This is a genomic window from uncultured Shewanella sp., assembly GCF_947491715.1.
GTDB lineage: Bacteria > Pseudomonadota > Gammaproteobacteria > Enterobacterales > Shewanellaceae > Shewanella.
Genome location: NZ_CANLKR010000002.1, coordinates 115,343 through 346,028, shown reverse-complemented (window position 1 = coordinate 346,028; position 230,686 = coordinate 115,343). Strand labels below are relative to the sequence as shown.

The following is a 230,686-nucleotide window of genomic DNA, read 5'->3' as shown; positions in this document are numbered from 1 at the left end:
TTAATAAACGAGCATATCCCCATGTTTTATGAAATAGGTTATAAAATAAAATCAATAAAAATAAAAACACACCCGCATTCAAACCATCCAAGGTATCTAAATATTGCCAACCCGTTAGCGTAAGCAGTAAAATACCGCTAAATAATAAACAGTAACTGACAATATAAACCGTCTCTTGAGAGATCCATTCTTGTGTAATAGGTCTGACGACTTGATGTGCTTTATCCCATTTGGCATCGAATGCATCGTTTAAAAACATCCCTCCTAAATACATCAAAGATATGCCAATCAAAATCAATCCCCAACGACTCAATAAAGCCAAATTGAGCACTGGTGCTTGCTGCTCTAACATCACTACAGTAAACAAACTGGCCGCCAATACATTAGTCCATATTGTTGGTAAATTAGAGACTCTGCCTAAAGTAAAAAAAATAATCCATGACCTAGGAGCTGCAGTCAACATTTCATACACTCCAAAGACACGTTTTTTAATTGCTTTAATGCCCCTTTCATTTTACTTATATCAACCACTTCTATATTGCGAAAGGCCCCGATATCCGTCAGTATAGGGATAGATAATCTCCCCCCTAAATGTTGACGAAACTCTTCGACTCCCTGTATCACAAGCGGCTCACCCTTATCATCTTGCATGTCTAAGGAATAATGCCACAACTCAAAACCTAGCCTTTGGATCACATTAATGATCCTATGAACTTTCTCTGTACTCAGCCAAGCCATCTCTTGAGCATAAAGTGTATCCAACACAATACCAATAGCCACCGCTTCACCATGCCTAATTTGATAATCAGATAAATTCTCCATTTTATGCGCACTCCAATGCCCATAATCCAGTGGCCTACCATTACCTCGCTCAAATGGATCGCCCTGCTGAGTAATATGCTCAATATGACACTGTGCACAACGCTGAATCGCATAACGAGTGGCAACTAATTCAAATTGATTTAACTGCTCAACATTTTCTTCAAGCCAAATAAAAAAAGTAGGATCCTTAATTAAGGCCACTTTAACAGCCTCTGCAAGACCGGCACGTTTATCTCTGTCGGATAAGCTTACCAATAGTTCAACATCGTTAATGACTGCGAAAGGCGGAGTAAATGAACCGAGAAAATTTTTTTGTTGGAAAGCATTTATGCCATTTTTAACGCCGATCCCGGCATCATTTTGTGCCAATACCGTCGATGGCATACGAATAAGACGGATCCCTCGATGAAAAATAGCACTAGCAAAACCAACACAATCTAACAAGGCCCCCCCACCAATGGCAATCACCCAACTATGACGATCTAAGGGTTTCATATACTCAATAATCCGATCAAGTTGCGTTTGGGTTTTACATTTTTCTCCTCCCTGTATCACTTTTGTTTGACAATGAAATATCGAACGAGAATGTCGATTAAAGTATTGTTCAATCTTCTGAGTAAAATCAGGTCGATGCTCTAGCACACCTTGATCGATAATACATAATACTTTCTGCTGATATTCAACAACTGTAGGCCTCATTAACTCAATTAACATCGCGTTATTAACTGAAAAAGTATTATCCGTGGTCAACACATTATAATGATAATCAATTTTAAATGTCGCAGATAATGTATCGAGCCGATTATTTTGTTCGTGTTCAGAATACATCAATTTTACTTTATTGCCTTGATTGATGTTGTCTGTGTTATTTAAAAAATATGAGTGGGATTCTGTTATTTTCTCACTTTTTTCTTTTCTAATAAAAACATCAAAAAAGTATTTGATACCCAATGCTAAACTGGGCAATATAATACTGGCAACGAGGACCATTAACAGTGAGTATTCTCCGCTCACTTGAGAACCCACATATGCATAAACCAATGCAATACCTGCATTTGCTAAGCCGGTTACAATAACAAAATGAGTAAAAGAGAACTTAACGACTCCTGCTGCAATGACTGATGTTTCGGCCATAACAGGAATACCACGCATTAACACTAAAGCCGCTTCGTCTAAAGATTTAGACATAATTGTCGCTTTATTTAATTGATGTTTCTTTCTATCAAAATTAGGTAATACGTTGTAAATTCCCCGTCCCAAACCATAACCGAATATTGCCCCTAAGCTTAATCCGCCCCAAATTAATCCCGCTGCAGATAATAAGTCAAATACCGTGCCAATGTATACCGCCACTAAACTAGAAGGAATGGGTAATATAATATCAAGGGCCAACGCGACCACTCCAAAAAATGCAATCCACCATTTCTGTTGTTCAGCTGTATGAATATATACAATAATCTCATTAATCACATCTGTTATTATTGGTTCCAATGAAAGAAAAGAAATAATAACAAAAGTTATAATTAACATAATAATGACCAAAATAGGACGAAAAAGGGTCATATATTCTCCAATACTTGAGTTATACAGCCTTAAAGTCATTTTTTATTTTTCACTCTATACTATTTCATAGTACTCCACGATAAAACATCATGAACACATGAGTGACTAAGCAATATGAACTAAAAATAACATAACAATTTCACCATCATAAAAATAGCAATATAAATAGATTTAATACCAATTTAGTGAATAAGTATTAAAGGTATAATTATAACTAATTACTTCTTATCAATTAGCACTAAACATCCTTCTATTAATAATAGAATTCTAATAACTTAGACAACATCACCAAGAAAATAATAATGAGTAAACTAAAGTAAATCGAAGTAGTCATTTTTTCTGATAAACGCCGACCAAGCCAAGTGCCGAAAGGCACTCCCATAATTGAGCCTAATACCAGCCAAATAATCACTGGCCAAAATATAAACCCCGTTGTGTAATAAGGTAACGCCTCAGTTTTAGCCTGAAGCAGGCCATAGATAAACACAGCAATAAGGGCAATCAATACATTGAAGCAACAAGATATCCCAGCACAATGACGGATATAAAAACCATAACGTTTTAAAAAAGGCACCATGACGATACTTGAACCGACTCCCATCCCTGCACCAATAAAGCCACTTAATACTCCACTCAATACGTTATTGAGCATAGGCGGACGCGAATGTTCAAGCACTTTATATTTCTTTCGATACATCAAGTGAACCATAAAGCGAATAAGGATCACGAATAAAAAAGTCAGAAATAATAAAATAAGAATATGAGTGGGTAATTGAATCGAGATAACACAGCCTACTATGGTTCCTACCACGGCAAAAGGAAAAATCTGCCAAAACAAAAGCCAATCGATATTTTTAGCTTGGTGATGATATACGATAGCAGCCAAACTATTGAGTAACATGATGAGCAATGAAGATCCAACAGACAGATGCATAACAACACTAGGATCAACATGATAAAAAGGCAAACAAATGACTAATGCAGGAACTAGCACCAAGCCGCCGCCTAATCCAAATAAACTGGCTAAAATACCGCCTACAAAGCCAGCAATAATCAAAATAATAATTTCCATAGTGCGCCTTTATTCCTGAATTCCATCGTACCGATACTTTTTCAAGTGTAATCGTTTAATAACGGTTAGAAAGATGAGCAGTACAGTTCACAACGCCAATATTAAGTGAAACATCAAAAGACGATTTTATCCAATGTGGATTTTATTGCCATGCCACTTAAGATGTTGAATAATAATCAGCAATAATACGTCCCTTATTATTAAAAAACCAATAGAAACAATGCTTAAGTACTACTACACACCACAAAAGTCATTTCATACATTAATTATTGAAACATAAAAGGAATAAAATACCTCTGCTTTTATTCACACCATTAACTTTATGACTCACTGGTATGAACATTCACCCAAAGTAAACAGATCACTAAACCGATAAGTGCAAGAATAGCGTTGAATAAAAATGCATTTTGCATTCCCGCTAATGGGGAAGAAGATAAGAAAATAATACAGGTACTGATCCCAACACCGACTGCTCCTCCTGCAGTTCTAAACATATAAATAATGCCCCCCGCTACACTCATTCGAGATACAGGTACCACCATCATTGCAGCCGTTGTCACAGTCGGATAAGCGAGCCCTATTCCGCATCCTAATATGAACATCATCACAGCAACTTGCCAATAAGGAGTAGAAACCACTAAATAGGCCAATAATAACATGCCTAGCGCGAGTAAGCTGACCCCGATAGACACTAAACATTTTGCCCCTAATCGATGATAAATAGCCCCTGAAAAAAATGAAATAAAAGCGTAAGTTAAAATCATTGGCAATAGTGCCACACCGGACTCAACTGCAGTATAACCCCATTCGCGCATGAAAAATTGTGGCAGATACAGTAACGCAACAAAAAAAATGGTCGACATCATTAATGTGGTCAAGCCAATAGCCAAAAACACACCATTTTTCATCAACTCTTGCGGAATTAAGGCCTGCTCATTTTGATTACGTTCGATAATAACAAAGGCCAACATACTCAATACAAATAAAAGGAATAACCCAATAATCAACCAGTTATCTAATTGTGGCTCCGCTAATAAATCAAGTCCAAATAATAATGAAAACAACGACACTGATAAGGTTAATACTCCAACATAATCCACTTTTTTATGTTTCCAAGGCAAGTTTTCTGGTGCAATGGTTTTCCAAGTTAAGGCTAGGGCCATTAATGCAATAGGAATATTAATAAGTAAAATCCAACGCCAACTCAGAAAGTCCGTTAATAAACCTCCAACCGTAGGACCTGTCGCATTACTTATTCCAGCCACACCTATAATAAAACCACCAGCAACCCCTGCTTTTTCTTTGGAAAATAGAGCATAAACCATGCCCAGAACCGCGGGCCAAATCATCGCGCCCCCCAACCCCATCACAATTCGGCAAACAATTAACATATTAATGCTCGTCGCATAGGCTCCCAGCACCGAGCACACGCAAAAAAAAGTGATCCCAATAAAAAACAGCCGACGTCGACCATACAAATCCGCCAAATGGCCACCAGTAATAATAAAAACCCCTAAGGTTAATGCATAGCCATTGAACACCCATTGACTGTGATTGAGCGTACTATTAAATTCTTGACTTATTTTAGGAATCGCGACTGAAAAAGCCGTAAAATCATAAGCAATCACGATAATCGCCAAGGACATGGCAACAAAGCCCCAACGGCTATTTTCTCCCACCTGCGGTTTATGTCGTAATAAAGCAAACAGTTCACTATATTTTAACATTGCGAATATCACTCTCTATGTGAATAAAAAACATCCAGCGCCAGCGTAAAATATCGGTTACCCCCCTCCAAACACTGAACCAGAAGCATTACCTATGCCAGCCATCTCCCCCGGCCAGTTCCACTTTATTCGTTACTATTAAGATTGCAGGTAATACTTACGCCGCTGCTAACCCCACCAATCTCCCTAATAAAACCAACACATTAATATTAAAAAAACTCTTAATAAAGAAACGGAGTAAATAGAGATGTTCAGCGACAAGTTTCATTCAAACCTATATGGACACCTTCAAAATTGACACAGATTATTACCCCGTTTTTTTATTCCCAATCCACAGCAAACAAATGATAAGTCCAAAGATGGAAAAAACACCATTGACCTTAAAGGCCATATTGATCCCCTCACTCAACTGCTGATATTGAGACACAATCGCAGTATTGAGCCCCAAACCAATTGACCCACCTGCAATTTGAAACATAAAGATAATCCCACCTGCTAAGCCCGCCCGCTTCTGGGGCACAACCGTTAATGCCGCGGTCGTAATCGTCGAATAAAAGAGTCCTACTCCCATGCCTAAAATGAACATTCCCAGTAACATTGACGCATAACTCGTATGCATGGTGAGACTCGATAATAAAAACATTCCTAACGCTAGACAGGCGCTCCCGACTGACAGAATGAGTTTAGCCCCTAATTTTTCATATAAGGCCCCTGCAAAAAAAGAGGCAAGGGCAAAGGTCAACATAACAGGTAACAGTCCGACGCCGGATTTCATGGCTGAATATTGCATGGTTTGACTAAAAAAGAGAGGAAGATAGACCAATACAGCAAAAAAAATGGCTGACATCATTAAAGTCGCAAGCCCTGCCGACATAAAAGGATAGTTTCTCACCATATCCGTTGGAATAAGTGCATACTGACCCACTTTGTATTCAATATAGAAAAATGCCACTATGACCACAAAAAAAATAACAAAAAGACTCACAATAAAAGGATCTTCCCAGCCTAATCCAATACCAAAATCCAAGGCTAGCAATAAGGCCATTAAAGCAATAGATAAAGTCAAAACACCTGCATAATCAATGGGCTCATTTTGATCAATCGGTTTATCATCTTCAATCAATGTATAAACCAGTAAAAAAACAATGACAGCTATGGGTAAATTAATCAAAAAAATCCAACGCCAGCTTAATAAATCGGTTAACACCCCTCCTAACATCGGCCCCATGGCATTACCAAAACCCGCCGTACCAATAACCAAAGCACCAGCAAGCCCCGCTCGATGACTCGGCATTAATCCAAATACAATACCTAAAATGGCAGGCCACATGAGTGCCCCCCCAATCCCCATGAGTATTCGACACACTATCACACCAAAAATACCACTCACTAAAGTAGCAAGCACAGAGAACACGGTAAAAATACTGATCCCAATCATCAGCGCTTTGCGGCGACCAATCCGATCGGCTAAACGGCCTCCAGTGACAATTAACACACCAAACATTAAGGTATAACCATTAATAATCCACTGCGTTTTATTGATCCCAGCTTGAAACTCTTGTCCCATTATCGGTAGAGCAACAGCAAATGCTGTGAAATCATTCGCTATCATCAACACCGATAGCACCATAGCAAGCAATGCCAATGCACTCACTTTATTATTTTTCTTCTCACTTCCCTGCATATCGCGCTCCAGAAAATTATCCGTCAATCAAACAGTCTATTGAAAAGCGTTAGTAAAATAATGGCACAAAATAAGTGATTTATTGAAATGTATTTTTATGTTCAAATATTCTGTTTATGATTATCCTTATATCAATAATATGTACTTTCTTAATACGCAAATTGCTGAGCAGATAATAAAACGTACCACCCATATTATTAAACATAAAATTAATGTTATGAATAATAAAGGGATTATTCTTGCGTCCGGGGATCCTCACCGCATAGGCCTGGCACATGAAGGTGCACAGCTGGCCATTAATCAAAATAGAGTTGTGGAAATCCCCATCAATCATAAAAATACATTCCAAGGTGTCCAAGCAGGTATCAATCTGCCATTACATTTTAAAGGTCATATTATTGGTGTCATCGGTATTACTGGCTCACCTGAGCCACTCCGGCAATTCGGTGAGCTGCTTAAAATGACCGCAGAAATGATTGTTGAGCAAGCTGAGTCATTGCGTCAAGCACAATGGGATCATCGTCAAAAAGAAGAATTGACTTTACAGCTCATTAAGCAAAACCAAGGCGATCCTCGCATACAACAGCAATGGGCAGAGCAATTAGGCATTGATTTACATCTCCCTAGGGTCGCGTGTGTTATACAATTAATCACACCATTAGAACCTGATACAAAACAAGATGAGTTAAACACGCTTGTACAGCTCTTGGACTCACCAAAAAGAGGCAATTTAGTTGCTATTACTTCTTTAACTGAACTCGTGATCCTAAAACCCACTGCTGTCGGCACTAAAGGATGGAGTACAGAACGCGAAAGCCAACGTATCGACTCTCTGCTCAAGCGGTTACCTATTCATCTTAAAAGCAGAGTGAAAATTGCATTAGGACAATATTTTCCAAATCCACAAGATCTTCACCTTTCTTATAAAACAGCTAAAGAAACACTCTTAATCGGCATTAAAACAAATCCAACAAGTCACAAATACGTATTTGAACATTACACATTGCAAGTCTTATTATCTGATTTAAAACATCATTGGCAAGGAAAAGAATTACTTCGCCCTTATGAAAAGCTTGTTCAATATGATAAAAATCAAAAATTGATAAAGACATTGTATGTCTATCTCTCCCATTTTGGCGATCAACAAGCTTGTGCAAATGCCCTTTTCATTCACCGCAATACGCTCAGATACCGCCTCGAAAAAATAGAGGAAATTACAGGAATATCTGTTAAGTCATTAGAAGGAGTATGCTTACTCTACATCAGCCAGCTACTTTCAAAATGATTTTTGTGCATTCGACCAAAAAACAGCCTCCTCTCAGACTGAAAACTGTCCATGATGCTAAAGTCAATCCTGTTATAAGGGGCCATACTGAACATCTTCATCATGCCAAAAAGGATCAACTATGAGCTTGGTATTCATATTAGTCTTTATCATTATCTTTATTATTGTGGCCAGTTCTACCTTTAAACTGCATCCATTTTTGACCTTAATATTGGCATCATTCATTACGGCCCTTGCCTGTCAGTTACCCATGAGTCAAATCGCCCACATTATTAATCAGGGCTTTGGAAACATACTGAGCTATATCGGCTTAGTTATCGTTTTAGGCACCATAATAGGGACCATTTTAGAAAAAAGTGGTGCCGCGATTACCATGGCTGATGTTGTCATAAAATTGTTAGGTAAAAGATACCCAACGTTAACCATGTCTATTATTGGATATTTAGTGTCGATCCCTGTATTTTGTGATTCTGGGTTTGTCATTTTAAACGCATTAAAACAATCTATGGCTGAGCGAATGCAAATATCCAGTGTCGCGATGAGTATTGCACTGGCGACAGGCCTCTTTGCAACCCATACGTTTGTACCTCCAACACCTGGCCCTATTGCCGCCGCAGGCAACCTTGGGTTAAGCGCACACTTAGGGTTAGTGATTGGATTAGGCCTTATTATTAGTGCCATTGCAGCCATTGCCGGAATACTTTGGGCGAATCAATTCACTCAAATAGCACCTGATGGCGATATAGACAATCAACATCATGAACCATTGAAAGAGCCCACCTCTCAATACCCTCAACTCCCCAGCCCATTAGGTGCTTTTTCTCCCATTTTTATCCCCATTTTTTTAATTTGCGTCGGCTCTATTGCCCAACTTCCCATTAACCCTTTTGGTCAAGGCGGATTGTTTGAGATACTCATTACACTCGGTCAACCAGTTAATGCCTTAATCATAGGGCTTTTTATTTCACTCACGTTGTTAAAAGGCAAGGGAAAAATACAACAACTCAGCCAACATGTCAGTCACGGTCTCACCTTAGCGGCACCGATTTTGCTCATTACTGGTGCTGGGGGAGCATTTGGTGCCGTACTCAATGCGACTCCTATTGGTGACTTTTTAGGAAGTCACTTATCTCAATTAGGACTCGGACTCTTTATGCCCTTTATTGTCGCTGCGGCATTAAAATCAGCTCAAGGTTCATCCACCGTCGCATTAGTCACTACATCAGCCATGGTCGCCCCTATGCTTGATAGCATAGGGCTCTCTAGTGATATGGGACGCGCACTTACCGTCATGGCAATTGGCAGTGGAGCGATGACGGTTTCACATGCTAATGATAGTTTTTTCTGGGTCGTCACTCAGTTCAGTCATATGAGTGTCAAGCAAGCTTACAAAGCACAAACCTTGGCAACTCTTATTCAAGGGCTCGTGAGTATCACCTTCATTTATTTGTTAAGTTTACTCCTCCTTTAATGCCATATTATTTAGGGATATATTATGAAAATCGTTATTGCTCCCGATTCATTTAAAGAAAGCTTAACCGCGGTGGAAGTCGCGAACGAAATAGAAAAAGGCTTTCGGGAAGTGCTTCCTCATGCGCAATATATTCATCAGCCCATTGCAGATGGAGGAGAAGGCACCGTTGATACACTCATTGCAGCGACGAATGGGCAAAAAGTGCCCTTGACAGTAAAAGGGCCATTGGGCACTAACGTGCAAACCTATTATGGTATTCTTGGTAATACACCACAGAGTGAATCGCAAACCGCCATTATTGAAGTCGCCAAAGCCTCTGGATTAGATTTAATACCAAAAACGCTACGTGATCCTCGTATTACATCAAGCATAGGCACGGGAGAACTTATCCTTGATGCGCTTAATCGTGGCATAAAACACATCATTTTAGGCTTAGGTGGAAGTGCAACAGTCGATGGCGGCACCGGAATACTCAGTGCATTAGGCGTAAAATTTCTCGATAAAAATAAACAGGTATTAACACCTGGTGGCATTTACTTAAAAGAACTCGATATGATTGACACCACCCAACTCCATCCACTGATTAAGCAATGTCAATTTGAATTGGCCTGTGATGTCACCAACCCTTTATGCGGTGAAACAGGTGCCAGTCAAATATTTGGTCCCCAAAAAGGCGCCGACAATCACTCGGTCCATCAGCTTGATAACGCATTGAGCCACTTTGCAGATATTTGGGTGAAATCGGGAAAAGAAGATCATCGAGAAAAAGCGGGCGCAGGTGCTGCCGGCGGTATTGGATTTGGCCTTATGTCAATACTCCAAGCAACAATGAAGCCAGGTATTGATCTTATCCTTGCAATCACAGAGCTTGATAAAAAGATAGCAAACGCCGATTTAGTTATTACTGGTGAAGGCTGCTTAGACAGTCAAACCCTTAACGGCAAAGCCCCATTAGGGGTGACACGCCTAGCGAACCACTATGCTGTTCCCGTGATCGCCATTGGCGGAAGTATCGGTGAAGATGCCAATAAACTGCTCGATAATGGTATAACTGCACTCTTTTCTATCACGCCAAAAGATCTGCCATTACCCACATTACTCAAGCAAGCCAAAAGCCATTTATATGCGTGTTCGCGGAACATTGCAGCACTTTATCACATCAGGCCAAAAAGTGATGGTTAAAACAGCAAATAATAAAAAAATGCCAATCAATCACTGATTGGCATTTTATGGATTATCTGTAGAAATAGCTAAAATAATCACCTTGGAACAGGAGATCAATCTAAAAACGCATCTTCATCCATTTCAGTCGGCAGCGAAGCTAACATTTCATCTTGTACTTGGTAGTAAGCTTCTTCGTAGTCTTGCGCTTCCATAATCACTCCGCATCAAAGATAGTGTAGGGAACAAAGGCATGCCATCAAATCGTGTCATTTTGCCTTGTATGAGAAGAAATAATGCAAAAAAGGCCATATAATCAACTCTACGTTAATTATACCACTCAAAAAGGCCGGCTTACAAAAAACTTTCAGTTCTGTTTTAAGAAAACAGCGTTTTAGCGTTGTAAATAATAAAAAAGGCATTAAAAACTGAAAGCCTTTCAGTTTTTAATGCCTTTTTTATATTAAAATCTATTTTTATATAACTAATTTAATGACAAATAATGACTAACACTTAGCCATTATTAGCATTAAATTGCTAATAATTTCATTGGTACCTGAGTACTTTCAATGCCTTATTTGGATCAACATCTTCAAACACTTCTGGGTTTGTAATTTGCTCTTGAAAGACTAAATTTGCACTATATTCATTAACTTGTTCCTTTAAAAAATCAATACTCAACTCAGGAGCATTAAGGCATAACAACAGATCTCCTCCAGGCTTAAGCAAATCAGGGAGTCGCTTTAATAAACGTGCGTAATCTTTACTGGCAACAAAGCTGCCTTTTTGATTACTCGGTGGATCGGCAATAATAAGATCATAAGGCCCTAACTTTGTCAGCTTCCCCCACGATTTAAAAATATCATGCCCTAAAAATTTAGCGCCAGTCGAGTAGCCATTCAACAAATGATTCTGTTTACCAAGGGCAAGCGCACCTTTGCTCATGTCCATGTTTACCACCTCAGTAGCCCCACCTTGTAAAGCAGCCACTGAGAAACCACAAGTATAAGCAAATAAGTTTAATACTTTTTTATCACGTCCATGTTCACGTACCCATTGACGTCCTCGGCTCATATCAAGAAACAATCCGTGGTTTTGCCCCTTTAATAAATGCACCTGAAAACGCGCACCATTTTCGGCCACAATATGAGGCTCAGGCACACTGCCTGCTATACTCTCAGTCATTGTTTTCCCACCACTGCGATATTGATAAACCAAATTGAGCGGTTCGTTAGGCACCAACGTCTGCCAACGCTGAGTTATTCCATCAATAATCAACGCAAGTTCATCATTAGTGAGTGGTTTAAAGCTGGTTAACAACAACACAGGGTTAAACCAATCCAAACACAAATGTTCACAACCAATGTAACGTCCACCTCGTCCATGAAACAAACGAGCCACGTCTTGATCCCACTTAATTTTTTGTAGCGCTTCTAAAAATAACTGCATTAACTTACTGTTCCAACCATCTAAAAAAATATCCCCTAAACTCACTCAAAGCATGCCTTTATGAGTAAGAGGAAGCTATGTTTCACCCAGATTATTCTTTCGGCTTTTGATGAACAATTTGTTCATTCTTTTGCGAAGTATCAACAGATGCTTTGACAGGAACACAAGGTTCTGCCCCTAAATTGTCCGACAATAAAATAGATAACCATTTTCCACTTTCACTATATTCTAACGCGATTTTTACCACCATAGTTAAAGGCACGGACAATAACATGCCGACGGTACCGAGCAGCCACCCCCAAAAAATGAGTGACAAAAAAACCACTAAAGTCGATAACCCCACCCCCCGTCCAGTGTATTTAGGTTCAATAATATTGCCAATCACCGTATTTGTTACAATGTAGAGTAACGTAGCCGCACCTGCCTCACCTGTCCCTAATTGGATAAAAGCTAACAACACTGCTGGCACTGCGGCAATAATGGAACCAATATTAGGAATATAGTTAAACAGAAAAGCAATCACCCCCCATAACAAGGCGTAATCGACCCCAATGATATAAAGTCCAACACCAATAATGGCCCCTGTGGCTAAGCTCAGTAGACTCTTTATTACCATGTAACGATTAACCGAATGCAAGAACTTATCCATTTGCTGCAGGCCGACACCGGGATTATCAAATGCAAAATGTAATTTCTTAGCAAAAGTCGGAGCCTCTATCAACATAAAAACGATAGTCAGTACAATCAAAAATAAATTGGCCATGACATTACCAATACCTGATAACATATTGGTTGTCATTGAAAAAGCAACACCGGGATCAAAGTACGACATGATTTGATCCCGCGTAATATTGATCTTGAGTGACTGTAACTTATCAATCCCCCATGAGAAATGTTCAATCAGTTGACTACGATAATGAGGTAACTGCTGAGAGAATTCGGTGATAGAACTCCCCACAACCGAGGTTAGCCAAAAGCCTGCTAGTAAAATCAATACCATCAAAATTAATACCGCGAGCAAACGAGGCACACGATAAGTGGACATCCAATTAATAATAGGATTACAGATCACCGCAATAAAAGCCGACAACACTAAAGGCACCACAATGGGGCTAGCAATTTTAATCCCAGCCAAAATAACGACAATAAACCCCATCGTCGCTATCCCTTTGTAGGCGACCCCTTTATCTTCAAATCGATTCATTTATACAATCCTCAATGCTTATTCACGGCAAGATACTATTGGTAAGACAAAAAAGCTTCTAGATTTATTATAAAATTGATAGGCTTATTCTTAATGATATAAAGGAGATTATAACAAGAATGAAGCCAGAAATAGCAATTATCCGCATTAAAAATTTACGTCTTCGCACTTTTATCGGTATTAAAGAGGATGAAATTAAGAATAAACAAGACATTATTATTAATGCCTCTATTCATTATTGTGCAACGAAAGCACGAGGCAGTGATAATATGGAAGATGCGTTAAACTATCGGACCATTACGAAAAAAATGATTGCATTAGTTGAGAATAATCGTTTTTCATTACTTGAGAACTTAACCAATCAAGTCTTAGCCATTGCCAGTGAGCACCCTTGGGTCGATTTAGCCGAAGTCGAAATAGACAAACCTCATGCGCTTAGATTTGCAGACTCCGTTTCTTTAACGCTATGCTATAAAAAAGAAAAATAATTCCTCTGCCTCACTTAAACAGTGAGGCAAGAATAAAATTTCGCCTCATTTTTAAGTTTAAACGCAAAAAATTGATCCTTTTTATGTTGGAGTTATTATGCTTGTATGCAAACCCGATAAAAAATATCACTATGAATATACTTATCACAGGCGCGACAGGTTTTATTGGAACACAACTTGTTCATGCCCTTGAGCAAGAACATTCACTGACACTTCTTTCTCGCCATCCAGGAAAAGCTGCACAAAAGTTAGGAACAGCCCACACCTACCTCAAAGCATTAAGCTCACTTGATCACCTTAATGACATAGACATAGTTATCAACCTTGCAGGAGAGCCTATAGCAAGCAAACGCTGGAGCCATACTCAAAAAGATCGTATCTGTCACAGCCGCTGGCAAATCACTCAAGAAATCGCGAGCTTAATTAAAAAAAGTTCCACGCCACCTCAAAAGTTAATCAACGCTTCAGCCATCGGCTTTTATGGCAGCCATTCGAATAAAGCATTCGATGAAGATGATATACCTCAAAAAGAGACCATTCAGGAATTCCCCCACATTGTCTGTAAAGAGTGGGAAAAATCTGCAAATTCTTGTCGCTCCTTACAGACCCAAGTCATTATTTTACGTTTAGGTTTAGTCTTAGGTTTTCACGGTGGTGCACTCAGTAAAATGCTTCCCGCCTTTAAACTGGGTCTAGGTGGCCCCATTGGAGACGGGAAACAAGGTGTCAGTTGGATCCATCAAACCGATTTAGTGGCGCTTATTCTCTTCATGATAAAACAAACGCATTGCCAAGGTATTTTTAATGCCACGACCCCTCACCCCATCAGCCAAAGTGAGTTTGCCAAAGTGTTAGCTCATACCCTCAAAAGACCGGCAATCGTGCCTTTACCTGCTTTTATATTAAAACTGGCTTTAGGTGAAATGTCCCAGCTGCTTACGCAAGGACAGTTCATTCTACCAACACGCACATTAGCGACAGGTTTTCAATTTCAATACCCCAACATCAATGAAGCACTTCACCAATTACTGCAATCGACATAAAAATATTAAAAGTGAGCATAGCAATTAATGTCCCTTTAATAGCTCAGTACAAGGTTGGTTTAATAATTGACGGCAACGCCAGAGCCCTAATACTCCCACTACCACGCCGCCACAAAGTGGGGCGATAGCCCACCATGGCCAATGCATATAGACATTAAGTTCAAACACTTGTGTTTTTAATAAATATAAAGAAAACTCTGCAACCCAAACGGCTAACACACCCGCGATAATCCCTAACAGTGCAAATTCCAGTCCGGTTGCCCATTTGAGTAAACTGCCTTTAGCCCCAAAGGTACGTAACACCGCCAGTTCCCGCTGCCGCGACGCCATTCCAGCTTCCGTTTGAGCCATCATAACTAACGCACTTGCCATCACCACTAATGCTAACACCAAAGATAAAGACACTGACACTTGACTGATAATTTGCCGTAACTGCTCAATCATCGCCCCCACATCAATCACAGATATCGTTGGAAACAAACGCAGCAAACCAACAATAACCTGATGATTATCTTCCTTTAAACGAAAACTCACAATGGAGGTTGAGGCAAAAGAAGACAAGGCTTCTTCAGTAAAAATCATAAAAAAGTTAGGTTGCAAACTCTCCCAATGCACATCTCGAATACTCGTAACGGTTACATCCACCTTCTGATTGTCTATGGTAAACGTTAACCTGTCACCCAATGTGAGTCCTAACCGCTCGGCCACCCCTGACTCAACTGAGACATCATTTGATGCTTGATTGAATTTCCCCTCTAACAATTGATTATTTTCAGGTACCGTATTTCGCCAAGTTAAATTCAGCTCTCGGCCAACCCCTAAGCGCCCAGTTGCTCCTTCATCTTGCTGTTTTTGGGTAATGGTATTTTCGCCATTAATCTGAGTCAACCGACCTCGAATAACAGGGTATAAATGAGGAACATCCCCAATATATTGAGATAAATATTGGATCACTCCTGCCTTTTGCTCAGGTGCAATATTCACTAAAAAATAATTAGGCGCAGTATCAGGTAATTGCTGCCGCCATTCTTCCAATAAATCCTGCCTAAGGGCTAAAATGGTTAATAAAAGGACTAACGCACAACTAAACCCAACCAATTGCATCGCATTTTGTTTTGCTCGACGCCTTAAACCCGCCAGTGCTAATTGCAACGGGTTAGTGGTTTTCATTCCCATACCATGGCCAAGCTTAATCATTAAAAAGCCTAACAAACTGAGTAATGCCCCGAGCAATAACACCGTCGCCATCACGGTTAAGGTCATCGCCAATTGCCCTGAATACAAGTAACCCAATAAGCCCATTGCCAATAAACTCAGCAGTAAATGGACCCACATACCAAAACTTGCACTTTCAAGCTGACGTTGAAGCACTCTTAATGGTGGAATAGACAGCAAACGCAACAAAGGATAAGCTGAAAACATAACGGCACTAATGAGTCCCGTTGCGATGCCTAATAAAACTGGCCTGAATAAAGAAGGCGAATAACGTGCTATCTCTTCAGGTAAAAACAAGCTGATGGCTTTATCAAGTCCTACCCCGAGAAAAACGCCTAATATTACGCCAAAACACGTGACCAAAAGTAGATGTAAACTAAACAACGTACGAATTTGACGAGCTGAAGCTCCAAACGTTTTCAACATCGCCACCACATCATAATGACGCTGACAATAACGCTGCGCAGCGATACCAATTGCAGCACATGCTAAAGCAATGCCTAATAAACAAGCCAACAATAAAAACTGCTCGGCACGATTAACCGCATTAGCAATCGGAGAGTCGCCAGATGTGACATCAACCCAACGTTGGCTGGTGTTCAAAAAAGGCTTCACTTGCTTTTCAAATGCATTTAATTGGCTGTCTCCCCCAGTAAATTGATATAAATACGTCACTCGACTTCCCGGTTGCAACACACCGGTTTTTTCCACATCCGCCATACGCATGAGTACCACTGGCGATGAAGCAAATGGGTTAAAACCTGCATCAGGTAACCGCTTTATTTCCTTTGACAACATAAACTGGGTAAGACCAATTTCAACCTGAGTCGGTTGAGATAATAAACCAGAAAGACGAGTTTCATACCATAAATGGCCAAGAGCAGGTAATCCGCTGGCTTGACCCGTGGATAATTCAATCTGCCCTTTCAAAGGATATTCATCCTCGACGGCCCTCACTTTCACGAGTTGAAACTTATCTCCCGCATAAGCCATGGAGTTAAACTCAAGTACTAAGGTTTGTGAAAGCCCCAGTTTATTTGCCATCGCCAACAAAGCTGGATCGATTAGCTTAGGTGAACGAATAATGCGATCTGCGGCAATAAATTGAGATGCTTGCCCCTTGATCGCCACTTGAAGCCTATCACTGACACTCGCCAGCCCCGTCACTGACAATACCGCTAAGGTGATCGCTAAAATAATTAACACTAGCTGCCCTTGAGATAATTCCCGCTTAAACAATCGCCACGCCAGTTCTAAAGCCATTAACTCACCTCATCCGTTGTATGCACTTTGTGAGGCGTCGACTCTGACAAAATGCCATTTTCCATTAACAATTGCCGTTCACATAAATTAGCTAAAGTGAGATCATGAGTCACCAACACTAAAGTTGTGTGACTTTCATTGTTCATTGAAAAGAGCATTTGGGTAATTTTATCACTGTTCGCAGCATCTAAATTCCCGGTTGGTTCATCGGCAAATAACACTTTGGGCTCGCTAATAAAAGCGCGAGCAATCGCCACTCTCTGCTGTTCTCCTCCCGATAATTGATTCGGTAGATGGTTCAAGCGATGAGAAAGTCCTACTCTATCTAACATCTTTTTGGCTTTTTCTTTTGCCTCTTTTATTCCTGCAAGTTCAGCAGGTAACATTACATTTTCAAGGGCCGTTAATGTATCCACCAACATGAAAGACTGAAAAATAAAACTCACTTTTTCTTTACGAAGTGCAGCTTTACCTTCTTCATCAAGCCCCTTCAATGACACACCATCTAGCGCTATGTCCCCTGATGTTGGCGTATCTAAGGCTGCAAGTAACCCCAATAGCGTTGACTTTCCTGATCCCGAAGGCCCTAAAATCGCAATACTTTCCCCCTGCTTGACTTCTAAGTCAATGCCGTTGAGGATAGAAAGCTGCCCTTCTTGGGTCGCCACTGACTTAACGAGAGAATTAACCACTATGGCACTTTTATTAAACATAACACCCTTCTTAAAGAAAAAATCCATGGCACCATTAATTGCCATGGTATTAATTTTGATAAGCCTTCCCCTTCAAGCAGCCCCCATTTTAATTTTAGGCGACAGCTTAAGTGCTGGATACGGCATGCCTGAAAATGAAGGCTGGGTTAACTTACTACGTAAAAAATTACCACAACATACGTTAATCAACGGATCAGTCAGTGGCGAAACTTCGGCAGGAGCACTGAGACGACTACCTGCATTACTTGACTCCGTCGAGCCTCAACTCATTTTTATTGAGCTAGGTGCAAATGATGGGCTGCGTGGTTTCCCAACAACACAACTAAAACAAAATCTAACACAAATCATTAAATTATCTCAAGAAAGAGGCGCACTTATTTTACTGTCAAACATTATGGTTCCGCCTAATTACGGCCCACGATACGCCAAACAGTTTACTCAAGTGTATCAAGATATCGCCAAGGAGCAGCAAATCACTTTGGTGCCCTTCTTCTTAAAAGATATCATCACCCACCCTGAATTAATGCAAAATGATGGTATTCATCCGAATGCGAAAGCGCAGCCACAAATCGCAGCCTTTATTCAACCTTGGTTACTGGGTGAGTTGTAATAAAAAGCTTTCTTAGCCGCTCTTTTACTAAAAACAGCATTGCTTCATAAATAACATTTTTGTAGTATATTCTCCCTATCTTACCATCGTAATTTTAACAATTTTAGGGAGAATAAAGGTGCAGGAAGACATGCTAAGTTGTCAGCCATCAATAGAGAGGAAAAACACACTTAGTCTACTCCTTTTATCTTGTAGCCTATTAACAACTAGCTTTGAAAGTATCGCGACTCCCACTTCCAAAGCATTGCCTGAAACAAATCAACCTAAGACGCTAACGCCTGCTGAACTCACTTTGCCTGAAGACAACAAGTATGATTGGATCCAACTCTCAAGTCTTGAAATGCTAAAAGGCACCCTCAAGCATTTATATGAGGACAAAGTAGAATTCAAAAGTAAAGAATTTGGCACACTCAGCATAGATTGGGATGATATTTTACAGCTTCACACCAGTCATGTTGTCAGTGTAGGTTTTATCGATTTTACGACTCAAACAGGGCAGTTAACCTTACGAAATAACCAAATAGACATCAATAATCGTCAATATCCTCGCAGCGATGTGATGACCATTATCACGGGCAATGATAGCGAAAGTAATTACTGGTCCACAAAAATCACCTTAGGGGCTGACTTTTATTCTGGCAATACAGATCAAATTGACTATAGCGCCATTGCTTATACACGTAGAAGAACAACAGAGTCTCGTTTTAATACAACATATTTAGGGAATTATTCTCGTACTGATGGTGAAGCTACCATAAATAATCACAGATTAAACAGCAATTTTGATTGGTTTATTTCCAAAAAGTTTTATTTGCGACCTATTTTTGGAGAAGTCTATAAAGATCCATTTTTAAACTATGATTATAAAATCACCTTAGGTTCGGGTATTGGTTATAATATAATTGACACTTCGACAACAGAATGGAAAGTCAGTGGTGGTCCGGCCTACGTCTATACTCGCTTTGATGAGGTAGAAGCGGGTGAAGAGAAATATAATAGCAGTCCCGCCATTGTTGTTGAAACAGACTATGACACAAAATTAACTGAGATTATCGATTTCAATGCCCTTTATCGTATTCAGTACGGCAGCAGTGATGCGGGGGGATACACTCATCATGTGTTAACAGGATTTTCTATTAATTTAACCCAATACTTTGATTTAGATCTTTCCTTTGTTTGGGATAGAGTCAGCCAACCTCAAGCGAATGGTGAAGGTGAAATCCCGAAAAAAGATGACTTTCAATTCATCGTAGGATTAGGTATTTCCATTTAATGAAATAATGAATGAGGCTGATAACATTTAGCCTCATTGCTCAAACTCATCAGGCAAAAGAAAAATAATTAAAATCATCAAGAACACAACCACTAATCGATAAGCCGCTTGCTGTCCATTCCATACTGCGGACTGCCACATCAAGAACCATTCACCACCAATGGTTAAAAATCCAGTAAACCAAAGCACTATACCTAACACCAACCCAGCCACAGCAACACTCTTCGCAGTGTTAAATTCTCTATGGCTATAACGATGCCTGATTAACTGCACTCCAGCAGTGGCGGATAAGAAAGCAATAAGACTTTCAACCGCAATAATAACCCCATAAACAAAATGATATGCCATAGGCGACTCTATCGCTCGCCACATACCTACATTGTTTGGAAATGTGGTATCCATTTTAAGTACATGAAACACAAAGTTATAATTTGACTCATAATCAACCATATTATTCCAAGCAACAAGACCTGAGAATAACGCAACACTCCAAATAAGTACTATTTTTGCATAACGAATAGTCATAGTTCTTCCTTGAATCAAACAAACGGTCCATTGACTTCATCTACTTTTAATGCGGCTATACCACCACACCAAATAGCTTTCCGACGGCAGCTGAGAGTAGCATGGCTAATGCTCCCCAAAACAAGACTCGAACAGCGCCTTTTTTCATCGATGCCCCACCAACACGTGCCGCTAACATCCCCAATACAGCCAAAAACAATAACGAAGCACTGCTAATCGACACTATCATAGTGTCCAACGGTGCCCACCAAGCCACCAATAAGGGAAGTGATGCTCCCAAAGTAAACATACTGGCTGACGACATAGCTGCCTGTAAAGGTCTGGCTCTTCCCGTATCTGTTATCCCTAATTCATCCCGAGCGTGTGCCGCGAGTGCATCATGTTCCATTAATTGTTTAGCGACTTCGTGAGCTAATTCAGGCTCAAGTCCCCTATGGCGATAAATATCCGCTAGCTCTTTTTCTTCAAATTCAATATCATCGTTCAATGACGCTTTTTCTAATGCTAAATCTGCTTTCTCAATATCGGCTTGTGAGCTAACAGAGACATATTCTCCTGCGGCCATCGACATACCGCCAGCCACGAGTCCGGCCATACCAGCGAGTAAAATATCAAACCGAGTCGAGTGTGCAGCAGCCACCCCAATAATTAAGCTTGCAGTAGAAACAATGCCATCGTTTGCTCCCAGTACTGCCGCACGAAGCCAACCAATACGATGCATTCGATGTAATTCATGTCGACTCATTTGTATCTCCAATAATGTGTATTTGTACTGTTTACGCTATCAGATCAGAATGGTCATTTCTCAACATAAAGCAAAATTAATCACCGTTCCACAATGTAATAACAAAATGTTATTCGATAGGAAAATTGAAATACGTATTAGGAAAAGGCTCCTGCTTTAAAGTGAAATGCCACCATTCTTGCGACAAACCAGTAAAACCAACATGACTCATTACTTGCTGTAATAGCATACGATTTGCACGTTGATCATGCGTAAGCTTGTTATAATGTGTCCAAGAAGCTGGATGGAAATAGTCCCAAATCGTGCCCATATCTAATTCTTGAAAAAAAGGCGATGATAAAGACACTAATGTCACATCTACAGTACTTGCTCTTGAGTGAGATGACTTACTGGCAACAAATCCTTGATTGAATAGATCCTTTTTATCCAATTCAGGATAATAAACGGCTTTCATTTTTATATCACGCTCATCTTGAGACCAACGAATGAAATGATCAACGCTCATTTGAGGACGATAAGCATCATAGACTTTTAAACCCAAATCAAATCGAGCAAGCATACTTTGCGCTTTTTCTAATGCTCGACAAGCAGGAATAGACAAAAAAATTTTAGGGGCTAAGTAGCCATCGATTGGTGCCCCGATAAAATTGTCTGCTGAGTAATAGCGTATCTCAGCAACAATCGATGGGATCATAGATTGAATATCAATAATCGTTTCAGGACGTTTATCCATATTTACCTACTGTTAAGCCAACATCATAAAATCAAAAAAACACTAAACCACAGGATTAGCAATATGTTCTTCCTCTGGCTCTTTAGGTGGACCACCAAATACCCCCTTTATTACAACTGATGGCGCCCTCCTTCCCAGCAAAAAAGCCAATAAATTCACATTCGTTTCAGCCAGTAATAACGTATTGTCAATAGATAAAGTGACTTTCGTGCTTCCATCCACTTTCCAAGTGGTTTGCGCAATTTTAAAACCGTCGACCCAATAGCGTTTACCCGCTTTAACAGAGCCTTTAGCTGATTGATCAAACTCATCAATCAACCATAGCTTTAACCTCCCTTTACAACTGGATTCTAGAATAATTTCACCTAAATTAAACTTAAAAGCACAAAATCCTAATTTATAGGGAAACCCACTTTCTAAATACTGCCTATCAAATAAAGAGGATATCTCCAATTGAGTCGTTTCAGACATGGGTTGTACTTGTAACTCGTTTTCTTGTAACACTAACTGAGCGAGAGGAATACGATAACGTAAACTCATCAACGTAAAAAAACCGATGACACATAAAGAGACTATCCACCAAATATGCTCTAAAAACCACATAATTTTCCCTTTTACCCTTCAAGCCGTACTGCATTAAAATTACGTCTTGTAGCGACTAATAATGAGCAATAGAAATATCAAATCATTTCTCTAATCATAGCTCGCAATTCATATTTTTGTGTTATCTTCCCCCCCCCCTTCCTAACAAGCCCAGCCACATGCATTAACGCCTCTTGAGCCGATTGACTAATGCCGGATAATTGAATAAAACCATGAATAACACCAAAATAGCGACCGCAATAAGCATCGACTCCCGCTAAGCGTAAGTGTCGGTATAACATTTCTCCTTCATCAACAAGGGGATCAAACTCCGCAGTTAAAATATGTGTTTCAGGCAATCCTTTCCAATCTGTTCGAAATAATGGACTGATCTCCTCATGCATCGCATTCACGTTCCCCCTATAAAGTGCCAACCCTGACATTAACATGGCTTTAGTGATAATATAATTCTCACCATATTTATCCATACTCTCACATGAAGCGGTTGCATCAAGCATTGGATAAATCAAAATTTGTTTTATCGGTTGCCAAATCGCCCTATCCCGTAATCGTAAACTCGTGATTAAAGCTATATGCCCTCCCGCACTGTCACCAGCTAATATAATGGCCTCTTTATTGCCCCCCCATCGATAACAATCCTGATAAATACCGTCACAAGCGTCAAAGGCATCATCATGAGCACATGGATAAGTGTATTCAGGTGCTAGCCGATACTTAACGGCAATAACAATTGCCCCCGATAAATGTGCAATTTGCCTTAGTTGTTGTTCATGAGTCTCAAATCCACCACTGACAAAGCAACCACCATGGAAATAAACCACAATAGGCATGTCTTCACCTTCATAAGGCTTAAAAACTTTCACAGGGACTCCATTGCACTTAGTCTCAAACACATGATGTAGCAATGGAAAAACGCCCGCTAACTCAGTACTGTCAATGTACCCTTGACGGCGATGTGCGATACTAGGTAAAACAGTAGGCTCTGTTGTTTCACGCCTAGCACATTGTACTAACTGATCAATGCCTAATTCTAAAACACTATCCATATCACTTCATTCTTATTAATTGCCCCTCTCATCCAAAAGAATAACAGCATCACCCAAAACGATATAGATATACAGATCACAATTTCTATTATACAAGTGAATGGTCAAATTCATTTTTCACATCTATATTAACATTATCATAAAGCAATCGACTCAACGACTGATCAACAAACTTCTTACCACTCAAAAAGAGTCTATACATGGATATCCTTAATTTGGTTTTGCCCGTTTTTGCCATCATCATCACAGGTTACCTTTTTTCAAAAACGAGTATTCTCCCTGAAACGACGCCTGCATTACTCATACAATTTACTTATTTTGTATTGATGCCGGCTTTACTGTTTCTTGTTATCGCCCAAGAAGAAATCAACAATTTATTCAATTTGCCCTTTATCCTGGCATTTGGAGGCGGCGTTATCGGTATATACCTCATTATTTTAACTTTTTTATTAATCATCCATAAAAATTTGGCGACTTCCACAATGCTTGCTGCCAGTTGTGTATTAGCCAATACTGGCATTATCGCGTTACCGCTACTACACAGCATTTTTGGCCATAAGGCGTTACTACCTGCAGCAATCGCCAATGTCATCATGGTCATAATGATTATCATCACTATGATTTTTCTTGAGCAAGCCGCGCACACTAAAGATGAACATAAACTGCCACTTTTAGAAAAAATTCTGCATGTTGTCAAAAACCCCATCATACTCTCAACATTTGCGGGGATCCTTTTTGCCTCATCAGGATTAACATTACCCACTTTAATCACCAATTATCTGACGATTTTAGGCTCAGCGATTACAGCTTGTGCACTCTTTGCTATTGGAATGAGTCTCAAATGGAGTTCCTTTCATCATAATGAACTGAATATCTTACTCATTAATCTCTGCAAACTCATTTTCATGCCTGGCCTGATCCTTTATTTATCCCATTTAGCGGGACTCTCGCCCATCCTCGTTGTTGCCGCGACCATTTCAGCAGCAGTACCAACAGCTAAAAATGCGTATATTATTTCAGAGCAATACCAACAGACACCAGAATTAGTTTCTAATGTCATTTCAACCACAACCTTATTCTCCACACTGACGTTACTCGGTTGGCTGCTCATATTGCATCATATGTACCCCAGTGTATTTCACCATTAAAAAAGCCTCATAAGTGAATGTCCTATGAGGCTTTATTCTTTCAATGACGTTTACCTTTTCTGTATGCAAACGACCATTTGGTTATCTCCTCAATTTATGGCCTCATTTGACAACCATCTTGCTCAGAGAATCCCATATTCATTGCCTGACAACCTTGTATTCTGCCCGCCGCTTGGCGAGTCCCTTCAGGATAACGGCAAAGGGCTTTATGGTAGCTTGGGCTACTCGAGTCTATTTCAGCCTTCACAGTACCAAACGGCACATCTGCATTAGCAATATTATCACTATTGGCTAAATAATAAGGCCAAGTGTTACCACCATCAAATTTAGGATTATTTTCACTGTCTAATAAACTATTTCCCTGAGAAATACCCTTTGGACAATGAAATGCACTGCCTAATATCGGTTCCGGTGTCGGTGTAGGTTGAACCGAAGGTAAATTAGCCTCAATTTTTTGTACTAACTGGTGCTCATCACTGAACGCTTCAACTACCACTTTGACTTTCTCGTTTAATTGTTCGAGGCTAAATTGACCATGACCAATAACGTTACAAGATTGATCATGAGCATTGCCTTGAACATCCAAAGTAAAACAACGATATTGAACTTGTGTCGCTAAAGGAACAGTACCATCAAAAAGTTGAGCCGTTTGTGAAAAAACACCGCTCCCCACTTGACCGTCTATCGATAGCGAACCAATACTGGCCTTATCCCAGTAAATAAAAATATTTTTCTCTGGCACATCTGGAGTACCATGACACCCTCCAGAAAGCGGCTTATAAGCCGTGACACTGTAACCCGTTTTATCCGTCACATCTAGCCCTGAAAACTGTTTACCATCTGGGGCGATAAATTTTACATTCTGAACGAGTTGCCCGTCTTTATAGACACAATACCCTTCAGCGCCCGCGACTCCAGACCAAATAAGTTTAGTCCCTGCTGAGGTTTCCACTAAATCAATTCGTTGCACCTTAGCTAAAGAATCGTCGCGCTTCATGCCCGAAAATTGTACCGCCGCTTCTGAAAAGCGTTGCATGATCTCTCTTTGGGTCGTACTTTCTTTTGGGTTATTATTAACATCAGAACCAGGATAGTGATAGGCAGAATATCCATTTTCTTCAAAATGGGTATACAGCCCTGTTCGCCCTGTATCTTTAAACGCAGTATCAGCATTACGTCCCTGATCCGCATGGCCTCTTAAACTCCAAAAAGCAGCAAATGCCGTTACCCCTTCATCTGACTCTTGTTGGAATCTATCCATAAAGTCATAAGTACAAGCACCATCACAAAGAAACTCACCTGCAAAGTAGGGTTTCTTATAAGCTTCTCTTCCTTTATTAATTTCTTCATTAACGACTGCCGAGATTTTATTTAAGTCATACTCATATAACCTATCCATTCCCCAAAATTGATAATAGTGATTGGACAAGATATCAATATTATCATCCAATATACTTTGTTTACTGACGCCGAAACGACCATCCATCAAGAGGTGGTTGGGATCATGTTTTTTGATAAAAGCGGCAATGTTCTTAGTCCAACTATCGAGGTTTATCGACAGCGCTTTCTGCTCTGCAGTAAAGTCGGCTTCTTCTGCTTTGCGCCAAACAACATTAGTATTATACCGCGCCTCAGCACCGAGCTCATTACCTGTTTCCCAAATAATATTTTTGAACTGTCCCAACTCCGAAATTAACGCTAAAACGTAACTTTTGTAAGCACTGATGTACTTTTCATTGGTTAAAAACTGTTTCACCTTAGCCTTATCTAAATTAGGCTTATGATTGATATAACAGCGATTACTTTCAGTTTTAGGTGTATGGTCAACCAAATCAACAAAATTTTGGATCCCGCCCCAATAACACCAATAATCGATCATAGGGATCACCACTTGGATCCCCGATTGTTCTAATAAGTGTAACGTTCTCTTAAGTGAAGACAGGTTGGCTCTATCAAAGGTGATCGCCTCGGCCCCTTGTTTATTCTCATCAAATCCAGTGAGATGGCCGTAATCGTTACTATGCATATAATCTGAAAAGCCACCCTGCGCAATTGAAGGTGGATAGGTCCTCACCAAATTAACCCCCATACGTTGCAAGGTTTCAATAATATCCTTAACTTCAAACTCTGTAGGAGAACGAAACTGAGCACCATCTGGTTTCATCGGTGAAGGATCTTCAATCATCATTAATGAAGGGACATTAGCGCCAAATAGCTTAGGCACCTTCTGATATAGCCCTTCGGTTGAAGTAGCAAATAGATACCCTCCATCACTTCCTTCACCACGGACTAATTTTCCAATGGGATCAGCTGAAGACTGTTTAGACACAAACACCAATAAAACAAAAAGTATTATTGAACTCATTAGCATTAAGACATTTGAATGAATGGAATTTTTTCGATTATTTCCAACAGTTGAAATAATGGGAATATCGCGTTCTGTAATAAACATAGCACCCTCAATGAAAATATTGACTTAAAAAAACACATAAGGAGGCTACACAGAATGAACTGTAGAAAAATATAACATCGTTATTAAAGCAGACCAACGCAATAAACTCTAAGAGTTTAATTTGAATAAATCGAGGATATCAACAACTTAAAGTTATTATTAAAAAACAATCTTATAATGAAAGAGTTCTATGGATAGAAAGTTATTATTATAATTTATTTTTATTATATACCTAGAAAAAACAATGCATTACCTTAAAAAGGTCTTGCTAACCAATAATGTTAAATTTACCCCTTTATATGTTAACTATGTTACCAAGAGTAAAGAACAATCAAATTAGAGTAAATACTTATTAATTATTATTAATGTAAAAAAACAAAAAGTAAAGGTTAGTAAGCTATTTTTTAAAATACATTAAAATAAATAAAAAAGCTTATTCATTAGAATGATAGCGTAAGTTCAATAAAAAAGTATGCGATATATTGCATACTTTTTTATAAAATCTATTCTTCTATTAAAAGGAGATCACCACGGTAAAATATCGCCATTTGAATGCTTAAAGACGCCAGACTCTTCTAAAGTCAGCGTCTTTATCAGATTAACAATCCTTGATGCTGCAATGTCACTACTGATATCCCCATTAAAGTTCACCATATCAGTTTGCACGTAACCTGGATGATAAATTCCCACCGCAATGTTATCAGTCGCTAAATCTTTTGCCAGAGATACACCCGCCGCATTCAATGCCGCCTTGGACATGCGATAACCATATCGACCACCCGAGCCATTATCAGCAATTGAGCCCATTCTTGATGTGATTAAGGCAATTTTACTGCCTGATGTCAGGTAATTAAGCAGAGCATGAGTCACACGTAAAGGAGCAACTGCATTGATTTGAAATTGATCCTTGATGGTTTGCAAATTCAAGTTTTGAAGGCTTTCATCACGCAAAATACCCGCATTATTAATTAAAATATCAACAGTGCGGCCATTCATGGCCGACAACATTGTTTCTATGCCCGCTTCAGTGGACACATCAACACCCTCCACAATCTCAACATTATGATGTGCTAGCGAGGCTAATTTAGGGGAGGATTGCCGACAAAGGGCGATAACTTGATAATCTTGAAGCGCATAAATCGCCACCATGGCTAAACCAATCCCTCGATTGGCGCCAGTGATCACCACTGTTTTAGACACACTATTCGTTGTTTTTTCCATGGAATACTCTCAAATCTTGGCTAAATAAACGATCTTCTATAATAACAAAAGCACGAACAAGCTGTATCAAAAACAATAAATTTAGTTTTTTATCTCAGTCTCTATGATAATCACTTCTGTCTCCCCAATGTTAATAACATTATGTGCCACTTTAGGCATAAAAAATGCTTTACCGTCAGGAATATTGATTACATGTCGCTGACTCTCATTATTATCAGAGAGTAATCGTAATTTCCCCCCTTTCACAAAATAAACAGCTCGATGGGGGAAATCATGGGTATGCATACCTGACTCCGTTCCTGGGGGATAAGTCAGCCTAATGATCTGTACTTTATCATTATCCAATAATACTTCACGAGCACCCAATTTCGCCTCAGCATGCACAAAAGAAGAACAAAAAATCAATAGCCCTAATATTGCTGTCCTTTTCATTTAAGCCTCAATGTTTATTCACTTATCCCTACCATAACAAAATAGCTTTATTGATATAAGTTCTTTATTTTGATGTTAGTATTTTGATAATAAAAAACAATCATATTAGATTTAAAATATACTACACATAAAAAAAGCGCCAAAAGGCGCTTTTTTATTCATGCAGATAATACCTTTAATGATGGCTGACCATCAATCAAATATTACCAGCCTGTTTTAGTCCGCAATGCACTGCCGATATCAGCCAGTGAACGCACTGTGGTTACACCTGCAGCTTCAAGCGCAGCAAACTTATCTTCTGCCGTCCCTTTACCGCCAGCAATAATGGCACCAGCATGACCCATACGCTTACCTTCAGGTGCGGTTACACCCGCAATGTAAGACACAACAGGCTTAGTCACGTTAGCTTTGATGTATTCTGCTGCTTCTTCTTCAGCAGTACCACCAATTTCACCAATCATAACAATGGCTTCAGTTTGTGGATCGTTTTGGAACATTTCCAATACGTCGATGAAGTTAGTGCCAGGAATAGGATCGCCACCGATACCCACACACGTTGATTGACCGAAACCTTCATCAGTGGTTTGCTTAACCGCTTCGTACGTTAATGTACCCGAGCGAGAAACAATACCCACTTTACCAGGCTTGTGGATGTGACCTGGCATGATCCCAATTTTACATTCACCAGGCGTGATAACACCTGGGCAGTTAGGACCAATCATGCGAACGCCAGTTTCTTCAAGTTTTACTTTAACTTGAAGCATATCTAACGTTGGGATCCCTTCAGTAATACAAACGATAAGCTCGATGCCACCGTCAATTGCTTCTAGAATCGCATCTTTACAGAAAGGTGCAGGCACGTAGATAACAGAGGCAGTCGCACCCGTTTGCGCAACAGCATCTTTGACAGTATTAAAAACGGGAAGCCCTAAATGCACTTGACCGCCTTTTCCTGGAGACACACCACCGACCATTTGAGTACCGTAATCGATAGCTTGCTCAGAATGGAAAGTACCTTGACCGCCAGTAAAACCTTGACAGATAACTTTAGTATCTTTGTTAATTAAGACAGACATTATTTGCCCTCCGCAGCTTTAACAACTTGCTCAGCCGCGTCAGTTAGACTTGTAGCAGCGATGATATCAAGATCGGAATTAGCCAATACTTCACGGCCAAGATCGGCATTCGTCCCTTCAAGACGAACAACAACAGGCACTTCAACACCCACTTCTTTTACTGCACCAATGATACCTTCAGCAATCATGTCACAACGAACGATACCACCAAAGATATTCACAAGAACGGCTTTAACATTATCATCAGAAAGAATAATTTTAAATGCTTCAGCAACACGCTCTTTCGTCGCCCCGCCGCCCACATCTAAGAAGTTTGCTGGCTTGCCACCGTGAAGGTTAACGATATCCATCGTCCCCATAGCAAGACCGGCACCGTTAACCATGCAGCCAACATTACCGTCTAATGCAACATAATTAAGTTCAAATTTAGCCGCATGGGCTTCACGTGCATCATCTTGTGAAGGATCATGCATTTCACGGATTTTAGGTTGACGGAATAATGCATTGCCATCGATACCAATTTTGCCGTCTAAACAATGAATATTACCTTCATCAGTAATAACCAGAGGGTTGATTTCAAGCAGTGCAAAATCATGATCTTCAAACATTTTAGCAAGACCCATGAACACCTTAGTGAACTGCTTCATTTGCGTTGGGTTCAAACCCAATTTGAAGCCAAGATCACGCGCTTGATAAGGCTGAGGACCTGCTAAAGGATCGATGATGGCTTTATGGATCAGCTCTGGCGTTTCTTCAGCCACAGTTTCAATTTCAACACCACCTTCTGTTGATGCCATGAACACAACACGACGAGTCGCACGGTCTACAACGGCACCTAGGTATAATTCATTTGCAATGTCAGTACAGCTTTCAACTAAAATCTTAGCGACAGGCTGGCCTTTCTCATCAGTTTGATAAGTAACAAGATTCTTACCTAACCAATGTTCAGCAAATGCTCTAATTTCGTCTTTATCGCCAGTGACTTTGACGCCACCTGCTTTACCACGGCCGCCTGCGTGTACTTGACACTTAACAACCCACATATCACCGCCAATATGGCCTGCCGCTTCAACAGCTTCTTGAGCTGTATCACATGCAAAACCTTCTGACACTGGTAAACCATATTCGGCAAATAAAGATTTTGCCTGATACTCATGCAAATTCATGATGATCTATCCGTATACTACTTTTCAATGTTTAGCAGGCCCAGTCGAGCCTGCCACGAGGGTACTGTCTGAACTTAAACTTACAAGTCAAGCAACAGACGTGTTGGATCTTCAAGGAAGTCTTTAATCGCAACCAAGAAGCCAACAGACTCACGACCATCAACAATACGGTGGTCATAAGATAATGCGAGGTACATCATGGGCAAGATTTCAACTTGACCATTCACCGCCATAGGGCGATCTTTAATGGCATGCATGCCAAGAATAGCACTTTGCGGTAGGTTCAGGATAGGTGTTGACATCAATGAGCCGAACACACCACCATTAGTCACGGTAAAGTTACCGCCTGTCATATCGGCAACCGACAGCTTGCCATCACGACCTTTAATGGCCAGTTCACGTACGGCTTTTTCAATTTCAGCCAAGTTCATGGTATCAGTGTCACGCAATACAGGCGTCACAAGACCACGAGGGGTTGAAACCGCGATGCTCACGTCAAAATAGTTATGATAAACGATATCATCACCATCGATAGAGGCATTCACATCTGGGAAACGTTTCAGCGCTTCAGTAACAGCCTTTATGTAGAAAGACATAAAGCCCAAACGAATACCATGACGCTTTTCAAACACTTCTTGATATTGCTTACGAATATCCATGATGGGCTTCATATTAACTTCATTGAATGTCGTTAACATGGCCGTTGAATTCTTCGCTTCTAATAACCGCGTTGCAATCGTTTTACGCAAACGTGTCATCGGCACACGTTTTTCGCTACGCTCAGCTAATGGCGCAACCGCAACAGGGGCTGCTGCAGGTTTAGCTTGTGCTTTAACAAAAGACTCAACATCGTCTTTTGTTATTCGTCCACCCACCCCAGTGCCTTTAAGCTTGCTGGCATCGACATTATGCTCAGCAATTAAACGACGTACAGAGGGGCTTAATGCATCACTGCTTTCATCTGTCGCTTCTGGTGCAGGTACAGCCGCTTCCGCTTCCGCTTTCGTGACTTCTTGGCCTGCTGTCGCACCGGCGACAAATTTAGCAATTAACGCTTCACCAAGAACGGTGTCACCTTCTTCAGCTAAAAACTCTACAATGTGCCCATCTTCAGGGGCAACCACTTCTAACACTACTTTATCGGTTTCAATATCAACCAAATTTTGATCGCGAGACACTTGCTCACCGGCTTGAACATGCCAAGTGGCAATTGTTGCATCAGCAACAGATTCTGGTAGTACGGGTACCTTAATGTCGATACTCATGGATCACTATCCTTTTAAAATATGTCTATTACTAGAGTTTTAATGCGCTATTAATCAAAGATTCTTGTTGCTCTGCATGCAAAGCCGGATAACCACAAGCAGGTGCGGCAGATGCATCACGACCCGCATAACTCAGCTCGGCTCCAGTAGGGATAACCCCACGGAAGTGATGCTGACTGCAATACCAAGCACCTTGGTTTTGTGGCTCTTCTTGACACCAAACAAAATCGGTCACATGGCTATAATCGCTTAACGCGGCTAACGCTTCTTCACGTGGGAACGGGTATAACTGTTCAACGCGAATAAGGGCAACATTATCAATATTGTTTTTACGACGTTTTTCCAGTAGTTCAAAATACACTTTACCACTACAAAACACGACGCGATCGACGTTACTGGCATCCAAGCTATCGATTTCACCAATCACATTCTTAAACGTGCCTTCGGCAAGCTCTTCCATACTTGACACCGCTAATGGATGACGAAGCAGTGATTTCGGTGACATCACCACCAAAGGACGGCGCATAGGACGCACCACTTGACGGCGAAGCATGTGGTAAACCTGAGCAGGTGTCGATGGAATACACACTTGCATATTATGGTTAGCACATAACTGTAAAAAACGCTCTAAACGGGCACTCGAATGCTCAGGACCTTGACCTTCATAGCCATGAGGCAGCAACATAGTGAGACCACATAAGCGTCCCCACTTTTGCTCACCCGATGACAAGAATTGATCAATCACCACTTGAGCACAGTTAGCAAAATCACCAAATTGGGCTTCCCAAAGGGTTAAGCCACTCGGCTCAGCGGTAGCATAACCATATTCAAAGGCAAGTACTGACGCTTCAGATAACACAGAGTCGGTAATATCAATGGGGCCTTGCTCTTCACTGATGTTACGCAGAGGTAAATAAGCCGTCGCATCATTTTGATTATGTAACACCGCATGACGATGGAAGAAAGTACCACGACCGGAATCTTGTCCAGTGATCCGAATCCGTTTGTTATCTTCTAAAATAGACGCATAAGCTAAGGTTTCAGCAAACCCCCAATCAAGGGGTTTTTCACCTTGTGCCATCAATAAGCGATCTTTATAGATCTTGGCCACACGAGATTGTAACTTGTGTGATTCAGGCACATAGCTAATTTTATCCGCTAAGTGCTTCAGGCGCGCCATTGGCATTTCGCCTGTGTAATTATCATGCCACTCAGCGCCAATATATGGTCCCCAGTCACCTGAGTGTTGCGTCGTTGCACGTCGTTCTTTAACGACACAATTACCTTGATCGAGTGCATCACGGTAATGATTCACCATGGCAGTGACATCATCACTGGCCAAAGTTTGCTCTGCAATCAAACGTTCAGCATAAATTTTACGAGGTGTAGGGTGTTTCTTGATTTTGGCGTACATCAATGGTTGAGTCGCACTCGGCTCATCCGCTTCGTTATGACCATGACGGCGATAACACACTAAATCAATGACCACATCACGTTTAAATTCGTTACGATAATCAACAGCCAGTTGAGACACAAAAGCCACCGCTTCTGGATCGTCTGCATTCACGTGGAAAATCGGCGCTTGAACCATTTTCGCGATATCGGTGCAGTACTCAGTTGAGCGCACATCTTCACGATTAGAGGTTGTGAAGCCCACTTGGTTATTCACCACAATGCGAATGCTACCGCCCACCTTAAAACCACGAGTTTGAGACATGTTAAATGTCTCTTGCACTATCCCTTGGCCTGTAATGGCTGAATCACCATGAATGGTAATTGGCAAGACTTGCAAACCCGTATCACAACCACGTCTGTCAAGACGTGCTCTCACAGAGCCGATGACCACAGGATTAACAATTTCAAGATGTGATGGGTTAAAGGCGAGTGCTAAATGCACATTACCGCCGGGGGTTTCAAAGTCTGATGAGAAGCCTTGATGGTATTTCACATCACCAGAGCCATTGTTACTCTCGTGTTTACCCGCAAATTCATCGAAAAGCTCAGAGGGCTTTTTACCCAGCACGTTCACCAATACATTTAGGCGTCCGCGGTGAGCCATACCAATAACCACTTCTTTCGTGCCAGCATCACCCGCGCGGTAAATGATTTCTCTCATCATAGGGACAAGTGCATCACCCCCTTCGAGTGAAAAACGCTTTGCGCCTGGGAATTTGGCGCCAAGGTATTTCTCTAACCCTTCAGCAGCGTTCAAGCCTTCTAGCACACGTTTCTTATCATCAGTGGTATATTGGCCTCGACCCAATGAAGGCTCAAGACGCTGCTGGATCCAACGTTTTTCGTCAGTATCCGTAATATGCATATACTCAGCACCAATAGACCCACCATAAGTGGACTTGAGTGCGTTGACGAGATCAATCAGCTTTAACGTATCGCCACCGTGCGCAAAAGAACCAGTATGAAATTCACGTTGCATGTCATCGCTGTCTAAGCCATGAAAACTCGGATCCAATTCAGATACTTTATCGCGATCCCATAAGCCGAGGGGATCTAAGTTTGCACTTTGATGACCACGAAATCGATAAGCATTAATAAGTTGCAGGACTTTGACTTGTTTAGCATCAACATCAGGATCGCTCACTCGAGCAGAGCTCTTGTGATGTCCTTCTAATGCGAGGCTGCGAAAATAGTCTCGAACTTTAGAGTGAACCGCTTCAGGTACTTCAGCAGAATTACCATTCACATAAGGGAGATTATCAAACACCGTCTGCCAATCTTCTGGAATTGACTGAGGGTCTTCTTGATAGGCTTCATACATCTGTTCTACATAGGTCGAGTTAGCCCCATTCAGGTGAGATGACTCGAGCCAGGCTTTCATGATGCCTTGGTGCATTTCTATTCCTTACAAACTTGATACACGTGTTTAGCCAAAATTGTCAATATGCACGAACAACAATAATACATCGTACAGTGCACTCTTTGCCGCTCCAAACAATGGATATTTACGGCACCTTGTCATACTCTAGTCAAGCAAAAAGAGCCACAAGCACTCTGTGACTCCTCATCGGGCTAATGGTTCCCATTAACCCGACTTCAGGCACTTAAACTGCTCGATTAAGCAACATGGACTTAATATGTCCAATGGCTTTCGTTGGATTCAAGCCTTTAGGGCACACATCCACACAGTTCATAATGCCATGACACCTAAAGACACTATAGGCATCATCTAGCTCAGAAAGACGCTCTTCAGTAGCAGTATCACGACTATCAATCAAGAAACGATAAGCGTGCAACAGCCCACTTGGGCCGATAAACTTATCAGGGTTCCACCAGAAAGAAGGACACGCTGTCGAGCAACAAGCACACATAATGCACTCATATAATCCATCTAAATGCTCGCGCTCTGCAGGTGACTGTAAATGCTCACGAGCAGGGGCTTTCTCATCATTGATCAAATACGGCTTAATTTTTTCATACTGAGTATAAAATTGCGTTAAATCAACAACAAGATCGCGAATAACCGGCATACCAGGTAAAGGTCTGATTTCTATTTTCTTCCCTTTAAAGGTCGAAATTGGCGTAATACACGCTAAACCATTCTTACCATTCATGTTCACACCATCAGAGCCACACACACCCTCACGGCAAGAACGACGCAACACCAAACTTGGGTCTTGCTCTTTGAGTTGAAGTAACATATCCAGTACCATCATATCAGTACCTTCAGCCACTTCTAACGTATAATCCTTCATATAAGGCTTAGTATCTACATCTGGATTATAGCGATAAACGGCAATATCCAATTTCATCTCAACAACTCCTACTAGTAGGTACGTTTAATTGGTGGGAATGCATCACGAAGCTTAGGCTCCATGTTCACGGCGCGGCGATCCATCTCTTCCGTTTCAGGATTAAAGAGACTGTGGCATAACCAGTTCTCATCATCACGTTCAAGGTAATCTTCACGTGAATGAGCACCACGACTCTCGGTGCGGAAATTAGCCGCATAAGCCGTAGCAATCGCCGTCGCCATTAAATTATCCAATTCTAAACATTCAATACGTTGAGTATTAAATTCTGTAGAGTTATCGGACAATTTAGCATTCTGCAGGCGCGCACGAATGGCTTTAAGTTCTTTTAAGCCTTCCGCCATCGCATCACCACTTCTAAATACTGAGAAGTTTAATTGCATACAAAGTTGAAGATCCTTACGAATTTGAGCAGGATCTTCACCTTCTTTGTTATTTTCCCAACGGTTCATACGCTCAAGGGATTTAGCAATATCAGCATCAGTTGCATCTTTCGGCTCAGCAGTTTCATCAAGAGCTTTACCTAAATGTTGACCTGCAGCGCGGCCAAAGACCACTAAATCAAGCAATGAGTTTCCACCGAGGCGGTTCGCACCATGCACTGATACACAAGCAATTTCACCGACAGCAAATAAACCGACAACATCACTTTCGCTGCCATCACCATTTTTACGGATCACTTGACCACTGACTTTAGCGGGCAGGCCACCCATCATGTAGTGACATGTCGGCAGAACAGGAATTGGACCATCAGCAGGATCGATATGGGCAAAGGTGCGGGATAATTCACACACACCAGGCAGACGCGCCTCAAGGGTTTCTTTACCTAAATGATCTAACTTAAGCAATAAATGTGGACCTAAAGGACCATCTAAACCACGACCTTCACGAATTTCTGTCATCATAGAACGGGCAACCACATCACGAGAAGCTAAATCTTTTGCATTGGGTGCATAACGCTCCATGAAACGTTCGCCGTCTTTATTGAGCAGGTATCCACCTTCACCACGACAACCTTCCGTCACTAACACTCCTGCGCCCGCAATACCGGTTGGGTGGAACTGCCACATTTCCATGTCTTGCATTTGCACGCCAGCGCGCATCGCCATCCCAACACCGTCACCGGTATTAATATGGGCATTGGTAGTTGAAGCAAAAATACGACCGGCACCGCCAGTGGCAAGCACTGTGGCTTTGGCTTTGAAATAAACGATTTCGCCGCTTTCAATATCAATCGCGGTACAACCTACGATGGCGCCATCTTCATTTTTAACCAAATCTAACGCATACCACTCAGAAAAGACCTGAGTATGATGCTTCACATTTTGCTGGTATAAACAATGTAATAATGCATGACCCGTTCGGTCAGCAGCAGCCGCAGTCCGTGCCGCTTGTTCTCCACCAAAGTTTTTTGATTGGCCACCAAAAGGACGCTGATAAATTGTGCCATTATCGAAACGTGAAAAAGGCAGACCCATCTGCTCTAATTCAATGACCGCTTCAGGACCTGTTTTACACATGAATTCGATAGCTTCTTGGTCGCCAATAAAATCAGACCCTTTCACTGTATCGTACATGTGTTGTTCCCAGTGATCTTCATGGGCATTACCCAGAGCGACCGTAATCCCTCCTTGAGCCGATACCGTATGAGAACGCGTTGGAAACACTTTCGATAAAAGCGCACAGCTCTTACCTTCTTTAGAAATCTGTAATGCTGCGCGCATGCCTGCGCCGCCAGCACCAATTACGACTGCATCAAATTCGCGTACTGGAATACTCACTTATACACCCCACACAATTAATATGCCTGCGACAAGATACGAAAACGCAGCAATAACAAAAACAAACTGAAGTACGCCACGAACGGCCACGTTTTTCACGTAATCTGTGAGCACTTGCCAAATACCAATCCAGGCATGGACCAATACGGCAATCAGCGTCAAAATGGTAAACACTTTCATTGGTATAACACTGAATAACCCGTGCCATACGTCATAAGTGAGGGGTGAATTGCAGGCAACAAAACCCACCATAAAAATGGTGTAACAGGCTAAAATAATTGCACTTGCACGAATAAGAATAAAGTCATGGACACCGCTGCGTCCAAGGCTTGCTGCGTTGGTTACCATACCCAAACCCCCACGATGATAGAAAAGACGACCGCCAAGGCAATCGCAATTTTAGCCGATAATTGACCTGAAGCTAATTCTTCCCAACACCCAGCGTCCATCACTAGATGGCGTACGCCAACAATGAGATGGTAACCAAGTGCGGTTAAAATACCCCAGATAACAAACTTGACTAAAACGTTATCAAAAAGAGACTGGACATTGGCGAAACTCTCAGGTGATGCTAATGATTCATTTAGCAACCAAATAAGAATGCCAACGGCAAACAACATTATTACACCGGATACACGGTGAAGGATTGACGCAATCGCAGTTGCAGGGAAGCGAATGGTCTGCAGATCTAAATGGACAGGTCTTTGCTTTTTCACGTTCTGCTCACTCTGCTCAATTGAGCTGGTTTTTGTTATACGAACTACTTTTGTTCGAAAATTAACCTAATATTCAGCTTAGTTAAAAATTTCACAAAAGAAAAGTTTAAACAAACATTTTACGCTTTAGAAGCTACTCATTAACAAGGAAAAAGTGATTTCTCAACGAATATGTTTGTGGCTCTAAATGAGCCGAGCCAAGTATACTCGCGGCTAATGTCAAATACAAACGTCACATTATGCAAATTTAGTTTTTTTCTTTAAAAAATGCACGAAACCCTTTATATACAGGGGCTTCAAGCCAATTTAATTATGTTAAAAAAAATTTAAACGCTTATTTGAATTGAAATGTGATCACGATCCGCTGTAGAGTATTGAGCGCTTAATAAGCCGCACTCAAATAAGATATGAAGTAAGGAGAATGGGGTATGGCTGAAAATATAGCCAAATTGGAACTACCAGGAAACGAATCAATCGAGCTGCCTATCAAAAAAGGGACAGCCGGATTTGACGTTATTGATATCAGTAAACTAGGTAGTAAAGGTCACTTTACCTTCGATCCAGGGTTTCTAGCAACAGCCTCATGTGAATCAGCAATCACTTACATAGATGGCAATCAAGGTATACTGCTACATCGCGGATACCCAATTGATCAGTTAGCCATGGATTCTGATTATTTAGATTTGTGTTACCTGTTGCTTTATGGAGAGTTACCCACTAAAGAACAGTATGCAACGTTCGTACAAACGATTAAACAACACACGCTTGTGGATGAGCAATTAGTCGCCTTTTTTAAAGGCTTCCGTCGTTCTGCTCACCCTATGGCAATGCTATGTGGTGTTACCGGTGCATTATCAGCGTTTTTCCAAGACTCACTTGATGTTAACGATGAACAAGATCGTGAAACAGCCGTATTGCGTTTAGTCTCTAAGATGCCGACGATTGCAGCAATGTGTTATAAATATTCTGTTGGTCAGCCATTCATCTACCCACGTAGCGATTTAAGCTATGCTGGTAACTTCCTAAGCATGATGTTTGCTGTCCCCACTGAAGATTATAAAGTGAATCCCATTGTAGAACGTGCAATGGATCGTATCTTTATCCTGCATGCCGATCACGAACAAAACGCATCCACATCAACGGTCCGTTTAGCTGGATCATCAGGTGCCAATCCATTTGCATGTATTGCCGCAGGTATTGCCTCACTTTGGGGACCTGCACATGGTGGCGCGAACGAAGCTTGTCTTAACATGCTAGAAGAAATCGGCAGTGTTGATCGCATTCCTGAGTTCATCGCCCGTGCGAAAGACAAAGACGATTCATTCCGTTTGATGGGCTTTGGTCATCGTGTTTATAAAAACTTTGATCCACGTGCAAAAGTCATGCGTGAAACCTGTCATGAAGTACTGGCTGAACTGAATGTAGACGATCCTTTGTTAGATGTCGCCATGGAACTTGAGCGTATCGCCCTTGAAGATGAGTATTTCGTGTCTAAGAAATTATACCCGAATGTTGACTTCTACTCAGGGATCATCATGAAAGCCATCGGTATTCCAACCAGCATGTTCACTGTGATGTTCGCCCTTGCGCGTACTGTCGGTTGGATCACACACTGGAAAGAAATGCTTGATCAACCGGGTCATAAAATTAGCCGTCCTCGCCAGCTTTATACCGGCGAAGATGTACGCGATTTTATTCCAGCAGATAAACGTTAATCCTCCCTTTATAGACGATTGACTCATAAAAGGCGCAATTAGCGCCTTTTTTATTGACCTCAAAGCCTTTTTCAGCTTTTTACCCTCATTTTTATCACTCAGCAAGTGAACTAATTTGACTGACTTTCGTCAAACTCACCACAAGTTAAACAATTTAACTACATAAAGTCATTGAAAAATAACAATCATGACAATAAAAATCGTAAACATCTGAATTAAAACAATAATAAAAGTTGGCACGATACATGCTTTAGGGAATAAAGCAATGAAGAAGAATAACATCGTTAAGGATATCAGCATGAACCACCCTGTTCGCCGCCATACACTATTGGCTTGTTTATTTGTCACATTTTTAAGCGCCTGTAGTAAGACAGAAACGTCTCAAGCAGAACCCGAATATGCCGTTCCCGTCAAAACCCATGTCGCTAAACAAGGCGATGTATCCTCCTTTTATAACACCACGGCGATTTTAGAAGCACCTGAAGAAGCCAAAGTGGTTACCCGTCTTGCCGGAATGATCACTGCGCTTAAGGTAGAAGAAGGTGACAGTGTGGCTCAAGGACAAGTCATGGCGGTAATTGATGCCAAAAGACAAGAATTCTCCCTCGCCCATTTACAAGCTGAAGCCCAAATCATTGAACAAGAACTACAACGCTTAAAGCAAATCGAGAATAAGCAATTTGTGAGCGCCGATTCCATGGCAAAATTAGAATACAAATTACTCTCCGCCCGTGCCAAGCGCGATGAGGCTCAGCTTCAAGTGACCGAAAGCAAAATTCGCTCGCCTATTAAAGGCATTGTGGCTAAACGCACCGTTAAAGCGGGCAATATGGCACAAGAGTTTGATGAACTTTTTTATGTGGTTAACCAAGAAAAGCTTCACGCTATTTTACACCTACCCGAAGCACAGCTTCCCTTTTTACGTTTAGGGCAGACGGCAAAAATCTATACCAGTCATCAAAAGGATGTCGCCCTGAATGCCAACGTCTTTCTCATCAGCCCCATCATAGATCCCCAAAGTGGCACTTTTAAAGTGACATTAACGATCCCGAACCATAATGCACAGCTCAAAGCGGGGATGTTTACCCGCGTGGAAATTCGTTACGACACCCACAAAAATGTCATTACTGTCCCTGCACAAGCCATCATAGATCAAGATAACCAGTATTCCATTTACGTGGTCAATGACAATAAAGTGCAAAAAAAATCGGTATCTATCGGATACAAAGAAGATAACACCATTGAAATCATCTCAGGTATTGAACTGGGAGACAATGTCGTCACCCATGGACTGCACAATTTAAAAGATCAATCTCTTGTTGAAATCATTAATCCGTTAACCTTAGCGTCAAGCCATCAATAAGGATTATTGACATGTCTATTATTCAAACTGCGGTAAAGCGGCCTGTCAGTGTCTGGATGTTCATGCTGGCGATTATGTTATTTGGTATGGTGGGATTTTCCAGACTTGCCGTTAAATTATTGCCGGATTTAAGCTATCCCAGTGTCACTATTCGTACACTGTATGACGGCGCAGCGCCCGTTGAAGTTGAGCAACTGATCTCCAAACCCATAGAAGAAGCCGTTGGTATCGTCAAAGGCCTTAGACAGATAAGTTCTATCTCTCGCTCTGGTTTATCCGATGTGGTACTGGAATTTGAATGGGGGACAGACATGAACATGGCCAGTTTAGCCATTAGAGAAAAATTAGAAGCCATTAATTTACCCCTTGATATCAATAAACCTTTGTTGCTCAGATTTAACCCCAATCTCGATCCCATTATGCGACTGGCGCTGTCGACGCCTAATGCCAGTGAAGCGCAACTTAAACAAATACGCACTTATGCTAGCGACGAATTAAAACGAGAACTGGAGTCCATCAAGGGGATAGCGTCAGTAAAGCTCTCCGGTGGCTTAGAGCAAGAAGTGCATATTCAATTAGATCAACATAAACTCAGTCAGCTGCAGCTCAATGCCAATGATATTAAAAACCGTATCGAACAAGAAAACATTAACCTCTCTGCTGGTAAAGTCCTGCAAGGGGATAAAGAATATTTAGTTCGCACGCTCAATCAATTTAATTCTTTAGATGAACTCGGGCAGATCATCATTTACCGTAAGGGTCCTCAGCTTATTCGGCTGTTTGAAGTGGCAAACATTATGGATGCCCACAAAGAGCGTAGCGATATGACCCGCATCAGCGGTCAAGAATCCATTGAACTGGCCATTTATAAAGAAGGTGATGCGAACACTGTGGCCGCCGCCCAGCGGATAAAAGCACAATTAAGCCGCCTACAAACTATTTATCCCGATGCATCGCTTGAGATCATCTTCGATCAATCCGACTTTATTTCACAAGCCATCGATGAAGTCATTAACACTGCATTAATCGGCAGCGTATTAGCCATGTTAGTGATCTATTTTTTCTTAAAAGACATTATTCCAACCTTAATCATTTCTATTGCCATTCCTTTTTCTGTCATTGCCACCTTTAATATGATGTATTTTAGTGACATCAGCTTAAACATGATGTCACTGGGGGGCATTGCACTTGCCGTCGGTTTATTAGTGGATAATGCCATTGTGGTGCTGGAAAATATTAACCGCTGCCAGGCTGAAGGCATGAGTAAAACCCAAGCGGCCATCACAGGCACAAAACAAGTCTCAGGGGCTATTTTTGCATCAACCTTAACCACGCTGGCTGTATTCATTCCACTGATCTTTGTCGATGGTGTGGCGGGCGCCCTCTTTTCCGATCAAGCCCTCACGGTCACCTTTGCCTTAATCGCCTCTTTAGTCGTTGCCTTAACCACCATCCCCATGCTCGCCTCAAGAAAAGGCTGGCAAGCAAACACAGAGACGATACAAAACAAACAGGCTAATGCTCCCCAAACAACATCTTCTCAACATGGACAATCAAGCTGGTACAAATGGCTCACTTTTCCCTTGAACCTTATCTGCCGCAAGCTGCCTTTTGCATTGATGACGGCAGGCTTAATCTTCGTTCGAGCCATCACTTGGTTAGCAAAATGCCTATTTAAGCCCTTTTTAAGCCTATTTGACGCACTCTATAACAAGGTTAATCATTATTATGGGATCACACTCAAGGCGGCACTGCATCGAAAATTGACCTCACTCGTCATTGCCTTAAGCCTGTCTATCGCAGCGGCATCATTACTGCCAAAACTCGGCATGGAGCTCATTCCCACTATGGATCAAGGCAACTTTTATGCCGATATTCTCTTGCCACCAGGCAGCCGTGTACATCAAACCGATAACGTATTACAACAATTGGCAGCATCCATCGACTCACTTCCTGAGGTCAAACAGGTTTTCAGTCAAGCAGGCAGTAGCGGACTGATGACCTCCAATGTCGAACAAGGGGGTGAAAACTGGGGTCGATTACACGTAAAATTAACCCATAAGCAAGGCCTCACTGTGGTGTCACAACACCTACGTCAAGCCGCCATGCATATTCCATCGGTTGAACTCAAGATTGAACAACCCAGCTTATTCAGTTTTAACACGCCCCTTGAAATCGAACTCAGTGGTTATGACATAAAACAGTTAACCCAAGTATCCCAACGCATGGTCGATGTGCTAAGCCAGAATAAACGCTTTGTCGATGTCCGCACCAGCCTGCGTTCAGGCCAACCCGAGCTCAGCATTCGTTTTGATCATGCAAGACTTGCCGCGCTCAATATGGATGCCCCCACAGTCGCTACGCGAATTGCCCAGCGAATAGGCGGTACGTTTGCCAGCCAATACACTATTCAAGACAGAAAAGTCGACATTCTCGTGCGCAGTCACCTCAAGGAACGTAATAGTATCAGCGATATTGACAGTATGATCATTAACCCAGACAGCGAGCGCCCCATTACCTTAAGCGCCGTGGCGGATGTGTCTTTAACATTAGGTCCGTCTGCCATCAATCGCCTTCACCAGCAACGTATTGCGTTAGTCAGTGCCAATATTGCCTACGGCAACTTAAATCAAGCCGTCGAACAGGCACAAAAGCTCATTTCAACCCAGCCTTTACCTAACGCCATTCAGCTAAGATTTGGCGGTCAAAACGAAGAAATGCAAACTTCATTCACCTCATTAAAAATGGCGTTGTTACTGGCGATTATTTTGGTTTATCTCGTCATGGCCAGTCAATTTGAATCATTAGTGCATCCACTGTTTATTTTAGTCACGATCCCAATGGCATTGGCGGGCAGTATTCTTGGCTTGTACCTCACCAGCACGCCACTTAGCGTGGTGGTCTTTATTGGTCTCATCATGTTAGCCGGTATTGTGGTTAACAATGCCATTGTACTCATTGATAGAATTAATCAGCTGCGAGGTGACGGCTTAGCGAAATCCCAAGCCGTCCTTCAAGCGGCGCAGTCCCGTCTTCGTCCCATATTAATGACCACACTAACCACCACCTTAGGCCTGTTACCCATGGCAATAGGGATAGGTGACGGTAGCGAAGTGCGTGCCCCTATGGCCATCAGTGTCATTTTTGGTTTGGCTTTATCAACACTGCTGACCCTCATTGTACTTCCGGTGCTGTACAGCGTCTTTGACCGCAAGCAATTCTCGACCGAGGACACCATTAACACTCAGGCTAATGCCCCTCTAGCATCGCAAAAGGGGGAAGCATGATGAGCCTGACAAAAATTGCCTTAAAACGGCCAGTGACCACCAGCTTATTCTTCATTGCCACCTTATTATTTGGATTAGCCGCCACTAAATTGCTGCCATTGGAGTTATTGCCCGGCATTGATATTCCCCAAGTGATTATCGAAGTGCCCTATAAAGGCTCCACTCCCAGCGAAGTAGAGCGAGAGATCACGCGTGTATTAGAAGGCTCCCTTGCAACCTTAACAGGCATCGAAGAGCTTAACTCAACGTCAAATCAAGATGGCGCTGAAATCGAGCTCATCATGAAATGGGGAGAAGATATCGCCACAAAAAGTTTAGAGGCTCGCGAGAAAATCGATGCCGTAAGGCACTTGTTGCCAAAGGATGTGGAACGCATTTTTATTCGGCAATTCTCAACCTCCGATCTGCCGTTAATCAATATTCGACTCTCGAGTCAGCATGCCTTATCAGGTGCCTATGATTTACTTGAGAACCAATTAAAAAAACCCTTAGAGCGCATTGAAGGCGTCTCAAAGGTCACCCTTTACGGTGTCGATAAAAAACAGATCCGCATTCAAGTCGATGCCAAAAAACTCAGCGCCAGTGGCGTCAGTATCACGGCACTCACTCAGCGACTACAGCAAGAAAACTTTGTCCTAAATGCGGGGGCAATACGCACGCAAGAAAAAGTCTATCAACTCTCTCCTCAAGGTGAATATCATAGCCTCAATGATATTGCCAGATTGCCCATTACGCCTTACATCACCTTAGGGGATATTGCTAACGTGAGTTATCAGCTGCCCGAACCCACTGAGGGGCGATTATTAGGCAGGCAATTTGCCATTGGACTGGATGTCTTTAAAGCCTCAGGTGCCAACCTTGTTGCCGTCTCAGAAAGCGTTTTTAAGGTAATTGAACAAACCCAGCAAAACAATGAATTTGATGGTATTAAAGTCTATATTATGGAAGATCAAGCCGATGGCGTAAAATCTTCCTTATCCGATCTGCTTACCGCTGGTCTCATCGGTGCCCTGCTGTCTTTTATGGTGCTGTACGTTTTCTTGCGGGATCTCAAAATCACCCTCATTGTCGTCAGCTCAGTGCCTATTGCCATTGCAATCACACTCGCCATTATGTATTTGCTCGGCTATAGCCTTAACATTCTCTCTATGATGGGATTGTTACTCGCTGTGGGCATGCTCATCGATAATGCCGTGGTGATCACCGAAAGTATTTTACAAGAAAAACAACAGGTGACATCCAGCCAGCTTCAAACACAGGCCTTAATTAAGGGCGTCGATAACGTCTCCCTCGCCGTACTGGCAGGCACTTTGACCACCGCCATTGTTTTTTTACCCAATATTGTCGGCGAAAAAGTCGAAATCACCTTGTTTTTAGAACACGTCGCCATCGCCATCTGTATTGCATTGGGCAGCTCCTTGCTGATCGCCAAAACACTCATTCCATTAATGTTAAATACTGTCCACTTTACGCCGAAAAAAGTAAGCGGTCCCTCCCGCCTCGCCCACACATACCAAACTTGGCTAAGTCGCTTATTGGCTTATCCTAAAACAGGTGGCCTTATCGCACTGCTATTATTAGCCTCAACCGCGATTCCGATGCAGTTTGTTAAACAAGATCAAGATGACAATCAAGGCACTGAGCGCTTATTTCTTAATTATAATGTGGAAGGACGCCATCATCTTGATGTCACACGAGCTATGGTGGATCGCATGGAAGCCTATCTATATGAGCACAAAGACACCTTTCATATCGATACAATCTACAGCTACTATGCTCCCGACACCGCCCAATCAACCTTATTATTAACACCTGATTTACCGATCAGCATTAATGAATTGAAAAATCGCATTCGCAAAGATTTCCCTGCCTTCACTCAGGCCGACCCTCAATTTGGATGGGGCAACCAAAATCAAGGATTACGAGTGTCATTAACCGGACGGTCCACCGAAAAGTTAATGCAACTCAGTGAGCAAGTCGTCCCCTTATTATCGCGTATTGAAGGCTTAAGTGATGTACGCTCAGAGGTCAATAATGCCCAACAAGAAGTCCTCATTACTATTGATCGGCAGCTTATCGCGCGACTCGGTTTAAGCCTTGAGCGTGTCGCCCACGATATTGCCACCGCGCTTCGTGGGCAAATGCTGCGCTCGTTCCGTCACGCGCCAAATGGTGAACTTCGCATAAACCTGCGCCTCTCCTCCAATCAATTGTCGTTATCACAATTAAAAGCCTTACCCATACTCAGAATAAACCAACAAGTCTATGATTTAGATAGTCTAAGCCAAATTAAAATCCAGCCTAGATTTGACAGTATTCGCCACTATGATAGGCAAACAGCCTTAACCATAGGCGCCAATCTCGATGATTTATCGCTGCAAGACGCACAAAGCCAGATCATCGAGATCATGGACACCATTGGCTTTCCGCCCGGTTATCGTTATTCATTAACCGGCGGATTTGAGCGGCAAGATGAAGAGAAAAACATCATGCTCACCAATATGTTATTGGCTATCGCCATGATTTATATTGTTATGGCAGCACTCTTTGAGTCACTGCTGTTACCCACAGCCATTATTAACGCCATTATTTTTTCCATCACTGGGGTGTTTTGGGCCTTAATGCTCACCGATACGCCACTGTCTATGATGCCCATGATTGGCATTCTCATTTTAATGGGCATAGTGGTGAATAATGGCATCGTACTAGTGGATCAAATCAATCAACACCGCCCCTCACTCGACTCCCTCTCAAGTGCTATTGCCAAAGTGTGTGTCACGCGTTTGCGGCCTGTACTCATGACCGTTTCCACCACCGTATTAGGATTATTACCTTTGGCCTTAGGCGACACACAAGTGGGCGGCGGTGGCCCAGCCTATGCCCCCATGGCCATCGCGATTATTGGCGGCTTACTTTTTTCCACTCTCACCAGTTTATTCTTGGTACCCCTGTGCTACCAAGCCCTATACCGTTTGCGCCACCACGCAGGCGTACAATTTGCTAACGCCAATCAAGCCTCCAAAAATCGGTTGCCAAGGTTTATGAGAAAATAATAAGTGCGACTACCAGTGATAACCTTTGTTTATCACTGGTAGGCATAATGGAAAGCTGACTTATGTATTCATATATTCACTAAAAGGAGCATTTTCATATCAATTTTATCATGCTATCAATCAATGTTTTTTTAAATCGTTATAGTAGTTAAGATAATTAAGACAGTTAAGAGTTGATATGAATTTAAAATTAGAAAAATTAAAAACCTTAGGTGCGGGAGAATTTAAACATCTAAATGGGTCGTTAATTGAGCATTTAGAAAGGACTCATCAATTATTAGTCGAATGGGGAGCCTCACAAGCCCTTTGTGATGCAGGGTTATATCATGCGGCATATGGCACTATCGGTTTTGATACTCAGGTTATTACTTTATTCCAGCGACAGGATATCGCCAAAATCATAGGGCAAGCTGCTGAGGATATCGTCTATTTGTATTGTTCCTGTGATAGGCCTTTTGTCTTCAAAGCCTTTGATGCGAGTAAAACTATCAAGTTCAAAGATCGGTTTACTAAAAAAGAGTTTAACCTAACACACAAACAAGCACAGCAGTTTTGTGAGCTAACAGTGGCCAATGAACTTGAGTTAGCAATAGAAAGTCATGAATTTTTAATAGAACATGGGAAAGATTTATATCACTTATTTATTAAAATGAAGCCGTTACTGAGCCAACCTGCAAATGATAAAGTGGCTAACGTACTAGGTGCATTTTTTAATAACTCATTGAAAAATTAACCTGAGCTTGTCTAACTATCTATTGTAAGCTAAATACCCAGTGATAATGAGCCTTATCACTGGTATAACTTTTATCATGCAAAAACCACCATAAACCTATCTATTTTTTCTTTTACTGCCTCATGCTTATCAAGCGCTTACTTTAGCAATTAACGATTTTACAACAAGTACTTATCAGTGATATTCTGCAATGTTAATTGGGCAGTTAAGAGTGTGCCGCTTATTACTGAGATCTAGGCTGCTACTCAATGAAACGTTAAATTGTAAGGAAACTCGATGGAAGTATCGCTTCGTCCAGTAACAAAAGAAAATTATGAGCAAGTTTGTGAACTTGATGTCACAAAAGAACAGATAAGTTACGTAGCTTGTAATATGTGGTCATTAGTTGAAGCTAGGTACAATGATGGCTATGAAACCAGAGCTATTTATGTGAAAGAAGAGCCTGTTGGTTTTTTTATGTGGGTACAAGAATCTAACGTTAGAATTTCGATTTGGCGGTTTATGGTTGATAAAAAGCATCAACAAAAGTCTATAGGTCGAGTTGCCCTTAACCTAGCCTTGGCTGAAATAAAAAAAGTGTCGGACTTGCAAGAAATCGAGATTTGTTATAATCCTAAAAATCCTGTTGCTAAAGACTTTTATGCTAGCTTTGGTTTTTTTGAAGTGGGTATGGACGAAGACGATGAGGACATGCTTGCAGTTATTAAGCTTTAAAATATTTTTCTTATACTGCCTCATGCTTATCAGGCGCTTACTTTAGCAATTAACGATTTTACAACAATCAGTTGGAAGTGTATCTTAACAACTTAATATTAAGCAGTTTGGAAGATGATTCTGCTGCTGTTGGATAAGCTGTTAGGTCTTTGAATATTTCAGCAAAGGTCTTGGACGGAGGAATTCAGATAAATAATTATTTTACGTATCTGCATAGGATAAAGCCGTCAGTTGGAGCGAATTAAGCTGTTTTAGAAAATCACCTGTTTCGATACAAGACAATAATAACTTTTTTTAAAGTAAGGCAGTTTATATGTACCTCACTCAACTTAATGTAAATAATTTTAGGCGACTCAAAGACTTTTCTTTGAATTTAAATAATGGACTTAACCTGTTGGTTGGTGAAAATAATGCAGGTAAAACCTCTATCGTAGATGCTATTAGAGTCGTACTAGACACAACTTCTGCCGAATGGGTTAGTCTAAATGCAACAGATTTCTTTGTAGGTGAAAGCGAGTTGCTAATTAATCTGAAATTCGACGATTTATCAGAGAATGAAACTGGAATATTTTTAGAGCATTTAACAAACGAAGACGTACCTGCTGGTAATAATAGGCCAGTGCTATACGTTTCTCTATCTGCAAAACTGTCTGAACACCCATTTAGAAAAACACAATTTATTAAAACCGAAATTCGTTCTGGTGCTAATTGTGATGGCCCAATAATAGAAAGAGATATTCGTGAATATCTTGCAACAACATATTTAAAACCTCTACGCGATGCTGAGGCAGAGCTATCTGCTGGCCGTTCTTCTAGGCTATCCCAAATATTAGGTAGTAATTCCGCCCTTGCCGGAGATGTTGATGCAATAAAACGTATTATTGAGTTGCTAACTCAGGCTAGCCAAAATATTCAATCTGATATGGCAATACAAACAGCGCAGACAAATATAGCTTCACTCCTAAATTCTCTAACATTCAAGTCAAATACTTTTAATCCGGTGATGAGCTTACTTGGCAGTAATGATTATGCTGAGATGAGCGAACCTGAAAAATCGCAAGCAATAAAATCCATTTTAGAAAAACTGACTCTTGAGCTTGACGCTTCAGGAGTGAAACATGGTTTGGGCTATAGTAGTCTACTGTTTATGGCTGCTGAACTAATGTTAATCAAGCAAGAAAAAGATCAATTTCCCCTTTTATTAATTGAGGAGCCTGAAGCTCATCTGCATCCTCAATTACAGTTGAAATTTATTAAATATCTTCGAGCTGAAAAGAACCAACTACAATGTATATTATCTACGCATAGCCCAGTTCTTGCCTCAAAAGCTCCCTTGGAAAGCTTAATTTTGATGCAAGACGGAAAAGCATTCCCATTAAGAAAAGGATCCTCCAAACTTGCACCAGATGACTATATTTTCTTAGAGAAATTTCTGGACTCAACAAAAGCTAACATGTTTTTTGCTAGAGGTGTGCTTTTAGTTGAAGGGGTTGCTGAAGTAGTACTACTTCCTGTAATCGCTGAGCTTTTAGATAGATCCTTGGAAGATTATGGTGTGTCGTTAGTAAACGTAAACGGTCTATCTAGAAAAAGGTATGCCAAGATTTATCGTTCAAACCCTGCATCGAAAAATCCGCAGCATCTACCAATTAAAGTTGCATGTGTTACTGATGTAGACTTATGGCCAAGTGAAGCTGAAGATACAAGCGATAATGACTATGGTTTTAAGAAAAAAAAGCGGCCTAAAGATACTGGGCAAGGTGGAAACCTTAGTTATTGGCTCAACGAACTAACTGACCAACAAATTCAACAAAAGAAAGATAAAAAACAAGAATTCGATGGCGAGTTAGTTAAAACATTTATCTCTGATGATTGGACCTTTGAATTCTGTCTCGCAAAATATGGGCTCGGAAAGGAAGTTTATGAAGCAATAAATGGTAATACCGATAGCTACGACAATCTCAATGAAGACGACCATATTAGAGCAATCCAATTATATGGATCCATCGAAGGCAAGGGAGACAGAAAAAGTGAAGTAAGTTACTCTCTTTCTAATATTCTTTCTAAATTTAAAGGGCGCCCAGAGGAACTAAAGAAAAAATTGCCTCCTTATATTATTAAAGCCATAGAGTATGTCACAGAACCACTTCTTACTGAGGTGGGGTCTGAGTAATGGTTGAAATTAAAAACGGTGATATTACTCAGGTTGAATCACTATTAAATGTTGAGTTTGATTTAAAGCGTCAGCAAGCAATAAAAAATTTTGATGATGTCCAAGCTTGTCCAGGAAGTGGCAAGACAACAATGGTTGCAGCAAAACTAATCATACTTGCTAGGAAGTGGAAGGATCCTTATCGAGGTGTATGTGTATTGACTCACACCAACGTTGCGAAAAATGAGATAATAGCTCGATTAACACAAAGTTCTTATGGTGAAAAATTACTCTCATTCCCACATTTTATTGGCACGATTCAAGAATTTGTAAACAAATTCCTAGCGATACCTTACCTTCGTTCTGGTGGCTATCAAATAAATACCATTGATGATGATATATGCAGCACTAAAGGATGGCACTATCTCAGCTACGGGACAAAATCCTACCTTGAACGTAAACGAATTAACTCACTATATGGTATGGAGTATAAGCTTGAACAAGAAGAACTAAAGTTAACAGTGCCCGGTTTTACTAATAAATCTACCTCTAGAAGCTATAAGGATTTAGTTTCTGCTAAATCACGATTAATAAAAAATGGCTACTATTTTTACGGCGAAATGTATGTATTCGCGAAGCACTACCTTTTGTGTAACCCTAATATTAAGAATGCAGTGCGATCTCGCTTTCCTATAGTGTTAATTGATGAAATGCAAGATACACAAAGATTTCAAGATGAATTACTAAATGATATCTTCCTAGATAGCAGCGTAAAACTCCAAAGATTTGGTGATCCTGATCAAGCCATATACAGTGGTGAAGGAGAAGAAAACCAAACCTATAACCAAGTGAATTTAGATAAAATCGAAAATAGCCATCGCTTCGATCACTCTATTGCGTTGTTAGCAAAAAACTTAAGCTTCAATCATATCAATCTTAGTTCTGGCATAACTGTACCAGAACTAACTTCACATACCATTTTTCTTGTAAATGAACACTCAAGAAGTGATGTACTCGATAAGTTTGCAGAGCTTTGTGAAAAAGTAATACCTTTAGATAGCACTAAGCCAATTAAAACAGTAGGTGCTGTTGGGTTACGAAAAGATAATGGATTGACTATTTGTGATTACGTTGACTCCTATGATAAAAGTTACTCAACAAATACTTTTAAACCTCTGAAGCTTATTCATTATTTTTACGAAAGTAAAAAATGTGAAACAATCCATGAAGCTTACCGTTTAATACTGGAAGGAATAGCTCGATGTGGCCAGATTTCTGGTTCACGGCTGACCTTTTCTGATGATACTAAAGAATGGTATACAACCTCGAATATCCGAAAATATCTAAAGAACTCTGGCCATCATATTAACTTCAATAATCTAATTAAACGATTGATGGAAGATGAGATTGAAAAAAAGATTTGGGATCAATCAGTCAATACTATAAAAACCTGTTTAGGGTTAACTGAGACTGCCCAGCTTAAGAACTTTCTTGATTTTGATAACTGCACTGCAACCATTGAATTTGCGGTTAACCCAAACAAGATCATAACTGAGGTTAATGGACGAATAATTGAAAACGAAGTAGCAACTATCCATTCTGTTAAGGGGGAAACCCATGCTGCGACGTTGGTTTTGGAAACTAAGAACCATGAATTCGATATAGGAAAATTAATAGAATATATTTTAGGTGATAAATCCACCAAGCCAATAGGCGTAAGAAAGCCAAAGTTCATGAAACAGCTATACGTAGCTTTTTCCAGGCCAAAAAATTTACTTTGTGTGGCATTGGATAAATCAAGATTCCCGATTGAGCACGTTAACAAAAAGGAATACGCTGGTTGGAAAATTATTGATCTAACTACACCGACAGTTTAACCGATAAAATTTTCCGGTTCGCTACAATTTTCCGCAGAACGCGGTGTTAAACTACTAGTTAATTTGCTTGCTCGGAGTTAGCTATGAATAAAAAACTAGGACAAAGATTTAATGAATAAAAGGATCAAATAGAAGAACTACTTAAAAGTGGTTACAAATCAGTAATTGCAGGAGTCGTTTTAGAAATGACTCTTAGAAATCTAATTCGTGATATTGAATCATTTCTTGTAAATAACCTGGCATAATCTAGTAGCTAGAGAAATCTAACCTTCACCACCTTGCATGCGGCTCCGCACAGGGCTGAATGGATTCAAGAAGTAAAGCAATGCAGGAGCCTATTGCCGAGGGCAGCTCATTCATTCTCTACGATAAAATGACCTAACCTATACTTTCTGGTTGTCTTCTTGGTTTCAAACGTGAACCTTTCTGCAAAATGTTAGACACTTAGCACCTCTACAGGCTAAAATACTTACTCGCGGCTGCACATCAATTTCAGTCAACATTAGAGAAAATACTATGGTTGTAGAAAAGGTAGTCAGCACATTTCGAAGTATTCTATTTCGACTGAATTGTTCTCTGTATCAAATAAAGGTGAATCATTTCATAGGCTCGTTGAGAGTCAGAATCAGGCCTAATAAATGTAGACTGTCGAACAAAATGGTGTGTCACCCGCTTTACAAAAACCGCAATTCGCCCGCCAGTATTTGGCTCACTTATTAGTTGGGCATTAGATGCTTTTCAGGTTTTGAAAATGGAATTATCTATGAGATCAGAATTAAGAAGTAAAATCATCGAAGTTTGTGATAAGAAAATTGCAACCAAAGGTGATAATGTTGGTTTATCATTCTATGCTTTTTTCGCTAATAAAAATGATAATCCAGAGTTACTTATGGAAGCAGCTACTTGGTGGATTCAAACTCATAAACTAGACCACTTCGTTAAAGCTCATAAAATAAAAGAAATGATTGAAAGTAATTTGTAAGCAGCATATAACAAGGCAATTATGGATGGGGCGTTAAACAGTAAGATTAGTTAGGCTCATTTATGAGTCCAGATTTACCTGTTCAAGCAATTTTAGCAATCACTACCTTAACCACCTCGATGGTGGTAGTCTAGCCTCTATTTTGTACCATTTCATTGATATTTACTCATTTGACGTTAATACTTACCCATACACTTCTTTTGATTATGAAATAAAGGTAACAAGACACACATGCAAGGTGTTGTTTTTATCGAGTTCATCAATATTGTTAATAGGCATTTTGGCAGCAGTATTTGCCGTGCTATGACTGAAAAAGCCAATGACGATATCCAATTTACTCCAAACAGTAATTATTCTCATCATAGACTTTTAAAGCTTGTGAATGCGTTAAGCGAATTAACTGGATTACCGGTAAATAATTTACTTGAAATAATGGGGCGGGAAGTGTTTCTTCCTTTTCTAACCAGTTTGCCAATTAACATTGAGGATATGGATATAGATAATACCATTGATTTTATTATTTACTTGGAAACCTACATTCATGTCGAAGCTAAAAAGCTGTACCCTAAGGCAAAGGTGCCAACAGTTATTATCATTTTTGTATCGTCAAATAAACTGATTATGGATTACATTTCGCCTCGTTGCATGGGGTATGTTTGTTTAGGTCTATTAAAAGGCTGTGCCAAATATTTTAATGATGACATAGGTATTAAAATGCTGTTAATGGATGACTCAGGGGCCCATGTGCGTTTCACACTCACAAAATGAAAGTGCATTTAAGGTCTCTGATTAGCATTAAAACATTTAGAACATTGGATTAAACATATAAAATAAGCCCCAAAACCCCATGTTAATAAATGATGTTCTCTCTTTTAAAAAGTCTGTAAAATAGAAGGTATTGGTCAGCGGCTAGATGCAATTAACGTATTCACTATTCACTATTCACTATTCACTATTCACTATTCACTATTCACTATTCACTATTCACTATTCACTATTCACTATTTTGTGATAAAAAGTGATAAAAAGTGATAAAACACACACCGAGATAAAAAACGGCTCTTTTTAAGCGGATAAAAAACAGTCAGATTAAAATTAAGCCACAACTACAGCAATAGTATTTTCACTAAATTATGCAAGATGACACAAAAAAATAATCGTATTACCTTAGGCTTAAATTGACACTTTAAATGACAATGATATAGGCATGTTATTGGCACTGGACATGTTACATTGCACTGGAGTAAAACATACCATGGACAGCCGCTTTTTTGAGAGAAACAGGGAGGAGAAATGAGAGAAATATTAATAGACGGTGCTGATGTGGTCATTTTAACCATATTGGTCTGGTTCATCGGCAGTTTTCTCAATACAAAATGGTCCTTTTTAGAACGCTTTAATATCCCAGTCGCCGTCACGGGCGGTTTTTTATTTAGCCTATTCATTGCCATTATCTATCTCGTTTTTGACATAAAGATCCTGTTTGACTTGGCACTAAGAGATCAAATGATCTTAGTGTTCTTTTCAACCGTGGGGCTATCTGCCAAATTCAGAACCCTGGCCGCAGGCGGAAAGGCACTCCTTATTCTCACTCTCGTCACGGCAGTGTTTCTCATTTTACAAGACTTAGTTGGCGTGGGTATTGCCACCGCCTTGGGCGTCAATCCAGGATATGGACTGTTTGGCGGAAGTGTCTCATTTGCTGGCGGTTTCGGCACCGCTATTGCCTGGGGAGATATCGCACAAGAAGCAGGATTAAAAGGGGCAACAGAAGTCGGCATCATGTTCGCCACACTCGGCCTCATTGCGGGGGGGATTGTTGGCGGGCCCGTGGCCACCTTTTTAATCAATAAATATCAATTAACACCGTCAGATGATGATACCAATCACCTGCCAGAAACGAAAGAGACGCCTGTGAATACTTCAATCAACGCGAAAGTCAGAGGCGCCCTTGGCACCTTGATGATCTTGGCTGTTTGTGTGCAAGCAGGCGAGCTCGTCAATAACTATCTTTCTGGACGTGGCGTGACATTACCCGGCTTTTTAACGGCCATGTTAAGCGCAATCATCATCACCAATATCGCGGACGGCTTTAAACTCACATTGTCAAAAAATGCGGTGGATATTGCTCAGGAAATCAGTCTTCAACTTTTTCTTTGCCTAAGCTTAATGAGCATGCAACTTTGGATATTATCAAATACCTTAGGTCCCGTGTTATTTGTGACGCTCGCACAAACGGTGATGATGATTTTTTTCGCTATCTTTATTGTATTTCGCTTCCTTGGGCGTGATTATCAAGCTGCGGTAATGTCTTCTGGGTTTGTGGGGCTTGGATTGGGCGCCACTCCCGTGGGCATTGCCAATATGAATGCCGTTACGGCAAAACACGGTCCCTCACCCAAAGCCTTTATTCTTGTACCATTAGTCGGTGCCTTTTTCTTGGATTTAATGAATGCCTCAATCATACAAGGGTTTCTTTATTTTATCGGTTCATAGTGCCCTGATAAGATAAAACATCTGTAAATTTAACCCATAAATTCCATAGGTGATGATTACCGCTCCCCCTGAATAATGTTTATTCGCACCAAGGATAACTATTTAATATAAAATGAGTTTTTAAACCACCATTGATATAGCAGGGCTTAAGCAATTGCATCATTTCAAATAGAAATGATGCAATGCGAACTCCAAATGAACGACAAATTAAGGAATAGAGGTTTCAATTAATACTAAAGAGGGTAATAACTCAGTTACAACTGCACGACTATCATTACCATAGTTATACCCGCCCCATGTGACCACGCCACCATCTACCTTTAGTGCCGCAAAGGCAGAGTCGGTAGAATATATAGCAGCAATATTGGTCAATTCATCAGCAACTGTACTACTATCGCCACCAGAGCTGCTATTACCCCATGTTACCACGCTACCGTCTACCTTAACTGCAGCAAAGGATGAATCATTTGTATAAACCATTTTAATGTTGTTCAATTCACTAGCATCCAAAGTAATAAGACCATCTGTACCGTATCCAAATTTTTCATGCCTTCCCCAATGGCCTTCACCATAAGTATCTCCTCCCCAAGATACCACATTACCGTCTTCAGTTAATGCAGCAAAAGCTGATTGAGTTGTAAAAAGTGTTTTAATATTATTAAGATCACTGGCCACAGCACTGCTGTCAGCACCTCTAAAATCAACACCCCATGTCACCACGCTGCCATCGGCCTTCAGTGCTGCAAAGGCACCCCATGTTGAATAAATTGATTTAACATCAAATAATTGGGCCTCAACGGTACTGATGTCCCGAGCAGGATAATCATCGCTCCATGTTACCTCTCCCCATGTCACCACGTGGCCATCATCAGTGAGTGCAGCAAAGGCGGATTCAGTCGAATAAATCATTGCAATATTTTTTAATTCACTCGCCACAGCACTGCTATCACCGCCAGTATAACTATTGCCCCACGTCACCACGCTGCCATCGACCTTCAGTGCCGCAAAGGCAGAACCTGTAGAGTAAATAGCTTCAATATTAACGAGTTCACTCGCGACAGCACTGCTATCACCGCCAGTATAACTATTGCCCCACGTCACCACACTGCCATCACCATTGACAGCTGCAAAGGCTGAACCATTTGAATAAACAGTTGTAATATTAACGAGTTCATTCGCCACAGCACTGCTATCTCCACCAGCATAACTATTGCCCCACGTCACCACACTACCATCACCATTGACAGCTGCAAAGGCTGAACCATTTGAATAAATTGCCGTAATGTTAATAAGTTGACTCGCCACAGCACTGCTATCACCACCTCCATATTCACTTTCACCCCATGTCACCACACGACCATCATTCTTGAGTGCCGCAAAGGCAAACTCTGTAGAATAAATCACCTTTACATCGGTCAATGCTTCATCAACTGCACTGCTGTCCCCACCATCAATACTGGTGCCCCATGTCACGACATTTTGTTCATCATTGACTGCCGCAAAGGCCCTTTGAGTTGAATAAATAGTATTAATGTTCACTAATTCACTCGCCACAGCACGACTATCTCCTCCATGATTAATCCCTCCCCATGTCACAACATTACCATTGGAGGTTAACGCTACAAAAGCGAAATCATTGGAATAAATATCCGTTATGTTGGTCAGTTCACTCGCTACAGCACTAATTTCTCCTCCAGAAAACTCACTGCCCCATGTGACCGCGCTACCATTGGCCTTGAGTGCCAAAAAAGTTTGAGATGTCGAATGAATAGACGTGACATCAACCAATTCATGCGCCACGGCACTGCTATCACCACCAGAAGGTTGAGCTCCCCATGTTACTACGTGGCCATCAGCCGTAAGTGCAGCAAAGGCTACATAGTTTGAATAAATCATAGTAATATCAATTAATTCATCCGCCACAGCACTGCTATCACCACCAGAATAATTATTACCCCATGCCACCACATGGCCATCAGCCGTAAGTGCCGCAAAAGCATCCCTTGTCGAGTAAATATTACTGATATTAACTAACTCACTTGTCACCGTACTGCTGTCACCACCAGAATAGGTATTCCCCCATGTCACCACGTGGCCATCAGCCGTTAGTGCCGCAAAGGCTGAATAGCTGGAATAAATCATCGTAATATCAACTAATTTATCTGCAACAGCGCTACTATCGCCACCATAAAAGTCATAACCCCATGTCACCACACTGCCATTCCCCTTGAGCGCTGCAAATGAATAAGCTGTTGAATAAATTGCCTTAATTTCAACTAATTCTTTAGTCACTTCACTGCTGTCACCACCATATTCACTATCACCCCATGTGATTACACGGCCGTCAGCGGTTATTGCTGCAAAAGCATAATCGTTTGAATAAATAGCTGTAATATCAGCTAATTCTTCGATTACAACAATTCTTTCTTTATCATCACTAAACAGATCTCCACCCCATGTCAACACACTACCATCCGCCGTGAGAGCAGCAAAAGCATACTCCGTTGAATGAATATCTTTAATGTTGACCAACTGACTCGCCACAGCGCTGCTATCACCACCAAAAGATTTATTACCCCATGTTACAACCTTGCCATCAGCCGTGAGTGCAGCAAAGGCAGAGCTGGTTGAATAAATCATAGTTATGTCAGTCAACTCACTGTCGACACCGCTACTGTCACCACCAGAGTTTTTATCTCCCCATGTCACCACATTGCCGTCTGCCTTGAGCGCCGCAAAAGCTGAGCCAGTTGAATAAACATCAACAATATCAATAATTCCATACAACACATACTCGCTTGCAGTGACTTGCTCTTCACTATCCATACCTCTAACTTCAAGCCTCATGGTATAATCTAAACCACCTATTTTTGGCATGTAAGTCTGCTCTGAACTGACGATCTTATCATTAACTGTCCACTTGTAATCGTATAAGCTCTCTATACAACTTGTACAAGTTACACGGGCACTGTAAAAGCCCTCGGCCATAGCCTCAGCCGTTAATTGAGTAATTTGGGGGGCTAATTGTTCAGCCACTGTAGTAACATCATCATCACTATCAACTGTCCCCGAAGCATCGGCAGTACTGGTATCAGTGGAAGTCATGTCGTCAGTATTGGAGCTAGTAGAAGTCATGTCGTCAGTATTGGAGCTAGTAGAAGACGTATCATCACCTCCTCCACAGCCCATCAATAATAAGACTAACAAACACACTGAAATAAAATAAAATGTAGGGGATTTAGACCTCATAAAATAATACATATCAGCTCCTAAGCAAACTATAGATGTTATCGATTCCATTCAACTTTTATGACGATAGAAAATAGAATAAAATTGATATTTTTAATTTATTGCAATTTTTAATTTCTTTTTGAGAAACAAAAAATATCTAATACGCCTGAATATAGCTGTTTAAAGCAAAGATTAAATGAGGCTTGAGTATGATATCGCTCTAATCTAATGAATATAATTACTATGTAAATTAATACTTTTATACTACACGTAAACACTTCACACCAAATGAAGAATATAAAACAATAGTGATGACGGGTATATTGCTAAGGGAACTTAACTTCATTCCTTGCAATAAAATAATGAAGACTCACACATAAAAATGCCATTCACCTTTTTGAATGCTAATGACACTTTAGTAATAAACACCTAAAAGTTCACTACCACTTTCTATCATTTCAAGTTAAATTTCATACTTAACTTAGAGAGAATATACTCTCAAATGCAACATTCTAACTGGCATTTAAAATAAGGAAATGAACATGGAGAGAGCCTGTATTCAAACACTAGCTAAATGGAGCGAACCTAAATGGAGCGTGTCACGTTGGAACCTGAACATCATTATACTTATTTCCAGTATAATGAGTGTATTCGCCCATGCCGATGAAGACAAATTTAGCGACGTTGAGATAATTGCCATTCCCCTCAATGACAACAGTTACATGCTCATGGGTGCAGGCGGCAATATGGGTGTATCAGCAGGCTCTGATGGTCTGCTCATCATTGACGATCAATTTGCCCCACTCGCCGATAAAATCACCAAAACACTCAATGACATCCAACCTGGACTGCCACAGTTTATTATTAACACTCATTTTCACCGAGATCATACTGGCGGCAATGACTATTTTGGTCAACATGGTACCATCATAGCCACTGAGAATGTATTGACTCGTTTGTCAGCGGATCCTGAACGACCAAAATCTGCTCTTCCTGTTATCACTTTCCAAGATAGCATTAACATCCATTTTAATAATGATATCTTCAACATAGTACACATGAGCTCAGGCCATACCGATGGAGACAGTGTGGTGTGGTGGGATCAAGGTAACATTCTTCATATGGGCGATTTATTCTTCAAAGATAGGTTTCCCTATATCGATCTCAAACAGGGTGGCTCGGTCACAGGTTACCGCAACAATGTGGCCAATATTCTCAGTAAAGTCAATGCACAAACAAAAATCATTCCAGGTCATGGCAGTCTGGCCACTAAGGTCGATCTGATTCGATTCAAAGCCATGTTGGATGACTCAATTTTGTGGATGCAAACCCAGTTAGCAAATAATAAATCACTTGAAATGATCCAAAAACAGGGTTTTCCTGCGCAATGGAAGCAATGGGGGCTTTTTTTCGTGAGTGAAGAAAAGTGGATAGAAACCTTATACCAAGACTTGTCTCCACAAATACAAGCTGAGTAATATCAAATCAATAAACAGAAAATAAAAAAGACCTCAATATTAAGGTCTTTTTATCTCAAATAACGGTCTAGCCAAATGAATGAGCTGATTGACCTCTAAAATGTTTCAAAACCCAATAAACTGGCGTTAAATCACGCCCGCCCCGATTTTTAAATAGGGACACAGGATAATATAGCCATTGCCATTTTTTTAAACACTTAGCCGCATTTTGCCAAATCGCCTCTCCACCCTGTAAACGATACTGTTCGATGGCAGGTACAATAAAGTCATGCAGTGGCCCCAGATAACGATACAAACTATGGATAAACACGAGAAGATCTCTTACCTGTTGGTAATCAAGATCTTTTTTGTATTGACTCGCCTCAAAATCAATAAAAGTTACCTGACCATCCTGCCAACTAATATCGCGTAAAGCCGGACGACCATGAGCTAAACTCATCTTATGCAAATTAGCCAATGCTTTAGCACTGTCATTTAAAATTTGATGCATACATGGCTGACTGATCTGCTCTTCGGTTAGCCATTGCTTGACCGTTGACCCCACATCCTCAACCACAAAAAAATCTTTTTCTGCCAAGACCAACTTAGGCACAGGCGCTAGCTTCTCCGCCATTTTTTTTAACGTCAAGACTTCGGTTTTAATCGCCTCTAGCGGACTGGGTTTTAATATTCGCATCACACCAGAGTGATGCTCAGCTTGCTTCAACCAATACCGCTTCCCTCGATATTCAAAATTTGAAACTCGCTCACCTTTATTCAGCACTAATAGCTCTGCAATAAAAGATTTAAAGACATTATCTACCATGACTCAGACTCCATTCATATAAGACGGTAAATTGAAAAGTAACAACAGGAAAAATAAACAGAACATAACTCCATCTAATCAAAAAAGAGTGAAGTAATTAACTAGTTATTATATATATAAGGAAGAAAGTTCACAAACATGAAAGAATAAAAAAGCGCCACACGGCGCTTTTCGACATATTTTCTTACGTTTAAACAAAAAACTTAACGTATTCAATTGACAAGCATTACCGAATATTAACTATTTGTCTCTTTCGGCATCCAAGCTTGAGCTTGATTCTCTAGCAAAACGGGAATACCGTCATTAATGGGATAGACTAACTTATCAAATTTGCAGATCAGCTGCTGTGCTTGCTTCTCATAAGTTAATGCTCCTTTGCAAACAGGACATGCCACTATGTCTAACAATTTTTTATCAAATATCATTGAATATATACCTTTAATATCGATCTTGTTTAAGAATATTCGACCTTAACGCTTTCATCTTAGCACTAATTTCAATTAATAAGGCTTGCTCAAAACCTGATGACATACTGGCATCAACCGCTAAGTAACCCCAGTTATCTTTGGCAAAATCCATACATTTAATCGCATCTTTCTCGGTCATCACGAGTGGATAATTGCCCGCAACATCGCTGATGGTCGATAAATAATAAGCTTGGTGATCATCAAACCCATGCGTTTTATGCACTTGATATCCTAATTGGGCTAAGCTATTGAAAAAACGCTGCGGATCCCCTATTCCAGCCATTGCCACAATAGGTTCATCTCGATGAAATGGATGGGAAGAACCGGTAAGTAAAGGCTGAATGGGCTTGGCTTGCAGACGCATTTGAAATTCCCCCTCTTTAGCCTCACCACCATTAATGATAATGAAATCAGCTTGTTCAAGTCGCCAAGCACCTTCCCTTAAAGGACCTGCGGGCAACAAGGAGCCATTACCTAAACGCCGATGGCCATCAACAACAACCATTTCGATACTTCTCGCCATGGCATAATGTTGTAAGCCATCATCACTGATAATAATATCCACATCAAAATCCGCCAGTAGCTGATTGGCAGCTTGAATACGGTTAGGCCCAACAACCATAGGCACTTGAGTACGCGCCACTATCATCGCAGGTTCATCACCCACTTCCATGGCTTTCGCCCCAGGGTATACCGATTTTACCCCCTCGATAGTCACACCATAACCTCGGCTTATCACCCCTGGTTTATAACCATGTTGGCGCAACAACTCAATCAAATAGATAACTGTCGGCGTCTTTCCACTCCCTCCAACAGTAATGTTACCCACAATAATGACAGGGACGGGCAATGAAGTGACTTTTTTAAAACCTGATTTATATAGTTGACGTCTAATGGCTGTCACTATGGCATACAGCCAAGATACTGGCATTAATACCCAGCGCCACAGGCTGCTTCCATACCAAACTTGATTAATCCAGGCTTGCATTATTCACCAAACTGCATCTGATAAAGATTGGCATAAGCCCCATCTTTTTCAATTAACACATCATGGGTGCCTCGCTCAATCACTTGCCCTTGATCAATGACCAATATTTGATCCGCACTTTCAATTGTTGAAAGTCTATGTGCAATCACAATCGAAGTCCGGTTTTGACGTAAATTATCCAATCCCCGCTGAATCGCTTTTTCGGACTCCGTGTCCAAAGCTGAAGTCGCTTCATCTAAAATAAGCACAGGAGCGTCACGTAAAATAGCGCGAGCAATGGCAATACGCTGCCTCTGTCCACCCGATAACATCACACCATTTTCACCAATTTCCGTATCCAATCCATTCGGCAAGTCTTTAATAAATTCCATTGCATAAGCTAGCTCTGCAGCATGCTCGATTTGTTCTCGAGTGACTTGACCTGAATAGGCATAAGCAATGTTATTGGCAATGGTATCGTTAAATAGCGTCACTTGTTGAGAGACTAGAGCCACTTGTTTACGCAACGATTTCAGTGAATATTGTTCAATGGGCACATCATCAAGGCAAATTTCTCCAGCACTCAGCCCTGAATAAAAACGCGTGATCAAACTGGCAATCGTCGACTTTCCCGATCCCGAACGACCAACTAAGGCAATGGTTTTACCTTGTTTAACAGAAAAATCAATACCATTCAATGCTTTCTTTGGTTGACCCTGATAACTAAAGTCAACCGATTTAAAACATAAATCACCACGAACACGTTTCACTTCAAGTGTGCCTGTATCCACCTCTGCTGAGGTATCTAATAGCTCGAAAACCGTTGTACAGGCAGCAATACCTCGCTGAAAATCAGCATTCACACGCGTTAAGTTTTTAATAGGCTGTAACATCGCCATCATCGCACCAAGCAAAGAAGCAAACGTTCCTGCGGTTAAATCAGCTTTGAGTGAATCTATGCTGGCCGCATATAACACAAAGGCTAACGCAAAAGAGCCAATAATCATGACTAATGGCTGACTAATGGCCTGCGTCGTCGCTAATTTCATGTTCTGATAACGATTACGATCATTGATGCGATAAAAGCGCTCGGATTCGACTTTTTGGCCACCAAAAGACAACACATTTTTATGACCTTTAATCATTTGCTCTGTCGCCGCAGTCACGCCCCCCATTGCCGCCTGAATTTGCTTTGATACTTTTCGAAAACGTCGACTCACAACCGCAATCACCAGACCAATAATCGGTCCAATGACTAGAATACACAAGGATAATTGCCATGAAAAATAAAACATCAAGCCCAGCATGCCCACCACAGTAATGCTGTCTCTGACAATGGTAATTAATGCACTTCCAGAAGCTCGAGCAATTTGCTCTGTATCATAAGTCACACGAGAAATTAAATTACCCGTATTCTCTCTGTCCATATAACTCACGGGTAACTTCAAATAATGCTCAAAGACTTCTTGACGCATGTCTTGAATAAGCCGTGCGCTCATATACGCCACACAATAAGTTGAAGCAAAATTTGCCAGCCCCCGTAAAGTGAACAGACCAATAACCACAAAGGGAGCCATGATTAATACATCACGGCTGGCATTAAAACCGCCACTCGTGCCAAAATCCAATTGACCACCAACAGGGCTTATTTTACTGGCTCCTCCACCAAAACCTTCATCGATAAAAGGTTTAATCACAGCAATAAAAGCAGCATCCACTAATGCATAAACCATAAGCGCGATAATGGCACAAACAAAAACGGTTTTTAACGGTTTTAAATAGCCTAATAATCTCTTAAAGACCATCCAAGTTTCATTGTTATTAGATGTTATCATTGACCCAAGCTAGCAAATGGAAAAAAGAGCATTCTACTCTGCTTTATCCACTTCGCCAAATCCAAACAAGCCGTTATACCAAAATGACGCTAAATCTTGACGATATGTTACCCACCGCCAAGCTTCCTGATTAAAAAAAACACTAACCTGCCCCATTTCACTCGTACTCGTAACTTGGCTGCCCATACTCCTATATCGAGATACAATTTCTGGCTTAGGAAAGCCGTAACGATTATGCAAGCCTGCAGGAAAAACCGTCAATTTCGGCGAAACCGCTGTAACAAAATCTGGAGTCGATGAAGATAGACTGCCGTGATGAGGAGCAATAAGTAATGTAGAGCGTAAATCAGCAGACTGTTTAAGCAAGTGCTTCTCCCCCCGCTTTTCAATATCTCCCGTTAATAACACACTATGAAAATCATCATAGATTCGAATAACACATGAGCCATTATTGCCTTTCATTTTTTGAAGTGGACCAAGTACATCAAGTTGTAAGCCTTGCCAGAACAGTCTATGAGGTCGACACGCTTGACCATGATATGAAGGTATATCGGTGATCATTTGCACATTAGGATAAACATCAACCATATCCTCAGCACCGCCCGCATGATCATTATCCCCGTGACTTAATATTAAATAATCCAAAGACCGGATCCCTTTCGCAGCCAAGAAAGGAATAACAACCCTTTTAGCATAACTAAAATGTTCACCGTAGGCTGCTCCCGTATCATAAAGTAATCCATGACCTGATTTCTCAACCATCACGGCTAAGCCTTGACCAACATCTAAAATATGCACCGACCATTGATGCCCTTTAGGTGGCCACAGCCAAGTCATGATTTGAAGAGTGAAAGGTAAAAAAAGTAAAACACAACACACTCTCCATCTTTGACCTATCACTCGACAGAAAATCACGCCACCGATTAACGCCAATATCCCGGTATATATAACGGGATCAGGCAATACAATCCAACGTCCCACAAAATGAAAGCTTAACGCTAATAACTCACTAACAGGCCATAAACTCCAATCCAATAATGAAAAAACAGCATTAACATCAAAGTGTAATAATTGTCCTAGCGCCCAAATGCATACCGCTAATACCATCACAGGAATAACAATCACACTAAACCACGGCACTAAAATCAAGTTAATCCAAAAACTGTGTAACGTGATCCCCCCAAAAAAAAGGGCTTGTAATCCCCCTAAGCCTAAAGACAATCGCCATTGGATCCCCCAAAAAAGCCAACATTTAGCCCTAAAGCTGCCCAACAGGCTAGATTGAGAAGAGGTATCGACTGAGGCATCGTCAGATTGAACTTGAGTTATATGATTTTGAATTGTCAGTAAAATAATTGCTAATGCACTAAATGACAACCAAAAGCCCGCACTTAAACAGCTGACAGGATCGAGCAATAGTACAAAAAAGAGTGCATACAATAAGCGTTCCCAAGGTGAAGAACAGCGCTTTAACAAACTGAGTCCCATCACCAATAGCAACATAATAAATGCCCGTTGTGTGGATATCGAAAAGCCTGCTAAATAGGCATAAAACGCAACAGTAAACAGACTGACAAAGCTGGCAATAAAGAGATGACTTCGCCCAATAGGCGAAAAAAATTGCCGTAAAAACCAAAATACACTCACAAAAATCCACACACCGACAACACTTAAATGCAAACCAGAAATCGCCATTAAATGTCCAGTACCAGTTTGCCGCAAAGCTTGCCAACGATGCACTGAAATCCCTTGTTTATCTCCGGCAATCAATGCCAGCATTAAGTCACCATTATCAAAAGATGCCAAAATAGGAGATAATGCATGAATAAATTGCGCCCTTAACGGTACCGTTTCTTTCAATAAACGCCCTGAAAGCACTTTTCCTTTTGCTATGATATGCTTACTCAACAAATTTTTTTGTTGATTGTAGCCCCCTTGATTTAACACGCCTGATATCGACTTTAGTCTAGCAGTGAGTTGCCAAGTTTGGCCTATTTGTAAAGGAGGCGGTTTTGACCAAGTTAATCTTAACTTTTTAGTTACCAAGTGGAATGAATTTACACCTGTTAGCTCAACGTCTACATTTATCCAGTCGCCGTTTGAGTGAACTAATGCTATTATTTCGCCCTCTAATTTTACAGAGGTTGGATCGGCAGGCAGATCCCATGACATAAGTTGATGGTAAAACAATCCCAGCCAAGCCGCCGCAAACAGGCCACCAGAGAAAAACGGGGAGAGGCGAAATACAAAGCCTGATGCAAGCAGTAAAATCAAGACAAATGAAAAAGGTGGCAACGCAGGCCACACAATAGTAGAAATAATAGTGACACAAAAACCTAATAGAAATCGATTCATCATGAATAAGTTAAGGCTGTAAAGTACAGATATGCCAAAAAAATTAATAGAAAGGTTTATGCCAAAGCCTGAAGTCTTGCAAAATCATAAACATTTACGCATCTTTGGCAAATTGCTTCATAAAACCAATTTATGGGCATTGAATCGACGCTCTGCACCCGGCGCATTTGCTGTAGGTCTTTTTGTCGGCTGGATCCCTATGCCTTTTCAAATGGTGCTTGCTGCAGCACTGGCTATTGTGTTTAATGTCAATATTCCTGTTGCTGTGGCCCTTGTCTGGATAACCAACCCATTAACCATGCCATTTATGTTTTATGGCGCCTATATTTTAGGCACCAAAATTTTAGGCTATCATGAGCGACCTTTTGCTTTTGAGGCCAGTTGGCATTGGATTGAATCCTCTATCAGCACCATAGGCCCGCCTTTTCTTGTGGGATGCCTCACTTTAGGCATTATTTTTTCGGCCAGTAGCTATATTTTAATCAAAGGAATGTGGCGGTATTCGATTATTTTAAAATGGAAGAGTCGAAACAGTAAAATTTTATACACTCGCAAATGAATCATTTCATAATAAAAAAACCAGAACATTTGTTCTGGTTTTTTTATATCGATACATCACGCTTATTTTTTAGCAAGAACACTGGCCATTGATGGCACAACAGTCGTAGGATCCAGCCGCATTTGATACCAATTCACCCGCCAATCGAGATGTGGGCCCGTCACACGCCCTGTCGCCCCAACTTCGGCAATAGGTTGGCCTTGTTTGACCGTATCACCCACTTTGACATACAGCTTACTCAAATGTAAAAAGCTAGAACTCAAACCATAACCATGATCGATAATTAACGTCCCACCAGAATAAAACATATCTTTCACCGACAAACTGACAGTGCCACTAGCAGGCGCCACAACAGCCGTTCCCGTTTTAGCGGCTACATCAACACCATAATGTGGTGTTCCAGGTTTGCCATTATAAAAACGTTGACTGCCATAGACGCCTGAAATCCGTCCCGTAAGTGGCCAAATAAAATCTTGAGTAAAGGCTAAATTGGGGCTAAAGACCGCTCTCGCGGCCTTTACCTCACCACTGTCTTTGGCCGCTCTTAATTGCGCTTTAGGATCAGGCTTCATAATTTTCTTGCTGATCCCATTCACTTTTTGGATCTGATAATCACGTTCACTTAACGTAAAAGGCACAAATTGTGATAATCCATCAGGATAAACTAAACGTAAAGATTGAGATAATTCAGGCTGCCTTGAAAAACCAAACACAAACTGACCATCAGGCGTCACTTTAATGGCTTTATCATTTAAAAAAACCTGAGTTCCCGGCGTGGTTTTAGCACGGATCACCGCACCCGGTTGCACCTCACCAAAAAATTGCACATCAGCCAATACCGACTGGATCACACTCACATTGATGAGCACCAAAAAACACACTAGACGCATATGACTCCCATTGATGATTGCTGTTCAACTTAGCCAACAGGCCCTTTCTCCACAATCGCACCTTTACCGACACCTTCAAACGCGACCACTTTAAAATGACTCATTGGCACTTTTTCACTCAGAGTATTCGCTATAAAATCAGCGAGCAATTCAACCGTCGTATCGTGTGGAATAATATCACAACAGGTCTTTGGCATCGCCAGTTGGAAGTCCCCTTGAGGGGCTTGATAATGAAAACCAAAGTGTGTTTTATCTGACACTTGAGTTTGCACTGACAAAGACAGTGTCCCCACTGGCACGATATCTTCTTCGCTGCCTAAGTAAATATCCTGCCAACGTTCGGCCCAATAATCATCCCATTGAGTCGCAGCGACTCCATTTTCATAAATATGAATAGGACTACGATGGCCATGAGCAATACGCTGACAATTACCATCATGTTTTTTGAGTCCATGAGTGTAATGATAAAAAGGTGTCGCATGCTCCTCATTACGTAAAATCAATGAAATGCCTTCGACATTATCAGGCAGTACTTCCGTCAAAGCTTTTTTTAAAAAAGTATCAACACTGTCAAACGTAATCGCTTCACTGGGAATAAGGGCAAACGCTTGTTCAGGACAAGCGAGGTGAAAATCACCTTTAGCACTGGAAAAATCCATCCACACTCTATCACCTTGTTGTTGCCAACGCACTTCACTGCATGCGGTCGGAATAAGCAAACGATGATCAGCAATATCATCAATGGTATCTTTAATCGTACGTTTGACTTTAGCAAAATCTAACACCATATTTTGCTCATCAAGCCCACCACTAAGCACCACATCCACAATCCAACTTTCCCCGACCATGCCACGCTCTGCACATAAATACGAAAAATCGATGACGGTTAAATCTTTAACAAACAATTGCATTGAAACTCCCAGGCAGAAAAACAGTCTACCTATTCACGCCCATTCAGCGATGGCCAAAAGGCAAAAAATGTAAAAATCACTAACCCTACTTCCATAAAACAAACCATGATTGCAACAAATCGAGGCCATGTCTTAAAGCGCAAAGGCGAATCGCCCATTTTAATATGATCCTCTCCCTTTTTTCGAGTATTATATGGATGTCTTTGACATAAAAATTAACTCTTCAACTCAGGTAGCCTATGAAAACCCTTATTTGTAATGCTCAATTGGTTAACGAAGGTACAATCTCATCGCAAGATCTGTTAATTGAACATGGCCGGATCAGCCAAATTTCCCCACAGATCTCACCGACTTCTGAAATGAAAGTCATTGATGCAAAAGGTAAATATTTATTACCTGGTATGATTGACGATCAAGTTCACTTCAGAGAGCCTGGTTTCCCTAATAAAGGCACCATAGCCACAGAGTCTAGAGCCGCGGTGGCCGGAGGGATCACCAGCTTTATGGAAATGCCCAACGTCAACCCACAAACAACCAATTATCAAGCCCTACAAGATAAGTATAATCGAGCTCAACAAAGCTCACTGGCAAATTTTAGTTTTTATCTAGGTGCCACTAATGATAATTTAGATGAAATTAAAAACTTGGATCCCAATGAAGCTTGTGGTGTAAAAATTTTCATGGGCGCATCAACAGGTAACATGTTGGTCAACGATCCTGACACCTTAGAAGGTATCTTTAAATATTCACCCGTATTGATTGTCACTCACTGCGAAGATTCCCCCATGATTGCCGCCAATGAAGCCAAAGCCCGTGAGCAATATGGAGAGCATATTCCCATGGCCCTTCACGGCGAAATTCGCTCTCGTGAAGCCTGTTTAAAATCCTCGCAATTAGCCACTGAATTGGCCTTAAAACACCAAGCAAGATTACATGTACTGCATTTAACCACAGCAGATGAGCTCTATCAATTTAAAGCAGGTAAAACCTTAAGCGAATTGAAAGACGCTAACATTACTGCTGAAGTTTGTGTGCATCACTTAACCTTTAATGACGGTGACTATGAGCGTCTAGGCACTCAAATTAAATGTAATCCTGCTGTTAAAAAACAAAGCGATCAACAAGCTTTAATTCAAGCGGTTAAAGATGATGTTATCGATATTATCGCCACCGATCATGCTCCACATACTTGGGATGAAAAGCAAGCAGAAAGCTATTTCAAAGCACCTGCAGGTGTGCCATTAGTCCAGCATGCGCTATTATCGTTACTGGACTTACATGCTCAAGGGCATTTCAGTTTAGAAAAAATCGTACAAAAAACCAGCCATGCCGTTGCTGAGCGCTATCAAGTCAAAGACCGAGGCTACTTACGTGAAGGCTATTTTGCCGATTTAGTGCTCATTGATCTCGACAGCCCCTTTACTGCAACAAAAGATAACACCCGTTATCATTGTGGCTGGAGCCCTTTTGAAGGCCATAGATTTGCTGGCAGCATTGCAGGCACTTGGGTCAATGGACATCATTTGTTTGATGGTGAGAAATTTATCGATAATACCTTTGGTCAAAAGCTCACTTTTAATCGCTAACATTCCTTCTCTATGTATAAAAGCACTCAATTGAGTGCTTTTACTGAAAGATTACGGCCTCTACTCACCTTTTAAGCGGCGATCCAATTGATCTTTCAAATTAGCCGGCACACCTTTGATCATGATAGTGTCAGAAATAGGATCGTAGATCACTCTCTCCCCTAAATGCGTACCATCAAAACTCAAGCTCACGCCACCACCAGTGCCAGAGAACTTTTTCAATTGTCTTAAGGTAGGTTTGTCCGCCGGAAATTCATCTTCCAGTGCATAATCCCCCCCTTGTGCAAAGTCATAAAATGACTCCATACCTTGGTCGGCAAGCTCATCCGCTAAATCTTTAATTTCAATATCTGCACCACTATCACAACGCTCGCTGCAATAATCAAAAACCCGCTCACGGGTTTGCTGACGCTCATCTTTTGTCAGCTCACTACTGGCGACAAAATCTTCAACCGCCGTTAATAAAGATTTATTTTGCGCTTTCGTATTCACTCCTTCCACACAACCCATAAAATCAAGAAAGAAGTCTGCGACTTTGCGTCCGGCTCGCCCTCGCACAAAAGAAATATATTTGCGTGAACTTTTATCCGCCTGCCATTCCGTTAAATCGATACGTGCCGCTAATTGCACATTATTCAAATCTAAATGGGTGTTTTCCGACAGCTCCATATCATCTAATACTGTCATCGATGATTTTGCGTTGAGAAGCGACACAAATAAATAATCACTCGTCATATAGGTATAACAAGACAGCAGTAAAAAGCCCCCTTGACTGAAATCATACTTTGCCAGTTCCTCTTGCAGTAATTGACTGGCAAGACCAGAAAACTCTACGAAGCCCAATTGACCAGAGCGGTAATTTGTTAAGGCATTTTCAAAAGCCGGATTGGCTTCACCGTCTTCCCCTGAAATACCAAAGTGACCAAAGCCTTTACCCGCTTTGCTGGTATAAGTTTGATGCAGCTCATCAAGCATGATCTCAACGGCTTGACTGTTTAATAAAGGTTGTGGACGCAATCGACAACTGAGTTGTCCCTCAGTATTTTGAGAAATTGCATGAATAATTGCTTGTTCGACGTGAATACTCATAAGCCTCGATAGTGATAATAGAAGAAATCCGTTATTATATGCTGCTAATTAAATTAAAAGTGAAACATTTTTATATTATGGCTATCCAATCAAAATATACTAACACACAAGTTGAGTCGATTATTGCTGAATTATTAGCAGTACTTGATAAACATCAATCACCTACCGATCTGTCACTCATGGCACTAGGCAATTGCGTTACCCATTTACTGACAAGCAAAGTGCCAGCAGAAGCGAGAGCTGAAGTGACGGAACAATTTGCAAAAGCACTATCAAATTCAGTGAAAAATAACTAATATTAAGTACATATGTGAGACTGGCTACGTCACGATGATTGTCCAGTCCTCTCATTTTATATAACTGAAGCGGATGAATATGGTCGAGCGAGAAAAACAAATGGGACGTGATCGCGTCTCGCACTTAGTCAACTGGGGACATTGGTTTGCCTTCTTTAATGGTTTTCTAGCCATGATAGTCGGCCTGCGTTATCTTGAAAATATCGGTTACCCAGACTCCATGATCGGTTGGGGCTATTTATTCTTGCTCACCGTAGGACAATTTAGCTTTTTGGCTTTTATTGTCTATTTAGTGTGTTTATTTCCCATTACTCTATTATTGCCCTATTCCAAAATTTTACGGGGACTGGCCGCAGTTTTAGCCACCGTAGGGCTTTGTATCCTCCTTTATGACACTATCATTTATGACGACTATGGCTTACACCTCAGTCCTTTTGTCTTTGATTTAGCTTGGGCAAATTTGCATGCCTTGCTACGAGGTACATCCTACATTGTGACACCTATCGGCATATTGATCTTAGAGTTAGTTGCCGCGAATTTTATTTGGAAACGCATTAACAAAATCAGTAAAAAGAATTTGGGCAACAAAGTGGTCGCCTTTATTGGTGTTTGTTTTGTTAGCAGTCACCTTATTCATATTTGGGGAGACGCCGCCGATATCACTGAAATCACTCGCTTTGATGATGCCTATCCCCTGTCCTATCCTGCGACAGCTCGCTCTTTAATGGAAAGTTATGGCATTGATAGCCGCTCAAAAAACGATCCGAAAACCCCAAGAAAAAATAGCCTCAACTACCCCATTAATCCATTACAGTGTCACACAGAAAATGCAAGCTATGGTAAAGCCAATGTATTACTGATTGCCATAGACAGTTTCAGAGCAGATATTGCCGATGAATACTCCATGCCGTTCTTTAGTCAATATCGCAACCAAAACCAAAATTATAGCAATCATTTAAGTGGTGGAAATCAATTTGATAGTGGCATGTTTTCACTGTTATATGGCCTACAAGGCAATTATATTTCCGCCAATGATCTTCACTACCAGAGTCCATTAATGACCCAAACCTTTAAACAACAAGGTTATCACCTCAACCTCTTTAGTGGACGCTCGCTCAATATTCAACCGCAGGCTATTTTTGATGACTTTACCCTAGTGCCATCCAGTAACATGAATGGGGCAGCAGAAGCGGATTTAAACACCATTAAACACTTCAAACAATGGCAAAATGCACAAACAGCTCCTTGGTTTGCACTCGTCAACTTAACCGCCCCCGATAGCTATGATACACCTGTGGGCTTTTTAGGTATTAAAACGGTCAAATCCGATGTCGCATTAAAACCTGCTCAAAAAGTCCTTTTTAATCAATATCGTCAATCTTTAAACTTTATTGATGACCAATTAAAAGTACTGCTCAAAAAAGTGCCTAGCAATACCTTAGTCATCATTACTGGCGCAACGGGTAAAATGCTCACCAGTAACAGTAACGAAGCGAGAGTCAATTTGATGCCACAAAGTGTCGAAGTCCCTTTTGTGATCCATTGGCCAGATCAGAAAATTCCCAGTACTGTGCCCTATCGCACCAGTCATTATGGGCTCGCCCCCACGCTCATGTCTCAAGTATTGGGTTGTAGCAATCCTGCCAGCGATTACAGTGCGGGACGCACCTTGACGCAACCCAGTAAAGAACCTTGGGTGTATGTGGGCGACAACCGTATTTTTGCTATTTATCAAAAAGATGAAATTACAGTGATCAATCGCCACGGTAAATATCGTATTTTTGATAAAAATTACCAATCTCGATTAAACAAGAAAATGCAAGCTCAAGACTTAATTCAAGTCATGAATGAAAGCCAACGTTTTCATAGTCATTAACGAAAAATAGGCCATCAATACCGCGCGAGATTATAAACTAAGCAATCAATTCGGTTATTTACATTTATGACTTGCGCTAGCATCGCCCTCTTGATAAAGTGCGTCTCACACCGACACAGCCCCCATAGCTAGCAATAGTAAACGATGTGTTGGATGAAAAATCGGTATGTAGCGCAGCCCGGTAGCGCACTGTCATGGGGTGTCAGGGGTCGGAGGTTCGAATCCTCTCATACCGACCACATTCAAATAAAAAAGCCTATCTTATGATAGGCTTTTTTATTACCTCTACTCCATACTCCCATATATTCATCACTCGTGTAGCGGGTCGCGCGGTTTGGGAAAAATAATCGGCGGGTTTGGAAAAAAAACAGTTTAAAATCTTGCTCTATTTTTACTTATAAAACAAATAAGTAGTCCTCATTCCCCGTTAAGAGTCCTTTATTTTCTTTCTAGTTATTATGTAAGACATTTCAATTCAATACTAAGTAACCAACTGATTTTAAATAATATTCAATAACTAGAAAGTAAGTACCCCAACTAGAAAGTAACTTTCTAGTTGAGGTGCTCTAACTAGAAAGTGATTTATTTTCTTTTCCTTAAAAATGGCCTCTTTTGCTGCTCACTGAATGCTGTTTAACGCCGCCTTAAAAGCCGTTTAATGTTAGGTTAAACGGCTTTTTACTGTCTGTAAGTAAGTTAAATCGTAGTGTTCTCTGGGCAATCTGTGGCGGTACTGTACTCGTCAAGAGTTTTTAAGTACGAATAGGCCGCCTCTCGTGGTGTCATGTCTGTGTATAAGTCATCTTCTAATCTGATTTGATAGATATGGATGTTATAGCCGTCACGCACTTGATCAATCGGTGGCCTGTCCTCAGTAATGGCTTGCTCGCTGGCAAACACACTTAACTGAAAGGTACACACATGTGCCCCACCTTCGACTATCGCTAACTCATTGCTATTGTCGAGGGTTTCACTCAGTGACAAGTTGTTACTGGTCGATAGTTGACTGATCACCAGACACGGGTCGGTTACCGTTATTCCACTGGACATTTCGATACTTGGCATATTTAGCGCCATGTTGCTCTCCTTTTATTGCTCTATTGCTATGATGGTTAGATATTGTTTGGTCACACTGGTATCACCGTGATGGCGGGCATAACTGGTCACTTTAACTCGGTAAGTAAAATCACTCGTACTTCTATTGGTGTCAGTGTAGGTGGTTGAGCCGCTGCAAGATTCAGACGTTCTGTACCTGCTAAATTCGGGCATCCAAATTGACCCACTGGTGCCATTAAAAGTGCCACTGGTCACCGTTGACCACCCGCCAGTCCCTAAGCGGCGCTGTAATTGCCAGCCCAGTTTTGGCCTAGTCACACTGCTTGATGTAGAATAACCCGCTCCTGACATGTCATAAGAAAACACCACAGACTTAGTGCGGCCCGATGTTGAAAACGGCCCCACTGTTAATGGGTACGAGTTCACTGAGTAACGGGTTTTAACGCTAGTGGTGCCTTCGTTTTTGAGGGTGCCCGATGACAGCGTGCCGCCGAAATGACAATTGCCTCTGTCGTCTTTGTAATTAATGGCGTTAGATTTTTTAAGTACACTCCAATGTGGAGTGGAACCATTCATGATTTTAGGGCCATACCACTGAATAAGGTTATCAGGGCCAAAGGGGGTGGCCGCCGTGACTTCCATATGTGTGCTACCGATTAAGCGAATTTCGCCACCTTCTAATATCGGGCTGGTGAGCTTTGTACCTGCTTTGATGTGCTGGCCAAGAATAGCCCCCGCTGAAATGCTGTTGGCAGTGAGGCCGCCGAACGTGGCCAAGCGTGCTTGCAGACTATTAAATAAGGCGCTGCTACCCACTAACTTATTAATGAGCGCGCTGTCGGCTTTTATCTCATTAGCAGTGAGTCCACCAAAATTGGCAATTTTCGCTTTTAGAGTATTAAACAAACCTGTATTAGCCAGTAGTTGATTGGCTGATATGACTCCACCACCGATTTCTGTTACTGAGGGATTTACCCAGTAATCGATAGTTTCCGTGCCATTGTTATAATAATTGAGCATGCGTAAACACACTTGGGTAATATCTGAGCCTACTTGATAAAACCATGTCACATTACTACATTCAGGCATAGCTGCAATATCCACATTCGCCCCGACGATGTAAGATTTCATTGTTCGCCACTCTCCATCATTGATATCACCGTACCAAAAATAAGGATTCGACGTTTCTGTTATTGGGTTTCGGGTTGATGCTGAAAACTGTGTAACAGAATCACCTCCATCACTGACAGCTCTAGCACGCATACCAAAATAACGCTGTCCAGTATCTCCCCCCGACTCTCTATAAAAATTGATGTTCACTTCATAGATTTTATTGTGGTCAATATCAAAATAATCAGAACTTATTTCTAAATTGTTTTTTATCAGAGCTTTGATGCCTAATACTGTTTTGCCTAAAAATTGAATTTCAGATAACCATTCATTACCACAACTCCACCCCTCACAATGGCCCGTCATAGTAAAGTTATTCACTAAATTGCGAGCCGTGACATGGAGTTTTTCAGTGGTAATGGCATTCGCCGCGATAGCCTCAGCCGCAAGCCCACCAAATATCCCCAGCTGAGCTTGTAGCTTTAAGAACAAAGCCGAATTGGCCATTAAGGTTTGAATAAGTGCAGTGCCTGCCGTGAAATTTCCCAAAGCGATAGCATTAACCGCCTCAACTTGAGCAGTACTTTGCGCTTCATCCGCTTTCTCTGTGGCATCTAAAGCAGCGGCTGCTATGGCCTGCACTTTGGCCGCTTCCGCCTTCGCTGTCGCATCCGCAATGGCGCGTTGTTCGGCTGCATCCACCACCCCATCCGCGTGGGCTTTTGAGGTGGTTTCGGCAAGTGTTGCTTTAGCTAAGGCATAGCTTTCTGCCGCACTTTGGGCGGCTTCGGCCTTGGCCGTGGCATCTAACTCGGCTGCACTAATGGCCGCTTGTTTGGCTGCGTCTGCTTTGGCAGTGGCATCGGCTATGGCTCGGGCTTCTTCTGCATCCACCACCCCATCCGCGTGGGCTTTTGAGGTGGTTTCGGCAAGTGTTGCTTTGGCTAAGGCATAGCTTTCAGCGGCGGTTTGCGCGGCTGCCGCCTTGGCCGTGGCATCTAACTCGGCAGCCGCTATGGCCTGCGCTTTCGCGGCGTCCGCCTTGGCGGTGGCATCGGCTATGGCGCGGGCTTCCTCTGCATCCACTTTGCCGTCAGCGTGGGCCTTAGCCGTGGTTTCGGCCAGTTCCGCTTTTGCCAGTGCGTATTCTTGGGCTTCGATTTTTGCCGCCTCGGCCTTGGCAGTGGCATCTAACTCGGCAGCCGCTATGGCCTGCGCTCTCGCGGCTTCTGCCTTCTCCGTCGCATCGGCTATGGCGCGGGCTTCCTCAGCATCCACTTTGCCGTCGGCGTGGGCTTTCGAGATGATTTCAGCCAATTGCGCTTGAGCTGTGGCATAGCTTTCGGCGGCACTTTGCGCAGCTTGTGCTTTCGCCTGTGAGCCGCTAACGGTTTCCATGCCAATATCAATGAGATCGCCTTGCGCTGTCATCTCATAAAAACTCAGCTCGTCAATGTCCGCAATGCCCGTCCCATTGCGATAATTCACTATCGCCACCAAGCGCACATACACAGTGCCCGCTCTGAAGTTATCCTGTGCATCCCCAATGCCTGTGATGCTGCCTTCAAAGGTGCGAAAGCCATCACTTTCATAAATCACACTGGATATACCACAATATCGATGGGCACCACTGCCTCCCGATATAAATTCATAATTCGCATCCAGCGTCACTACCCCCGCATAGATTTTACTTTGCTCACTGTCTTGATGCTGGCGCACGGTGAATTTCACTTTATAGCGTTTGGCCGTATCCACAGGAAAGGTGCCAATGGTGAACACGTATTGCTCCCCTATTAACCGCAATACATTGCCACCGTATTGCCCGGCTTTTATCACTTGCGCACTATCAGACTCAGGGATAGACACCAACTCATTAGCAGGCCCTTCAAACTCATGGCTATAGCCATTTAAACCTGACTCCATATAAAAGTCGGCTTGAGTGCGCATATAAGCCACATTGCTTAAGAGTGGGTTTTCAAGGGCCGCTTGATAAACGGCGTCGGCCTTAATGGTCGCATCCAGTGCCGCTGCTGCTATGGCCTGTGCTTTGGCGGCGTCTGCTTTCGCCGTAGCATCTGCAATCGCTCGCTGTTCAGCTGCATCCACCACCCCGTCGGCGTGGGCTTTTGATGTGGTTTCCGCAAGTGTTGCTTTGGCCAGTGCATAGCTTTCTGCCGCACTTTGCGCGGCTGCCGCCTTGGCGGTGGCATCTAACTCTGCTGCCGCTATGGCTTGCGCTTTGGCGGCGTCCGCTTTCGCCGTGGCATCCGCAATCGCTCGCTGTTCAGCTGCATCCACCACCCCGTCAGCGTGGGCTTTTGATGTGGTTTCCGCAAGTGTTGCTTTGGCCAGTGCATAGCTTTCTGCCGCACTTTGCGCGGCTGCCGCTTTGGCGGTGGCATCTAACTCTGCTGCATCAATAGCGGCTTGTTTGGCCGCATCCGCCTTGGCCGTAGCATCGGCTATGGCCCGCAACTCCTCAGCACTCACCAGCCCGTCAGCATAAGCAGCGGCGGTGGTTTCAACCACATTGGCTTTGGCAAGCGCGTAGCTTTCGGCGGCGGCTTGGGCCGCGCTGGCTTTAAGCTGGGCCATAGATGAACCGATAATGTTATCGGTAACCACATGCTGCACGTTATCAAACGTGGTGACTTGTGACACCTGCCAGCCTGTCGCCCATGTGGCGATATCATAGCTGGAATAGCCTGCCTGCACATCACGCACGGCCACTTTGGGGTAATAAAATAAGCTGGTCGTTTCGCCAATCCAAATACACGTATTAACCCCGTCGTCACCAAAGCGCACCGCATGATCACTTTGGCTGTCACCCATAATTTTTGCCGTGTGCTGCTTCCATGTGGGCGTGGCGGCATAGTTATAGCCCGATACATATAAAGAAAAGCTTTTACCTTCGCGATAATCGTACACATCCACATAAAAGCTCAGCATGGTATTGCTGTAAAACACGGGCAAGGCGATCTTAATCGCCCCCACCACATTGTATTCGTGGCGGCTATAGGTTCCGCCGCCGGGCCTTGCAATGCGAGTGACGTTATTCTCGGTGACGTTATTGCTTAATAGCGGATCGGTTTTGGCCGTGATAAGCGCCGTCTCAATCGCCGCTTGTTCGGCTTCTTGGGCTTTAAGCAATGCGCCTGCTGGGGTTTCCCCGCCCAGCTCAAAGGCACTGATACCTTGGCTGAGTAACTGCTGAGCATTGAGTAAGTTGTTGGATAAATTACTGTTATTAAGCGCGGCTTGTAAGGCCAGCAAGTCATCGCTCCCGTCGGGCAGTCGCCCGGCCATAATATTGTCCAGCTGAGTCTCTTCTTCGGGGGTAAACACCGGAGGGATCTCCGTTTGAATTTTACTCCATGTATAATCCTCCCAGTTCCCCGACGGGCTAGCAGTTTCTTTATCCGTGGCTATGCCCATCCACACTTTATTTTCGCCTTGGCTCTCGTTGGTGGTAAAGCCTGTCCCTTGGTTATCATCGGCCCAAGCAAACCAAGAATAGCTTTTAAAACTGTCACCTAAAAGCGCCACTAACGAGGTGTTATCAGAGCTGGTTTGCACGTTTCTTGGGCCAAAGTAACTGCTGACGCCATAATTATTTTTACTGCGCGCCCACACAAAATACGTGGTATTGGGGTGCAGAGTGGGCCAAATGATCTCTTTCCCTGAGCCAATGTGCATGGCCCCTGAAAAGTCATTGCTAATCGAGCCAAGTACCTCAAATGTCGTGCTGTTTGCAATGAGTACCGCCGTTTGCGGTTTAAGCACGAGTTCCAGCGCGCCCGCAATCACTTCTATGCCCACCACAGGCGGCGGCGCATCACTGCCGATGCTGAGCATCGCGGGCACGTTAGAGCGATTAGAAAACAGATTAACAGCCCACACTTTGCAGGTATAGGTGCCCACATCCAGCTTAGGCACATGGTGCTGCGCCGTATCAGGGTTGGCTTGATACACTAGCCTGTCGCTGGTGTCTGTGATTTCTAATCGATAGCGATAACTGCTATTGCCGCCCGGAGCGCTCCAGCTCAACACCCCTTGCCAGTTTGCATCATCCCCCAGTGCTTGCCACGTTAGATTGGCTACCGTGGGCACATTGCTAGCATTAGGTAAATTCAGCGGCGGGGTGAGTTTACGGGCGGTATAACTGCCTTTGTCATAGTCATATAAATCCGGGTGAGTTTCTTTAAGCACTACTTTGATGGGTTTGCCAAAATCAAAGGCCCAATCCACCACTAAATAGGCTTTATTAATGCCTAAGCGCGGCAAGTTCACCTGCACCACTTTGCCTACGGCCAGCCCAAGGCCGATCATATTAAGACTCAGTGTTAACTTCTGGCCCGCACGATTCAGCTCTAAATAAAGTTTCGCGAGGCGCTGGCCGGTGTAGACCGACTGCGTAAAGGCTAAATCGATATCATGATCAATATACTCGCCGTTATCTTGGGCCTGATAGTAGCTTGACTCATAGGGGGGAAAATCCGTGGGCTGAAAAAAATTCTCGGGATCAACAAAGGTGCCGCGCACGGCATTACACAAAGACGCTCTTGGGGTAAATGAGCGAATAGACACCTCACCCGCTAAATCATCCTCGGTAATATCCATTACCGCTGGCCCTTGATACACCCCCGCATACAAATGGTATTGGCCGCTCACATAGGTTTGCATGCCTGCGCCTGCGATCAGTAATTTATCTAATACTGAGGTGGGCGTCATGGACTGAGTAAAGGTACCATTGCAGGTATAACGCGGCTCAGTATTGCCTTCCTCGTCATACTCCACCAACTCATCGCTATCATTAGCAGCCAGTGCATAAGCGGTTAAGTTTATCTCGTCAATATCCGCGCCGACGCCAGATTCAAACAAGGTAAAGTCCAGCACACACAGCGCCCAATTATCCGACCATTCCCACGTGCCGCTATCATTCCAGCGGTGACTGCCCATGCCGCCCACGGTGCTGTCCTTGCGGGGATCATAGATAGGTTTACCCCGCACTAGCGCTTTTACGTTCGGCACGCCATTGGAGAACACTTCTTGATCATGTTGTAAGCGCACGGCTAAATAGGTGATACCTCTCCCCACATGGCGCTCTGTCCAGTTGGCGCACTCATTCACTAAATCACTGTCGGCGCTAGTTTGATTGCCCAAATGCACATTGATGCGGGCATGCTCATTAAAGGGGGCCTTCATGACGCCATTTTCAAACGCCAGCTCATCACCAAAATAAATGGCCTCTACCGCCTCACAGCCATGGCTCGCCAGCGGCAACACGATATGCAAATACTCGTTATCTGTGCCTGTCTCTTCACTAAACACTATGGGGCCAGACACCATAGCGCGGCCATAAATGCTGCGCCTCGCCTCGGTACTTGAGCGCAGCATTTGCTGCTGTTGCATTGCCTCGTTTTCAAAATCATCGGGCATGGCGGGCATCATGGACTCACGCAGGTATTTACCCACGCCCACCTCCCACCATGCATCTATGCCCTCCGCATCAAAGGCCACTTTTCCGAGCGGGGTGCCGTCAACCAGCGCGTCAACCACCTTACCCATGACGACCTCCTAAACGTGATTTAACAAGCTGTGAGCTAACATGCAATGACCAGCCCTGCTGAATACTGTTTGCGGGTAAACTCACTACCCCATTTTGACTTAAGCTCCACACGCCATCACCGCCTGCGATGCCTAATGCAATGTCTTGAGTCAATTCAGGTTTAATCAACACCACATCGCCGCGCCTGCAAAGCAGCGGCGGCACATGTGGCCCTAGTAAGCTGTCAAACAAGGCGGTTAAATCAGTAAAGCCTGCGGCTTTTACTGCTCGCATGGCCCCTATTGCATTAGCGTACTGGCCGCGATAATCAGCCCCAATGTCGCCTAAGTCCGCTCTGTCGCCACGGGCCATGATCCAGTCCGCAATAAACAAGCAGCAATCGTGCTCACCCCAGTTAAATTCACGGCGGCGATTATCATCAATAAAGGAGGTTAATTTGCTGGTTAATGTATTAGAACTGCTTGTTACTCTATTAAAAGTACTCATACTCTATTCACCCGTCGTCCGCTGCTACTGCTGCCACTGCCACCGCCACTTGAGGTGGTGGATTTGCCACCGGGCACGCCCCATTGCAATTCCCGCTCTGTGCTTTCACTGACAAATTCAAAAAAATCATCCGCTGACTCACGGGCTTGATGATCCGCATGGGTATAACGGCCATTGCGGGCATTTTTCCAATCGACTCCGCGAGAGTTAATGTCAAGCTTAATGCTGGCCTTAGCGCCGTCACTCACTGTCATCACATCCATGCGGCCCTGAAATAAAATATCGGCTGCCTTCACTAAGCCTGTGGTCATGTCCAGAGCGGCTAAGTAAATGACACCGGGTCGGTTTTGGTACTCTTCGGTGAGGGCGGTAGACACTAATGAGGGCGGAATGCCTGAAAGCGTTAAACTCAGTTTATTGGGCTGCACTTTGCCGTTTTGAGTGACGTTGCCGATTTTTCCCAATGCGCCCACGCCCAAGTAAATATGGCCGTCATATTCCACTTGGCCGACGCCGCTGTGCACGCACACATCACCGGATACAAAATCCAGTTTAGTGAGCAACACGCCACTAATATGAGCCTGTCGTAAATAGGTTTTCATGGCCTCAGTGGCAAAATTAATCATGTGCTGACATCCTCCACAAAGTCCAAACTAAAGCCCGATAACACGCGGCTTTTAGTTGAGCGCCGCAAGCCTTGATTGTCATCTTTAAACTGCATCACGGCGCAGGCTTGTTGCACAATAATCGGGCTACCATCGGCAGGGGCGCGTCTGAGCGCGGCTTGAAAGTTCAGCACGCACTCGCCGCTAGCGTTGGCGCTAGCATCCTGAGTTAAAATCACTAATTGCTCACCGATTTGACAATAATCGCCAGATGCTAAAAACAGCCCCGCCTCAGCGCCATCTATGGTGACTTGATTACCTGTTTGGTTACTGCCCTTGACGAACGGCGTGCCACGACCGTGGCCGCTTGGGGCACTAAAGGCATGGTCAAAGAGTTTCACTCGCCCGGCCATGCCTTGCATGTTCGACACAAAGGCATGCATGACTTTGCCTTGGACGCGAGTCAAATTGGCAAACTGCAACTTGGTGTGCCAATAGGCACCGGGCAAACTCAAAGTTTGACTTTGGTTGTTGTAAGGGTTTTTAAACGCTTTAGTGCGATGCACTAAGCGCCAGTCACAAGATGTGGGGTAAATCCCCTCGGGAAAGGTCAACAAAAAAAAGCCCTCGCTGCTAATGGGTGAGGGCTTAGTGTGGCGTTATTTTACCGCCTTAAGGATATGAAAGGTTTCGGGATTACTCTTTTTCCCCTTTGATTAAACTCAAATCAATCCTATGATTAAAAGGAATGGATAGCACAGGGAGCTTAGACAGTTTTATGATCTCGTTATTATCTAATTTATTCAAATCTGCCAACATCTCTTTCGAATAATTTGCGTTTAATAACATCCAATCATTGAATGGAGCCATATCCTTTGTTTTTGCGGTATAGTTAATTAAAGCGGTATTATAATCACCTTCTTCTTTTTCTACACATCGATCAAACGCAATATTACTCACGTTAAACAACACAATGCGTTGCTGTTGTTCTGTAAGAGACAATAACCAGTCACTGTTAATTTGAGTAATTTCTCGCTGTCTCAAATCACCACAATACCCGGTTCTCGCTTCCAACTTAGCATAGGTCGATTTAAGCTCTTCTTGTAATACTTGTTCAGAATAAGGCCAGTTAGCTGAAAAAACAGAAAAAGACATAAAAAACAACAACAAATTACAATAACGCATCAGTAACACACCCCCAAAACTTTCTCTCTTCACCTGTACTATATAGCTCCATATTACCCGCTAAATTACGTAACCTATCCCGCCTAATCTTAGGGATCGCCTCCAATGAATCTGCAAAAGTTTTCCAATCACTATTGAGCACTTGCAACTTTTTAGTACTGCCATTACTCGCAAATGGATAGGTTTTTCGCCCTGCAAAGATCTGAAATAGTGGAATGTAAGTCATAATCACCCCAAGCACAGTGGCAAGATCTGAAATGCGATTCATCTCTTTAATGGTTTCAAGCGTGCGGGGAGAAGGTTTAAAGCCTTTAACGGTACAAAAATTCCCTTTCATCATAACTCCTGTCAATATTAATAATAAGTAATATAGTATAATCAGATGGTTAACTACTTACTCTAATAGCGACCAAAGCTTACCCTTTTTAAACTTTAATGAAAAGTCTCTATTCAAAAACCTTATTCAATCAATCTCATCGCTGGGCCTGCCACACGTCACCGCGATTGTTTAAGTCCTCAATCACCGCCGCCTTGGTCATGGCCACCAGTTGCGGCAGTATGTCTTCTAGGCTCTCCGCCTCACTTTGATTCTTCACCATGATGGTATTATTTTGCTGCATATTCATGCCACGACCACGACCACCACCGCCTCCACTGCTGGCCTGCATGGCATTCATGAGCACGGCTTGTTGCTTGCGGGTGTAAACGGTTTCGCCCCCATCAAGCAAATAGGTGCCCTCTCTAGGGATAGTGCCGCCGCCGTGGAATTTGCCGATAATTGAAGGCAGTAGCGCCATCCCCGCCACCATGGCCGCCATGCCTACTATTGCCGCCGTACCAAAAGAAGCAATGGAAGACGTCGCCGCAGCGGGTGCCATAGACGCCGCCATAGATGCGCCCGTGGTCGCCGCAGTGGTCTGGGCCACTGCCGCATTGGTGGTCATAATGGTTCTGTCTAATGCCGCTGCCGCGAGCTTTTGCACCCCATATTCCACCAGCATTTGCACCACGGCTTTTGCTGCCCCTTTGGCCGCTTGCTGAACGCCATCACTTAAACTCTTAGCTTCAAACATGGCATCGGCCGTGGCACTGCCCACTCCGGCGCTGAACTGCTGAAACGTGCGCGTCCACATCTCGTTATAATCCAGCGTTAAGCCGCCGTTGATTTCTCGCATCGAATCGCTGTGGCGCTGCTGCTCCGCTTCAATCAATAAATTAATTTGATTACGTTTCGCCACATCGCTCTCGGGCGTCACACTCAGCTCATCATTAAGAATGCCCATGTTTTGGCTGTGTTCGGTGTTCTCCGTAAAGCTGGGATCAAGCTCGCCCCTAAGCTGGCCATATTCACTCTCTATCGCATATTCGTCCCGTAATGCCGCCATGAGTTCGCGGCGTTTCTCTAATGGCACATTGGCTTGCTCAAAGTAAGTTTTTAATACCTTTTCTTTGTCTGCTAACTCGTTAGTGGCCGTGGTGACAGGATCAATGGCAGCCAATAACTTTATAATGCTTTCTTGCTGTGTCTCGATTGCATCGGCGGCGCTCTTTCTGGCTTCCCCTGCTTTTTTGGTAGCGTCTATCTCTTTGGCGGTTTGCAAAATCTTGGCGTTCATCACAGGATCTAAATCTTTGAGCTTGCCGTGTTCGATTTCATAACGCACCTTGGCGGCCTCACCAACCTCCCCATACAGGGCTTTTTGTTTAGTCAGGCTTTCAAGCAGTTTTTGCTGCTCTTTTGTGGACTGAGGCTTAACTGGCTTTGTCGGTTTGTTATCAGGTTCAATGCCATTACGCTTATTTTGCAGCGCAATCAAATCACGCTTAGCCTGTACCAACTTTTGCGACAAAATCGCCGCTTGTGCTGCACTCTTTTTAATGGATGCTCGTTCTTTCTCTCTCAGCTCTTCTTGGCTATAAAATAACTGTTCAACAATGGAATAACTTGCCGCAGGCGCATAGGCCGCTTTAATGGTTAGGGCCTCAAGCTCGGCAATGCCGCGACTTTGTTTTATGATCACATCATCTAAATTACGGTTTTCAATTTGTTGACTCCGCCCCAAAAGCGCATCCACTTCATCATCTAAATCAGATAACTGCATCTTGGCATCATTGGCACTCAGTGCTAATGAGCCTAATGCCGCCGCGCTCATTAATAAAAAACCTGCTGGCCCGCCCGCCAGTGACATAGTGCGATTCAGCGCGCGAGTCGCAAGTGTGGTACGGGCCGTGGCGGCAGTGACGGCATTGCGGGCAGCGACTAATTGCCCTTCTGCTATTACCGCTTGACCCGATGTCAGTACCGCGCGGCGTTGAATGGTCGCTCTATGTAATTCGGCTTGCGCCGTGGTCATGGCGGAGGCTTGGGCCGCGCGTTCTGCGCTGGCCTTGGTAATAAGACTGGCAGTATGGGTCACCCCCGCTTGGGTGGCGCGAGTCATGGCCATCACTAACCCCACACCCACTAACTGTGTTAACAGCTCAGCATTTTCGGCTGTCCACATCATGGAATCTGTCATCACACTCAACGCACCACTAGCTCCTGCATTGAGCGGCTCCTCAAACGCCACCAGCATTTGCTCATAGCTGTTTTTCATGTCTCGCGTTTGCGCACTAATATTTTGTGCTGTGGCCTCGGCTGCCCCGTCATATTCCCCCAGCGCATCAATTAAAGTGGTGCGTAAAAATTCCGAGGTAACCTTGCCATCGAGTACCATTTGCCTAAAGCCACCCGCACTGAGGCCTGCGGCTTTATCCATTTTATTGAGCAGGCCCGGCAAGGGTTCCACCAATTGATTAAGTTCTTCGGCGCGCACAATAGGCGATGCGAGCGCTTGGGATAACCCGTACATGGACTGGCTCAGTTGCACGCTACTGGCCCCTAACGCAGATTGAGCGTTGCTCATGCCTTCGGTAATGCTGCGGGCCTGAGTTTGTGTGACTAACCCCGCATCTTGTAAGTTCAACATCGCCGCATAACTGCCCGCTAATACGGTCAGCTCTTTGTGATGCTCCTTGGATAACTCAATCAAATATTTTTCGTTATCGGCATAGGCACTCGCGGAGCCAGAAAGCTGAGTTAAGCGGGTGCGCACATCTTGAAAGGCGGCGAGATCACTCGCCATTTTTTTACTGAGATTAATCGCCGACAAGCCAGCAAACGATACTCCGGCATAGGCAGCTAAACGCTTAAGCGATGATCCTGTTTTATTACTTTGACGCTCAACCCGCGCTAACCCTTGAGTGGCATTACTGCCGCTTGTGCTTGTCGCGTTTAACTTAGTATTGAGTTTTGAAACCGCTTTTTCACTGCCGTTGACGCTGGAAATTAACTGTCGACCGTCGGCGCTGAGGGTCAGGGCTATATGTAAATCACTCATGGCGTTTCCTATTCTTGATAAACCCGCTCAAGGCTGTTTCATTAACTGTTCATTGAATAGACTTGTTACCGTATGGCCGATTAAGCGCAGCTTTTGATAATCCACGGGGTCAACTTGTCGGCCCGACATGACCACATCCGCTTGCACCGCCACCACGTCTAAGCCTTCACAAACTGTAATTTGATTGTGGCTGTAGCGCAGTAAGTCTTGCACTTGCAACCACCACACGATCGCATTTTCATGCTCAGCCCAAAATTCGATGGGGCCAATATTAACCGATGCATCGGGGGTAATATTGAGCAGGCGCATTTCATCATCCATGTCTTGCTGCTCTTGACTGTTAAGTTGGGAATGCTGCGCGTCATATAAGCCGCGCACTCCCTCTATGAGTTTTTTCGCGCTGCTTCTCCCGAATTGGCGTTGCGATAGCCGTTCAATAGCGCATCGGTAAACGGCGGATGTTGATACAGCGCGGCGCGGTTCTCAGGCGTATCTGCCAGTGGCGAACCGTCTGCGGCATTGATGCCGCTAAAGCTCATCAAAATCTTATTGAATAAGGCCACATCGCCCGACTCTAAGGTTTTCATGTAATCATCGACGGGCAGTAAGTTGAGATCTAAATAAATCTCATGTTCGATGACGTGTCCGCCATCACTAGCTATTTTAATCACGGCGGGCCACTGCTTAACATGGCGCTCTGGCGTAAAAACAAAGGCGGGCTTGTTCGGTTTTTGTAGACTCATAATACGCTTACTCACAATGAATTAATGGGGTTTAAAACAAATTTAAATCGGGTTTAACTGACATTTAACTCGGGATTAAAACGCTAACCAGGGTTTATCCTGGATAAAAATTAAAGGGCTTTTTTCTGGCTTTTTATCTCACTCATTTGTGCAGCATTCACACCTATCCAAATCAGCATTAATTGCTCTCTAGATACCTCTGGGCACATTTCTTCTACAACGCCAACGGCCTCTAACATAGTGTTAGTTTTTGAATGAACTTGAACCATTTTCATTGCGGCTATTATTTGCTCTTCCATATTTATCTCTTATTTAGTAATGAGTAAATCGCTATTGCCTATGGGGCGAATGGGGATTTCATAAGTTAAAATGCCGTCTTGATCGCCATATTCGGCGCGGCCCAATTGCAGCTCGTCGCAGCGAAAACTAATGGTATTGCCCACCACGCCGTGGGTCAGTTCAAACTCAAGGATTTTCGTATTGGCCGCAAACGGATCAAAATCAGTGAGGCTCGCCGCCTCAAGCACAATTTTGCCGCTGGGGGCGTAGTCGGTGATGATCACTTCTTCATGGCCGACGTACTCTATATACTGCACTTCATTGCCTTGGTCATACTCAAAGCTAATGAGCTTGGCCGCGCTGCCATCAAGCTGGCAGGCCGTATTCGCTGCGCCAATTTTCATTGGTGTTTGCCATATGGCAAAGTTAGTGGCCGGAATGGCCGCTGCGGTAATGGCGACAAACAAGCCAGTAAAGGTAAAGCTAATGGTGGGGAACGCCTTGGCTTTTGCCTCCAATTTCATGTTACCCCGCGCCCCAGTTAACGCATGCAATGCGCCATCGAGGTAAAAATAGAAGGTCACACTATCACTGCTATCATCATTAATATTGCGCTCAATTTGCCCTGTGCCTGCGCTGCTTTGACGTAAACATGCACTGAGTAAATTATCATAAGGGGCATTGGTGGTGGCCTCACCACTGCCCGCCCAATCGAGACCAAATTCAAGCGCCACATAAGTTTCGGTGGCGATTTCGGCGCTATTGCCTAATAGGCCATTGTCATAATCCAGCGCGGTATTTTCCCCTGCCAGCGGGGTAATTTTCATCTCACGGCCCAGCACACTAATGGCGGTTTCGCCGCCGTCGATGGCATCGATGCCGTATTGGGTCTCGGTGGCAAACACCAGCGCTTTTTTTCGAAATTTACGCATGTCTCTCTCCTTTTATTGCGCTGCTTGCGCAGTATATTCGGTCATGAATTTATCCAGCCATGCCACATGGCCCGCGTTGATTTTGAGTAGACCGCCCCCATTGAGCCACAAGGGTTCATAGCCATGCTGACTGCCTTCACTGCTGTCACTGTTATTGCCAGATTGGGGCACAAAGCCAAATAAGCGCGAGCGCACCGCTTCGCGCAGTGGCCAAAGGCTTGGGCACGCGCCATTGCGTTTTGACATCAAGCAGATCACGCCAATTTCCGCTTGCAGACTTTGCAATGCAGGGCCTGAGCCGCGCACATCGGGCCGCGCGTGCTCAGTCAGTTCGATGACATACAATTTAGGGAACCGCTGCTGACTGCGGCTTTCAAGCTCGGACAAGTCCAGCAAGCCCTCCACTGAAAGCCAAGGCGTATCGCCCGCACTGCTATCACTTAAACGGCTAATAATCGAGTCGATCATTCACTTTCCTTCATCTCTTCTCTAAAAAGCGTTAGAGAAAGCCCGTAGACTTATCACGAGCAAATACGCTGCCCGCGCTCACCACTTCGGGTAAATCATCCGCCTGCACTTCTCCTTCATCGCTCAGACCTAAGCTCACTTTGCCCGATGCCAGCAACTCCAAAAAGCGCATGGCGTTTTTATGGCGATTGCTCACTTGCTCGCCAGCTTGCTCGTCATAAAGCTGATAACGGGCCAAGTCACAACAAATAGGCACTAGTACTTGAGGGATGGAGGCCAGCGGCAGCGCATAGCGCCCCGCCAGATAACCATCGATAGTGGCGCTGGCATCCGCCAACGCACCATCGAGTACGGTTTGCACCAACTCCCCCGCCTGTCCGTTTTTATCGGTAAGCTCGATTAACTCTTGCTCACCAAAGCGGGCTTGCATCTGCGATGCGTCGGCATACATCATTTAAGCGTCCTTGACTTCTGTTTGAGCCTGATTGTCTTGGTAGGCTTGCCACATTTCGTCTCGCTCGCTGGCACTGACGCTGCAATTAAGGCGCTTTTCAAGCTCCGCCGCCTGCGGCTTACCGCTGACTGTGAAGTGATCTTTATTAGCGAGTTCAAGTGAGGCGATAGCCGCAAAAACCTGCGCACTGTCATCTTGCTCATTGGTACTCTTGGCTGGCGTTAACGGGGCTGCACTTGCACGATCATCCAAGGCCCCGCTCGACGTTTGGCTGTTAGCGGTAGGCGCATTTTTTGACAGCAGTTTAAGACGCGGATCGGCCTTAATTTGCGCCAACTGGGCCTTGTCCAAATTGAGCAACACATTCTCACCTTTTGTAAAGGCCAGCCCTGCCCGCCGATAGCCTGTGTGAGCCAGATTAAGAATCTTAGCACTGGTATTAGTATCCATATGTTTCTCTCCATAACTTACTCATTTTATGCTTGCTCATTGACTTACAGCTCAGCAACCACTAACAGCTCAAACTTGCCCTTAAGCTCGTTATTCACTGTGGTGCCGTTCTCATCAATAAAGTCACGGGTAAGCAACTTGGTGGCTTTTTCTTCATCATCCGATGACACCACTAACAGATTTGGCCTGACTTTGAGCTTCTTGCCGCCATCGCGAGTAAAGGCTTTCATGGCAGAATTTGCCTTCCACAAATTAGTGGCATTCAGTTCAATCTTGCCCGCGAACGCCAGCTGCCAAAAGCCAAAGCCGGATTCACAGCGCAAGTCCGCACCAAACTGAAACTCATTGCGCACCCAGACCGCAGGATCGGTGGGATTAAACAGAGTATTTAACGCCAGCTTGCGACGCTCTTGAAAAATCAGCGGCTTGAGTGGGCGTGTTGTGTCCATCAAGTACCAAGGCTTGCCCGTGTACGCCTCATCAATGAGCACGTTAGAGACAGAGGTATCTGTGCCTGTGCCGTCGTGTTTGCTATTGACGGGATGATCCGCATCAAAGAAGTTTTGCCCATCATAACAAGCGGTGGTAAATGCATTGGCCAGTAGCTCATACACTAGCTCGTTGGGGAACTCTTGCCCCTCTTGCGCTAATGACTGCACCATGGGGGCATAAATGCCTAAGGTGTCATCTTCAACATCATCACGATTAATGCCAATAGTGTTCTCGAACGTGCGGTTAGTGATGCTGTAACCGTGCTCTTTAATGGAGTTGATCACCCTGTCGCCAATCCACTCACGAAAGGCAGGCATGCTACCCAGCCAGCCATAGGTATTGGATTTGGTGTTAGACGGCACCACTGATGCAATTTTTTTATAGCTGGGGTCGTTATTCACCAGTGCTTTTTGGAACTCACTGCGCACCATAGTGCGCAATGCATTGAGGCTTGCGGCATTAATAATGGCCATTATTTGTCATCCTTTTTGGCTGCTTTAAATTCGTCGTGTGACATGCCCCACGAATCCGCCATTGCCATCTCTTCGCTGGACAGCGCGGCCATGGCGGTTTTGTCTTGCTGTTCGTGATTGGGCGGGGTCACGGTGGTGGTCTGCTTGGTGGTGAGTGCGGCAATGGGCTGGCGACTCTCTAGGTGCGCACTGAGCGCCGCCATGCCTTGTTGCTTGCCTAGCTGCAATAAATAGTCTTCTTCACAGGCCAGCACCTTGCCCCCGTCCAGCGCGTCTTTGACCGCTTGCTCTATGGTCAATTGGCCATTCTCGGCGCTCAGGCTTACCAATTGCTCACGCAGGGCATTAAAGGTGGCGATGGGCACATACTGGGTTAAATCCACTGTTTGTGTATGAGCGCCTGCGGCTTGGGTATGAGTCCCTGCGGCGGCTTGAGTTTGTGCGGTCAGGGCGACCACTTGGGTTTTCAGCGGCTGCACCTCAGCCGCTTGCGTCACTAAGCTGTCCAAGGCGCTGAGGGCGGCGGTGGCCTGCTCATCACTGAGGGTTCCATTGGGATCGCTAATCTCTATTCCCAGTTTCATGAGTAGCTTTTTTAGGGTTTCATTCACGGGAGTGTCTCCTTGTTGAGGGGGGGTATTGATATTAATTTCGGCACTGATTTCCGCACTCAGGCTCGCCAGCGGTAACATGCCATCGACGCCGGGGCGGTTGGTGAGCGCGCCGCTGTGGATGTATTGCGGGCGGCCCGTGTCTGTGTCGTAACCAAACACCAGCGAGAAGTATTTGTATTCCTTGCCGCTTAAGTGGGCCTGCGCCTTATCGTTAAAGTCCGGCTTAATAAATAAGCCTTGGCCTTCACGATACTGAATGTCTTTGATATTAAAAAAGCCTGCGGCGGGGGCGGGCTGGCCGTTCTTCTCTTTGTTTAAGGTTTGGTGCTCATAATCTATGACCAAATCCCCCGCTTGGTGCGGCGTGTTGGCTTGCATGGCGGCAAAGGCGGTGGCGTCCATTAACCACTTGCCACCCACCACGTCACGGGGGCGGCCATCTACGGCATTAAAGGCTCCGTCAGGCAAGGCTTGAATGTAGCCGTCTTCGTTCTGTTCAAGGGTAAATGTTACGCTACTGGTGAGGGCGGCAAGTTGAAACATACACACACGGCAATGAAGAAATCATGTTGCCATGGTGCAAAAAAAACCGTGGGGGATGGATTGGAAAGGTTTCAGGAGAGCACTATAAAAAATAAAATATTCTCGCCAAAAAAATCTTAAAATTAAAAATTAGTTAAAAGAAATAATAACGTTCTCATTACCAACTTGCAGTATATTTATTTGAAAAACATAAAACCTCCTGTAATGTTAGGAGCAATTCGGTTCTTAACCACCCAATCTCATTAAGTATTTCCTTTTTTTTACTTATAAAAAAATCCTTTTCATATTCATGCATCTTGCCATACATCTCTCTCAAGTTTATTCCAACCTTTGCTACTTCAATCTTAATTTTATAACATCCATCAATTAAATCTTCTTCGTTAAAAAATGTCTCTAATATACAAATCAACAAAAAAATTTGGTTTTCTATTTTTTTCAAATCGAATAAGGCCATTTCTTTTTCTTCTAACTTAAACATTACTTGTTGCATATTATTATTTAAAGCATATACTTTATCTAAATTAGAAATACTACTATTAAGAAGGGTATATGCTTCTTCTTTTTTATTTATTAATTTAGCTTCAATTTCCCTCTTCCAATCATGTTCATGCTGCTGTTCTTGTTTTTGTATCTCTAATAGGTGATCCTCTTTTTGTCTTTTATCCATCCAGAGCTGTGAGACCACAATTGAAGAAAAACCCAATAAAGCAGAAACAAATAAGATGTAATCCCTTGCCTCTAACTGTAATCCCAATCTATTCAAGCCATATGCAATCAAAAAAATAAAGGCAGCTAAATGCAATAGAATCAATATGGCCCCAACGTAATATCCCCAGTAACGTTTAACAACAGATTTGAGCATGCTTTTCATCCCTAAAAAACAGGTTTCAATATGAGCGAAACCTGAATTACCATCTTAATTTTTTGTTAAAAGTCAAAATAAAAGAAAAACAGGTTCAGGTCAACGCATGTAACCGTGTTTAAACCCTGTTTAAATCGCCCTGTATGCCACAAACGGGGGGAGTGGCATACCTTAGGCTGGGTTTTAGAGCTTAGACGATAGAATCGTCTTTTTATTTAGTCTATGCATATTGTCTGTGCGAAGAATATATCAACAAATGAAAAATGAAGCTAAGCGGCTTCTTGGGGAGTTGGAGCTTGCACTGAAGCTGGAATTTCTAATATAGAAATATATTTGCTCGGGAGTCCTAGCAAGGAGTTTTTTAAAAAAGTCAACATCTGAAGTATATTCGTTATTTTATTGATAGTGCTCTCTATCATATCTTTCGATTCTTCCGCGCCCTGTAATAAACGAACATAAGTTAAAATTTCAAGCACTTCATTATCAATCTTTTCGCAACATTTTTCATATTCGACATTAGGAAAATATAACGCAACTAAAGCATTACCTATTATTACATTGTCTTTAAACTTTATTATATCTAAAATCATTCTATTTGAAATAATCAAAATAACCTCACCAGTATCAAAATCAACATGATCATCAAAAACATCTCTAATACTATTTAAATGTGAAATATTTTTAAATATTAATCCAACTACCTCTTCTTTCTTCTCTAGCTGCTTAGCTTCTCTTTCGCGTTCCCAGTCATGCTCATGCTGCTTTTCTTGCTTTTGTATTTCCAATTGATGATCTGCTCGCTGTCTGGCGTCCATCCGTTCTTGTGCCTCAATATGACGCCGATTAAACATTACCTGAGATAATAAAACACCACTTAGTCCCATGACGGCAGCAAGAAACAACACATAATCACGAGCCTCTAAAGGTAATTCTAAGACATCAGTTATAAAAAAAATATAACCCGCTAAATGCAAGAGAAGCACGATAGCCCCAATGTAGTACCCTATAAACTTTTTGAAAGCAGCCTTTGCCATGCTTCTCATCCCTAAAAAAGAGACAATAATACCAAAGAGTTACAATAGTTAATAGGATTTATCTTTTTTCAGGATGACTTCACTTTCCATTCATCAGCATATTTTATACCTATGAGCACAACTCGAAGAAAACCAATACTCTTTGGCATTTCCTCTGTGCTTTACTCTTCGCTTTACCCCCCAGTGTGAATGCATCTATATGCCTCAGACTTCAAGTCGAAAATCACAAGATGATTGCTATGAGCGGATGGCAAGGAAGCCGAACTTGCAGTTAAATAATCACATTAAGAATGTCACCTGCCTAGAAACCTGAAGTACTGCCAATAACCCCCCTTTTATTCATCATTCTATAAAAGGGGGTTACCCATGAGAAGAAATAAATAACTCACCATTTAACCCACTCTTTATCTCATTATTTAGCCCACTATTTATCTCAAGCTCAATAGCTAATGGACTAAATATTAATACTTGTTGGTATTTTACTCGGCAAGAGATAATCATAGGGCGCTAATTGCGCAAACACATGTTGGCGCTCATTAATATCTCGCTGAATATGCGCTTCCACTTGTTTAAGATTGTCATTAAACTGCGCTAATGGTCCGCCTTTTTTGGTGACACGCTCATCCTTAAACCACGATAAGTAAGGGAACGTATTTTCTTTATACTCCCCTAATGGCCGATAGTACACAGAGCCCAGTAATGTGAGCACCAGCTGTTGCTCTAACGCCAGCACCAAGGGCGGCATGCCATTGAGCCACTCGGTATTATCGGTAGCAGGCTGACTAATATTCCGCCACTGCGCCCCCGTAATGGCTGGCGAAAACGACATGAGGCTCTTTTGGGGAAAATTTACCGCCGCATGTTGCGCACTGGCCGTGAACATGATCATGGTCAATACATCACGTAAGCTCTCTTTATCGTTAAGGGCTGGAATATTGTAAATTTTACCTAACTGGCTAACCTCTTTATGCCAAGCTTGTAGCTCAGTGTCATTACACACCGCATTATCATTGGCGTAATACAGCGCAATATAATCCGCCGCCCATTGGTTAATGGCTCCCCACACCCGTGTCGCATCATCACGATAAGGAAAGAAAGGCAATAACTCTCGCTGATTGACGCCTCGTTTTTCTAATTCAATGGGTAACATACTGGCTTGAAAATCAAACGACAATCGATAATCAATGGCCGTATCCTGCGTGGCTTGGATTTTTCCCGCAAAAATTCGATCGATAGGACCATTAGGGGCAATCAAACTGCTTTGGGCCGCGGCATTGATAAATAAGGTGCCTTCAAAATGAGGTAATAATAAGCGATTAATGGGATGCTGCGGCGCGAGCTGCCTGTGAGTCGCCACGGTAAAGGCTTCTTCCACTAAGTGTGTACGGCCTAAATGGACCACTAATTCATGATAATTACCATCGGCATCATTCACCACAGATTTGGCTTGTTCCCAAGCATAATCCACATTCTGCTCTGACGGAACTGACTGAAGAACCAAGGCCTTGGGCACCACGAGTCGACTAGAGTTGGGGGCTTGCCCTAATTGAATGGCAACAGGCAACAAGGTTTGTCTGTCGGGTGTCAATACAAAAAAAGCCATCGGCGCAGCCAGGTATTTTGCCCTCGATAAGGTCTCTCCCGTATTTTCGCTCAATGTTTCTAAGGCCTGATAATCACACATGTACACGCGATGATCGTCAAGGGCAGCCGCTAAACTGTCCCCTGTTGCCAACAAATGGGCAATATCCTCATTATTCAATGAGCAGTTCACAGGAATACTAGCAATATATTGAAACAACATAGGATTGGGGCCAGCGATGTGTAAATAAGCAAAATTAGCATCGCTCTTAGGATCTTTTGCAATTAACGGTAAGGCTAGCGTCTTAAATAAGTCTTGATAAGCTTCAATTGATTGGCCAGATTGTGATAAGTCCGCTTCTAATGCTTGTAAAATATCTTGCATCAAATGGTGGCTTTTCTTCACTTCATGCCAAGCAAACTGCTTTATATTACCAATGATGTCGCTTATCTCCGTTTCTTCATGATGGAAAAAGTGCGTTAACGAATGCCATAAAGACAGCGGCTCAGGTTTTCCACCATCCATTCGATGCTGCTTTAACTGCTCAACAACCGGCGCAATCAACTGATAACTTTGTTGTAGTTGGTGATATTTATTTTTGTTTTCATCACTTAATGGTAAACCTGCCAGCACAGCGAGTAAGTTGACACTCACCTCTGCAACCGCAATAGTCACCAATCCCTTCCATTCTAATGTGGGTTCATCTTGACTCGGCACCTTGAGCGCTAATGGCACTTGAGATAAATTAGGGGAATGATCATTCCATTGATATAACGACTGCTGATTGATTAAGGTTTGCTCCCTTAACGCTTGCTGAAGTTGAGTATCATCTTGAGGTAATGAAGGGTGCGCAAAATTGAGAGACGTATCTTGTTCCATAGCCTTATCCTCTTCCTTGAAAAACGACCTATCTTGAAATAGCGATAATTGGATGTGTACTTAAAGCTCGTTATATATTCACAACGTTTAAGTGTGGCATTGAACACGCATTTATGCCACTTTAGGTTTAACAAAAAGATTGCGCCTTTACACGCAAAATGACTCACTGAGTTCTATACTCTAGAAAAAGACCATCCCCATCAATCAACGCTCAATACCACAATGAAAGAGGTGATTATGTTAGGAGAAAGTCACGCCCTTATTTTTGATTTTCCAGAATACAGAGATGCAATTTCAACCCTCAATAACGAAGATAAAGATTTTTCTAACAAAGCTACCCGCTATCATGAACTTGATCTTGAAATTAGACGACTCGAACTCAAAGACTCTCCCGTCAGCGACGACACTATGCACCAACTTAAACACGAACGCTCAGTACTGAAAGATGCTCTCTATGAAAAAATGAAAGCCAAAGCATCATAATAAAACACTTAAAAGTCAAAAATTAATTTTTCATCTGGTTAGATGACTAATTAAAATGAAATGATGGTCAATTTGACCTATTTTCAAACTAGACTAAAGTTTAACAAGAACGATTCACTTCCGTTCTGGGCCTAACGGCCGTTAAGCCTCAGCTTCATACACTGAGGCTTTTCTATAGCGCATAGAAAAGAAAGACAAGCGATTTAAATCACTTAAATCGCTTTCAGAATAGGACTCAACAGATTCAGATTGGATAGCATTAATACTTAAATGACTCGAGTAAGCCCCTTTCTAACCAAGCTGACCTAAATGCTGAGACAGCCAGTCATCATCTATGTACGCATAACCTTCACCACTCACGGACTTGATTTTAGATTTACCATCTTGATTAAGAGGCAACTTTTTACGTAACCGACTGATCCGCACATCAATGCGTCGATTATGTTTATTAAAAACTTCGCCAAATGCCGCCATACTCAGGCGATCGCGACTGACAATCCCTCCACGCTCAGAAAGTAACTCCTTCATCATGATCATTTCACAATAAGTTAGATCCTCTCTTATTTTTTTCTCCAAAATTCCCTCTCATTCATCCCCGTTAACATTTACGCTACAAACTTACACAATATTCACGCAATTTAAAACGAAAAACTGACAGATAACGAAAAAAATTCTATAGGATCAATAAAAAGCATCTAAACTCCGCAGTGCCAGTGAAAAAGTATCGGCATCAGGACTTGAATCGACATTTTTAACCACTGCCACCGCATGCTCATGTTCCAAACATAAAATGAGCATACTTTCCCCCCCCACACTCCCTCCACTGTGCATAACAGAATGAGGGTGTTCATTCATGATACGAAGTAAGTCTGAATACCCTTTGTTTTTCTCACCGTTATCCTGTTCAAGTGCTTCTAAATATTGCCCAAAACCAATGAACCAACCAATACCCACACCTGTCGCAATATTATCTACCAATATTTTTTCTTCAAACAGCATTGCCAATGAGTCTGACGTTAAAAATCCCTTATTAATATGCGCCATCGCAAATGTCACTACATCGGTCGGCGTGGATAACATGCCCCCGCCAGCATATTTATAACTTGCATTCACTTCAGGAGAATTGATTAACTCTCCATTTATATAAGAATAGGCACGTTGGCGATGGGCAATGATCGGTCCATTATCATCAAAATCAGTGTCTGCCATATTAAGCGGGGTAAACACTTCCTCAGCCATAATTTGCTTAAAGTTTTTACCCTCTACTACACTTTCCATCGCGGCACTGATCAATGTCCAAGCATAAGTTGAATATTTAATGTCCGTTCCAGGAGTAAATAATAAATCATCATCTTTAAAGATATTGAGCGCATCAAGCGTACTGGCATATTCCACGTTTGAATAAAATTCTTCTAATGACACATAATGGCGAATACCTGAAGTATGGCTCACAAGATCAGATAAAGTGATTTCAGCATGCCTTGCAGGCCACTGAGGAACGGCTTCACGAATATCAGCATTAAAATCGACGTAGCCTTGTTCATATAAACGCATTAACGCTGCGGCAGTAAATACTTTTGCAACACTACCAATTCGAAGTTTAGTTTTGCTCGTCATTGGGACTTTATGCTCTAAATCGGCATAACCAAAACCGCGAGCCCACATCCCAGAATGATCCGCGACCGCCACACTGAGCCCAGGTATAGATTCTGCTTTTACCGCTTGACGAAACAATTTATTCACCTGCCTTGATGCATCATGAGCAATAGCCACACTAAAGTGACATAGACACATGAAAGTAGATAATATTAAGACGCTTTTTTTCATTATATATCCTTATATAAATGTCATTATTATTCTTATTGTACTGAATGAAGTACCTTACAAAACTCTAATAAATCACCTTTCAAGTCAAGTGACATATCATCTCTATGGCAACATAAAAAAGAGTCACTAAAGTTACTCCCCTATTGCCAGCATACCCGTGCCAAACAAGAAAAAGGTCAATGGAGTGCGGTAAATGACGAATTAACGTTGAAATTTCAGACCATTGCAGATGGAGAAGCATTTTCAATAATGATTTATCGCTTTAAAGAAGGCAATTTGTGTATAAGGTTGGTTTCCAACACCCCATAGATGGACTTACTTTATTATTGAGCCCAGTAAAGCAGCTTAAACTCAACCCCTCCTAATCAAAAACACGATTCGCAACGCTCAAAAAAAGGTGTATTTGTAATCTCGTACGATTGTGATGCACAATGTTTGACATAGCCCTTTAACGAAACGTATCTTTATTACTTTCTGTGTTGTAAGTCAATCGATTGGAATTATTCCTAGCATTAATGGTGTCTGACTTTATCAAAGAACTTGTTTGAAGCATACCCGCTTCATTTATCACTGATTTTGGTATATCCTCCGGCCCTATAGCAGAATAAATTGACATTCCAGCCCATGTTAACGTCATCAACATAATGAAAGTCCGGCAGCGATATAAGACGTAAAAAATAAGTAAGTACATAATGAATGCCAACCCTTTGCAACCAATGTATACATAATGTTAATACCGCAACCACTCATCAACATCATCCTAAAGTATGAATGTTTACCTACCCATATAGCTATAAATAAAAAGACAACTAATACTTTTGTACTATACTGCTGTTTGTGAAAAATAAGAAAAGTATAGTAAATTGATTTTAAAAGATAAATTATATCGTTATCCTTCTTATGTTTTTATTTATACTGTTAACATTTAGAATAAGGTCTCTTATGAATCACACCATTGACACTATCCTTGCTCATCGCTCAATACGAAAGTTCACTCAACAAACGATCGATGAAGCATTACTCACCACTATTTTAAATTGTGCTATTGCCGCCTCTACATCTAGCTTTATACAATGTGTCAGTATCATACGGATCACACAGTCAGACACTAGAAAAACCTTGGCCCAATTAGCTGGCGGGCAAAACTATGTGGCATCAGCTGCTGAGTTTTTTGTTTTTTGTGCCGATTTTAATCGCCATAAACACATTCACCCTGACGCTCAATTAGGCTTTACAGAACAAACATTGATTGGGGCTATTGATGCAGCATTGATGGCACAAAATGCGCTCCTAGCAGCAGAATCACTAGGGCTAGGGGGAGTCTATATTGGTGGCATAAGAAACAACCCACAAGCCGTTTCCGAACTATTGGCCATGCCCTCTCATGTCATTCCACTTTTTGGCCTTTGTCTAGGTTATCCCGATCAAAACCCCGAGATAAAACCTCGATTGCCACAATCTCTTGTTGTTCACCAAGAAAGCTATCAACCTGAATTAAACAGACAAGTTTTAAGTGACTATGACGAACAAACACGAGAGTATTATCGACATCGAACTCAGGGCGCTAAAGACATGTCTTGGTCAGAACAAATCACCACGGCACTCAATAAAGAAGCGAGGCCTTTTATGAAAGACTTTATTAATAAAAAAGGTTTTAGTACTCGCTAAAAACCTTCTAAGGGACAGGTTGTCCCTTAGAAGCACACCATACTCGATACCATTGCTCATGATTAAGTGATAATGATAATGACTCCACAGCCAGTGTTGTTCTAACAATATTACCACTGCCTAACACAGGTAATGGGGCGCAGGGATGCCGCATTACCCATGCATACACAACCTGCTCAATCGAATCAGCATTAAGTTCTTCAACCAATGCGTCGAGTACTTGCTTCACTCTGACACTTTGTGGATTATCAAGATTAAAAATCGCCCCTCCCGCCAGACAAGACCACGCCATAGGACGGCAGGCGACTCTTTGTAGCTCTTCTAATACCCCCGAATCAAATACGGATAAATTTAACGGATTCATTTCAATTTGATTGGTCACTAAAGGAAAATCTAAGCGTGATTGCAGTAATAAGAATTGCGCAGCAGTAAAATTTGATACGCCAAAATACTTCACTTTACCTTGTTTTTTTAATAATGAAAAAGTACTGGCAACCTCGTCAGCATCCATCAGGTAATCAGGTCTGTGTAATAACAATACATCAAGATAATCGGTACCCAATAATCTTAATGAATTTTCCACCTGAGAAAAAATAACCTTTTGACTGAAATTGTAATGGCCAATTGTGCCGGCTTGGCTTGGCACAATACCACACTTAGAGATAATCTCTAGCTCATCTCTTAGGCCTTTTTTCAGCTTGAGGGCTTGACCAAATAACTGCTCACAAGGAGGATTGCCATAAACATGGGCATGATCCACACTGCTGATCCCAAGCGCTAAATGTGATTGAATAAAAGACAAACACTCCTGAGCAGATAAGTCCCACTCACCTAAGCGCCAATAGCCTTGAACTAAAGTCGATAAAGTCAGTCCATTGGACTGCACCGGTGTTTTCAATACCCGTTCCAATTGATTTACCATTATTCATTACCTATTTAAATTTGCATAATAAAAGGATCCCAGTAACACTTATAAAAGCATAAAAATATTGGAATTGATATATGTTAACGACACGCTTTACACTTATATGCTTCTTTTATTTCATTGTAAAAACAGTGATGGCTGTCCCACTCCATACTGAAACCCAACCCGCAAAAATAACGGCGATTTATAGTGCCGATCACTTTAGTGCCTATCTTCCTGAAGATCATACAAATACCCAAATCCGCCTCAATGGTATTTATACTCCCTCCCTTAATGGACAATGCGCTAAAGAAACAAATTTAGCATTAAAGGCTAAAGCATTCGTTACCGAATACTTAAAAAATGCAAAAGTCATATTACTCGATAAACAACAACATGATAAAAATAACGTACTCTGGGCCACAATGTATATTGATGGAACAAATTTATCTTATGTTCTCATCAATAAACAACTTGGAAGAAAGCTCCCTGCGCCGAAAGAGAGTTGGTGTCATTAAATAATAACAACCTTTTATTAACTTAATTTAATAACATTAAGATTAAAATAAACTTTATTGCTAGGACAACTAGCCAAACTTAATTGAGAATGAGATTCAACCAACCAAAATAAAACTCTAATTCATTAATAAAACACAATATTTAATGGCGTATAGCATACAAAGATATTTTATCCCTCCTTGTATAGATTAACAATGCTGTTTAACTTGTTCGGGTTTAATTAAATATTAAAAGCAACATTTTAATATTCACAATATTAGTTTGATTATAAATGAACAAGTTTAATATTATATAAGGATATAAAATGAAAATACGGTTAATGAAGCTCATACTCACCTTAATGTGTATAAGCGTTACTCCTCACGCTCATGCAAATTGGTTCGATGACATTGTCGATTGGCTTAACGACACGGCTAATGATGCAAGAGGTTATATCGAATTAATAAGGGAAGCGACCACTCAAGTTGGCTTTAGTCATTCAAATAGCCAAGTGTACCAAACACCAAGAGATCTTGCTGAACACACGGGAGAAATCACCTTCGCCACTTTCAATATCAAAGGATTTCCTGAACAAATCGCTGGGATCTCCAATGCTCAAGCAACCGAGCTTGTTCAAACGCAAATTAATAACAGTGGTTGGGATATTATCGGGCTGCAAGAGAACTGGGTCAGAAATGCCGCTTTAAGGCAGGGGCTTGACAGTGAACAATACCCTTACATGAGCGATCACTTTCAAGGTACAGCAACCTCATTTGGCGACGGTCTCAGTACCCTTTCCAAATATCCATTTGTCAATCGTCAAACACACGTCAAATATAACGATTGCTACGGTACCTTTGCTATGCTGCTGGCCGGTACCATATCAAGCCCAGATTGCGAAACAGAAAAGGGCTTCACTCTTACCGAAATTAATGTCCATAAAGATCTCATTATTCATTTTTATAATACCCACATGGATGCCGCCGGTGGCAGCGTTAAAACCAACCAGTTTAATCAACTAAAAGACTATATTAATACTGTCTCTGCGGGGATGCCTGTCGTCGTTTTAGGTGATTTCAATGCATGGAACGATAATGGTCAATGGGCTGATGATGATAATGGCAGCTATTTTACCCAAACATTAGGTCTCACATGGGCTTGTGGCGCTGTAGCCAGTGAAAACACCAATAAACCCAATCGTTGTAGTGGTGTTGATCATCTCGCCTACAGAGGCAATGCACAATTTAGCTTTGATGTGCTCACTGAAACAGAAATGGATCAAAGCATCAGTGATCATAACCCACTCATCACCAAATTACGTTGGATTAATCACTATTACTCAGCCGATCCTCAAGCACAAACCGCCATGCCCATTGCACTGCGCACCTATCATAATACCTATGTGGCAGCACAGAACAATGGCGGTGCGGATGTCGTCGGTAACAATCGTTCAACGGCTGATATTTGGGAAACCTTCACTCTTAATATGAAGCAAGCCATTAATAACAATCCACTTTGTTTGCAGCATAATGATAAAGTGACAGTAAAAAGCGGAAATGGCCATTATTTCAGAGCGCATGACCAAGGTAACCTCGATAGCATTGCCAGTGTTGGTCACATCTGGGAGACCTTCACACTTAAAAATCATACCCATCAAAGCCGCTGTCTTCAAAATGGAGATGCCATTTCCCTACTCAGTTACCACAACGACTATATCGTGGCTGAGCCCGATGGCCGTATACTCAGTGACCGAAATGAAGCGTATACCTGGGAGACCTTCACCGTCGAATTTGTCGCCAATCCTTTTGATGTTATTCAAGGGGGACTAAAACAGCTTTCTGCGGGGAGTGATGGGAAAGTATGGGGCGTTAATGGCGCCGATGACATTTTTCACTTTGAAAATAATCAATGGCATCAAGTGCCTGGTAAATTAAAGCAAATCTCGGTAGGTAACCATACTCATATTTGGGGCGTCAATGCCAGTAATCATATTTTTCAATGGCAAGGACAAGCGGGTTGGGTACAGATTCCGGGTCAACTCGCTTCTGTTGCCGTTGGGGCCGATGGTGCAGTATGGGGATTAGATCAAAGCGGCGCTATTTTCTACCTAGACAATCATCAATGGATCAATGTTGACGGTAATTTGAAACAAATCAGTGTTATTGATGCCAACAATGTCTGGGGAACTAATGCTAACAATGATATTTTTCAATTACAAACCAATAAAACTTGGCAGCATATTCCCGGTAAGCTCATTCATATTAGCGCCGCTGCAGGCAATAATATTTGGGGAGTAGGCACTGACAACCACGTCTATTATCGCGTCAACAACGATTGGAAACAAAGCATTTATGGCGGTCAAAAAAGCCATATTTCAATAGGCAGCAATCAACACTTATGGGCCATAGATCAACATAATAACCTCTATAACTCAGGTGGAAGTGGGTATTAAAAACAATCCGATGATTAATACGGCTTCCTCTTAGTGAAGCCGTCATCAATACTAAATTCTTTTACCATACGAATGTTATACCTGTGCTCTCCTCTAATGTCAGGAACTCATGAGAATAAACAGTCCAGACACACAATACTCATAAAAAATCCGCGATGTCATATCCCCTTTCATACATGGAATGACAGCCCAATACCGAAATTTTAAAGAGGAAAGGCGCTGAAATAATGTTGAATAAAAGGCGTCTTTTGCGTATTAATAAAATAAGTAGCCACGATGGGCTCACCACCAATAGACCAAGTATCATGTTCGTGACTGTTTAACGTCACACTAATGGAATTTATCCCAACTTGAAATAAACTTGAGTCTAAATGTAAATACGCACCATAAACTCGCTGAATTTTTTTACCATTGATAAAAAGATGCGCATGGCCTTCAATTTTCCCTTCGGGTGAATCTAAAAACTCAGGTGACTCTAATTCAAACCCATCATATATAATATGTAAATTATAACCCGACTTAACATCTTCAAACAGCTGCAAATCAAGTTTAGGTTCCATAACACCTTTTGGGATCATTTTATTGGCATGTGAATGTTTGTCATTTATGGCTTGCTCTTTTGCCTTACTCTTTTTCATTGAACTATGATCCATATTCATTAAGTCCACTTTAGTGGGGTCTTGACTTGCCTCAATAGTAAACGCTGTAAACCACTGCAATAAGCTGACTGTTGCTACTAACAATAATACATAGCTCAATATTCCTCTCATCTTCTTCTCCTTATTTTATAGTCAACATCATGTTGATCTGCTTCAATATCGCAAGTGCATCTTGTACATCAATAATAGCCGTTAGAATAAACCAAATTCTCTCCTATATAAAATAGGTTTATTAAAAACTATCAAACACACAATGGGCAATACATCCAAATAGAATATCAGTTATGGGCATCATTGCCATTACCTAGATAAACTAAATACTCATCCCAACCACAAAAAGTTTCAAACTAGCCATCAATAAAAAACGAGTTAGTTTAAACAGATACTGCGAAATCAAAGAGGATTTTTTAATAAAAAATAAACAGTTATGTTATATTCACATAAATCACACAGTTTAATATGTAAATTAAGTTAAAGTTTCAAACAGAACTTACATATCATTATAAAATTAAGCTAGAGTAAAAAAGGAACAGAAGAATACAATTTAAATTAATACGAAAATAAATACTTATCACTTATAACGCGTGAAGTATTTACAGGCAGAAACTATCTAAAAAAACAAGATCATTGACTAGAATTGTTATTTAAATTAGGTCGAATAATATCATGTGTAATAAAAATAAATAATGGAGAAAATTAATATGGAATATTGTTTTATCATAACCAATAACTTGAAATCACGAACCCCTCCCCTCATTTACAGGTTTTTTTTTATCATGCTGTTTATTTGCATGGTACCCACCTTTGTGCTCGCTGATGATGTGACACCTGATATCAGTATTGAGGCATATTCAGTAGTTCGGTCTATTGAAAAAGATAATGGCCATTGGGTGTTAACCTATGAGCTGTTTATTTCTTCAGATAAGAACATTAATGCCGTAACAGGCACATTAGTTCAATTCCCAGACTCTTGGATCCGCACAGGTGACGGTGATATTGAACTCGGCAACATAATGAGCAATACGACAGTCAGCGATACCTTTAGAGTCGTACTATCCACCAACACTCCGAATCTCCATCAATTTGTCTGGACATTTGACGGTAGCCCTACCGATACAGGTAACACATCAGGCGCCGATATACTCAAGGACTGGATAATAAATACCGAGCAGGAATACTCCCAATTTATTCCCAATGCGCTCATTCATGTCAACAGCGTCACCAACAATGGAGACAGTGTCACAGTTTCTGCATCAGGTATTCCTGATTATCAAGTAATTATCGATCAAGCCATACTTGAAACGGTAGCCAAACACCCAAGGGGTGATTTTCAAAATAATCAAGGGTTAACGGTGAATGAAGGCGATATAGTCAAGTTTGGCCAGAATATAGGCTGGACAGTCAGCCCTGTCGGTCGTGCTTGCTATACAACAGGCGGTGAAGGTTACTGGCCACCAGGCCCGGATTGCCCATTCGACATCGATAAGTCCATGGACTTTCCTCTGACTCCCAATGTTAATACAGGAACATGTGAAACGGGCAACGGTGCTATTGGCTATATGGTCAATGGAACATCCGTTTATAACTGGTCCGACGCTCGAGTCGATAACAATATTTGGCAACGTAACGCCCCAGTTTTTGAACAATATGATATGGATATTTGCAGTGGTCATGCCGCAAATGGTGATTATCATCACCATTTCAACTCGCAATGCTTAGCCAACACTGTTAATGATTTAGGCGACCAACATTCACCCGTTTATGGCTTTGCAAAAGATGGTTACGCCATCTATGGTCCTTGGCATGCACAAGGGATACTCGTCACAAGTTCTTGGCGTATTCGAGATTACCAAGATCCTCTCGTGGGTTGCAGTGATGGGGAACGCAGTTGCCTGATGGTCAATGAACTTGCTCCTAGCCAAGGAACAATGCCCGCAAGCACAATAGGGTATGATTTAGGTTATCCCTATACGCTTCAACCTCCCTTTAGAGGAGGAACCATTTCCCTTGATGCAGGCGCTTATTATCAAGATATGTACTGGGATGAAACGTTAATGACGCAAGGAGAACATGTCCTTGACGTACATAATGGCCATAGTCACGATGAGCTCGGTTACCACTATCACATAACAGTCACTCGCTCTGATAATGGCAAGTTATCCCCTGCTTTCCCTTATATTATTGGCCCCACTTTCAAAGGGGAATGCCAGTAATCGTCCTCTCTTTTCCTTCTCTTCTTGCGGCCTTTTAAGGTCGCGTCAATGTCTTCCTCAATCAAACATTAAAAAAAGTTAATAAAATTGGCAATTTGTATTTTTATCATTCTGGAATGTAAAAAAAAATGTTCAACATGTATCGACTTTAGTCTTAAATTAATCAGAATCGCTCTATAAATCGAAAAATAAAGAATACTGCTATATTTATCCTACCCTAAAGATTAAATTTATTTCAATAAATGACTAAATAGAAGTTAATCTCAAAAGTACGACATAATTTGATTAATCCTTTAGTTTTATCAACATGTTAAGTCAATAAGTCATAACGATATAGGCATATAAACTGGAGCGAGAAATGGAACAAAAGAGCGAATTCACCCCTCTCGAAATCGTATTACCCGATATTATCGGTGATCAAGATGCGTGTATCGCAAAACTTGAAGCCTTACTTCAATCAAGTTCTGGTATTAAAAAAGCACATCTCACTCGCCGTGAAGATAAAACAGGGATCTGTGTTCACTATAACCCAGACATACTCACACTTAAGCAAACACAAGCATTAATTGAGCTTTCTGGTGCCAAATTAAGCCAGCAATTTCAGCATATGAGTTTGCATGTCAAAGGAATGGATTGCAATGATTGCGCCACCATCATTGAGCATGCATTAATGCGATTAGAAGGTGTCATAGCCGCTAAAGTCAGCTATACAGGAGCGCAACTGAGACTTGAGTTTGATAGTAATGCTATTAGTTATAAAAGTATTGCAAAGAAAATATCAAAACTAGGCTACAAGCTCTCGGATCAAAACGAAACCAAAACCTGGTGGCAAACAAATCATGAACTTGTGATGAGTCTATTGTCAGGTGTTTTACTGTTATTCAGTTGGATAATTGACAGCTATAACCCTGGCTTAGCAAAAGCACTCGCCATTGCATCTTTTATTTTTGCAGGCTGGTTGACCTTCAGAGACAGTATACAAACCCTGATGCAAAAACGCTTCGATATTGACGTATTGATGCTGCTTGCCGCTATTGGGGCTGCAACAATGGGATTATGGGCTGAGGGCGCCTTATTACTCTTTTTGTTCAGTTTAGGGCACTCTTTAGAACACAAGGCTATGGATAAGGCTAAACGGGCTGTAAAAGCACTGGCCGATCTCGCCCCCAAAACCGCACTCATCAATAGAGATGGAGTAGATCAAGAAGTCCCAGTGGAAAGTTTACAGCTTGACGATATTGTTATTATTAAGCCAGGACAACATATCCCTGTCGATGGCATTATTATTAATGGCACGACTACAGTCGATCAAGCCCCCATCACGGGTGAGTCCATTCCTGTTGATAAACAAGCACAAGATAGTGTGTTTGCAGGCACTATTAACGGTGACGGCAATATACAAGTCAGTGTCACTAAGCTTACAGAGAACACAACATTAAACCGTATGGTGCGCATGGTCCTAGAGGCCGATACGCAAAAATCGCCCACACAACGGTTTACCGATCAATTCGTTAAATATTTCGTTCCCAGTGTCCTAATACTCGTTGTTGGCTTTATTTTTATTCCCCCGACGCTTTTTAATATGGCTTGGGGTGATGCTTTCTATCGAGCCATGTCCATTCTCGTCGCCGCTTCCCCTTGTGCTTTGGCTATTGCTACTCCAGCGGCCATCTTATCAGGCGTTGCCAGAGCAGCACAAAAAGGCGTATTAATTAAAGGCGGAATGCATTTAGAAAATTTAGGACGGATCAAGGCAATAGCCTTCGATAAAACGGGTACCCTCACCCAAGGAAAACCGGAAGTGCAAAGTATCCGCGCTCTCCATTCTGATGAAGAAGCTTTACTGACAATCGCAGCATCCCTTGAACGCTTAAGTACTCATCCTCTTGCCAAGGCGATTGTCGATCTCGCAGAAAAACGCGAACTCACTCTGATGGCCGTTGATGAAATGCAGTCTATTACTGGCAAAGGATTGTCAGGAAAACTAGAGGGAAAAACACTCTATGTAGGCAGTACACGCCTTTTTGATTCTCTGCCCAATGACGTGGAAACTTGTGTTAAAGAGCTCGAATCTTCAGGCTATACTACAATGATAGTCAAACACGGTGATCTCTGGTTAGGTGTAATAGGACTGGCCGATACAGTAAGAAAAGAGTCTGCCGATGCCATTAAAGACTTAATGGCAACTGGGCTTGAAAAAACCATCATGCTCACAGGTGATAATAGTGCTGTTGCTAACGCTGTTGCAAAAAAAGTTGGCGTATCAGAAGTCAGAGCCAATTTGCTACCAGAAGATAAACTCACCGAAATCACCCAACTAGAAAAAGATCTTGGCTATATTGCTATGGTTGGAGATGGCATTAACGACGCTCCAGCGATGGCCAGAGCGACAGTTGGCATTGCGATGGGTGGCGCGGGGACCGATGTGGCATTAGAAGCCTCCGATGTCGCACTGATGGCCGATGATTTAAATCGTTTACCTTTTGCCATAGGACTCAGCCGAACGGCTCAAAAAATTATTAGGCAAAACTTAACCATTTCTCTCTCTGTGGTAGCATTTCTGCTCATTGCAACCATGACTGGTTTTGCAGGATTGGGTCTTGCCGTCACCATTCATGAAGGTTCAACCCTCGTCGTTGTCGCAAATGCATTGCGCCTACTGCGTCATCAATAAAAGGAGTATCAATATGGGACATCACGGTAGAAAAGGTGGTGGTTTTTTAAAAGGGTTACTGGGTGGCGGTCACCATGGTAATAACCAAGATTATGGCTATCAAAACCCACAATCACCACCACAGCAGCCTGTACAACAGCCTCAAAATCAAGGTGTTTTTTGTCCAAGTTGCGGTGGAGGAAACTCACCTCAAGCTAAATTTTGTCAGCAATGCGGTAATACCATGACGCTAAAAGCTAACAGTTGCCATAAGTGTAATAAAGCTATCGAAACCAACGCAAAATTTTGCGAGCATTGTGGGGAAAAGCAATAAACGTAACAAGGCTCATGAAAATAATCATTTTCTTGAGCCTTTGATAGCGGCTCAAAAAGTGCGACAATTTGCATTTATTCATCAAACGAATTCAATCTATGCTTTCAAAACTCACGCCTTTACAGCAACGCTTTCCCCATATGAATGAGATCACTTTACTGTCATGTGAGTTTGAGATCAGTGCGTTTACCCCTTCATTATTTACTGAGCATCAAATTCTGCTGCCCGTAAAACTCAAAAAAGCCGTCCCCAAGCGACAAGCTGAATTCCTTGCAGGACGCTTTTTAGCTAAATGCTGCTTCAATCAATTAGCCTTACCCTATCAAGACATCATCAATGCCGAAGACCGTAGTCCAATCTGGCCCCAAAATGTCATTGGAAGCATCACTCACTCAAATGAAACTGCAGCTTGCGCCATCACGATATCAAAGGATATTCAAGCTCTTGGCATCGACCTTGAATATGATATCAATATAAAAAGCTGTGAAGATATTTATAAAAGTATTATCAATCCTACAGAAGAAGGCCTTATACGCGCAACAGCCTTGCCTTTTAACCAAGGGATCACCCTTGCTTTTTCTGCTAAAGAAAGCATTTATAAAGCGCTGTATCCTCTCATTAAGCAATTTTTCAATTTTGACGCCGTAGCAATAACACACATCGATCTTGACCAACAAAAGCTAATATTAACTCTCACCAAAAATTGGTCAACAAGGTTCAAAAAAAATCACGAATTTGAATGCCATTACATCCGTTTTAAGCATAGCTTCCTGACCACTGTCACCGTTTTTAACTAACAGATATTTTTGTTTGGCATAAACTTAATAAATGGCATTCAGCCCTCGTTTCATCATAAGTGAAAAACAAACAGGGTAAAATCCCGCCATTTTTAAAGGGGTAGGCCCTAGATTAACATGACATTGACACCAAGGAGCGATGCTTATGGCATTGTCATCGGTCAATATTACACACTATAAGTTAGCCATTATTCTTGGTCTAATAGGCTTTAGTATTAACTTATATCCCGTTTTATTAATCGCGAATATTCCATTGGTTTTAGGGAATGTTGTCATTGTCATTGCTGCTATTTTACTGGGTCCTTGGTATGCCCTCTTGACGGCTATCATTTGTGTTTCAGGTCTCATGTTTCTGTGGGCGAGCCCTCATGTTTACCTGCTTTTTGGACTTGAAGCACTTTGGCTTGGCTTTGCCAAACGAAAAAATATTTATGCACTTTACGCCAGTATTGCCTATTGGTTCTTAGTGGGAATGCCACTTTTTTATTTATATGCAACCTTTTTTACTCATATTCCTACAGCAAGTTTACCTTTTATTGTTTTGAAACAATCGATTAATGCGCTCATCTATACGAGTTTAGGCGCATTAATTGTTCTCATTGTGCCTTATTTTTGGCAATTTAAAACGAAAATTATCGACAATCAACGAAGAACGTTTAATACCCAACTGACCTACACTTTTACCCTAGTGCTCACATTCTCCCTTTTGTCATCGACTCTACTGTTTAATAATCATTTCATTAAACAACAAAAAGCGATGACCTATGAAAATTTACAAGACTCCGTTTCCCATCTAGGTAATTTTACGTCTGTTTTTATCGATGAACATGTCAAAGCCATCGCTAACGCCGCTCACTGGCTCAGCCTAGATCCGAAAGCACAAAGTGACTGGCAATTCCAATTAACGAGCCTGCATCAAAGTTACCCCAGTTTCTTGACAATGTTAATCACTGATAGCAAAGCTCAAGTAATAGCAGCAAGCCCCAAAAAGGGATTAAATTTATCACACAATATCAATATTGCGGATCGAGACTATTTTCAGCAAGCTTTTTTCTATCAACAAACCTTTGTTTCATCCGTTTTTCAAGGAAGAGGTTTTGGAAATGATGCAATTGTCGCCATTAGCGCCCCTATTTATTCACAACCGTCGAAACACGAGCCCATAGGCATCATTGAAGGCTCTTTAAATTTAAACCAATTTGCCAAAATAGAGCATAAGAACACCAAAAACCACCAGCAAGCCATGTTACTAGTCGATGAACATAACAAGGTCATCTATGCTTCTAAAATATTGATGCTCGCGCCTCTAAAACCATTAAAGGTAAAACTGGTTGGTGAAGAATATGAAACAGGGTTACCCATGATGAATATTATCAATACCAAAAATCCCACCCCTGAGTTCATCTATGCTTCTGTCACACTGGAAAATGGTTGGACACTCTATACACTCAATCCACTCATGCCTTTGATAAAATTGATAGAAGAACTCTATTTAGCCACATTTGCCATTCTCATTATCGCGCTACTCATTACCTTTTATATTACCCGTGTCGTGAGCTTAAGGTTAACCCAACCACTGGCCATTATTGCAAAAGACTTTGATGAAAATCACATTCAAAACGTCAATATTGAGCAGATACAAAATGAAGCCCCACAAGAAATATATGCATTACACCAAAGGCTACAGAAAAGTAAACGCGAGCTAATGAGCTATCAATCTGAACTTGAAAATAGTGTTAAATTAAGAACCCTAGAGCTCGAAGAAGCCAACAGCCAGCTAAAATCCTTATCTGAAATCGATCCCTTAACAGGTCTCTACAATAGACGCATTGCAGAGTTTAAATTCACCAGTTTACATGAAATTAATCAGCGAAATAATGAAACAATTGTCGTCGCCCTTCTCGACTTAGATCACTTCAAGCAAGTAAATGATCAACAGGGACACTTAGGGGGTGATGAAGCACTCAAAACCATATCCACCTTGTTGACACACACTTTTAAACGCGATACCGATATCATTTCTCGTTTTGGTGGTGAGGAGTTTTTATTGATATTATCTTTTTCTGAACCACATAAAATCGAGGCACACCTAAACTACTTCAGAGAAAAGCTAGCACAAACTCAAATAACAAACCCACAGAGCCAAGAGACGTTTCATGTGACGACAAGTATAGGTGCAATGATGGCCTCTCCCAGTTTCAGCACATCCCTTGAAGACTGGATAAAACAAGCAGATATCAACCTTTATAAAGCCAAAAAAAGTGGTCGCAACCAAGTGATTTACTCTCAGAACAATTAAACAAGATTATTGCGATAATCAACATTAATTTGCGCTACCATAGCGAGCTAGAGCCACGACATGGTAAAAGGCCAACCGTTGAACAAAACACACATATTATTCGGTCATCAAAAAGGACAGTATGCTTTTTATTTGCCAAATGCTCCCTTATTACCGAATAGCTGGCATCATACTCAATCCGATGCCATAGCCAGCATCATTCAATTAAACGGCAATCATTGGCGAAAAATTTTTACCCTAATGGCCAAAATAACCTGTCAAGATCACGACTGGAAAACCTATAGAGATCAGTTTTTACTCAAAACGAATGAACAAATTCATATCAATGCTGATACCTTATCGCCTACCGCACAGATACACATTATTTCAGGACAAAGCGCTGCCGAACAATTAAATCTGAATCTAAAACACTTTCAGAATATTCATAATCAGACATCATTAAAAGTATTTCAATCTCAATTGCTTGTGCCTTATTTAGATTATCGCCAATATCCAAATGCATTGATTGAAATAACACGTGAGTATCTCAATCAATTTAGCCATAAATGAAAACAAAAAGGAAAGCCATTGGCTTTCCTTGTCCATTTAAGGTGATCACTATGCCACTTACACTTTTATATTTTTAATCCTGACACGATTATTCGTATCTCGACTTTGGCGAATAAGGGCATCACCATTTTCAAAGTGTGCCATTTTTGCCATTCGATCGTAAAGTAACACATTCACCGATGCCGCTAAATTCATGCACCCTTTCGTTGGCATATACACGACAGCATCACTGGCATCGATTAACGACTGACTGACAGTGCCATCTTCAGGACCAAAAATATACAAAGCTTTCTCTGGATGCTGAAATTCAGGTAAAGGACAAGCTCCCTCTACTAAATCAACACACACGAGACTGATTTCACTCCCTACCGCCTCACGTAGATCCTCTACTTGAGTTTGGGGAATAGATAAACTAGCACCTTTAGTATCAGTATTATATTGTGCATTTCCATTCGTCGCGGCCAGCAAGTAACGCTTTCCAGTAAAAAAAACCGCATCGGCATCATAGCAACCCGCCGCTCTCATGATCCCACCCATATTCGTCGGACTTTTTGGATTTAATAATCCAATACCAATATAACTTGATTTCATTTAATGACACTTCACTCTCGTCAATTTTCAAATATTAAGCTGCAATTTGTTGACGTAATGCTTGCCAAGCATCTTCTACCAATTTGTAATCTTGCTCACCTAACTCTTCTTTTGCTAAATCTAAACACACTTGCATTTTTGCTGATAAACAACTGAGATCTTGATTCTCTTCAACTTCAAGTTGTGACAACACCACTGCAAAATGACCTTGTAAATAACCACTGGCAAATAAAGCATCATCATCACCTGACTCAACAATACCTTCAATCCAATTTTGCAATGTGTGCTCATACTTCTCTAACATGGGATCTCCATAGGATCTAATTGATTTCGACCACTGGATACATCACATAATCTCGATATCCAGTGATCACTTTATAATACCCTGCAAGGGACTGATCTAATTCTGAATCGCCAGAATCAACAATTAACGGGCGTCCTTCTAAAGCCTTTAGCTTGGCTTTAGTCGCTAAAATAATAATATTCTCTCGGCCAATTTGACGAATTAATGCTGGGGATAACTGTTGATTCCCTCGCCCCAAAATATGGCCTTGTCCACCGATAAGCGTGATAAATAATTTAGTCTCTTGCCCTAGAGTGTGCTCAAGCAATGCCTGGGCCGTTAAATCCGATTGGATCAACACTTGCTCTTTGATTAAGTCCACACCCAACAAGGTATTCTCAAGCCCCATTTCAGCCATCACAAACGCCAATGTACTGCCCGATCCCATAATACATAATGCATCATCCATAAGCGCTATCGCCTCTGCGGCTATATCAGCAAGGACTAAGGCCTCGCATTCCACTCCTCCCTGCTTTACCGCTTGAACGTAACGAGGCTCAGCAGGAACCTGCATCTCTCCAAAGCGCTTAGCTTGAACACGACCTTGTCTAAACAAGGCTTCGTCAATATCCATCACATCAGCGCTCATCAGGCTGACTAACTCACCCTCGAGTAATTGCTTAACCACTAAGCCTGCAGCAACGGGAGTGACCCCATATACTCCAGAATGAATTTTCACTCCAGCAGGTACCCCCAATACAGGCACACTCTCTCCAATAGCGGCATAAACATCTCTGGCAGTGCCATCCCCTCCCGCAAAAAGAATTAAATCAACACCTTGTTCACGTAGGCTTACTGCTGCACCAACGGTATCACTGGCCTGGGTCAATACAGGAGCTTGATAAACCACTTGAGTCGTAAAACCCAGCTCCTGAGCAACACTTTCTCCCATATCGCCTGAGGCGGTGATGATTTCAATGCTATCTTTTTTAGGCACTATTTTAAGTAACGCTTGCTTCATACGCTTCATGGCTTGAGGTAAGGCGCCTTTGGCTAAAGCTTCAAAGGCAACGCCATCACTGCCTTTTAACGCAACGCTACCCCCTAGCCCCGCCAATGGGTTTATCAGTAAACCTAATCGAAACAAGGCCATTATCCAATTAACCTTGAAACTGCCCGACTCATTTACGCATTCCAATATTGGGCGTTTGACTCGTTACGTCCATATTTTGTCCACGATGTCTCAATAAGTGATCCATCAATACGATAGCCAACATCGCTTCAGCAATAGGCACTGCGCGTATTCCCACACAGGGATCATGACGACCTTTTGTGACGACTTCGGCAACTTCACCAGTTGCAGTCATACTCTGTCCCGGCACACTAATACTGGAAGTCGGTTTTAATGCCATATGTGCAACAATAGGTTGACCCGATGAAATGCCACCTAAAATGCCACCCGCATGATTCGACTCAAACCCTTCAGGTGACATGAGATCACGATGCTCTGAGCCTTTTTGCTCAACAACAGCAAATCCATCGCCAATTTCAACCCCTTTCACCGCATTAATTCCCATCAATGCATGGGCAATTTCAGCATCTAAGCGATCAAAAACAGGCTCACCTAACCCCACAGGTACACCTGTCGCAACAACCGTTAATTTCGCACCAATGGAATCCCCACTTTTCTTCAAATCACGCATATACTCATCAAGCGCTTCAAGTTGACTCTCATCGGGGAAAAAGAACGGATTTTTTTCGATTTGTTCAACATCCATCTTTTCAGCTTTAATTGGACCAAGCTGTGACATAAATCCATAAATATCGACACCATGGACATGCTTTAAATATTTTTTAGCCACCGCTCCTGCGGCAACTCGCATGGCTGTTTCGCGAGCAGAAGCGCGTCCGCCTCCTCTGTAATCCCTTAAGCCATATTTTTGCTGGTAGGTATAATCGGCATGACCTGGACGAAAAAGATCTTTAATATTGGAATAATCTTTACTACGCTGATCGGTATTTTCAATTAATAAACCAATCGATGTACCTGTGGTTTTACCTTCAAAAACACCTGATAAAATACGAACGGCATCGGGTTCACGCCTTGCGGTTGTGTAACGAGACGTACCTGGACGACGGCGATCAAGATCATGTTGTAAATCAGCTTCGCTTAATGCCATTCCTGGCGGACAACCGTCAATAATACACCCTAGAGCAGTGCCATGACTTTCACCAAAAGTCGTTACGACAAAATGTTGACCTATACTGTTTCCCGACATCAGCTTTACACCTCAAACAATTAAATACGTCTAATCCTTAAAGTATGGCGCAGCCATTCAGGATTAAATCAAAACTTGTTATATAAACAATGACAAATTAGCCATTAAGTTATTCGCTATCTCGATACGCTTTAAACACATCGCGGTGTGCTTGAAGCTGATCATATGTCAACACAAACACGCCATCACCACCATGTTGAAATTCCGCCCAACTAAAAGGCACTTGGGGAAATTGCTCAGCCAAGTGCACCATAGAATTACCCACTTCAACGACTAATATACCGCTTGGGGTTAAATAATCCGCCGCATTCGCTAAAATACGTTTAGTTAAGTCTAAACCATCATGACCAGAGGCTAAGCCTAATTCAGGCTCATGATGATACTCTTGAGGCATATCATCAATATCTTCAGCATCCACATATGGCGGATTGGTCACAATCAAATCATATTGTGGGCCTTTAGGAATCGCTGCAAATAAATCAGATTCCATAGCAAAAACTCTGTCCATCACACCTAGCGATTCAATATTAATTTGTGCCACATCAAGTGCATCAGTGCTGATATCTAACGCATCCACTTCAGCGTCTTCAAACTCATAAGCGCAAGCAATCGCAATACAACCACTCCCAGTGCATAAATCTAAGACACGATTAACCGATTTATTATACAGCCAAGGGCTAAAACGCTCAGCAATCATTTCAGCTATGGGCGAACGCGGCACCAAGACACGCTCATCAACATAAAAAGATAAACCAGCAAATCTTGCCTCATGGGTTAAATAAGGAACAGGCAAACGCTCTTGAACACGCCGAATAATCAACTCGACAATTTTATGCTTTTCACTGCTGGTTAAGTTACTATGAATAACCTGTTGACCAATCTCTTGAGGCAAATGCAATGCATGAAAAACCAAAGCAATCGCTTCATCCCACGCATTATCCGTCCCATGACCATAATATATATTTGCATCATTAAAACGGCTTACGGCCCAACGCAGCATATCGCCAACAGTACGTAATTCAGCGACAGCTTCATCAACAAAAATCTTATCCAAAATAGACTCCAACATTATAATTGGACTTCATTGTAACTGAAGTCTATTCATATGGCATCGAATTCAATAAAATACCCCCATGAATAAAAAATATGACGATGATGACCAGGCTCTGTTTTCTACGCTAATTCAAGGGATTAAACCCTTAAAGCAGGATAAGCGTCATTTCACAGCCTCGCCAAAAAATAAAGAAAAGTGGGCACAAGCAGAGCAAAAATTGCATGCAGATAGCTATTTTTCTGATACGTACCAACCTTTAATGCCAACAGAAGGGCCAATGCGATGGGTAAGAGAGGATGTGGATAGCTTTGAATTAAAACGATTACGCCGAGGTGATTATTGTCCAGATCTGTTACTGGATCTTCACGGACTAAGACAATCAGAAGCCAAACTTGAGCTTGTGGCACTGATACAAGCCGCCATCAAACAACACAGCCCTTGCTGTAGTGTTATGCATGGTCATGGGAGCGGCATATTAAAACAGCAATTACCCCTGTGGTTAGCTCAGCACCCCCAAGTAAAAGCCTTTCATCAAGCACCTAAAGAATGGGGAGGAACGGCTGCATTACTCGTATTAATAGAGATAGAAGAAGCGCCTTTTTCTTTTTAATCGACTTTCATCTTCCGTCACCATTGAAAATAAGACTCTTCGATGGTGACACAACGGAGGCCAATTCACCCGTTAGCCCTTAAGACACCTTACTGCAAGAATAAGGCGACTCTTGCCAAGTAAGAGAATGACTGTCCTGACCTTTTTCAATAAGAGCAATACCTGACGTAGAAAACAAAGGCGGTTCGATATCGGGCAAAAAGGCATTTACTAAATACCCGAGTAAAGGCATATGTGCTATCACTAACACTTTTTTTGCCTGATAAAACTCGGCATAAGTCACTATCACATCCATCGTATCACTGGCATGATTTAACGGTGTTAGCTCTTCTAACACATGCCATTGCGTGGGCTCAGTAAAATACTGACTCACTTCTTGCCATGTCTGTTGGGCACGAACATAAGGACTCACCAAGACTAAATCAAAGTGATCCACAGAAGCCGATAACCATTGACTCATCATTACGGTTTGAAAACGGCCCGCATCCGTGAGTGTCCTGTCTTGATCCGAGCGAGTCTGATGATTCGCTTCACCATGTCGCATTAAATATAGTTGCATACTGCTGTGCAGATCCCATTTCACATTGTTATAGGGTGATGTTCTTGGCATTAAAAACTAACATACCTTATGTATACTCTTTCACCCACTTAAAATAGCGCCTAACGTCATTCTATCTGAAAAAATTAACTTAATCCCACTGTTTTTGTTAATAAAACAGCATAAAATAGCAATTAAGAGAAACAAAACAAAACAATTGATTAACGTTAGGATTAACATGAGGATCAACAATGATCATGAATGGGTCAATGTGGAAAATTTAAACAGGCTCTAACATAAAATAGTTCCCTTCTTAATCCTGCTAAAAAGATACCTCTCCTGCGGATGTATTTATGACTCCTTGATATTGCATACCATAAGTATAAGTGTTTAACTTATGGTATTTAATGATTTTTATTATTCTTGGCTACACCTCTAGCCAATAGTGGAGAATGATTTTGCCTGATCCTTTATCTCAAACCATCATAAAAAGCCCTAATGATCATAGGCAATATCAATATCTCAAGTTAAACAATGGGTTATCTGTTCTACTGGTTGAAGACAATAAAAGCAAAATGGCGGCCGCATCTATGGCGGTAAAAGTTGGACACTTCGATGATCCAATGACTCGTCCGGGTATGGCACACTTTCTTGAGCACATGCTATTCTTAGGCACTCAAAAATACCCCTTATCCGGTGAATATCATAAATACATTAATCAACATGGTGGCAGTAATAATGCTTGGACAGGTACAGAGCAAACCAATTTTTTCTATGACATACACATCGATGCTTATGAAGGCTCTTTAGACAGATTTAGCCAATTCTTTACTCACCCACTTTTTAACCCTGAGTGGATTGATAAAGAAAGACACGCCATTGAATCTGAGTTCAGTTTAAAACTGAATGACGATGTACGTCGAATTTACCAAGTCCATAAAGAAACGGTTAATAGTCACCACCCTTTTTCCAAATTCTCAGTGGGTAACCTCGAAACACTTGCAGGGGAACCTTCAAAATTGCAAACTGAATTAGTCGCATTTTATCAACAACATTATAGCGCTAATTTAATGACATTATGCTTAGTGGCTCCCCTCTCTATAGCAAAGCTAAGCATTCTTGCTAAACACTATTTCAGCGACATACCTAACCATCAACTCACTAAAGAGTACCCTAATACCCCTCTTTATCAGCCAGCAGAACTTGGTCAACAAATTAATATTAAGCCCTTAAAACAACAAAGAAGGCTTGGGATCTGCTTTAGTTTACCCGCTATCGACTCTTTATATCATTGTAAACCCCTCACTTTCATTAGCCACCTACTGGGTTATGAAGGCCAAGGGAGTTTGTTATCTTATTTAAAGTCAGAAGGCTTAGCAACAAGCTTGTCTGCGGGCGGCGGCGCCCATGGTTATAATTATAAAGATTACAATATCAGTATCTTATTAACGAAAAAAGGTTATCAACACTTAGAGGATATTGTAACTGCTTGCTTTGAATATATTCACTTAATCAAAAATCATGGATTAGAAAACTGGCGTTATCAAGAAAGATCACAGTTATTAATGCAAGCTTTCAAATATCAAGAAGCCAGTAAACCATTAGATCTTGCCAGTCATTTAAGCATTAACATGCATCATTACCCAGTAGAAGACATCATCTTTGGTGATTATCGAATGAATAATCTACCGTTAGAAGCGACTCGAGAGTTATTGGCTCTTATGCGTCCTTCTAATATCAGACTGCAAGTGATAGCACAAGATGTGGAAACCGATACCCAAGCACAATGGTATCATTCCCAGTACCAAATGAGGCCTATTTCACCACAGCGATTAGCACTTTGGGAACACATCCAGACTCGAGAAGCCTTGTCGCTTCCCATACCGAATCCTTTTGTTGCACCAGATAACGGCCCTAGAGTACACAAAAGCTATACCAAAATCCCCGTTGTCGTCGCACAAGGAGAAGGTTACCGTATTTGGCATAGAAAAGATGATGAGTTTAATGTGCCTAAAGGTCACCTCTATTTGTCTTTAGACTCTGCTCAAGCCGCGGCAAGCCCTCGTCATGCAGCAACAACTCGGCTCTATGTCGAAATGTTATTGGATTTTTTAACCGAACACACCTACCCAGCAGAAGTAGCAGGATTAAGTTACAATATTTATCCTCATCAGGGGGGAATTACACTGCATTTAACCGGTTTTACAGGCAAACAGGAGGCCTTACTTTCCCTCATTATTAATAAGGCACGAGAACGGAATTTTACTCAGGCTAGATTTGACATCATTAAACAGCAGATCCTTCGAAACTGGCACAACCACAGCCAAGCTAAACCCATATCTCAATTGTTTACCAGTTTAACGGTAACATTACAAAAACGCAGCTTTGAACCCGCGAGAATGGCTGAATGCCTCGAAGGCATCACTTTAGAGGATCTTCATGAACATGTTCGCTTATTTTATGAAAAAGTCCATTTAGAAGGGCTCGTCTATGGCGATTGGTTGATCAGCGAAGTACATTCATTGGCTAAAAGGTTAAATCACATTTTATCTTTAGTGTCTTCCCCAAGCGACAGCAGTGCACGAGAAATTATCGATTTAAGCCATCAAAAAACCTTATTGAGAGAACGTATTACACCTCACCAAGATAGTAGTGTGATTGTTTATTATCAATCAACTGTTACCAATATCAATACCATGGGGATTTTCAGTTTATTAAACCATACCATGTCTTCTTCTTTTTTCCATGAGTTACGCACCCAGCGCCAATTAGGCTATATGTTAGGCACAGGATACTTTCCTCTCAACCGTTACCCAGGAATGATTTTTTATATTCAATCTCCCAGTCGAAGTCCATTACAGTTGCTTGAAGCTATCGATCAATTCATTGCCGATTTCACCTATGCCATCATGCAAATTACCCAAGAAGATTGGGACAAAAATAAACAAGGACTCATTAAGCAACTATTAGAACAAGATACAAACCTAAAAAGCCGAAGCCAACGCTATTGGGCCAGTATTGCCAATCAAGATTACCTTTTTAATCAAAGAGAAAAAGTGGCTAACTTTATTGCTGATATTTCTCGAGCACAACTTATTAAATTCATCATGACAAAAATGCGCACACAATATGCGGATAGATTGGTTGTTTTCAATACAGGTCAAGCACATCAAGATTTCCCGCCATTGAAAACAAACAATATGATAGACGATTTACGTGCATTTAAACAAAAAACCCATACCCTTAGTCGGGATTAATCATTCACAACACATTAAATTTTGAGCAAGATATCCGTCTTTTATACGGTTATATTAATGATACACAACAAAAGACAAATATCTTGCAAAAAAACAAAACACCAGTCAAAAACACCAACAAGTGTCTATTTACCCTCTCAAAATAAGCAGTAACGCCTATATCTAAGAGGTTGAATGAGTTAGAAATCCAATAATTTTAAAACTCACAGCTCATAAAATTTCAATATTTTTGACAAGCTCATCACTTTCTGGAAAAGTTAAACTAACTCGATGTTACTTTTATCATTATTGTTTCATTCAACCTAATAGATAACAGCCGTACTATGCCGAATGCTTTGAAAAAAACCTGTCTAAATGCTTTCTTATGCTTTTTCCTTGTGGTGTTAGCCTCTGCGCCAGCTTACGCCATTTTAGAGAAGCCTGTACCCGTTGTGCTTAAATCTAACATTTACAGCGTCCCCGAAGGGCTTTCTCAAAGCATCATTTCCTCTATGGTTGAAGATAAAGACGGCTACCTTTGGATAGGCACCTTAAACGGACTTAATCGATTTGATGGGAAAAAGTTTAAACATTACTTTGCCAAAAATGAGCACTCACCAAATGAGCATACCTCAAACGAAGCAAGTAACTTACCAAGCTCTGTGATAAAAAGTCTATTTATTGACCATCAAGATAGATTGTTTGTGGGCACAGATAAAGGCTTGTCTCTCTATCATCCAGAGTCCGATAACTTTGAACCCTTGTTTAGCCAATCTGAATTAAAAGGTGCAGAAATTTGGTCCATTCAAGCCCATAGGGATACTTTACTGATTGGGACAAGACATAGCATATTTACTATCGATTTCGCCCTCACAACAGTAAAGCATTTTCCCTCAAATAAGTTGTTTAATCGTATTCAAAAAATCCTTCCTATTCATCAAGGACTACTGGTCAGAAATCATAATGGCGATGTCATTAAAGTGACTGATAATCAAAGTATAAAAATTGCGACTAACAGTACTGATATTGATAAGTTTCAGTCCAAACCCATTATTTTAAAAAGCACAGGAATATTTGGCATTGATGATAATCACAATCAGTTCAGCTTCCTGCATAAGAATGACACTATAGTAAAAGTCGATGATGGCTTTATTGGATTAAATGGAAGAAGTATTTTTAAAATAGATTATCATGGTAATAAACATAATATTGGCACTATTAATAATATTCCAAAAAATATAGAACATCCTAAGATACTATTTTCAAAATCAGGGATATATATTATATCCAAAAGTCAAGGATTTATCTATGTAAATAATAAAATAAATTTTATATCTAGTTTATTGATAGGAAACAAAAATATATGGTCTTTATTTAAGGGAGGAGAAAATAATATTATTGTATCAACAGATAGTACAATAATTAAGACTTACAACCTTACAATGGACGAAACACAAGAGTTTGAAACAAATATATACGGATATAAATCTGTTATTTCAATAGAAAACGAAATCATAATTGCCACACTTTCCGGATTATACTCACTAAATAAGCAAGACAAAAATATTATAAAATTAATAGAGGGTAAATATACAACGGTAACTAAAGGTCATGAAGATGATACTTTTTTTGCAGGCAGTGCTGATGGGAAAGTGATTTCCTTTAAAAATAATGAAATAACAAAGATCACTATTGATAATAAAAGTCCTGTTTATCAAATAATGCTCGATAATAATAATTTATGGATTGCGACTCAAGGAGGGTTATTTAAATTATCCATCAATAACGATAAATATTTTGTTAAAAAAATTTTTTCATCCGATATGGCAACAAGTCTTAGCCAAGATAGCAACAACATTTATTTTGGCACTCGTACATCCCTACTTAAATATGACAAACTAACGAAAGAAATAAGTAAAGTATTTAGTAATAACAAGTCTATTTATGCAATAGAAAAAGTAGATCACTATATTGTTGCTTCATCCATGCAGGAAGTGATATTTTTTAATACCGAAACACAAAAAAGCTATACACTTTCACATGAAAATGGCAGCCAAAACGAATACAATTCTCAAGCGATTCTAAATTTTAATCATCATTTACTCATCGGTGGTATCGAAGGTATCAGCATTATTTCCCCAAAAGAGGTTGAAAATTATATTAGTAATGGCCAATCGATAAAAACCTATTTTACCCGTTTTTCGATTTTAAACATTAAAGAAAAAATCGGTGGCGATATCCTAAAAAAGAGCCTGAATAATACCGAAAACATCACCTTAAAACACTCGGATTACCCTTTTACCTTTAAGTTTAATAGCCCTGGCAATACTTATCAAAACATAGAATATTTTTATCAAATGCAAGGGTTATCGGATAATTGGATCTCTACCCAAGGTAACCATGCCGCCACCTACACGAACCTTTCTCCGGGGCACTATACCTTTCATGTCTATGCTATCGATCCTATCACAGGTGCATCGGGACCGATACGCAAAATGGGCATAGATATTACTCCCCCTTGGTGGCTCAGCAATAAAGCCAAAGTCCTTTATTGCCTGGCAGTGCTTTTTTTATCGCTGCTCATCATCAAAACTGCCATTCGCAGACGAGAAATCCAGCAACGTATTGTTAAAAGTGAAGAGCGATTAAAACTCTCACTTTGGGGCAGCGGCGATGAAATGTGGGATTGGGATATCAAGGCCAATAAAATATATCGCTCCAATATTTGGGGGGATCTGGCCTTTCCACGTGATGGAAAAAGAATGCGCCAAAGTGATGAAACCAGTAACATACATCCCATGGACTTAACTCGAGTCAATAAAGCCCTCAGCGCCCACCTTGACGGCAAAACGACCCACTTTGAGGCCGCCTACCGAGTGCAAGGCGCAAAAGACAATTGGATTTGGATCTTAGACAGAGCCAAAGTCGTGGAGCGTAGCGACGACCAGCAAGCCTTACGCATGACAGGAACCATCAAAAACATCAGTCACTTTAAACAAACTGAAGAGCAACTCAGGTTATTTGAACGAGCCATTCAAAATATCTCTGAGGGTATGTTCATTTTAGATGAAAACTTCACCTTTGTGGAAGTCAATCAAGCATGCTGTCATTTATTAATACAATCTAAACAAGAATTTATGGGGAGAATCCTCACTTTTGAGCGTTATCCAAAAAGTTTTTCGAAACAAATTCGCAGCATTTTACAACAGCAAGGTCGCTGGAGCAGTGAGGTTGAAAGCATTCGCCCCAATCAAGAAGTATTTTTAATGGCATTGAGTATCGATGCCATTTACGACGAACAAGACCAATTGTCTCATTATGTGGGAATATTTTCGGATATTTCCAGGCGTAAGCAACAAGAAGAAGAGCTTAGGCAACTCACTAACAATGATGCCTTAACCCACTTACCTAACCGCTCTAATTTAATGGTCACCTTAGGTAACTTAGTCAAACGCGACTCTCATCATACTTTAATGGTGCTAGATCTGGATAACTTTAAAAAAATTAATGACTCCATGGGCCATCAGGTGGGGGATCAACTCCTCATTATGGTCAGTAAACGCATCAAAGACTCAGTGCCTGATCAAACAGGGATTTATCGCCTCGGCGGCGATGAATTCGCCATTTTAATAGATAACAACCCCGATATTGGCTCCAGTGCCATTATCGCCAACAATGTCATTGACAGTTTCAATGCCCCTTTTGAGCTACACAGTGAAACCGTAGTAGTAGGCCTCAGCATTGGCATTGTCTTATATCCAGAGGACGACCAACATGAGCAAGCATTGTTACGTAAAGCCGACATTGCCATGTATCACGCCAAATCTGCTGGCGGTAATCGCTATCAGTTTTATTCAGAAGCCTTAAATCGCAACGCCATACGCCGCTTAGAAGTCGAAACCTTAATACGTGAAGGGTTAAGAAAAGATTTATTTGAGGTTTACTACCAACCAAAAATCAAGCTTTCAACAGGAAAAATAATCGGCATGGAGGCCCTTGTTCGTCTTAATCATTCTGAGCACGGCCTGATCCCCCCTAATGATTTTATCCCCCTTGCAGAAGAAAATGGTTTAATCATAGACATAGGCGAGTTAGTGTTAAAAAAGGCCTGTTTTGCTGCACAGCAATGGCGTATTCAAGGCTTATTTAATGGCAGAGTGGCAGTCAACCTCTCATCGAAACAATTTGCCCTACCCGATCTGCAGCAACGCATCGCCTCAATTTTACGCTTAACCCAGCTGCCAGCAATGAACCTTGAATTGGAAATCACCGAAGGCACAGTGATCCACGATCCCGAAACCGCCATCAAGGTAATGCAGCAGCTAAATAAAATGGGGATCAGCTTAGCGCTGGATGATTTCGGCACGGGTTACTCATCCCTATCATATTTGAAACGTTTTCCTATCCATAGTCTCAAAATCGACAAGGCCTTTATCGACGATATCGATAAATCAGATAAAGACTTAAAAATGGTCGACTCGATCATCACTATGGCCCATAACATGGAGCTGTCTGTTGTTGCCGAGGGAGTGGAGCACAGCTCACAGCTGAGTATTTTAAAAGCACTAAAATGTGAATATATTCAAGGCTATATATATGACAAACCTATGCCATTAGCTCAATATACTCAAAGGTTAATGGAAGAGGCCCCTCATATACCCCCATCAGTGCATAGCGCAGAGAACCCCACTACACATAGCTATCGTGAACAAATAAAGTAATGGGTTAATACAATCCAGAAATACAAAAATCACAAAAAATCATTTTAAGTAACAAAATGCAAACATGGCACAGCATATGCTTAACTTAATATGAATGACCAAACGTCAATAAAAAATATAACAATAATATAAATACATTAGGGGTTTTACATGAACACATTACTTAAAATTATTCAAATCAACGCTATTATCGCAATTGTTAGCTTTTCATCCGCCGCCTTTTCATCAACAAGTACACAAGATGCTATCAACAAAGTCGATAACCATACAGATAGTCATGAGCAGTGTGAACACCCTATTCTTAACCGATTTCCGATTGTAATTTTTTAATGCCGTAATAACTTTTCACTATTTATTGGATCTACACCTATAAAGGCTCTTTTTACCTTGTCTCATTACTGCCTATAGACTGTATAAGATATACTTTCTTATACAGTCATATTTATCCTAAAATAAACCTGATAGAAGGTAATTAGGGACTTCCTTTTTCATTAATCAACGACTCTTTTAATATATCTCACATTCATTATATTGAATATTAATATTCAATCATCACCTTATAACATATTAATACTATGTCTTTATTAATGATAAAATGAATTAATGTCAATTAACTGTCAATTTACTCTCATTAAACAGAATGAAGTTTATCTAGCGTCAAAAAAATACCTCATCGAGATGGCCACCACAAATAAGTAAAATAACACGTGGCTCATTAATTACAGTATTTTGTTGATTTCAGGCACCAATGCCTCTGACAGCAGTTTGTTTTGCTCCCTATCTAAATGAACACCATCTAAAAGACTCGAATGAATAATATGATTTGAATCAAAAAAACCACACTCTTCAAGTTCCGCAACCATTCGATAATGTTCAGCCAAATCATGGGATTTTCTCTGCGCTCCCATAAAAGAAGCGGCAAAGACTCCCACTCCATCTTGAATAATGGGTGGGCAAATAATTAAGATCTGCGGAGCCTTTCCTTGAGGACCAACATTTGCTTGCTTAATCTGAAAGATTAAATTTCTCATACCAAAAGCCACATCTGCAGCCTCCAATGACAAATGCCGCTTCAAATCATTACTGCCCAACATGATTATCACTAAGTCAATCGGATGGTGACTGAGTAAACAAGGTAACAAATAAGTCAAACCATTGCGCCCTGGTAATAAAGGATCGTCAAAAACGGTTGTTCTACCGTTTAACCCTTCGATAACCACATGATACTCTTGACCTAATAAGCCAGCTAATTGTTCACCCCACCTTTCCTCTCTAGAGTAACGTTTACATATCATTGTCTTAGCATCGAATTCATTGGGTACAAAACCCCAAGTCAATGAATCCCCATAAATCAATATTGATTTCATTTTACGCTCCCTGTCAATTATTCAACCTCAACAATCATAGCCGTGCCTAACCCCCCAGCAGAACAAATAGCAGCCATACCCAAGCCGCCGCCTCGTCTTTGTAATTCACGGCACAACTGAGTAATAAGCTTAGTTCCTGTTGCAGCAAAAGTATTTCCGTAAGCTAACGTGCCTCCCAACACATTGAACTTCCCCATATCCACTTCACCGACAGCATTTTGGCGCGACAAATAGTCTTGAGAAAACTTTTTTGAGCCTAACATTTTTATATTCGCAAGCACTTGAGCCGCATACGCTTCATGCATTTCAATCAAAGATAAATCAGCTAATGCTAACCCTGCTTTTTCCAATGCAAGTGGGATCGCGTATGCTGCACTGCTATACATATTTTTCCACACATCCACCCCACTAAACGCATAACTTTTTATATAACCAATAGGCTGATAACCCAATGCTTTTGCTTTTGCTTCATTCATTAATAATACAGCCGATGCACCATCACACAAAGCAGGACTGTTTGCTGCCGTTACCGTTCCATTTTTAGGATCATAAATAGGTTTATGTCGATCATAATGAATTAACATCGAATCATAACGAATAGTATTATCGCTCTCTATCGCGTGACTCAACTCAGGTGTTTCAACCTGCATCACTTCATCAACAAGCTTACGCTCTGTCCAAGCATTCGCAGCCAGAAAATGCGAACGATGGGCAAATACATCTTGCTGCTCTCGACTAATATCAAATGTTTGCGCCATTTGTTCGGCAGTTTGGCCCATATACAAACCTGTTGAATACTCCCTTGGAGTCGGTACTCGAGGTAAAAAATCTTTCAATGTTAACTGTCTCAAAATAGCAAATTTCTCACGAAAACACTTAGCTTTACTGAGATCAATTAACGCTCGACCAAATTTCTTTGACACGCCTATAGGCAAAACAGATGTCGAATCCGCGCCCCCCGCAACACCAATATCAATGTTGCCCAACATGATGGATTCTGAAATATTGACCATAGCTTGTATGCTTGTGGCACAAGCACGACTCACACTATAAGCATCTGTCGTTGCTTCCATAGACGTACCCAAAACAATTTCTCTTGCAATATTAGGTGCCGTTGGCATTTGAATAACTTGCCCATAAACCAACTGTTGAACGGCCTTAGGCGTCAGATCAGCACGAGTTAATAATTCGGAAACAACCAGCTTGCCTAGTTCTAAAGCCGAAATGCCATGAAAAGCCGTTGCTTGTTTAGCAAAAGGCGTTCTTAGTCCTGAGACTATCGCCACCCTTTCTCCTCTTTCAGTACTGACTTGCTGACGCTGCTTCATTAGACTTCCTCTGTTTACCCTAAAAATAGGTAAGTACATTCTAGTGATTGAGCCCCTTTAAAGCCTGCGTCTTGAGTATGAAAGCCATCTAAACAAACGGCTATAAATTTCATAAAAGGTACACTAAAGTATTATTTACCCCCAAGTGAAATGAACAGATAGGCGTTAATAGAAGGGATAGTAGAAAGAACAAAAAAAGCGGGATAAAAATAACTAAATCAATACTATATCGTTATGCCAGTCAATTTACTGACAGGCATAACACTTTCAACCAACATATCGTTAGATCATTGCATTGTCGCCATCTGCCAATAGGCTAACCTTTTCTCTGGCTGAGTCAAATATGACTGGCAAGGCTGCCTATATTTCTCCATTAAGTTCATCAAACTCTTATCATTAGGCAATAATGCTAATTGCTGCTTTTTTGCTTCATTGATTTGCTGCTTAACCTTATTCGGTGTTTGATATTTTTCAGCCATCTTCAAAGCAGCATCTTTAGAACCAGCAAGCTTATCGGCAATATTTTGCATTTGTGGAACATTCATTTTTTTTAAGGTGCTCGATGCTATATCGTAATAAGCACTGCATTCACTCAGTTCTTTTGAAAAGGCCACATCGGCCTCATCAGCATAGACGTTGGTGACAAAACTACCTACCATCCCTACCAGTATATAAACTATGCTTAGTCGCATTACTCTCATTCCTTTCACTTATCATTATTATAAAATCTTATTAAAGATAACGGGCATACTGTTGACCCGCTTTTACTGCTTTCAAAGGTGCATTTAACACAGGTGTGCCCAAGTATAAAAAGCCCACTATTTGATCTTGCTCGGATAAGCCAAGTAACTTATGTACATCCGCATTAAATGCTAATGGACCCGTTCGCCAAATCCCACCCAAACCTTGAGCAAAAGCGGCTTGTTGCATGGCCATCACAGCACAACCTGCTGACAAATGTTGTTCTAAAACGGGGACTTTTTGATGGTCTTGTGTTTTCGCTACCACTGTTATCACCATTGGCGCGCGCTTAGGCATATTGCTCGCCTTCTCAATAAAAGCCTCATCACTGCCATTGTTCTGTGCCGCTTGCTTAAAGACCTCACCTAATTTATCCAGTCCTTCGTTATGCGCAATAATGAATTCCCACGGCGTTAATGCCCCATGGTCTGGCACCCTTGCGGCCGCATTGAGGATCACCTCTAATTGCTCCTCTGTCGGCCCAGGTGTCGTTAATCGCGGCGTCGACTGGCGAGTCAGCAACAAATCTAATGCATTCAAAAGTAAAACCCTTATTCTTAAAGCCAAATATGCTGAGCAGCATAGCAAAGACCACTCAAAAAATCCCTTTCATTTAGTCGCTTTTCACTCAATTAACAACTCAATTACGCCAATCCACTGCGTTTCGCAATAATATAATCCAAGCTGGTGTAACGTCCGCCGCCCATAAAGAATAACACCAACAACATGCAAAAATAAGTAATCGCAAACTCAATGCCATTATTAATGATCACAATATTGCCTGAGCTGGTTAACCATTCGTAATTGCCATGTTCTTGCAAAATGGCTTTAGCACGGCTGAGCTTTTCTGCGGCATTGAACACCTCTTCGTTGGCAAGCCAAGACGTATGATCGGCAATCGCAAGCCAGCCATTTTCCCAATGTACGCTAAACGCTGCCACTAACATAGTCACCATTAAAGGAATAGCAATCAATCGAGTAGCGAGCCCTATCACCAATAGCAGCCCTCCCACTAACTCACTCAGCACTGCTGCAGCGGCTAATAACATAGGAAAAGGTAATCCTAAGCCCCAATCACTGTTGCCAAACCAAGCGACTGTATCGTCAAAGTGCAGCCACTTGTTATAACCCGCTTGAATTAATACCGGCGCTAAATAAAGCCTTAACGCCAGCGGCGCGAGCCCTTCCCCATGCCCAATTCCTTTTAAAAAGCCTTGGTAGATCTGTTTTATCGACATATGACACATCCTTTATTCGTTTAAAGTGTATTTTGTACCACTCTATAATTGAGTCTATTAAAACAGACCTGACTTTTGCCCAGTCACTTTCACATCAATGATTAATTAAATATCTTGACTCATTTGGGCCAGATCCTTAATCAACTCATCCAGCTTTTTGTTAAAGCGTTTTTTTTGTTCAACTGATGCTAAGTCATGTACCTTGATGAGTAGTGCGCCAAAAGCCGTCAAATTTTTTGTGAGATCTTTTTGATATTGTTCTGATTTAAACTGATTAGACTCAGTCACTAACGCCGTAAGCCTTGCACCTAAGTAAGCTTGATCTTTACGCTTCATCAGCGCTAATGCGAATTGCTCTAGCCAAACTTGCCGATAGACTTGCCACTGAGGGAAAGTGGCCACCGTGTGCAAATTAAATGCATGAATGGCCTGTTTTTGGGCTTGAGATAAACGGCCTAGCCATTTTTTAAACACTTTCTGTACTCGCTCATCGGCATCATTTAGCACTTCTTGCTTGGACTTATCAATATACTTGGCTTTTAAATCAAGTTGATCTTGTTCAATATTATCCAAAAGCTCCATCACTTGCTTATCAGAAAAAGAAGCAATAATCGGTGTAATGCTGGGAAGCAATGTTTTAAAAGCCCGATATCCATGGGCTTTGGCTAAATTGACTTCTTCGACCCAACGATTCGGTGTCAATGTGCCTTGCTTTAATTGGTTGGAGATTTGTTGTAATTGTTGACTGTACTGAATAAGCTCATTTGAGCGATGCCAATAGAGAAAATCATCTAGCGCCTTTTCTAATTGTGTACTTTGCTGGCTATTGAGGCTGACATATTCCTCGACTTTCCACTCTATGACCCAGTCTAAAAAATAATAACTGGTTTTTGTAGAGCACCCCGTCAATATCAAAATAAGCAGTAAACTAAGCCATCCCTTCTTCATATCACCTTCCCTAATTCTTTATCTACTCTACAAACAGCCAAGCACCTAGATCTTAAGCTCAAGGTGACACATAATGCATAAATTGCTCAAAATAGTCTAAGTATTCATCCACTTTAGCAACATGTTCATCAATGTTCCTATTGTCTAACGCCAGTTTTTGTCCCTCTTCTAAAAAAGAAAACGCCATGATAAGCGCCCAACAAGCCGAATACACCCAATATAAATGAATGGATGAGGGCACAGCCTGAAAAGCGCCTTGAGTCAAATTAGGATGATCTTGCAAATAACCTCGTATTAAATCATACCGCTGGGTTGATGATAAATGATGAGTGGCTAACACCCCCGCTAAATCCCATAACGGATGTGATGCGCAGGCATATTCATAGTCAATGGCAAATAGCTGATGTTGATTTAAAAGCAAATTATGGGGATTTAAATCTCTATGACAAAACTGATTATTGACAAGACAGGCTTCCACTTGCTGTAACCACTCATAGATCACCGATTTATTTTTCATTAAGCTTTCAAAAGCACTTAGCCACTTTTGGCTCTGTGCATAGTTCTGAACATAGTTCTGAGCACTGAAATGCGTCTGAGAAACATCAACACATTGGACTTGCGCTTGATTTAAGCTATTCGACATTGTGTTAAGCACATCATAATAATATTGCCATTGTGCCATCATGCTCATGACATTCTTAGGTAAAGGCAAGGCCTGCAGGTTTTTCAAAAGAGACAATAATAAGGTGTTGGCATCAGCATGAAGCACTTGTTCGGTTTTTAATGGATGGGCCCCTTGAGCGCGTGCCATGGTTGCCCAATCAAGACTATCTTGCTCAATAAATTCGCTCAAATAACAAGAAAAATCGGTGGCAACGACATTCAGGGGGGGAGCGAGGCCTTGATCTGCCGCTAATGTCCAATTGGCCACTTCATTGACTCGATTGCATAATTGGCTACTGGCCTGACTGTTCACCCGTAGCACCCATTGATCATTGACACTTCCTTGTCTATAAGCACGAATATAATAATTGTGATTACTCAAGCCTTGACTCAAAGCGGCAATTAAGCTGACGGATGTCAGCTCTACTGTTTCCAGCTCGGTATGTAAAACCGACATTAACGGGCACGTTGACATGGCTTCCTTTTATTCCCTTTAGGCTATGGGACGTTTTTTCAGCGCATTCACTTATGCCAAGGCCGCAGTATTCGTTAACTGCTTTAACCGCCAACGTTTAGTCCAAGCAATGAAACCCGCAATAGCAATAATAACATAAAAAACAAAGAGTAGAGATGTTAGCATTAATCCTTTACTAAAATAAAGATAGATAGAAACCAAGTCAATCACAACCCAATATAACCAATTCTCTAATACTTTTTTGGCGACTAAATACGTGGTAACAACGGCAAAACAGGTGGTTGCCGCATCCAAATAAGGAAAAGCCGCATGAGTATAATTTGCCATACAATAGCCCACAACAACGGAAGCGATGCCAGTCACTGCAATAATTTTTGCATGGATTACCCAAGTCAATGACGTGATCTCTATGCCTTTATGCTCATCGCCCCCTTGTGTCCATACCCAGTAGCCATACATCGCCATGCCGATATAATAAAAATTCAGCGCCGATTCCATTAACAGTGCCACGTGCCAAAAAATCACCGTATAAATGGAAGTACTGACAAAGGCCGCAATCCAGCACCATCGACTTTGTTTCATCGCAAGCACTAAATACAGTAATGCAAAGACTACCGCTAAGGCTTCCCATAGGGTCATGGCTTGCATATCACTTAATACACTGTACCAAGGCAAGACTTCATTCATTATTTTCATTCCTATTGCGAATGGGATAAATCTAACTGACCGCCAATAAATTTACACACAAAGACGGCTTTGCCCCATTTCTCATGGGCCGCCTGCATTTCTGTGGCTAGCATCATCATTACGGCTTGATAATCCCCACACACTTGGGTGGCCATGGCATTGGTTTTACGCTCGATATTGTCGTATTGTTTGAGACGGTCAATAAACCATTTTATTGGTGCAAGATAATCATCTTGTAAGGGATAACAACTGATCTCAGCGGTTAATTTCATTCGATTTCCTCTTTGTTCAGTTCGATTATTCAAATATAACACCTTCAATATACACTCAAGCCGACAACATTTTGTAAACACTCATCTCTTTGCCGGCTTGCTTTTATCAGCTTAAGTGCATCATAGCATTACAGCATCATCATTTTTACCGTTAGGCCAATTTGACGGGGATCGCCGTAACGTATGTACTGTTTTGCACTCCAATCCAGATCCGGTTCATTGCCAAAGTAATAACCCCGAGTGCCATACTGCTCATCAAGCAAGTTTTTCCCCCACAAGTACACAGCCCAAGTCTGTGCTTCAAAGCCAATGCGGGCGTTATAGATTTGGTAGGCATTGGAACGTGACTCATTGCTATCGGAGTAATAAAACGCACTCTTACCAGAGCTGGTGACATTGGCAAACCAGCCGGAATCGGTGCGGTACGTCGCCCCTAAACTGTAACTGAATTTAGGCGCGTGGGCTAATGCTCGGCCCGATAAGTCGATGTCATTACCATATTCATCTTGATAAACATAATCACCATAAGCCGTTTCTAACCAACCTAAGCTTGAATACAAGACAAGATTGTCCGTCGCATACCAATTGGTTTCAAGCTCGGCGCCATAATTACGGGACGTATTGGCATTTTCGGTATATAAAATAAAACGCTGTGGATTATCAGGATCCTGCTGAGACGCCGACACTTGCTGGTTTTGTCTGTCCATATAAAACAGCGCCACATTGGAACTCAGATCCCCATCGAGCCAGCTGGACTTGAGGCCAATTTCATAATTGTACAAGGTTTCACTGTCAAATTGCGTTTTATCGCTAAAACTACTAGGGAGCGACATGTTAAAGCCCCCTGCTTTATAGCCTCTGGCGATGCGAATGTAACTTTCATGCTGTTTCGATAACGCTTTACTCAGTGAAACATGTCCGCCCCATAGTGTTTCATTCGGCGCAAAGGTTTCTTTATTACTGTCACTGTAATCACTAAAGCGGCGCTCAAGTCGTAAGCCTACAGACAATAGAAAACCATTGCCTAAATCGGGATCCAGTTGCCCAAAGATGGCATAGCTTTGCGCCTCATAATCCGACTGTAATACTTCATCGGGGTCAGTGTTGTACTCGGAATAAAGATCATTATCTTCGCTTAAGTCCATGGCATAAACACCCACTAACCAATCGGTAGAATCGAAAAATATGCGGCTATTGTCATTGGAGTTGAGGCGTACTTCTTGGGTCAGTGTTTGCCGATGGCCGGTCTTTCCCCAGAAATAATTATAATCACACGCTTCGCCATCACAACTTCGCGCCGACCAATAGTCAGGGTTCGCCCAATCACCATCATAAGACAATGTATGGGTGGTTTTTGCCACAGAAGTCAGTGAGGTGAGCTCAAATTGTTCGAACCCATCATAAGTGGTTTTTAAGCTTACGCCCGATGTTTTTTGCTCATCCACGCCAGGCGTGTCCGTTAAGGTATTCTCGCCATTATTATCCAGCGTCCATGCATCATAGCCATTATTGTAATTGGCAAATAATAAGCTTAAATCAAACTGTAACTCATTCGAAGCAAACCAACGTAATTTTCCATGTCCGGTAAACTCATCTCGTGCATTGGTGTCATCACGCCCTAAATATTGATTATTCATATAACCATTTTGATTATGTTGCTGAAGTGACACACGATAAAGTAAGTCACCGCTGTCGGTCACAGCCCCACTGCTATAACCGCTAAAGGTGCGTAAATCATCACTGCCCACTGACGCCTCAACGCCGTGTTCGGGCTCAACAGTGGGATCATTACTTTTTAAATAAATCAATCCCGCTAAAGCATTGGCACCATATTGGGTCCCTTGTGGGCCGCGAAGCACTTCCACTTGTTGCAAGTCATACAAGCTCGACACCATGCCAAGGCCAGATAAATCAATATCATCAATGATATAACCGACAGAAGAGTTAGGTGCGCCTTTATATTCTTCTTGCTCGCCGACCCCACGAATTTGAAAATATTTGGGCCTGGAGCTGCCACCAGACCAATTTAAATTAGCCACAGAATTTAAAATATCTTCAAAATGCTGCGCCCCTTCATCTTCCATTTGTTGCTGATCAATGACGGTGATACTGGCGGGCACATCTTCTAACTTGGCGCCGCGAAAATCCGATGTGACCACCATGACTTCCATATCGTCTTCGGGTGTCGAAGTTCTAGAGGACAATTGTTCATCGGTGTCGGCCAAGGCCGAGTAAGGCGTTGCAACAGCGGCAACAAAAAAAGCAATGGGAGAAAAGCGTAATCTCAACATGGGACCTCAAATTATTATTATGCGATCCGGCAACAAAAGAAGCGATTGGGAAATGTAATATACCAAGTTTAAGCTTATTCAAAGGTGTTATTAGCGTGTGCTTAACAGCCCCTTAGCTGGATTGTTTCTTGGTATTAGCCCATTCCTACGCCGGTATAAGCCGGATCAGGTTCTAAGGGTTTGCATTTCACATCTCAGTCAACGTTATTTTGTATCGATTTCGTCATTAACTGAGTCAGTCACATGAGTTTTCAACTCATGTTTTAACGAAACACGTTATAAAAAATAACAAGACACCCCTTGGCGGGCGGGATTATACTCTCTCCCCCTAGAAAGTACTAGAACTCAGTGAAATCTGAGTTCATTTTAGCGATTCACCACCAGCGGAAGGTGGTGAATGGAAAATGGTGGGTGGAAAGTGGTTCCACTCACGCAGGGATGGAATATTAAGCTTCGCTTAATGGAAACCTTATCACCTGCGGTGAGGCTAAGATCGTGGACTCCCATCCACACTGTGGGAGCAATAACTTCATTGGTATAACGTTATCTTATTTGAAATGGTTGGGCTTATTTAAGACTGTTAAGTTTGTTGTTAACCATAAGTTTACTTATATTAATAACAACTTCCATGTTTAAAAGCCAGTTCGGCATCAATGCCTCTCGTTCGAAGCGTTTTACAAAGTAAAACCTCACCCTGCCGCAGGCTTTTGTGCAGATAATTTTGAGACGTCGCTAGCACTTCTGACCTCCATGGATAGAGGAAATGCCTTAAAATGTCAGGAACATTTTTGGCCTTGTAGGCTCAAACGAAAACCAACAACCTCCATGTTTAAGTGCCAGTTCGATATCCTTATCTCTCGTTCGAAGAGTTTCATTCAATGAAACCTCACCCTGTTTCCGATGGTTATTTTTGCATTCATACTGATTTAGAAAATCAAGAGAACAAGGAAAAACAGTGTGTTTCTTCGATTGAATTAAATGATAACTTGTGGTTCACCATCCTTTATTGTCATAAAGAATGGGACAAAAATGGATATTCAAAATACCCAATATCCCAGTAGAAGAAAGAAGTCGAAGAACTCATTGCAGCGGTTCTCGGTCTTACATTCGTTTAGCCGCTATTTTATAAACGTGGTGGCTCTCTCGCTTTCCAACCGCAACCACAGACACCACCACTTCGGCATCTCTCACTTCATAAACCAATCGATACCCTGCACTGCGTAACTTAATTTTATAGCAATCTTTCAAGCCATTAAGCCTAGCCGACTCCACTCTTGGTTCAACTAAACGTTCCTTTAATTTTTTAGCAAATTGCTTTCTGATTGTCCCATCGAGTTTTTGCCATTCCTTTTGTGCCCCTTGCTTAAAAACCAGCCTATAGGTCATCAATATTAACCTCTATTTCAGGCTCATCTCGACGTGCTTCGACTAACTGTGCTAGTTCCATGTCTTCAAGCTTATCCATCATTAGCTCATAAGCTTCGGCAGGCACACAGTAAAAAGCAGGTTGATTCCGATTAAGCACCGCAACAGGAAAACCATCAGCTTGTTCAACAACCGCCATCGGATTTTTCTTTAATTCAGATATACTGGTTGAGTTATCCGCAAGTATGGGTCGAATTGTTCTCATGACACACCTTATGACCTATTTAAAGTATTTATTATAGGTCTTTTAATTGTGCTAATCAAACCCCAATCAATACCGCCTTCAGCATTTAAGCTAAGGCACTCACACTGATTTGAAAATCAAGAGAACAAGCAAAAAACGGTGTGTTTCTTCGATTTTATAATATGGCTATCTGGGCTCACGCTTTCGCTGAATGCCGCCCACCGCTTTCACACAACGGATCCAACAAAAAAGTTGAATAACACCAAACTCAGCCCCCTAATGAGTCCAACCATCAAAGTGGTGAAAATCACTAACTATTAGCCTGTGATTTTAGGGCTGATTTTGAGAAGATAAGTCCTCATTTCGAGGCGTTTCAGCCTCAACTTTTCTGAACCCCAAAGTCGCGTTTCATACTTTCAGTATTATGTTCAATAGGGGCGGAATGGGGGAATTAGAATTATGAATAACAGTTATCTTCGATAACTGTCGCTTTTAATTACAGATTTTTATCAAATGGACTTAAAAATGCAACTGAAACATCTAATTTTACCTGCTCTCTCTGTGTTAGCTTCGGGAATGGCTCATGCAAACTTTAACATTGAGGCAACATCGACAGCAAGTACCGTTATTCCTGTCGATGGAGGAAATCTTGAGTTTGACTTAAAAATTAAGAATGAGTTTACTGAAGATAAAGACATCAGTTATTTTAATTATTTAATCTTCCCAGATGGTAAGCATTACAACATAGATGCCCCATTAGACCTTACTTTAATGGAAGGTGAACAATTTGAATCACCCAATCATGCTTTCAATATCCCAAATTGGTTTCCTAGTGGGAATTATACATACAGATTTTCAATGCAAGATAAATCAACAGGTAAATTGTATTTAGAAGAGTTTATTTTTAATAAGGAAGCGAAGGGAATTCGTTTATTTGGAGCAGGTGCATCCCAAACATGTGCTCAAGATGATTTGGGTATTCAGTGTTGGGGTGATAGGGGGAAATACACGGATCAAGGTTTATATAATATTCCATCCCTTTCAGAAGTCATAGAAGTATCTCTTGGTTATGGATTCAGCTGTGCATTAGAGAAAGAAAGCAATAGACCTAATTGTTGGGGAGATTTCGCTTCTGAATTTTCAGAACCATATTTAGTTAATCCTAGAAACATGGTATCAGCCTATCGTCATTCATGTGCCATCGTCGATTCGGCAGAAAAAATAGCCTGTTGGGGAGTATTTACTGATGGAGTAGAGGATGTGCCAGTCACATCACTAGATAATCCAATTCAAGTATCTACAGCGCCCTATCATTCTTGCGCATTAAATCAACCCACTTCAGGCAATAATTTTGTAAAATGTTGGGGAAACAGCAAGTATGTTCAGGTTCCCGCGCATACTAATCCATCTTTTATTGCTTCAGGGAGTCGAGCTTCGTGTATGATTGATCAAGGTGAAGTTGTTTGTTGGGGCATGGATGGGTACTATCCAGAAACGTCTCCGGCGCTAAGCAACCCTGTATCAGTTGTTGTTTATCGTACAACAGCTTGTGCTTTAGATGATAATGGCTTAACTTGCTGGGATAAAACTGCTGATAATATCATCGATGCTGAAGACATTAGTCAATTATCAAATCCAACACAAATAGTCCTCAGCTATAATCAAAAATGTGCTGTTGATGATGAAGGGATAAAATGTTGGGGACCTAATGCCGATAAAGATCCAGTCCCTGCAAGATTTATTTTTCCGGCATCTTAATATTTGTTGTAGTCATTCATCAGAGTGACTACTTCAAAACCGATATAAATAGATTTGGCTATTAACAAATCTGCTCTACCAGTGATAAATGGGTTATCACTGGTAGGCTTGATTGCACACTCTCACCATAAAACTTATGCCATGTTAAGCAAAGTGAGTCATATCACATTTCCCCCTCCTTCGAAAAAACACCTCGCTTTTATCTTTGTTTGTGCTTTTGATTTTAACATCTCGTGTAGATGCAACTGTGACCGTTGATGGCAGGGATGCCATCGTCGAACTTACACGGACGTACTTGCAGTGTGTCACAGAGGTATCTGCACAAAAGCCCACCGCAAGTGATAAGGTTTCCATTAAGCGAAGCTTAATATTTAATCCCCCTGCGTGAGTGGGCACTCACGATCTCCCCACCTTTAGCCTATAGATTAAATCCTATAAATATTGTTACCTTAACTATGACCTTAACTGTGACCTTAACTGTGATCCTAGCGTTAACGTTCGTTATAATGTTAGCGATTCACTTTTACCATTAGCCTTATTTTAATGCTTGAGAGCGGGAATGGTTTCAGTTCTGCTCCTCTGCGTTAAGCGCACGAATGTGATAAGGCAATGTACGAAAAACCAATGTACGAATAAGGAGGCCGTTTGTCTTACTCAAATATTCCCCTTGAACACGCACCTGTGATGAACGCACTATTGGATGCCGATCATAAAATCAGTTTTACTGAGCTCATTCAGCAAGTGCAGCTGTTCACTAAACCCCTGTCATTAGCCGCTATTCGTTTTATTCTTGAAAATGTAATGCTCGATGATGAAGAAGTGCGGGCTCTCGCCTCTTTTGAACGCAATCAATACTGCCGTAAGCGTTTGTTTCATAATGCCCATTGTGAGATTTTAATATTAAGTTGGCTCAATGGCCAGCGCAGTAAGATCCATGATCATTTACAAACAGCCTGCGGCGTCAAAGTCTTACTGGGTCAAGCCACCGAAACACAATTTAAACGAGCGGCAAACGGGCAGGTTTATGCAACAGAGTCAGTGCTGTATGATAAAAATCACACCAGTGTCAGCTTGAATAATGATATTCATCAAATTTCTAACTTACAGGCAAACAATGAACCACTTATCACACTGCATCTCTACTCTCCGCCTTTACAACACTTTCACCTTTACTCTCTTGATGGAAGCCATCCGGTGCGCTTTAACGCCCAACAACATCCTTGGTATTATGAAATTTAACCAGCTTTTGCCGCATTGTAGAAGCAGAAATCCAGCCTAAGTGATAAGCCAAAATGGCTGGAGCAAGCCAAACACTCCCCCAGCAGCGCCTTTTTGGTGATAACACTGATTTAATAAAGGGCGTAAAGGTATCATCATGAGAAATGGTGCCATCAAAATCAAATAATGCTAAGTTCATCTCTACCTCATTGCTATTTATCATTCACATCTATCGTATTAATATCGGTGCTAATATCAGTACCAGTATCAGTACCAGTACCAGTATCAGTACCAGTACCAGTATCAGTACCAGTATCAGTACCAGTATCAGTACCAGTATCAGTACTCACATACTCACATACTCACATACTCACATACTCACATACTCACATACTCACATACTCACATACTCACATCAGTATCCGTACTCACATCAATACCAATATCAATTTTCATATCCATGCGTAAGTCCAACGTCATAGGCCGAAATGTCAGCCCTTCTGACTCAGCAATCTCCCCAGCCACTTTAAAACCATAACGCAGGTAGGCTGGAACTGACGTGAGCGACGCACTCACTGTTAACGGTTCACATTGAGACACTCTGTCACCCTGAAGACTGTTACCCTGAGGATTGTCAACTTGAGGACTGTCGACTTGAGGATTGTCGACTTGAAGACTTCCAGTTTGAACTTGAGTTTGATCTTGCCATACATGTTGGCACGCCGCAGCGATGAGTGCTCGACCAACCCCTTGTCGTTGTGCACTTGGGCACACAAATAACATGGAAATATGTTTATTTTCTTTGAGCTCTAATACCCCCATAATGCGCTTTTCAACAGGACAGGTTTGATAAACAAGCTCTGAGCTCGTGGTATTTTCAGCAGTGCACTCATAAACAAACCAGGTGTTATTTTCCTGCATTCGCTTTTTGAACGCTTCAATAGAGGCAATGTTGGTGAAGGTTGCTACCCCTTCATCAGACAAGGTGCCTGCCACAGCCCCCATAAAACTGGTTAAACACAGCTCACTCACCCGTTCAATGTCCTCAAGTGTCATTTGCCTGATAGCCATCTCCCCACCTTTCCCTTTTCATCATTCCAATGTCAGTAAGAATGACACAATCAACATAAGAGCCCAGAATATGCCCAGTTTCAATCCTTTTCTAAACTGCTGCTTGCTAAAATTTTTCTGTTTTTTCCGCTCATCTAACGATAATAAATAAGCGCAATGAGGACATGTTTCATCTTTAATGTACATCAATAAGTGACAGCGCGGGCAATAAGCAGCAGCGTCAAATGCGCTATCCATAATTGTGGGCATTTCTGGTTTTTGTAAGTTATTCATCCCTTTCACTCAGCAGTCTTCTTCCATGTTGATTTCAATTGACTGCGTGCATAATCCAATAATTTTTGGGCATTATCCCCGCGTAGTTGTAACGACATACAACGAACGCCGCCGCCCATATAGCACACCTGAGAAGATAATACTGGGATCACAGCTTTTGACGTCACTGCGCGCACTTGTGCTAATGCAAGCTTATCTTGAGGCAAGCCAAACTGAGGTAAATAGATTCGATTAGGAGTCACCAGCATATTGGTATACAGACCACACGCTGATCCAAAACGTTTATCATAAATGTCACTGCCATCATACGGGGTGGTGATTGCAACAATTTTCACCTTTGGCAGCTGCCGCCTTAAATCATTCTTTAATTGCTTTGCATACTCAGGATCGTCAGGGTAACTGTTTATCACTAGTGTATTAGATTCTACAAAACTCACTACCCCATCGGCATGCTCTAGCCCGCCTTGTTCATCAGCCTCAATAAAGGCAATATTGTCAATTCCTAATAATACTTGCAATGTCCGACGCGCCTGTTTCTCGGTTAATTGGTTATCATGCAAAAATTTAGTACTGAGCACCGCATTATCCACATAATCGCTGACCAAGTTCCCTCCATCGTTCAATAAATCTGAACTTTTAAATTGAAGCCCGGCCTTTTGAGCTAACCGATAAAACACGTCTTGGACTTCATCGGCTTCTATTTGTCCTTCTCGGCCTCCGCCTTGCCCAGCTGCAGTGTAGCGAAACATCACAGGTTGATTAGGGTTAACAAGGGTAAAGTCACGCATCCAGATATCAAGCATGGGCGCTATCAACACACTTTGTTTTCCCAGAGCATCCACATACTCCTGATACAAAGAGGGACGGCTTAAGATCAGCACATGATCCCCATGTTTAATTATTTCCTTAGCATAATTAATTTGAAAATCGATGATGTCATCTTGTACTTCAGCATAATAAGCATCTTGCTCCGGTGGAGAAGCAAGGACAATTAATTCTGCAGAAGAAGGCGCCATCATCAAGATACTCATTAATCCTGTTATTCCTTTCAGCCATCGCTTCATTGCAATATTGCTCCTTTTACGGTCTGTTAATTGAAAAGCATTCACTTAAAAAGGCTTGAATTGCCACTTATGCCACTTATCATCTCAGCCATGTTGTTCCTTCATCCCTTCATCCCTTCATCCCTTCATGATGTATTGAGGGCCAGCAATCCCCCCAAGGTATTTCTCACCTGTATCTGTAAATCCTCCTTTTAGATAGCACATATGGGCTGCTATATTTTGGCAATTAACGGTTAAATACACTGCACTATAGCAAGGATAATTCTCTCGCAGGTAAACCAAAAGAGCTTTTACAGCGGCGGTGCCAAACCCTTTCCCTTGCTGCTTGGTGTCAATCACAAAGGATCGTAGACCCAAACCATTATCAGGACAAAAAGAATAAATCGATGCATAAGCGAGATCGATTTTAAAAAAACCGATAATCTCATCATCAGACTTAATAATATGAAGATGGGTAGTATTGTCTATATTGGCTAAAAATGCCTCTGCTGTTTCTGCAAACTTTATCTGTTGCTCCGCGACAGCAATCTGAAGTACCGCTGGAACATGCAACTTTGATAATTTATCGATTTTAATCATTAAACATCCTACTTCTACTTACATCCTACTCCTACTTACATCTTAACCTAGGCAAACCGCTTGAACCACCAAAGATCAATAGGCCCTAGGCATATTAAAAATAAGCGGCTCATAAAAATGCAAAAAATAGCCGAAGCTATTTTTTACTGAACAACCATTATATTTCTGACAATATAAAGGAAATCATTATTTCATCAATGAAAGGGGCCAGGGTGCGGACCAAAGCCCGGCCCTGGAAAAGGTAAAATGACACATGCACTTAATGACAAAATAGTTACTAACACAACGAAAGTATAAAAAAGTCGTTTCATAGGATAACCCTCCTTCCATTCCTCAATCAGCAATAACGCCTATTAAGCGATCATTTAATGAAAATGATGGGGCCCACCCCAAGGAGCCATACATGCGCTTAATGAAGCCACTGTCATCAATACAATCAAAAGATAATAAAACCGTTTCACCATACTCTTCATCTAAGCCATTCTCCTCAATAAACCTCATACGCCAATCACTATTCTGTCTTCTTTGCTAAGACCAGTAGAACAATAAAAAGCTGTATAGATGCTGAAGATTAAAGGTAAGTGTATGTAAAATAAATACTCGTTATCTTTACGTACACCATTTGGCTTCAGGGTGAAATGTTTAAAGCTCTACCTGTATAAAAAATGAACTTTTAATTCCTTCCTCTCAACACATAAGAAAAAACACATAAAAAAGCCAGTCGAGCATTTCAACTGGCTTAATAAAAACCGTCAACCTATTTTATGACTCAAAAAGATCCACTAGTTTGAATGTGCTTCGCGCACGTAAAATTCAAACCATAGGGCATTGGTTCCAGGGGCCACTGAACGGACTTGCTTACTTTCTTTTCCGTGTATAGTGAGTGGTTGCCACCCTTGAGTTTCATCATCTACGGTAAAACCCGTACCGTCATACCAAGTAAATTTATATTGTAAATGTTGATCCGTTGAAATCTTACTGATCACAGTGGCCACACCTTCCAAGGATCCACTTTTACCGCGCATCTTTAACTGATCCACTTTCACTTTTTGAGCAAAAGCAGGACTGTCAATCTTTAAATCCCCTGTTGAACTGGCCAATATACCGGCTGTATTGGTAGAACAGCCCCCCAAGAACAAGCCCACTAATAAAATAAAAAATAATTTTCTCATCGATTGGTATTCCCTATTATTGATGTGCCTAAACACTCACTGCTCTTTTCAGGTTAGCCTATTTTAGCTTTACCCTCCTGTTTTTTATCTCAATAAACTAGGGCCTGTTGATCTTTGGTGGTTAAATACTGTCTGAGATTATTCTTCTTGACGGCGATGAAGCATAGGTCCTAACGGCGCCCCCCCCACAAGGTGCATATGAATATGATAAACTTCTTGGCCCCCGTGTTGATTACAGTTCATTATCAAGCGGTAACCGTCTTCAGCAATCCCGGCCTCAGCGGCAAGTTTTGCCGCCACAGTGATCATTCGCCCCAATGCTTTTTCATCTGAAGCTTTGACCTCATTACAAGTGGGGATAAGATGATTTGGAATAATCAATATGTGCGTCGGGGCTTGAGGATGAATATCTTTAAAAGCCGTGACTAAGTCATCTTGATAGAGAATATCGGTGGGAATTTCACGTCGAATAATTTTGCTAAAAATGGTTTCTTCGGCCATCTCACAGTCCTTACAATAACGATAAACACAATGCCCATTAGTATCCCATTTTTTTGCAAAGATAAAAGGCATTTTTATGCAAAAATCTATTTAGTTTTTTAGCAAAATATCACTTTAACTAATCAAATTCGCTGTATAAAAGAGGCGGTGTCGGAGGCGTAGGGATCCGTTGCCAGCGATCAGTAAAAGTATAACGCGCATATAAAATAAAATGATTAGGCTCATAAAAATCAGAACGTTCAATATCCATTGACATTCCTATATACCATTTTTTACTGACTCGTTTTTCTATTGCACCTAAAAAAGCATAACCAAAGCCACCACCGGATGATCCTGAAAGAGGGGTTAAAAAAGGACCATCTTCTTGCGACCAAGACTGAGAAACTGAAGCACGTAACCAATAGGCCCAAGTATCTTGATATCGCCCATAATAATTAACCGGTAATGACACAGAAAAATAGCGTTGTGGGCTGTAATATCCTCCATGGCCCAACGTGTATTCACTGACATTTTTGTCATATTGTAAATACATCAAATTGAGTCCAGTACTTAAGCGTTCATCTTCTGTATTAATCCATTTATAATATCCACCCGTTAAGAGTCCAAAGCGGGTATTATCAGCCACCTTATTACCCGTTATTTGATGGTATTGTGAACTCGTCCACATCCCCCAAGGTCCACCGAGATCTAAACTGGTATTCAATTTGACACCAGAGCTCACCACTCCACCCCATTCTACACCAGCAGGATCGCTAGTATTGGCTGGCACCGTTAATCCACCATAAGATAAAATCGTACTCGTTAATGCCCGTCTCGATAACCCCCCTGTCCAAGACCAATCTTGTAGCTCTCCCGCGATATTAATTCCACCGACCCATGTATGGTCATTAAATCCAATAGGCGTCGTTCCCAAATCGACTAACCAATTGTCGGCCTCCCAACCTACCCCTAATGCTGTCCCATAGTCACTTTGGTTAATAGGAACAGTATCCTCATCTAATGCCTTATCATAATAGCGAATATTACCTGACTCAATGTGCACTTGATCGAACCTTAGCAATAAATGCCCGTCATAATCGGGCATTGGAATTCGCGCCTCGATGGGAATTTGAGTGAAATTATTCGCTCCATCCCTAGCACCATAATCAATTCCAAATGCAATATGCCCTTGATGACGTGCTTGAACACGATCAATATCAGCCTTTACATTTCGTGTTAACCAGTCATCTTCCGCACTATCATACAAACTTCTTAAAGAGGGGCGATTGATAGCAGGGTTTACAGATGACAGCTCCTCAGAGTGGTACAGTGCATTTGCAGCCATTTCATTCATCAATGTCTCATCTTTCATGTCCAATGCCACTTTCATGAGATCACGATATTCAATGGCATCAAGATCATCCCTTTGTTGTAACGCTGTCAACATGGCTTTTGATTTTTTAAAATCACCTTGCCGAACCAATAATTCAGCAAAAGACACACTTTGCACCGATGTTAATTGCATGCGCTCTTGATACAATGTCTCACTCAGCCTCTTCGCATTGTGCTGATTATTTGAAGCAATATAGGCGCCAAGCAGCCCTAATTTAGCCTCATATAATAAGGGACCAGGCTCAGCAATGGCTTGATTATATAAACGAATAGCAAGTAAGTAGTCTTGATTAAATGATGCTTTTTCTGCTTGTTGTAGAAAGCTTTTTTGAAGGAGTACGCGAAGTTGTTTTTTGTCTTGTAGGGAAACAAACTGAGTTCGCCATTGCTGAAACCAGCGTTCAAATTGCTCCAGCTTCTGTGCTTTTAACAGGAGTTCACCATAACGAAGCTGAGTCGAATTGCTCCAATCGGCTTCAGGCGTTAATTGACTAAGGAAGTCATGGCTTTTTTTACATGTGTGGCTTCGCTGACTGTTCACATCGCTATTTTCAAATGTTAACCACACTGCTGCCAGCGTGATTTGCACATCAAGATTGTCACTGTAAGTCTGCCCAACATCAATCAGCGCTTCACAAGCCTGCTCTGGATCATCACCTCTTAATTGCGCTATTTGCAATAGCGCTTCATCGACTTTTAAACGAGTGAGGTTGGCTTCCATAGCTGGTGTACGTTGCGCTATTTCAATTTTCTCCAACATAATAATGGCATCGCTAGTTTGATTTTGGCCTGACAAATATAGAGCATAAGCAAACAGCCATTCTGCGCGAGAAACTGAGCCAACGGCTTCATCATCCATCGCATCAGCAACCCATTGCGCCATCATTCGATCGGCTCTCGATTTTTGTGCTAATGTGACAAGAGTATTGGCGGCATCTAATGCTTGCCATGGCGAGTCATTTCCTAACATTAATAATTCATCTAAGCGCATTTTAGCCGTATTGACATCATTCTCCTTCATCGCCATTTGCAATTCATTATTTAGTTGCGCTCTTTGTAAAAACACCAATTTGGGCTGGATCACCTTTTTTTGACTGGGCGAATACTGCTTTATTAAAGGAGCAATAGGTTGATTTTGCGCATATAATATGTCCAGCCTCCCTTCTAATGCCACCTGATTTAATGGTGCGGATTGTAACACTTTTTTATACCACTTATCTGCTAAGCGGTATTGTTTTGCCATAACATATAATTGCGCCAATCGGTTCAGTCCTTCCAATGTTTCAGGCTGACACTTAATCGCCATAAGATAATGATTTTCCGCATTTAAATAATCCTTATCCTCTAACGCCTTATCACCTTGTGCTAACAAACCCCAATACGTTGCCGTATCCACTAAACTTTGCCATTTTGAAACTTGATCAGGATCCTCATTTATTGCTTGAGCTTGTGTGAACCACTCTAGAGCCTGCTGATGCTGCCCTTGACGCAGCGCCACCAGCCCTAATCCCCCCAACACTTCTGCATCTTGAGGAAGATAGCGCAATACAAACGTTAACTTTTTCTCTGCCGCCCCATTATTTCCTTGCTCAAGGAATGCTAACCCCTGCATTTTTGCCATATAAACAGGATCTTTTTGTAATTCTGCTTTGTTCTCTAAGCGAGATGTCGCCTTTATTGCTGCTTGAGTGATCCCTAGATCAGACGGATAGTAACGAGCCATAAAAGCATATTTTTGAACTAATTCATCAGTAATCGGCAATTTATCAAGGGCCTCAATCCAAGAACGCGTTGCCTGTAAGCCAATATCTGTCCGTAGCGATAAACGCTCATAAGTCCCTAGTGCCCATGGATTATCAGGCTCTTTTTTAGACAGGTGCTGAGCGAGCGCCAATTGAAAATCGGGCACATCGGGATATTGTTCATTTAAGGCTTCCAACTTCTGTCTAACTGACTGCCAATGACTGCTCAATTTCCCTTCTAGCATTAGGTACTCAAGCATTAACCTAGGCGTTGGCATACCCTGTGGAAATAAACGTTCATAATACGCTAATGCCTCTTCATAACGGCCAGCATGAGCAAATAATCGCGCTGATTGATAAACTTTTTTATTTTCATTAAATAACGATAATTGAGCACGTAAACTATGAGCTTGCTTTGAGTCGGGTGCCAGTTGATTAAGTTTATTTGATATCAATTGCGCGTTTGCAATATCTTCCAGTAACAAATAACGATTAGCTTGATAAAACAAACCATCAAGATTATTCGCATCAATCGCTAACAATCGATTCAAGGCTCCAAGCATAATATCATCTCGCCTAATCGCTAACGCTAAACGCAATTGCTCTGTAAGCCATTCTACAGAATCGACTTGAGTACTCGATTTACTTAACGCTTGATCCCGTGATCCGATAAAAACGGGCTTTTTATCTAAACCTTCATCTTCTGACAAATGAAGCATTGAAGAAATCATGACTGAATAAAATGATGCTTTTACAGGAAAAGAAGACACCACACTGACTATTAAGACTAATATCAGGCATGCCCAAAAAACAATCATTACCAAGTTCATAAAAATAGATGAAATAAACCTGTCACTCACTCTGAGCATGTATCAGTCCAATTGGGCAGCAATTCTCCTGTTACGCCGAAACGATACCTTTGCTCAAACCAACCTAAACCAAATAAGGCTAATACATTGTCATAATAAGACTTATCAGATCCACGTTGAAATACATTTTGCGCTCTTTTAGCCTGAAAAGATGCTAGTTTTGTTCGTTTTGCAGATACTAATAAAGGTAAAATCGCAGCCGAAAAACCTTCCCCCCCTTCTTGAGTGTAATGACCTGTTTGCGTATTCACTGTTAAAGGTGGAGCATTAAGTCGACTCACAGCAGTGATCATGGGTGACATTTTCTTGATGAGAACCGCTTTATCTTCTAGCTCATCGTTTAACATTCCAGCCCATAAATACGTTCTAATGGCATTAAAACTGCCTACAGTTTGTTTATCTGGATAATAACCGCCATTTTTCGCTAATACCCAATCAGGACTAAAACCTTTAGGCATAGTGTCAATTAACATTTGAAAACTGCTTTGATACACAGCTCCCCAAGGATATTGAGGATACAACACTTGCATACGTTGCAATAATTGCAAGGGCACATAGCTGGGATTTAATCGGTATGACCCATCTTCTCCCTCAAAGCCCACCATACCGGGTAATAAAATGATTTCGTTGCCATTCCAGCGACGTGTTTCTTCTCGTAAAATGCGGCTCGCTAGCAAAAAACCCAAACTTTGATAATAATAATTGTTCCAAAGCCTTCCGGCTTCAGCAAGCGTATAAGCAATCCACAAGTCAGAATCTGACGCAGTGTTATTATCGATCACGCTATATATTCCCTCTTCTTTTTTGCCCCAAAGCCAAGCTGGTAACCTTGCCGTTAAGTCTTCTTGTGCTAGCTTATCCTCAGTCCAAGATAATATTGATGCAAAAGCATCGGGATCATTAGCAACTAAGGCAAAAAACAACCCATAGGATTGTCCCTCTGAAGTGGATATTAAACGAGCATCACTTCTGTCGATGACTCGTCCCTGCTCTATATAGCCGTTTTTGAACTGCTGCCAGTCTGGCCAACAGATCGCGGCATTCAATTGAAAGGAGCATAATAATAAAATCCACTTTATCATTTATCCGCCTCTTTAATTTCTAACCGACGTTTATTGACTATTTTTAATACCCGCCACAGGACAATCGTAACCATTAAGACTAACAAAACAGCAAGTGATGCTAATAAAATGGGATAATGTGAAAAATGATAGAGTACTAAAGTCCAAATGGGTAACTCTCCTAAGAAGTATTCTTCTCCCACATCATAGCTGGCGACTTCAGTATCTTTAAAAAGCACTACAGAACCATACATATATGGGGTTTTACCTTTGTCATTTAGCCCATCAGTCACGAGTTGAAAATCGGCAGACGTATTGCCAACAATTGAGACCACACTTCGTTGTGAATTAAACGGTGACTGGCTCCCTGTCATTGCAGCAAAATTTCCCATCGCCTTCACCGACACGAGATCAATCGGTGTTTGTTCATCATCAGCATGACGCCATTGATGATCGGCTTGTTGAACATTTTTAAAAGGAAGTTTTAGCAAACGACGACTGGCTTTTAACACTAGGTTGGCTTCGTCTGTCGCTATCAAGCGTTGTTGCAATTGAGGAATAACACCAATGCTTAAAATATCCTTATCCCTTAATTCTTTTTCAGTCCAAGTTTGCTTTAAATCAACATGAATACTCGAATACCCCGTATATTGCCCCATATACCCCATTAAATTAATAAAGGTTTGCAATACCGCTGTACTCTTCTGTGTTGGCAATAACACCACCGTCTCGGATAAATCCGCTAAGCGTGTAAAAGGGTAACCAGAATTAGCAAATGCACGTAAGTTTGGCATTTGAATATAATGAGGAAAACCAGAAAAGTCGATGGTTGAATTGGCATCAACAACAGCAAAATGTTTACTCGGTTGCATACTTTGACACTTCCCGCCAGTGAGAGAAGCGAAACTAAATTTAAAATCAATGCGATTATTACTACCCACTTTAAATGCTGGAATGCGAATACGATCAAACTGCGTCAATAGATCTTCAATAAGCGGTACGCGAATACGTTGTTGATCTGATCCTTCTCCTTGTGAAGTTAAATTAAATGCTTCAATAAATTGATTATTAATCAATAAATTCAATCTTGACCCTGAATCATCTTCTATAGGCGGAGAGTAGTGATAATTTAACGTCAGTGGGATCCCTCGACTTTGCCAAGTAAATAAGTCCGCTGGCAATCTAAAGTTAATGTGAACGGGAGGAGGGTTTCGGCCTTCAACCTGTAAATCAAGTTGATTTTTAACCAACTCGGAAAATGCAATTCGCCTGTCTGTATTGAGCCATTTAGGCGCATCGTAAGGACGCCGTTTTTCTATTTGTTTAACCTTATCAATAACGACCATAGGGCCTGTCAATAATTGCTGCCCGAGCACTAATCCTTTTGCTGCTTGTGCTAAGTCATTGCTATCTTTACCAATAACCAATAATAACTTCACATAAGGATTAAAAGGATGAGTGATCACTTGCACAATAGGTTCTTTTGTATCTGGAAAATCTTTCAAAAAATCAGGTTTATTTTTATTCGTCATCAACACTATGGCATGTTGTTGAGGCAGCGCATTAATCGATAATGGGAAATCAATTGCTCGCCAATTTGCTAACACACCGAAATATGAGGCAAGGATCCCCGCGACCCGAATGGTTTCTAAATCGAATGCTTCTCCCACTACGATAGGCAAAGATAATGCACTGAAATCGCGTTTGTCGAAAAAAGGGGCTGGAAATAGACTTAAATCACTTCTTAAGATACTTTTTTGTGTCTGTATATGTAATGTGCTAGATGAACTTATCTCAGCCCAAATACTGGGATCATTGGGATTGGTACAGGTTGGGTGAAGATGGCCGATAAATTCAAATCGAATTTGATTAAAATCGCTCACAAAACGAGGTTCAAAAGGAAGCCTTGTATTCACTCTCTTACCCTGCTCACCTTCTTCAATAGGGATGACTCCCATTAATTCATCATTTAAGAACACTTTTATATGAGAAACTAACGATAATAGCGCAGGTGAAGGAATAAAATCGAGCACTAAGCTGACGTTAGAGACGACTTCATCAAGACGAGATCCAAAATTAACATAGGCTACACTTTCACTTCCCACAAGGCTAATAGAACGACTTTCCACGAGTTCACTAAAAGGCAATTGATGAATACGCACACTCGGATCTTCAACTGCCAGCGCTTGTGTTTTCAACACAGCTAGGCATGGATTGACAATCAATACATTCAGTACGAAGCCCCACAGAAAATATTGACTAGTTTTCATAGCGCATCACTTTTTCTTGTCGTAACACGGCAGCGGAAGGTTTCCGCCTTGAAATAGGAGGCACACTGACGGGTTTAAGGGAGCCTATAATCGCAAATAATTTCAATGCATAATAAACACTATAATAAATACTCCTTGGACTATGGCGCCATAATCTTTGATAACCTTTGACACCGATCTCAAGTACTTGCTGCATACTCGTTAACGGTTTATCCAAACGATAACTCCTTTGCCATTGCACCCAAGTATCGGCACGCGCAAAGGTACATTGAACATAATCAATACATTGTTGTGTTGATAAGGTTTCCAATGCTAATCCCAGTAATTTATTTTGACGATAGACAATGCGAAATGGAAAAATAAATTCTCGGCTAGATCGCGTCAATATCACCTCTATTTTCTGCCCCGTTTCTATTGGTAATGCTTGGGGTGTGATCAAGCTAAGTCCCCCCAAAGAAAAATTTTTCATACTCGCATTCACCAAATGCCCTGAATAGAAACGAATAACAACAGGAATATCGACATCTACTCTAGGGTTTTTTCTGACTTGTTTGGCCTCTTCAGCAACGGCAACGGCCCCGCCTAAAATAAATAAATTATAAAAAGTCCATAAAAGATTCACGAAAACACTCCCTATCTCACCTGAAGGTCCCCAAAACAATCGATACACTCCATATAAGACACCTGCAATATTAAAAGCCACTAATACAAGATAAGGAGAAGCGATTGTCCAGTCATAATAAGATTTTAATACTAAGCCTCCTTTACTCGTGACATTAAAAAACCCTTTATTCGGCGAAAATAATGCCATCGTCGTCGGCCTAGCAATATACCAAGCAATGACAGTCTCATAAATTTCCCCCCAAAAAGTATAACGGTATTCACCTTGCATTCTAGAATTCGTCACGCTGGCATGTAACATATGTGGAAGTACATACAAAATAATCGCCAATGCTGGCGCATAAATAACATACACATGAAAAAGTAGAAAAAATAAAGGCGCCACAAGAAATACAATACGAGGGATCCCAGATAAAAAATGCAACATGGCATTTAAATAACACAGCCGTTGTTGCCATTTTAATCCCTTAGCAAATAATGGATTTTCAATCCGTAAAATTTGGGCCATTCCCCTTGCCCAGCGTACACGTTGAGCAACGTGTTCTGATAACGTTTCAGTTGCAAGACCTGCTGAAATCGGCTGTTTTAAATAAGAAGAACGATAACCCAAACGATGCATTCGAAGAGACGTATGCGCATCTTCCGTTACGGTCTCAACTGCTACGCCACCAATTTCTTCTAATGGTTTTCTCCTTAAAACAGCACAAGATCCACAAAAAAAAGTGCTATTCCATAAATCATTACCATCTTGAGTCAAGCCATAGAATAAACTACTCTCATTAGGCACATGACGAAAATGCGCTAAATTTCTTTCAAAAGGATCCGGAGAGAAAAAATGATGTGGCGTTTGCAGCAAAGCCAATTTAGGATCCTGTAAAAACATGCCCATAGTTAACTGAAAAAAAGCGCGAGTTGGAATGTGATCACAATCAAAAATAGCGACAAAATCTGAAAAAGAACGTTCCAAGGCATAATTGATATTGCCTGCTTTCGCTCCCTCATGGGTCGGTCTAGCTAGATAGTGAACGCCAATTTCATTAGCAAATTGCTGAATGTCTTCTCGATTGCCATCATCAAGTATGTAAATATTGAGTTTGCTTTTCGGCCAATCTATTCCAAGTAATGCATAAATAGTGGTTTTAATAACATGGCGTTCTTCATTTAACGTAGGGATCATAATATCGATACTTGGCCACTCTTGCGGATCATCAGGTAACGGCTCAGGACGACGATTTAATGGCCAAATATTTTGAAAATAGCCCAAAAGCAATATCAGCCATGCATACAATTCAGCCGTTAATAACGTCACCCCGAGCATTAAACCGATAGGATCGTCCCAATTCAATGTGGATGTACAGCGCCACCAAATATAACGAGTTGACGCCAATATGGATAACGCAATAAGAAACAAGCTAGGAAAACGACCGGGGATCCGTCTGACCCCCATTGCCAGAGCCCACAAAATCAAAAGAAAAAGACTTTGCGCCACTAAATTTAATGGCACCATAATACACACGAAAATAAGTAAAACAGATAATACAATACCTGCATAAACGATTATAGAATGTGCATACTGGACGAATTGATTATGATGCTCCCATTTTAACGTTAATTGACTGACTTTCCGTTCAAAAAATGTTTTTTTCTGAAAAAGCATATCAATTCTATGACGAACAAAATATAACGGCAGATGAAAAATAGTCGCCAATGCTTTCAACCAAGTTTTCCAGTTAAAAATCTTTCCTTCTTGCCAATCTTGTTTGACTATCATTAACCAAAAAGATTGAATGATAAATCGGAGTAGATCTAACACATTAGGAGAACAAAAATTAATATTTGGGTAATAATGTAAAAGCAAGCGCCAACTCGCTACACCCGCTACTTTTGGTTGCAAGAAAAACAAACAAAAAGACAACCAAATCCACAACCCCACCTTTCCCAATATACTCGAATCATGCTGATAGTGCATTTCATAGGCTTGTATTTGTCGTTTAATACGTTTCACAATGCGTGGATGAAATATCACCTTAGGTCCTTAAATTATCAAAGATTTGGATTGAACTTCAGGTGAAAAATAAGATAGATACCAGTAAGCTAGCGCTTGAAAATCATGGGCAAGCAAACTTTGAGGCGCATGATTCAATATATCCGTTAAGTTGGCTATACACTCAACAATTGCGGGATCATAATGTAAATGCACAGGTATTAAACTCATTTTCAATTCTTTTTGTAACACCATTAAAAAATCACTGCTTACTGTAGACTCAGCATGAAATTGATTAATAATAAACTTGGTTTTAGAAAAGTGTTGTTGCAAATAAGAATTAATCTCTTGATTAAATATTTTTTGATGAAGTAAATTGTAATGGCTTGGTTCTGGTGTTAAAACGAGACAAATCAAATCAGAACTATCTAGTAAGCATGCATATTCCTCTTGATTTTCAATCATATTATCTAATAAAATCAACTGCCACTGAAAGGTTTCTTCAACTCTAATCAGTTCATCAACTAATGTATTAAACACTTGTTTTTGAGATTTTTTAAACTCCTGCATTTGCTGGAAAGATAAATCACCAAATGGAAAAAACATCGCTCCTTGGGGACTTTCAAAAGCCGCTTTATCTAAGGCAACATTATTCATCGCATGGATAACCCAGCCTTGGCTTATTTTAATTTGAGTACTAAAATGTAACTTCAATAAATTCATTTTGGTACAATCAATAGATAAGGTTTTTTGATCCAACTTCTCTAAAGCAATGGCTAAGTTGGCAGTGATCGTTGTCGCTCCTTCTCCTCCTTTTAATCCCGCAATAATAATGCGCTTTATCATGTTTCAGCCTCTGTCAATGGCTGTTTCCCATTTTCATCATATAAAACATCACTTGTACTTAACACAAGCCATTTGTGCCTAACTTGTTGATAAAACTCATCATCAGTCAGTTCAATATAGTCTTGGTCTAGTGAATCCAGTGAAGCATAAATCGTATGAATATCATCCGTGAATCTTGTCAATCTAATCACTCCATGATGTTAATCAGATCATCAATAATGAATCATTTTCATGATCCTTTCATTTAAATATCAAAAGTCATCTATTATATTAAATAGTGAACCTTATTAGTAAGTATAGTCAATATTCATCAACCAAATAGGTGAAAGTAAAACATCATTTAAATAGGAGTGTCTATGTCTGGGATTATTGACCTCAACTTACAAGCAGAAACGAATGATATTCAATGTCAGTATGTCTATTTGTTTACCAATCAAGAAACGAGCATCATCTACCTAAACTCCATCATGGACTCTACACATTCATTTATTTCATTTGTGAATAAAGAGGATTATTTTTCTGTTCTAAAAAAAGAAAACCAACTAAAACATCAATCCTATCTAATAAAGTATTGTAAAAACATATGGTTTTTAGATAAATTCACTTCTCAATCCACCATTCAAATTGATCAATTAGTTAATGAATTTAAAAACATTATTTTCCCTAAACAATCTAACCTCATCATCTCTATTCCAGAAAATCATTTTTACAACCTTAACGACCAACAAATGCTCTCGTTCTTTAAAAACACTTCAAACTGGGCTAAGACAGATAGCATATGCCTAAAAATCATTATTTATGGTAATAAAATTAGTAATGCAATAAAAAATAAGCTCATGGGGCTAAATCAATACGTCTCTGGAGTCTGCACATTCAATGCAATAAATAAAGAACGATATGACTACCATATTAGCTTTTGGTGTAACCAGCATGGCGTGAGTAGTGATAAAACTTATCGCCTTAAAATCAACAATGAAAATCATTTTATTGCCCTCAAAGAAAATATTTCCTCTTCTGGTGTTTATCCACGCTATCATGATGAAGAACGTATTTACGTCACTGCAACGGCATTGGATAAAGAGATCACGCTCAATAAAAATGTTAATATTATCAACAGCAATGAAGAACTATTCACCTTGTTAGAGACAATATCCATACAAGCATCCACTATTATTTTAAGTTATCAAAAAATATCTGAATTAGAATCAATCAGTCGACAGTGCTATCTTTTAAGAAAAAGCAAAGGCAATGCGATTAAAATTATCATTCGTGAAATAACCTCTGTTCTGCGCTATATCGATGAAAAGCGACTCCTTAATGCGGGGGTGAATTTCATTATTCCATTCAATGTGTCATTTTCTCGATGTGTTAGCTTAGTCGAATCAATACAAGGACAAATTTTTACTCGCAATCTGCCAGATAGCGCAGATGAATTACTCAAACTTAATCACCATTTTGATCAAAAAGGCTATATCCCAAATACTGATTTTAAAGATTATTGCTCAAAAATCATGATTATTGCCGAACAAGAAAGTATTCGCTTTGCATTAATTAGGCTTTCTTTGTTATCAAGTATGAAAGCCATACATTGTCTGAATTTATGCCACATTCACCGAGATGGCGATATTGTAACCGCTTGCGATCATGCCCTTTATGTCTTTTTCAGTGCTATCCGTCTCAATGACGTACATGCTACATTAAACCAACTATTTGATATACCCATAGAAAGTTTATTCCTTTCTTATACTATAATTGATAATGTGATAGATATAAAAACAGAGCTACCCGTTATCATTAAAAGAACTGAGAAAATTAAAATAGGAAAGCTATTGAAACAAAACACCCATCATAGTGAAATCCAAAAGGATCCGGTTCGATTTTCAATTAATAAACCACTCACACTAAACTGAGTAAAAATATGAATATGGTTAACTTTTCTCTAGTCATCGGCATTAGTTTATTCGTTGGTATTTTTATTGGTTTCTGTTTAAAAAAAATAGTAACTAGCATGTCGAGGTACTACCTACGATGCTTAAAACAACCCCGTTATTTTATTGAAATATCCTCTTACTTAAAGACCTCCTGTAACAAACAAGACGCCAATGACAAGACAAAAAAAACAACATAATAATATTATACTATCAATTGGTTGGTGGAATTTATATTTCATCATTAAAGTGTTTCTTTACCTCAAAGGGAGTATTGATTTCCATCCCATTGAAAATTTTTCATTTTTAGCGTTTTTATTACTGCCTATTAATCACTCTTTACTGAATATTATCAAACAAGTTAGTGCGTTCCCATTAGCCCTTTTTTTATTGTATTATGATGCTTATTTTCCTCCAATATCACAATTGTGGAATAATATTGCTCAAATATCACAATTTGATAATGATTACCTTTATATAATCATAAAGCGGAGCATATCAACAAAATTATTGCTCTCTATCTTCACCTTATCGGTCTTTTATTATTTAATGAAACGCTATATAAAAATAACAGTACTGACTATCTCACTCCTTATTTTTGTTAGCACACCACTAAAAAGTTTTTTATTAACCAATGAATATTCTCTTCCTCAAAAAATGACTCCTTCCAATAATGCACTGATAATAGCCCCTACTGAAAATATAACAACGCCTTTAATAACCAATGATGTCACCTTAAATGAACTAAAAAATGATTTTTTTTCCTCCCAAGCAAAAAAAATCATTCCTATTGAAAACAATAATATTAATGCGCCTTTCGACATACTGATTTTAAGTATCTGCTCACTGGCTTGGAATGATCTTAAGATGACAAAATTGTCCTCTCATCCTATATTCAATAGCTTTGATATCATGTTTGACAATTTTAATTCAGCCACTTCTTATAGCGGTCCTGCACTAATCCGATTACTGCGGGCCAATTGCGGCCAAGAAACCCACGAACAATTATTTGAAAATCCAACTTCGAACGAATGCTATTTGTTTGAAAATTTAAAGAAAATTGGCTTCAATGAGAATTTACTTCTCAATCATGATGCTATTTATGATAGTTTTTTAAATAAACTACAAGAAAATGGAAAACTCGATACCCAACCCATTAAAACAACTCACCTGCCCCCTTATTTAAAATCATTTGATGGCTCCATCATCTTTCGTGATAAAGATGTATTAAATTTATGGTGGTCTAAAAGACGCTCTATAAAAAACAACAATATTGTTGCACTTTATAATACAATATCACTTCATGATGGAAATCGAATAATCAATACTGATACATTGAGTAATATTAATAGTTATCAACTTAGGCTCAAAAACTTACTTGATGATTTATACCAATTTTTTAAGCAATTAAACCAATCTAAACGCAAACTGGTGGTGCTTTTGATACCCGAACATGGCGCCAACCTTAAAGGCGATCAATTTCAAATACCGGGCATGCGAGAAATTCCATCTCCAGCCATTATTAACATTCCCGTTGGCATAAAGTTTTTTGGTTATCAACAAGAAAAGAAATATGCACCACTTATGATAAATGCTCCATCAAGTTATCTCGCTATCGCTAAGCTTATTTCAAACTTAATGAAAAACAGCACATATCAATCTGAAACGATTGAAGTCGAGCAATTGGCAAAGGATTTACCCATTACGCCTATCGTGGCACAAAATGCTTCAACAACTTTAATGAAAATACAAAATACGTTTTACATTTCATTGAATGATGACTCATGGATAGAATACCAAACAGAGAACTTAGATTAAAGTCAAAAACTTACCCTTGATTCACTCTTTCCATGACTCTTGAATCATCATGGGCTTCCAACCAATACTTTTGTAAAACGGGATTGGCTAATCCTGTACTAGGATCCGCCAAATTCCATGCGCGTTTCCAGATCCCATCGGCTATCATGTGAACAACGGCACTCTCTATGGCTTGAGAAACACATAAACTCACAGGTTCATTGGAGGTATACCCTAACTCCCCCTCTAACAGCTCTTGAGCATCAACGAACTTAAATACCCCCGCCGATAACTCCTTAGATAGCACCGTTTTGGTCGTCGTCACACTGCTTAACAAGCGACCTGTGCGAATATCAACAGCTCTTAAATTGACAGTAATACTGTCAACGCGAAATTGACCCGATGCGCCAATGCCTAAAAAGCGTGCTCCCGCGCCACCTGTTCTCACATTCGTATCGTAAGCAACAATTCCGCCTTCCATTAAAATTTGAGCTGAATTTAGTTTAGGGATTTTATTAGCTTGCCCATTAAGCCCTGCTCTCACTATTTTCCGCTCCGTTAATAAATTTTGTAACCCCTCTCTCTCAACAGGCACAAACCAGCTCGAGTCGTTTAATGCTTGAGCTAGAAAAGCGGTTCCACTTTGGGGCACAGCAGTTGAGAAATTACTCGCCGGAATGGGTTTATATTGCCCCGTTTGATCTCTAAAATCATACACTGCAGCTATCATGGCTCCTTGGGGGGCTGGCAATCCAATTAAATCATAATAAGAGTCACTTTTTGGCATTAAACTGCTTGCAGCTTCAACATCTGGAAAATGCTCGCTCGTCGTTGAAGTACACCCTGAAATGATGACAATAACACTTAAGAGCAATAATCTGTTCATTTTAACTTCCTCCGTCGGTGAGACCACCCACTTCAATTGCCGTCGTTTCACCTGTTACCACATCCACGATATTCACCGATAAACTACCATCGACATTAATAACTGTAATCTCAAAATCGTCTGTCTTAAGGTAGCCTTCACCACCATTGGCAGCATCATTAAACAATTGGGTCATTAACCTCGATTCTAATGAACTGGACAATCGCTCTAATGCGGTAGGTGGAACATACCCAGAACCGTTGCGACTATTGTGATCATTTTGAGCTGAAGCATTCGCCATTAAATAATTTCCGTTTAAGGGATTGCCGCCAAAGTTTGGATTAACAGGCGTATAGATCAACTGAGTCGCATTGGCAGACATAAGGATAAAACTCAATCCAAAGTATGAAATAAAACACATTAATCTTTTCATCTTACCCTCTCATTAGTTGATTAAAATTCATCAGATGCCAGATCAGGATCGAGCCATTGACCCCAACCCGCTTGTTGTTGCTGACGCTTTAACATTTGGTCCACTTTGGTGGCGGCAATTTTTGCCTGCTCATCAATATTATTATTCGCTGGCGATATCACCGTTTTAAAGATGACTTTTCGATTATGCGTAATCGTGATTAAGCTACCATCTCTGGCGGTTGCCTTCTCTATGATAGTCAAACCACCATGGGTCACCGTTCCACCAATATCTTGGTAATCAATGACAAACTCTCGATAAAATCGGTGACCAAACCGGGTCATCGAACGGTTGAGGATAAGACCGTCTCCTAAATTAGCTTCAGGCTCAATGCCATTCTCTTGATTATTCTTTTGCAGCTCATTAGTCAATGTGTTACCTAAAACACTCGACATACAACAAAGCATCATGACAATGCTATACACGCATCCTCTTAAGTAACTTTTCACTGCTTAACCTCATGTAAATTCGCTTGCGCCCAGGCAATTGCCTCACCACGGCTTGATACGCCAATTTTCCTAAACGAATGATAAAGATGTGTTTTTACTGTACTTTCACTCACAAACAATTGTTCTGCGATGTCAATATTGGTTAAGCCTAAACGCAATGCTTTTAATACTTCGCGCTCTCTTATCGTCAATTCTTCTGACAAATTCGATAAGGTTTTAACCGGCTTTCTTTGCTGCTCTAACTCAAAAGGTAATACCGTTTTGCCTGCCGCTATCTCATTCAACCCAGAGCCAATTTTGTCTAAAGAAGCATCACAATAAAATACTCCCGCAGTAATGGATTTCTGAATAAGAAAACGCGTATCGACTTGTGAGGGGAAGTGAAGAAATACTACCCTTATTGCTCGCTGTGAACGGTCAATTTTCTGTTGTAATTTATACGCATCTTGAACATCGATACTCGACAAATCAATAACGACAATAGACAGTTTACTGTCATCGAATCGGTAATCTTTATCCTCAGGGGACAAAGAAGTTAGTGTAATTAAGAACTCTTCTGGCCAACGTGTTTTTAATAAATCAATTAGCAGTGTTGAACGTGATATTATCATCCAATGCTTTACTTTTAACATGTGCAGCTATTCCTTTTGTTGAATTAAATATAATCACTCAAAGTGGTAAAACCTAACATCAATATTATCTAACAATAGACTTTGCATTAACTTTTATCACGATTCACTAATGCTTTAACAGAGCACATATTCAAAATTAATAATTTATTATCAAATACTTATAGATATTTTTATTTATTAAACCTTCGACTATCACTGAAAAGCTAACATTCAATAAACACTCGGTTTTCCATCCACTATGTATCGCTTACAAACCTTGCATTTATTGAGAATAAAAACAGTCAACATCATCCTTAATATTGACTAAATAAACTCGATTAAGATTGATACCTTAAAATTATTCAAATCAAAAAACATGAAGTTATTATTAACGAATAATGTCATGACAACATCAAACTCAAGTATTAAAGCTTACCTATCCATAGCGATATATTTATAAAAAGACTAGTAGTTTGGTATTAGTTTTTATTTTAATAACCATAAATACTCTTAAAATCAATAGATAATATAAAGCAGATAAGTGTAGGAATAAGGTCACAATTAAAAGCTGCTAAGATAAAGCATCTTGGCTAGCTCAACAATCAAGAATGGCACTGGACACGTTAAAAAGAAATAAACACATAAAATTAACAATCTGATTTAAATTCAAGAAAGATAAACGACTCAAGTAAATAATAAATAGAAGAAATCTACAATGGGTTAACTAATTTCGTCATTGCACCGCATTTAGAGCAGATCTCATAATGGTTAATGTTGAGTGACTGTGATGGGTTGTCGACCAAAATGCACAACATTCACATTATGATTAATACCCTGTTGGTGAATGAATATTTGACTTCCCTCTCCTAATTGGGCGACCCGAGCCTGATTATCACTTCCTTGCTGGCTCACTTCTAACAATAAGCCATCTCCCAGTTGAAGTGCGCTCAAATGATTATTAGCGCCTTGTTGCAAGATTTGCGCTTCAATCGCAGCGCCGGCTTGCATTAGAATTAATTGATTTTGTTCACCTTGCTGGATCCCCTTGGCAATATGGCTATTCCCTTCTTGAAATAAGCTTATTTGATTCTGAGTCCCAGATTGGATAGCACTCACCGCCAAACCGCTGCCAAGTTGCGTCACAGATACCTGATTTTCCATCGTCGACAATTCATTGTGTGCACTCATGTCCTCACTTAATGAATTCGCTTGAAGCTGAATGCAGAAGAAAATAAAACATAAAAAAATGCCAGAGACAATCCCCCATTTAACAATAGGCTTGTAGTAACTGACTTTACTAGACAATATAATACGACCATCAATACTCACATTTATCTCACTTAACTTTTTTGTATTGACATATTATCAAACACCCCCCTTTTTTTAGCCTCAACCTCAAGCATGAAAACGACCTCTACTAAAGGCTATACTTTCAATTTTTATAATACTTTTTTCTATTCCGTCTATTCAAATCTCATAAAAAAACACCGATGAAATCGGTGTTTTTTTGTTATTACTGCAATACTCTCATGACTAAGAACGTGCTTTTAATGCTTCAATTCTCTTTTCTAAAGGAGGATGGCTCATTAATAATTCAGAAATTGAACGTTTACCGTTAATCCCAAAAGCCGCCATTTGAGCTGGCATTTCACCGGTTTCAGGCCCTTGGCGTAAGCGTTCTAATGCCGCAATCATCTTATGCTTGCCTGCTAATGCCGCTCCACCTTCATCCGCTTTAAACTCACGGATCCGCGAAAAGTATGCGACAACAAAAGAAGCTAAAATACCAAATAACATATCAAGGACAAAAACCACTGCCATATAGGCAAACATACCCAAGCCTTCGCCCTCATCATTACTCACGAAATTATTAATGATCCCAGCAACAACCCTAGCAGCAAAAATAACAAAAGTATTCATGACACCTTGGATCAAGGTTAACGTCACCATATCACCATTAGCAACATGGCTGACTTCATGGGCTAATACACCTTCGATTTCATCTTTAGTCATGCCATAAACCAGGCCACTACTCACCGCAACTAACGCATTGTCCTTACTAGGACCTGTGGCAAAAGCATTGAGTTCTTGGGATTGATAAATAGCGACTTCCGGCATTTTGATGCCTGCCGTTTCAGCTTGACGAGCAACAGTTTGAAGTAACCAACGTTCGGTCTCATCACGGGGCTGGGTGATCACTTCACAACCCATTGCCCGTTTGGCCATCCACTTGGAAATGGCCAAACTGATAAACGCCCCACCAAAACCAAAAATAGCGGCGAAAATCAATAACCCCCCCATACTTGAGGTATTGACCCCTAATATTGACATCACAATGGATGCCACCAGCAAAATAGCCATATTGGTAGCTATCAGTAAAAATATGCGCTTCATACTTGCTCCTTAAAAATCGCTCTATCGGCTTTATCAAAAGCTAAAACGGGACTTTCTTGTCTACACCAAACTCAAAACAGCATCATCATGCCACCTTATTATGACATAATATGTCCTAATAATGAAAATTCAAGGCTATAGACAATCAAAAGGTGATTTTAACAGCAAAAAGTCAGCTAATATCAATGATAAAATACTGAAAAATGCACAATAAAACATTTAAAATCATAGCATTGTAAATTAGGATGTTAAAAATAGGCATTGGATTAATCTTGATTCACAAAATCATAAAAACGCAATGAACAAACTCGTTTAAGCTAATCTCAGATACGTCGCCGCAATGCTTGTTCTTGGTTCATTTAGATAAGGGATCACACCTAGACACTTTCCTTTCATTACCTCTTCTAACGTCGATAAATTTTCCTCTAAATAAGGCATATCAGGGTCAATACAGTTTGCCACCCATCCCGCAATTTCAATGCCTTCTTTGAGCAATGCTTCTTGTGTTAATAAAGCATGATTTAAACAACCCAGCTTAACCCCCACTACCAATATTACGGCAAGCTTTGCTTCTTTAACTACATGAGATAATAAATGCCCTCCCCCTAGAGGCAAATGCCATCCCCCCGCCCCTTCAATCAAACAGAAATCTAAAGGTAAGGCTTTTGCAAATGCCACATGACTGAGTAATTTCATGGGCTCGATGACAAGATCAACTTGCTGCGCGGCAATATGAGGGGCGATGGCAGGCTCAAATGCATAAGGATTAATATGTTGATACTCTAACTTTATCGTTTTATCGCGATACGGCAACGAGTCTCCAAGCTTAACACTGGAGGCTGACAGTAAATGTAATGCATCGGCATTTCTTAACCCTTGCAGGCTTTTTTCACAACCCGATGCAATCGGCTTAAAACCTAAACTACGCCCATGTGCGTTATGCAGTAATGCACTCGATACTAAGGTTTTACCACAATCGGTGTCAGTGCCCGTCACAAAATACATCCATTCTCTCCTCTTTCATCAATCACATCTTATTTTTCAGCTTCACTTAAACAAGATTATGTTTTCGTTTTGCCCGAATAATGGCGATATAATAAGTCAGTGGGATCCCTTTTGACTGCCTTAAGCTCTGAGCTTTCTCATTTAAAGACTGCCAATCTTGACGTCCTCGAAGCATTAACGACGACGGCTCATGTCTACCCATTAACGCTGACGCTCCCACACCTTTAATGGAATACAGCAAACTTTTCAAATCATCAAAATACACAGTCACAGGCGCTAATCTTGCTTCCATTACCTGCCAATTTTTTTCATCAAAGCAAGAGACTAAAGCATCAAAAGGTTGAAAGGGGTTCACTTTAAACCCAAGAGATGACAATTCTGGCAAGCTATTTTTTGCAACCACACTGATATCAAAGCTGCCCAATGGCGTTAATACCCTTGCCGCTTCTAAAACGGCTTTTTTAAAATCACCACACCATTGTAAAGCCAAGTTAGAGTAAATGGCATTAACACTACGACTCAGTAAAGGTAAAGACTGCGCATCACCTTGTATTGCATGATAGTGAGGAAAATTGTCTCTTAATTGATTGAGCATTCCCGCAGCAATATCAATACTAATGACATGATTAAGTGCCGAACAGTCAGAAAAATCCGTCCCGGGACCAGCACCAATATCGAGTAATATTCCCTGAGGCTGCTGCATATATTCAGTTAACATTGCTGAGGTATATTGCTGAACAACATTATGTTCATGATAAGCCCTTGCAGCCAAAGAAAAGTCTTTTGCTATCAACTGTTGCCAATCATTTTGATCCTGTTTGTGTGTGACATTCTGCCGATTCGACTGACTCAGTACAGGATCATAAATGGATGATGTGAAGTTATCGGCTATCGCGGTCATATTTGCTATTGTGCTCATTATTATATTATTTTTTAGTATTTCATTATTACTGACTTTCAATAGACGATAGTGCAGAAGATAAACTCTCAACTAAAGCATGAATATCATTCGCTTGATGGCTCGCATTCAGGGTGATCCGAAGGCGTGCACTTCCTTTCGGCACGGTCGGTGGCCGAATCGCTCCCACCCAAAAACCGCTCTGTTTTAGCGCTTCATCCACCTGTAACATACAGGATAAATCACCAATAATAATCGGCTGTATCGCCGTTAAAGAGTCCGTTAATGCTATACCCGCTGCTTGACATAATCCTCTAAATAACAAGATATTTTTATGTAACTTTTGACGTTTATTATCCGCCAGTACAATACATTCAAGGGAAGCCAAAGCCGCAACGGTATTTGCAGGAGATAAGGCAGTCGAATAAATATAATGTCTTGCATTCGCAACGAGAAAATCGATTAATGACTGACTGCCTAAAATAGCAGCGCCTTGGCAACCCATGGCCTTGCCAAAGGTGATCACTTGCGCATCGATGGGCAGTGTCGTCTCTAATTTAACTTGAGTTGAGCCTAACCCTTGTTGCCCAAGTAAACCAAAATGTGGATCAGGTGAAACGGCTTCTGTGGACGCCTGCCATTGACTCGCGCCTAAACCACGGCGACCTATGACACCGAAACCATGTGCATCGTCAACGATTAACCAAGCACCATGCTCACGACATAAATGAGATAAAGCTGCCAGTGGAGCTTGTGTTCCATCCATGCTAAAAATACTTTCCGTCACGACTGCACTTGGGGAGAATTGTGTTAAAAGAGCTTTAACATTATCAAGATCATTGTGATGAAATCGCTTGAACTGTGCGCCACTATCCCGTAAGCCATCAATAATAGATGCATGAATGAGCCTGTCTGCAATCACTCGATTTGTCTTATCAAAAAGCGTTTTTATTAATGCATTATTAGCTGCAAAGCCCGAGCAGAATAAAATGGCCGCTTCATGGCCTGTTAGCTCACATAAACGCTGTTCAAGCTGAGAATGAGCTGGGCTATACCCAGTAACTAAAGGCGAAGCAGTACTGCCAACGCCATAGTCAAGGGCACCTTGGTGTAACGCATTGGCTATGATGGGTTCACGTGACAAGCCAAGATAGTCATTGCTTGAAAAATTAACATAATCTTGCTGTTTTTCATTAAGTGTGGCATTCGCTTTTAAATGAACTGACCGCCTTTTTCTCAACAAATCACTTTGCTGTAACTTGGCTTGTTGAGCCATCATTTTTTGGGTCAATTCGTTATCGGTCATCCGTTATACGCCCTTTATTCACTTGAAATAAACAATTGGAACTTATAACGCAGCAGCGTCATAGAATGCCGAGGATTGTTTATCTTGTTTCGCAGCGGCCTTTGCTAACATGGCTTCATCTTGCTCCTTGGTTGCCGCCACTCCTTGCTCAGGGTGCAAACCTAAGCGCTTAAACAAAGCCATATCATCATTTTCTTCTGGGTTTGGTGTAGTCAGTAACTTACAACCATAAAAAATTGAGTTCGCCCCAGCAAAGAAGCACATAGACTGCAGTTCATCACTCATATTTTCACGCCCAGCAGAGAGACGTACACGAGATTTAGGCATAATAATGCGAGCAACAGCAATAGTACGAACAAATTCAAGTGGATCTAAGTCATCAATATCGGCAAAGGGCGTTCCCGATACTTTCACCAACATATTAATCGGTACCGAATCAGGATGCTGTTCTAAATTAGCCAATTGCTGTAATAATCCTGCCCTATCTTGTGCCTTTTCGCCCATACCTACAATACCACCAGAGCACACTTTCATCCCCGATGCACGAACATTTGACAATGTATCCAATCGGTTTTGATACGTCCGCGTTGTGATCACATCCCCATAGTATTCTGGAGAGGTATCAAGATTGTGGTTATAATAATCCAATCCCGCATCGGCCAGTTCATCAGCTTGACTGGCCGATAACATACCTAACGTCATGCACGTTTCCATTCCCAGTGCTTTTACTTCTTCAACCATGGTTTTCAAATAAGGCATATCACGCTCTTTTGGATTACGCCATGCTGCTCCCATACAAAAACGTGAAGCCCCTGCCGCTTTAGCACTACGAGCTTCGGTTAAGACCGTTTCCATTGCCAATAAACGTTCTTTTTCAAGCCCTGTATCGTAACGGGCACTTTGAGGGCAATATTTGCAGTCTTCAGGGCAAGCACCTGTCTTGATCGATAATAATCGACTGATCTGAACTTCGTTTGGATCAAATGTTTGACGATGAATACTGTGAGCTTGAAAAAGCAGATCGTTCATGGGTAAGGCAAATAATGCCTCAATTTCATTTCGTGTCCAATCATTGCGCACGTCTAACATTGACATAGAACTCACCTTTCTCGCGTATTCATTGTGGTATTACACCGTTTTTATCTTGCCTATGATACCCACAGCCCTTAAGCTGTCAATGCTAACCCTGATAACTGGTTTACTAATGGTTGATTTATGAGCGACAACAAAACACACTCTACCCCCTCTCTAGACTATCACTTTGATGCAGAACATATCTGGCACCCTTATACGTCTATGACGCAAGCGCTACCCACTTTTGGTGTTGTGGCAGCGAAAGATAGGCAATTAACACTAGAAGATGGACGCACCCTCATTGATGGAACCAGCTCTTGGTGGGCTTGTGTGCATGGCTACGGTCACCCTGATATTTTGCAAGCGATGGAACACCAATTACATCAATTAAGCCATGTGATGTTTGGTGGGATCACCCACTCCCCCGCGATAGAATTATCTAAAAAACTGATTTCGATGACCAGTGATCGCCTCACTAAAGTCTTCTTAGCCGATTCGGGCTCCATTGCCGTCGAAGTGGCACTAAAAATGGCACTACAATATTGGCAAGGTCGACAGCAAAGTCAAAAGCAACATATCCTTACCGTCAAAAATGGCTATCATGGAGACACATTTGCCGCAATGAGCGTATGCGATCCGCAAGGTGGTATGCATACCATGTTTGGGGATTCTGTCACCCAACAAATCTTTGCACCTGCCCCTCAAACACCTTTTAATGCGCCATTTTTAGAAAATGATTTAGCAAACATAAGGCAAATTATTGAACAGCGGCATCACACTATTGCCGCATTAATTATTGAGCCCATTATGCAAGGAGCGGGTGGTATGCGCTTTTACAGTGCAGAGTATTTAGCAGGACTGAGATCCTTATGTGATGAATTTAACATTTTGCTTATTTTAGATGAAATCGCCACAGGTTTTGGACGCACAGGTAAGCTATTTGCCTATGAACACGCCAATATTGAAGCCGACATATTATGTTTGGGCAAAGCGCTCACCGGTGGTTACATCTCGCTAGCCGCAACCCTATGTTCTGATGAAGTCGCTCAGGGGATCAGCGATTCACCCGCAGGTGTTTTTATGCACGGTCCAACTTTCATGGGTAACCCGTTAGCCTGCGCTGCAGCCAATGCTAGCTTAACACTCATTGCTAACAATCAATGGCAAGCCCAAGTAGACGCAATCGAAACCCAACTAAAAGCAGAGCTAAATGAAGCTATTCATTATGAACATGTAAAGGACGTACGCATACTGGGCGCTGTTGGTGTTCTGGAAATGGCATCAACACTTAATACTGCTCAATTACAGCAGCAGTTTGTTGATCTAGGCGTATGGATAAGGCCCTTTTCCAATATTATTTATATTATGCCAGCCTATACCATTACAGCCTCAGAGCTCACACAATTAACCACAGCAATGAAACAAGTCGCCGCCAGCATCACTAAAACGTCAAGCGGACAAACATTCATCAGCCACGGGTAAAAATGTTTGGATCTTTGGCGGTTAAACCACCTCCAAAGATCCATTCCTATTGAGATTTCAATAGTAACCGTTTGCCTTTTGACACAAAAAACGGGGTTGTATATTGAAGATGACATCAACACTCAATACAGGACAATGACAGCAACAATTTGTTGTTCTAGGCGTATGGATAAGGCCCTTTTCCAATATTATTTATATTATGCCAGCCTATACCATTACAGCCTCAGAGCTCACACAATTAACCACAGCAATGAAACAAGTCGCCGCCAGCATCACTAAAACGTCAAGCGGACAAACATTCATCAGCCACGGTTAAAAATGTTTGGATCTTTGGCAGGTAAAAGCAGTTAAACCACCTCCAAAGATCCATTCCTATTGAGATTTCAATATCAAGCCCCTTTCATTAACCATTTTGCTTTTAATACAGAAAATTGGGTTGTTATTTGCGACACACTCACCCCTAGCAGTGCCAGCCCTCCGCCAACATAATGATAAACAGTCAACTGCTCATTTAACCATTGGCTCGCAGCCATGGCTGTCATAACCGGTAATGCATTCATAAAAATAGCCGTTCGTTCGGCGCCCAAAAGACCAATGCCTTTTATCCATGCCCAAGGGGCAATAATAGAAGCCGCTAATGCAGCAAAAGTCACTAAAGGCATTGCCGCTAAACTGATTGAGACACTAGGCGCAAGTAAGAGGCCAGGCAATAACCAGATAATCGCAAATACCCCTTGCATATACAAAGAGACCCAAACAGATAATCCCATATCCCAACGCTTTATCATGACGTTATAGAGCCCATAGGAAAAAGCAGCAATCAGTAATAAACCATCACCTTGATTAATACCTTGCTGTATAAATTGATGCGTATTGCCCTGGCTCAACATAATAAATAAGCCAATTAATGAAAGACTTGCCCCTAATAAAGCCCATTTTGACAAACCTTTATTTAATAATATGGGCGCGAGAAAAAGGCTCATCAATGGCACTAAAGATGTGATCAAACCAATATTTGTCGCCGTGGTGGTTGCAGCTGCAAAATAAGCCAATGATTGATACAGCACCATTCCAAGCAAAGATAAAAAAGCCAATTTGCCTAAATGCGCTTGAATTTTTTTCCTTTGTTGCCATGCAGGTTTCATTAAAAAAGGGCTTAAAATTAAAATGGCAAAAAACCATCGATAAAATGCGATGGTCTCTGCTGGGATCACGCCAAATGATAATTTATTAACGAGTGCATTGATTGACCATATCAACACAGCCACCATAGGAAAAAAATAAGACATACCACCTCAAATCATTATTAACACTACTTCGAAGCAACTATTTTCTCATGTCCTACTATTAGGTTATATTGCTCTTCAGACAGTTAAACTTGCTGTTCGGACAGTTTCTCTATTTTGCATTCTAATAAGACATCACACATGGCTAATATTTATCCGACAAAATTTGCGCAAGCTCCCTTAGACAAAGTGTTTTTCAGTTTTGAACGCTTTTTACCCGATGCCATCACTCCGATGCATAACCACCAATGGGGACAGTTACAAATCGTTCATGCTGGTGTGATTGAAATTTACACTGAAAAAGAACATCATATCGCCCCATCACAATATGGTATCTGGGTTCCTGAAAAAGTCAGTCATGAAAGCTATATGCGTAAACAAATGCAATACTATTCCATTAACATCATGCCTGATGTGATGAATATGCCGAAGCAGGTGTGTTTGCTCGCATTAAGTCCTATTCTATTAAGTATCATGGATGACTTCTATCGGCGCAATCTGACCTTTGCCACTTCAAAAGAAGATAAACGATTGGTACAAGTGCTGCTCGATCAGCTCAGTCAAGCAAGCCAAACATCCGCTTTTCTTCCCACAAGTAATGATCGTCTACTCTCTCCTATTTTGACGACATTAGAGCATCATCCCCAGAATAATACGTCATTATCCCTGTGGGCTAAGAAAATTCATACTACAGAACGCACCTTAGCAAGGCACTTTCAAGATCAATTAGGCTTGAGTTTCACAGAATGGCGCCAAAGACGAAAATTTATCGAAGCATTGCATTTACTCAAACAGGGCTTACCCATTAAACAAATTGCATTAACCTTAGGTTACAACCAAACCTCACCATTAATTATTCTTTTTAAACAATATGCTGGCTGCACACCGAAACAATACAGCCAACGCTTATCCATTTAAACAAATCCATTCATTCCACTAAAAATACACGACTGCGCCCGTTATAAGCCTTTATCTCACCTGTAACAGGCTGTTTTTCATCACCAAAATGCACTAAACGATAATAACCCGTGGGGGCAGTATCAGGCATATTCCATGTCAGCGTCGCTTGAGAGGTTCCCCAAAGGCTATCTATGCGATGCCATTCATATATCGTTTCCCAATCATTGTCAGTGGCAACCACTTGCCAATGATCTTGCATCCAAAATTGCACTTCCATGAAAGAACTTTGCGTGCGTAAATTATTCTTGGGATGCCCAGACCAAAAACGCACTATCACTTGCTCGCCTTTTTGATAAACATCTTGCGCATCATCCACAATATCGCCTACTTGCTTAAAAATGGGCGCTTGATCGTGTACGACTCCCGTTTGAAAATTAATGGTTTCTCCGGTTAAATTTCTCGGTACGGGTTCGACTTCAGGGAAAGGTATTGGGATCTGCACCTTTTTCGGTATTTCACCTCTAGGTAATATGTCTTCAGCTAATTGATAAAAAGATTGTTGATATGCAGCCAAGGTCCATGGACCAAAATGAGTCGAGCCCCCCTCATAATGTTGCAGATCATATTCCTCTTTTGTCGCCACATAACCACTATACGCATTTGAAAGCCCTGCAATGACGGTATATTGCACATGATCACCCAATACATTTTCAACGGTTTGCATCAAACGTCTACCCGCCATAACAGTAAACTCAGCAGGAACAGCGGCAATCGCTAATTGCCCTATTTTTTGTAGTGACAAAGGTAATACTTCAGGAGACCAAGGATAAGGAGCAGTTTTACCTACCGCCAGTAAGAGCGCCTTATTTTCATGACAAACAATATCTTCCTCGCTAGGCTCGACAATCATGCTACTGATCCATTGAAAAAAGGGATTAGCCTCTGTGCTTCCTTCTTCAAAAAAGCTCGGCCCACGACCATCTTCAGTGCCCGCCGCAAACGATTCACCTAATCCAGCAATACAGGTCTGCTTCGCCTCTGTTCCTGTAAAATCTGCTGACACCCATGTTTGAGATAAATCGACAAACTGCTGCTGAGTATCAATAGTGCCTATTAATTGTTCCGTGGCATTATTGTATAAGGTCAATGCCCTTTGGTATTGACGCTCCCCTATTATCTCGACATTTTCGAACCTATCAGTGGTTGGCCCTCTTCCTAGCTCATCGGAATTCAAATTAGGTGACATATCGCCGGCATTGCTAATGGCAAACGCCGCAACAAAACTCTCCTGACTTTGATAATCACTGTTTTTTAATTTTTTCTCGAATAAATACGCCGCATAGCCTTTATTATCCGAACTTAAGACCGTCAGTTCTCTACCCATGGCATTAGGATGAGTTGCAAACCAATTAATCATCCCCACTTCTTGTGATCCTTGTCCCTCCTCTTGATGCACCAATTTCAGCACTGTCATTTCTGGTTGAATGGCATTTGCGTAATACAAGCGTTCAAAAAAAGGATTATTTTGATAAGCCTCTATTGAACGATTATAACTGGCATTAGATAAATCCCCTTTATTTATCAATATATAACCCGGTTTCAAATCATTGTGTGCTTTTTCTATCGCCGCAACAATCCCATCAACTTGTGCCGAGTGCGCTTGTTCAATAAAGCCTAAAATCGTAATATCATATAAACCGTAATGAGACTGCCCTCCCACAGCTGAATGAGTATGGGTTGCACTTAAAATCACATTATCTGTGGTATAGAGACGGCCAAATTTAGCGTCTAACTCACGCATCACATCTTGTGTTACCGCTTGAAAAACAGCGCCAGCATCCACATTAACAAATACTATTCGCTGACCACTGCTCTCATCCACAATAATAAAGGCACGCGCCCATTGGCGAGTATGTATCCCGCTACTTTTTTGCTCTACATTGGCATAGCCCATTAACCCAACCTCTGCTGCCGGGCCAGTAATATCATGGATCCCTCGACCAATCACATAATTACTTTCATAGCCCCAGCTCAATGGTTGAAACAAAATAATAAAGCAATAAAAACAAAATGCTGCTCCTATTTGTCGATATGTCACTTTATCTCTCCTTAATACTTGTCATTATTAGAGAATGCAATTTAAATACTTTGAGTAATCGCTTCATTCACATTCAAGTCATAATCGAGACATAAAGCAAAACAAAAACATTAGAAAAAGCTAATATTTAAAGCCAACAGGGGAAAAATTTGTGAGCATGACAGGTAACCGTCTAATTGATAAGGTTAATTTTCTTCACATTTAAATAAGAATAGAAGACTATTTCATTATTTTTTACTAATGAAATAGTCTATGGGAAAAATTTTGAGGGCGTTCAATATTCTGTGTCAGCGATATAATCTAACTACTTACCACAACATTTTTTATATTTTTTTCTGCTTCCACAAGAACAAAGTTGATTACGTTCCGGGCTTTTTCCCGATACAACTGGTGTAGTCTTGTTTAACAGTAATGTTAATGCGCTGATATCTTCACAAGCATCCACATCCACTATAATATCAGCTATTAATTGGCGATCAATTAACTGCTGTTTTATTTCAATTTCTCTTTCTGTGGTATTAACCGTCAAATGCAACGGATTGGCTAACGTCCCCAATTTAGCCACTCTTTTAGTGTTATAACCAAAACTCTCATGCTTTGGTTTAGGGGTTTTACGCCCTTTAAAAAAAAATTTATCTGACATGAATACTACCTAATAAACAATAATCACTGAGCTTATACCCTATTTTCATCACTAAATACATATATACCGGAATACTTCAATATTCTCTGGTATTTTTTATACATTAAAATATTCAACTATACTGCTATTTTAACCCGTAGGTACCAATAAAAGGACGCCGTCTACAGACACTATTGATAAAATGGAACAATATGAATAGACTCTTTTTGGCTCAAAAACATACCTTATGCTTTCTAACTGCAATATTGATAGTCCCTTTACTCACTGCTTGCTCCAAAGACGATGACAATGATGATAATGATGATAATTATAAAACCGAATTATTTTCCAACATTATTGTCTTTGGTGATAGCCAAAGTGATATTGGAAATTACCCACAAAGTTTATATTATCAATATGATCCCTATTCTTCTTCAAAGAATAAAATTGCCACAAATATTTATAACCCCATCACTGAACCCATCGATAGTGACATTTTTACGCCATTGGATCTAGGTTCACTTCAATTCCCTGAAACAGGTAATGCCTATAATGTTATTACGTTAGAAAATGACACACAATCCATTTGCTCAGGAAAAGGAACCACTCTTCATCCTGCTATTTGTAGCACAAGACAAAGCACTTCTACTGGTTGGGTCGACTATTTTGCTTACAATGGCATCGTCAATACTGCGCTTTTTGATGAAGTACTTCTGTCATCATGGGTGGCTTATTCAACTGAAGGAATTAACAGCACTGAAATGGTCTCAGTTAATTATGCTTGGTTTGGTGCATTATCAACACAAACTGGCTGTTATAATGGTAATCAAGACCTACTCATCATCGCAGATGAGTGCCCTAAAGATGATATTTATGCCATGCAAGAAAGCTACCGCTCTTCCCAAATACTTGATGATGGTAAGCCCCCACTAACAGCCGAGGATGGTTATAGTCTTGAAGCCTTAATGCCTGTTCCCACGCTATACCAGCAAATCACGCAACTGTTTCTTCCTGATATTAACAATACAACGCTTCAAGTCGATGAAGACAGTTTGTATATATTCTATAGCGGTGCCAATGACCTTTCTGGTGTCTTTTTCGACTGGGTTGGGGGAGATATTAATACCCAAGCCTTTATGGAAGCTATTTGGACCACGATCCCTGAATATATGATTGGTACCTCAAATTCCAGTGTAGAAACTATGATCCAAGGATTACGGCAACAAGACCAAGAAAGAGGTAATATCTTTATGTTTCCCCAGTATAATCTTGGGATCACACCCGATATTAATTATTATTTAATGCAATCAGGTATTGATTTGCGCCCAATAGAGCTGCAAGCCTTTGCTACTGTATTGGGTGAATTAGTTAAGATTTATAACGAACGATTAAAATTGCTCACTTATAGGACAGCATCAGCTTACGCGTTAATTGAACCAACTCATTATCCAAATTGGCATTTTTACTTCTTAGATAACCTTTATGACAACATGAATATTGTGGCTTATGGAGAGGGGTACTCAGATAATTTTGGTAGTCCCTGTAATGACAATGAGTATGTCTATGATTATGGTGGCGTCGCCACAGGTAATGTCACTCCTTGCTTAAGTTTACTTAATCATCCCTTTTTATTTTGGAACACAGTACACCTTGCATCACCCGGTCAACAAGTGATTGCTCAATCAGCCTTAGAATGGTTAAAAGCTGGAGAAACGATTTTAGATACGGGGGCCTCTCAAAATTATACATGGGCAGATCTTGAAACAGCAGCAGAAGCCGTTATTGATGCATTAGAAGGAATAGGATACGATACCAGTGTCATAATCGATTAATTTGCTCATCATTATTTAAAAAGCAATTAGCGATAAACCCAAAAAACGCTCACCAGATCATGAGCGTTTAATCCTTAGTCTTCCCTTTAATTCAAACTGTAACTAATCAGTAGTCTCATTTTGTGATTGTTTAAGCTGCACTTTTTTATGCCGACGTTGCTCAATCACTTGTTTTACATCACTGCCAATATGGACTTCACCCCGTTGTTGAGCCAATTGCATTTGACGCTCACGTTCAATAAAACGTTGACGCTGCTTATCAGAAATTTTATCAATGCAATGTGGACAACTCACCCCTTGTACAAAATCACTGGATGCTTTCTCTTCAGCTGTAACCGGCATACGACAAGCATTACATTGATCGTACTGCCCTTTTTCTAAATCATGATTAACAGCCACACGATTATCAAATACAAAGCATTCGCCTTCCCAGAGGCTCTCTTCTTGTTTCACCTCTTCAAGGTATTTTAAAATGCCACCTTCAAGGTGATAAACTTCATCAAAACCTTGCTCTTTTAGATAAGCTGTCGATTTTTCGCAACGGATCCCACCAGTACAAAACATAGCCACTTTCTTGTGTTTTTCAGAATCAAGATTTTCTTGAACATACTCAGGGAATTCTCTGAACGTCGTGGTTTTTGGATCAACCGCATGCTTAAAGGTACCTATTTGAACTTCATAATCATTACGAGTGTCCACTAAAAGCACATCAGGATCTGAAATCAATTCATTCCAATCTTTTGGCTTAACATAAGTCCCTACGACTTTATTCGGATCAATACCTTCCACTCCCATCGTCACAATTTCTTTTTTTAATTTGACTTTGGTACGGTAAAAAGGCATTTCATTATCAAATGATAACTTATAAACAATATTATCGAGTCCAGGTTGAGTGCCTAACCAAGCGAGTAACATATCGATGGCCGTTTGGCTTCCGGCAACCGTACCATTAATCCCTTCGCTTGCTAATAACAGCGTCCCTTTAATGTCAGCTTTCTCCATAACGCCCAACAAAGGCTTTTGGATTGCCTCAAAATTAGGTAACGAAACAAATTTATACATTGCACAAACAACAAACATATCAACCTCTTTAACAGCTCGCTGGAACTTCATTTCCAGTGCGTAAAACATAATAACCCTAGAAAAATCGCGGTGAATATTACCTTACTTTCACCAAAATAAACAGCCAAGTTCATAAAAATATGGCGATGATAATCATAATCTCATATCAAAATGACTGATAAAACAGTAAACTGCTGTATACCTGCTTCCAACCATATTATGTTATGCCGCAGCCCATACTTTACTCTTTTAGACGTTGCCCTTATGCCATGCGAGCACGGTTAGGTATTTTATTAAGTCATTGCTCTGTCTCTCTTAGAGAAATCATACTTAAAAACAAACCAGGATCTATGCTTAAGGCATCACCAAAAGGGACCGTACCAGTCTTAATTTTACCCAATAACCAAGTCATTGATGAAAGCTTAGATATAATGAGATGGGCTTTAGAACAAGGCGATCCTTATAAAGTATTACCCACCAATCAGCGACAAGAGCAATTAACATTCGCTTTGATTGAGCAAAATGATACGACTTTCAAATCTTGGCTAGATAAGTATAAATATGCTGATCGTTATCCTGATTATTCAGCCACCTATTACCGAGAACAAGCAGAAACATTTATTTCGACACTTGAAGAAAAACTGACTAATAACAAACAATTATTAGGTGATTCAGCCTCTCTGGCTGATTATGCTATATTTCCTTTTGTTCGCCAGTTCGCTCATGTCGATATAGACTGGTTTAATCAGGCCCCTTACCCAAACACGCGACAATGGTTAACTCATCATAAAGAAAGTCCCCTCTTTTTTAATATTATGAAGAAATACCCATTATGGCTTGAATCACAAAAAATGTTTACCTTAGAAAGTACAAAATAAACGTAGAAACTGGAAAACTGCTCATTGCTATTCATACTCTTTACTAAAAGACATTCATTGAGCAGTTATATTATGCGTATAGATGGACACCAGCATTTTTTAAATTACCCTTTATTTCCAAATGACTATCCATGGATGGTTGACCAATATGCCGTTTTAAAAAATGAATATGCTCCCGAACAATTATCATCCACACTAACACAGTGTAATATTGATGGCACTGTCGTCGTTCAAGCTAGGCAAAGTCTTCAAGAAACTGATTGGCTATTATCACTAGCCAATCAATATCCATGGATATTAGGCGTTGTAGGTTGGATCGACTTATGTGACGAGGCGTTAAGTGAGCAACTTAATCATTATCATACCCATACAAAGCTCAAAGGTTTTAGACATTTAATCCAAGATGAACATGATGCTCATTTTATGTTAAATGACAACTTTCAAAGAGGCATATCAACACTACAAACATATCATTACACATATGATTTACTCATTAAACCTTTCCACTTACCTGCAACAATAGAGCTCGTTTCCAATTTTCCTAAGCAACAATTCATTATTAATCATATGGCGCAACCCAATGTTAAACATCAAACTTTATCTGGTTGGAAAGACGAAATCGAAAAACTGGCTGAGCATAAAAATGTATATTGTAAAATGACCTTCATCACCTCTGAATTAGCAAACAACTGGTCTGAAAAAGATTTTCACCTCTATTTTGATATTATTCTTAACGCATTCGGTGAGCATAGGTTAGTTTATGGCTCCGATTGGCCAGTCAGTCTGATTAAAGCATCTTATGAAGAACAATATAATATTATCAATCGATATCTGTCTTCAAAGCCTCTACAGGCCAGAGAAAAAATTTTAGGCCTTAACGCTAAACACTTTTATCGCCTCTAGCTGTTCTTAGCCATTTTTATGATTGATTTCAGCGCTGTAATATCCGCTTCAACTCCTGATATTCGTGTGGGTGGGTAATGAAATAAAATCTCTTCTCTATTGGCAAAAAAATCCACACCACCATCTCCAAACTGTATCCCATTTGGAAAACGTTCAATCCAAACGGACACGACCTCATTAATTTTCTTAAAATAAGCTCCCCTTGCTTGCTTTGAACGAAATTTTACCCCTCTCACTAAGGTTATATGAAAAGGATTACCGTAATCACCACAGGGACAAGCCATTACTTGACTAAGACATGCAAACAGTTGCCCAATTGTAGAAGCTGATTCATATTCAAATAGCAGCTCTAATTCATGAGTATCCGTCAAATTCACTCTCGATGGCATTAATATAATAGGTGCAAAAGCAATTGAAGACATAATCTGATGAACCAAGGAGTAAGGTATGCCCCCCTCTTGAAAATTATCAGGCCCAGTACGCCAAATTTCTGCGTGTGCTGTATCTGCCCTTTTTAATTTTGTATCATCTCCTCCCCCAATTAACCAACCGTCATCGCTTGTTTCAACAATAAACTGATATTGACGATCCGTTAATAAATTCAAATCCAACTGTTGAGATAAGTGTTTTCTCGCATCAACCCCTATATTCGCAAGGCGATGACGTAAACACAAAGGATGCAAGGTTCCACTAGGATGAATATGATCGTATTTCGTCATAAAGATGGGGGAAACGTTCAAGGTGTTCGGTAACTTGTTATCCATTTTACACTCTAAGCCGAGACTCAATCTCAAAGTATAGGTAGAAAATGAACCTTGGATCACCTATCAAGCCATAAAAAGTGTTCTTCACACTAAGATCTGTTAACCTTACAGATGATTGCTGCAGTAGCTTCTGAGAACTAAATACAGTAAAACGTTGCGATATCATTTTTCCCACCTTTGACTTAAACATCTCTCTTTCCATCAGTGGGATTAGGCATAAACAAGCGGTAACTTCGTAGAAAGGTGCACAAACACTGTGGTTCACTCTTTTATAAAGTAAACGCTCGCTGGTGGTGTTTGACTCTGTATCCTAGACTTCCTTGTTAGACTGAAGAGGATTTCGAAGACTAGGCTAGATCCTCAATACCATCATTAAAGCACGTTTATTTGTAACATCATTAAATATTAAAAATCGATTAAGGTGCAATTAATCAATCAAGCCTATCGCACGAGCGACATCTTCAATAGGTTTATAATCATGATTTTCGACAGGTACATATAATAATCTTGATTCTGGGCCTGCGCTACGCATACTTAATAATGCCTGCTGAAGTTTTTTCTTGAATCCTTGTCCAAATTGCTGATCCATATCAGCCCTCACTGTCCACTGTGTATCAGGAAAAGAAGGACTTTCCCATATGACCGACACTTTTTGAAAATCCACTAAACCCTTTGAAACAGCCCGCTCCCATACTTTATAATCCACAGCTCCCACTTGATAAAGACCTGATTGTACTTTCTGAATGGTTTCTAAATGATTTTCCGTAAAACCCACTCGCCGAAAAACATCATGAGGTGCTTTGCCTAAATTACGCTCAATAAAAAATTGCGGCATTAACCGACCAGATGTCGAGTCTGGTGAACCAAAAGTAAAAGTATAGCCATTTAAATTAGGAAAACTCTTCGAGGGTAAGATATCTGCAGAAGCATTAGCAATAAAATAGCTGCGAAAGAATTGATCTTCTAAACCCTGTGCTATGGCCTCTGAACCCGGCACAGCACGCCTAGCCTGTACACCCGACAATCCACCAAACCATGCCAATTGCACTTGATCTTCCTTAAAAAGTTCAACAGCCTCAGCATAAGAGTTAACTGGAATATATTTCACATCTACCTCCAAGGCTTCTGTCAAATAATCAGCAACAACACTAAAATGATGATCAACAATATTTTGCTCATCATTAGGGATCGCAGTCATTAATAGTTCAGCTGCAAAAACCTTAGGCAACATCATAAAAAATAACAAGATGTTGAATTTTTTAAAAAAAACCATCTAAAACTCAAAATAAAAACATTTTAATTTACTAGATTTTAACTAAAAAGTTACTATAAACCTAGCAATAAGTGGAATAATTCCCTTTTTTAACTGAATTACTTTGATACTCGTCAGCCAAATCACGCTTTTTCCCCTCTCAATCAACTCACCATCAACCATGCACATCCGTCAATTATTCATCATATAAACATCGATTATTCGCATCTTCTAAACACTTAGGTATAATAAAGGATTAACGATTCGTTTAAATTCAGCCACGGTTAAGTTTATACTCATAAAACATGGTTTATACTGAGTGATAAACATGAATAAAAAATCAAATCACAAATATGTCAACGCTTATTGGCGCGTATTTGTCGATATCAACGCCCTTTGAGGACGCAAAATTATGAGGATTTTGGTTGTTGAGGATGATCCCATCCTATCCCACCACTTACAAGTTCAATTAAGTGAGTTAGGAAATCAAGTACAAACCGCACCCACAGCCAAAGAAGGCTTTTACCAAGCCACAAATTATCCTATTGATGTGGCAATCATAGACTTAGGTCTGCCTGATGAAAATGGGATCAGTTTAATTCAAAAGTTGCGTGATAATGATTTAAAAGCGCCAATATTAATCCTCACCGCACGAGTTAACTGGCAGGATAAAGTTGAAGGTTTAAACGCTGGAGCAGATGATTATTTAGTTAAGCCTTTTCAAAAAGAAGAGCTTGTTGCAAGATTGGATGCATTAGTTAGGCGAAGTGCAGGATTTGTCAAACCCGTTATTAATAGTGGCCCCTTGGCATTAGACTTAGCTGCAAAACAACTGAGTTTACATGGGATTCCAATGGAAGTTACTGCATTTGAATACCAAATTTTAGAGTATTTAATGCGTCATTGTCATGAAGTTGTAGCAAAACAACGTTTACTTGATGTGATTTATGCTGATAAAGAAGGTGATCCCAACACCATTGAGGTTATGGTCAGCCGCTTACGTAAAAAACTCTCTAAAGAAGGCATTGAAAACCCTATCGCCACCATTCGAGGACAGGGCTACAAATTTAACTTACCATGCAGTTAAACACCCTTTTTAAGAAACGTCTGTTAACACGGATGTTTCTCACCTCATTATCCATTATTGCACTGGTTGGTTTTGCACTGGCTTGGCTGACAAATATTTTACATGCTCAAAATAATTACAATGAAGAAACAGCAAAACTCATTTCAGAAATTCCCAAAGTGGCTGCGGAGCTTAGAGAGCATAACCTGATCCCTGATACGAGTGCTTGGCGAAACAGTAACGTCACTCCAGAAAAATATATTATTGCAAGTTGTGATGATAATTTTAAACAAGTCTGGACCTCCTCTCTCGCCGTTGACAGAGGGCTTTTTGATACCTGCGAACGCTTTAATAGTATTCGATATGAATCTCCGCCTTATTACTTAACTTTGGCCGATTCCAAAGGCTACTTTGTTTACTTATTAACTTTTAATTTGGCCGGTGGTCATTACAATCTTCTCGTCATGAAAGATGCTCAAAAACTCGAGCAAGAATACGACCAATTCAGCCGCAGAACCTACTTACGACTAGGCATGGTACTCGCCCTCGCCTTAGTATTACTGATCAGTGCAGCTTATTGGGGAATGAGCCCCTTGGTCCGACTTCGAAATGAATTACACTCCATTAATAGTGGTAAGTCTAAATCCCTTTCTGATGGTTATCCCGTTGAACTAGAAGGGGTAACACAAGCACTTAACCAATTACTACAACAGTCCAGTGCACAACAAGAAAGATACCAAAATGCAATGAACGACCTTGCCCATAGCCTGAAAACCCGCTTAGCTGCAGTGCATGCAATCACTGATGATAAATCATTAGATAGAAATCATGTCGGTGAAAAAATCATGGAGCAGGTGAGTCAAATGGATCAATTAGTTAAATACCAATTAAGAAGGGCCATGTTAGGACGTAAGGGATTAAAACAAGAACAGACGCACATTGCCCCACTCGTTGAACAACTCTCACAAATGTTATTTAAAGTATACAAGGATAAACGCGTACAGTTTGAGGCAACAATTAGCCAAGATCATGTCTTTCCTGGCGATAAAGGCGATTTGATGGAACTGTGTGGAAACCTAATGGAAAATGCATTTAAATTATGCATTAGCCGAGTCTCGGTATCATCATACTTTAATGATGCAGGCCAATTTGAATTAGTCGTTGAAGATGATGGTCCTGGTGTTGATGAAAATATCCGCCAGAAAATTATCCAGCGCGGTGTCAGAGCCGATACACAACAAGCTGGTCAAGGTATAGGACTTGCAGTGTGTCATGAAATTATCACCAGTTACGGTGGTCACCTCTCTATTGAAACATCAGCATTAGAAGGTGCATGTTTTAGAATATCGATTCCTGTGTAACCCTGCAATAAAGTCAAGTCGCATTCAGGTCATTTACACCTATAGAACCGCTTCATATTAAGCTAAAAGGACAAGCTTTACATACCAATAAACATGACGAATAACTGTGTCATCTTAACTCTGGATAATACGTGCCAGAAAATAATTAAATCATACCTTGTTCTATTAACTTGTTCTTTTTCTAAATGTCGACATTTTGATTGCAACCAAGGCGAGCTTCCCATTAGCACTCTACGATTAGTGGAAGCTCTGCACTCAAGTTAATTAAAAAATCATCAGTCAGTGACCCCAATGAAGCTTACCTACTTCATTGGTGCATACAATTGTTCTGCACGGTTGAACATTACCCAAGACGTTGCAATGTATTTATCACCACTTTTTGGCGTGATCCCACGGTGACTATGTGTAAAACTGGCAGGAGCGATAACCATAGTGCCTTTTTTAGGCTTTAATTTCTTGTTTTGGTAGAAAAACTCGGTTTCTCCTCCTTCTTCAACATCATTCAAATAAAACATATAAAGCACAACACGATGTAAAGCTTCATTATGATTTAATTGGGGAAACTGCTCTGAATGCCAGTGAGGGTATCCCCCTTTATTTTTTTGATACTTTTGAATGTTGATGGAACCACTTCTATATAAATATTTTACTAATGCTTGTGCTCTTGGTCTCCCCAACGCCTCATAATTATCAGGAGTCAAAGTCACAGAGTCGCCTTTATCATCTGCAACATTGACAGCAACAGCCCCCATCAAAGCCATTGAATATTGATCAAAGTATTGTGTAATGGGCTTTAATGCATGCGTTAATAAAGTATTTCTTAACCCACTTAAATCTGCAAAACTATCTAAAGTTAAATCTAAGCTATCTTTTTTATCGACATCAACACCATGACCCGTTCGCCCGCGAACCGTCCCTTTATGTTGATCTAACACCGTCATCAACTCATCACATAAGCTCTCTGGAATTGCATTTTCATATACTTCAATAAAATCCATACACGCCCTACACCCAAACAATAAAAATTATCTCATTGTAAAAGGTATGTGTTTATAAAGTAAATGTATAAATCCCCTTGAGACTTAAGCTCACTCGATAAAAGTAGAAAACTAGACTAACGTTAATGTTATAAGAATAAATGAGGAGATAAGATGGAACCTTTACCCCCTTTTGATGAATTAAAGTGGTTAGCCAAACACGATCCCCAAGCATTGAATAAACTACAAGAACGCTTAACAAACGAAACCATCACCACAACACACCCAAATCATCAACACCAACTCATGTGTATCCAACATAATTTAATGCTGCGACTCAATCGATGCCACAATGGCGGTGAAAGAAGCCACCTCGCAATGACAGTCTTAACCGAAAAACTCAACCATTTATCTTCAGTGCTCGAACAAACAGGCACAAATCACATGCCTACTTGTGTAATGAAATTAAAATCAATATGAACCCTGTAACGACTTTATAGCCAGCCTTTACGCTTAAAGAAAAAATAGGTTCCCGCAGCACTACCAAACATCATCAAAATAGCCATTGGATAGCCAAAAGTCCATTGAAGTTCAGGCATATGAACAAAGTTCATTCCGTAACCACTGGCAATAACCGTTGGAGGGAGGAAAATGACCGCTGCAACGGAAAAAATCTTAATGATTTTATTTTGCTGTAACCCACTGAAGCCCATGGCAGCATCCAATAAAAAATTCAACTTATCAAAAATAAACTGACTGTGCGGCATTAGAGACTCGATATCTGATAACATTTCCCGCAAATCTTTTAACTCATGCTCCGATAATTCCCCACGATAGTACCTTTGCATGTAGCGCAATGAACGTTGAGTATCAAGTAAACTTAACCGTATCTTTCCATTTGAGTCTTCTTGACGAGTAATGAGTTTAAACACATCATCCAGCTCTTCATTTTTAAAAACCTCTTCACTGACATTTTCTAATACTGTATAAACATCTTCTATTAAATCAGAAAGGTAATCGACTTTTAAATTAAATAACTCCAAGAAAAGCCCCTGAGGTGTTGCAACTTCAATCCGACCTAAACGTAAATAATTTCGTAATAAGCGTATTAACCCCACTTCTTCTTCACGTATCGTCAATAAAAAGTTATCTCTCAAATTGAATGATACGTTAACACCTCTGACATCTTGTCCTGCACGCTGTGGGAATAATGAATTGATATGTAAGCCATCTTTATTCTGATAAAAACGAGCAGAAGCCTCAATTTCATTAATATCCTCTTCATCTGGTACTTCTTCAACTGAAAAACCACTCAACCAAACCCGTTCTTCATCATCAGGTTTATACAGATCTAACCAAATGGTACCAGGAGGAATAGTATCCAGTATGTTTAATTCACTGATCGTAAGATGACGATCTTCATAGACATAGGCTGTTATCATATTTCCCCCAAAGACACTTTTTATAAAAATGCAAATACTAAAAAACTTCTATCATTTTACCCTATTAGCCAGCCTTTCATAGAACTAATCCCCCCAAATGAACAAATATTATGTCAATTGTAGTTGAATCATAGCACCAAAGCCCTTGTTTATGAGCCAGCAAATATAAACAACAAATCACTAGCGCTCAAATTCATTTGTAAAGCACTCACCACTCTTGCTTCTTTTAAGAAGTAATCTATATTAACCCAAAGAAAATTAACAATTAAACACCATAAAGAACAAGATGGTAACAACAAAAGCGCATTTGTACAGATTAATCCCATTGCACAGCAAAAAAGGAGAAAAGTAGACATTTTTCCGTATTCAGACCCAATGGCCGATGCTATGCTAAAACATTAACTTTCATTAAACTTTATAATCACTCACTGGATATATCATGAAAAAAATGCCCTTGTTCGCAGCACTTATCACCCTCAGTGTTGGTTTTCCAGTTTTAGCCAATGTTACCCTTAAAATGCCTTATAATTCTGATCTCATTTTAGTCAATGGCAAGGATGCTTCTGGAAATGAAAAAATAAAACTACCCAACGGCATTAATCAAGTCGCTTTTCGTTACCAAGGTAATTTTTATCAGCAAGATCAAGAGAGTTCATTTGATTCCGATGTCATCATTATGACATTTGAAGGTTTTAATGCCTCATACTCCTTAAGCCTTCCCAATTTACGAACCATGAATGCGGCCCAACAATTTAACCATAAACCTCAACTCACACTCACCGATAAGACAGGAAATTCAGTCCCTTTTAAACAAGGGAAGCTGATGAAAAAAGGATTACAATTTGGTCGTGATTATGAGGCTGAAATAGCCGCTTATAATCAAACCAGTCAACCCGCAGCACTGGATACACTCGTAAAAAATACTCCGGCTATTGCCCCACAAACGACATCACAAGTATCCAATGCAACAACCCCTGTTAATAGCCAAGTTAATGTAGGGCAAATGCTCGACTTTTGGTACAGTCAAGCCGATGAAGCAACCAGAGCCAGTTTCAAAAAACGAATTGAGAATAATTAAAGATTTACCTCTTTAATTATCAAAAAATATGGCATTCATTATTGCTCCTCAATCTAAGAGATACAGCTTTATTCTGTTAGTTTGAGGGTTTTCTTGATTAACGCCTTTCATTACCATACACAGCCAGCTTTCCTATCGTCAACATTCACTTTTACAATAGTACACGCAAATGTGTTCAAGGGACTGGGCAAAGGGTTCAATGATTTTTCAGATTAATATGAGGCACCCATTGTCTCTAAAATCAACGAGTCTAAAAAATAAAATACAAAAAAGTGCTAATTAAATAGGTGTTTCAGAGGAAAAATGAAGAAAGATAAAAGCAGAAATGAAAAAAGAGCCGTGTTAAACACAGCTCTTATGAATTTTTTGTTTACTTAGTTAAATTGAATTAACCCAAGTAAATTTTCAAACTTAAACGACAGTAACGTTTTCAGCTTGAGGGCCTTTTTGGCCTTGAGTAACGGTGAAAGAAACTTTTTGACCTTCGTCAAGAGTTTTGAAACCGTCTGAGTTGATTGCACGGAAGTGTACAAATACATCTGGGCCTGATTCTTGCTCGATGAATCCGAAACCTTTATCAGAGTTGAACCACTTAACGACACCAGTAGTTTGTGACATGATATTAAATCCTGTATATATAAATTAAAGCCTTAACGGCGGTAACGCTGGAAAATGCCGGTTTACTTAATGTTGACAGGACGAACAGGTCGTATTGAAACACACATAAATAAGCCCAACTTTCAAGCTGAATTAACTATAACCTATTCACAGGATAAGTCAACAAACAATAAAAACATAAGAACAGATATTTTCACTTATATTTCGGTCAGTTGCTTTTAATTCCAGCACATTTCAAATAGAATTAAAGCTCTAAACAGAAGTTTTTACTAAAACAGTCAATATGAACAATGAGTTAAACTCATCTCTGTCACGGTTAAACCGTCAAAATAAAATATTCAGTTTTTCATATAAAAAATAATCACCTCATATTCCAGTTAATAAGGCTTTAGCTTAATAGCCTAAATGGCTTTGAATACCTCAATTTTGAAATCCAATTGGCAGCTCAGCCCTTCATGAGCTAAATCATGCTTTTGCTCATCCGTTAACTTCCACGCATAAGGGGTCATATTCAGAAAATGAGTAATATCACTCTCTTTATCCATCTCTAACACCCATTTAAGCCGTTCGTGATGCAATAAATCAAAGCCTTCAATATGACTTTGCTCATCAGTATGTAACTCCGGCTCATCATAAATGAGCTCCTTTAGTTCAAAATGATGCTTAGGACCGGCTGATACCGTGAGTAAAATGCCCTCTTGCTTCATCACTCTCTTAAGCTCTTCATCAAGGGAAGGTGCATAAATTCTCAGCATAAAATCAACACTGTTATCGAAAAAAGGCATTTCAAAAGCACTTGCAACACTAAAATCAATGTCTCGATAACGTTTCGATGCAAATTTTAGCGCTGATTTGGAAATATCCAATCCATGAAATGATAAAGGGGCTTTTTCCTCTTTATTACCTATCAGCGATTCCAATAAACGATGGCTGTAGTAACCTTCACCACATCCTATGTCTAACGCGGATGTCATAGTCGAAGCAAATTGAGTCGCCAGCTCATTAACTCGATCACTTAACGCTTGATAATAACCTTTATTTAAAAATTCTCTACGAGCCACAATCATAGGTTTATTATCCCCAGGATCCTTCGAATTCTTTTTTTGTACTGGTAATAAATTCACATAGCCTTCTTTTGCGCAATCAAATACATGATTACTTTGACAACGCCAACTATTGTCTTGTAGCACTAATGCGTGAAAGCATAAGGGACAACGGTATTTCATGATAATTCCTATCCAATGGTAATATCTCGCTATCAAGCGAGATTTCGTTGCATTTTATACCTAAGAAACGAGAGAATACAGCATGGATCTGATGATTAATGTTATCATTACATTCATCAACTTATTTACTGCAGCGACGTTATACATGCCATTAGCCATTCAGCCCACTTTTTTCTGGCACGACTATGAAACCTTTGGTGCCAATCCAGCCAAAGATCGCCCATCGCAGTTTGCCGGCATACGTACAGACATGGATTTAAATATCATTGATGAGCCGATTAATCTTTATTGTCAGCAAGCAAAAGATTACCTCCCTTCACCCGAAGCGATTTTGATCACAGGGATCACCCCACAACTTGCAAACTTAAAAGGTGTCCCTGAAGCGGAATTTATGAGCCGCATTAATCAGTTATTTTGCCAACCACAAACCTGTGTTGTTGGTTATAACTCGTTACGATTTGATGATGAAGTCACTCGTTACGGCTTATATCGTAACTTTTTTGATCCTTATGCAAGAGAATGGCAAAACGGTAATGCTCGTTGGGATCTGATTGATTTGGTCAGAGCATGCTATGCCTTTAGACCTGAAGGGATTATTTGGCCAGAAAAAAATGATGGCTCCCCAAGCTTTAAACTCGAAGATCTCTCACGGGCCAATCAGTTAAATCATGAAAAAGCTCATGATGCGATGTCCGATGTCTATGCCACTATTGCTATTGCTAAGCTCATCAAAAAAGTTCAGCCCAAACTCTTTGAGTATTATTTTGGTTTAAGGCGAAAACAAGCTGTTAATCAATATATTGATGTGCTTGAAATGAAACCGCTTATTCATGTCAGTTCAAAGATCAGCGCCCTCAACGGCTGTACAGCTATTATTGCCCCGGTTGCTTATCATACCACCAATAAAAATGCGGTAATATGCATTAATCTTAATATGGATATCACTCCACTCATTGAATTATCCGTTGAAGAAATTCAAAAGCGTATGTATACCAAACACAATGAGCTTGCAGATAATGAATTACCCATTGGTATTAAACAAGTGCACATTAATAAGTGTCCTTTCGTTGCCCCAGCAAAAACCCTCACCGATGAGAATGCAGAGCGCTTAGCTATCGACAAATCTTTTGCCAGAGAACAATACAAACGCCTTAAACAGCACCCAGAGATCAGAGAAAAGCTTATTGCTTTATTTGAATTGCCCCATGAAACACACATCACAGATCCCGATCTTCAGCTTTATAGTGGCGGCTTTTTCAGTAAAGCAGATAAAGATAAAATGGAGATTATTAGGCATACACAACCCAATAATCTCGCAGCATTAACATTGGATTTTGACGATACAAGGCTCCAAGAGATGCTATTTCGCTACCGCGGCCGTAACTATCCAGAAACACTTAACCAAGATGAGCAAGATAAATGGCGTACTTTTTGCCAAGACAGGCTCAATGATCCTGCTTACATGATTAATCTAGAGAATTTAATTGAAGAAACCGCTAGTGATGAAAATAAGCAAAAACTACTCACAGCACTGTGTCACTACCTGCAATCTCTATGAAAGATGATTAATCTGCATTGAACCACTGCACACTTTGTTTTTTTCTATGTTAGTATTGGCTGCCAATAAAAATAATAGCAGTAGGAGTGGTTCATGCAGGATCGATTTCTTGAACCCATAAACACATTATCTCATTCATTGGCTAATGCTTTAGCACCGTTATTGACAGATGATTTTTCTGGGCATATTAATGCCCAGCAATTACAAGAACTGGTCAATGCCACCCAGTTAAGCGAAGAACAATTACTCCTTCAATTACTGCCCATTGCTGCAGCACTATCTAACCCCACTATCAGTGAATTTTACGTTGGCGCTATTGCGAAAGGGGCCAGCGGTGACATTTATATGGGCGCAAATATCGAATTGCAAGGTAAAGCCTTGTTTCACTCTGTCCATGCAGAACAAAGTGCCATCAGTCATGCTTGGCTAAATGGTGAAAAATACATCACCGATATCATAGTCAATGCGTCTCCTTGTGGTCATTGCCGACAATTTATGAATGAACTGGTCAAAGGTCATGACATCACCATTCACCTTCCTAAGCAAAACCCACAGTCATTAACCCATTACCTGCCTTATGCTTTTGGCCCTAGTGACTTGAATATTAAGCAACCATTATTATCTGCACAATATAATCCACATTCCCTAAAGTCAACGGATCCTGCCGTACAGTCTGCACTTGAACATGCCAATAAAAGTTATGCGCCTTATACGCATAACCACGCCGCAGTACTATTAGAAACACATGATGGAAAACAATACTGTGGTCAATATGCTGAAAATGCCGCCTTTAATCCATCAATGTTACCCATGCAAATGGCACTGTCTGTCATGGTACGATACGGCCAAGATTTTGCCGATATCTCACGAGCAATCTTAATTGAATCATCGAAAGGTAAAGTCTCGCTCATTGGTGCAACAAAAGATGCACTCAATGCTGTCAGTCAAATAGAATTAGAGCACCTGTTGGCAACACCAGCATAATACAAGAGCAAAAAAGCCATTATTCAATATAATGGCTTTTATCTGGCACGCTCTTGCTGTTATAAAGCAGAATGAGACGCCATGTGCTCCGTTAACTGTTTTCTTAATTCCATCAACTTCAACGCAGACTCTCTATCTCGAATTTCTAGCTTGGTTTTTGGTACCCATTCAGGAACCGGCGTAGGAGAACCCGCATCATCAACGGCCACCATAATTAAAATACAATTGGTCGTTAAATGACGTTCAGCACCCTTGGGATCCCCAGCCTTGACTTCAATACTTAAATGCATTGATGTCCGTCCTGTGTAACTCACCCTTGCACTCACTTCAACAATATTGCCCACATAAATCGGTTTTAAAAAACGAATGCCACCGGCATAGGCTGTAATGCAATATTTTCCACTCCAGCCAGCTGCACAAGCATAACCCGCGAGATCGATCCACTTCATGACCGCACCACCATGCACCTTACCACCAAAATTGACATCCGCAGGCTCAGCTAAAAACCTCAGTGTTATTGCATTTTCTTTACCAGACATAATTCCCCTCAACACCGAATACAACACCTATAAAGTGTATGATAAAAATCATCTAAAAGCTTATCAACAAAAAAAGCGCTTCATTAAGCGCTTTTAAACAATACGGTCAATCAGTCAATTAGATTTTTTTAAACAGCAATGACCCATTGGTGCCACCGAAACCAAAGGAATTACACAATGCATAGTCAAATTGATGCTCCCTTGCTGTATGAGGCACAAAATCTAAATCGCAACCTTCATCAGGATTATCTAAATTGATAGTAGGTGGAATAATTTGATCTTTTAACGCAAGCAGGGTCACAATCGCTTCAACTGCCCCTGCAGCGCCCAGTAAGTGACCAGTCATCGATTTAGTTGAACTGACCATCAAGTCATAAGCATGATCGCCAAACGTTGACTTAACTGCAGCCGCCTCCGCTTTATCACCTGCTGGCGTAGATGTACCATGCGCATTAATGTAACCGACTTGCTCTCGCTCAATCTTTGCATCATTCATTGCATTAACCATGGCAGCTGCTGCACCTTCGCCATCACTTGGCGGCGATGTCATGTGAAAAGCATCCCCACTCATACCAAACCCAACCAACTCACCATAAATGGTTGCCCCTCTGGCTTTAGCATGCTCATACTCTTCCATGACCATAACACCTGCACCATCACCAATAACAAAGCCATCTCTGTCTTTATCCCAAGGACGACTAGCGGCTTGCGGATCGTCATTACGGGTTGATAATGCTTTCGCTGAGCCAAATCCGCCCACACCTAACGGACAAGTGACATCTTCAGCGCCCCCAGCCACCATCACATCTGCGTCACCATAAGCAATGGTACGCGCGGCAAAACCGATATTATGGACACCCGTTGTACAAGCTGTTGTGACCGCAAAATTGGGACCTTTCATGCCATATTTAATCGACAGGTGCCCTGCTATCATATTGATAATCGTGCTCGGTACAAAAAAAGGCGAAATTTTTCTTGGACCACTTTTAGATAATGCTGCAAAATTTTGCTCAATCAATGGCATGCCACCCATGCCGGCACCAATTGCTGTGCCGACACGGCGTGGATCGAGCGTTTCCATTTCAAGACCGGCATCAGTGACGGCCTGTATGCCCGCAGCCATACCATATTGAATAAACAAATCCATCTTACGCGCATCTTTACGCGATAAGTATTGCTCAACATCAAAATCTTTTACTGAGCCGCTAAAACGAGTCGAATATTCGCTCGCGTCAAATTTAGTAATAGGCGCAATACCACTTTTACCTGAAACCAATGCCTTCCAGGAAGAATCTACAGTATTACCTACAGGGCTAACTAAGCCTAAGCCAGTTATGACTACACGACGTTTAGACACGCTGTCACCTTCATCATTTGGTTGGAAAATCACAATAGTATACAGAGTACATACTATTAATCTATATTGCCTAGAATGGCGGAAGCATTAAGAAATGGAAATGAGAATAAAATTTGGCTTGATGACCCATCACCATCATAGACAGAAACAAAAACAGGCGGCAATAATGCCGCCTGTTTTCTAAGAATTCTAATTACTGATTCTTAGAAACATAGTCGATCGCTGCTTGAACAGTAGTGATCTTTTCAGCTTCCTCATCAGGGATCTCGGTATCAAACTCTTCTTCTAGCGCCATAACCAACTCAACAGTGTCTAGAGAATCTGCGCCTAAATCGTCAACGAAAGATGCTGCTGATTTAACTTCTTCTTCTTTAACGCCTAGTTGCTCAATGATGATTTTCTTTACACGTTCTTCGATGTTGCTCATTAGTTTTCTTTCCTATTCAAATTACGCTCGTGCGTAAGATTATGAGTATTTTATTGAAATTCGCTGACAATGCAAGCTTAACTTGTGTGGTCTAACCACAAATTTAGCCTAAAATGGATATAAAATACCACCAAAATTTTCAATAATTGTCTACTCGTTATTTTTATACCATGTACATGCCGCCATTCACATGGAGTGTTTCACCTGTGATATAGGCTGCCGAATCCGACGCTAAAAAGAGAACAGCATCAGCAATTTCCTGTGGCTTTCCTAATCTTTCCATTGGCACTTGTGACATAATAGCTTGTTGTTGCGTTTCCGTCAGCTCATCTGTCATGTCAGTCTGAATAAATCCAGGTGCAATAGCATTCACTGTTATCTGACGAGATGCAACCTCTCTTGCGAGTGATTTAGTAAAACCAATTAATCCAGCTTTTGCCGCGGCATAATTAGTTTGCCCTGCATTACCCATTGTACCAACAACAGAACCAATATTGATAATACGCCCCGCACGTTTTTTCATCATTGGGCGCATAACGGCTTTAGATGTTCTAAATAAAGACGTTAAGTTAGTATCAACAATATCTTGCCACTCATCATCTTTCATTCTCATTAACAAATTATCACGAGTAATACCCGCATTATTCACAAGAATGTTAACTTCACCTACTTTGTCTTTGATTGTAGCAAAAAGTTCCGTCACAGACTGGGCATCGGTCACATTTAACATTAATCCATGGCCTTTATCGCCTAAGTAGGCTTGGATCGCTTCCGCACCTCGCTCACTCGTTGCCGTTCCGATCACCATAGCACCTGCCGAAACTAAGCTTTCTGCGACTGCGCGTCCAATACCACGACTTGCACCCGTCACTAATGCAACCTGCCCAGATAAATCACAATGAATACTCATTTAAATTCCTTATTCAGTCAATGCTGAGAAAGAAGCGACATCATTTATCGCTTGTGCTGAAATTGAACGATCAATACGTTTCGTTAAACCTGTTAACACCTTTCCAGGCCCAATTTCAAACAAACGCTCGATACCATTTTTTGCAAATTGCTCCACGGTTTCAGTCCAACGAACAGGACAATAAAGCTGACGCACTAAGGCATCTTTTATCGCTTCACTACTTTGAGCAACACTGACATCCACATTATTTACCACATTAATCAACGGCGCTTTAAACTCCACCTCTGTCAGCGCTTCAGCCAATTTATCTGCCGCAGGCTTCATTAATGCGCAATGTGACGGTACGCTCACTGCAAGTGGCATAGCTTTTTTAGCCCCTTTCTCTTTGCAGAGAATCGCTGCGCGAGCAACCGCTTCTTTTTCACCCGCGATTACCACTTGACCGGGGCTATTAAAGTTAACAGGGCTAACGACTGCACCTTGTGATGCTTCATGACAAGCTTCATCAATACTGTCGTTATCTAAACCTATAATGGCGTACATTGCCCCTGTTCCTGCAGGAACGGCATCTAACATTAACTGACCTCTAAGCTGCACCAGCTTTACGGCAGCTTGAAAATCAATCACGCCAGCACACACTAGAGCCGAATACTCACCTAAACTATGGCCCGCTAGTATTGCTGGTAAACGGCCTTGGGCTTGGGTATAAGCACGCCAAATAGCCACACTTGCCGTTAATAATGCGGGTTGTGTTTTATCCGTTTCGTTCAATGTCTCACTTGGGCCTTCCTGAACCAGTGCCCATAAATCATAGCCTAACACATCACTTGCTTCACGGAAGGTCTGTTCAATAATCTGATACTCTGTCGCCAACTCGGCTAACATACCCACAGATTGAGAGCCTTGGCCAGGAAACACAAAAGCCGTCTTTTCCATTATCTCTACCCTATATATTATTTCTGCTTTTTAGTTAAAAGCGGATTAACGCACTGCCCCAAGCAAATCCACCCCCAAATGCTTCAAGTAATAACATTTGGCCACGCTGAATACGCCCGTCACGCACAGCTTCATCCAATGCTATAGGCACTGAAGCTGCTGAAGTATTGCCATGTTTGGCTAACGTTAATACGACCTTATCAAGACTCATATCTAATTTTTTCGCTGTTGCCTTGATAATACGAAAATTGGCTTGATGAGGCACTAGCCAGTCAATATCAGATTTTTCAATATTATTTTGCTTCAATGTTTCAACAACCACATGAGACAATTTCGTCACCGCAACCTTAAAGACATCATTGCCTTTCATTTGCATATAGTCACTCACATCATCAACAGATTGCCCACGGGTTGGAATAGCCGATTTTAACAAATCACCTTGGCGACCATCTGCATAAATACTGGTCGACAAAATACCTGGAGTGTCTGATGCGCCCACCACCACAGCACCCGCACCGTCACCAAAAAGAATAATGGTAGAACGATCATCAGGATCGCACAAGCGTGACAGAACATCGGCACCAATCACTAATACTTTTTTTGCCGCACCCGATTTCACATATTGATCTGCAACCGAAAGGGCATAAACGAAACCTGAACATGCAGCAGCAATGTCGAAAGCGGGGATCGTATGCAAGCCCAGTTTAGCTTGGATCTCACAAGCCGCAGCTGGAAAAGCATTCGTTGCACTGGTTGTGCCACAGACTATCATGTCTAACTCACTGGCCTCTATACCAGCCATTTCAATGGCTTTCAATGCCGCTTGATAACCCATAGTCGTTACTGATTCATCGACTGCGGCAATTCTTCTTTCAGAAATACCAGTACGCTCAACAATCCATTGATCTGAAGTTTCAACCATATTTTCAAGATCTTGATTGCTTCGTACTTGTACGGGCAAATAACTACCGGTACCGAGAATTTTTGTATGCATAAGGATTTTTTCAGCTTTTAGTGTCTAAAAGGATCGACTCAAGACGTTGTTTAATCATCTGAGGGAGTCGGCGTTGCGCTTCTGTCACAGCTACATTAATCGCTCTAAGATAAGCCGCTTCGTCTGCACTTCCATGACTTTTTATTACAATTGCGCGCAATCCTAACAGAGTTGCCCCATTATAGTGGTCGGGGTTCATTTGATTTAACACAGAACGAATCCGTGGTGCGATAAGTTTGGCGAGAAATCGAACAAAAAATCCTTGCGTTAATCCTTTTTTAAGCTGTTGGACCAGTAGACGTGCAATCCCTTCAGATGTTTTAAGGGTAATATTCCCCACAAAACCATCACAAACAATCACATCCACGTCACCAGAATATAAATCATTACCTTCTATAAAGCCCACATAATTGATGTGTGGCATTTTTTGTAGCATCTGAGCAGCTGCTTGTACTTGCTCATTACCTTTTAATTCCTCGACTCCGACATTCAATAACGCCACTTTAGGAAAAGAGGTCGCATCAACCACTTCACTCAGCACCGATCCCATCACAGCATACTGGACCAAGGCTTGAGCGTCACAGGCTACATTAGCCCCCAGATCGAGTAAATATACAGGTGTTTTATTAACCGCAGGTAAACAACTCACTAACGCAGGGCGATGAATACCTGATAAGGTTTTCAATAGCACTTTTGATATGGCCATTAACGCCCCCGTATTTCCCGCACTAACACACGCTTGTGCCGCCCCCTCTTGCACCGCTTCCAACGCTAAACGCATTGAACTTTGCTTACGATGCCTTAAGGCAAAGACAGGTTGATCAGACATAGCAACGGTTTGTGTTGTATGGCGAATAGTAATACGATTAAAAATAGCAGGGGGGACATTGCCTAATAGAGGGGTCATTTGCGCTTCATCACCAACCAGAATGATTTTTAACTGGGGATGAAGACGAAGTGCCTGCAAAGTAGCAGGCACTGTAATGCGAGGACCAAAATCGCCTCCCATTGCATCTAACGCAAGCGTCAGACTCGTCATAAAGTTATCAACTAATTACTTGTTGATAACCTTTTGACCACGGTAAAAACCATCAGCAGTCACATTGTGACGACGATGCAGTTCACCGCTAGTCGCATCAACTGATAATTGAGCTGTGCTCAAAGAATCATGTGAACGACGCATTCCACGCTTTGAACGTGACTTTTTATTCTGTTGTACAGCCATTGGCCCTGTCTCCTAGATTACTTGCTCTTCAGTTTTTCTAACACTGCAAACGGATTTGGACGCTCCTGTTGAGCGGGTTCTATCTCGCCTACCACAATATCTTTACCACCAAGATGACAGTTTTCATCATCATGCATTGCAATGAGGGGCATCGATACTATCAATTCATCTTCTATCAATTGATGCAGACGAACTTCGCCAATTTCATTGCACTCAATAGGCTCATACGCATCCGGGAGCTCATCGATTTCAGTTTCGCTCTGACAAAGACCAAAACTAAATTCGACCGTAACCTCTGTAGTAAAAAGTGTCATGCAACGTTGACAATGCAGAGTGAGCTCCGTCACAGCCTTCCCTTTCAGGTAGACTATCCCCTGTATATCTTCACCACATTCAATCGACACTGCTACATCGGAACAGTCGCCGGCACATAATTCATTTAATCGCTTTAACTGCTTACCAGAAACAATGCCTTCATAAGAAAGCTGGCTTGTGGCAGCGCGAACGGGATCAATTGAAACCGGTATCTTTACTGTTTGCATAAGGCGCGCATATTATAGTTTGAAATCCATAGAGTCAAAAGAAAAATAACATTTACTCATAAATTGAGTTCACTTTACTTTTAATTTCACCCTAAAATTAAAATTGACTGATCTCAAATTTTACCCAAGACTCCCCGTTTACTCAAGTGATTACGCTTAAAATAACTGCGGTTAGTGCTTTTTTCGCTAAATTAGTCCAAGGATCGGCCTGTTTTAATGCATTCAATCATTCTTGTATGCTTACTGAATGATTTTTGAGCATACTCACTACAATGAAAAACATCTATCATTCTTTTACTAAATCACTTGCAGCGTACGCCGCCTTTTAGTGACAATAGTGTCCAATCATCACCCATTCAATGAGCCTTAACCATGCATCAAGCTGTCATTCTCGCCTCCACCTCACCATACAGACAAGCCTTACTCAACAAGCTCAACATCCCTTTTACCCCTTATGCTCCCAATATTGATGAGACTCCTTTTGAACACGAAACACCTCAACAACTTGTTCGGCGATTAGCGGAGCAAAAAGCCCTGAGTGCACAAAGCACATTCAAAAAAGGGATAGTGATAGGATCGGATCAAGTGGCAGTGATCAATGGTCGTATTATCGGTAAGCCTCTGAGTATTCATAATGCAATTGAACAGCTCAAACAAGCATCGGGACAAGCCATTAGCTTTTATACTGGCCTCGCCATTTATAACATTGAGACACAAACAATGGATTCAATCGTTGAGCCTTTCATTGTTCACTTTCGCTCGCTGAGCCAACAGCAAATAGAAAACTACATCCACCTAGAGCAACCTCTTCATTGCGCAGGCAGCTTTAAGAGCGAAGGTTTAGGTATTGCTTTATTTGAGCGTTTGGAAGGGAAAGATCCAAATAGCCTTGTGGGTTTACCCTTGATAAGCTTAATTGATTTATTGGCTAAACACGGCATTCACTGCTTATAACAAACGTTCAAAAAAACAATCGATAAAAAATTATCGAGTGCTCACAAAATAACACTCGGTAGATCCTATACCCATGATACTTCAAGATGCATGGGCATATAGCCCAATACTACACTTTTTTAAGTTGTTTCAATGTGCTTTCTAATACTTCATCCAATGGCGCTTTCACTTGCATCATTTCTTCACTATCAGGATGAATAAACTTAAGTTGAGCCGCATGTAAAAATAAACGGTTGAGGCCTTGTGCTCGCATCGCATCATCAAATTTTTGTTCACTGTATTTATCATCACAGGCAATAGGATGGCCTGTATATTGACAATGCACTCGAATTTGATGGGTGCGCCCAGTGACTGGACTGGCTTGAACCAATGTCGAACCACTGTATCGCTGCATGATCTTAAATCGGGTTTCAGATGCTTTACCTTCTTTGTTGACTCTAACAATGCGCTCACCAGATTTTAAAGTCAGTTTCAACAAAGGCGCTTTTACCACTTTATCATGAGCCTGCCAAGCACCGCGCACCAAAGCTAGATAATCTTTCTGCATTTTTTTAAAGCGTAATTGATCATGCAAATGTTTTAATGTACTGCGTTTTTTCGCAATTAATAACAGACCAGACGTATCTTTATCCAATCGATGCACCAATTCTAAAAATTTCTGTTGTGGACGCAAAGAACGCATGGCTTCAATCACGCCAAAATCAACCCCACTGCCACCATGAACAGCAATGCCTGCCGGCTTGTTAAGCACAATGAGGAATTTATCCTCAAAAACGATGCGCGATTCCAATTGTGAGACTTTAGTCAACTTGGCACTCGGACCTGGACGAGCATCGCTTTGAGACACTCTGACCGGCGGTACTCTGACAATATCTCCATCTTGCAATTTATACTCGGGTTTAATGCGCTTTTTATTGACTCGTACTTCCCCTTTGCGCACGATACGATAAATCATACTTTTAGGCACACCCTTTAATTGGGTTAATAAGAAGTTATCAATTCTCTGCCCTACGTGATCTTCATCGATTGTTATTAACTTTACCGTTACTTTTGGAGCTAAATTGGATACTGAATTAGGAGTTGAATTAGTCATGATACGCCATAGTGTCTTTCTATGGCACCTATTGTACAACATACACAAAAGAATTGTGTCTTTCCATTTGATGAATTTCTCTAATATTGCTATATTTACCTCTCAAATATGGAAGAAAGTTTGATAAAAACTGATCCTTTCTTCCATATTGCTACCCTAGGTAAAGAACCTAAAATTATTTTTATACTTGTAGCAAATAGTTGATTTGCAAGTCGTTGTATTAATATAAAGCCATTTAAGTGTGCTTTCACGACTAAACGAGGTAAAAATCCACTTCTTATATGTGGTTTTTCTTTATTCTAGCTCCAAATTCGAACATTAATTTTAAACTTGTTATTAAGCGCAAGTACATCGATTTGGCATTACTGGACAGATATTAAAGAATTTATGGGGTTGGTTGACGTTTTACAACGAATTCCTTGTTTTTGTAACCATTGAAAATGAGCCATAAATAGGATGCGACACGCAGTGAATGCGTCTAACAGGTATGCGCACCTTTGCCTAGCACCTTGCCGTGAGGCACGAATAACATAAACTAGGCCCGTAATGCAGAGTATGTACTGGCGTTTCATGACCCTTAATATAGAAGAATTACGTTATCATGAAACGGATGTTAATTAATGCAACTCAATCAGAAGAGTTGCGCGTCGCCCTCGTTGATGGGCAACAACTTTATGATCTTGATATTGAAAGCCCTGGCCACGAACAAAAAAAGGCCAATATTTATAAAGGGACTATCACACGAGTCGAACCTTCATTAGAAGCCGCTTTTGTTGATTATGGCGCTGAGCGTCATGGCTTTCTTCCCCTTAAAGAAATTGCACGAGAATACTTCCCTAGAGGCTACTCTTTCCAAGGTCGTCCTAACATCAAAGAAGTCGTGAAAGAAGGCCAAGAGGTCATCATTCAAATTGATAAGGAAGAGCGAGGCAACAAAGGGGCAGCCTTAACCACTTTTATTAGCTTAGCGGGATCTTACTTAGTCTTGATGCCTAATAACCCTAGAGCAGGCGGCATTTCTCGTCGAATCGAAGGTGATGAGCGAACAGAGCTAAAAGCGGCACTTGCTGAACTTGATGTGCCTCAAGGCATGGGATTAATCGTACGTACTGCAGGTGTCGGCAAAGAGCCATCAGAATTGAAATGGGATCTCAAAGTCCTGCTTGATTTTTGGGGCGCTATCAAAGATGAAGCTGATAATGCCAAGGCTCCGGTATTAATCCATCAAGAAAGCAATGTCATTGTTCGTGCCATTCGAGATTATTTACGTCGTGATGTGGGTGAAATCCTTATCGATCATCCACGTATTTTCGAGCAAGCTAAAGAACATGTTGCTCTCGTTCGCCCTGATTTTGTTGAACGCATTAAACGTTACGAAGCTGAAGTGCCTTTATTTACCCACTTTCAAATTGAAACACAGATTGAATCGGCTTTTCAACGTGAAGTTAGGCTGCCCTCAGGTGGTTCGATTGTCATCGACCCAACCGAAGCGTTAACGTCCATTGATATCAACTCTGCACGTGCCACTAAAGGTGGTGATATTGAAGAAACCGCACTGAATACCAATTTAGAGGCCGCTGATGAAGTGGCACGCCAACTACGTTTACGTGATTTAGGTGGCCTAGTCGTCATCGACTTTATCGATATGACACCGGTTCGCCATCAGCGGGAAGTCGAAAAACGCATGCAAGATGCCGTACATCATGACAGAGCGAGAGTACAGTTAGGTCGCATTTCACGCTTTGGCCTGATGGAAATGTCTCGTCAACGTTTGCGCCCTTCTCTTGAAGAGTCTGCTGCACACCTGTGCCCACGTTGTCATGGTCAAGGTACCATTCGCGGCACTGAATCTCTGGCTTTATCGATTCTTCGCTTAATGGAAGAAGAAGCCATTAAAGAAAATACTTCACAGATCGAAGCCGTCGTTCCTGTAGATGTCGCCGCTTTTTTATTAAACGAGAAAAGAAAAGCCATCCGTATAACAGAAGAACGCCATAACGTTGAAGTGTATGTTATTCCTGATCCCAATATGACAACGCCAGATTATCGCGTGTCACGTCATCGCAAAGATGATCAAATTAGTGAATCAAGCTATAAATTGCTTGAAAAACCAGAAGCAGCACTTTATGAGCCACGTAAACTTGAACGAGCAGCGCCACAAGAACCTGCTTTAAAAGGTTTCTCTTCTCAAAAGAAGACCAATAACACCACTCAAAATACTAAGGTCAAAACGGCGAAAAAAGCCAGCCAACCGGGATTCATTTCTCGTATGCTATCGGCATTAAGTGGATTGTTCAGCAGTGACACCTCCGAAGAGAGTCAAACTGACAACAATAAAAAACGTCAAGGCCAAGGTCAAAATAAAACACAGCGTAATACTCAAAATAGAAACAGCCGTCGCAATGACAACCGACGTTCAGAAAATAAAGAAAAGACTAACAATCGTCAAAGTGACAATCGAAATAACAAAGATAAGACTGAACTCAACAAAACGGCTCGTAGCAATAATAAAACGCGTAAGCAGCGTAGTGAGGACACGAGTACATCACAAGAGTCAAATGCTCAGCAACCTAAGCAAGAAGTGGCTAGAGAACGGCGCCAACGTCGGAATATGCGCCGAAAAGTGCGCGTTAATAATGAACAACAAAATGAGAATGAGAAAGTACAGGCGCAAACTGCACCTACAAACAATGCTTCTCAAGAGGATAAAAACACTAAACCTAAGCGCCAAACACGCAAAGCAAAACCTAAAGCTCAACAAAATGTGACCACCGACAATCAATCGGCCAATACGGATGTCGCGATTGAAAAGCCAATAAACAAAACGGCTAAGCAAGACAGTGCGCCCGTTAAGCAACAAACGGCTCAGGATACGTCGCAGCATAAACGTAAAATCACAGCCCAATCAGATAAAGCGTCACCGGTGGTGAAACCCACTGCCAACGAAGCACAAACTGAAACAGCGCCTTTATCCATTGATGCAAGTGTCACCGCTGAGCAAACGACTTCTGAAGTCTCTGTAACAGCTGATGCCAATACACAAGTGGTTAAAGATGTACAAGGAGTAAAAGACGCTAAAGAAGGGCAACGTAGAAGTCGCCGCAGTCCTCGTCACCTCAGAGCTGCTGGACAACGCCGACGTCGCGATGAAAGCGCGCCTCATACGGAGTCGACTCATCAATCACATGATGAAGCTCCTGTGACGCATTTTATCGAGTCAAATGAGGATCAGCAGGATCCGATTGCCACTGGGATTGCAAGTTCTGGCGCTTTCTCTCCACAGGTTAACTACCCCGCTCATAGTCCTGCTCAAACAGACTCTAATCGCCTCGATAGTGACGAGCAAGCAGTAAATACAACGGAACTCTCCGTTTCCTCTGAGCATCATGCTGAGGTGCCACAAGCCCAAGTTGCTGACACTGTAATATCGACAGAAGTTGAAAACAGACAAGATGAAAAGGTTCAAAAACCAGTAAGTCGTCCTCGCTCACAACAGCGTAGGGTCAATAGTGCAAGCACCAGTGCAGCCGTTGCAACGTCTCCCAGTGTACAATCACCTAAAGTCACTAAAGCGCCTCAAGTTGAGCCTGTTGATACATGTGCATCAGAGCCTGAAACAAGCCAACAAGCTGCACCTGTGGAAAAAGCAACTAAAGCAAGAAAAGTGACTCGCTCCGCTAAAATGGTCAGTCATTCTGCCCCGGTTTCACCCGCTAAGGTAATGTCAACGTCTACCTCACAGAGTCCTTCTGTTCAAGCAGATCAAGAGGCAACATCACCTGAGATCATTATCTCTGAGAGTCCATCGCCTCAGGTTGTTAATGTGGAAAAAGTAGCAACACCTGCCCCTGTGCCTACCGAGTCGGATCTCACCCAACCTCAAGTCAAACAAGGGGAAGCTGATAGTAAGATCACCACACAAAGTGAAGACAAAGTGATTAAGCAAAATACGGTGTTATCTGAGCCAGAAAGCAGTACTGATAACCTTGAAGTAACCAATACCTCAGTTCAGTCAGTAGCCAAGGCACCAACCCAGCAGGTAGATACAGCTCAAAGCAGTGCTGGATCAGCCATTGCGATTGCGGCTACAGAGACTGTCGATGACAGCTCAGCAACCTCAGTAAAGCCTAACGAAGTACTTCACCAAGCTAAAGCACCAATGGCAAAACCTGTTATACCAATGGCTGCAGAAGTCAATCTCACTGACAATGTGATTATGGCAGAAAGTAAAGTGATTATTAAAGCAGAGCATACCGATAATCAAGCCCAGATAAAGCCAGAAACATCGGCTGCAAAACATAGCCGCTTTGGCACTATGGTCTCATCTGATACCACTAAGCCTGTTGTCGATAACAGAGAAGAAGTTGCCACTCCAGAAGGGAAGCAATATGACCGTTCAGCAACAAACACTGCTACGCCACAAGCTAAAACGGCAAACAGTGTCACTGCGGATATCGCTAAACCTTAATTGGTTAACACCCTAAGTCAAAAAGCCATGCAAACTTGCATGGCTTTTTCATATCCTTATTGCTGATTATTTGTTAGTATTCGCGACCAAAATAATTCAACCAACAAATTTACAACAGAGGTTAAATGTTCGAACTCATTCGTCACAAAACGACCAGCCATAAAGCCGATATTCTCTCAGGATTAACCGTTGCGCTTGCTTTGGTGCCTGAAGCTGTTGCTTTTGCATTTGTTGCTGGCGTGGAACCTATGGTCGGTTTATATGCCGCCTTTATTATGGGACTTATCACTGCACTTATTGGTGGGCGACCCGGAATGATCTCAGGCGCAACAGGGGCAATGGCTGTCGTCATGGTCGCATTAGTTGCTGAGCATGGTATCCAATATTTATTTGCCGCCGTCGTTTTAGCAGGCTTAATACAAGTTTGCGCAGGACTGTTTAAATTAGGTAAATTCATTCGCATTGTGCCTTACCCCGTTATGATGGGTTTCGTCAATGGATTAGCCATTGTCATTTTTCTTGCACAATTGGGGCAATTTAAAATACCCGATGCAAATGGTGTCCTGACTTGGCTTCCCCAAAGTCAATTGATTATCATGTTAGCGCTTGTTGCACTGACCATGTTTATTATTCAATTTCTGCCTAAGTTAACCACGGCCATCCCTTCATCATTAGCAGCGATATTAACGGTTACACTCATTGTCGTTTTAATGGATTTAGATACACGTAATGTGTTGGATTTTCTGCGTTCAATGAGTGGAGACATGAATGCAACTATTGCAGGTAACCTCCCTAGCTTCTCCATTCCTTCTGTGCCCTTTAATATCGAAACCTTATCCATTATTTTACCTTACTCCGTTATTCTTGCAGCCGTTGGTTTAATTGAATCACTGCTCACATTAACGGTAATTGATGAAATGACGGGCACTCGTGGGCAAGGCAATAAAGAGTGTATGGGACAAGGCGTTGCTAATATCACCAGTGGTTTTTTTGGTGCAATGGGTGGTTGTGCGATGATAGGTCAATCCATGATCAATATTAATTCTGGTGGCCGCGGTCGTTTATCTGGAATAACCGCAGCGTTAGCGCTTTTAGCCTTCATTCTGTTTGGCTCCGCTTTTATTGAAATGATCCCCCTTGCCGCATTAGTTGGTGTAATGTTCATGGTGGTATTGGGCACATTTGAATGGGCAAGTTTTAAAACCATGCGTAAAGTGCCTAAGCATGATGCCTTTGTGATAGTGCTAGTGACTGTTGTCACTGTCTTTACTGACTTAGCCGTCGCTGTTTTTGTTGGGGTTATAGTTTCCGCACTCGTGTTTGCTTGGGAGCATGCTAAGCATATCAGCATTAAAATTCGCGAAGATCAAAATGGTTGGAAGGTCTATCAACTCAATGGCCCCCTCTTTTTTGGCTCCGCAGCAGAATTTTTAGAGATGTTTAACGCTCAATCTGATCCTGAAGACGTTATTGTTGATTTTCAGCAATCTCGAGTATGCGATCATTCAGCCCTCGACGCTATTGATACCTTAGCAGAACGTTATGGTAATGCAGGTAAACGCCTACACTTACGCCATTTAAGCAATGACTGTAAAAAGTTATTAGATAAAGCAGGCGATTTAGTGGAAGTCAATTCCACTGAAGATCCCAACTATAAAGTCGCCGTCGATAAAGTAAAAGCCTAGTAGACACAAAACTACAAGCTTGCTGTCGATAAAGCTAAAGCCTAACAAACATAGCGAGTCATTGACTCGCTATGTTTTTAACGACCCATAGATTTAATTCGTTTTTAAATATTGTGCGAACACTTGCTGTATTTTTTCTAATTTTGGTTTGATCACCATAGCACAATAAGGCTCTTCACCATGCTTGGCAAAATAATCATTATGATAATCTTCTGCAGGATAAAACTCTGTGGCTAGCTCAACTTGTGTCACTATGGGATAGGGCCATACACTTTGCTCGCTTAATCCATTAATCGCCTTATGCGCCGAACTTTTTTGCGCATCATTATGCACAAAAATCACCGAGCGGTATTGAGAACCCACATCATTCCCTTGACGATTTAATGTCGTGGGGTTATGACTGTGGAAAAAAATACTCAATAACGTATCGAAACTGACAATGCTTTGATCAAAAGTCACTTGTAATACCTCAACATGCTCAGTTTCGCCAGAGCATACTTGTTGATAGCTTGCATCGCTTTTATTACCACCACAATAGCCCGATTGTACTGATAACACTCCCTGAATGGATGAAAAAATCGCTTCAACACACCAAAAGCAACCAGCGCCAAATGTGGCAACCTCAGGTTTCACACCCTTATTCGTTCTTGTTTGCTCATTCATTTAATCAGTACCTTTAAAAATCATTGAGATAGAATTAACACAGTGGCGCGTATTTTTATTCGTCAGTCCTTCACCTTCAAACACATGGCCTAAATGCCCGCCACAATACTGACATAAAATTTCGGTTCGCTGACCATCACGATCGGGCACACGTTTTATTGCACCTGCAATTTCATCATCAAATGCAGGCCAGCCACAATAAGCATTAAATTTATCTGTTGAACAAAATAAGGGACTATCACATTTTTTACAGCAATAAATCCCTGGAGCATCATGCAAATAATACTCTCCGCTAAAAGGCACTTCAGTGCCTTTTAGCTCAATAATATTTTTCTCAGCATCGGTTAATTCTCTCATGCTTTTAATTTCTCCAATACAGCTGCTTTCTTACAATAAAACGATACCATCACTGCATAAAAAAACAGTCTCAACGGCATTAACAAAAGACCTTTAATATCAATATATTCTTTCAGCTTTTTTAAAAAGAATAAAAGATCTTCGCATGATTAACAAGCGTACGCATATCAAGTACTACCCATTTATTAAGAAACAGCGTAAAATAGATGAAGACCTTGCTTAGATTAAGGTTAATATTTGAATTCATTTAAGCAAGGTTGCATAGGTAAATAAGCACAGATAAACTGCTAATCAAAATGACAATAAAATAAGAACACGGCATTATGAAACTAGAAACGATAGACTACCGTGCGCCCGATAGCGCTGAGCAATTTGTAAAATCTTTACGAGAAACGGGGTTTGGAGTACTTTCTAACCATCCTATTAGCCAAGAGCTTGTTGAAACCATCTATAAAGAATGGCAAGCATTTTTCAATAGTGATGAAAAAAACGACTACTTATTTAAACCAGAAACGCAAGATGGTTTTTTCCCTGCCAGCGTCTCAGAAACCGCTAAAGGCCATAAAGTAAAAGACATCAAAGAATACTATCATGTCTACCCCAATGGACGCATTCCAGAATCTTTAAGAAAAAACATCACCACTTATTATGAACATGCTAATGCATTAGCATCGGAGTTACTTAAGTGGGTTGAACAATACTCTCCAGATTTTGTATCACAAAAGTATTCAATAGCTCTAGAAAAGATGATTGAAAACAGTCATCAAACATTGTTACGCATACTGCACTACCCCCCAATGTCTGGCGATGAGGAAGTGGGCGCTATTCGTGCGGCCGCCCATGAAGATATTAACCTGTTAACCGTATTACCCGCTGCTAACGAACCAGGATTACAAGTTCAGGCTCAAGACGGTAGCTGGCTCGATGTCCCCAGTGATTTTGGTAACATTATCATTAATATTGGTGATATGTTACAAGAAGCCTCTGGAGGGTATTTTCCTTCGACCACTCACAGGGTCATCAATCCAGAAGGAAGCGATATGAGTAAATCACGTATTTCTCTGCCCCTTTTCTTACACCCTAATCCCGATGTCGTGCTTTCTGAAAAATACACTGCTGATGAGTATTTAAAAGAACGTTTGCGAGAATTAGGCGTTATTTAATCAATCGTTTGAATAAAAAGCGCCTTATAGCGCTTTTTATTTGTGGTCAATCACGCTAACAAGGTAAAATAACGGTATTCGTTTATTATCAGCAGAGTAACTCAACATGGCCATTCAGTGGTATCCAGGACACATGCACAAAGCGCGCAAAGAAATCGAAGAGGTTATGCCTCAAGTCGATTTAGTCATCGAAGTGCTTGATGCTCGTATTCCTTATAGCAGTGAAAACCCCATGGTACAGACACTTCGTGGTGATCGGCCCTGTATCAAGTTACTCAATAAATCCGATTTAGCGGATCCTGAAACAACCCAGCAATGGATTGAATATCTTGAGCAAGAGCAAGGTGTCAAAGCCATGGCCATCACCACCTTACAGGCAAGCCAAGTCAAAAAAATTCCCGAGCTTTGTCGTAAATTTGTACCAAACCGCAATAAAATAGAAAAAGACATCCGCACCATGATCATGGGGATCCCCAATGTCGGTAAATCCACCATCATCAACACCCTTGCAGGAAGAACCATAGCGAAAACCGGTAACGAACCTGCAGTTACCAAGACTCAGCAACGCATAAACCTTAAAAACGGGATTGTGCTGTCAGATACGCCCGGCATTTTATGGCCCAAAGTCGACAATGAATCCAGCAGCTACCGCTTGGCCGTTACTGGTGCCATTAAAGATACCGCAATGGAATATGAAGATGTGGCAATGTTTGCCTCTGAATACTTCTTAAAAGCCTATCCTCAAGCCATTAGCGAACGTTATAAACTCAAAAGCTTGCCAGAAACCGACATTGAATTACTAGAAGCCATTGGCCGCAAACGCGGCGCATTAAGGCCTGGCGGACGTATTGACTTACATAAAGTATCAGAATTATTATTACATGAATTCCGCTCTGGAAAAATAGGATTATTGTCTCTTGAAACACCTGAAATGGCAGAAATAGAAAAAGCAGAAGTGGCCAAAATACAAGCCGAAAAGGCAGAGAAAGAAGCCTTAAAACGGGAACAAGAAAAATTAAAACGCTCTGGTAAACGCCATAATACCTAACCGCTATCACCTCTTTTTCTTCAAGCAGTAGAGTTCGCTCTACTGCAACTCAATCTATTTTACTTTTATTTTGACTCAATAAAATTAAGCCATTGTTGGGCACTTTGTTCAAGTAACCCAATCACAATTTCGAAACCATCACCGGGGCCATAATAAGGATCTGGCACGTTTTTATCATCGAAAGGTGATAATGCCAGCATCAAGTTCAATTTATGTTGATATTTTTCAGGGCAGATAGCTTTTAAATCGATAAGGTTGTTTTCATCTGCTGCCAATATTAAGTCAAACTGTTCAAAATCGTCCTCAATAATTTGTCTGGCGATCATATCATCAAACTGGTAACCATGCCTGTTACCCGCAATCACACTGCGATGATCAGGCGTTGAACCTTGGTGATAAGCTAATGTACCTGCAGAATCAACAAAAATGTCCAATTGTGCCTCTGCTATTTGTTTTTTAAAAATCGCTTCTGCTGTGGGTGAACGGCAAATATTACCCATACACACTAATAAAATGGATTTAATCATTTGTGTTCCTTGTCATGGAATTTGTCCGTTTCTTCTTGAATGAAGCTGGCGAAACGAGGGATACCGTTATGAGTCAGTCCTCGGTATTCATAGCTTACCTGTGAACCTATTTTGGGAGGGTTGCTCCTTTGTGCATCATTGAACCCTGTCCCTAATTTAAATTCTTGTCCAGTAGGAAGTTGCAATACTAGCGCCCCCATCATACCTTTAAAGCGACCTTTTCCAGCCTGATAGCCCACCACCTTAGCACTCGCGGTATAAAGGGGCTTGAGCTTCATTATTTGCGAACTCCTGCCTACTTTATATAAGGCTTCTTTATGATGCAACATCAACCCCTCACCCCCTTTGGCTAGCACTTCATCTAATAATGTATCCAGCTGGACTTGAGAGTCGACACTCACTTGTGAAATCACGTTCAAATAGGGCGAACGAGCAGTTAAGGATGACAACATGCGTGTATAGCGCTCCTCAAAAGGGGCCTTGGATGCAGGTAAATCAAAAACCATAAATCGAACAGATTGCCATTTTTTTGGATCGGCTTGGGTTTGCTTGATCACACTGAGCATTTTATGAAAATTTCCCCTTCCTAACCAAAACTCACCATCTAAAGGATAAGCGGGAAAACCTTCACTGAACCAAGTCGGGACTGAGATAGGTTTACCTGAACGAGTATAAAAATCGACTCCTGTCCAATAACCTCTTATCCCATCGAATTTTTCACTGACAAGGTAATCTGTAATGTCAATCGGACCTTTTAATTCAGTAGCTAATTGAATGGGTGGACGCCAAGGACTTTCATTGACCGAAGGCAAAGTTCTTTCATTGGCCGTAAGCGCAGTGATGTAAAATAAGACTATCGACAAAAGCAATGCTCTAATCATATTGCGTTCATTCCCTGATCATCAATAAGCAGAATTAACAAGAATAGTACGGCAATCAAGATTATTCTTTGCTCTTTTTCAATATTTGTTAATACTATTTTTTATCCGTTGCTTCAATAAGTATGCACTACATTAGTATTAAGCTGATTTTTATGTTCTACTCTCGCCACTTAACCACTTGATGGTTTAATTTCCCCCAGTAAGGCCTAAATTTGTTATTCTTACTGAAATATTCGCATTATCAATATTTTTACAAAGGCTGTTATGAAACCGGACAATAATACAGGTATAAAACGTATCGTTAGAGCAACAGGCTTCTCAATGAAAGGACTCGCTGCGGCATGGAAGCATGAAGCCGCTTTTAGACAAGAATTAATGCTGGCTATAATTTTATTACCAACAGCACTGCTTATTAATGTCTCAATCATTGAAAAGCTCTTGCTGATCATGACCATTTTTATTGTACTGATCACCGAACTGCTCAATTCTGCCGTTGAAGCTGTTGTCGATAGAGTGAGTAGTGAACACCACCCCTTAAGCGGTCAAGCAAAAGACATTGCTTCTGCAGCTGTTTTCATCAGTTTAGCCTTATGTGGACTCACATGGGCAATCATCTTGGGTAATTGGTTATTATAATCATCCCAAATGGGCAGAAGCCATTTTCTGCCCTTATTCATGCTAAATAGTCACCATCCATTGACTTAAAATCAATTAAAATATAGATGAACATTTTATATTTCAGATTAAAGTCAGTATGAATGCTACCCTTAACGGCCATCTTCAGCACGACGCTTCTTAAAATCAGACGCTTCAATCCATTTCGGCCAATCATTATTATTTGCCAGCTTAGCTAAAATACTGCCAATCAGACCCAAATCTTGCTTTACGCCACCTAATGACCAACTTGATGAAAAATCATCCTGGCTGGTATGGTATTTGTGAGCAATATAATCAGGATCTGTATCCCCCAAGCTCATAAACAATAACCCAGGAATGCCTTGCTGTGCTAAGGCAAAATGATCTGAGCGGTACAATAATCCATTTTCTGGACGAGGATCACCTTTCACTGTTCGGCCTTGTGCTTTTGCTGCAATGGCTAAATCCTTTTCTAATGTCGACACCCCTTCGCCATAACGCAGTATATAGCTCACTTCATCATTAACGTTCATGCCATCGATATTAAGAAAAGCCACGACATCTTTCGATGGCACGGGCGGATTTAACGCAAAATGCTGAGCACCAATGAGGCCTGTTTCCTCAGCCGTAAATGACGCAAATAAAATGGAACGTTCAAAAGGCTGACGAACAGACATCGTCTTAAAAAGACGTGCTAACGCCAACACACCAGCGACACCGCTGGCATTATCCACTGCGCCATTATAAATATGTTTATTACCTTTATCATCAATCACTGTGCCTAAATGATCCCAATGGGCTTGTAACACCACCATTTCATTTGCACGTTGACGCCCAGGCAACAAAGCTAACACGTTATACGACTTGGCTTTTTCAATTCGATTATTTAAAGTTAAATTGGCTTTAAGCGCTAATGAACGGGCTTTAAAGTCTCTTTTTTCTGCTTTTGTTTTTTCTTTATTATAATCAAGTCCAACTTTAGCAAAAATCTGCATCGCGACATTTTTTTGTATCCAGCCCATCAAGGCTAATTTATCTTGATTATCATCATCCACTAAAGTGAACTTACTGCCAGAATTGGAGTTCTCAACCACTGACCAACCGTAAGCTGCGGGTTTCGTCTCGTGAACAATAAATGCAGCCTTTGCACCTTGTCTAGCCGCTTCCTCATATTTATAGGTCCAGCGCCCATAATAAGTCATGGCATTGCCTTTAAATAAGGCCGGGTTTTGGGTGGCAAATCCAGGATCGTTAACAAGAATAATCACAGTTTTGCCTTTAACATCGAGCCCTTGATAGTCATTCCAACCATACTCAGGCGCATTAATGCCATAACCCACAAAGACAAGCTCACTCTTGTCCAACTTGATTTGTTTCTCCATACGTTCTGTGCGCACCGTAAAATCACGACCATTTTCGAAACTGATCCCCCCAATCTTTAGCGATATATTTTTATCTGGTGTCACTTTAGCAAGGGGAACAGGTTGTAAATAACTATCACCAAATCCAGGTTGTAACCCCATTGCTTTAAAGCGATTGACTAAATAGTCTAGCGTTAGCTTCTCCCCCTCCGATAACGGCCCTCTTCCGCCAAATTGATCGCTCGACAATCGACTGACATCCTGCTTATATCGCGTTAAATCAACTTGTTTCTCTAGTTCATTCTCTGACGCTAATGCCGTATTCGTCAGCAAAATGATGCTGCTGATTAAACTCATCACTACTTTTAGAGCCACGTTTTTCTCACCTAAATACATCTAATAAACAATTTCAATACGATAACACAAAAATAACGATGCAATTAAACCCAATTTGTTACATCTATACCCAATTGAAATGTTATCAACTAAAAAAATACACCTATTAAAAATCAATTACTTCGTCATCAAGCACTCATCCACTCCTTTAATATGTTCGAAAAAGTTCGAAAAAGTTTGAAAAAATCATCTTTAAACGCTAAATTGAACATATAGACACTCAAAACCGAACATTTCATTATCGACAAAATGATAGACGTACACTGAAATGTTCCAAACTTTCATTTAAACACACGGCATAGCGAGACATTTAAGGGGCCATAAATGATTAAGAAAAAAGAGGCAGTGGATTTATTCATCGTTGGTGGAGGGATCAACGGCGTGGGTATTGCAGCCGATGCTGCAGGACGAGGCTTATCCGTCTTTCTCTGTGAACAAAATGATTTAGCACAAGCTACCTCTTCTGCAAGCAGCAAGCTTATTCATGGTGGATTACGTTACTTAGAACATTATGAGTTTCGATTAGTCAAAGAGGCGTTAGAAGAAAGAGAAGTCATGCTTAAAAAAGCGCCTCATATTGTCTCTCCTCTTCGTTTTCGTCTTCCACACCAGCCGCATCTTCGCCCTGCATGGATGATCAGAGCCGGATTATTCTTATATGACTTTTTAGGTAAAAGAGAAACACTCAATGGTTCAAAAAGCATTAAATTTGGTCAAAATAGTCCGCTGAAAAGCAGTATTAAAAAAGGATTTGAATACGCAGATTGCTATGTTGATGATGCAAGGCTCGTTGTTCTTAATGCCATTGCCGCTCGAAATAAAGGCGCCAATATCGCCACTCAAACCCGCTGTATCAGTGCCAAACGTAAAAATGGCTTATGGGAAATTCATATCGAAAATAGAATAACCCATGAAAAACAATGTATTTATGCCAAAGGGCTCGTCAATGCTGCAGGCCCTTGGGTTGCTTCATTTATTAAAGAAGGGTTAAACCTAAACCCCGCGCACGGAATACGCCTCATCAAAGGAAGTCACATTATTGTACCTAAAATCCATAATGAGAAAGAAGCGTATATTCTACAAAATGAAGATCAACGTATTGTCTTTGTGATCCCATACCATAATGACTTCTCACTCATAGGTACAACCGATGTGGAATATCAAGGGGATCCCAGCAAAGTGGCCATTTCAAATGAAGAAAAAGCCTACTTGATTAAACTGGTTAATCAACATTTTGAGAAACAAATTAGCACTGACGACATCGTTTCCAGCTTTTCCGGCGTCAGGCCTTTATGTGATGATGAGTCAGACAAAGCTTCTACTATTACTCGTGATTACACCGTTGAAATTGAAGATGACAATGCTACAGCCCCGTTACTCTCAGTTTTTGGAGGGAAAATTACGACATACCGGAAGTTGGCCGAAACAGCATTGCAAAAACTAGCCCCTTATTATGAGCATATGGGGGAAAAATGGACAGCGAGCGCACCGCTGCCAGGGGCAGAAAGCCTTGATATTGATCCTGATAATGTAGTAACGGATCCCCATCATTTTCAACCGAGATTTGAGGCGCAATTACGCACTCACTTTCCATGGTTACCTCAATCAATGCTAACCCGTTTGACGCGCAGTTATGGCACACTTTGCCTAGACTTTCTCGTTGGCGCCACTGCAATAACCGATCTTGGCGAGCACTTTGGTGCTGATCTTTATGCCGCAGAAGTCGACTATTTAATTGACAATGAATGGGCTGTACATGCAGAAGATATTCTTTGGCGTCGTAGTAAATTGGGGTTATATTTAAATGAACTCGAGAAACAAGGTGTTGAGGCTCACCTCGCAAAAAAGTCACCCAAGATTGCGCCTGAGCCTCTATTGAAATATGGCTAAAACATCAAAATAATACCAACCCCTACATGAAAGAGTACAAAATGAGCGAGTCAATAACTCGCTCATTTTCGGTAAAAGCACCTACTTCTACGTTACATAACTTTAAAAGGCAATAAGCATTTCTGCCCCTTCCTTTCAAAAAAGTGCGCCTCGAATTAGGCACTTTTACGCTCTCTGAAAACATGCATCTCGAAGTCTCACGGGTATACATTATCGCTTTCTTTTTAAAAACTCTGCATAGATTTCTAAATCCACTTCATCACCGACAATCGGAATATAACTGTCCATTTCAAAGTCAGAGCGATTAATATGACCCACAGCGCTAAAGCCAATAGTGTATTTCCCTGTCATCCAATTATCAGCGCCGCCATGAAACGTCGCATCAAAGGTCATTGGTTGAGTGACACCTCTCAAGGTCAAATCACCCGCGAATTGAAAACGATTATTCGATAGTGGCGTCACTGTATGGCTAATAAAGGAGGCTTGTGGAAAGCGTTCACTATCAAACCAAGTTGCGTTTTGTAATGTCTCAGCTAAATCGGGGTTATTAATATCAATAGACTCAATCGCCACTGTTGCTTGTAATGAAGCAGCGCCCATATTATCGGGATCAAAGTTTAGCACGGCATCAAATTGATTAAAGCGACCGACATAAGTTGATAAACCCAAATGCTGAATTTTAAACAATAGTGCCGCATGGGTCTTATCCAATTGATATTGACCCGCAGGTAGAGCGATGAACTCCTTCTTCACCGTCGGTGCAAGCCAACTCACACAACTAGAAAGCAATAACAGCATGATAAGAGCTAACAACCCTTTTTTTCGCATTTTTTGTCCTTTTATTGGAGTCTGAATCATTAGACCTTAATCCTTTCTGCTGCTGTTCGTAACGAGTACTCTCAGTGTTATTGGTCATTTTTATAATAATGCTGAAAGTTTGGTATTGTTTTTCAGAATAGATACTCATAAATATTCACTATAGCTAAATCAACAAAAAAGGTGAATGTCAGTTTTCTGAGTGCAATCTGTTGTTATCTCTATTGTATTCAGGATGATCCCTACAATGATAAGAGGTCATCATTTGTGAAAGGTGCCGATATGTAACGTTATCTATTGACGCCATAATCCCTTGTTAAATGCAGTGTTATATATAAAGGTTATCTGATAATGTAAAGCCACAAGTAGAGGTCCACAAGTGCCATAATAAAACATAATATCCTGTGTATTTCGGGGTATACGTTTAAACATATCAAAACCATATATCGCAAATAACATAGCCAATTGTCCCAAAAACAGTAACAAGCAAACATTAACTCGATATTTTATATTGGTATTGGTAAATGAAAAAGTAAGGTATATTCCCAAAGTCCCTAAAACCATTGCAACACCAATAATAAAAAACTCTAATTTCATGCTAACCAAATAAAACGGTGACCACAAAACCCAGAATGTTACTGGTAAAGCGCCAAATATTATATACAGAAATGTAATGATAATATCCATCTCCTATGTATGGGTTGCTAACCCCATCAATGAAGGGCTAAAATTTTAAGCAGCAAAAACTTCTCATTTATACAGTCTAAATTTTACGTTTTCATCAAATTCAACGACTAAGTTTTCAATGGTCATCCATATGTTACGCAAGAGTTTGATGTATATTGATTATTCATTTGCACAGTATGATGTTACCAACAACCTCTCTGAGCATATATCCCTCATTTATACTAAATCATCGTTCTCGTTCACAGTTTTGATAGGCTCTTTCATCTGATATATTTACTGTTTATTTAAATAAAGTTTCTCACGGTATTCATAAATTCCTTTATATCGATATAGAACTGGCCTTTAGATAAAAATACTGTTTACTGTGGATCTTCTTTATGGCCTAAGGGAAAGAGCCATGGTTTTCGGATCTCTGCTGTTTATTCAAGAGGGTAAATGCATCTGTACGCCTTCAACTTCAAGGCAAAGATCATCACAATGATCGCATTGAGCGAGAGACACGGACATCGAACTGGCACTTATACAAGGATTGTCATTTGAAATCGTAGAGCGCCCGAGGATGGATTTATAGCGTGCTCACACAAAAGTCCACTGCAAGCGATATATCACCATTGGAGGCTGGACATAACAAACACTGCTAACCAGTACATGGCTAACATTGTTCATGAGTTACTATGAATAATAAAAGAATCAATGAAATATAACGTTAAAAGGCACAATCTCTTGTCTAAAGTGAGTAGATACTCACTTCCCCACTTCTTTATTAATATGTTTCTTTAAAATAAGATAATTGAGATCCCATAGGTAAGAATTTACCTAAGTTAGCAAAACTCTTAAAGTCAGAAATGCCATATTATGCATATTTTTCTGCTGTTGTTGCCAACTCTTCCCTTCGCCACTATAGTCAATTTCATACCATTTCCTGTCCATAATGTGGAAGGGGGCTTTCATCAACAACAGCAATAATTCACCACCTATAATTCCCAGGTAAAACGACTCTACCCTATCTTTTTTAAGGAGCAGTCAACGCCTTATTATTCAGGTGCAATCACTAATCTTATATCATGTTGATTTAATATCGTTTGAATGGCCCTTGGGGGTTCTTGATCGGTAAATAACACATTAGCTTGATCGATATTACCTAACCTCACCATAGCATTACGGCCAAACTTAGAATGATCGGCGGCTAAAAATACCGTGCGAGAGTTTTTAATAATAGCTTGCGCAATGCGCACTTCTTGATAATCAAAATCCAATAATGAGCCATCATTATCGATACCGCTGATCCCTATTATCCCAAAATCCATTTTAAATTGATCAATAATATCTTGAGTGGCTTCACCTATGACACCACCATCACGGCTTCTGACTATGCCACCGGCAATAATGACATTAAAATCTTCTTTGACCCGTAAAATAGACGCCACATTAATATTGTTCGTCACAATTTGTAAGCCTTTATGCTCCAGTAAGGCCTTAGCAATCGTTTCTGTCGTGGTACCAATGTTAATAAATAATGATGCATTATCAGGAATTTGCTGAGCAACCGTCTCGGCAATTCTTTGTTTTTCAGATAACTGTAAAATTTTTCGCGTACTGTAAGCCGTATTTTCAGTACTGGACTCAGAGCCGGCACCACCATGATGGCGTCGAATGAGTTTTTGATCAGCAAGTTGATTTAAATCTCGTCTGATGGTTTGTGGAGTGACTTCAAAATAGGCGACTAAATCTTCAATCGTAATAAAGCCTTGCTCCTTCACTAGCTCTATGATTTTCATTTGTCGTAATTTTTGACTCATGACTTCACTCTCTCCCACTTACCCAAATACAGCAGCCCCACATACAGTAGCTTGCTTAATAATTATTATCATCATTAAATGCTAACATATCCCACTATCACTTGAAAATTTACACGAGCGGCCACTTCTGTTTGACGCTTTTTAAATAAAACATCAACAACATATGTATCAAACTTGTTACATTTACACTACTTTGATACTATCGAATAAATCGTTAAAAATGCATACAAAAATCCCAAAACGAAAATTAAAGAACAATATCTTCGTTATTCATCTTTAATTTCGGCTTTTTTATGTTTAGTATCGAACATGCATAAACTGATCACATGAATCAATTGACAGCTTAACGATAAAAATAAATCGATTAAATAAAAAATAAGAGGCCCTCATGTCAACCTATATCCTTACTATCGATCAAGGTACTACTAGCTCTCGCGCCATTATCTTTAATGACAAAGGCCTAGTGGTAAGCTCAGCTCAAAAAGAATTCAAACAAATATACCCGAGTAATGGTTGGGTTGAGCATGATCCAGAAGAAATCTGGGCTACGACTCTTTCCACTTGCCACCAAGCATTGGCAAACAAAGGATTAAGCGGCACTGATATTTCATGTATTGGAATCACCAATCAAAGAGAAACCACCATCATTTGGGACAAAGAAACTGGCGAGCCTATTTATAATGCCATTGTCTGGCAAGATAGACGAACCGCCGATTATTGCCAAGAACTGATTAATAACGGCTTTGAAGAAACAGTCATGGACAAAACAGGCCTGTTAGTCGATCCTTACTTTTCAGGTACGAAAATAAAATGGATTTTAGACAATGTCCCCGGCGCTCGCACTCGAGCAGAAAATGGCGAGCTGGCATTCGGTACAGTCGATACTTTCTTATTATGGCGTTTAACAGCTGGCAAAAGTCATATGACTGACGCCACCAATGCATCACGCACCCTACTGTTTAATATTCATCAGCAAGAATGGGATCAAGCATTAATGGATAGACTCGAAGTTCCAGCCAACATACTGCCTGAAGTCAAAGATTGTAGCGCGCACTTTGGCACAACAGAGAAAAGCATTTTTGGTGAAGAAGTATTGATTTCAGCCATGGCGGGGGATCAACATGCAGCCTTGATAGGTCAAGCCTGTTTTGAAAAAGGCATGGTTAAAAGCACTTATGGTACGGGATGTTTCATGATGCTCAATACTGGCGATGAGGCACTTCGTTCAAAAAATAGATTGTTAACCACGGTAGGTTACCGATTAGATGGCAAAGTCACCTACGCAATAGAAGGCAGTATTTTTGTTGCAGGCGCTGCAGTGCAATGGTTAAGAGATGGCATTAATCTGATTGAGCATGCTCATGAAACCGAATCTCTTGCTGAAAAAACACCCGTTGATCATGGCGTTTATATGGTGCCAGCTTTCACAGGACTCGGTGCACCTTATTGGGATCCACAAGCAAGAGGGGCCATTTTAGGCATCACCCGTGATACGGGGATTGGTGAGATTGTCAGTGCTGGACTGCAATCTGTTTGCTATCAAACAAAAGATCTTAAACGCGCAATGGAAAGTGATGGCGCTGTTCGTCCAAGTACACTCCGTGTCGATGGAGGCATGGTCGGGAATAATTGGGTCGTTCAGTTTCTTTCTGATATACTAGGCGCCACCGTTGACCGCCCAGTTGTACAAGAAACAACGGCCTTGGGCGCAGCATACCTTGCAGGCCTGTATACAGGTACCTTCAAGTCTCTTGAGCAGATCAGCCAACTTTGGCACTGCGAACAAAGCTTTAACCCCAATATGGATAAAGCGCTTCAAAACACACTTTATGATGGCTGGTTAGATGCCGTATCTCGAATACGCTCTAACTAACAGATAGTTGTCTTTAATATGTTCCAACTCAAAGACACACGATACCAATTATAAAGGAGATAATGATTGTGGAATATTTATTAGGTGAATTTTTAGGAAGTCTATTTTTGATTTTATTTGGCGGCGGTGTTGTAGCCAATGTCGTATTATCAAAATCAAAAGGCAATAATGGGGGGTGGATCACTATCACTGCAGGCTGGGCCTTTGCAGTGATGATTGGTGTTTTTGTTGCCACATCAAGCGGCTCCCCACAAGCCGATATTAATCCGGCGGTGACATTAGCAAAATACTTTCTAGGTGTCTATGACTCACTTTATTACGTCATTACCGCCAGTCTGGCTCAAATCGCGGGCTGCTTTGTCGGCGCCAGTTTAGTTTGGCTCACATACCTCCCTCACTGGAAAGAAACGGAAGACAAAGAGGCTAAACTCGCTGTTTTTTGTACTTCCCCTGCTATAGCACATTCACCCAGTAACCTCATTACTGAAATTATTGGCACCGTTGCCCTTATTTTTGGCATTGGTGCCATCGTTTCATCTGGCGATATAGCCGCAGCGGCAGTCCCTTACCTCGTTGCTATGCTCGTTTGGGGTATTGGCCTATCTTTGGGAGGACCCACAGGTTATGCCATTAATCCTGCTCGTGACTTAGGGCCTCGCATTGCCCATGCCATTTTACCCATTGCTAATAAAGGCACTTCGCAATGGCATTATGCTTGGGTTCCCATTATTGGTCCCTTACTGGGCGCCATTTTAGCTGCAACATTATGGAATAACCTTCTGTAATAAAACTTTCCTAATGCAATGAGTTATTGGTATCAAAATAACCATAACTCATTTGCTTTATTCCTGTACCAATAAAGGTTCCAACTGAAGCGTCACTCTCCTGTCAAAAACGTTATTTTCCAATGAAGCTTTTTCAGCCACAGGAAAGCGATCGCCAAACGCCACTGTGACTAACCGACTTTCATCCACGCCTTGCCGTTCTAAATATTGCATAACCTCAGCCACTCTTTGTTCTGAAAGTGCCTGATTAAAATCATTATTACCTTGACGATCAGCATAGCCTGTTAAGGTGATCACCCACTGAGGAGATAATTGCATCACACTTGCCACTTCTTGTAATTGCGTTTTAAAATGGGCTTCAATCTCAGATGATCCCGTTTTGAATTGCACTGTTAATCCTACAGACAGCATGGACAATACTTGCTCAGCTTTCTCATATTGTTCTTGCTTTGCCAAAAACACGGCATGCTTTTGTTCCAGCCTTTCAATCTCAGCTCGGCTCTGTGCAAGTTGCAACTGCTTATCCTCTAGCGCTGTTTGCTTATCAGTGCTCTTACCTATCAGTCCACCAGTAAAAGCACCTATTATCGCACCTAATGGCCCACCGACTGCAGCCCCCACAACAATGCCGGAACCTAATCCTATCCAAGTCCCCTCTTGTGCTGTCTCTGTTGGTAACGTTTTGTGAAAATTGTCTTCCCGAGCAACACTCACATTGATCTGAGACACATTGATAATACCGACTAACAACCAGGTTATTACGTTTTTTTTCATTTTACTCCCTCATGACTCGATATCTTATGACTTTCTTGCTTAAGCACCTCGCTATGGTTCTATATAAACAAAAATAAATATCATTGGAGAGGAAACCTTATGGTCAATTAACGATGAAACATGACATAAAAATGGCGCTGTACTTTTTATTTTGCATATTTTTGGCTTCTTTAATCCATCATTAACTAAATAAAAAATGATTCGTAAACCAATTAATTTATTTTTTATGATTATTTTGTTATTAACATTGATGCAAATATTATTAAGCATTAATGTAGAGATTAAAATACTAAAAAGCTTAAGGGTATAGTCGCATCTTATACTAAGTATAGAATATCATAAAATTTAAAAATAAAAATAAATCACATATAAAACAGATAATAACTAATTACAAATAAAATATACTCACTCGCTCCAATTTTTAGACATTAAGTCTTATCTTTCCTAAGCTGTATAAATCAAACTTGCGATACCACATCGTGAGATATTATTTTTTATTTTTCTAACCCGTTTATATAACAAGGAGTCTGTTATGTTGGTTAAATTGGGTTTTAAGTTAATAACCTCTCATCAGTTTCATTTATTTTTAGTGAGTGTCAGTTTTATTTTATTACTTTCATACCAAAGTAAAAGTTTTGCTGAAGTAAAAGCTGAAACCGATGTCAATCAATGGCAAGCCATGGATATCGGTAATGCCAATTACCCTGGTTCACACGTTATTGATAATGAGCAATTAATCACCATCCAAGGTTCAGGTAATGATATATGGAATAACCAAGATGATTTTTATTTTCTCTATAAAAACATCACTGGCAATGCCACCATTATCACTAAAGTACACAGTATCGAAAATACTCATCCTTGGGCCAAAGCGGCCATCATGTTCAGAGAAACATTAGCCAGTGATTCTGTTAATGTTGCCCTGGATTATTCAGCCCACGAACATATTGCTTTTCAATGGCGTCCTGTTGCCAATAACCGCTCCTACTATTGGGGTAAGAACGTCGGCACAGGCCCTGTTTGGCTCAAACTACAAAGAGAAGGCAATCTATTTACAGGGTATTATTCTTTTGATGGGGAAAACTGGCTACAAACCACCAGTAAAACCGTCCCTATGGGGGAAAGTTATTATGTCGGATTAGCTGCAAGCCCCCATGTAACCACCAGCAATGCAGAAGCCATATTCTCCAATGTCGATGTACTTCAAGATTACAATGATAAAGCTAAAGTCTACCTCATGGCAGGACAGTCTAACATGGAAGGCTATGGCGCCAATAGTGGTTTAGCGGCCACATCTGGGGCGGACTTAACGGGTACTCGAGATGATGTATTTATTCAAAATATCATCTCCAACACTCGAGGATTAAGTGGACTTCAGCCAGGATTTGGCTCACGCAGTAGTCATTTTGGAGTCGAGCTAAAAATGGGTAATGTGCTGGGTAATGTATTAGCTGAAGATATTTACTTATTCAAAGGGGCAAAAGGAGGAACGACTTTAGATAATACAGCCCATTGGCGCCCACAAGCCTTTGGTGGAGAGAGTGGCAATTTATATGAACAGCTCATCACAGGTTTTAATGCTTTTTTACAAAATGAGCTGATAGCCAACAATATTGACTATGAACTCGCAGGCTTTATTTGGTTTCAAGGCTATAATGATACCTTTGGCAGCGAACTCCTTTATGAAAACCACTTAACGAACCTGATAAGTGCCGTCAGGCAAGATCTCAATCGTGCCGATTTACCCGTCATCATTACACAAATTAACGATAACCGAGGCCTGGCAGGTGACATCGTTATGGCGGCGCAAGCCAATGTGGCCAATAACGACCCCTTAGCAGCATTAGTCTATACTGGCGATCAACGCCCTTACTATCATTACGGTAGCGACAGTTATGTTGTTATTGGTGAGCGTATCGCTCAGGCCTGCCTGCCTTTGTTAAATTATGCAACTGCCTTAAAAGATAGCTACACCCTCTCACCTAATACAGTCCTCAATATCAACACATTGCAAGGTGTCTTGACGAACGATAAAAATGCTAGCGTAGCGGAGCTCACACAAAATGTAACGAATGGTAGCTTAATGCTCAACCTCGATGGCAGCTTTCAATATACACCAAATGCTAATTTTAAGGGGCGAGACAGGTTTACTTACGCCACAAAACACAACGGTAGATTAGGAAATAGTGTCAAGGTTGATTTATGGGTGAGGGAGTCAAGCGACCCACTGGTACTGCATTACACTTTTGATAACAATAACGCTAGCCCTATTCTTGATAGCGCCTCAGGCATCCCCGCCTATATTGCCAAAACAGGGATCACCTTTGAGCACTCAGGGGCCATTAATACCGCCGCGTATTTTGACGGTAATACTGTGTTGCACTATTTGAGCGAATACCCTGTATATGATTTTCTCGATCTCAACACTGACAACGACTTTAGCCTTTCTGCATGGGTCAAGCCAGACTCTGGTGTTATCAGTGAACAAATCATTATCAGTAATAAATATTACTACAACAGCCGCTCAGGGTTTGCACTCACTTTGGCTAATAATGGCACAGGCCTTAAAGCCTATGTTGGCAGTTATGATCACATTAATCATACCAGTAAAGCCAAGAGCTTTATTGCCGGAAATGTGAACCTCACCGATGGACAATGGCATCATGTTGCCGCCACTTTTGGTTTTTCCAATAACCAGTTATCGATCTACATAGATGGTCTACTGGCTGGACAAACCAATTTAACAGGATTAGTGGGTGACATTAATAAATATGAATCAGCTATCGGCGATGGTTCGGGCGGAGGCGATGGTAAATCTAACGCCTATCAAGGCTATATGGATGATTTACGTTTGTATCAAAAAGCCTTATCAGATACGGAAGTTGCTCAACTTTACGCAAGATAAACCACCTTATCTAGGCTATTGCATACCCAGTGTGACGGCCTAGATGACTTCACTGTTTCATTGATAGCCTGACAATAGAGCCTACCTGATAAGCAGTGAGCTCTCTTATTCACCGTATAAGGAATATCGAGCAAGGAGGCACATCACTCCCGCAAAAACATTACAACACAAGGTTAACGAGAAAGGAAATTGGTTTTATTTCTCGTTAGCTAAACGATCAATAATTAAAGATTAAGGAAAATAAAATGAACACTTATCATTGTCGTTTTATTAAGCAGGCCTATGTCTTTGCAAGTATTATGATCTTAATACTTTATAGTAGCTTAAGTTTTGCTTCTAGCATTTCATCATGGCAACAAAAGGATATCGGCCAAGTCAATTACCCTGGTAATGCTGTCGAAATATTGGATATTATTACCTTAACAGGCTCAGGTAATGATATTTGGGGGATGCAAGATGATTTTTATTATGTCTATGTTCCCATTTCAGGTAATGCCAGTATTACAGTGAGTGTGTTAAGTGTAGAAAATACACATCCATGGGCCAAAGGAGCCGTCATGTTTAGAGAAAGTCTGGATACTGGCGCAAAAAATGTGGCACTGGATTATTCCGCTCATGAACATGTCGCATTTCAATGGCGCGCTGATGATAATGCACGCTCATATTATTGGGGGAAAAATGTGGGTGCAGGCCCAGTATGGTTAAAACTCTCCCGAGAAGGAGATACCTTCACGGGTCATTACTCCCTTGATGGCAATAATTGGTTACTCACTACCCAAAAAACCATTCCTATGACAGAAGAGATTTATTTAGGGTTAGCTGGTAGCCCTCATGTCACGACCCAAAACAATGAAGTACGGTTTGATGGACTTTTAGTTGAGTCCTCCAATCCAAACAATGCGTGTCAAATTCAAGGGGCCCAGTGCGGCGCCATCAACGATGGCAATGGCGGCACTCTTGAATGTGGAATATGTTCAACCAATGAAGCCTGTGACCAAAATCTTTGTCAACCTATTGATGAGCCACAAATCGTTGCGGCTTGTCATGCTTTTGGCGCTCAATGTGGCGTCATTCGTGATGGTTTAGGCAACACACTGGGCTGTGGCACTTGCGATACAGGCTCAACCTGCTCCAGCAACCGCTGTGAAGCCAGCTGTTCGCTAACACAAATCGATGACGGCACCTTTGACCATTTATTTAGTTATACTCCGTTACAGTTTACCTACGCTGATCTGTCTGATAATCAACATCCAGTCACCACCAGTTTACGTGAACACAATAGTGAAGGTCTCTTTCCGTTTGAGAGCCGAGTGGATATGAATGATAAAAGCGTGACGATAGATTTTACCGATCAGTCTGTTTCAACACCGATGACGCTTTCTTTTAAACTGACACCCACTACAGACAGTCAAAGTGGTACTGTGCTTAGCAGTAATACACTGATAATTGAAGAAGTATTAGGCAAAATAAACAGCACACTAGAAACCCAAACAACGCCCATTACA

The 230,686-nt window shown here is 41.0% G+C and carries 191 protein-coding genes, 1 tRNA gene, 2 pseudogenes and 1 riboswitch (2 of these 195 cut by a window edge); of the genes and pseudogenes, 66 read left to right on the top strand and 128 right to left on the bottom strand.

Annotated elements, in window-relative coordinates; translation table 11 throughout:
* From Q0779_RS04150 to Q0779_RS04130, 5 genes are all read right to left on the bottom strand, one after another.
* Window positions 1-463: the 5' end (the start) of a hypothetical protein gene (locus Q0779_RS04150; RefSeq protein ID WP_298769800.1), read on the bottom strand. The gene continues 479 nt to the left of window position 1, outside the view; only the first 463 of its 942 coding nucleotides appear in the window; the start codon lies at window positions 461-463; the stop codon falls past the left edge of the window.
* A complete protein-coding gene (locus Q0779_RS04145; protein ID WP_298769799.1) occupies window positions 457-2,385 on the bottom strand; it encodes a 3-dehydroquinate synthase in 1,929 nt (642 codons plus the stop codon). The genes Q0779_RS04150 and Q0779_RS04145 overlap by 7 nt, the downstream gene beginning before the upstream one ends.
* 253 nt (window positions 2,386-2,638) lie before the next feature.
* The gene (locus Q0779_RS04140; protein ID WP_298769797.1) at window positions 2,639-3,457 is read right to left on the bottom strand and encodes a sulfite exporter TauE/SafE family protein; all 819 of its coding nucleotides are present in this window, start codon (window positions 3,455-3,457) and stop codon (window positions 2,639-2,641) included.
* 320 nt (window positions 3,458-3,777) lie between these two features.
* The gene (locus tag Q0779_RS04135) at window positions 3,778-5,184 is read right to left on the bottom strand and encodes an MFS transporter (protein WP_298769796.1); all 1,407 of its coding nucleotides are present in this window, start codon (window positions 5,182-5,184) and stop codon (window positions 3,778-3,780) included.
* Window positions 5,185-5,491: 307 nt separating this feature from the next.
* On the bottom strand, window positions 5,492-6,868 hold the full coding sequence (locus Q0779_RS04130) for an MFS transporter (protein WP_298769795.1): 1,377 nt from the start codon (window positions 6,866-6,868) through the stop codon (window positions 5,492-5,494).
* Between the two features lie 97 nt (window positions 6,869-6,965).
* Between Q0779_RS04130 and Q0779_RS04125 the strand changes: the two genes are divergently transcribed.
* The 3 genes from Q0779_RS04125 (at window position 6,966) to Q0779_RS04115 (ending at window position 10,809) form a co-directional block, all read left to right on the top strand.
* Window positions 6,966-8,153, top strand: a complete 1,188-nt coding sequence (locus Q0779_RS04125) for a sugar diacid recognition domain-containing protein (protein WP_367180773.1) — start codon at window positions 6,966-6,968, stop codon at window positions 8,151-8,153.
* A gap of 121 nt (window positions 8,154-8,274) precedes the next feature.
* Complete coding sequence (locus tag Q0779_RS04120; protein ID WP_298769793.1) at window positions 8,275-9,624, top strand: GntP family permease; 1,350 nt, start codon at window positions 8,275-8,277, stop codon at window positions 9,622-9,624.
* A gap of 24 nt (window positions 9,625-9,648) precedes the next feature.
* The gene (locus Q0779_RS04115) at window positions 9,649-10,809 is read left to right on the top strand and encodes a glycerate kinase (protein ID WP_298769792.1); all 1,161 of its coding nucleotides are present in this window, start codon (window positions 9,649-9,651) and stop codon (window positions 10,807-10,809) included.
* A gap of 525 nt (window positions 10,810-11,334) precedes the next feature.
* Here the strand turns inward: Q0779_RS04115 and Q0779_RS04110 are convergent.
* Together Q0779_RS04110 and Q0779_RS04105 are read right to left on the bottom strand one after the other, a co-directional pair.
* Window positions 11,335-12,237 (bottom strand): class I SAM-dependent methyltransferase, encoded by a 903-nt coding sequence (locus Q0779_RS04110; RefSeq protein ID WP_298769849.1) that lies wholly within the window; start codon window positions 12,235-12,237, stop codon window positions 11,335-11,337.
* Window positions 12,238-12,328: 91 nt separating this feature from the next.
* Window positions 12,329-13,441, bottom strand: a complete 1,113-nt coding sequence (locus Q0779_RS04105; RefSeq protein ID WP_298769791.1) for an AI-2E family transporter — start codon at window positions 13,439-13,441, stop codon at window positions 12,329-12,331.
* 119 nt (window positions 13,442-13,560) lie between these two features.
* Here Q0779_RS04105 and folX point away from each other — a divergent pair, with 119 nt between their 5' ends.
* The gene (folX, locus tag Q0779_RS04100; protein WP_298769790.1) at window positions 13,561-13,929 is read left to right on the top strand and encodes a dihydroneopterin triphosphate 2'-epimerase; all 369 of its coding nucleotides are present in this window, start codon (window positions 13,561-13,563) and stop codon (window positions 13,927-13,929) included.
* Between the two features lie 131 nt (window positions 13,930-14,060).
* Window positions 14,061-14,972 (top strand): TIGR01777 family oxidoreductase, encoded by a 912-nt coding sequence (locus Q0779_RS04095; RefSeq protein ID WP_298769789.1) that lies wholly within the window; start codon window positions 14,061-14,063, stop codon window positions 14,970-14,972.
* A gap of 24 nt (window positions 14,973-14,996) precedes the next feature.
* Here Q0779_RS04095 and Q0779_RS04090 read toward each other — a convergent pair whose 3' ends face one another.
* The gene (locus Q0779_RS04090; RefSeq protein ID WP_298769788.1) at window positions 14,997-17,450 is read right to left on the bottom strand and encodes an FtsX-like permease family protein; all 2,454 of its coding nucleotides are present in this window, start codon (window positions 17,448-17,450) and stop codon (window positions 14,997-14,999) included.
* Entirely contained in the window at window positions 17,450-18,163 is a 714-nt protein-coding gene (locus tag Q0779_RS04085; RefSeq protein WP_298769786.1) for an ABC transporter ATP-binding protein, read from the bottom strand. The genes Q0779_RS04090 and Q0779_RS04085 overlap by 1 nt, the downstream gene beginning before the upstream one ends.
* A 25-nt stretch (window positions 18,164-18,188) precedes the next feature.
* On the opposite strand from Q0779_RS04085, the gene Q0779_RS04080 reads away from it, so the two are divergent.
* Both Q0779_RS04080 and Q0779_RS04075 read left to right on the top strand, forming a co-directional pair.
* Window positions 18,189-18,773 carry an arylesterase gene (locus Q0779_RS04080; protein WP_298769784.1) on the top strand — a complete coding sequence of 195 codons (585 nt, stop codon included), beginning with the start codon at window positions 18,189-18,191 and terminating at the stop codon, window positions 18,771-18,773.
* A 118-nt stretch (window positions 18,774-18,891) separates the two neighbouring features.
* Window positions 18,892-20,046 (top strand): DUF481 domain-containing protein, encoded by a 1,155-nt coding sequence (locus tag Q0779_RS04075; RefSeq protein ID WP_298769782.1) that lies wholly within the window; start codon window positions 18,892-18,894, stop codon window positions 20,044-20,046.
* A gap of 33 nt (window positions 20,047-20,079) precedes the next feature.
* Here the strand turns inward: Q0779_RS04075 and Q0779_RS04070 are convergent, their stop codons facing one another.
* The 5 genes from Q0779_RS04070 to Q0779_RS04050 form a co-directional block, all read right to left on the bottom strand.
* Window positions 20,080-20,571, bottom strand: coding sequence for a DUF2165 family protein (locus Q0779_RS04070; protein WP_298769780.1), 492 nt, complete (start codon window positions 20,569-20,571; stop codon window positions 20,080-20,082).
* 55 nt (window positions 20,572-20,626) lie between these two features.
* The gene (locus Q0779_RS04065; RefSeq protein ID WP_298769778.1) at window positions 20,627-21,316 is read right to left on the bottom strand and encodes a VIT family protein; all 690 of its coding nucleotides are present in this window, start codon (window positions 21,314-21,316) and stop codon (window positions 20,627-20,629) included.
* A 109-nt stretch (window positions 21,317-21,425) separates the two neighbouring features.
* Complete coding sequence (locus tag Q0779_RS04060) at window positions 21,426-22,049, bottom strand: M15 family metallopeptidase (protein ID WP_298769776.1); 624 nt, start codon at window positions 22,047-22,049, stop codon at window positions 21,426-21,428.
* A gap of 42 nt (window positions 22,050-22,091) precedes the next feature.
* Window positions 22,092-22,652: a hypothetical protein gene (locus Q0779_RS04055; protein WP_298769774.1), complete on the bottom strand. Its 561-nt coding sequence runs from the start codon at window positions 22,650-22,652 to the stop codon at window positions 22,092-22,094.
* A 77-nt stretch (window positions 22,653-22,729) separates the two neighbouring features.
* Entirely contained in the window at window positions 22,730-23,698 is a 969-nt protein-coding gene (locus Q0779_RS04050) for an alpha/beta hydrolase (protein ID WP_298769772.1), read from the bottom strand.
* Window positions 23,699-23,898: 200 nt separating this feature from the next.
* On the opposite strand from Q0779_RS04050, the gene Q0779_RS04045 reads away from it, so the two are divergent.
* Complete coding sequence (locus Q0779_RS04045) at window positions 23,899-24,846, top strand: AEC family transporter (protein WP_298769770.1); 948 nt, start codon at window positions 23,899-23,901, stop codon at window positions 24,844-24,846.
* A gap of 94 nt (window positions 24,847-24,940) precedes the next feature.
* On the opposite strand, the gene Q0779_RS04040 is transcribed toward Q0779_RS04045, so the two are convergent.
* From Q0779_RS04040 to sdhC, 11 genes are all read right to left on the bottom strand, one after another.
* Window positions 24,941-27,298 (bottom strand): cellulase family glycosylhydrolase, encoded by a 2,358-nt coding sequence (locus Q0779_RS04040; RefSeq protein ID WP_298769768.1) that lies wholly within the window; start codon window positions 27,296-27,298, stop codon window positions 24,941-24,943.
* Window positions 27,299-27,823: 525 nt separating this feature from the next.
* The gene (locus Q0779_RS04035) at window positions 27,824-28,519 is read right to left on the bottom strand and encodes an SDR family oxidoreductase (RefSeq protein ID WP_298769766.1); all 696 of its coding nucleotides are present in this window, start codon (window positions 28,517-28,519) and stop codon (window positions 27,824-27,826) included.
* An 81-nt stretch (window positions 28,520-28,600) separates the two neighbouring features.
* The gene (locus Q0779_RS04030) at window positions 28,601-28,951 is read right to left on the bottom strand and encodes a hypothetical protein (RefSeq protein ID WP_298769764.1); all 351 of its coding nucleotides are present in this window, start codon (window positions 28,949-28,951) and stop codon (window positions 28,601-28,603) included.
* Between the two features lie 203 nt (window positions 28,952-29,154).
* Window positions 29,155-30,027, bottom strand: a complete 873-nt coding sequence (gene sucD, locus Q0779_RS04025; protein ID WP_298769760.1) for a succinate--CoA ligase subunit alpha — start codon at window positions 30,025-30,027, stop codon at window positions 29,155-29,157.
* A complete protein-coding gene (gene sucC / locus Q0779_RS04020) occupies window positions 30,027-31,193 on the bottom strand; it encodes an ADP-forming succinate--CoA ligase subunit beta (protein WP_298769758.1) in 1,167 nt (388 codons plus the stop codon). Before sucC ends, sucD begins: the two co-directional genes overlap by 1 nt.
* 80 nt (window positions 31,194-31,273) lie before the next feature.
* On the bottom strand, window positions 31,274-32,458 hold the full coding sequence (odhB, locus tag Q0779_RS04015; RefSeq protein ID WP_298769754.1) for a 2-oxoglutarate dehydrogenase complex dihydrolipoyllysine-residue succinyltransferase: 1,185 nt from the start codon (window positions 32,456-32,458) through the stop codon (window positions 31,274-31,276).
* 31 nt (window positions 32,459-32,489) lie between these two features.
* Window positions 32,490-35,309 carry a 2-oxoglutarate dehydrogenase E1 component gene (sucA, locus tag Q0779_RS04010; RefSeq protein WP_298769752.1) on the bottom strand — a complete coding sequence of 940 codons (2,820 nt, stop codon included), beginning with the start codon at window positions 35,307-35,309 and terminating at the stop codon, window positions 32,490-32,492.
* 208 nt (window positions 35,310-35,517) lie between these two features.
* Window positions 35,518-36,225, bottom strand: a complete 708-nt coding sequence (locus Q0779_RS04005; protein ID WP_298769751.1) for a succinate dehydrogenase iron-sulfur subunit — start codon at window positions 36,223-36,225, stop codon at window positions 35,518-35,520.
* 14 nt (window positions 36,226-36,239) lie between these two features.
* Window positions 36,240-38,006 carry a succinate dehydrogenase flavoprotein subunit gene (gene sdhA / locus Q0779_RS04000; protein ID WP_298769749.1) on the bottom strand — a complete coding sequence of 589 codons (1,767 nt, stop codon included), beginning with the start codon at window positions 38,004-38,006 and terminating at the stop codon, window positions 36,240-36,242.
* Complete coding sequence (gene sdhD, locus Q0779_RS03995; protein ID WP_298769747.1) at window positions 38,007-38,354, bottom strand: succinate dehydrogenase, hydrophobic membrane anchor protein; 348 nt, start codon at window positions 38,352-38,354, stop codon at window positions 38,007-38,009.
* Window positions 38,348-38,743 (bottom strand): succinate dehydrogenase cytochrome b556 subunit, encoded by a 396-nt coding sequence (sdhC, locus tag Q0779_RS03990; protein WP_298769847.1) that lies wholly within the window; start codon window positions 38,741-38,743, stop codon window positions 38,348-38,350. Before sdhC ends, sdhD begins: the two co-directional genes overlap by 7 nt.
* Before the next feature lie 407 nt (window positions 38,744-39,150).
* Here sdhC and Q0779_RS03985 point away from each other — a divergent pair, with 407 nt between their 5' ends.
* The 11 genes from Q0779_RS03985 (at window position 39,151) to gltS (ending at window position 57,094) form a co-directional block, all read left to right on the top strand.
* Window positions 39,151-40,437, top strand: coding sequence for a citrate synthase (locus Q0779_RS03985; RefSeq protein ID WP_298769745.1), 1,287 nt, complete (start codon window positions 39,151-39,153; stop codon window positions 40,435-40,437).
* A gap of 298 nt (window positions 40,438-40,735) precedes the next feature.
* Window positions 40,736-41,800, top strand: coding sequence for an efflux RND transporter periplasmic adaptor subunit (locus tag Q0779_RS03980; RefSeq protein WP_298769845.1), 1,065 nt, complete (start codon window positions 40,736-40,738; stop codon window positions 41,798-41,800).
* 11 nt (window positions 41,801-41,811) lie between these two features.
* Window positions 41,812-45,087 carry an efflux RND transporter permease subunit gene (locus tag Q0779_RS03975; RefSeq protein WP_298769743.1) on the top strand — a complete coding sequence of 1,092 codons (3,276 nt, stop codon included), beginning with the start codon at window positions 41,812-41,814 and terminating at the stop codon, window positions 45,085-45,087.
* Window positions 45,087-48,140 carry an efflux RND transporter permease subunit gene (locus Q0779_RS03970; protein ID WP_298769843.1) on the top strand — a complete coding sequence of 1,018 codons (3,054 nt, stop codon included), beginning with the start codon at window positions 45,087-45,089 and terminating at the stop codon, window positions 48,138-48,140. Before Q0779_RS03975 ends, Q0779_RS03970 begins: the two co-directional genes overlap by 1 nt.
* 178 nt (window positions 48,141-48,318) lie before the next feature.
* Window positions 48,319-48,873 (top strand): DUF6817 domain-containing protein, encoded by a 555-nt coding sequence (locus tag Q0779_RS03965; protein ID WP_298769741.1) that lies wholly within the window; start codon window positions 48,319-48,321, stop codon window positions 48,871-48,873.
* 276 nt (window positions 48,874-49,149) lie between these two features.
* Window positions 49,150-49,587 carry an N-acetyltransferase gene (locus tag Q0779_RS03960; RefSeq protein ID WP_298769739.1) on the top strand — a complete coding sequence of 146 codons (438 nt, stop codon included), beginning with the start codon at window positions 49,150-49,152 and terminating at the stop codon, window positions 49,585-49,587.
* A 313-nt stretch (window positions 49,588-49,900) separates the two neighbouring features.
* Complete coding sequence (locus tag Q0779_RS03955; protein ID WP_298769737.1) at window positions 49,901-51,760, top strand: AAA family ATPase; 1,860 nt, start codon at window positions 49,901-49,903, stop codon at window positions 51,758-51,760.
* Entirely contained in the window at window positions 51,760-53,616 is a 1,857-nt protein-coding gene (locus Q0779_RS03950; RefSeq protein WP_298769735.1) for a UvrD-helicase domain-containing protein, read from the top strand. Before Q0779_RS03955 ends, Q0779_RS03950 begins: the two co-directional genes overlap by 1 nt.
* Window positions 53,617-54,379: 763 nt before the next feature.
* A complete protein-coding gene (locus tag Q0779_RS03945; protein WP_298769731.1) occupies window positions 54,380-54,598 on the top strand; it encodes a DUF6500 family protein in 219 nt (72 codons plus the stop codon).
* Between the two features lie 231 nt (window positions 54,599-54,829).
* On the top strand, window positions 54,830-55,366 hold the full coding sequence (locus Q0779_RS03940) for a heme NO-binding domain-containing protein (protein WP_298769729.1): 537 nt from the start codon (window positions 54,830-54,832) through the stop codon (window positions 55,364-55,366).
* 525 nt (window positions 55,367-55,891) lie between these two features.
* Window positions 55,892-57,094, top strand: coding sequence for a sodium/glutamate symporter (gene gltS / locus Q0779_RS03935; RefSeq protein ID WP_298769727.1), 1,203 nt, complete (start codon window positions 55,892-55,894; stop codon window positions 57,092-57,094).
* A 207-nt stretch (window positions 57,095-57,301) separates the two neighbouring features.
* Here the strand turns inward: gltS and Q0779_RS03930 are convergent, their stop codons facing one another.
* Window positions 57,302-60,355, bottom strand: coding sequence for a hypothetical protein (locus Q0779_RS03930; RefSeq protein WP_298769725.1), 3,054 nt, complete (start codon window positions 60,353-60,355; stop codon window positions 57,302-57,304).
* 512 nt (window positions 60,356-60,867) lie between these two features.
* On the opposite strand from Q0779_RS03930, the gene Q0779_RS03925 reads away from it, so the two are divergent.
* Window positions 60,868-61,803: an MBL fold metallo-hydrolase gene (locus Q0779_RS03925; protein WP_298769723.1), complete on the top strand. Its 936-nt coding sequence runs from the start codon at window positions 60,868-60,870 to the stop codon at window positions 61,801-61,803.
* A gap of 67 nt (window positions 61,804-61,870) precedes the next feature.
* Here the strand turns inward: Q0779_RS03925 and Q0779_RS03920 are convergent, their stop codons facing one another.
* The 5 genes from Q0779_RS03920 to Q0779_RS03900 form a co-directional block, all read right to left on the bottom strand.
* Window positions 61,871-62,608, bottom strand: a complete 738-nt coding sequence (locus tag Q0779_RS03920; protein ID WP_298769721.1) for a serine/threonine protein phosphatase — start codon at window positions 62,606-62,608, stop codon at window positions 61,871-61,873.
* Window positions 62,609-62,844: 236 nt separating this feature from the next.
* The gene (locus Q0779_RS03915) at window positions 62,845-63,033 is read right to left on the bottom strand and encodes a Trm112 family protein (RefSeq protein WP_298769719.1); all 189 of its coding nucleotides are present in this window, start codon (window positions 63,031-63,033) and stop codon (window positions 62,845-62,847) included.
* 13 nt (window positions 63,034-63,046) lie between these two features.
* Entirely contained in the window at window positions 63,047-64,063 is a 1,017-nt protein-coding gene (gene lpxK / locus Q0779_RS03910) for a tetraacyldisaccharide 4'-kinase (protein WP_298769717.1), read from the bottom strand.
* Window positions 64,063-65,877, bottom strand: a complete 1,815-nt coding sequence (msbA, locus tag Q0779_RS03905; RefSeq protein ID WP_298769715.1) for a lipid A export permease/ATP-binding protein MsbA — start codon at window positions 65,875-65,877, stop codon at window positions 64,063-64,065. The genes lpxK and msbA overlap by 1 nt, the downstream gene beginning before the upstream one ends.
* 33 nt (window positions 65,878-65,910) lie before the next feature.
* Entirely contained in the window at window positions 65,911-68,235 is a 2,325-nt protein-coding gene (locus Q0779_RS03900) for a DNA internalization-related competence protein ComEC/Rec2 (protein WP_298769713.1), read from the bottom strand.
* A 28-nt stretch (window positions 68,236-68,263) separates the two neighbouring features.
* On the opposite strand from Q0779_RS03900, the gene Q0779_RS03895 reads away from it, so the two are divergent.
* A complete protein-coding gene (locus Q0779_RS03895) occupies window positions 68,264-68,791 on the top strand; it encodes a DUF2062 domain-containing protein (RefSeq protein ID WP_298769711.1) in 528 nt (175 codons plus the stop codon).
* Window positions 68,792-68,853: 62 nt separating this feature from the next.
* On the opposite strand, the gene Q0779_RS03890 is transcribed toward Q0779_RS03895, so the two are convergent.
* Together Q0779_RS03890 and Q0779_RS03885 are read right to left on the bottom strand one after the other, a co-directional pair.
* Window positions 68,854-69,681, bottom strand: a complete 828-nt coding sequence (locus Q0779_RS03890) for a M23 family metallopeptidase (RefSeq protein WP_298769709.1) — start codon at window positions 69,679-69,681, stop codon at window positions 68,854-68,856.
* 29 nt (window positions 69,682-69,710) lie between these two features.
* Window positions 69,711-70,592, bottom strand: coding sequence for a 6-carboxytetrahydropterin synthase (locus Q0779_RS03885; protein ID WP_298769707.1), 882 nt, complete (start codon window positions 70,590-70,592; stop codon window positions 69,711-69,713).
* A gap of 239 nt (window positions 70,593-70,831) precedes the next feature.
* Here Q0779_RS03885 and Q0779_RS03880 point away from each other — a divergent pair, with 239 nt between their 5' ends.
* On the top strand, window positions 70,832-72,178 hold the full coding sequence (locus tag Q0779_RS03880) for a dihydroorotase (protein WP_298769705.1): 1,347 nt from the start codon (window positions 70,832-70,834) through the stop codon (window positions 72,176-72,178).
* A 60-nt stretch (window positions 72,179-72,238) separates the two neighbouring features.
* On the opposite strand, the gene yejK is transcribed toward Q0779_RS03880, so the two are convergent.
* On the bottom strand, window positions 72,239-73,267 hold the full coding sequence (gene yejK / locus Q0779_RS03875; RefSeq protein ID WP_298769703.1) for a nucleoid-associated protein YejK: 1,029 nt from the start codon (window positions 73,265-73,267) through the stop codon (window positions 72,239-72,241).
* Window positions 73,268-73,344: 77 nt separating this feature from the next.
* Here yejK and Q0779_RS03870 point away from each other — a divergent pair, with 77 nt between their 5' ends.
* The 3 genes from Q0779_RS03870 (at window position 73,345) to Q0779_RS03860 (ending at window position 75,678) form a co-directional block, all read left to right on the top strand.
* Window positions 73,345-73,563: a YejL family protein gene (locus Q0779_RS03870; protein WP_298769841.1), complete on the top strand. Its 219-nt coding sequence runs from the start codon at window positions 73,345-73,347 to the stop codon at window positions 73,561-73,563.
* A gap of 79 nt (window positions 73,564-73,642) precedes the next feature.
* Window positions 73,643-75,439 (top strand): DUF3413 domain-containing protein, encoded by a 1,797-nt coding sequence (locus Q0779_RS03865; protein ID WP_298769701.1) that lies wholly within the window; start codon window positions 73,643-73,645, stop codon window positions 75,437-75,439.
* Between the two features lie 162 nt (window positions 75,440-75,601).
* Window positions 75,602-75,678: transfer RNA gene (locus Q0779_RS03860), tRNA-Pro, on the top strand.
* Between the two features lie 457 nt (window positions 75,679-76,135).
* Here Q0779_RS03860 and Q0779_RS03855 read toward each other — a convergent pair.
* From Q0779_RS03855 to Q0779_RS03760, 20 genes are all read right to left on the bottom strand, one after another.
* Window positions 76,136-76,516 carry a hypothetical protein gene (locus Q0779_RS03855; protein ID WP_298769699.1) on the bottom strand — a complete coding sequence of 127 codons (381 nt, stop codon included), beginning with the start codon at window positions 76,514-76,516 and terminating at the stop codon, window positions 76,136-76,138.
* Between the two features lie 12 nt (window positions 76,517-76,528).
* Window positions 76,529-83,173: a hypothetical protein gene (locus tag Q0779_RS03850; RefSeq protein ID WP_298769697.1), complete on the bottom strand. Its 6,645-nt coding sequence runs from the start codon at window positions 83,171-83,173 to the stop codon at window positions 76,529-76,531.
* Window positions 83,166-83,660, bottom strand: a complete 495-nt coding sequence (locus Q0779_RS03845) for a hypothetical protein (protein ID WP_298769695.1) — start codon at window positions 83,658-83,660, stop codon at window positions 83,166-83,168. The genes Q0779_RS03850 and Q0779_RS03845 overlap by 8 nt, the downstream gene beginning before the upstream one ends.
* Complete coding sequence (locus Q0779_RS03840) at window positions 83,657-84,286, bottom strand: hypothetical protein (protein WP_298769693.1); 630 nt, start codon at window positions 84,284-84,286, stop codon at window positions 83,657-83,659. The genes Q0779_RS03845 and Q0779_RS03840 overlap by 4 nt, the downstream gene beginning before the upstream one ends.
* Window positions 84,283-84,882, bottom strand: coding sequence for a hypothetical protein (locus tag Q0779_RS03835; RefSeq protein ID WP_298769691.1), 600 nt, complete (start codon window positions 84,880-84,882; stop codon window positions 84,283-84,285). The genes Q0779_RS03840 and Q0779_RS03835 overlap by 4 nt, the downstream gene beginning before the upstream one ends.
* A 79-nt stretch (window positions 84,883-84,961) precedes the next feature.
* Complete coding sequence (locus tag Q0779_RS03830) at window positions 84,962-85,450, bottom strand: hypothetical protein (RefSeq protein WP_298769689.1); 489 nt, start codon at window positions 85,448-85,450, stop codon at window positions 84,962-84,964.
* Entirely contained in the window at window positions 85,437-85,787 is a 351-nt protein-coding gene (locus Q0779_RS03825) for a hypothetical protein (RefSeq protein WP_298769687.1), read from the bottom strand. Before Q0779_RS03825 ends, Q0779_RS03830 begins: the two co-directional genes overlap by 14 nt.
* 136 nt (window positions 85,788-85,923) lie before the next feature.
* Complete coding sequence (locus tag Q0779_RS03820; RefSeq protein ID WP_298769685.1) at window positions 85,924-88,830, bottom strand: tape measure protein; 2,907 nt, start codon at window positions 88,828-88,830, stop codon at window positions 85,924-85,926.
* A 27-nt stretch (window positions 88,831-88,857) separates the two neighbouring features.
* Window positions 88,858-89,208, bottom strand: coding sequence for a hypothetical protein (locus Q0779_RS03815; RefSeq protein WP_298769683.1), 351 nt, complete (start codon window positions 89,206-89,208; stop codon window positions 88,858-88,860).
* A 5-nt stretch (window positions 89,209-89,213) separates the two neighbouring features.
* Entirely contained in the window at window positions 89,214-89,573 is a 360-nt protein-coding gene (locus Q0779_RS03810; RefSeq protein WP_298769681.1) for a hypothetical protein, read from the bottom strand.
* A gap of 110 nt (window positions 89,574-89,683) precedes the next feature.
* The gene (locus tag Q0779_RS03805) at window positions 89,684-89,872 is read right to left on the bottom strand and encodes a hypothetical protein (RefSeq protein ID WP_298769679.1); all 189 of its coding nucleotides are present in this window, start codon (window positions 89,870-89,872) and stop codon (window positions 89,684-89,686) included.
* A gap of 9 nt (window positions 89,873-89,881) precedes the next feature.
* Window positions 89,882-90,784 (bottom strand): phage tail tube protein, encoded by a 903-nt coding sequence (locus Q0779_RS03800; protein WP_298769677.1) that lies wholly within the window; start codon window positions 90,782-90,784, stop codon window positions 89,882-89,884.
* A gap of 12 nt (window positions 90,785-90,796) precedes the next feature.
* Window positions 90,797-91,252 (bottom strand): hypothetical protein, encoded by a 456-nt coding sequence (locus tag Q0779_RS03795; RefSeq protein WP_298769675.1) that lies wholly within the window; start codon window positions 91,250-91,252, stop codon window positions 90,797-90,799.
* Between the two features lie 31 nt (window positions 91,253-91,283).
* The gene (locus Q0779_RS03790; protein ID WP_298769839.1) at window positions 91,284-91,703 is read right to left on the bottom strand and encodes a phage protein Gp36 family protein; all 420 of its coding nucleotides are present in this window, start codon (window positions 91,701-91,703) and stop codon (window positions 91,284-91,286) included.
* A gap of 3 nt (window positions 91,704-91,706) precedes the next feature.
* Window positions 91,707-92,156 carry an HI1506-related protein gene (locus Q0779_RS03785; protein WP_298769673.1) on the bottom strand — a complete coding sequence of 150 codons (450 nt, stop codon included), beginning with the start codon at window positions 92,154-92,156 and terminating at the stop codon, window positions 91,707-91,709.
* Between the two features lie 44 nt (window positions 92,157-92,200).
* Window positions 92,201-93,121 carry a Mu-like prophage major head subunit gpT family protein gene (locus tag Q0779_RS03780; RefSeq protein ID WP_298769671.1) on the bottom strand — a complete coding sequence of 307 codons (921 nt, stop codon included), beginning with the start codon at window positions 93,119-93,121 and terminating at the stop codon, window positions 92,201-92,203.
* Entirely contained in the window at window positions 93,121-94,278 is a 1,158-nt protein-coding gene (locus Q0779_RS03775; protein WP_298769669.1) for a phage protease, read from the bottom strand. Before Q0779_RS03775 ends, Q0779_RS03780 begins: the two co-directional genes overlap by 1 nt.
* 157 nt (window positions 94,279-94,435) lie before the next feature.
* A complete protein-coding gene (locus tag Q0779_RS03770) occupies window positions 94,436-95,140 on the bottom strand; it encodes a hypothetical protein (RefSeq protein WP_298769667.1) in 705 nt (234 codons plus the stop codon).
* 269 nt (window positions 95,141-95,409) lie between these two features.
* Window positions 95,410-96,174 carry a hypothetical protein gene (locus Q0779_RS03765; protein ID WP_298769665.1) on the bottom strand — a complete coding sequence of 255 codons (765 nt, stop codon included), beginning with the start codon at window positions 96,172-96,174 and terminating at the stop codon, window positions 95,410-95,412.
* Window positions 96,175-96,628: 454 nt separating this feature from the next.
* Complete coding sequence (locus Q0779_RS03760; protein WP_298769663.1) at window positions 96,629-98,635, bottom strand: lipoxygenase family protein; 2,007 nt, start codon at window positions 98,633-98,635, stop codon at window positions 96,629-96,631.
* Window positions 98,636-98,872: 237 nt separating this feature from the next.
* Between Q0779_RS03760 and Q0779_RS03755 the strand changes: the two genes are divergently transcribed.
* Complete coding sequence (locus Q0779_RS03755) at window positions 98,873-99,118, top strand: YdcH family protein (RefSeq protein WP_298769661.1); 246 nt, start codon at window positions 98,873-98,875, stop codon at window positions 99,116-99,118.
* A gap of 291 nt (window positions 99,119-99,409) precedes the next feature.
* Here Q0779_RS03755 and Q0779_RS03750 read toward each other — a convergent pair whose 3' ends face one another.
* Both Q0779_RS03750 and Q0779_RS03745 read right to left on the bottom strand, forming a co-directional pair.
* Window positions 99,410-99,694, bottom strand: coding sequence for a helix-turn-helix domain-containing protein (locus Q0779_RS03750; RefSeq protein ID WP_298769659.1), 285 nt, complete (start codon window positions 99,692-99,694; stop codon window positions 99,410-99,412).
* A gap of 105 nt (window positions 99,695-99,799) precedes the next feature.
* Window positions 99,800-100,945 (bottom strand): serine hydrolase, encoded by a 1,146-nt coding sequence (locus Q0779_RS03745; RefSeq protein ID WP_298769657.1) that lies wholly within the window; start codon window positions 100,943-100,945, stop codon window positions 99,800-99,802.
* 942 nt (window positions 100,946-101,887) lie between these two features.
* On the opposite strand from Q0779_RS03745, the gene nfsA reads away from it, so the two are divergent.
* Window positions 101,888-102,613 (top strand): oxygen-insensitive NADPH nitroreductase, encoded by a 726-nt coding sequence (gene nfsA, locus Q0779_RS03740; protein WP_298769655.1) that lies wholly within the window; start codon window positions 101,888-101,890, stop codon window positions 102,611-102,613.
* 7 nt (window positions 102,614-102,620) lie between these two features.
* On the opposite strand, the gene Q0779_RS03735 is transcribed toward nfsA, so the two are convergent.
* The gene (locus Q0779_RS03735) at window positions 102,621-103,535 is read right to left on the bottom strand and encodes an aldo/keto reductase (RefSeq protein ID WP_298769654.1); all 915 of its coding nucleotides are present in this window, start codon (window positions 103,533-103,535) and stop codon (window positions 102,621-102,623) included.
* 80 nt (window positions 103,536-103,615) lie between these two features.
* Here Q0779_RS03735 and Q0779_RS03730 point away from each other — a divergent pair, with 80 nt between their 5' ends.
* Together Q0779_RS03730 and Q0779_RS03725 are read left to right on the top strand one after the other, a co-directional pair.
* Window positions 103,616-104,035, top strand: coding sequence for a thermonuclease family protein (locus Q0779_RS03730; RefSeq protein WP_298769653.1), 420 nt, complete (start codon window positions 103,616-103,618; stop codon window positions 104,033-104,035).
* Between the two features lie 305 nt (window positions 104,036-104,340).
* Window positions 104,341-106,467 carry a tectonin domain-containing protein gene (locus tag Q0779_RS03725; RefSeq protein ID WP_298769652.1) on the top strand — a complete coding sequence of 709 codons (2,127 nt, stop codon included), beginning with the start codon at window positions 104,341-104,343 and terminating at the stop codon, window positions 106,465-106,467.
* A 203-nt stretch (window positions 106,468-106,670) separates the two neighbouring features.
* On the opposite strand, the gene Q0779_RS03720 is transcribed toward Q0779_RS03725, so the two are convergent.
* Window positions 106,671-107,237, bottom strand: a complete 567-nt coding sequence (locus Q0779_RS03720) for a hypothetical protein (protein ID WP_298769651.1) — start codon at window positions 107,235-107,237, stop codon at window positions 106,671-106,673.
* Window positions 107,238-107,902: 665 nt separating this feature from the next.
* Here Q0779_RS03720 and Q0779_RS03715 point away from each other — a divergent pair.
* From Q0779_RS03715 to Q0779_RS03690, 6 genes are all read left to right on the top strand, one after another.
* Window positions 107,903-109,339 (top strand): YHYH protein, encoded by a 1,437-nt coding sequence (locus Q0779_RS03715; protein WP_298769650.1) that lies wholly within the window; start codon window positions 107,903-107,905, stop codon window positions 109,337-109,339.
* A gap of 358 nt (window positions 109,340-109,697) precedes the next feature.
* On the top strand, window positions 109,698-112,013 hold the full coding sequence (locus Q0779_RS03710; protein WP_298769648.1) for a heavy metal translocating P-type ATPase: 2,316 nt from the start codon (window positions 109,698-109,700) through the stop codon (window positions 112,011-112,013).
* 13 nt (window positions 112,014-112,026) lie between these two features.
* Window positions 112,027-112,326: a zinc ribbon domain-containing protein gene (locus Q0779_RS03705; RefSeq protein WP_298769646.1), complete on the top strand. Its 300-nt coding sequence runs from the start codon at window positions 112,027-112,029 to the stop codon at window positions 112,324-112,326.
* Between the two features lie 98 nt (window positions 112,327-112,424).
* Window positions 112,425-113,123, top strand: a complete 699-nt coding sequence (locus tag Q0779_RS03700) for a 4'-phosphopantetheinyl transferase (protein WP_298769643.1) — start codon at window positions 112,425-112,427, stop codon at window positions 113,121-113,123.
* Between the two features lie 145 nt (window positions 113,124-113,268).
* Window positions 113,269-115,422 carry a diguanylate cyclase gene (locus Q0779_RS03695; protein ID WP_298769641.1) on the top strand — a complete coding sequence of 718 codons (2,154 nt, stop codon included), beginning with the start codon at window positions 113,269-113,271 and terminating at the stop codon, window positions 115,420-115,422.
* A 78-nt stretch (window positions 115,423-115,500) separates the two neighbouring features.
* Window positions 115,501-115,971 carry a hypothetical protein gene (locus Q0779_RS03690; protein ID WP_298769638.1) on the top strand — a complete coding sequence of 157 codons (471 nt, stop codon included), beginning with the start codon at window positions 115,501-115,503 and terminating at the stop codon, window positions 115,969-115,971.
* A gap of 57 nt (window positions 115,972-116,028) precedes the next feature.
* On the opposite strand, the gene Q0779_RS03685 is transcribed toward Q0779_RS03690, so the two are convergent.
* The 5 genes from Q0779_RS03685 to prmB form a co-directional block, all read right to left on the bottom strand.
* Window positions 116,029-116,562, bottom strand: coding sequence for an RNA methyltransferase (locus tag Q0779_RS03685; RefSeq protein WP_298769636.1), 534 nt, complete (start codon window positions 116,560-116,562; stop codon window positions 116,029-116,031).
* Window positions 116,563-116,596: 34 nt separating this feature from the next.
* Window positions 116,597-116,866: a YfcL family protein gene (locus Q0779_RS03680; protein ID WP_298769634.1), complete on the bottom strand. Its 270-nt coding sequence runs from the start codon at window positions 116,864-116,866 to the stop codon at window positions 116,597-116,599.
* A gap of 16 nt (window positions 116,867-116,882) precedes the next feature.
* Complete coding sequence (locus tag Q0779_RS03675; RefSeq protein ID WP_298769632.1) at window positions 116,883-117,998, bottom strand: ATP-NAD kinase family protein; 1,116 nt, start codon at window positions 117,996-117,998, stop codon at window positions 116,883-116,885.
* 28 nt (window positions 117,999-118,026) lie between these two features.
* Window positions 118,027-119,124, bottom strand: coding sequence for a chorismate synthase (aroC, locus tag Q0779_RS03670; protein WP_298769630.1), 1,098 nt, complete (start codon window positions 119,122-119,124; stop codon window positions 118,027-118,029).
* A 109-nt stretch (window positions 119,125-119,233) separates the two neighbouring features.
* Complete coding sequence (prmB, locus tag Q0779_RS03665) at window positions 119,234-120,178, bottom strand: 50S ribosomal protein L3 N(5)-glutamine methyltransferase (RefSeq protein WP_298769628.1); 945 nt, start codon at window positions 120,176-120,178, stop codon at window positions 119,234-119,236.
* A gap of 79 nt (window positions 120,179-120,257) precedes the next feature.
* Between prmB and smrB the strand changes: the two genes are divergently transcribed.
* Window positions 120,258-120,788, top strand: coding sequence for an endonuclease SmrB (gene smrB, locus Q0779_RS03660; RefSeq protein WP_298769626.1), 531 nt, complete (start codon window positions 120,258-120,260; stop codon window positions 120,786-120,788).
* 79 nt (window positions 120,789-120,867) lie between these two features.
* On the opposite strand, the gene sixA is transcribed toward smrB, so the two are convergent.
* Window positions 120,868-121,347 (bottom strand): phosphohistidine phosphatase SixA, encoded by a 480-nt coding sequence (sixA, locus tag Q0779_RS03655; RefSeq protein WP_298769837.1) that lies wholly within the window; start codon window positions 121,345-121,347, stop codon window positions 120,868-120,870.
* A gap of 437 nt (window positions 121,348-121,784) precedes the next feature.
* Between sixA and Q0779_RS03650 the strand changes: the two genes are divergently transcribed.
* The 3 genes from Q0779_RS03650 (at window position 121,785) to Q0779_RS03640 (ending at window position 129,613) form a co-directional block, all read left to right on the top strand.
* On the top strand, window positions 121,785-124,583 hold the full coding sequence (locus Q0779_RS03650; protein WP_298769624.1) for an insulinase family protein: 2,799 nt from the start codon (window positions 121,785-121,787) through the stop codon (window positions 124,581-124,583).
* 323 nt (window positions 124,584-124,906) lie between these two features.
* Window positions 124,907-129,283 carry an EAL domain-containing protein gene (locus tag Q0779_RS03645; RefSeq protein ID WP_298769623.1) on the top strand — a complete coding sequence of 1,459 codons (4,377 nt, stop codon included), beginning with the start codon at window positions 124,907-124,909 and terminating at the stop codon, window positions 129,281-129,283.
* A 150-nt stretch (window positions 129,284-129,433) separates the two neighbouring features.
* Complete coding sequence (locus tag Q0779_RS03640; RefSeq protein ID WP_298769621.1) at window positions 129,434-129,613, top strand: hypothetical protein; 180 nt, start codon at window positions 129,434-129,436, stop codon at window positions 129,611-129,613.
* A 389-nt stretch (window positions 129,614-130,002) separates the two neighbouring features.
* Here Q0779_RS03640 and Q0779_RS03635 read toward each other — a convergent pair whose 3' ends face one another.
* The 12 genes from Q0779_RS03635 to Q0779_RS03580 all read right to left on the bottom strand — a co-directional run bounded on the left by Q0779_RS03635 (window position 130,003) and on the right by Q0779_RS03580 (window position 140,923).
* Window positions 130,003-130,650: an SGNH/GDSL hydrolase family protein gene (locus tag Q0779_RS03635; RefSeq protein ID WP_298769619.1), complete on the bottom strand. Its 648-nt coding sequence runs from the start codon at window positions 130,648-130,650 to the stop codon at window positions 130,003-130,005.
* A 17-nt stretch (window positions 130,651-130,667) separates the two neighbouring features.
* Window positions 130,668-131,978 carry an acetyl-CoA C-acyltransferase FadI gene (fadI, locus tag Q0779_RS03630; protein WP_298769617.1) on the bottom strand — a complete coding sequence of 437 codons (1,311 nt, stop codon included), beginning with the start codon at window positions 131,976-131,978 and terminating at the stop codon, window positions 130,668-130,670.
* A gap of 287 nt (window positions 131,979-132,265) precedes the next feature.
* Entirely contained in the window at window positions 132,266-132,670 is a 405-nt protein-coding gene (locus Q0779_RS03625) for a hypothetical protein (RefSeq protein WP_298769615.1), read from the bottom strand.
* A 40-nt stretch (window positions 132,671-132,710) separates the two neighbouring features.
* The gene (locus Q0779_RS03620) at window positions 132,711-133,259 is read right to left on the bottom strand and encodes an NAD(P)H nitroreductase (protein WP_298769613.1); all 549 of its coding nucleotides are present in this window, start codon (window positions 133,257-133,259) and stop codon (window positions 132,711-132,713) included.
* Between the two features lie 104 nt (window positions 133,260-133,363).
* Complete coding sequence (locus Q0779_RS03615) at window positions 133,364-133,957, bottom strand: DoxX family protein (protein ID WP_298769611.1); 594 nt, start codon at window positions 133,955-133,957, stop codon at window positions 133,364-133,366.
* Window positions 133,958-134,062: 105 nt separating this feature from the next.
* On the bottom strand, window positions 134,063-134,905 hold the full coding sequence (locus tag Q0779_RS03610) for a DUF6279 family lipoprotein (RefSeq protein WP_298769609.1): 843 nt from the start codon (window positions 134,903-134,905) through the stop codon (window positions 134,063-134,065).
* Window positions 134,906-134,963: 58 nt separating this feature from the next.
* Window positions 134,964-136,043: a phosphotransferase gene (locus Q0779_RS03605; protein WP_298769607.1), complete on the bottom strand. Its 1,080-nt coding sequence runs from the start codon at window positions 136,041-136,043 to the stop codon at window positions 134,964-134,966.
* A gap of 51 nt (window positions 136,044-136,094) precedes the next feature.
* Window positions 136,095-136,730 (bottom strand): nicotinamide riboside transporter PnuC, encoded by a 636-nt coding sequence (gene pnuC / locus Q0779_RS03600; protein WP_298769605.1) that lies wholly within the window; start codon window positions 136,728-136,730, stop codon window positions 136,095-136,097.
* Window positions 136,731-136,741: 11 nt separating this feature from the next.
* The gene (locus tag Q0779_RS03595; RefSeq protein ID WP_298769602.1) at window positions 136,742-137,002 is read right to left on the bottom strand and encodes a hypothetical protein; all 261 of its coding nucleotides are present in this window, start codon (window positions 137,000-137,002) and stop codon (window positions 136,742-136,744) included.
* Window positions 137,003-137,130: 128 nt separating this feature from the next.
* On the bottom strand, window positions 137,131-139,293 hold the full coding sequence (locus Q0779_RS03590; protein WP_298769600.1) for a TonB-dependent receptor: 2,163 nt from the start codon (window positions 139,291-139,293) through the stop codon (window positions 137,131-137,133).
* A gap of 125 nt (window positions 139,294-139,418) precedes the next feature.
* A riboswitch (TPP riboswitch) is annotated at window positions 139,419-139,604 on the bottom strand.
* Between the two features lie 790 nt (window positions 139,605-140,394).
* A complete protein-coding gene (locus Q0779_RS03585; RefSeq protein WP_298769598.1) occupies window positions 140,395-140,679 on the bottom strand; it encodes a type II toxin-antitoxin system RelE/ParE family toxin in 285 nt (94 codons plus the stop codon).
* A complete protein-coding gene (locus Q0779_RS03580) occupies window positions 140,669-140,923 on the bottom strand; it encodes a type II toxin-antitoxin system Phd/YefM family antitoxin (protein WP_298769596.1) in 255 nt (84 codons plus the stop codon). Before Q0779_RS03580 ends, Q0779_RS03585 begins: the two co-directional genes overlap by 11 nt.
* A gap of 504 nt (window positions 140,924-141,427) precedes the next feature.
* Between Q0779_RS03580 and Q0779_RS03575 the strand changes: the two genes are divergently transcribed.
* Together Q0779_RS03575 and Q0779_RS03570 are read left to right on the top strand one after the other, a co-directional pair.
* Window positions 141,428-142,660 (top strand): hypothetical protein, encoded by a 1,233-nt coding sequence (locus tag Q0779_RS03575; RefSeq protein WP_298769594.1) that lies wholly within the window; start codon window positions 141,428-141,430, stop codon window positions 142,658-142,660.
* A gap of 645 nt (window positions 142,661-143,305) precedes the next feature.
* Entirely contained in the window at window positions 143,306-143,899 is a 594-nt protein-coding gene (locus Q0779_RS03570) for a cysteine dioxygenase family protein (protein ID WP_298769592.1), read from the top strand.
* Here Q0779_RS03570 and Q0779_RS03565 read toward each other — a convergent pair.
* The 15 genes from Q0779_RS03565 to Q0779_RS03495 form a co-directional block, all read right to left on the bottom strand.
* Entirely contained in the window at window positions 143,862-144,077 is a 216-nt protein-coding gene (locus Q0779_RS03565; RefSeq protein WP_298769591.1) for a hypothetical protein, read from the bottom strand. The genes Q0779_RS03570 and Q0779_RS03565 overlap by 38 nt on opposite strands.
* Window positions 144,078-144,090: 13 nt before the next feature.
* On the bottom strand, window positions 144,091-144,228 hold the full coding sequence (locus Q0779_RS03560; protein ID WP_298769590.1) for a hypothetical protein: 138 nt from the start codon (window positions 144,226-144,228) through the stop codon (window positions 144,091-144,093).
* Between the two features lie 52 nt (window positions 144,229-144,280).
* Window positions 144,281-144,949 (bottom strand): GNAT family N-acetyltransferase, encoded by a 669-nt coding sequence (locus Q0779_RS03555; RefSeq protein WP_298769589.1) that lies wholly within the window; start codon window positions 144,947-144,949, stop codon window positions 144,281-144,283.
* Window positions 144,950-144,970: 21 nt separating this feature from the next.
* Window positions 144,971-145,231, bottom strand: coding sequence for a hypothetical protein (locus Q0779_RS03550; RefSeq protein ID WP_298769588.1), 261 nt, complete (start codon window positions 145,229-145,231; stop codon window positions 144,971-144,973).
* Window positions 145,228-146,286, bottom strand: a complete 1,059-nt coding sequence (locus Q0779_RS03545; RefSeq protein WP_298769586.1) for an agmatine deiminase family protein — start codon at window positions 146,284-146,286, stop codon at window positions 145,228-145,230. Before Q0779_RS03545 ends, Q0779_RS03550 begins: the two co-directional genes overlap by 4 nt.
* 117 nt (window positions 146,287-146,403) lie before the next feature.
* Entirely contained in the window at window positions 146,404-146,865 is a 462-nt protein-coding gene (locus Q0779_RS03540) for a GNAT family N-acetyltransferase (RefSeq protein ID WP_298769584.1), read from the bottom strand.
* Window positions 146,866-147,198: 333 nt separating this feature from the next.
* Window positions 147,199-147,366: a hypothetical protein gene (locus tag Q0779_RS03535; protein ID WP_298769582.1), complete on the bottom strand. Its 168-nt coding sequence runs from the start codon at window positions 147,364-147,366 to the stop codon at window positions 147,199-147,201.
* Between the two features lie 281 nt (window positions 147,367-147,647).
* Window positions 147,648-148,037: a YcfL family protein gene (locus tag Q0779_RS03530; RefSeq protein WP_298769580.1), complete on the bottom strand. Its 390-nt coding sequence runs from the start codon at window positions 148,035-148,037 to the stop codon at window positions 147,648-147,650.
* 138 nt (window positions 148,038-148,175) lie between these two features.
* Window positions 148,176-148,538, bottom strand: coding sequence for a purine nucleoside phosphoramidase (gene hinT, locus Q0779_RS03525; RefSeq protein WP_298769578.1), 363 nt, complete (start codon window positions 148,536-148,538; stop codon window positions 148,176-148,178).
* 118 nt (window positions 148,539-148,656) lie between these two features.
* Window positions 148,657-152,469, bottom strand: a complete 3,813-nt coding sequence (locus Q0779_RS03520; protein ID WP_298769576.1) for a cellulose synthase subunit BcsC-related outer membrane protein — start codon at window positions 152,467-152,469, stop codon at window positions 148,657-148,659.
* A gap of 38 nt (window positions 152,470-152,507) precedes the next feature.
* Entirely contained in the window at window positions 152,508-153,602 is a 1,095-nt protein-coding gene (bcsZ, locus tag Q0779_RS03515) for a cellulose synthase complex periplasmic endoglucanase BcsZ (RefSeq protein WP_298769574.1), read from the bottom strand.
* Entirely contained in the window at window positions 153,599-155,851 is a 2,253-nt protein-coding gene (gene bcsB, locus Q0779_RS03510; RefSeq protein WP_298769572.1) for a cellulose biosynthesis cyclic di-GMP-binding regulatory protein BcsB, read from the bottom strand. Before bcsB ends, bcsZ begins: the two co-directional genes overlap by 4 nt.
* Complete coding sequence (bcsA, locus tag Q0779_RS03505) at window positions 155,841-158,498, bottom strand: UDP-forming cellulose synthase catalytic subunit (protein WP_298769570.1); 2,658 nt, start codon at window positions 158,496-158,498, stop codon at window positions 155,841-155,843. Before bcsA ends, bcsB begins: the two co-directional genes overlap by 11 nt.
* A gap of 9 nt (window positions 158,499-158,507) precedes the next feature.
* Window positions 158,508-159,302, bottom strand: coding sequence for a cellulose biosynthesis protein BcsQ (bcsQ, locus tag Q0779_RS03500; protein WP_298769568.1), 795 nt, complete (start codon window positions 159,300-159,302; stop codon window positions 158,508-158,510).
* The gene (locus tag Q0779_RS03495; RefSeq protein WP_298769566.1) at window positions 159,299-159,484 is read right to left on the bottom strand and encodes a hypothetical protein; all 186 of its coding nucleotides are present in this window, start codon (window positions 159,482-159,484) and stop codon (window positions 159,299-159,301) included. The genes bcsQ and Q0779_RS03495 overlap by 4 nt, the downstream gene beginning before the upstream one ends.
* Before the next feature lie 174 nt (window positions 159,485-159,658).
* Here Q0779_RS03495 and bcsE point away from each other — a divergent pair, with 174 nt between their 5' ends.
* Together bcsE and bcsG are read left to right on the top strand one after the other, a co-directional pair.
* The gene (gene bcsE, locus Q0779_RS03490) at window positions 159,659-161,212 is read left to right on the top strand and encodes a cellulose biosynthesis protein BcsE (protein WP_298769564.1); all 1,554 of its coding nucleotides are present in this window, start codon (window positions 159,659-159,661) and stop codon (window positions 161,210-161,212) included.
* A gap of 192 nt (window positions 161,213-161,404) precedes the next feature.
* Complete coding sequence (gene bcsG, locus Q0779_RS03485; RefSeq protein WP_298769561.1) at window positions 161,405-163,048, top strand: cellulose biosynthesis protein BcsG; 1,644 nt, start codon at window positions 161,405-161,407, stop codon at window positions 163,046-163,048.
* 10 nt (window positions 163,049-163,058) lie between these two features.
* Here bcsG and Q0779_RS03480 read toward each other — a convergent pair whose 3' ends face one another.
* From Q0779_RS03480 to bioB, 10 genes are all read right to left on the bottom strand, one after another.
* On the bottom strand, window positions 163,059-163,913 hold the full coding sequence (locus Q0779_RS03480; RefSeq protein ID WP_298769559.1) for a CsgG/HfaB family protein: 855 nt from the start codon (window positions 163,911-163,913) through the stop codon (window positions 163,059-163,061).
* A gap of 1 nt (window position 163,914) precedes the next feature.
* Window positions 163,915-164,325 (bottom strand): curli assembly protein CsgF, encoded by a 411-nt coding sequence (locus Q0779_RS03475; protein WP_298769557.1) that lies wholly within the window; start codon window positions 164,323-164,325, stop codon window positions 163,915-163,917.
* A 20-nt stretch (window positions 164,326-164,345) separates the two neighbouring features.
* Window positions 164,346-164,789, bottom strand: coding sequence for a CsgE family curli-type amyloid fiber assembly protein (locus tag Q0779_RS03470; RefSeq protein WP_298769554.1), 444 nt, complete (start codon window positions 164,787-164,789; stop codon window positions 164,346-164,348).
* Between the two features lie 20 nt (window positions 164,790-164,809).
* On the bottom strand, window positions 164,810-165,445 hold the full coding sequence (locus Q0779_RS03465) for a response regulator transcription factor (protein ID WP_298769552.1): 636 nt from the start codon (window positions 165,443-165,445) through the stop codon (window positions 164,810-164,812).
* A 747-nt stretch (window positions 165,446-166,192) separates the two neighbouring features.
* Entirely contained in the window at window positions 166,193-166,753 is a 561-nt protein-coding gene (locus Q0779_RS03460; protein WP_298769550.1) for a hypothetical protein, read from the bottom strand.
* A gap of 204 nt (window positions 166,754-166,957) precedes the next feature.
* Complete coding sequence (gene htpX, locus Q0779_RS03455) at window positions 166,958-167,818, bottom strand: protease HtpX (protein WP_298769548.1); 861 nt, start codon at window positions 167,816-167,818, stop codon at window positions 166,958-166,960.
* A gap of 312 nt (window positions 167,819-168,130) precedes the next feature.
* Complete coding sequence (gene bioD / locus Q0779_RS03450) at window positions 168,131-168,823, bottom strand: dethiobiotin synthase (RefSeq protein ID WP_298769547.1); 693 nt, start codon at window positions 168,821-168,823, stop codon at window positions 168,131-168,133.
* Window positions 168,824-168,869: 46 nt separating this feature from the next.
* Complete coding sequence (locus tag Q0779_RS03445; protein WP_298769545.1) at window positions 168,870-169,742, bottom strand: methyltransferase domain-containing protein; 873 nt, start codon at window positions 169,740-169,742, stop codon at window positions 168,870-168,872.
* Between the two features lie 28 nt (window positions 169,743-169,770).
* Window positions 169,771-171,027, bottom strand: a complete 1,257-nt coding sequence (locus Q0779_RS03440; RefSeq protein WP_298769543.1) for an 8-amino-7-oxononanoate synthase — start codon at window positions 171,025-171,027, stop codon at window positions 169,771-169,773.
* Window positions 171,028-171,069: 42 nt separating this feature from the next.
* Window positions 171,070-172,122 carry a biotin synthase BioB gene (gene bioB / locus Q0779_RS03435; protein ID WP_298769541.1) on the bottom strand — a complete coding sequence of 351 codons (1,053 nt, stop codon included), beginning with the start codon at window positions 172,120-172,122 and terminating at the stop codon, window positions 171,070-171,072.
* 120 nt (window positions 172,123-172,242) lie between these two features.
* Between bioB and bioA the strand changes: the two genes are divergently transcribed.
* Entirely contained in the window at window positions 172,243-173,583 is a 1,341-nt protein-coding gene (gene bioA / locus Q0779_RS03430; protein ID WP_298769539.1) for an adenosylmethionine--8-amino-7-oxononanoate transaminase, read from the top strand.
* 100 nt (window positions 173,584-173,683) lie between these two features.
* Window positions 173,684-173,899: pseudogene (locus tag Q0779_RS03425) on the top strand (adenosylmethionine--8-amino-7-oxononanoate aminotransferase BioA); the annotation flags it as partial.
* A 73-nt stretch (window positions 173,900-173,972) separates the two neighbouring features.
* On the opposite strand, the gene Q0779_RS03420 reads toward Q0779_RS03425, so the two are convergent.
* On the bottom strand, window positions 173,973-174,872 hold the full coding sequence (locus tag Q0779_RS03420) for a DMT family transporter (protein ID WP_298769535.1): 900 nt from the start codon (window positions 174,870-174,872) through the stop codon (window positions 173,973-173,975).
* A 138-nt stretch (window positions 174,873-175,010) separates the two neighbouring features.
* On the opposite strand from Q0779_RS03420, the gene Q0779_RS03415 reads away from it, so the two are divergent.
* Window positions 175,011-175,787: a helix-turn-helix transcriptional regulator gene (locus tag Q0779_RS03415; protein WP_298769533.1), complete on the top strand. Its 777-nt coding sequence runs from the start codon at window positions 175,011-175,013 to the stop codon at window positions 175,785-175,787.
* A 10-nt stretch (window positions 175,788-175,797) separates the two neighbouring features.
* Here Q0779_RS03415 and Q0779_RS03410 read toward each other — a convergent pair whose 3' ends face one another.
* Both Q0779_RS03410 and Q0779_RS03405 read right to left on the bottom strand, forming a co-directional pair.
* Window positions 175,798-177,867, bottom strand: a complete 2,070-nt coding sequence (locus Q0779_RS03410; protein ID WP_298769532.1) for a neutral/alkaline ceramidase — start codon at window positions 177,865-177,867, stop codon at window positions 175,798-175,800.
* A 304-nt stretch (window positions 177,868-178,171) separates the two neighbouring features.
* A complete protein-coding gene (locus Q0779_RS03405; protein WP_298769531.1) occupies window positions 178,172-178,510 on the bottom strand; it encodes a PBPRA1643 family SWIM/SEC-C metal-binding motif protein in 339 nt (112 codons plus the stop codon).
* Window positions 178,511-178,701: 191 nt separating this feature from the next.
* Here Q0779_RS03405 and Q0779_RS03400 point away from each other — a divergent pair, with 191 nt between their 5' ends.
* Window positions 178,702-180,321: a hypothetical protein gene (locus Q0779_RS03400; protein WP_298769530.1), complete on the top strand. Its 1,620-nt coding sequence runs from the start codon at window positions 178,702-178,704 to the stop codon at window positions 180,319-180,321.
* Between the two features lie 102 nt (window positions 180,322-180,423).
* On the opposite strand, the gene Q0779_RS03395 is transcribed toward Q0779_RS03400, so the two are convergent.
* Window positions 180,424-181,452, bottom strand: a complete 1,029-nt coding sequence (locus tag Q0779_RS03395; RefSeq protein WP_298769529.1) for a rhodanese-related sulfurtransferase — start codon at window positions 181,450-181,452, stop codon at window positions 180,424-180,426.
* Between the two features lie 155 nt (window positions 181,453-181,607).
* Here Q0779_RS03395 and Q0779_RS03390 point away from each other — a divergent pair, with 155 nt between their 5' ends.
* Together Q0779_RS03390 and Q0779_RS03385 are read left to right on the top strand one after the other, a co-directional pair.
* The gene (locus Q0779_RS03390; RefSeq protein ID WP_298769527.1) at window positions 181,608-182,261 is read left to right on the top strand and encodes a glutathione S-transferase; all 654 of its coding nucleotides are present in this window, start codon (window positions 181,608-181,610) and stop codon (window positions 182,259-182,261) included.
* Window positions 182,262-182,333: 72 nt separating this feature from the next.
* Window positions 182,334-183,164 (top strand): amidohydrolase, encoded by an 831-nt coding sequence (locus Q0779_RS03385; RefSeq protein ID WP_298769525.1) that lies wholly within the window; start codon window positions 182,334-182,336, stop codon window positions 183,162-183,164.
* On the opposite strand, the gene Q0779_RS03380 is transcribed toward Q0779_RS03385, so the two are convergent.
* On the bottom strand, window positions 183,161-183,928 hold the full coding sequence (locus Q0779_RS03380) for a hypothetical protein (RefSeq protein ID WP_298769522.1): 768 nt from the start codon (window positions 183,926-183,928) through the stop codon (window positions 183,161-183,163). The two genes, Q0779_RS03385 and Q0779_RS03380, sit on opposite strands and share 4 nt — an antisense overlap.
* Window positions 183,929-184,355: 427 nt before the next feature.
* Complete coding sequence (locus tag Q0779_RS03375; RefSeq protein ID WP_298769520.1) at window positions 184,356-185,201, bottom strand: putative selenate ABC transporter substrate-binding protein; 846 nt, start codon at window positions 185,199-185,201, stop codon at window positions 184,356-184,358.
* Window positions 185,202-185,592: 391 nt separating this feature from the next.
* Here Q0779_RS03375 and Q0779_RS03370 point away from each other — a divergent pair, with 391 nt between their 5' ends.
* Both Q0779_RS03370 and Q0779_RS03365 read left to right on the top strand, forming a co-directional pair.
* On the top strand, window positions 185,593-186,267 hold the full coding sequence (locus Q0779_RS03370) for a response regulator (RefSeq protein WP_298769519.1): 675 nt from the start codon (window positions 185,593-185,595) through the stop codon (window positions 186,265-186,267).
* Window positions 186,258-187,607 carry a sensor histidine kinase gene (locus Q0779_RS03365; RefSeq protein ID WP_298769517.1) on the top strand — a complete coding sequence of 450 codons (1,350 nt, stop codon included), beginning with the start codon at window positions 186,258-186,260 and terminating at the stop codon, window positions 187,605-187,607. Before Q0779_RS03370 ends, Q0779_RS03365 begins: the two co-directional genes overlap by 10 nt.
* Before the next feature lie 302 nt (window positions 187,608-187,909).
* On the opposite strand, the gene Q0779_RS03360 is transcribed toward Q0779_RS03365, so the two are convergent.
* Window positions 187,910-188,605, bottom strand: a complete 696-nt coding sequence (locus tag Q0779_RS03360; RefSeq protein WP_298769515.1) for a 2OG-Fe(II) oxygenase — start codon at window positions 188,603-188,605, stop codon at window positions 187,910-187,912.
* Between the two features lie 153 nt (window positions 188,606-188,758).
* On the opposite strand from Q0779_RS03360, the gene Q0779_RS03355 reads away from it, so the two are divergent.
* Window positions 188,759-189,064: a DUF3135 domain-containing protein gene (locus Q0779_RS03355; protein ID WP_298769513.1), complete on the top strand. Its 306-nt coding sequence runs from the start codon at window positions 188,759-188,761 to the stop codon at window positions 189,062-189,064.
* A 14-nt stretch (window positions 189,065-189,078) separates the two neighbouring features.
* Here Q0779_RS03355 and corA read toward each other — a convergent pair whose 3' ends face one another.
* On the bottom strand, window positions 189,079-190,026 hold the full coding sequence (gene corA, locus Q0779_RS03350) for a magnesium/cobalt transporter CorA (RefSeq protein WP_298769510.1): 948 nt from the start codon (window positions 190,024-190,026) through the stop codon (window positions 189,079-189,081).
* A 439-nt stretch (window positions 190,027-190,465) separates the two neighbouring features.
* On the opposite strand from corA, the gene Q0779_RS03345 reads away from it, so the two are divergent.
* The gene (locus Q0779_RS03345) at window positions 190,466-191,104 is read left to right on the top strand and encodes a DUF2057 domain-containing protein (protein WP_298769508.1); all 639 of its coding nucleotides are present in this window, start codon (window positions 190,466-190,468) and stop codon (window positions 191,102-191,104) included.
* A 411-nt stretch (window positions 191,105-191,515) separates the two neighbouring features.
* On the opposite strand, the gene Q0779_RS03340 is transcribed toward Q0779_RS03345, so the two are convergent.
* Together Q0779_RS03340 and rlmA are read right to left on the bottom strand one after the other, a co-directional pair.
* Entirely contained in the window at window positions 191,516-191,722 is a 207-nt protein-coding gene (locus tag Q0779_RS03340) for a cold-shock protein (RefSeq protein WP_248938898.1), read from the bottom strand.
* 401 nt (window positions 191,723-192,123) lie between these two features.
* Window positions 192,124-192,948, bottom strand: coding sequence for a 23S rRNA (guanine(745)-N(1))-methyltransferase (gene rlmA, locus Q0779_RS03335; RefSeq protein ID WP_298769499.1), 825 nt, complete (start codon window positions 192,946-192,948; stop codon window positions 192,124-192,126).
* 145 nt (window positions 192,949-193,093) lie between these two features.
* Here rlmA and sbcB point away from each other — a divergent pair, with 145 nt between their 5' ends.
* The gene (sbcB, locus tag Q0779_RS03330; RefSeq protein ID WP_298769835.1) at window positions 193,094-194,506 is read left to right on the top strand and encodes an exodeoxyribonuclease I; all 1,413 of its coding nucleotides are present in this window, start codon (window positions 193,094-193,096) and stop codon (window positions 194,504-194,506) included.
* A gap of 93 nt (window positions 194,507-194,599) precedes the next feature.
* The gene (cdd, locus tag Q0779_RS03325) at window positions 194,600-195,490 is read left to right on the top strand and encodes a cytidine deaminase (RefSeq protein WP_298769496.1); all 891 of its coding nucleotides are present in this window, start codon (window positions 194,600-194,602) and stop codon (window positions 195,488-195,490) included.
* A gap of 59 nt (window positions 195,491-195,549) precedes the next feature.
* Here the strand turns inward: cdd and Q0779_RS03320 are convergent, their stop codons facing one another.
* From Q0779_RS03320 to yceD, 9 genes are all read right to left on the bottom strand, one after another.
* Window positions 195,550-196,029 (bottom strand): acyl-CoA thioesterase, encoded by a 480-nt coding sequence (locus Q0779_RS03320; RefSeq protein WP_298769494.1) that lies wholly within the window; start codon window positions 196,027-196,029, stop codon window positions 195,550-195,552.
* Window positions 196,030-196,147: 118 nt separating this feature from the next.
* Entirely contained in the window at window positions 196,148-197,386 is a 1,239-nt protein-coding gene (gene fabF / locus Q0779_RS03315) for a beta-ketoacyl-ACP synthase II (RefSeq protein ID WP_298769492.1), read from the bottom strand.
* A 193-nt stretch (window positions 197,387-197,579) separates the two neighbouring features.
* Window positions 197,580-197,813 (bottom strand): acyl carrier protein, encoded by a 234-nt coding sequence (gene acpP / locus Q0779_RS03310; protein WP_298769490.1) that lies wholly within the window; start codon window positions 197,811-197,813, stop codon window positions 197,580-197,582.
* Between the two features lie 163 nt (window positions 197,814-197,976).
* Window positions 197,977-198,723 (bottom strand): 3-oxoacyl-ACP reductase FabG, encoded by a 747-nt coding sequence (gene fabG / locus Q0779_RS03305; RefSeq protein ID WP_298769488.1) that lies wholly within the window; start codon window positions 198,721-198,723, stop codon window positions 197,977-197,979.
* 9 nt (window positions 198,724-198,732) lie between these two features.
* Window positions 198,733-199,659, bottom strand: coding sequence for an ACP S-malonyltransferase (gene fabD, locus Q0779_RS03300; protein ID WP_298769486.1), 927 nt, complete (start codon window positions 199,657-199,659; stop codon window positions 198,733-198,735).
* Between the two features lie 34 nt (window positions 199,660-199,693).
* Window positions 199,694-200,653, bottom strand: a complete 960-nt coding sequence (locus tag Q0779_RS03295) for a beta-ketoacyl-ACP synthase III (protein ID WP_298769484.1) — start codon at window positions 200,651-200,653, stop codon at window positions 199,694-199,696.
* Between the two features lie 10 nt (window positions 200,654-200,663).
* On the bottom strand, window positions 200,664-201,692 hold the full coding sequence (gene plsX, locus Q0779_RS03290) for a phosphate acyltransferase PlsX (RefSeq protein WP_298769482.1): 1,029 nt from the start codon (window positions 201,690-201,692) through the stop codon (window positions 200,664-200,666).
* Between the two features lie 15 nt (window positions 201,693-201,707).
* Complete coding sequence (rpmF, locus tag Q0779_RS03285) at window positions 201,708-201,878, bottom strand: 50S ribosomal protein L32 (protein ID WP_020913118.1); 171 nt, start codon at window positions 201,876-201,878, stop codon at window positions 201,708-201,710.
* A gap of 17 nt (window positions 201,879-201,895) precedes the next feature.
* Window positions 201,896-202,420, bottom strand: a complete 525-nt coding sequence (gene yceD / locus Q0779_RS03280) for a 23S rRNA accumulation protein YceD (protein WP_298769466.1) — start codon at window positions 202,418-202,420, stop codon at window positions 201,896-201,898.
* A 372-nt stretch (window positions 202,421-202,792) separates the two neighbouring features.
* Here yceD and Q0779_RS03275 point away from each other — a divergent pair, with 372 nt between their 5' ends.
* Window positions 202,793-203,374, top strand: a complete 582-nt coding sequence (locus Q0779_RS03275; RefSeq protein WP_298769464.1) for a nucleoside triphosphate pyrophosphatase — start codon at window positions 202,793-202,795, stop codon at window positions 203,372-203,374.
* A 109-nt stretch (window positions 203,375-203,483) separates the two neighbouring features.
* Here the strand turns inward: Q0779_RS03275 and rluC are convergent, their stop codons facing one another.
* Window positions 203,484-204,467, bottom strand: coding sequence for a 23S rRNA pseudouridine(955/2504/2580) synthase RluC (gene rluC / locus Q0779_RS03270; protein WP_298769462.1), 984 nt, complete (start codon window positions 204,465-204,467; stop codon window positions 203,484-203,486).
* A 601-nt stretch (window positions 204,468-205,068) separates the two neighbouring features.
* Between rluC and rne the strand changes: the two genes are divergently transcribed.
* Together rne and Q0779_RS03260 are read left to right on the top strand one after the other, a co-directional pair.
* Window positions 205,069-208,935, top strand: a complete 3,867-nt coding sequence (gene rne, locus Q0779_RS03265) for a ribonuclease E (RefSeq protein ID WP_298769460.1) — start codon at window positions 205,069-205,071, stop codon at window positions 208,933-208,935.
* A gap of 125 nt (window positions 208,936-209,060) precedes the next feature.
* Window positions 209,061-210,620, top strand: a complete 1,560-nt coding sequence (locus Q0779_RS03260; protein WP_298769458.1) for a SulP family inorganic anion transporter — start codon at window positions 209,061-209,063, stop codon at window positions 210,618-210,620.
* A 93-nt stretch (window positions 210,621-210,713) separates the two neighbouring features.
* Here the strand turns inward: Q0779_RS03260 and Q0779_RS03255 are convergent.
* Window positions 210,714-211,640: pseudogene (locus Q0779_RS03255) on the bottom strand (bifunctional methionine sulfoxide reductase B/A protein).
* Window positions 211,641-211,963: 323 nt separating this feature from the next.
* Here Q0779_RS03255 and Q0779_RS03250 point away from each other — a divergent pair.
* Together Q0779_RS03250 and ylqF are read left to right on the top strand one after the other, a co-directional pair.
* Complete coding sequence (locus tag Q0779_RS03250) at window positions 211,964-212,803, top strand: 2OG-Fe(II) oxygenase family protein (protein WP_298769456.1); 840 nt, start codon at window positions 211,964-211,966, stop codon at window positions 212,801-212,803.
* 106 nt (window positions 212,804-212,909) lie between these two features.
* Window positions 212,910-213,851, top strand: coding sequence for a ribosome biogenesis GTPase YlqF (gene ylqF, locus Q0779_RS03245; RefSeq protein ID WP_298769454.1), 942 nt, complete (start codon window positions 212,910-212,912; stop codon window positions 213,849-213,851).
* A gap of 65 nt (window positions 213,852-213,916) precedes the next feature.
* On the opposite strand, the gene Q0779_RS03240 is transcribed toward ylqF, so the two are convergent.
* Both Q0779_RS03240 and Q0779_RS03235 read right to left on the bottom strand, forming a co-directional pair.
* Window positions 213,917-214,378, bottom strand: coding sequence for a low molecular weight protein-tyrosine-phosphatase (locus Q0779_RS03240; RefSeq protein ID WP_298769452.1), 462 nt, complete (start codon window positions 214,376-214,378; stop codon window positions 213,917-213,919).
* Complete coding sequence (locus tag Q0779_RS03235; protein ID WP_298769449.1) at window positions 214,375-215,259, bottom strand: DNA ligase; 885 nt, start codon at window positions 215,257-215,259, stop codon at window positions 214,375-214,377. Before Q0779_RS03235 ends, Q0779_RS03240 begins: the two co-directional genes overlap by 4 nt.
* Window positions 215,260-215,523: 264 nt before the next feature.
* Between Q0779_RS03235 and Q0779_RS03230 the strand changes: the two genes are divergently transcribed.
* Window positions 215,524-215,895, top strand: a complete 372-nt coding sequence (locus Q0779_RS03230) for a diacylglycerol kinase (protein ID WP_298769447.1) — start codon at window positions 215,524-215,526, stop codon at window positions 215,893-215,895.
* A 131-nt stretch (window positions 215,896-216,026) separates the two neighbouring features.
* Here the strand turns inward: Q0779_RS03230 and Q0779_RS03225 are convergent, their stop codons facing one another.
* Window positions 216,027-217,613: a M28 family metallopeptidase gene (locus Q0779_RS03225; protein ID WP_298769833.1), complete on the bottom strand. Its 1,587-nt coding sequence runs from the start codon at window positions 217,611-217,613 to the stop codon at window positions 216,027-216,029.
* A gap of 363 nt (window positions 217,614-217,976) precedes the next feature.
* On the opposite strand from Q0779_RS03225, the gene glpD reads away from it, so the two are divergent.
* Complete coding sequence (gene glpD, locus Q0779_RS03220; protein ID WP_298769445.1) at window positions 217,977-219,542, top strand: glycerol-3-phosphate dehydrogenase; 1,566 nt, start codon at window positions 217,977-217,979, stop codon at window positions 219,540-219,542.
* Window positions 219,543-219,752: 210 nt separating this feature from the next.
* On the opposite strand, the gene Q0779_RS03215 is transcribed toward glpD, so the two are convergent.
* Window positions 219,753-220,400, bottom strand: coding sequence for a YceI family protein (locus tag Q0779_RS03215; protein ID WP_298769443.1), 648 nt, complete (start codon window positions 220,398-220,400; stop codon window positions 219,753-219,755).
* 1,679 nt (window positions 220,401-222,079) lie between these two features.
* Window positions 222,080-222,844, bottom strand: coding sequence for a DeoR/GlpR family transcriptional regulator (locus tag Q0779_RS03210; protein WP_298769441.1), 765 nt, complete (start codon window positions 222,842-222,844; stop codon window positions 222,080-222,082).
* Between the two features lie 388 nt (window positions 222,845-223,232).
* On the opposite strand from Q0779_RS03210, the gene glpK reads away from it, so the two are divergent.
* Both glpK and Q0779_RS03200 read left to right on the top strand, forming a co-directional pair.
* Window positions 223,233-224,717 (top strand): glycerol kinase GlpK, encoded by a 1,485-nt coding sequence (gene glpK, locus Q0779_RS03205; RefSeq protein ID WP_298769439.1) that lies wholly within the window; start codon window positions 223,233-223,235, stop codon window positions 224,715-224,717.
* 62 nt (window positions 224,718-224,779) lie between these two features.
* The gene (locus Q0779_RS03200; RefSeq protein ID WP_298769437.1) at window positions 224,780-225,502 is read left to right on the top strand and encodes an MIP/aquaporin family protein; all 723 of its coding nucleotides are present in this window, start codon (window positions 224,780-224,782) and stop codon (window positions 225,500-225,502) included.
* 57 nt (window positions 225,503-225,559) lie between these two features.
* Here the strand turns inward: Q0779_RS03200 and pdsO are convergent, their stop codons facing one another.
* Window positions 225,560-226,276 (bottom strand): sortase-associated OmpA-like protein PdsO, encoded by a 717-nt coding sequence (gene pdsO, locus Q0779_RS03195; protein ID WP_298769435.1) that lies wholly within the window; start codon window positions 226,274-226,276, stop codon window positions 225,560-225,562.
* Between the two features lie 532 nt (window positions 226,277-226,808).
* On the opposite strand from pdsO, the gene Q0779_RS03190 reads away from it, so the two are divergent.
* Window positions 226,809-229,181, top strand: coding sequence for a LamG-like jellyroll fold domain-containing protein (locus Q0779_RS03190; RefSeq protein WP_298769433.1), 2,373 nt, complete (start codon window positions 226,809-226,811; stop codon window positions 229,179-229,181).
* A gap of 245 nt (window positions 229,182-229,426) precedes the next feature.
* On the top strand, window positions 229,427-230,686 hold the beginning of the coding sequence (locus tag Q0779_RS03185; RefSeq protein ID WP_298769431.1) for a hypothetical protein. It continues 1,443 nt past the right edge of the window; only the first 1,260 of its 2,703 coding nucleotides appear in the window; its start codon is at window positions 229,427-229,429; the stop codon falls past the right edge of the window.

Coding starts and splice junctions, on each gene's coding strand:
- Q0779_RS04145 (WP_298769799.1), bottom strand. CDS start 2,385: ATGACCCTTTTTCGTCCTATTTTGGTCATTATTATGTTAATTATAACT.
- Q0779_RS04140 (WP_298769797.1), bottom strand. CDS start 3,457: ATGGAAATTATTATTTTGATTATTGCTGGCTTTGTAGGCGGTATTTTA.
- Q0779_RS04135 (WP_298769796.1), bottom strand. CDS start 5,184: ATGTTAAAATATAGTGAACTGTTTGCTTTATTACGACATAAACCGCAG.
- Q0779_RS04130 (WP_298769795.1), bottom strand. CDS start 6,868: ATGCAGGGAAGTGAGAAGAAAAATAATAAAGTGAGTGCATTGGCATTG.
- Q0779_RS04125 (WP_367180773.1), top strand. CDS start 6,966: ATGTTCAAATATTCTGTTTATGATTATCCTTATATCAATAATATGTAC.
- Q0779_RS04120 (WP_298769793.1), top strand. CDS start 8,275: ATGAGCTTGGTATTCATATTAGTCTTTATCATTATCTTTATTATTGTG.
- Q0779_RS04115 (WP_298769792.1), top strand. CDS start 9,649: ATGAAAATCGTTATTGCTCCCGATTCATTTAAAGAAAGCTTAACCGCG.
- Q0779_RS04110 (WP_298769849.1), bottom strand. CDS start 12,237: ATGCAGTTATTTTTAGAAGCGCTACAAAAAATTAAGTGGGATCAAGAC.
- Q0779_RS04105 (WP_298769791.1), bottom strand. CDS start 13,441: ATGAATCGATTTGAAGATAAAGGGGTCGCCTACAAAGGGATAGCGACG.
- folX (WP_298769790.1), top strand. CDS start 13,561: ATGAAGCCAGAAATAGCAATTATCCGCATTAAAAATTTACGTCTTCGC.
- Q0779_RS04095 (WP_298769789.1), top strand. CDS start 14,061: ATGAATATACTTATCACAGGCGCGACAGGTTTTATTGGAACACAACTT.
- Q0779_RS04090 (WP_298769788.1), bottom strand. CDS start 17,450: ATGGCTTTAGAACTGGCGTGGCGATTGTTTAAGCGGGAATTATCTCAA.
- Q0779_RS04085 (WP_298769786.1), bottom strand. CDS start 18,163: ATGTTTAATAAAAGTGCCATAGTGGTTAATTCTCTCGTTAAGTCAGTG.
- Q0779_RS04080 (WP_298769784.1), top strand. CDS start 18,189: ATGGCACCATTAATTGCCATGGTATTAATTTTGATAAGCCTTCCCCTT.
- Q0779_RS04070 (WP_298769780.1), bottom strand. CDS start 20,571: ATGACTATTCGTTATGCAAAAATAGTACTTATTTGGAGTGTTGCGTTA.
- Q0779_RS04065 (WP_298769778.1), bottom strand. CDS start 21,316: ATGAGTCGACATGAATTACATCGAATGCATCGTATTGGTTGGCTTCGT.
- Q0779_RS04060 (WP_298769776.1), bottom strand. CDS start 22,049: ATGGATAAACGTCCTGAAACGATTATTGATATTCAATCTATGATCCCA.
- Q0779_RS04055 (WP_298769774.1), bottom strand. CDS start 22,652: ATGTGGTTTTTAGAGCATATTTGGTGGATAGTCTCTTTATGTGTCATC.
- Q0779_RS04050 (WP_298769772.1), bottom strand. CDS start 23,698: ATGGATAGTGTTTTAGAATTAGGCATTGATCAGTTAGTACAATGTGCT.
- Q0779_RS04045 (WP_298769770.1), top strand. CDS start 23,899: ATGGATATCCTTAATTTGGTTTTGCCCGTTTTTGCCATCATCATCACA.
- Q0779_RS04040 (WP_298769768.1), bottom strand. CDS start 27,298: ATGTTTATTACAGAACGCGATATTCCCATTATTTCAACTGTTGGAAAT.
- Q0779_RS04035 (WP_298769766.1), bottom strand. CDS start 28,519: ATGGAAAAAACAACGAATAGTGTGTCTAAAACAGTGGTGATCACTGGC.
- Q0779_RS04030 (WP_298769764.1), bottom strand. CDS start 28,951: ATGAAAAGGACAGCAATATTAGGGCTATTGATTTTTTGTTCTTCTTTT.
- sucD (WP_298769760.1), bottom strand. CDS start 30,027: ATGTCTGTCTTAATTAACAAAGATACTAAAGTTATCTGTCAAGGTTTT.
- sucC (WP_298769758.1), bottom strand. CDS start 31,193: ATGAATTTGCATGAGTATCAGGCAAAATCTTTATTTGCCGAATATGGT.
- odhB (WP_298769754.1), bottom strand. CDS start 32,458: ATGAGTATCGACATTAAGGTACCCGTACTACCAGAATCTGTTGCTGAT.
- sucA (WP_298769752.1), bottom strand. CDS start 35,309: ATGCACCAAGGCATCATGAAAGCCTGGCTCGAGTCATCTCACCTGAAT.
- Q0779_RS04005 (WP_298769751.1), bottom strand. CDS start 36,225: ATGAAATTGGATATTGCCGTTTATCGCTATAATCCAGATGTAGATACT.
- sdhD (WP_298769747.1), bottom strand. CDS start 38,354: ATGGTAACCAACGCAGCAAGCCTTGGACGCAGCGGTGTCCATGACTTT.
- Q0779_RS03985 (WP_298769745.1), top strand. CDS start 39,151: ATGGCTGAAAATATAGCCAAATTGGAACTACCAGGAAACGAATCAATC.
- Q0779_RS03980 (WP_298769845.1), top strand. CDS start 40,736: ATGAACCACCCTGTTCGCCGCCATACACTATTGGCTTGTTTATTTGTC.
- Q0779_RS03975 (WP_298769743.1), top strand. CDS start 41,812: ATGTCTATTATTCAAACTGCGGTAAAGCGGCCTGTCAGTGTCTGGATG.
- Q0779_RS03970 (WP_298769843.1), top strand. CDS start 45,087: ATGAGCCTGACAAAAATTGCCTTAAAACGGCCAGTGACCACCAGCTTA.
- Q0779_RS03965 (WP_298769741.1), top strand. CDS start 48,319: ATGAATTTAAAATTAGAAAAATTAAAAACCTTAGGTGCGGGAGAATTT.
- Q0779_RS03960 (WP_298769739.1), top strand. CDS start 49,150: ATGGAAGTATCGCTTCGTCCAGTAACAAAAGAAAATTATGAGCAAGTT.
- Q0779_RS03955 (WP_298769737.1), top strand. CDS start 49,901: ATGTACCTCACTCAACTTAATGTAAATAATTTTAGGCGACTCAAAGAC.
- Q0779_RS03950 (WP_298769735.1), top strand. CDS start 51,760: ATGGTTGAAATTAAAAACGGTGATATTACTCAGGTTGAATCACTATTA.
- Q0779_RS03945 (WP_298769731.1), top strand. CDS start 54,380: ATGAGATCAGAATTAAGAAGTAAAATCATCGAAGTTTGTGATAAGAAA.
- Q0779_RS03940 (WP_298769729.1), top strand. CDS start 54,830: ATGCAAGGTGTTGTTTTTATCGAGTTCATCAATATTGTTAATAGGCAT.
- gltS (WP_298769727.1), top strand. CDS start 55,892: ATGAGAGAAATATTAATAGACGGTGCTGATGTGGTCATTTTAACCATA.
- Q0779_RS03930 (WP_298769725.1), bottom strand. CDS start 60,355: ATGTATTATTTTATGAGGTCTAAATCCCCTACATTTTATTTTATTTCA.
- Q0779_RS03925 (WP_298769723.1), top strand. CDS start 60,868: ATGGAGAGAGCCTGTATTCAAACACTAGCTAAATGGAGCGAACCTAAA.
- Q0779_RS03920 (WP_298769721.1), bottom strand. CDS start 62,608: ATGGTAGATAATGTCTTTAAATCTTTTATTGCAGAGCTATTAGTGCTG.
- Q0779_RS03915 (WP_298769719.1), bottom strand. CDS start 63,033: ATGATATTTGATAAAAAATTGTTAGACATAGTGGCATGTCCTGTTTGC.
- lpxK (WP_298769717.1), bottom strand. CDS start 64,063: ATGCAAGCCTGGATTAATCAAGTTTGGTATGGAAGCAGCCTGTGGCGC.
- msbA (WP_298769715.1), bottom strand. CDS start 65,877: ATGATAACATCTAATAACAATGAAACTTGGATGGTCTTTAAGAGATTA.
- Q0779_RS03900 (WP_298769713.1), bottom strand. CDS start 68,235: ATGATGAATCGATTTCTATTAGGTTTTTGTGTCACTATTATTTCTACT.
- Q0779_RS03895 (WP_298769711.1), top strand. CDS start 68,264: ATGCCAAAAAAATTAATAGAAAGGTTTATGCCAAAGCCTGAAGTCTTG.
- Q0779_RS03890 (WP_298769709.1), bottom strand. CDS start 69,681: ATGCGTCTAGTGTGTTTTTTGGTGCTCATCAATGTGAGTGTGATCCAG.
- Q0779_RS03885 (WP_298769707.1), bottom strand. CDS start 70,592: ATGCAATTGTTTGTTAAAGATTTAACCGTCATCGATTTTTCGTATTTA.
- Q0779_RS03880 (WP_298769705.1), top strand. CDS start 70,832: ATGAAAACCCTTATTTGTAATGCTCAATTGGTTAACGAAGGTACAATC.
- yejK (WP_298769703.1), bottom strand. CDS start 73,267: ATGAGTATTCACGTCGAACAAGCAATTATTCATGCAATTTCTCAAAAT.
- Q0779_RS03870 (WP_298769841.1), top strand. CDS start 73,345: ATGGCTATCCAATCAAAATATACTAACACACAAGTTGAGTCGATTATT.
- Q0779_RS03865 (WP_298769701.1), top strand. CDS start 73,643: ATGGTCGAGCGAGAAAAACAAATGGGACGTGATCGCGTCTCGCACTTA.
- Q0779_RS03855 (WP_298769699.1), bottom strand. CDS start 76,516: ATGGCGCTAAATATGCCAAGTATCGAAATGTCCAGTGGAATAACGGTA.
- Q0779_RS03850 (WP_298769697.1), bottom strand. CDS start 83,173: ATGGGTAAGGTGGTTGACGCGCTGGTTGACGGCACCCCGCTCGGAAAA.
- Q0779_RS03845 (WP_298769695.1), bottom strand. CDS start 83,660: ATGAGTACTTTTAATAGAGTAACAAGCAGTTCTAATACATTAACCAGC.
- Q0779_RS03840 (WP_298769693.1), bottom strand. CDS start 84,286: ATGATTAATTTTGCCACTGAGGCCATGAAAACCTATTTACGACAGGCT.
- Q0779_RS03830 (WP_298769689.1), bottom strand. CDS start 85,450: ATGCGTTATTGTAATTTGTTGTTGTTTTTTATGTCTTTTTCTGTTTTT.
- Q0779_RS03825 (WP_298769687.1), bottom strand. CDS start 85,787: ATGAAAGGGAATTTTTGTACCGTTAAAGGCTTTAAACCTTCTCCCCGC.
- Q0779_RS03820 (WP_298769685.1), bottom strand. CDS start 88,830: ATGAGTGATTTACATATAGCCCTGACCCTCAGCGCCGACGGTCGACAG.
- Q0779_RS03810 (WP_298769681.1), bottom strand. CDS start 89,573: ATGAGTCTACAAAAACCGAACAAGCCCGCCTTTGTTTTTACGCCAGAG.
- Q0779_RS03805 (WP_298769679.1), bottom strand. CDS start 89,872: ATGGAAGAGCAAATAATAGCCGCAATGAAAATGGTTCAAGTTCATTCA.
- Q0779_RS03800 (WP_298769677.1), bottom strand. CDS start 90,784: ATGCGTAAATTTCGAAAAAAAGCGCTGGTGTTTGCCACCGAGACCCAA.
- Q0779_RS03795 (WP_298769675.1), bottom strand. CDS start 91,252: ATGATCGACTCGATTATTAGCCGTTTAAGTGATAGCAGTGCGGGCGAT.
- Q0779_RS03790 (WP_298769839.1), bottom strand. CDS start 91,703: ATGTATGCCGACGCATCGCAGATGCAAGCCCGCTTTGGTGAGCAAGAG.
- Q0779_RS03785 (WP_298769673.1), bottom strand. CDS start 92,156: ATGGATACTAATACCAGTGCTAAGATTCTTAATCTGGCTCACACAGGC.
- Q0779_RS03780 (WP_298769671.1), bottom strand. CDS start 93,121: ATGGCCATTATTAATGCCGCAAGCCTCAATGCATTGCGCACTATGGTG.
- Q0779_RS03775 (WP_298769669.1), bottom strand. CDS start 94,278: ATGTTTCAACTTGCCGCCCTCACCAGTAGCGTAACATTTACCCTTGAA.
- Q0779_RS03770 (WP_298769667.1), bottom strand. CDS start 95,140: ATGCTCAAATCTGTTGTTAAACGTTACTGGGGATATTACGTTGGGGCC.
- Q0779_RS03765 (WP_298769665.1), bottom strand. CDS start 96,174: ATGGCAAAGGCTGCTTTCAAAAAGTTTATAGGGTACTACATTGGGGCT.
- Q0779_RS03760 (WP_298769663.1), bottom strand. CDS start 98,635: ATGGAACAAGATACGTCTCTCAATTTTGCGCACCCTTCATTACCTCAA.
- Q0779_RS03755 (WP_298769661.1), top strand. CDS start 98,873: ATGTTAGGAGAAAGTCACGCCCTTATTTTTGATTTTCCAGAATACAGA.
- Q0779_RS03745 (WP_298769657.1), bottom strand. CDS start 100,945: ATGAAAAAAAGCGTCTTAATATTATCTACTTTCATGTGTCTATGTCAC.
- nfsA (WP_298769655.1), top strand. CDS start 101,888: ATGAATCACACCATTGACACTATCCTTGCTCATCGCTCAATACGAAAG.
- Q0779_RS03735 (WP_298769654.1), bottom strand. CDS start 103,535: ATGGTAAATCAATTGGAACGGGTATTGAAAACACCGGTGCAGTCCAAT.
- Q0779_RS03730 (WP_298769653.1), top strand. CDS start 103,616: ATGTTAACGACACGCTTTACACTTATATGCTTCTTTTATTTCATTGTA.
- Q0779_RS03725 (WP_298769652.1), top strand. CDS start 104,341: ATGAAAATACGGTTAATGAAGCTCATACTCACCTTAATGTGTATAAGC.
- Q0779_RS03720 (WP_298769651.1), bottom strand. CDS start 107,237: ATGAGAGGAATATTGAGCTATGTATTATTGTTAGTAGCAACAGTCAGC.
- Q0779_RS03715 (WP_298769650.1), top strand. CDS start 107,903: ATGCTGTTTATTTGCATGGTACCCACCTTTGTGCTCGCTGATGATGTG.
- Q0779_RS03710 (WP_298769648.1), top strand. CDS start 109,698: ATGGAACAAAAGAGCGAATTCACCCCTCTCGAAATCGTATTACCCGAT.
- Q0779_RS03705 (WP_298769646.1), top strand. CDS start 112,027: ATGGGACATCACGGTAGAAAAGGTGGTGGTTTTTTAAAAGGGTTACTG.
- Q0779_RS03700 (WP_298769643.1), top strand. CDS start 112,425: ATGCTTTCAAAACTCACGCCTTTACAGCAACGCTTTCCCCATATGAAT.
- Q0779_RS03695 (WP_298769641.1), top strand. CDS start 113,269: ATGGCATTGTCATCGGTCAATATTACACACTATAAGTTAGCCATTATT.
- Q0779_RS03685 (WP_298769636.1), bottom strand. CDS start 116,562: ATGAAATCAAGTTATATTGGTATTGGATTATTAAATCCAAAAAGTCCG.
- Q0779_RS03680 (WP_298769634.1), bottom strand. CDS start 116,866: ATGTTAGAGAAGTATGAGCACACATTGCAAAATTGGATTGAAGGTATT.
- Q0779_RS03675 (WP_298769632.1), bottom strand. CDS start 117,998: ATGGCCTTGTTTCGATTAGGTTTACTGATAAACCCATTGGCGGGGCTA.
- aroC (WP_298769630.1), bottom strand. CDS start 119,124: ATGTCGGGAAACAGTATAGGTCAACATTTTGTCGTAACGACTTTTGGT.
- smrB (WP_298769626.1), top strand. CDS start 120,258: ATGAATAAAAAATATGACGATGATGACCAGGCTCTGTTTTCTACGCTA.
- sixA (WP_298769837.1), bottom strand. CDS start 121,347: ATGCAACTATATTTAATGCGACATGGTGAAGCGAATCATCAGACTCGC.
- Q0779_RS03645 (WP_298769623.1), top strand. CDS start 124,907: ATGCCGAATGCTTTGAAAAAAACCTGTCTAAATGCTTTCTTATGCTTT.
- Q0779_RS03640 (WP_298769621.1), top strand. CDS start 129,434: ATGAACACATTACTTAAAATTATTCAAATCAACGCTATTATCGCAATT.
- Q0779_RS03635 (WP_298769619.1), bottom strand. CDS start 130,650: ATGAAATCAATATTGATTTATGGGGATTCATTGACTTGGGGTTTTGTA.
- fadI (WP_298769617.1), bottom strand. CDS start 131,978: ATGAAGCAGCGTCAGCAAGTCAGTACTGAAAGAGGAGAAAGGGTGGCG.
- Q0779_RS03625 (WP_298769615.1), bottom strand. CDS start 132,670: ATGCGACTAAGCATAGTTTATATACTGGTAGGGATGGTAGGTAGTTTT.
- Q0779_RS03615 (WP_298769611.1), bottom strand. CDS start 133,957: ATGTCGATAAAACAGATCTACCAAGGCTTTTTAAAAGGAATTGGGCAT.
- Q0779_RS03610 (WP_298769609.1), bottom strand. CDS start 134,905: ATGAAGAAGGGATGGCTTAGTTTACTGCTTATTTTGATATTGACGGGG.
- Q0779_RS03605 (WP_298769607.1), bottom strand. CDS start 136,043: ATGTCAACGTGCCCGTTAATGTCGGTTTTACATACCGAGCTGGAAACA.
- pnuC (WP_298769605.1), bottom strand. CDS start 136,730: ATGAATGAAGTCTTGCCTTGGTACAGTGTATTAAGTGATATGCAAGCC.
- Q0779_RS03595 (WP_298769602.1), bottom strand. CDS start 137,002: ATGAAATTAACCGCTGAGATCAGTTGTTATCCCTTACAAGATGATTAT.
- Q0779_RS03590 (WP_298769600.1), bottom strand. CDS start 139,293: ATGTTGAGATTACGCTTTTCTCCCATTGCTTTTTTTGTTGCCGCTGTT.
- Q0779_RS03585 (WP_298769598.1), bottom strand. CDS start 140,679: ATGACCTATAGGCTGGTTTTTAAGCAAGGGGCACAAAAGGAATGGCAA.
- Q0779_RS03580 (WP_298769596.1), bottom strand. CDS start 140,923: ATGAGAACAATTCGACCCATACTTGCGGATAACTCAACCAGTATATCT.
- Q0779_RS03575 (WP_298769594.1), top strand. CDS start 141,428: ATGCAACTGAAACATCTAATTTTACCTGCTCTCTCTGTGTTAGCTTCG.
- Q0779_RS03565 (WP_298769591.1), bottom strand. CDS start 144,077: ATGAACTTAGCATTATTTGATTTTGATGGCACCATTTCTCATGATGAT.
- Q0779_RS03555 (WP_298769589.1), bottom strand. CDS start 144,949: ATGGCTATCAGGCAAATGACACTTGAGGACATTGAACGGGTGAGTGAG.
- Q0779_RS03545 (WP_298769586.1), bottom strand. CDS start 146,286: ATGAAGCGATGGCTGAAAGGAATAACAGGATTAATGAGTATCTTGATG.
- Q0779_RS03540 (WP_298769584.1), bottom strand. CDS start 146,865: ATGATTAAAATCGATAAATTATCAAAGTTGCATGTTCCAGCGGTACTT.
- Q0779_RS03535 (WP_298769582.1), bottom strand. CDS start 147,366: ATGAGGTTTATTGAGGAGAATGGCTTAGATGAAGAGTATGGTGAAACG.
- Q0779_RS03530 (WP_298769580.1), bottom strand. CDS start 148,037: ATGAGAAAATTATTTTTTATTTTATTAGTGGGCTTGTTCTTGGGGGGC.
- hinT (WP_298769578.1), bottom strand. CDS start 148,538: ATGGCCGAAGAAACCATTTTTAGCAAAATTATTCGACGTGAAATTCCC.
- Q0779_RS03520 (WP_298769576.1), bottom strand. CDS start 152,469: ATGATTGTTTTTTGGGCATGCCTGATATTAGTCTTAATAGTCAGTGTG.
- bcsZ (WP_298769574.1), bottom strand. CDS start 153,602: ATGATAAAGTGGATTTTATTATTATGCTCCTTTCAATTGAATGCCGCG.
- bcsB (WP_298769572.1), bottom strand. CDS start 155,851: ATGAAAACTAGTCAATATTTTCTGTGGGGCTTCGTACTGAATGTATTG.
- bcsQ (WP_298769568.1), bottom strand. CDS start 159,302: ATGATAAAGCGCATTATTATTGCGGGATTAAAAGGAGGAGAAGGAGCG.
- bcsE (WP_298769564.1), top strand. CDS start 159,659: ATGTCTGGGATTATTGACCTCAACTTACAAGCAGAAACGAATGATATT.
- bcsG (WP_298769561.1), top strand. CDS start 161,405: ATGACAAGACAAAAAAAACAACATAATAATATTATACTATCAATTGGT.
- Q0779_RS03480 (WP_298769559.1), bottom strand. CDS start 163,913: ATGAACAGATTATTGCTCTTAAGTGTTATTGTCATCATTTCAGGGTGT.
- Q0779_RS03475 (WP_298769557.1), bottom strand. CDS start 164,325: ATGAAAAGATTAATGTGTTTTATTTCATACTTTGGATTGAGTTTTATC.
- Q0779_RS03465 (WP_298769552.1), bottom strand. CDS start 165,445: ATGTTAAAAGTAAAGCATTGGATGATAATATCACGTTCAACACTGCTA.
- htpX (WP_298769548.1), bottom strand. CDS start 167,818: ATGAAGCGCATATTTTTACTGATAGCTACCAATATGGCTATTTTGCTG.
- bioD (WP_298769547.1), bottom strand. CDS start 168,823: ATGTATTTTGTGACGGGCACTGACACCGATTGTGGTAAAACCTTAGTA.
- Q0779_RS03445 (WP_298769545.1), bottom strand. CDS start 169,742: ATGAGCACAATAGCAAATATGACCGCGATAGCCGATAACTTCACATCA.
- Q0779_RS03440 (WP_298769543.1), bottom strand. CDS start 171,027: ATGACCGATAACGAATTGACCCAAAAAATGATGGCTCAACAAGCCAAG.
- bioB (WP_298769541.1), bottom strand. CDS start 172,122: ATGTCAATGTTAGACGTGCGCAATGATTGGACACGAAATGAAATTGAG.
- bioA (WP_298769539.1), top strand. CDS start 172,243: ATGAGCGACAACAAAACACACTCTACCCCCTCTCTAGACTATCACTTT.
- Q0779_RS03420 (WP_298769535.1), bottom strand. CDS start 174,872: ATGTCTTATTTTTTTCCTATGGTGGCTGTGTTGATATGGTCAATCAAT.
- Q0779_RS03415 (WP_298769533.1), top strand. CDS start 175,011: ATGGCTAATATTTATCCGACAAAATTTGCGCAAGCTCCCTTAGACAAA.
- Q0779_RS03405 (WP_298769531.1), bottom strand. CDS start 178,510: ATGTCAGATAAATTTTTTTTTAAAGGGCGTAAAACCCCTAAACCAAAG.
- Q0779_RS03400 (WP_298769530.1), top strand. CDS start 178,702: ATGAATAGACTCTTTTTGGCTCAAAAACATACCTTATGCTTTCTAACT.
- Q0779_RS03395 (WP_298769529.1), bottom strand. CDS start 181,452: ATGTTTTACGCACTGGAAATGAAGTTCCAGCGAGCTGTTAAAGAGGTT.
- Q0779_RS03390 (WP_298769527.1), top strand. CDS start 181,608: ATGCCGCAGCCCATACTTTACTCTTTTAGACGTTGCCCTTATGCCATG.
- Q0779_RS03385 (WP_298769525.1), top strand. CDS start 182,334: ATGCGTATAGATGGACACCAGCATTTTTTAAATTACCCTTTATTTCCA.
- Q0779_RS03380 (WP_298769522.1), bottom strand. CDS start 183,928: ATGGATAACAAGTTACCGAACACCTTGAACGTTTCCCCCATCTTTATG.
- Q0779_RS03375 (WP_298769520.1), bottom strand. CDS start 185,201: ATGGTTTTTTTTAAAAAATTCAACATCTTGTTATTTTTTATGATGTTG.
- Q0779_RS03370 (WP_298769519.1), top strand. CDS start 185,593: ATGAGGATTTTGGTTGTTGAGGATGATCCCATCCTATCCCACCACTTA.
- Q0779_RS03365 (WP_298769517.1), top strand. CDS start 186,258: ATGCAGTTAAACACCCTTTTTAAGAAACGTCTGTTAACACGGATGTTT.
- Q0779_RS03360 (WP_298769515.1), bottom strand. CDS start 188,605: ATGGATTTTATTGAAGTATATGAAAATGCAATTCCAGAGAGCTTATGT.
- Q0779_RS03355 (WP_298769513.1), top strand. CDS start 188,759: ATGGAACCTTTACCCCCTTTTGATGAATTAAAGTGGTTAGCCAAACAC.
- corA (WP_298769510.1), bottom strand. CDS start 190,026: ATGATAACAGCCTATGTCTATGAAGATCGTCATCTTACGATCAGTGAA.
- Q0779_RS03345 (WP_298769508.1), top strand. CDS start 190,466: ATGAAAAAAATGCCCTTGTTCGCAGCACTTATCACCCTCAGTGTTGGT.
- Q0779_RS03340 (WP_248938898.1), bottom strand. CDS start 191,722: ATGTCACAAACTACTGGTGTCGTTAAGTGGTTCAACTCTGATAAAGGT.
- rlmA (WP_298769499.1), bottom strand. CDS start 192,948: ATGAAATACCGTTGTCCCTTATGCTTTCACGCATTAGTGCTACAAGAC.
- sbcB (WP_298769835.1), top strand. CDS start 193,094: ATGCCATTAGCCATTCAGCCCACTTTTTTCTGGCACGACTATGAAACC.
- cdd (WP_298769496.1), top strand. CDS start 194,600: ATGCAGGATCGATTTCTTGAACCCATAAACACATTATCTCATTCATTG.
- Q0779_RS03320 (WP_298769494.1), bottom strand. CDS start 196,029: ATGTCTGGTAAAGAAAATGCAATAACACTGAGGTTTTTAGCTGAGCCT.
- acpP (WP_298769490.1), bottom strand. CDS start 197,813: ATGAGCAACATCGAAGAACGTGTAAAGAAAATCATCATTGAGCAACTA.
- fabG (WP_298769488.1), bottom strand. CDS start 198,723: ATGAGTATTCATTGTGATTTATCTGGGCAGGTTGCATTAGTGACGGGT.
- fabD (WP_298769486.1), bottom strand. CDS start 199,659: ATGGAAAAGACGGCTTTTGTGTTTCCTGGCCAAGGCTCTCAATCTGTG.
- Q0779_RS03295 (WP_298769484.1), bottom strand. CDS start 200,653: ATGCATACAAAAATTCTCGGTACCGGTAGTTATTTGCCCGTACAAGTA.
- plsX (WP_298769482.1), bottom strand. CDS start 201,692: ATGACGAGTCTGACGCTTGCGTTAGATGCAATGGGAGGCGATTTTGGT.
- rpmF (WP_020913118.1), bottom strand. CDS start 201,878: ATGGCTGTACAACAGAATAAAAAGTCACGTTCAAAGCGTGGAATGCGT.
- yceD (WP_298769466.1), bottom strand. CDS start 202,420: ATGCAAACAGTAAAGATACCGGTTTCAATTGATCCCGTTCGCGCTGCC.
- Q0779_RS03275 (WP_298769464.1), top strand. CDS start 202,793: ATGCATCAAGCTGTCATTCTCGCCTCCACCTCACCATACAGACAAGCC.
- rluC (WP_298769462.1), bottom strand. CDS start 204,467: ATGACTAATTCAACTCCTAATTCAGTATCCAATTTAGCTCCAAAAGTA.
- rne (WP_298769460.1), top strand. CDS start 205,069: ATGAAACGGATGTTAATTAATGCAACTCAATCAGAAGAGTTGCGCGTC.
- Q0779_RS03260 (WP_298769458.1), top strand. CDS start 209,061: ATGTTCGAACTCATTCGTCACAAAACGACCAGCCATAAAGCCGATATT.
- Q0779_RS03250 (WP_298769456.1), top strand. CDS start 211,964: ATGAAACTAGAAACGATAGACTACCGTGCGCCCGATAGCGCTGAGCAA.
- ylqF (WP_298769454.1), top strand. CDS start 212,910: ATGGCCATTCAGTGGTATCCAGGACACATGCACAAAGCGCGCAAAGAA.
- Q0779_RS03240 (WP_298769452.1), bottom strand. CDS start 214,378: ATGATTAAATCCATTTTATTAGTGTGTATGGGTAATATTTGCCGTTCA.
- Q0779_RS03235 (WP_298769449.1), bottom strand. CDS start 215,259: ATGATTAGAGCATTGCTTTTGTCGATAGTCTTATTTTACATCACTGCG.
- Q0779_RS03230 (WP_298769447.1), top strand. CDS start 215,524: ATGAAACCGGACAATAATACAGGTATAAAACGTATCGTTAGAGCAACA.
- Q0779_RS03225 (WP_298769833.1), bottom strand. CDS start 217,613: ATGAGTTTAATCAGCAGCATCATTTTGCTGACGAATACGGCATTAGCG.
- glpD (WP_298769445.1), top strand. CDS start 217,977: ATGATTAAGAAAAAAGAGGCAGTGGATTTATTCATCGTTGGTGGAGGG.
- Q0779_RS03215 (WP_298769443.1), bottom strand. CDS start 220,400: ATGATTCAGACTCCAATAAAAGGACAAAAAATGCGAAAAAAAGGGTTG.
- Q0779_RS03210 (WP_298769441.1), bottom strand. CDS start 222,844: ATGAGTCAAAAATTACGACAAATGAAAATCATAGAGCTAGTGAAGGAG.
- glpK (WP_298769439.1), top strand. CDS start 223,233: ATGTCAACCTATATCCTTACTATCGATCAAGGTACTACTAGCTCTCGC.
- Q0779_RS03200 (WP_298769437.1), top strand. CDS start 224,780: ATGATTGTGGAATATTTATTAGGTGAATTTTTAGGAAGTCTATTTTTG.
- pdsO (WP_298769435.1), bottom strand. CDS start 226,276: ATGAAAAAAAACGTAATAACCTGGTTGTTAGTCGGTATTATCAATGTG.
- Q0779_RS03190 (WP_298769433.1), top strand. CDS start 226,809: ATGTTGGTTAAATTGGGTTTTAAGTTAATAACCTCTCATCAGTTTCAT.